The organism is Kitasatospora sp. NPDC088779, assembly GCF_040685395.1.
Taxonomy (GTDB): Bacteria; Actinomycetota; Actinomycetes; order Streptomycetales; family Streptomycetaceae; genus Kitasatospora.
Map to the genome: position 1 here is coordinate 1 of NZ_JBFBHW010000006.1, position 219,010 is coordinate 219,010.

General features: G+C 72.2%; 199 protein-coding genes, 7 tRNA genes and 1 riboswitch. Of the genes, 122 read left to right on the top strand and 84 right to left on the bottom strand.

The features are described from left to right. Positions 1 to 132: 132 nt before the first annotated feature. On the bottom strand, positions 133 to 1,557 hold the full coding sequence (locus tag AB0P03_RS06880) for a CCA tRNA nucleotidyltransferase (protein WP_363579933.1): 1,425 nt from the start codon (positions 1,555 to 1,557) through the stop codon (positions 133 to 135). A 331-nt stretch (positions 1,558 to 1,888) separates the two neighbouring features. On the opposite strand from AB0P03_RS06880, the gene AB0P03_RS06885 reads away from it, so the two are divergent. From AB0P03_RS06885 to trxA, 7 genes are all read left to right on the top strand, one after another. Next, positions 1,889 to 4,468 (top strand): DUF6049 family protein, encoded by a 2,580-nt coding sequence (locus AB0P03_RS06885; protein WP_363579865.1) that lies wholly within the window; start codon positions 1,889 to 1,891, stop codon positions 4,466 to 4,468. 57 nt (positions 4,469 to 4,525) lie between these two features. Beyond that, positions 4,526 to 7,042: a murein biosynthesis integral membrane protein MurJ gene (gene murJ, locus AB0P03_RS06890; RefSeq protein ID WP_363579866.1), complete on the top strand. Its 2,517-nt coding sequence runs from the start codon at positions 4,526 to 4,528 to the stop codon at positions 7,040 to 7,042. A gap of 307 nt (positions 7,043 to 7,349) precedes the next feature. Then, complete coding sequence (locus AB0P03_RS06895; protein WP_363628000.1) at positions 7,350 to 9,323, top strand: serine/threonine protein kinase; 1,974 nt, start codon at positions 7,350 to 7,352, stop codon at positions 9,321 to 9,323. A 42-nt stretch (positions 9,324 to 9,365) separates the two neighbouring features. Next, a complete protein-coding gene (sigM, locus tag AB0P03_RS06900; protein ID WP_363628001.1) occupies positions 9,366 to 10,091 on the top strand; it encodes an RNA polymerase sigma factor SigM in 726 nt (241 codons plus the stop codon). Continuing rightward, positions 10,088 to 11,056 carry a hypothetical protein gene (locus tag AB0P03_RS06905; protein WP_363628002.1) on the top strand — a complete coding sequence of 323 codons (969 nt, stop codon included), beginning with the start codon at positions 10,088 to 10,090 and terminating at the stop codon, positions 11,054 to 11,056. Before sigM ends, AB0P03_RS06905 begins: the two co-directional genes overlap by 4 nt. A gap of 204 nt (positions 11,057 to 11,260) precedes the next feature. Beyond that, positions 11,261 to 12,229, top strand: a complete 969-nt coding sequence (gene trxB, locus AB0P03_RS06910; protein ID WP_363579870.1) for a thioredoxin-disulfide reductase — start codon at positions 11,261 to 11,263, stop codon at positions 12,227 to 12,229. A 143-nt stretch (positions 12,230 to 12,372) separates the two neighbouring features. Next, positions 12,373 to 12,699, top strand: a complete 327-nt coding sequence (gene trxA / locus AB0P03_RS06915) for a thioredoxin (RefSeq protein ID WP_363579871.1) — start codon at positions 12,373 to 12,375, stop codon at positions 12,697 to 12,699. A gap of 78 nt (positions 12,700 to 12,777) precedes the next feature. On the opposite strand, the gene AB0P03_RS06920 is transcribed toward trxA, so the two are convergent. From AB0P03_RS06920 to rpmH, 9 genes are all read right to left on the bottom strand, one after another. Next, positions 12,778 to 13,395, bottom strand: coding sequence for a GNAT family N-acetyltransferase (locus AB0P03_RS06920; protein ID WP_350876727.1), 618 nt, complete (start codon positions 13,393 to 13,395; stop codon positions 12,778 to 12,780). Between the two features lie 124 nt (positions 13,396 to 13,519). Further along, positions 13,520 to 14,578, bottom strand: a complete 1,059-nt coding sequence (locus AB0P03_RS06925; RefSeq protein WP_363579872.1) for a ParB/RepB/Spo0J family partition protein — start codon at positions 14,576 to 14,578, stop codon at positions 13,520 to 13,522. Further along, positions 14,575 to 15,525 carry a ParA family protein gene (locus AB0P03_RS06930; protein ID WP_350876943.1) on the bottom strand — a complete coding sequence of 317 codons (951 nt, stop codon included), beginning with the start codon at positions 15,523 to 15,525 and terminating at the stop codon, positions 14,575 to 14,577. Before AB0P03_RS06930 ends, AB0P03_RS06925 begins: the two co-directional genes overlap by 4 nt. A gap of 283 nt (positions 15,526 to 15,808) precedes the next feature. Continuing rightward, on the bottom strand, positions 15,809 to 16,648 hold the full coding sequence (gene rsmG / locus AB0P03_RS06935) for a 16S rRNA (guanine(527)-N(7))-methyltransferase RsmG (protein ID WP_363579873.1): 840 nt from the start codon (positions 16,646 to 16,648) through the stop codon (positions 15,809 to 15,811). Between the two features lie 178 nt (positions 16,649 to 16,826). After that, positions 16,827 to 17,357 carry a R3H domain-containing nucleic acid-binding protein gene (locus tag AB0P03_RS06940; protein WP_063348467.1) on the bottom strand — a complete coding sequence of 177 codons (531 nt, stop codon included), beginning with the start codon at positions 17,355 to 17,357 and terminating at the stop codon, positions 16,827 to 16,829. An 82-nt stretch (positions 17,358 to 17,439) separates the two neighbouring features. Next, entirely contained in the window at positions 17,440 to 18,603 is a 1,164-nt protein-coding gene (gene yidC, locus AB0P03_RS06945) for a membrane protein insertase YidC (protein WP_363628003.1), read from the bottom strand. Next, complete coding sequence (gene yidD / locus AB0P03_RS06950) at positions 18,600 to 18,971, bottom strand: membrane protein insertion efficiency factor YidD (RefSeq protein WP_063348465.1); 372 nt, start codon at positions 18,969 to 18,971, stop codon at positions 18,600 to 18,602. The genes yidC and yidD overlap by 4 nt, the downstream gene beginning before the upstream one ends. After that, positions 18,968 to 19,396, bottom strand: coding sequence for a ribonuclease P protein component (gene rnpA, locus AB0P03_RS06955; protein ID WP_350876735.1), 429 nt, complete (start codon positions 19,394 to 19,396; stop codon positions 18,968 to 18,970). The genes yidD and rnpA overlap by 4 nt, the downstream gene beginning before the upstream one ends. 18 nt (positions 19,397 to 19,414) lie before the next feature. Next, positions 19,415 to 19,552 carry a 50S ribosomal protein L34 gene (rpmH, locus tag AB0P03_RS06960; protein ID WP_030392420.1) on the bottom strand — a complete coding sequence of 46 codons (138 nt, stop codon included), beginning with the start codon at positions 19,550 to 19,552 and terminating at the stop codon, positions 19,415 to 19,417. A gap of 471 nt (positions 19,553 to 20,023) precedes the next feature. Here rpmH and dnaA point away from each other — a divergent pair, with 471 nt between their 5' ends. The 13 genes from dnaA (at position 20,024) to AB0P03_RS07025 (ending at position 35,628) form a co-directional block, all read left to right on the top strand. Beyond that, on the top strand, positions 20,024 to 21,919 hold the full coding sequence (dnaA, locus tag AB0P03_RS06965) for a chromosomal replication initiator protein DnaA (RefSeq protein ID WP_363628004.1): 1,896 nt from the start codon (positions 20,024 to 20,026) through the stop codon (positions 21,917 to 21,919). 962 nt (positions 21,920 to 22,881) lie between these two features. After that, the gene (gene dnaN, locus AB0P03_RS06970) at positions 22,882 to 24,012 is read left to right on the top strand and encodes a DNA polymerase III subunit beta (RefSeq protein ID WP_363579877.1); all 1,131 of its coding nucleotides are present in this window, start codon (positions 22,882 to 22,884) and stop codon (positions 24,010 to 24,012) included. 182 nt (positions 24,013 to 24,194) lie between these two features. Continuing rightward, the gene (gene gnd, locus AB0P03_RS06975; RefSeq protein WP_363628005.1) at positions 24,195 to 25,070 is read left to right on the top strand and encodes a phosphogluconate dehydrogenase (NAD(+)-dependent, decarboxylating); all 876 of its coding nucleotides are present in this window, start codon (positions 24,195 to 24,197) and stop codon (positions 25,068 to 25,070) included. A 37-nt stretch (positions 25,071 to 25,107) separates the two neighbouring features. Next, on the top strand, positions 25,108 to 26,241 hold the full coding sequence (gene recF, locus AB0P03_RS06980) for a DNA replication/repair protein RecF (protein WP_363579879.1): 1,134 nt from the start codon (positions 25,108 to 25,110) through the stop codon (positions 26,239 to 26,241). A gap of 108 nt (positions 26,242 to 26,349) precedes the next feature. Next, positions 26,350 to 26,889 carry a DciA family protein gene (locus tag AB0P03_RS06985; RefSeq protein ID WP_363579880.1) on the top strand — a complete coding sequence of 180 codons (540 nt, stop codon included), beginning with the start codon at positions 26,350 to 26,352 and terminating at the stop codon, positions 26,887 to 26,889. Between the two features lie 268 nt (positions 26,890 to 27,157). After that, on the top strand, positions 27,158 to 29,173 hold the full coding sequence (gyrB, locus tag AB0P03_RS06990; protein WP_363579881.1) for a DNA topoisomerase (ATP-hydrolyzing) subunit B: 2,016 nt from the start codon (positions 27,158 to 27,160) through the stop codon (positions 29,171 to 29,173). 58 nt (positions 29,174 to 29,231) lie between these two features. Next, positions 29,232 to 31,844, top strand: coding sequence for a DNA gyrase subunit A (gyrA, locus tag AB0P03_RS06995; protein ID WP_363579882.1), 2,613 nt, complete (start codon positions 29,232 to 29,234; stop codon positions 31,842 to 31,844). A 151-nt stretch (positions 31,845 to 31,995) separates the two neighbouring features. Next, positions 31,996 to 32,736 (top strand): DUF3566 domain-containing protein, encoded by a 741-nt coding sequence (locus AB0P03_RS07000; RefSeq protein ID WP_363628006.1) that lies wholly within the window; start codon positions 31,996 to 31,998, stop codon positions 32,734 to 32,736. A gap of 260 nt (positions 32,737 to 32,996) precedes the next feature. Then, positions 32,997 to 34,391 (top strand): cyclopropane-fatty-acyl-phospholipid synthase family protein, encoded by a 1,395-nt coding sequence (locus AB0P03_RS07005; protein WP_363579884.1) that lies wholly within the window; start codon positions 32,997 to 32,999, stop codon positions 34,389 to 34,391. Positions 34,392 to 34,407: 16 nt separating this feature from the next. Continuing rightward, positions 34,408 to 34,484 (top strand) — tRNA-Ile (locus AB0P03_RS07010). A 120-nt stretch (positions 34,485 to 34,604) separates the two neighbouring features. Then, complete coding sequence (locus AB0P03_RS07015) at positions 34,605 to 34,970, top strand: DUF6191 domain-containing protein (RefSeq protein WP_363628007.1); 366 nt, start codon at positions 34,605 to 34,607, stop codon at positions 34,968 to 34,970. 246 nt (positions 34,971 to 35,216) lie between these two features. Then, on the top strand, positions 35,217 to 35,345 hold the full coding sequence (locus tag AB0P03_RS07020; protein WP_014137031.1) for a DLW-39 family protein: 129 nt from the start codon (positions 35,217 to 35,219) through the stop codon (positions 35,343 to 35,345). Positions 35,346 to 35,555: 210 nt separating this feature from the next. Continuing rightward, positions 35,556 to 35,628, top strand: a tRNA-Ala gene (locus tag AB0P03_RS07025). A gap of 116 nt (positions 35,629 to 35,744) precedes the next feature. Here the strand turns inward: AB0P03_RS07025 and AB0P03_RS07030 are convergent. Beyond that, the gene (locus tag AB0P03_RS07030; protein ID WP_363628008.1) at positions 35,745 to 36,554 is read right to left on the bottom strand and encodes a DUF5324 family protein; all 810 of its coding nucleotides are present in this window, start codon (positions 36,552 to 36,554) and stop codon (positions 35,745 to 35,747) included. 193 nt (positions 36,555 to 36,747) lie between these two features. On the opposite strand from AB0P03_RS07030, the gene AB0P03_RS07035 reads away from it, so the two are divergent. Then, positions 36,748 to 37,593: a rhomboid family intramembrane serine protease gene (locus tag AB0P03_RS07035; protein ID WP_363587972.1), complete on the top strand. Its 846-nt coding sequence runs from the start codon at positions 36,748 to 36,750 to the stop codon at positions 37,591 to 37,593. A 334-nt stretch (positions 37,594 to 37,927) separates the two neighbouring features. Here the strand turns inward: AB0P03_RS07035 and crgA are convergent, their stop codons facing one another. Continuing rightward, the gene (gene crgA / locus AB0P03_RS07040) at positions 37,928 to 38,176 is read right to left on the bottom strand and encodes a cell division protein CrgA (protein ID WP_350876761.1); all 249 of its coding nucleotides are present in this window, start codon (positions 38,174 to 38,176) and stop codon (positions 37,928 to 37,930) included. A gap of 175 nt (positions 38,177 to 38,351) precedes the next feature. Between crgA and AB0P03_RS07045 the strand changes: the two genes are divergently transcribed. The 5 genes from AB0P03_RS07045 to AB0P03_RS07065 all read left to right on the top strand — a co-directional run bounded on the left by AB0P03_RS07045 (position 38,352) and on the right by AB0P03_RS07065 (position 42,074). Continuing rightward, a complete protein-coding gene (locus AB0P03_RS07045) occupies positions 38,352 to 39,110 on the top strand; it encodes a DUF881 domain-containing protein (protein WP_363628084.1) in 759 nt (252 codons plus the stop codon). A gap of 69 nt (positions 39,111 to 39,179) precedes the next feature. Continuing rightward, positions 39,180 to 39,359, top strand: coding sequence for a hypothetical protein (locus AB0P03_RS07050; protein ID WP_363587974.1), 180 nt, complete (start codon positions 39,180 to 39,182; stop codon positions 39,357 to 39,359). Between the two features lie 63 nt (positions 39,360 to 39,422). Further along, positions 39,423 to 40,094 carry an aminodeoxychorismate/anthranilate synthase component II gene (locus AB0P03_RS07055; RefSeq protein WP_063348449.1) on the top strand — a complete coding sequence of 224 codons (672 nt, stop codon included), beginning with the start codon at positions 39,423 to 39,425 and terminating at the stop codon, positions 40,092 to 40,094. A gap of 5 nt (positions 40,095 to 40,099) precedes the next feature. Next, complete coding sequence (locus tag AB0P03_RS07060; RefSeq protein WP_363628009.1) at positions 40,100 to 41,233, top strand: class E sortase; 1,134 nt, start codon at positions 40,100 to 40,102, stop codon at positions 41,231 to 41,233. Positions 41,234 to 41,270: 37 nt separating this feature from the next. After that, positions 41,271 to 42,074 carry a class E sortase gene (locus AB0P03_RS07065; protein ID WP_363587978.1) on the top strand — a complete coding sequence of 268 codons (804 nt, stop codon included), beginning with the start codon at positions 41,271 to 41,273 and terminating at the stop codon, positions 42,072 to 42,074. Positions 42,075 to 42,274: 200 nt separating this feature from the next. Here the strand turns inward: AB0P03_RS07065 and pknB are convergent, their stop codons facing one another. The 6 genes from pknB to AB0P03_RS07095 form a co-directional block, all read right to left on the bottom strand. Continuing rightward, on the bottom strand, positions 42,275 to 44,413 hold the full coding sequence (gene pknB / locus AB0P03_RS07070; RefSeq protein WP_363587980.1) for a Stk1 family PASTA domain-containing Ser/Thr kinase: 2,139 nt from the start codon (positions 44,411 to 44,413) through the stop codon (positions 42,275 to 42,277). A 260-nt stretch (positions 44,414 to 44,673) separates the two neighbouring features. Beyond that, positions 44,674 to 46,131, bottom strand: a complete 1,458-nt coding sequence (locus tag AB0P03_RS07075; RefSeq protein WP_363587982.1) for a penicillin-binding transpeptidase domain-containing protein — start codon at positions 46,129 to 46,131, stop codon at positions 44,674 to 44,676. After that, on the bottom strand, positions 46,128 to 47,504 hold the full coding sequence (locus AB0P03_RS07080) for an FtsW/RodA/SpoVE family cell cycle protein (protein WP_363588014.1): 1,377 nt from the start codon (positions 47,502 to 47,504) through the stop codon (positions 46,128 to 46,130). The genes AB0P03_RS07075 and AB0P03_RS07080 overlap by 4 nt, the downstream gene beginning before the upstream one ends. 160 nt (positions 47,505 to 47,664) lie before the next feature. Further along, positions 47,665 to 49,269, bottom strand: a complete 1,605-nt coding sequence (locus AB0P03_RS07085) for a protein phosphatase 2C domain-containing protein (protein WP_363619390.1) — start codon at positions 49,267 to 49,269, stop codon at positions 47,665 to 47,667. A gap of 53 nt (positions 49,270 to 49,322) precedes the next feature. Next, positions 49,323 to 49,862, bottom strand: a complete 540-nt coding sequence (locus AB0P03_RS07090) for an FHA domain-containing protein (RefSeq protein ID WP_363587986.1) — start codon at positions 49,860 to 49,862, stop codon at positions 49,323 to 49,325. Positions 49,863 to 49,908: 46 nt separating this feature from the next. Further along, positions 49,909 to 50,766, bottom strand: a complete 858-nt coding sequence (locus AB0P03_RS07095; protein ID WP_363587988.1) for a DUF3662 and FHA domain-containing protein — start codon at positions 50,764 to 50,766, stop codon at positions 49,909 to 49,911. 418 nt (positions 50,767 to 51,184) lie between these two features. Here AB0P03_RS07095 and AB0P03_RS07100 point away from each other — a divergent pair. Then, positions 51,185 to 51,268 (top strand) — tRNA-Leu (locus AB0P03_RS07100). A 51-nt stretch (positions 51,269 to 51,319) separates the two neighbouring features. Here AB0P03_RS07100 and AB0P03_RS07105 read toward each other — a convergent pair. Together AB0P03_RS07105 and AB0P03_RS07110 are read right to left on the bottom strand one after the other, a co-directional pair. Beyond that, entirely contained in the window at positions 51,320 to 52,468 is a 1,149-nt protein-coding gene (locus AB0P03_RS07105) for a histidine kinase (protein WP_363628010.1), read from the bottom strand. Further along, entirely contained in the window at positions 52,465 to 53,136 is a 672-nt protein-coding gene (locus AB0P03_RS07110) for a response regulator transcription factor (protein WP_363588016.1), read from the bottom strand. The genes AB0P03_RS07105 and AB0P03_RS07110 overlap by 4 nt, the downstream gene beginning before the upstream one ends. Before the next feature lie 381 nt (positions 53,137 to 53,517). Here AB0P03_RS07110 and AB0P03_RS07115 point away from each other — a divergent pair, with 381 nt between their 5' ends. Beyond that, positions 53,518 to 55,287 carry a phosphatidylglycerol lysyltransferase domain-containing protein gene (locus tag AB0P03_RS07115; RefSeq protein WP_363588018.1) on the top strand — a complete coding sequence of 590 codons (1,770 nt, stop codon included), beginning with the start codon at positions 53,518 to 53,520 and terminating at the stop codon, positions 55,285 to 55,287. A gap of 172 nt (positions 55,288 to 55,459) precedes the next feature. Further along, the gene (locus AB0P03_RS07120; RefSeq protein ID WP_363587992.1) at positions 55,460 to 56,257 is read left to right on the top strand and encodes a hypothetical protein; all 798 of its coding nucleotides are present in this window, start codon (positions 55,460 to 55,462) and stop codon (positions 56,255 to 56,257) included. A gap of 37 nt (positions 56,258 to 56,294) precedes the next feature. Here the strand turns inward: AB0P03_RS07120 and AB0P03_RS07125 are convergent, their stop codons facing one another. Continuing rightward, positions 56,295 to 59,117, bottom strand: a complete 2,823-nt coding sequence (locus tag AB0P03_RS07125; protein ID WP_363628011.1) for a SpoIIE family protein phosphatase — start codon at positions 59,115 to 59,117, stop codon at positions 56,295 to 56,297. 356 nt (positions 59,118 to 59,473) lie between these two features. Between AB0P03_RS07125 and AB0P03_RS07130 the strand changes: the two genes are divergently transcribed. The 4 genes from AB0P03_RS07130 to AB0P03_RS07145 all read left to right on the top strand — a co-directional run bounded on the left by AB0P03_RS07130 (position 59,474) and on the right by AB0P03_RS07145 (position 64,912). After that, positions 59,474 to 60,685 (top strand): rhodanese-like domain-containing protein, encoded by a 1,212-nt coding sequence (locus AB0P03_RS07130; RefSeq protein WP_363628012.1) that lies wholly within the window; start codon positions 59,474 to 59,476, stop codon positions 60,683 to 60,685. A gap of 123 nt (positions 60,686 to 60,808) precedes the next feature. Next, complete coding sequence (locus AB0P03_RS07135; RefSeq protein WP_363619385.1) at positions 60,809 to 61,468, top strand: DUF5819 family protein; 660 nt, start codon at positions 60,809 to 60,811, stop codon at positions 61,466 to 61,468. A 197-nt stretch (positions 61,469 to 61,665) separates the two neighbouring features. After that, positions 61,666 to 62,781, top strand: a complete 1,116-nt coding sequence (locus AB0P03_RS07140; RefSeq protein WP_363588020.1) for an HTTM domain-containing protein — start codon at positions 61,666 to 61,668, stop codon at positions 62,779 to 62,781. Positions 62,782 to 62,791: 10 nt separating this feature from the next. Then, complete coding sequence (locus AB0P03_RS07145; protein ID WP_363588000.1) at positions 62,792 to 64,912, top strand: FUSC family protein; 2,121 nt, start codon at positions 62,792 to 62,794, stop codon at positions 64,910 to 64,912. 69 nt (positions 64,913 to 64,981) lie between these two features. Here AB0P03_RS07145 and AB0P03_RS07150 read toward each other — a convergent pair whose 3' ends face one another. Next, positions 64,982 to 65,650, bottom strand: coding sequence for a hypothetical protein (locus tag AB0P03_RS07150; RefSeq protein ID WP_363628013.1), 669 nt, complete (start codon positions 65,648 to 65,650; stop codon positions 64,982 to 64,984). Between the two features lie 99 nt (positions 65,651 to 65,749). Between AB0P03_RS07150 and AB0P03_RS07155 the strand changes: the two genes are divergently transcribed. Together AB0P03_RS07155 and AB0P03_RS07160 are read left to right on the top strand one after the other, a co-directional pair. Continuing rightward, entirely contained in the window at positions 65,750 to 66,472 is a 723-nt protein-coding gene (locus AB0P03_RS07155; protein WP_363628014.1) for a helix-turn-helix domain-containing protein, read from the top strand. Positions 66,473 to 66,486: 14 nt separating this feature from the next. After that, a complete protein-coding gene (locus AB0P03_RS07160) occupies positions 66,487 to 67,242 on the top strand; it encodes an RNA methyltransferase (RefSeq protein WP_363588022.1) in 756 nt (251 codons plus the stop codon). 43 nt (positions 67,243 to 67,285) lie between these two features. On the opposite strand, the gene AB0P03_RS07165 is transcribed toward AB0P03_RS07160, so the two are convergent. The 6 genes from AB0P03_RS07165 to AB0P03_RS07190 form a co-directional block, all read right to left on the bottom strand. Then, complete coding sequence (locus tag AB0P03_RS07165) at positions 67,286 to 68,626, bottom strand: peptidoglycan-binding protein (protein ID WP_363628015.1); 1,341 nt, start codon at positions 68,624 to 68,626, stop codon at positions 67,286 to 67,288. A gap of 314 nt (positions 68,627 to 68,940) precedes the next feature. Next, on the bottom strand, positions 68,941 to 69,954 hold the full coding sequence (locus AB0P03_RS07170; RefSeq protein ID WP_079135727.1) for a hypothetical protein: 1,014 nt from the start codon (positions 69,952 to 69,954) through the stop codon (positions 68,941 to 68,943). Between the two features lie 300 nt (positions 69,955 to 70,254). Beyond that, positions 70,255 to 72,405 carry a protease pro-enzyme activation domain-containing protein gene (locus AB0P03_RS07175; protein ID WP_363628016.1) on the bottom strand — a complete coding sequence of 717 codons (2,151 nt, stop codon included), beginning with the start codon at positions 72,403 to 72,405 and terminating at the stop codon, positions 70,255 to 70,257. 458 nt (positions 72,406 to 72,863) lie between these two features. Further along, a complete protein-coding gene (locus AB0P03_RS07180; protein WP_363628017.1) occupies positions 72,864 to 74,351 on the bottom strand; it encodes an FAD-dependent monooxygenase in 1,488 nt (495 codons plus the stop codon). A 156-nt stretch (positions 74,352 to 74,507) separates the two neighbouring features. Beyond that, positions 74,508 to 76,208 carry a phenylacetic acid degradation protein PaaN gene (gene paaN / locus AB0P03_RS07185; RefSeq protein ID WP_363626233.1) on the bottom strand — a complete coding sequence of 567 codons (1,701 nt, stop codon included), beginning with the start codon at positions 76,206 to 76,208 and terminating at the stop codon, positions 74,508 to 74,510. 173 nt (positions 76,209 to 76,381) lie between these two features. Beyond that, on the bottom strand, positions 76,382 to 77,650 hold the full coding sequence (locus AB0P03_RS07190; RefSeq protein ID WP_363581610.1) for a hypothetical protein: 1,269 nt from the start codon (positions 77,648 to 77,650) through the stop codon (positions 76,382 to 76,384). A 148-nt stretch (positions 77,651 to 77,798) separates the two neighbouring features. Between AB0P03_RS07190 and AB0P03_RS07195 the strand changes: the two genes are divergently transcribed. Continuing rightward, on the top strand, positions 77,799 to 78,383 hold the full coding sequence (locus AB0P03_RS07195; RefSeq protein WP_363581608.1) for a TetR/AcrR family transcriptional regulator: 585 nt from the start codon (positions 77,799 to 77,801) through the stop codon (positions 78,381 to 78,383). A gap of 49 nt (positions 78,384 to 78,432) precedes the next feature. On the opposite strand, the gene AB0P03_RS07200 is transcribed toward AB0P03_RS07195, so the two are convergent. Beyond that, positions 78,433 to 78,879, bottom strand: a complete 447-nt coding sequence (locus AB0P03_RS07200) for an Lrp/AsnC family transcriptional regulator (RefSeq protein WP_363581606.1) — start codon at positions 78,877 to 78,879, stop codon at positions 78,433 to 78,435. Positions 78,880 to 79,043: 164 nt separating this feature from the next. On the opposite strand from AB0P03_RS07200, the gene pdhA reads away from it, so the two are divergent. The 4 genes from pdhA to AB0P03_RS07220 all read left to right on the top strand — a co-directional run bounded on the left by pdhA (position 79,044) and on the right by AB0P03_RS07220 (position 84,427). Next, positions 79,044 to 80,183 carry a pyruvate dehydrogenase (acetyl-transferring) E1 component subunit alpha gene (gene pdhA, locus AB0P03_RS07205; protein WP_063348428.1) on the top strand — a complete coding sequence of 380 codons (1,140 nt, stop codon included), beginning with the start codon at positions 79,044 to 79,046 and terminating at the stop codon, positions 80,181 to 80,183. Further along, a complete protein-coding gene (locus AB0P03_RS07210; RefSeq protein WP_363628018.1) occupies positions 80,183 to 81,187 on the top strand; it encodes an alpha-ketoacid dehydrogenase subunit beta in 1,005 nt (334 codons plus the stop codon). Before pdhA ends, AB0P03_RS07210 begins: the two co-directional genes overlap by 1 nt. Next, a complete protein-coding gene (locus AB0P03_RS07215) occupies positions 81,187 to 82,530 on the top strand; it encodes a dihydrolipoamide acetyltransferase family protein (protein ID WP_363628085.1) in 1,344 nt (447 codons plus the stop codon). The genes AB0P03_RS07210 and AB0P03_RS07215 overlap by 1 nt, the downstream gene beginning before the upstream one ends. A 223-nt stretch (positions 82,531 to 82,753) precedes the next feature. Further along, entirely contained in the window at positions 82,754 to 84,427 is a 1,674-nt protein-coding gene (locus AB0P03_RS07220) for a globin domain-containing protein (protein WP_363628019.1), read from the top strand. A gap of 122 nt (positions 84,428 to 84,549) precedes the next feature. Here AB0P03_RS07220 and AB0P03_RS07225 read toward each other — a convergent pair whose 3' ends face one another. Continuing rightward, positions 84,550 to 85,092 carry an NUDIX domain-containing protein gene (locus tag AB0P03_RS07225; protein WP_363581602.1) on the bottom strand — a complete coding sequence of 181 codons (543 nt, stop codon included), beginning with the start codon at positions 85,090 to 85,092 and terminating at the stop codon, positions 84,550 to 84,552. Between the two features lie 328 nt (positions 85,093 to 85,420). Between AB0P03_RS07225 and AB0P03_RS07230 the strand changes: the two genes are divergently transcribed. Next, positions 85,421 to 86,284 carry a helix-turn-helix domain-containing protein gene (locus AB0P03_RS07230; RefSeq protein ID WP_363628020.1) on the top strand — a complete coding sequence of 288 codons (864 nt, stop codon included), beginning with the start codon at positions 85,421 to 85,423 and terminating at the stop codon, positions 86,282 to 86,284. Positions 86,285 to 86,541: 257 nt separating this feature from the next. Continuing rightward, positions 86,542 to 86,967 carry an SsgA family sporulation/cell division regulator gene (locus AB0P03_RS07235; protein WP_363581598.1) on the top strand — a complete coding sequence of 142 codons (426 nt, stop codon included), beginning with the start codon at positions 86,542 to 86,544 and terminating at the stop codon, positions 86,965 to 86,967. A gap of 181 nt (positions 86,968 to 87,148) precedes the next feature. Here AB0P03_RS07235 and AB0P03_RS07240 read toward each other — a convergent pair whose 3' ends face one another. Further along, positions 87,149 to 87,529: a phage holin family protein gene (locus AB0P03_RS07240; RefSeq protein WP_363581596.1), complete on the bottom strand. Its 381-nt coding sequence runs from the start codon at positions 87,527 to 87,529 to the stop codon at positions 87,149 to 87,151. A gap of 153 nt (positions 87,530 to 87,682) precedes the next feature. On the opposite strand from AB0P03_RS07240, the gene AB0P03_RS07245 reads away from it, so the two are divergent. From AB0P03_RS07245 to thiC, 4 genes are all read left to right on the top strand, one after another. Then, positions 87,683 to 88,000: a cupin domain-containing protein gene (locus AB0P03_RS07245; protein WP_363581594.1), complete on the top strand. Its 318-nt coding sequence runs from the start codon at positions 87,683 to 87,685 to the stop codon at positions 87,998 to 88,000. Positions 88,001 to 88,033: 33 nt separating this feature from the next. Continuing rightward, on the top strand, positions 88,034 to 88,702 hold the full coding sequence (gene tenA / locus AB0P03_RS07250; protein ID WP_063348422.1) for a thiaminase II: 669 nt from the start codon (positions 88,034 to 88,036) through the stop codon (positions 88,700 to 88,702). 216 nt (positions 88,703 to 88,918) lie between these two features. Further along, the gene (locus AB0P03_RS07255; protein WP_063348421.1) at positions 88,919 to 89,119 is read left to right on the top strand and encodes a DUF5326 family protein; all 201 of its coding nucleotides are present in this window, start codon (positions 88,919 to 88,921) and stop codon (positions 89,117 to 89,119) included. A 138-nt stretch (positions 89,120 to 89,257) separates the two neighbouring features. After that, positions 89,258 to 89,392, top strand: a riboswitch (TPP riboswitch). Beyond that, positions 89,388 to 91,280 (top strand): phosphomethylpyrimidine synthase ThiC, encoded by a 1,893-nt coding sequence (thiC, locus tag AB0P03_RS07260; RefSeq protein ID WP_363628021.1) that lies wholly within the window; start codon positions 89,388 to 89,390, stop codon positions 91,278 to 91,280. Its footprint overlaps the riboswitch before it by 5 nt. A gap of 75 nt (positions 91,281 to 91,355) precedes the next feature. Here thiC and AB0P03_RS07265 read toward each other — a convergent pair whose 3' ends face one another. The 4 genes from AB0P03_RS07265 to AB0P03_RS07280 all read right to left on the bottom strand — a co-directional run bounded on the left by AB0P03_RS07265 (position 91,356) and on the right by AB0P03_RS07280 (position 94,677). Beyond that, positions 91,356 to 92,051: a DUF5710 domain-containing protein gene (locus AB0P03_RS07265; protein WP_363628022.1), complete on the bottom strand. Its 696-nt coding sequence runs from the start codon at positions 92,049 to 92,051 to the stop codon at positions 91,356 to 91,358. A 373-nt stretch (positions 92,052 to 92,424) separates the two neighbouring features. Next, complete coding sequence (locus AB0P03_RS07270; RefSeq protein ID WP_363628023.1) at positions 92,425 to 93,069, bottom strand: hypothetical protein; 645 nt, start codon at positions 93,067 to 93,069, stop codon at positions 92,425 to 92,427. A gap of 127 nt (positions 93,070 to 93,196) precedes the next feature. Next, positions 93,197 to 93,499: a hypothetical protein gene (locus tag AB0P03_RS07275; protein ID WP_363628024.1), complete on the bottom strand. Its 303-nt coding sequence runs from the start codon at positions 93,497 to 93,499 to the stop codon at positions 93,197 to 93,199. Then, positions 93,496 to 94,677, bottom strand: a complete 1,182-nt coding sequence (locus AB0P03_RS07280; RefSeq protein WP_363628025.1) for a helix-turn-helix transcriptional regulator — start codon at positions 94,675 to 94,677, stop codon at positions 93,496 to 93,498. The genes AB0P03_RS07275 and AB0P03_RS07280 overlap by 4 nt, the downstream gene beginning before the upstream one ends. A gap of 214 nt (positions 94,678 to 94,891) precedes the next feature. Between AB0P03_RS07280 and AB0P03_RS07285 the strand changes: the two genes are divergently transcribed. From AB0P03_RS07285 to AB0P03_RS07320, 8 genes are all read left to right on the top strand, one after another. Continuing rightward, on the top strand, positions 94,892 to 95,350 hold the full coding sequence (locus AB0P03_RS07285) for an ATP-binding protein (protein WP_363628026.1): 459 nt from the start codon (positions 94,892 to 94,894) through the stop codon (positions 95,348 to 95,350). After that, entirely contained in the window at positions 95,347 to 95,553 is a 207-nt protein-coding gene (locus AB0P03_RS07290; RefSeq protein WP_363628027.1) for a hypothetical protein, read from the top strand. The genes AB0P03_RS07285 and AB0P03_RS07290 overlap by 4 nt, the downstream gene beginning before the upstream one ends. A 102-nt stretch (positions 95,554 to 95,655) precedes the next feature. Then, the gene (locus AB0P03_RS07295) at positions 95,656 to 96,267 is read left to right on the top strand and encodes an AAA family ATPase (protein WP_363628028.1); all 612 of its coding nucleotides are present in this window, start codon (positions 95,656 to 95,658) and stop codon (positions 96,265 to 96,267) included. Next, positions 96,254 to 96,787, top strand: a complete 534-nt coding sequence (locus tag AB0P03_RS07300) for a class IV adenylate cyclase (RefSeq protein WP_363628029.1) — start codon at positions 96,254 to 96,256, stop codon at positions 96,785 to 96,787. The genes AB0P03_RS07295 and AB0P03_RS07300 overlap by 14 nt, the downstream gene beginning before the upstream one ends. Positions 96,788 to 96,800: 13 nt before the next feature. After that, positions 96,801 to 97,895 carry a radical SAM protein gene (locus tag AB0P03_RS07305; RefSeq protein WP_363628030.1) on the top strand — a complete coding sequence of 365 codons (1,095 nt, stop codon included), beginning with the start codon at positions 96,801 to 96,803 and terminating at the stop codon, positions 97,893 to 97,895. Between the two features lie 73 nt (positions 97,896 to 97,968). Then, the gene (locus AB0P03_RS07310; protein ID WP_363628031.1) at positions 97,969 to 98,121 is read left to right on the top strand and encodes a thiamine biosynthesis protein ThiC; all 153 of its coding nucleotides are present in this window, start codon (positions 97,969 to 97,971) and stop codon (positions 98,119 to 98,121) included. A 110-nt stretch (positions 98,122 to 98,231) separates the two neighbouring features. Continuing rightward, positions 98,232 to 98,462, top strand: coding sequence for an antitoxin (locus tag AB0P03_RS07315; RefSeq protein ID WP_363581588.1), 231 nt, complete (start codon positions 98,232 to 98,234; stop codon positions 98,460 to 98,462). Then, entirely contained in the window at positions 98,459 to 98,866 is a 408-nt protein-coding gene (locus tag AB0P03_RS07320) for a type II toxin-antitoxin system VapC family toxin (protein ID WP_363581586.1), read from the top strand. The genes AB0P03_RS07315 and AB0P03_RS07320 overlap by 4 nt, the downstream gene beginning before the upstream one ends. 61 nt (positions 98,867 to 98,927) lie before the next feature. On the opposite strand, the gene AB0P03_RS07325 is transcribed toward AB0P03_RS07320, so the two are convergent. Then, positions 98,928 to 99,359 carry a CBS domain-containing protein gene (locus AB0P03_RS07325; RefSeq protein ID WP_363581584.1) on the bottom strand — a complete coding sequence of 144 codons (432 nt, stop codon included), beginning with the start codon at positions 99,357 to 99,359 and terminating at the stop codon, positions 98,928 to 98,930. Between the two features lie 256 nt (positions 99,360 to 99,615). On the opposite strand from AB0P03_RS07325, the gene AB0P03_RS07330 reads away from it, so the two are divergent. Continuing rightward, positions 99,616 to 100,122: a DUF5994 family protein gene (locus AB0P03_RS07330; protein ID WP_363581582.1), complete on the top strand. Its 507-nt coding sequence runs from the start codon at positions 99,616 to 99,618 to the stop codon at positions 100,120 to 100,122. Here AB0P03_RS07330 and AB0P03_RS07335 read toward each other — a convergent pair. From AB0P03_RS07335 to AB0P03_RS07345, 3 genes are all read right to left on the bottom strand, one after another. After that, positions 100,080 to 100,913 carry a hypothetical protein gene (locus tag AB0P03_RS07335; protein ID WP_363581580.1) on the bottom strand — a complete coding sequence of 278 codons (834 nt, stop codon included), beginning with the start codon at positions 100,911 to 100,913 and terminating at the stop codon, positions 100,080 to 100,082. The genes AB0P03_RS07330 and AB0P03_RS07335 overlap by 43 nt on opposite strands. A gap of 240 nt (positions 100,914 to 101,153) precedes the next feature. Continuing rightward, a complete protein-coding gene (locus AB0P03_RS07340; RefSeq protein WP_363628032.1) occupies positions 101,154 to 102,383 on the bottom strand; it encodes a metallophosphoesterase in 1,230 nt (409 codons plus the stop codon). A gap of 114 nt (positions 102,384 to 102,497) precedes the next feature. Beyond that, positions 102,498 to 103,655, bottom strand: coding sequence for a LacI family DNA-binding transcriptional regulator (locus AB0P03_RS07345; RefSeq protein ID WP_363581576.1), 1,158 nt, complete (start codon positions 103,653 to 103,655; stop codon positions 102,498 to 102,500). Positions 103,656 to 104,038: 383 nt separating this feature from the next. Here AB0P03_RS07345 and hisC point away from each other — a divergent pair, with 383 nt between their 5' ends. The 5 genes from hisC (at position 104,039) to AB0P03_RS07370 (ending at position 109,506) form a co-directional block, all read left to right on the top strand. Next, a complete protein-coding gene (gene hisC / locus AB0P03_RS07350) occupies positions 104,039 to 105,115 on the top strand; it encodes a histidinol-phosphate transaminase (RefSeq protein ID WP_363581574.1) in 1,077 nt (358 codons plus the stop codon). 282 nt (positions 105,116 to 105,397) lie between these two features. Continuing rightward, on the top strand, positions 105,398 to 106,807 hold the full coding sequence (locus AB0P03_RS07355) for a biotin/lipoyl-binding protein (RefSeq protein WP_363628033.1): 1,410 nt from the start codon (positions 105,398 to 105,400) through the stop codon (positions 106,805 to 106,807). A gap of 2 nt (positions 106,808 to 106,809) precedes the next feature. After that, entirely contained in the window at positions 106,810 to 107,613 is an 804-nt protein-coding gene (locus AB0P03_RS07360; protein ID WP_350876857.1) for an ABC transporter ATP-binding protein, read from the top strand. Next, a complete protein-coding gene (locus AB0P03_RS07365) occupies positions 107,610 to 108,821 on the top strand; it encodes an ABC transporter permease (protein WP_363581570.1) in 1,212 nt (403 codons plus the stop codon). The genes AB0P03_RS07360 and AB0P03_RS07365 overlap by 4 nt, the downstream gene beginning before the upstream one ends. 7 nt (positions 108,822 to 108,828) lie before the next feature. Further along, positions 108,829 to 109,506, top strand: a complete 678-nt coding sequence (locus tag AB0P03_RS07370) for a hypothetical protein (protein WP_363581568.1) — start codon at positions 108,829 to 108,831, stop codon at positions 109,504 to 109,506. A 64-nt stretch (positions 109,507 to 109,570) separates the two neighbouring features. On the opposite strand, the gene AB0P03_RS07375 is transcribed toward AB0P03_RS07370, so the two are convergent. From AB0P03_RS07375 to AB0P03_RS07385, 3 genes are read right to left on the bottom strand one after another with little or no spacing between them, the layout of a single operon-like run. Further along, positions 109,571 to 109,696 carry a hypothetical protein gene (locus tag AB0P03_RS07375; protein ID WP_363581566.1) on the bottom strand — a complete coding sequence of 42 codons (126 nt, stop codon included), beginning with the start codon at positions 109,694 to 109,696 and terminating at the stop codon, positions 109,571 to 109,573. Continuing rightward, on the bottom strand, positions 109,696 to 109,950 hold the full coding sequence (locus AB0P03_RS07380) for a hypothetical protein (RefSeq protein WP_363581564.1): 255 nt from the start codon (positions 109,948 to 109,950) through the stop codon (positions 109,696 to 109,698). The genes AB0P03_RS07375 and AB0P03_RS07380 overlap by 1 nt, the downstream gene beginning before the upstream one ends. After that, positions 109,947 to 110,309 (bottom strand): ATP-binding protein, encoded by a 363-nt coding sequence (locus AB0P03_RS07385; RefSeq protein ID WP_363581562.1) that lies wholly within the window; start codon positions 110,307 to 110,309, stop codon positions 109,947 to 109,949. The genes AB0P03_RS07380 and AB0P03_RS07385 overlap by 4 nt, the downstream gene beginning before the upstream one ends. A gap of 240 nt (positions 110,310 to 110,549) precedes the next feature. Here AB0P03_RS07385 and AB0P03_RS07390 point away from each other — a divergent pair, with 240 nt between their 5' ends. Continuing rightward, positions 110,550 to 111,410, top strand: coding sequence for a helix-turn-helix transcriptional regulator (locus tag AB0P03_RS07390; protein ID WP_363581560.1), 861 nt, complete (start codon positions 110,550 to 110,552; stop codon positions 111,408 to 111,410). Between the two features lies 1 nt (position 111,411). Next, entirely contained in the window at positions 111,412 to 111,612 is a 201-nt protein-coding gene (locus tag AB0P03_RS07395; RefSeq protein ID WP_363581558.1) for a DUF397 domain-containing protein, read from the top strand. Between the two features lie 58 nt (positions 111,613 to 111,670). Here AB0P03_RS07395 and AB0P03_RS07400 read toward each other — a convergent pair whose 3' ends face one another. Next, positions 111,671 to 113,872: a transglycosylase domain-containing protein gene (locus tag AB0P03_RS07400; RefSeq protein WP_363628034.1), complete on the bottom strand. Its 2,202-nt coding sequence runs from the start codon at positions 113,870 to 113,872 to the stop codon at positions 111,671 to 111,673. Between the two features lie 613 nt (positions 113,873 to 114,485). On the opposite strand from AB0P03_RS07400, the gene AB0P03_RS07405 reads away from it, so the two are divergent. From AB0P03_RS07405 to AB0P03_RS07415, 3 genes are all read left to right on the top strand, one after another. Next, on the top strand, positions 114,486 to 114,758 hold the full coding sequence (locus tag AB0P03_RS07405; RefSeq protein ID WP_363628035.1) for a DUF6879 family protein: 273 nt from the start codon (positions 114,486 to 114,488) through the stop codon (positions 114,756 to 114,758). After that, entirely contained in the window at positions 114,755 to 115,588 is an 834-nt protein-coding gene (locus AB0P03_RS07410) for a helix-turn-helix transcriptional regulator (protein ID WP_363628036.1), read from the top strand. The genes AB0P03_RS07405 and AB0P03_RS07410 overlap by 4 nt, the downstream gene beginning before the upstream one ends. A gap of 182 nt (positions 115,589 to 115,770) precedes the next feature. Further along, entirely contained in the window at positions 115,771 to 116,223 is a 453-nt protein-coding gene (locus tag AB0P03_RS07415) for an NUDIX domain-containing protein (protein ID WP_363628037.1), read from the top strand. 120 nt (positions 116,224 to 116,343) lie between these two features. Here AB0P03_RS07415 and AB0P03_RS07420 read toward each other — a convergent pair whose 3' ends face one another. Continuing rightward, positions 116,344 to 117,267, bottom strand: a complete 924-nt coding sequence (locus AB0P03_RS07420) for an RNA polymerase sigma-70 factor (protein ID WP_363628038.1) — start codon at positions 117,265 to 117,267, stop codon at positions 116,344 to 116,346. Positions 117,268 to 117,409: 142 nt separating this feature from the next. Between AB0P03_RS07420 and AB0P03_RS07425 the strand changes: the two genes are divergently transcribed. From AB0P03_RS07425 to AB0P03_RS07520, 20 genes are all read left to right on the top strand, one after another. Continuing rightward, entirely contained in the window at positions 117,410 to 117,883 is a 474-nt protein-coding gene (locus AB0P03_RS07425; protein WP_363581546.1) for a carboxymuconolactone decarboxylase family protein, read from the top strand. Between the two features lie 235 nt (positions 117,884 to 118,118). After that, positions 118,119 to 118,907 (top strand): response regulator transcription factor, encoded by a 789-nt coding sequence (locus AB0P03_RS07430; protein WP_244293403.1) that lies wholly within the window; start codon positions 118,119 to 118,121, stop codon positions 118,905 to 118,907. A gap of 12 nt (positions 118,908 to 118,919) precedes the next feature. Continuing rightward, a complete protein-coding gene (locus tag AB0P03_RS07435) occupies positions 118,920 to 120,530 on the top strand; it encodes a HAMP domain-containing sensor histidine kinase (protein WP_363628039.1) in 1,611 nt (536 codons plus the stop codon). Between the two features lie 174 nt (positions 120,531 to 120,704). Further along, positions 120,705 to 121,667: an LAETG motif-containing sortase-dependent surface protein gene (locus tag AB0P03_RS07440; RefSeq protein WP_363628040.1), complete on the top strand. Its 963-nt coding sequence runs from the start codon at positions 120,705 to 120,707 to the stop codon at positions 121,665 to 121,667. Between the two features lie 207 nt (positions 121,668 to 121,874). Further along, complete coding sequence (locus AB0P03_RS07445) at positions 121,875 to 122,453, top strand: Uma2 family endonuclease (protein ID WP_363581540.1); 579 nt, start codon at positions 121,875 to 121,877, stop codon at positions 122,451 to 122,453. A gap of 16 nt (positions 122,454 to 122,469) precedes the next feature. After that, entirely contained in the window at positions 122,470 to 123,834 is a 1,365-nt protein-coding gene (locus AB0P03_RS07450; protein ID WP_363581538.1) for an EF-hand domain-containing protein, read from the top strand. 468 nt (positions 123,835 to 124,302) lie between these two features. Continuing rightward, complete coding sequence (locus AB0P03_RS07455) at positions 124,303 to 125,847, top strand: cytochrome ubiquinol oxidase subunit I (RefSeq protein WP_363581536.1); 1,545 nt, start codon at positions 124,303 to 124,305, stop codon at positions 125,845 to 125,847. Between the two features lie 19 nt (positions 125,848 to 125,866). Further along, positions 125,867 to 126,892, top strand: a complete 1,026-nt coding sequence (gene cydB, locus AB0P03_RS07460) for a cytochrome d ubiquinol oxidase subunit II (RefSeq protein WP_363581534.1) — start codon at positions 125,867 to 125,869, stop codon at positions 126,890 to 126,892. A 4-nt stretch (positions 126,893 to 126,896) separates the two neighbouring features. Then, complete coding sequence (gene cydD / locus AB0P03_RS07465; protein WP_363628041.1) at positions 126,897 to 130,418, top strand: thiol reductant ABC exporter subunit CydD; 3,522 nt, start codon at positions 126,897 to 126,899, stop codon at positions 130,416 to 130,418. 257 nt (positions 130,419 to 130,675) lie between these two features. Next, the gene (locus AB0P03_RS07470) at positions 130,676 to 132,343 is read left to right on the top strand and encodes a GAF domain-containing protein (RefSeq protein ID WP_363581625.1); all 1,668 of its coding nucleotides are present in this window, start codon (positions 130,676 to 130,678) and stop codon (positions 132,341 to 132,343) included. 159 nt (positions 132,344 to 132,502) lie between these two features. Further along, entirely contained in the window at positions 132,503 to 133,066 is a 564-nt protein-coding gene (locus AB0P03_RS07475) for a hypothetical protein (RefSeq protein WP_363628042.1), read from the top strand. Then, positions 133,056 to 133,460, top strand: a complete 405-nt coding sequence (locus AB0P03_RS07480; protein ID WP_363581528.1) for a hypothetical protein — start codon at positions 133,056 to 133,058, stop codon at positions 133,458 to 133,460. Before AB0P03_RS07475 ends, AB0P03_RS07480 begins: the two co-directional genes overlap by 11 nt. Before the next feature lie 321 nt (positions 133,461 to 133,781). Further along, positions 133,782 to 134,822 (top strand): substrate-binding domain-containing protein, encoded by a 1,041-nt coding sequence (locus AB0P03_RS07485; RefSeq protein ID WP_363581526.1) that lies wholly within the window; start codon positions 133,782 to 133,784, stop codon positions 134,820 to 134,822. A gap of 212 nt (positions 134,823 to 135,034) precedes the next feature. Beyond that, a complete protein-coding gene (locus tag AB0P03_RS07490) occupies positions 135,035 to 135,619 on the top strand; it encodes a hypothetical protein (RefSeq protein WP_363628043.1) in 585 nt (194 codons plus the stop codon). 312 nt (positions 135,620 to 135,931) lie between these two features. Then, positions 135,932 to 138,511, top strand: coding sequence for a hypothetical protein (locus AB0P03_RS07495; protein WP_363628044.1), 2,580 nt, complete (start codon positions 135,932 to 135,934; stop codon positions 138,509 to 138,511). A 375-nt stretch (positions 138,512 to 138,886) separates the two neighbouring features. Then, positions 138,887 to 139,918, top strand: a complete 1,032-nt coding sequence (gene pstC / locus AB0P03_RS07500; protein ID WP_363628045.1) for a phosphate ABC transporter permease subunit PstC — start codon at positions 138,887 to 138,889, stop codon at positions 139,916 to 139,918. A 43-nt stretch (positions 139,919 to 139,961) separates the two neighbouring features. Then, the gene (gene pstA, locus AB0P03_RS07505; protein ID WP_363581522.1) at positions 139,962 to 141,257 is read left to right on the top strand and encodes a phosphate ABC transporter permease PstA; all 1,296 of its coding nucleotides are present in this window, start codon (positions 139,962 to 139,964) and stop codon (positions 141,255 to 141,257) included. 38 nt (positions 141,258 to 141,295) lie between these two features. Continuing rightward, positions 141,296 to 143,161 carry a substrate-binding domain-containing protein gene (locus tag AB0P03_RS07510; protein ID WP_363581520.1) on the top strand — a complete coding sequence of 622 codons (1,866 nt, stop codon included), beginning with the start codon at positions 141,296 to 141,298 and terminating at the stop codon, positions 143,159 to 143,161. Continuing rightward, positions 143,158 to 144,069, top strand: a complete 912-nt coding sequence (locus AB0P03_RS07515; protein ID WP_363581518.1) for a sortase — start codon at positions 143,158 to 143,160, stop codon at positions 144,067 to 144,069. Before AB0P03_RS07510 ends, AB0P03_RS07515 begins: the two co-directional genes overlap by 4 nt. A 38-nt stretch (positions 144,070 to 144,107) precedes the next feature. After that, on the top strand, positions 144,108 to 144,998 hold the full coding sequence (locus AB0P03_RS07520; protein WP_363581516.1) for a phosphate ABC transporter ATP-binding protein: 891 nt from the start codon (positions 144,108 to 144,110) through the stop codon (positions 144,996 to 144,998). 32 nt (positions 144,999 to 145,030) lie between these two features. Here the strand turns inward: AB0P03_RS07520 and AB0P03_RS07525 are convergent, their stop codons facing one another. Then, positions 145,031 to 145,858 (bottom strand): HAD family hydrolase, encoded by an 828-nt coding sequence (locus AB0P03_RS07525; protein WP_363628046.1) that lies wholly within the window; start codon positions 145,856 to 145,858, stop codon positions 145,031 to 145,033. 229 nt (positions 145,859 to 146,087) lie between these two features. On the opposite strand from AB0P03_RS07525, the gene AB0P03_RS07530 reads away from it, so the two are divergent. The 3 genes from AB0P03_RS07530 to AB0P03_RS07540 all read left to right on the top strand — a co-directional run bounded on the left by AB0P03_RS07530 (position 146,088) and on the right by AB0P03_RS07540 (position 149,090). Next, complete coding sequence (locus AB0P03_RS07530) at positions 146,088 to 146,312, top strand: hypothetical protein (RefSeq protein WP_363581512.1); 225 nt, start codon at positions 146,088 to 146,090, stop codon at positions 146,310 to 146,312. A gap of 286 nt (positions 146,313 to 146,598) precedes the next feature. Further along, the gene (locus AB0P03_RS07535; RefSeq protein ID WP_363628047.1) at positions 146,599 to 148,068 is read left to right on the top strand and encodes a phenylacetate--CoA ligase family protein; all 1,470 of its coding nucleotides are present in this window, start codon (positions 146,599 to 146,601) and stop codon (positions 148,066 to 148,068) included. Next, complete coding sequence (locus tag AB0P03_RS07540; RefSeq protein ID WP_363581508.1) at positions 148,065 to 149,090, top strand: hypothetical protein; 1,026 nt, start codon at positions 148,065 to 148,067, stop codon at positions 149,088 to 149,090. Before AB0P03_RS07535 ends, AB0P03_RS07540 begins: the two co-directional genes overlap by 4 nt. Before the next feature lie 70 nt (positions 149,091 to 149,160). On the opposite strand, the gene AB0P03_RS07545 is transcribed toward AB0P03_RS07540, so the two are convergent. Both AB0P03_RS07545 and AB0P03_RS07550 read right to left on the bottom strand, forming a co-directional pair. Continuing rightward, positions 149,161 to 150,411 (bottom strand): hypothetical protein, encoded by a 1,251-nt coding sequence (locus AB0P03_RS07545; protein WP_363628048.1) that lies wholly within the window; start codon positions 150,409 to 150,411, stop codon positions 149,161 to 149,163. A gap of 427 nt (positions 150,412 to 150,838) precedes the next feature. Beyond that, positions 150,839 to 151,726 carry an LLM class flavin-dependent oxidoreductase gene (locus tag AB0P03_RS07550; protein WP_363628049.1) on the bottom strand — a complete coding sequence of 296 codons (888 nt, stop codon included), beginning with the start codon at positions 151,724 to 151,726 and terminating at the stop codon, positions 150,839 to 150,841. A 717-nt stretch (positions 151,727 to 152,443) separates the two neighbouring features. On the opposite strand from AB0P03_RS07550, the gene AB0P03_RS07555 reads away from it, so the two are divergent. The 3 genes from AB0P03_RS07555 (at position 152,444) to AB0P03_RS07565 (ending at position 154,679) form a co-directional block, all read left to right on the top strand. Further along, on the top strand, positions 152,444 to 153,313 hold the full coding sequence (locus AB0P03_RS07555; RefSeq protein ID WP_363628050.1) for a hypothetical protein: 870 nt from the start codon (positions 152,444 to 152,446) through the stop codon (positions 153,311 to 153,313). Between the two features lie 305 nt (positions 153,314 to 153,618). Further along, positions 153,619 to 154,218 carry a MarR family transcriptional regulator gene (locus tag AB0P03_RS07560; RefSeq protein ID WP_363628051.1) on the top strand — a complete coding sequence of 200 codons (600 nt, stop codon included), beginning with the start codon at positions 153,619 to 153,621 and terminating at the stop codon, positions 154,216 to 154,218. After that, positions 154,215 to 154,679 carry a HEPN domain-containing protein gene (locus AB0P03_RS07565; protein ID WP_363628052.1) on the top strand — a complete coding sequence of 155 codons (465 nt, stop codon included), beginning with the start codon at positions 154,215 to 154,217 and terminating at the stop codon, positions 154,677 to 154,679. The genes AB0P03_RS07560 and AB0P03_RS07565 overlap by 4 nt, the downstream gene beginning before the upstream one ends. 40 nt (positions 154,680 to 154,719) lie before the next feature. Here AB0P03_RS07565 and AB0P03_RS07570 read toward each other — a convergent pair whose 3' ends face one another. Continuing rightward, positions 154,720 to 154,965 (bottom strand): LLM class flavin-dependent oxidoreductase, encoded by a 246-nt coding sequence (locus tag AB0P03_RS07570; protein ID WP_363628053.1) that lies wholly within the window; start codon positions 154,963 to 154,965, stop codon positions 154,720 to 154,722. A 365-nt stretch (positions 154,966 to 155,330) separates the two neighbouring features. On the opposite strand from AB0P03_RS07570, the gene AB0P03_RS07575 reads away from it, so the two are divergent. The 4 genes from AB0P03_RS07575 (at position 155,331) to AB0P03_RS07590 (ending at position 158,955) form a co-directional block, all read left to right on the top strand. Continuing rightward, complete coding sequence (locus tag AB0P03_RS07575) at positions 155,331 to 156,293, top strand: ABC transporter ATP-binding protein (protein WP_363581494.1); 963 nt, start codon at positions 155,331 to 155,333, stop codon at positions 156,291 to 156,293. Next, on the top strand, positions 156,277 to 157,179 hold the full coding sequence (locus AB0P03_RS07580; protein WP_363581492.1) for an ABC-2 transporter permease: 903 nt from the start codon (positions 156,277 to 156,279) through the stop codon (positions 157,177 to 157,179). Before AB0P03_RS07575 ends, AB0P03_RS07580 begins: the two co-directional genes overlap by 17 nt. Positions 157,180 to 157,205: 26 nt before the next feature. Then, a complete protein-coding gene (locus AB0P03_RS07585; protein ID WP_363628054.1) occupies positions 157,206 to 158,123 on the top strand; it encodes an ABC transporter ATP-binding protein in 918 nt (305 codons plus the stop codon). Between the two features lie 112 nt (positions 158,124 to 158,235). After that, complete coding sequence (locus tag AB0P03_RS07590; RefSeq protein ID WP_063348377.1) at positions 158,236 to 158,955, top strand: ABC transporter permease subunit; 720 nt, start codon at positions 158,236 to 158,238, stop codon at positions 158,953 to 158,955. A 48-nt stretch (positions 158,956 to 159,003) separates the two neighbouring features. Here AB0P03_RS07590 and AB0P03_RS07595 read toward each other — a convergent pair whose 3' ends face one another. The 11 genes from AB0P03_RS07595 to AB0P03_RS07645 all read right to left on the bottom strand — a co-directional run bounded on the left by AB0P03_RS07595 (position 159,004) and on the right by AB0P03_RS07645 (position 171,504). After that, positions 159,004 to 160,296: an MFS transporter gene (locus AB0P03_RS07595; protein ID WP_363628055.1), complete on the bottom strand. Its 1,293-nt coding sequence runs from the start codon at positions 160,294 to 160,296 to the stop codon at positions 159,004 to 159,006. A gap of 66 nt (positions 160,297 to 160,362) precedes the next feature. Beyond that, the gene (locus tag AB0P03_RS07600) at positions 160,363 to 161,094 is read right to left on the bottom strand and encodes a FadR/GntR family transcriptional regulator (RefSeq protein WP_063351236.1); all 732 of its coding nucleotides are present in this window, start codon (positions 161,092 to 161,094) and stop codon (positions 160,363 to 160,365) included. Positions 161,095 to 161,234: 140 nt separating this feature from the next. Further along, a complete protein-coding gene (locus AB0P03_RS07605) occupies positions 161,235 to 162,110 on the bottom strand; it encodes an HAD family hydrolase (RefSeq protein WP_363581484.1) in 876 nt (291 codons plus the stop codon). Positions 162,111 to 162,157: 47 nt separating this feature from the next. Continuing rightward, entirely contained in the window at positions 162,158 to 163,432 is a 1,275-nt protein-coding gene (serS, locus tag AB0P03_RS07610; RefSeq protein ID WP_363581482.1) for a serine--tRNA ligase, read from the bottom strand. 537 nt (positions 163,433 to 163,969) lie between these two features. Beyond that, the gene (gene pheA, locus AB0P03_RS07615; RefSeq protein ID WP_363581480.1) at positions 163,970 to 164,905 is read right to left on the bottom strand and encodes a prephenate dehydratase; all 936 of its coding nucleotides are present in this window, start codon (positions 164,903 to 164,905) and stop codon (positions 163,970 to 163,972) included. Positions 164,906 to 165,046: 141 nt separating this feature from the next. Next, complete coding sequence (gene efeB, locus AB0P03_RS07620; RefSeq protein WP_363628056.1) at positions 165,047 to 166,384, bottom strand: iron uptake transporter deferrochelatase/peroxidase subunit; 1,338 nt, start codon at positions 166,382 to 166,384, stop codon at positions 165,047 to 165,049. 5 nt (positions 166,385 to 166,389) lie between these two features. Then, positions 166,390 to 168,414: a FixH family protein gene (locus tag AB0P03_RS07625; RefSeq protein ID WP_363628057.1), complete on the bottom strand. Its 2,025-nt coding sequence runs from the start codon at positions 168,412 to 168,414 to the stop codon at positions 166,390 to 166,392. Positions 168,415 to 168,427: 13 nt separating this feature from the next. Further along, positions 168,428 to 168,949 carry a copper chaperone PCu(A)C gene (locus AB0P03_RS07630; protein ID WP_363581474.1) on the bottom strand — a complete coding sequence of 174 codons (522 nt, stop codon included), beginning with the start codon at positions 168,947 to 168,949 and terminating at the stop codon, positions 168,428 to 168,430. After that, on the bottom strand, positions 168,946 to 169,614 hold the full coding sequence (locus tag AB0P03_RS07635; protein WP_363581472.1) for an SCO family protein: 669 nt from the start codon (positions 169,612 to 169,614) through the stop codon (positions 168,946 to 168,948). The genes AB0P03_RS07630 and AB0P03_RS07635 overlap by 4 nt, the downstream gene beginning before the upstream one ends. A gap of 79 nt (positions 169,615 to 169,693) precedes the next feature. Beyond that, positions 169,694 to 170,449 (bottom strand): YcnI family protein, encoded by a 756-nt coding sequence (locus tag AB0P03_RS07640; RefSeq protein WP_363581470.1) that lies wholly within the window; start codon positions 170,447 to 170,449, stop codon positions 169,694 to 169,696. A gap of 224 nt (positions 170,450 to 170,673) precedes the next feature. Further along, entirely contained in the window at positions 170,674 to 171,504 is an 831-nt protein-coding gene (locus AB0P03_RS07645) for a hypothetical protein (protein ID WP_363581468.1), read from the bottom strand. Between the two features lie 229 nt (positions 171,505 to 171,733). Here AB0P03_RS07645 and AB0P03_RS07650 point away from each other — a divergent pair, with 229 nt between their 5' ends. Continuing rightward, positions 171,734 to 172,372, top strand: coding sequence for an ATP-binding protein (locus AB0P03_RS07650; RefSeq protein WP_363628058.1), 639 nt, complete (start codon positions 171,734 to 171,736; stop codon positions 172,370 to 172,372). Between the two features lie 90 nt (positions 172,373 to 172,462). On the opposite strand, the gene AB0P03_RS07655 is transcribed toward AB0P03_RS07650, so the two are convergent. Further along, complete coding sequence (locus AB0P03_RS07655) at positions 172,463 to 173,446, bottom strand: LAETG motif-containing sortase-dependent surface protein (RefSeq protein WP_363628059.1); 984 nt, start codon at positions 173,444 to 173,446, stop codon at positions 172,463 to 172,465. Between the two features lie 208 nt (positions 173,447 to 173,654). Between AB0P03_RS07655 and AB0P03_RS07660 the strand changes: the two genes are divergently transcribed. Continuing rightward, complete coding sequence (locus AB0P03_RS07660) at positions 173,655 to 173,885, top strand: hypothetical protein (protein ID WP_350880659.1); 231 nt, start codon at positions 173,655 to 173,657, stop codon at positions 173,883 to 173,885. A gap of 30 nt (positions 173,886 to 173,915) precedes the next feature. Beyond that, on the top strand, positions 173,916 to 175,244 hold the full coding sequence (locus AB0P03_RS07665; protein WP_363628060.1) for an amidase: 1,329 nt from the start codon (positions 173,916 to 173,918) through the stop codon (positions 175,242 to 175,244). Positions 175,245 to 175,251: 7 nt separating this feature from the next. Here AB0P03_RS07665 and AB0P03_RS07670 read toward each other — a convergent pair whose 3' ends face one another. Continuing rightward, positions 175,252 to 175,893, bottom strand: coding sequence for a TetR/AcrR family transcriptional regulator (locus AB0P03_RS07670; RefSeq protein ID WP_363581458.1), 642 nt, complete (start codon positions 175,891 to 175,893; stop codon positions 175,252 to 175,254). 175 nt (positions 175,894 to 176,068) lie between these two features. Between AB0P03_RS07670 and AB0P03_RS07675 the strand changes: the two genes are divergently transcribed. The 3 genes from AB0P03_RS07675 (at position 176,069) to AB0P03_RS07685 (ending at position 178,730) form a co-directional block, all read left to right on the top strand. Beyond that, positions 176,069 to 176,935: an alpha/beta hydrolase gene (locus AB0P03_RS07675; protein WP_363581456.1), complete on the top strand. Its 867-nt coding sequence runs from the start codon at positions 176,069 to 176,071 to the stop codon at positions 176,933 to 176,935. Further along, entirely contained in the window at positions 176,932 to 177,552 is a 621-nt protein-coding gene (locus AB0P03_RS07680; RefSeq protein ID WP_363581454.1) for a TIGR03086 family metal-binding protein, read from the top strand. The genes AB0P03_RS07675 and AB0P03_RS07680 overlap by 4 nt, the downstream gene beginning before the upstream one ends. A gap of 356 nt (positions 177,553 to 177,908) precedes the next feature. After that, a complete protein-coding gene (locus tag AB0P03_RS07685; RefSeq protein ID WP_363581452.1) occupies positions 177,909 to 178,730 on the top strand; it encodes an integrase in 822 nt (273 codons plus the stop codon). An 87-nt stretch (positions 178,731 to 178,817) separates the two neighbouring features. On the opposite strand, the gene AB0P03_RS07690 is transcribed toward AB0P03_RS07685, so the two are convergent. Further along, positions 178,818 to 179,768, bottom strand: a complete 951-nt coding sequence (locus AB0P03_RS07690) for a pirin family protein (protein WP_363581450.1) — start codon at positions 179,766 to 179,768, stop codon at positions 178,818 to 178,820. 126 nt (positions 179,769 to 179,894) lie between these two features. Then, the gene (locus tag AB0P03_RS07695) at positions 179,895 to 180,329 is read right to left on the bottom strand and encodes an SseB family protein (RefSeq protein WP_107452894.1); all 435 of its coding nucleotides are present in this window, start codon (positions 180,327 to 180,329) and stop codon (positions 179,895 to 179,897) included. Between the two features lie 283 nt (positions 180,330 to 180,612). On the opposite strand from AB0P03_RS07695, the gene AB0P03_RS07700 reads away from it, so the two are divergent. Beyond that, on the top strand, positions 180,613 to 182,442 hold the full coding sequence (locus AB0P03_RS07700) for an acyl-CoA dehydrogenase (protein ID WP_363581448.1): 1,830 nt from the start codon (positions 180,613 to 180,615) through the stop codon (positions 182,440 to 182,442). 399 nt (positions 182,443 to 182,841) lie between these two features. Next, positions 182,842 to 184,152, top strand: coding sequence for a M18 family aminopeptidase (locus AB0P03_RS07705; protein ID WP_363581446.1), 1,311 nt, complete (start codon positions 182,842 to 182,844; stop codon positions 184,150 to 184,152). A 66-nt stretch (positions 184,153 to 184,218) separates the two neighbouring features. On the opposite strand, the gene AB0P03_RS07710 is transcribed toward AB0P03_RS07705, so the two are convergent. Further along, a complete protein-coding gene (locus tag AB0P03_RS07710; RefSeq protein ID WP_363581444.1) occupies positions 184,219 to 186,048 on the bottom strand; it encodes an NHL domain-containing thioredoxin family protein in 1,830 nt (609 codons plus the stop codon). A gap of 123 nt (positions 186,049 to 186,171) precedes the next feature. Between AB0P03_RS07710 and AB0P03_RS07715 the strand changes: the two genes are divergently transcribed. Continuing rightward, positions 186,172 to 186,426: a hypothetical protein gene (locus tag AB0P03_RS07715; RefSeq protein WP_363628061.1), complete on the top strand. Its 255-nt coding sequence runs from the start codon at positions 186,172 to 186,174 to the stop codon at positions 186,424 to 186,426. 44 nt (positions 186,427 to 186,470) lie between these two features. On the opposite strand, the gene AB0P03_RS07720 is transcribed toward AB0P03_RS07715, so the two are convergent. Next, positions 186,471 to 186,980, bottom strand: coding sequence for a GNAT family N-acetyltransferase (locus tag AB0P03_RS07720; RefSeq protein ID WP_363621203.1), 510 nt, complete (start codon positions 186,978 to 186,980; stop codon positions 186,471 to 186,473). Between the two features lie 91 nt (positions 186,981 to 187,071). Here AB0P03_RS07720 and AB0P03_RS07725 point away from each other — a divergent pair, with 91 nt between their 5' ends. From AB0P03_RS07725 to AB0P03_RS07735, 3 genes are all read left to right on the top strand, one after another. Continuing rightward, positions 187,072 to 187,560, top strand: coding sequence for an LURP-one-related family protein (locus AB0P03_RS07725; RefSeq protein ID WP_363581438.1), 489 nt, complete (start codon positions 187,072 to 187,074; stop codon positions 187,558 to 187,560). Between the two features lie 120 nt (positions 187,561 to 187,680). Continuing rightward, a complete protein-coding gene (locus AB0P03_RS07730) occupies positions 187,681 to 188,103 on the top strand; it encodes a DUF350 domain-containing protein (RefSeq protein ID WP_363581436.1) in 423 nt (140 codons plus the stop codon). A 138-nt stretch (positions 188,104 to 188,241) separates the two neighbouring features. Then, a complete protein-coding gene (locus tag AB0P03_RS07735; RefSeq protein ID WP_363581434.1) occupies positions 188,242 to 188,811 on the top strand; it encodes a GNAT family N-acetyltransferase in 570 nt (189 codons plus the stop codon). Positions 188,812 to 188,886: 75 nt separating this feature from the next. Here AB0P03_RS07735 and AB0P03_RS07740 read toward each other — a convergent pair whose 3' ends face one another. Genes AB0P03_RS07740 through AB0P03_RS07750 form a run of 3 tightly spaced genes read right to left on the bottom strand, consistent with a single transcriptional unit; the run spans position 188,887 to position 190,678 of the window. Further along, complete coding sequence (locus AB0P03_RS07740) at positions 188,887 to 189,291, bottom strand: PIN domain-containing protein (RefSeq protein WP_363581432.1); 405 nt, start codon at positions 189,289 to 189,291, stop codon at positions 188,887 to 188,889. Continuing rightward, positions 189,288 to 189,563 carry a PhdYeFM domain-containing protein gene (locus AB0P03_RS07745; protein WP_363621209.1) on the bottom strand — a complete coding sequence of 92 codons (276 nt, stop codon included), beginning with the start codon at positions 189,561 to 189,563 and terminating at the stop codon, positions 189,288 to 189,290. Before AB0P03_RS07745 ends, AB0P03_RS07740 begins: the two co-directional genes overlap by 4 nt. Positions 189,564 to 189,622: 59 nt before the next feature. Further along, the gene (locus AB0P03_RS07750) at positions 189,623 to 190,678 is read right to left on the bottom strand and encodes an aldo/keto reductase (RefSeq protein ID WP_363621211.1); all 1,056 of its coding nucleotides are present in this window, start codon (positions 190,676 to 190,678) and stop codon (positions 189,623 to 189,625) included. Positions 190,679 to 190,903: 225 nt separating this feature from the next. Here AB0P03_RS07750 and AB0P03_RS07755 point away from each other — a divergent pair, with 225 nt between their 5' ends. After that, the gene (locus AB0P03_RS07755) at positions 190,904 to 191,902 is read left to right on the top strand and encodes an NAD(P)/FAD-dependent oxidoreductase (RefSeq protein WP_363628062.1); all 999 of its coding nucleotides are present in this window, start codon (positions 190,904 to 190,906) and stop codon (positions 191,900 to 191,902) included. A 109-nt stretch (positions 191,903 to 192,011) separates the two neighbouring features. Then, entirely contained in the window at positions 192,012 to 192,923 is a 912-nt protein-coding gene (locus AB0P03_RS07760) for a class I SAM-dependent methyltransferase (protein ID WP_363628063.1), read from the top strand. Positions 192,924 to 192,968: 45 nt separating this feature from the next. Here AB0P03_RS07760 and AB0P03_RS07765 read toward each other — a convergent pair whose 3' ends face one another. The 4 genes from AB0P03_RS07765 to AB0P03_RS07780 form a co-directional block, all read right to left on the bottom strand. Next, entirely contained in the window at positions 192,969 to 193,280 is a 312-nt protein-coding gene (locus AB0P03_RS07765; RefSeq protein ID WP_063348348.1) for a metalloregulator ArsR/SmtB family transcription factor, read from the bottom strand. A gap of 183 nt (positions 193,281 to 193,463) precedes the next feature. Then, positions 193,464 to 195,197, bottom strand: a complete 1,734-nt coding sequence (metG, locus tag AB0P03_RS07770; protein WP_363628064.1) for a methionine--tRNA ligase — start codon at positions 195,195 to 195,197, stop codon at positions 193,464 to 193,466. Positions 195,198 to 195,416: 219 nt separating this feature from the next. Beyond that, complete coding sequence (locus AB0P03_RS07775) at positions 195,417 to 195,617, bottom strand: DUF397 domain-containing protein (protein ID WP_063348346.1); 201 nt, start codon at positions 195,615 to 195,617, stop codon at positions 195,417 to 195,419. Further along, complete coding sequence (locus AB0P03_RS07780; protein ID WP_363628065.1) at positions 195,614 to 196,465, bottom strand: helix-turn-helix transcriptional regulator; 852 nt, start codon at positions 196,463 to 196,465, stop codon at positions 195,614 to 195,616. Before AB0P03_RS07780 ends, AB0P03_RS07775 begins: the two co-directional genes overlap by 4 nt. A gap of 309 nt (positions 196,466 to 196,774) precedes the next feature. Between AB0P03_RS07780 and AB0P03_RS07785 the strand changes: the two genes are divergently transcribed. Continuing rightward, on the top strand, positions 196,775 to 196,933 hold the full coding sequence (locus AB0P03_RS07785; protein ID WP_350880619.1) for a hypothetical protein: 159 nt from the start codon (positions 196,775 to 196,777) through the stop codon (positions 196,931 to 196,933). Positions 196,934 to 196,984: 51 nt separating this feature from the next. Here the strand turns inward: AB0P03_RS07785 and AB0P03_RS07790 are convergent, their stop codons facing one another. The 3 genes from AB0P03_RS07790 to AB0P03_RS07800 all read right to left on the bottom strand — a co-directional run bounded on the left by AB0P03_RS07790 (position 196,985) and on the right by AB0P03_RS07800 (position 199,282). Further along, positions 196,985 to 197,185 carry a DUF397 domain-containing protein gene (locus tag AB0P03_RS07790; protein WP_350880617.1) on the bottom strand — a complete coding sequence of 67 codons (201 nt, stop codon included), beginning with the start codon at positions 197,183 to 197,185 and terminating at the stop codon, positions 196,985 to 196,987. 60 nt (positions 197,186 to 197,245) lie between these two features. Beyond that, positions 197,246 to 197,875 carry a GNAT family protein gene (locus AB0P03_RS07795; protein ID WP_363628066.1) on the bottom strand — a complete coding sequence of 210 codons (630 nt, stop codon included), beginning with the start codon at positions 197,873 to 197,875 and terminating at the stop codon, positions 197,246 to 197,248. A 123-nt stretch (positions 197,876 to 197,998) separates the two neighbouring features. After that, positions 197,999 to 199,282, bottom strand: coding sequence for an adenylosuccinate synthase (locus AB0P03_RS07800; protein ID WP_363581417.1), 1,284 nt, complete (start codon positions 199,280 to 199,282; stop codon positions 197,999 to 198,001). A 126-nt stretch (positions 199,283 to 199,408) separates the two neighbouring features. Here AB0P03_RS07800 and AB0P03_RS07805 point away from each other — a divergent pair, with 126 nt between their 5' ends. From AB0P03_RS07805 to purM, 3 genes are all read left to right on the top strand, one after another. Then, positions 199,409 to 200,263 carry a diacylglycerol kinase gene (locus AB0P03_RS07805; RefSeq protein WP_363581415.1) on the top strand — a complete coding sequence of 285 codons (855 nt, stop codon included), beginning with the start codon at positions 199,409 to 199,411 and terminating at the stop codon, positions 200,261 to 200,263. A 242-nt stretch (positions 200,264 to 200,505) separates the two neighbouring features. Beyond that, on the top strand, positions 200,506 to 202,089 hold the full coding sequence (purF, locus tag AB0P03_RS07810) for an amidophosphoribosyltransferase (protein ID WP_350880611.1): 1,584 nt from the start codon (positions 200,506 to 200,508) through the stop codon (positions 202,087 to 202,089). Between the two features lie 79 nt (positions 202,090 to 202,168). After that, entirely contained in the window at positions 202,169 to 203,254 is a 1,086-nt protein-coding gene (purM, locus tag AB0P03_RS07815) for a phosphoribosylformylglycinamidine cyclo-ligase (protein WP_363581413.1), read from the top strand. Positions 203,255 to 203,416: 162 nt separating this feature from the next. Here the strand turns inward: purM and AB0P03_RS07820 are convergent, their stop codons facing one another. Continuing rightward, positions 203,417 to 203,674 carry a DUF3073 domain-containing protein gene (locus tag AB0P03_RS07820; protein WP_063348338.1) on the bottom strand — a complete coding sequence of 86 codons (258 nt, stop codon included), beginning with the start codon at positions 203,672 to 203,674 and terminating at the stop codon, positions 203,417 to 203,419. A gap of 416 nt (positions 203,675 to 204,090) precedes the next feature. Beyond that, positions 204,091 to 205,248, bottom strand: a complete 1,158-nt coding sequence (locus tag AB0P03_RS07825) for a Glu/Leu/Phe/Val dehydrogenase dimerization domain-containing protein (RefSeq protein WP_363628067.1) — start codon at positions 205,246 to 205,248, stop codon at positions 204,091 to 204,093. A 199-nt stretch (positions 205,249 to 205,447) separates the two neighbouring features. On the opposite strand from AB0P03_RS07825, the gene AB0P03_RS07830 reads away from it, so the two are divergent. Both AB0P03_RS07830 and bldC read left to right on the top strand, forming a co-directional pair. Next, positions 205,448 to 206,344 (top strand): hypothetical protein, encoded by an 897-nt coding sequence (locus tag AB0P03_RS07830; protein WP_363628068.1) that lies wholly within the window; start codon positions 205,448 to 205,450, stop codon positions 206,342 to 206,344. Between the two features lie 485 nt (positions 206,345 to 206,829). Next, positions 206,830 to 207,036: a developmental transcriptional regulator BldC gene (gene bldC / locus AB0P03_RS07835; RefSeq protein WP_014137253.1), complete on the top strand. Its 207-nt coding sequence runs from the start codon at positions 206,830 to 206,832 to the stop codon at positions 207,034 to 207,036. A gap of 358 nt (positions 207,037 to 207,394) precedes the next feature. Here the strand turns inward: bldC and AB0P03_RS07840 are convergent. Further along, positions 207,395 to 207,468, bottom strand: a tRNA-Asp gene (locus AB0P03_RS07840). Between the two features lie 118 nt (positions 207,469 to 207,586). After that, a complete protein-coding gene (gene hrpA / locus AB0P03_RS07845; RefSeq protein ID WP_363581407.1) occupies positions 207,587 to 211,573 on the bottom strand; it encodes an ATP-dependent RNA helicase HrpA in 3,987 nt (1,328 codons plus the stop codon). A 187-nt stretch (positions 211,574 to 211,760) separates the two neighbouring features. Here hrpA and AB0P03_RS07850 point away from each other — a divergent pair, with 187 nt between their 5' ends. Beyond that, positions 211,761 to 212,291, top strand: a complete 531-nt coding sequence (locus AB0P03_RS07850; protein WP_363376868.1) for a SigE family RNA polymerase sigma factor — start codon at positions 211,761 to 211,763, stop codon at positions 212,289 to 212,291. Further along, positions 212,288 to 213,268, top strand: coding sequence for a hypothetical protein (locus AB0P03_RS07855; protein WP_363581405.1), 981 nt, complete (start codon positions 212,288 to 212,290; stop codon positions 213,266 to 213,268). Before AB0P03_RS07850 ends, AB0P03_RS07855 begins: the two co-directional genes overlap by 4 nt. A gap of 91 nt (positions 213,269 to 213,359) precedes the next feature. On the opposite strand, the gene AB0P03_RS07860 is transcribed toward AB0P03_RS07855, so the two are convergent. From AB0P03_RS07860 to AB0P03_RS07880, 5 genes are all read right to left on the bottom strand, one after another. After that, the gene (locus AB0P03_RS07860) at positions 213,360 to 213,905 is read right to left on the bottom strand and encodes a Uma2 family endonuclease (protein ID WP_363628069.1); all 546 of its coding nucleotides are present in this window, start codon (positions 213,903 to 213,905) and stop codon (positions 213,360 to 213,362) included. 115 nt (positions 213,906 to 214,020) lie between these two features. Then, positions 214,021 to 214,094: transfer RNA gene (locus AB0P03_RS07865), tRNA-Phe, on the bottom strand. Positions 214,095 to 214,121: 27 nt separating this feature from the next. After that, positions 214,122 to 214,195: transfer RNA gene (locus AB0P03_RS07870), tRNA-Asp, on the bottom strand. A gap of 55 nt (positions 214,196 to 214,250) precedes the next feature. Further along, positions 214,251 to 214,323: transfer RNA gene (locus tag AB0P03_RS07875), tRNA-Glu, on the bottom strand. A 126-nt stretch (positions 214,324 to 214,449) separates the two neighbouring features. Then, a complete protein-coding gene (locus AB0P03_RS07880) occupies positions 214,450 to 214,791 on the bottom strand; it encodes a metallopeptidase family protein (protein ID WP_350880588.1) in 342 nt (113 codons plus the stop codon). Between the two features lie 70 nt (positions 214,792 to 214,861). Between AB0P03_RS07880 and crcB (AB0P03_RS07885) the strand changes: the two genes are divergently transcribed. The 5 genes from crcB (AB0P03_RS07885) to AB0P03_RS07905 form a co-directional block, all read left to right on the top strand. Then, positions 214,862 to 215,353, top strand: a complete 492-nt coding sequence (gene crcB / locus AB0P03_RS07885) for a fluoride efflux transporter CrcB (RefSeq protein ID WP_363581401.1) — start codon at positions 214,862 to 214,864, stop codon at positions 215,351 to 215,353. Beyond that, positions 215,350 to 215,700: a DUF190 domain-containing protein gene (locus AB0P03_RS07890; protein WP_363581399.1), complete on the top strand. Its 351-nt coding sequence runs from the start codon at positions 215,350 to 215,352 to the stop codon at positions 215,698 to 215,700. The genes crcB (AB0P03_RS07885) and AB0P03_RS07890 overlap by 4 nt, the downstream gene beginning before the upstream one ends. Beyond that, positions 215,697 to 216,071 (top strand): fluoride efflux transporter CrcB, encoded by a 375-nt coding sequence (gene crcB / locus AB0P03_RS07895; RefSeq protein ID WP_363581397.1) that lies wholly within the window; start codon positions 215,697 to 215,699, stop codon positions 216,069 to 216,071. The genes AB0P03_RS07890 and crcB (AB0P03_RS07895) overlap by 4 nt, the downstream gene beginning before the upstream one ends. Before the next feature lie 436 nt (positions 216,072 to 216,507). Further along, entirely contained in the window at positions 216,508 to 216,939 is a 432-nt protein-coding gene (locus AB0P03_RS07900) for a hypothetical protein (protein ID WP_363581395.1), read from the top strand. 196 nt (positions 216,940 to 217,135) lie between these two features. Next, on the top strand, positions 217,136 to 219,010 hold a 1,875-nt coding region (locus AB0P03_RS07905), incomplete at its 3' end, for a DEAD/DEAH box helicase (protein WP_363628070.1).

Here is a 219,010-nt window from a genome sequence, read left to right on the forward strand (position 1 = left end):
CCCCTCGCCCCCCACCCTCCCCACCCGGGCGCCCCGACCAGCCCTCCGGCCGCCCCCCTGCCCCCGCGCGCCCCCGGGCCCGGCCGGGGGGGGGGCCCCGCCCCCCGCCGCCCCCACCCCTCGCAGCGTCGCTCAGCCCTGCTGCTCGGCCCACCAGGCCCGCAGCGCGGCCACCGCCTCGTCGTGCTCCAGCGGGCCGTGCTCCAGCCGGAGTTCGAGCATGTGCTTGTACGCCTTGCCGACCTGCGGGCCGGGCTTGAGCCCGAGCAGCTCCATGATCTGGTTGCCGTCCAGCGCCGGGCGGACGGCGTCCAGCTCCTCCTGGGCCTTCAGCTCGGTGATCCGCTGCTCCAGGCCGTCGTAGGTGCGCGACAGCGCCGCCGCCTTCTTGCGGTTGCGGGTGGTGCAGTCGGAGCGGGTGAGCTTGTGCAGGCGCTCCAGCAGCGGTCCGGCGTCGGTGACGTAGCGGCGCACCGCGGAGTCCGTCCACTCGCCGCCGCCGTAGCCGTGGAAGCGCAGGTGCAGTTCGACCAGGTGCGAGACGTCCTCGGTGAGCTCCTTGGAGTACTTGAGCTCGCGCATCCGCTTGCGGGTCATCTTGGCGCCGACCACCTCGTGGTGGTGGAAGGAGACCCGGCCGTCCGACTCGAAGCGGCGGGTGCGCGGCTTGCCGATGTCGTGCAGCAGCGCGGCCAGCCGCAGGGTGAGGTCCGGGCCGTCCTGCTCCAGGTCGACGGCCTGTTCCAGGACGGTCAGCGAGTGCTCGTAGACGTCCTTGTGCCGGTGGTGCTCGTCCCGCTCCAGCCGCAGTGCGGGCAGCTCGGGCAGCACGTGGTCGGCCAGGCCGGTGTCGACCAGCAGCCGCAGGCCCTTCACCGGGTGCTTGGCCAGCAGCAGCTTGTTCAGCTCGGCCTGGACGCGTTCGGCGGACACGATGGTGATCCGCTCGGCCATCGCGGTCATCGCGGCGACGACCTCGGGGGCCGGCTCGAAGTCGAGCTGGGCGGCGAAGCGGGCGGCGCGCATCATCCGCAGCGGGTCGTCGGAGAAGGACTCCTCGGGGGTCGCGGGGGTGCGCAGCACCCGGGCCTCCAGGTCCTCCAGGCCGTGGTGCGGGTCGATGAAGCCGCGGCCGGGCAGGTCGACGGCCATCGCGTTGACGGTGAAGTCCCGGCGGACCAGGTCCTGCTCGATGGTGTCGCCGTAGGTGACCTCGGGCTTGCGGGAAGTCCGGTCGTACGCCTCGGAGCGGTAGGTGGTGATCTCGATCAGGAAGGAGCCCTCGGGGGTGTCCTTGCGGGCGCCGACCGTGCCGAACGCGATGCCGACGTCCCAGACCGCGTCCGCCCAGCCCTTGACCAGCCTGAGCACCTGCTGCGGGCGGGCGTCGGTGGTGAAGTCCAGGTCGTTGCCGAGCCTGCCGAGCAGGGCGTCCCGCACCGAGCCGCCGACCAGGGCCAGCCGGTGGCCGGCCGCCTCGAACCGACGGGCGATCTCGTCGGCCACCGGCGACACCCGCAGCAGCTCTTGCAGCCCCAGGGTCTGGGCCTCGCTCAGGCCTGGGACGGCCTGGACGGCGGTGCTGGAACGGTCGAGGTGCGCGGTGGACTCATTGGCAGTGGACACGGCTCACAAGAGTACGTGGCCCGGCAGGTCAACCGCCCGCGCGTTTTGGGCGTCTCACCCCAAGGCCCGCAACACTGCACCACGGGCTGCATCGTTACCATGCCGGTGGACGAGTCTCGGGCACCGGACAGGGGATGCGGTGTCGCGTGCCGCCGTGGACGGCGGAGCTCCCGCGGCACCAGCGCGGCGAACAGCGTCAAGCGAAGAACGTCAAGCGAACAGCATCAGCAGCGAGCGATCGAGAACGGCGAGGGCGGAACGAGTGAGTGAGCCGGCACGGCACTCGGGCCTGGGGGCGGACCGACGGCCCGGAAGGACCGAACGCCCCGTCGAAGGGCACGGTACGGGGCGGCGCGCGGGGCGGGCGGCCCGCCGCGCCCGCCGCCTCGCCGCCGTCTGCGGGGCCGCCCTGGCCCTGTTCTCGGCGGTCGCCCCGGCCGCGGCGCTACCCGCCGGGGGCGGCATCCGGCCGACCGCCGACAACGGCGTCTCGGCCGAGTACCCGGTGGAGATGACCATCGAGACGGTGGCACCGCAGGTGGCCAGCCCGAACGGCATCGTGAAGATCACCGGGCACGTCACCAACACCGGCAAGGCGGCGGTCAAGAACGCCCACGCGGCCGTCCGCAAGCCGCTGTCCAGCAAACCGCTGCAGCGGCGCAGCGACCTGTCCCTGGTGACCACCCGCAGCGGCCCGAGCAACTCCGACGGCGTGGAGCTGGACAGCCCGCAGTACGCCCTGCCGGAGCTGGGCCCGGGCCAGAACCAGCCCTACACCCTGAGCGTCTCGGTGAGCGACCTCGGACTGTCCGACAGCGGCGTCTACGAGCTCGCGGTGGACGCCTGGGGCTCGACCGCCGACAACCAGCGCGACCGGCCGCTGGGCATCGCCCGGACCTTCCTGCCGTACAACCCGGGCGGCGCCGAGGCGCAGCCCAGCAAGGTCACCACGCTCTGGCCGCTGGTGCACGCGCCGGTGCTGGCCGCGCAGACCTACTCCGACAACGACCAGCCCGTCCCCGTCCTGCGCGACGACAGCCTGACCGCCGAGTTCTCCCCGGGCGGCCGGCTGTACGAGCTGGTGGACACCGGGGCCAAGATGACCGGGCTGACCTGGGTGGTCGACCCGGACCTGCTGGACACCGCGTTCGCGATGACCAAGCAGTACCGGGTGCAGAAGCCGGGCCAGGACGTCGTCGGCAAGCCGGCCAAGGACGACAACACCGTCCCCGGCACCGGCCAGGCCGCCGCCGCGGCCTGGCTGGACAAGCTGCGGACCGCCGTCGCCAAGCCGGGCGGCCAGGTGGTGTCGCTGCCCTACGCCGACCCGGACCTCGCCTCGATCGCGCACAACGGCGCCGACCTGACCGGGATGGGCACCGCCCTGGGCAAGGCGGCCACCGCCGGCCGGCTCACCGTCGAGGGCCGGCTGTCCGTCGACACCCGCTCGGACGTGGCCTGGCCGTACCAGGGCTACCTGGACCAGCAGATCGCCGGCGTCGCCCAGCAGGCCGGCAACGGCCTGGTCCTGGTCAACGGCGCGAGCATGCCGGAGCCGGACGCGATGAACTACACCCCGACCGCGGTGCGCCCGATCGGCAACGGGCAGAACGCGGTGGTCGCCGACGAGACCGTCTCCTCGCTGTTCCAGACCGACCTCGCCTCCCCGCAGGCGCAGTCCAGGGCGAACCAGCGCTTCCTCGCCGAGACCTACACGATCACCCACGAGCAGCCGCAGAACCAGCGCGGCCTGCTGGTGATGCCGCCGCGCGACCTGACCGCGAGCACCGCCAAGGTGCTGGCGGACGCCCTGCAGACGGCCTCCGACAACAAGTGGCTCGCCCCGGTCAAGCTGGACGCCCTGGCCCAGGCCGCGCCCGACCCGAAGGCCAACACCACCGTCCCGGCAGCCGCCGACTACCCGGCCCAGGCCCGCGCCTCGGAGCTGTCCGCGGCCGAGCTGAGCAGCACCGACGAGATCCAGCAGAACCTGGACACGCTGATGCGGGTGCTCACCCTGCCGCAGCGGGTGCGCGGCCCGTTCAGCGCCGCGATGGTCCGCTCGCTGTCCACCGAGTGGCGCACCAACACGGCGGTCGGCAGCACCTACCGCGAGGACGTCGCCAAGTACCTGGACGAACTGACCGGGGCCGTCCGGGTGACGAAGAAGAACGTGGTCACCCTCGCCGGCGACACCGGCCTGGTGCCGGTCAGCGTCCGCAACGACCTCACCCAGACCGTCACCAACCTCAAGCTGGTGCTCACCTCGACCCAGCCGAACCGGCTGCGGGTGGGCAAGGAGGAGGAACTGGTCATCCCCGCCGCCCAGAGCGCCACCCTCCGGTTCCAGGCCGAGGCGCGCAACAACGGCCCGGTCACCATGACCGCCCAGCTCTGGACCACCGGCCCCAACCCGCAGAAGTACGGCGAACCGCAGCAGTTCACGGTGGAGGTCACCTCGGTGACCAACGGCGTGCTGTACGTCTTCGCGGCCGCCGCCGCCCTGCTGCTGCTGGCCGCGCTGCGCTTCGTGCGCCAGCGCAAGCGGCGGGCCGGGCAGCCGCACGCCGACGGCGACCAGCCGGTCGACGGCCCGGCGGCGGGCGGCGCACCGGCCCCGGCGGCGGACGGGGCCCGGGACGGGGCGCAGGACGCGGGCGGGGACGCGAGCGGGGAGAAGCCCGACGGCGAGGCCGGGGGCGGTGCCGGCGAACCCGCCGGGAACGGCCCCGAAGACGGCTCCGACGGCGGATCCGCCGAGGCCGGCCCCGCGCAGACACCGCGCGGCAGCAACGCGGATGGCCGGGATCGGACCGCCAGTGATGAGAAGGTTGGTCCTTGATACCGCCGACCCCCCGCAACGCCGGGCCGGCCTCCCCCACGACAGCGAAGAGGTGACATGACCGGGCGCAGCGAGGAGCGGCCGCCGGGCCGCGGTGAGAACCGGCCGGGCGCCGAGTCGCCGTCCGGCGACTGGTACGTGGCCGACACCTACGCCCAGGACCCGTACGCGGCCGACGCGTACGGGAACCCGCAGGCCGGCCAGGACCCGTACGGTCTGCGGGCCGACCGGCCCGCGGCGCCTCAGCCGCCGGCCACCGCGTACGACGTGCCGCCGCAGCTGCCGCCGCAGGGCGGCGGCTACCCGACGCCGGTGCCGCCGGCGCAGTACTCGGCGCCGACGCCGTTCGCGGCCCCGGTGCCGCCCGTGCAGCCCGGCTGGGACACCCCGGTGCCGCCCGTGCAGCCCGGCTGGGACACCCCGGTGCAGGCCGCCTGGCAGGAGGCCCCGGCTCCGGCCGGCGGCGGCCAGTGGGGTGGCCCTGAGCAGCCCCGGCCGCAGTGGGAGCCGGGCCCGGCGCACTCGACCTGGGACAGCGAGACCACCGAGTACGTCGGGGTGGACGCGCTGTTCGGCGGCCACCAGGCGCAGGCCGCGGCCCAGCCGCCGGTGCCCCCGCCCGCCCCGGCGCACCCGGCGGCACCGCCGGTCGCGCCCCCGCCCCCCGCCGCCGCCGTGCCGCCGGTCGCCCCCGCGCCGTACCCTCCGATGGGCGGCTACCAGGGGCAGCAGCAGTACGCCGGCCCGGACGGGCACCGCCCCTTCGTCCCCCCGATCGAGTTCGACCCGCCGCTCTCCGAGGACGAGGCCACCATGCAGGTGGCCGCCGTGGCGGTGCCGCCAGCGGTGGAGCCGCTGGCGGACCTCGTCGCCGAGGAGCGCGCCGCACAGCTGGCGCCCGCGGCCGAGCCCGCCCCGGCGGCCGGCGGCGGCAAGGTCGCGAGCCTGCTGAACTCCAGCGCGATCATGGCGGCGGGCACGCTGGTCTCCCGCGGCACCGGCTTCGTCCGGACCATGGTGATCACCGCGGCCATCGGCGTCGCCGTCATGGGCGACTCGTACAACGCCGCGTACACCCTGCCGACCCTGCTGTACATCCTGATCGGCGGCGGCGCGCTGAACGCCGTCTTCGTGCCGCAGCTGGTGCGCAGCATGAAGAACGACGAGGACGGCGGCACCGCGTACGCCAGCCGGCTGCTCACCCTGGTGATGGTCGGGCTCGGTGGCGTGGTGTTCCTCGCGGTGCTCGGGGCACCGCTGCTGGTGCAGCTGATCTCGCACTCGATGATGGAGAACGCGGACCGCGCCGAGACCACGGTCGCGCTGGCCCGGTACTGCCTGCCGACCATCTTCTTCATGGGCGTCCACGTGGTGATGGGGCAGATCCTCAACGCCCGCGGCCGGTTCGGCGCCATGATGTGGACCCCGGTCCTCAACAACATCGTGGTGATCTTCACCTTCGGCGCCTACATCTGGGTGTTCGGCGGCTACAGCGGCACTCAGGTGACCCCCGAGGGCATCTCGCCCGAGGGCGTCCGGCTGCTCGGCCTCGGCACCCTGCTCGGCCTGGTCGTCCAGTCGCTGGCGATGATCCCGTACCTGCGGTCGGCCGGCTTCCGCTACCGGCCGCGCTTCGACTGGCGCGGCCACGGCCTGGGCAAGGCCGCCCGGCTGGCCAAGTGGACCTTCTTCTTCGTGCTCGCCAACCAGGCCGGCTACCTGGTCATCACCCAGCTGGCCACCGCCGCCGGCAGCGCCGCCGAGAAGGGCGGCCACGAGGGCGTCGGCCTCGCGGCGTTCTCCAACGCCCTGCTGATCTGGCAGCTCCCGCAGGCCGTGATCACCGTCTCGATCATGAGCGCGGTGCTCCCCCGGCTCTCCCGGGCGGCGGCCGACGAGGACGCCGGCGCCGTCCGCGACGACCTGTCGTACGGGCTGCGCACCACCGCGGTGGCGGTCGTCCCGGGCGCCTTCCTGTTCCTGTCGCTCGGCCCGGTGATCGCCCGCTCGATCTACGGGATCGGCGGCGGTGACCGGGCCCTGGACAACGCCACCAACGTCGGCCTGATGCTGTCGGCCTTCGCGCTCGGGCTGATCCCGTACTCGGCCCAGTACGTGATGCTGCGCGGCTTCTACGCCTACGAGGACACCCGGACGCCGTTCTCCAACACCGTCTGGGTCGCGGTCTGCCAGGCCGGGTTCTCGGTGCTCTGCTGGTTCACGCTGCCCGCCCAGTGGGCCGTGATCGGGATGTCCTTCGGCTATGGTCTGGCCTACGCCGTCGGGGTGGCGGTCGCACTGCCGAAGCTGAAGAAGAAGATCGGCGGGCTGGACAGCAAGCGGATCGGCAAGACGTACAGCCGGCTGGCCACCGCCGGCGTGCCGTCCGCGCTGGTCGGCCTCGGCGTCAGCCTGGCGGTCCAGCAGGTGCTCGACGGCTGGATGGGCAGCGTGCTGTCCCTCGTCGCGGGCGGCGGCCTCCAGCTGGCCGTGTTCGTGCTGATCGCGAAGCGCCTGCGGATCGAGGAGCTCAACGCCATGCTCGGCATGGTGCGCGGCCGGCTGGGCCGCTGATCCACCACACCGACCGACCGGACGAGCGGGCGCCCTGACCGGGTGTCAACGGGAGCCACCGGCTCCTCCGCCCGTCCGGCCGGGTGCCGGGCCGCCGCCCGCGCCCGGCTCCGCCCGGGCCGCGAGATGGCGGCCCGGTGTCGGATCTGCACCACATCTCTCCACCAGCACGCAACCGAGCGCGCCCCTCAGCGGTCGTACTCGGTGGAGAAGAGTGGGCACAATTGTCCTGGAGCACGTGGCCGCCAACCCGCGGGCTCCAGCGACTCTCTCAAGCCGGGGCGACACAAGGGGAGGCAGGACCACGGTGGCTGATGGCACCAAGGCGGTCGTCGACACGTCAGCAGCTGACGCGGCGGCGGACGAGGCCGCACTGGCCGCGGCGATCGACGAGCTCACGGCGGGGAAGGCCGCCCCGGCGGGCGCCGCCGACACCTCCTCCAAGGACCCGTCCGAGGACGCGCCCGAGGACCGGGGCGCCGCCCCGGACACCCCGGTGGCCGCCGACGCGGGCACCGACGCCTCCGACGCCGGCCAGGACACCCCCCACGGCGAGGAGACCTCGGAGATCACCGCTCCGCTCTCGGCCCACGAGATCGCCGCCGAGCTGGCCGCGGGCACCGCCCGGCGCAAGCCCGCCGCCCCGGAGCCCGCGGCCGCCAAGCGCCGCCCCACCGACCCGCAGCCCACCGTCGACCCGCGCGACACCGCCACCCTGCCCCGCACCCTCCCCGCCCCGCTGCGGCACAGCGGCGACATGATCGGCCACCGGTACCGGCTGGAGGAGTGCATCTCCCAGACCGAGACCTTCAGCAGCTGGCGCGCGGTCGACGAGAAGCTGCGCCGGGCCGTCGGCGTCCACCTGATGGCCTCCGGCCACCAGCGCGCCCGCAAGGTGCTCGCCGCCGCGAAGTCCGCCGCCCTGCTCGGCGACCCGCGCTTCGTCCAGGTCCTGGACGCCGTCCAGGAGGGCGAGCTGGTCTACGTCGTGCGGGAGTGGCTGCCGCACGCCTCCGACCTCGCCAAGCTGCTCGCCGACGGCCCGATGGAGCCGCACGAGGCGTACCAGATGGTCCGCCAGGTGACCGACGCGGTCGCCGCCGCCCACCGGCGCGGCCAGGCCCACCTGCGGCTCACCCCGCGCTGCGTGCTGCGCACCGACAGCGGCCAGTACCGGATCAACGGCATCGCGGTGGACGCCGCCCTGCGCGGGCTGCCCGACGAGGACGGCACCGACGGCTCCGAGCGCACCGACACCCGCGCGATCGGCGCCCTGCTGTTCGCCGCGCTCACCCACCGCTGGCCCTACCCGGAGGACCGCTACGACCTCCAGGGCCTGCCCAAGGGCCTCCAGAACGCCGCGCCGGACCAGGTCCGCGCGGGCGTCCACAAGGGCCTGTCCGAGCTGGCCGCGCGGGCCCTGTTCGACCACCCGCCGCACCACGCCGAGCCGATCACCACCCCGGAGGAGCTGACCCGGGCGATCGCGCAGATGCCCCGGATCCGCCAGCCCGAACCGGAGCTGCCCGCCTTCCCGGCCCCGCCCCGGCACAACACCCACGCGCTGCCGACCGCGCCCAACCCGACCCGGGTGGCCGACCCGGCCGTCGCCCCGCTGCCCGCCTCGTCCCGGCCGACCTCGAACCGGCGCACCCGGCGGCGGCTGCGCCGAGTCGTCAAGGCGACGGCCTGGACGGTCGCCCTGGGCGCCATCGGCGTCGCCTCCTGGCAGTTCGTGGACAACCTGCGCAACACCGGACCGGGCACCCCCCCGCGGGCCTCGGCCACCAGCGACGCGCCGACCCCGCAGGCCAGCACCCACAATCCGACGCCGATCGCGCCCAAGGCCGCCCTCTCGTACAACCCGAAGGGCGACTCGGCGGAATCCGCCTGGGCCCTCCCCAAGGCCATCGACGGCGACCCCAGCACGAGCTGGCCGACCTTCGGCTACGACGACCAGTTCGTCCCGGGCGGCTACAAGGAGGGCACCGGTCTGCTGATCGACCTCGGCTCGCCGCACGCCGTCAGCTCGGTGAACGTCCAGTTCGTCGGCACCACCACGGCCGAGCTGCGGATCCCGAACGGCCAGGCGGCGGACAACCCGCAGAAGGCGCCGCTGACCTCCTTCACGACCGTGGGGAAGAAGAGCGGCAGCAGCGTCGACTTCGCTCTCAATGCCCCGACGAACACCCGCTTCCTCTTGATCTGGCTGACCAGCCTGCCGAAGGATACGGATGGCAAGTTCCGCGGGCAGGTCGCCGAGGTCAAGGTCTCCGGCTGACCGGAGGTCCGGCCTGCGGAACGACGGCGAGGGGGGCGAGGGGTGACGGTGGCGGAGGACGACGCGGCGCTGCTCGCCCGGCACGTCGCCGGCGACCCGGACGCCTTCGGCCTCCTGGTGAACCGCCACCGCGACCGGCTCTGGGCGGTCGCCCTGCGCACCCTGGGCGACCGCGAGGAGGCCGCCGACGCCCTCCAGGACGCCCTGGTCTCCGCCTTCCGCGCCGCCCCCGGCTTCCAGGGCCGCTCGGCGGTCACCACCTGGCTGCACCGGATCGTGGTCAACGCCTGTCTGGACCGCGCCCGGCGCAGCGCCACCCGCCGCACCACCCCGCTCGACGAGGACCCGCGGCGCCTGGACACCCTGGTCGGCGCCGCGGAACCGGCCGACTCCCCGGTGGTCCGGGCCGAGGTGCAGCGCGAGCTGGCCGCCGCGCTCGCCGAGCTGCCCGCCGAGCAGCGGGCCGCGCTGGTCCTGGTCGACATGCAGGGCTACCCCGTCGCCGAGGCCGCCGAGCTGCTGGGCGTCCCGGTGGGCACGGTGAAGAGCCGCTGCGCCCGGGGCCGGGCCCGGCTGCTCCCGCTGGTCCGCCACCTGCGCGAGAGCGGCGGCGGGCCGGATGTTTCACGTGAAACACCGAACGCCCCCGGCGCGGCCCCGCCACCTCGGCGGAACGCGCCGGGGAACCCGACGGGCACCGGCACCGTCACAGGGACAGGCCCGAACACCGGTCGGACGGTTCTGGAAGGAGACGCGAGCACGCGATGACGGCCCACCTCTCCTCCCCCGGCCCCGCCGGCCCCGCCGAGGACCACCCCTCCGTCGACGAGCTCGCCGACCTCGCCGAGGGGCTGGTCGAGTCCGCCGACGCCGCCCGGACGCTGCGTCGGCACCTGGACGGCTGCGCCGAGTGCCGCGAGACCGCCGACGCACTCGGTGAGGTCCAGGCACTGCTCGGCGCCGTCGAAGCCCCGCCGATGCCCGCCGACGTCGCCGCCCGGCTGGACGCCGCCCTCGCCTCGGCCGCCGCCTCCGCAGCGGCGGAGGAGGCCGAGAACGCCCCCCTCGCAGCCTCCCGGGCCGCCGCCCCTGCCCCGGCCGCCCGGGCCGCCGCGGCGCCCGCCGCACCCCCTTCCCGGCCCGCCGCGCCCACCGGCCCGGGCCGCCCCCGCCCCCGCCCCCGGCGGCGGCGTGCCGGCCTGCTGCTCGGCGCGACCGCCGCCCTGGCCGCGATCGCCCTCGGCGCAGCCCTGCTGCTGCACCCGGCCGGCCAGGACGACCAGCACCCGGCCCTGTCCGCCGGCGCCCCGGCCTCCGCCTCCCTCGGCACCGGCGCGAGCCCCGGCACGGCGCAGAGCTCCCGCGCCGACCACGCCGCGGGAGCCGGCCCGACCTACCAGGACGATCAGCTCGCCACCCAGATCCAGCAGCTGCTGGCCCGGTCGGGCACCGCCCCCGGGCTGCGCCCGACCGGGCCCGCCAAGCCCTCCGCCGCGATGCCCGCCGACGGCCGCCAGGAGCTCACCGCCCAGGCCTCCCCGCCGTCGTCCCCGCCGTCCTGCCCGGCCCCCGCCGAGGGCGTGCCGCTGGCCACCGACCACGGCAGCTACGCGGGCGCCCCGGTCGAGGTCCTGGTCTACCCGGCGCCCGGCCGGCCCGGGTTCGCGGACGTCTACCTGCGCTCCCCCGGCTGCGGCCCGGTCGTGCTGCAGCGCACCGTCCCCACCCGTTGACGTCCCGGGGATCGGAGGTCCCGGGGATCGGGGCTCCGTTCCCATGCGATCGACGAGCGGGGCGCCGCGCCGCTCCCACAGTGCGACCGCCTGGTACTGATCCGCCTGGGAATGCGAGACACTGGTCAGTCGTTGTCCCGGGCGGCGGAGCAGAACCGCCCTCCCCGCACCTAGCGCGGGTCGCGATGCGAACCAGGAGATGCAGTGAGCGACGTCCGTAACGTGATCATCATCGGTTCCGGCCCGGCCGGCTACACGGCCGCGCTCTACACGGCGCGGGCCTCCCTCAAGCCGCTGGTGTTCGAGGGGGCCGTCACCGCCGGCGGCGCCCTGATGAACACCACCGAGGTCGAGAACTTCCCGGGCTTCCGGGACGGCATCATGGGCCCCGAGCTGATGGACAACATGCGGGCGCAGGCCGAGCGCTTCGGTGCCGAGCTGATCCCGGACGACATCGTCTCGGTCGACCTCACCGGTGACATCAAGACCGTCACCGACTCCGAGGGCAACGTGCACCGGGCGCGCGCCGTGATCGTCACCACCGGCTCCCAGCACCGCAAGCTCGGCCTGCCGAACGAGGACAAGCTCTCCGGTCGCGGTGTCTCCTGGTGCGCCACCTGCGACGGCTTCTTCTTCCGCGACCAGGACATCGCGGTGGTCGGCGGCGGCGACACCGCCCTGGAGGAGGCGACCTTCCTCTCCCGCTTCGCCAAGAGCGTCACGATCATCCACCGCCGGGACAGCCTGCGCGCCTCCAAGGCGATGCAGGAGCGCGCCTTCGCCGACGAGAAGATCCGCTTCGAGTGGGACAGTGCGGTCGAGGCCATCCACGGCGACCCGAAGCTGAGCGGCGTCACCCTGCGCGACACCACCACCGGCGAGACCCGCGAGCTGGCCGTCACCGGCCTGTTCATCGCGATCGGCCACGACCCGCGCACCGACCTGTTCAAGGGCCAGCTGGACCTCGACGCGGAGGGCTACCTCAAGGTCGAGGCGCCCTCGACCCGGACCAACATCCCGGGCGTGTTCGGCGCCGGCGACGTCGTGGACCACACCTACCGCCAGGCCATCACGGCCTCCGGCACCGGCTGCTCCGCCGCACTGGACGCCGAGCGCCACCTCGCCGCCCTGGACGACCTGGAGGCCAAGGCCACCGCCGCCGTGGCGGTCTGACCCCCTCGCCACCGACCGACCCCCGCGGGGGTGTGACACCCGTTTCACGTGAAACACCCCCGCCCCGGCCAGGGCGAAACAGAACGGGCCCGCCCGTTGTTCACCTGGCAGCAGCCCCCTCCGTCCGAACCCGAGGAGTTCCCGTGGCCGGCGCCACCACCACCGTCACCGACGCGACGTTCAAGGCCGACGTCCTGGACAGCGACAAGCCCGTGCTCGTCGACTTCTGGGCCACCTGGTGCGGCCCGTGCCGCCAGGTCGCCCCGATCCTGGACGAGATCGCGTCCGAGCACGGCGACAAGCTGACCATCGCCAAGCTGGACGTGGACGCCAACCAGGCGACCGCCGCCCAGTACGGCGTCATCTCGATCCCGACCCTGATCCTCTACAAGGGCGGCGAGCCGGTGAAGTCCATCACCGGTGCCCGTCCGAAGGCCGCGCTGCTGCGCGAGCTGGACGGCTTCATCTAGGTCGACCGGTCGTCGACCGTACGACGGCGGCGGGGCTCCCCACACCGGGGAGCCCCGCCGCCGTCGTTTCCACCCGCCTCAGAACGGCCGCAGCGCCGGCTCCTTGCGCGCCCCGCCGAGCAGCCGCTCCAGCGCCACCTCCACATCGCCCCGCCAGGACAGCGTGGTGCGCGCCTCCAGCCGCAGTCGCGGGTAACGGTGATGCGAGCGGACGGTCTTGAAGCCGACCGCGAGCAGGTGGTCGGCCGGCAGCACGCAGCTGACCGGCTCGGGACCGGCCGAGCCGAAGGCCTCGATCGCCCGCACCCCGCGCCCGAGCAGGTCCTTGGCCACGGTCTGCACCAGCACCCGGCCGAGCCCCTGCCGCTGGTAGCCCGGAACCACCCGGCTGACCATCAGCTGGACGGCGTCCGGCGAGACCGGACTGGTCGGGAAGGACTGCGACCGGGGGACGTAGGCGGGCGGCGCGTACAGCACGAAGCCGGCCGGCTGGTCGTCCACGTAGACGATCCGACCGCAGGACCCCCACTCCAGCAGCACCGCGGAGATCCACCCCTCCTTCTCCAGCTCCGGCTTCCCGGACTCCACCGCCGCCTTCCCGCTGACCGGGTCCAGCTCCCAGAACACGCAGGAGCGGCAGGTCGTCGGCAGATCGGCGAGGTTGTCCAGGGTCAGCGGAGCGATCCGGCGTCCCATGCCCCGCACCTCCTCCTCCACTTCACGGTCGAGCATGCCCCCACAGACGCCGATGGGTGCATGTTTCACGTGAAACAGTGCTCACGCGGAACATGCACCCATCGGGTGTCGTCCCCGGCCCGGCTCAGCCCTGCGACAGCCGCAGACCGTCCTCGCCCGGGGCCAGGCTGTCCAGGATCCGGTTCAGGTCCTCCACCGAACCGAACTCCAGCACCACCTTGCCCTTGCCCAGCTTGCCGCCGCGCTGCGACACCTCGACCTTGACCCGGGTGTCGAAGCGGTCCGACAGCCGGCTCGCCAGATCGTTGAAGGCCGGGGAGATCAGCTTGCCCGCCTTCGGCGCCTGGCGCTTCGGCTTCCGGTCCTCCTCCTCGGCCATCAGCGCGACGATCTCCTCGGTGGTCCGCACCGAGAGGCCCTCCGCGACGATCCGCTTGGCCAACAGCTCCCGCCGCTCGTCGTCCGGCACCCCGAGCAGCGCCCGGGCGTGGCCGGCGGTCAGCACTCCGGCGGCGACCCGGCTCTGCACGGTGGGCGAGAGCTTCAGCAGCCGCAGCGTGTTGGAGACGTGCGAACGCGAGCGGCCGATCCGGTCGGCCAGCTCGTCGTGGGTGCAGGAGAAGTCCCGCAGCAACTGGTCGTAGGCGGCCGCCTCCTCCAACGGGTTCAGCTCGGCCCGGTGCAGGTTCTCCAGCAGGGCGTCCAGCAGCAGCTTGTCGTCCTCGGTGGCGCGGACGATCGCCGGAATCTGCTTCAGCCCGGCCTCCTTGGAGGCGCGCCAGCGGCGCTCGCCCATGATCAGCTCGAAGCGATCGGGCGCGACCTGGCGCACCACGATCGGCTGGAGCAGACCGACCTCCTTGATCGAGACGACCAGCTCGGCCAGCTTGTCGTCGTCGAAGACCTCACGCGGCTGACGCGGGTTGGACGTGATCGCGTCCAGCGGCAGCTCCGCGAAGAAGGCACCGGCCGCCGGCGCCGGCTGCGCCTGCTCGGCCCGCTTCTCCGCGGCCGCCCGGGCCGCCACCGTGCCGCGGCCGGTCGGCAGCGTCGGTACCGAGGTCGGGGACGTCGCGCCGGTCGCCCCCACCGGGGCCGGTGCGGGCGCGGCCCCGCCGTCCACCGGCACGGCGGGGCGGATCAGCGCCTCCAGCCCTCGTCCCAAACCCCTGCGACCGCTCACCGATGACCCTCCGTCGTACCGTGCTGTGCCACCGGGGCTCCGTGCCCCGTACCGCTGCCGTGCCGCTGCTGCCCCAGGAGCGGGCCGCCGCCCGTCCCCGCCGCGCGCAGCCCGAGCTCGCGGGCGGCCTCCAGGTAGGAGAGCGCCCCGGTCGAGCCCGGGTCGTAGGTGAGGACCGTCTGACCGTAGCTGGGCGCCTCCGAGATGCGCACCGAGCGCGGGATCGCGGTGCTCAGCACCTCCTGCGGGAAGTGCGTCCGGACCTCCTCGGCGACCTGGGCGGCCAGCCTGGTCCGGGCGTCGTACATGGTGAGCAGGATGGTCGAGACGTGCAGCGCGGGGTTGAGGTGCGCGCGCACCAGTTCGACGTTGCGCAGGAGCTGGCCCAGGCCCTCCAGCGCGTAGTACTCGCACTGGATCGGGATCAGCACCTCCCGCCCGGCCACCAGGGCGTTGACCGTCAGCAGGCCCAGCGAGGGCGGACAGTCGATCAGGACGTAGTCCAGCGGCTGCTCGTAGGCGGCGATGGCGCGCTGGAGCCGGCTCTCCCGGGCCACCAGCGACACCAGCTCGATCTCGGCGCCGGCCAGGTCGATGGTCGCGGGGACGCAGAACAGCCCCTCGACGTCCACCACCGGCTGCACCACGTCGGCGAGCGGCTTGCCCTCGACCAGGACGTCGTAGACGGAGGGCACCTCGGCGTGGTGGTCGATGCCGAGGGCGGTGGAGGCGTTGCCCTGCGGGTCGAGGTCGACGACCAGGACGCGCAGTCCGTGCATGGCGAGCGAGGCGGCCAGGTTGACGGTGGTGGTGGTCTTGCCGACCCCGCCCTTCTGGTTGGCGACCACGATCACCCGGGTGGCGCCGGGGCGGGGAAGACCCTCACCCGCTCGGCCGATCGCCTGAACCGCAGCCTGGGCAGCCCTCGCGATGGGCGTGTCATCGATCTGGTCGATGGTCTCCGAGTCCTGCATGAGGGTCAGTGTTTCACGTGAAACCGGAGCGGCAACAGTCGCCGCCCGGCTGCGGCCGAGGATTCCCGAGAGCAAGGAGCGACGTTTCACGTGAAACACCATGCCCGCTATGTCGGAAATCTGACGTTGCGACACACCGGTGTCCTCCCGTCGACCGGCCGTCACCCCGACGGCCACCGGAACGCCGACGGGCGGGCGGCTCCCCCCTCAGGAGGAACCACCCGCCCGTCGTCGAGCGTGTCCGGCGTCACCCGCCTCAGCGGCTGCGGCGCCGCCCGCCCCGGCTGCGCTCGCCGGTCCGGGCGCCCGCGTTCCGTCCGGCCCGGGCCGCCTTCGCCCGCCGGGTCGCGGCCTTCACCCCGCCGGGGCTCTCCCCCGCCTTGACCTGGACCACCCGGGTCGAGGTCTCCAGGGTGCCCTCGCCGACCGAGATCACGCTCCACTCGACCGCACCCAGCTTGGTCAGCCCGGCCCGCGAGTCGGCCAGCTCCTGCTCGGCGCTGTCGCCCTTGAGCGCCAGCATCTGCCCGTGCGGACGGAGCAGCGGCATCCCCCAGCCGGCCAGCCGGTCCAGCGGCGCCACCGCCCGAGCGGTCACCACGTCCACCGCGAGCTTGCCGACCATCTCCTCGGCGCGGCCGCGCAGCACCGTGACGTTCTCCAGCCCCAGCTCCCGGACGACCTCCTCCAGGAAGGTGGTCCGCCGCAGCAGCGGCTCCAGCAGCGTCACCGAGACGTCCGGACGGGCTAGCGCCACTGGGATGCCCGGCAGGCCGGCACCGGAGCCGACGTCGCACAGGGTGGAGCCGGCCGGCAGCAGCTCCGCGAGCACCGCGCAGTTGAGGACGTGCCGGTCCCAGAGCCGGGGCACCTCGCGCGGCCCGATCAGCCCGCGCCGCACGCCCGCGGTGGCCAGCAGCTCGGTGTAGCGGACCGCGGCGTCGAAACGATCACCGAAGACCTCCCGGGCGACGGCCGGAGCCTCGGCCAGCTCGGGCACCTCGGTCGCCTCGACCGCCTCGGCGGCCGGCCCCGCAGCGGCCGGATTCACGTCGTCCGCCCCCGGCCGGCCAGCGGCCGCGTTCTCCGTGTCCATCTCGACCTCTCCGATCCCCGGATCCACCGACCCGCTCTCCGCACAGTTTCACGTGAAACATCTCGCGCCGGGCCCACGCCCCGCGAAGGGACGACGACCCCGCCCGCACGAGGCGGACGGGGTCGCGTCCGGTGAAGCCCACCGGCCGCCTCGGCGGCCGGTCGTCGTACCGCCGGCCTCAGACCGGCAGCACGACCACGCACCGCTCGGGCTCCTCGCCCTCCGACTCGCTGCGCAGACCGGCGGCCGCGACCGCGTCGTGGACGACCTTGCGCTCGAAGGGCGTCATCGGCCGCAGCTTGACCTGCTCGCCGCTGCTCTTCGCCTGCTCGGCGGCCTCGGCACCGAGCGCGGCCAGCTCGGAACGCTTGCGGGCCCGGAAGCCGGCAATGTCCAGCATGAGGCGGCTGCGCTCCCCGGTCTCCCGGTGGACAGCCAACCGGGTCAGCTCCTGCAGCGCCTCCAGCACCTCGCCGTCCTGGCCGACCAGGCGCTGCAGCGCGCGGTCGTTGCCCTCACCGACGATGGAGACCAGGGCGCGGTCGCCCTCGACGTCCATGTCGATGTCACCGTCGAGGTCGGCGATGTCGAGCAGACCCTCCAGGTAGTCCGCCGCGATGTCGCCCTCCTGCTCCAGTCGGGCGATGACGTTCTCGTCGGTGCTGGCGGCGGCCTCGGCCTCGACGGCGGAGGTGGTGCCTTCCGTCACTGATGGACTCCTTCGGAGATGGGCCCAGATTGGTGGGCCGGGAACGAAGCTCTGCGCGCTGTCACAACGGGTCCAGGGCCGGTCAGGACTTCTTCTTCGGCCGCTGGCCGCCACGCTTGGGCTCCTGCCGAGCGGTGCCCGGCTTGGCCGCGCCGGGCTTGGCCGGGCCCTGCTGGGCGGCCGCCGGCTTGGCACCGGAGTCGGCCGGGACGGTGTCGGCGGGCTCCTCGGCCGGGGCCTCGGTGTCCTTGGTCAGGTCGGCGGTCTGCTGACCGGCACCGCTCTGCTGGCGCTGCGCCTTGGTCTGCTTGCGGGGCTGCTGGCGGCGCGCCTGCGCCGACTCCTCGACCACGGCGGCCGCCGCCGAGGCGGCGTCGAGGGTCGACTTGGACGGGGGCAGCAGGCCCCAGAGCGCGCCCTTGATCTCCGAACCGTCCGGGTTCAGCCGGCCGGCCTTCTTCAGACGGACCTGCCGCTCGTCCCACGCCTTGCTGCCCGGGGTCGGGTTGTTGTGGATGACGATCAGCTGCTGGCCCATCGACCAGACGTTGGTGGTCAGCCAGTAGACCAGGACACCGACGGGGAAGTTGATGCCCATCACGGCGAACATCACCGGGAAGACGTACATCAGCATCTTCTGCTGCTGCATGAACGGCGTCTTGACCGTGAGGTCGACGTTCTTGGTCATCAGCTGGCGCTGGGTGATGAACTGCGACAGCGACATCATGATGATCATCACCGCGGTGACGATCTTGACGCTGGTCTCGTGGCTGCTGACGAAGGTCGCGGAGAGCGGGGCACCGAAGATGTGCGCCTTGCCGGCGCTCAGCAGCAGGTCGCCGTGGATGACGCCGATCGGCTCGCTCTTGGCGACCTTGGCGAGCACGCCGTAGAGGGCGGTGAAGAACGGCGCCTGCACGATGATGGGAAGGCAGCTGGAGAACGGGTTGGTACCCGCCTCCTTGTACAGCTTCATCATCTCTTCGGACTGGCGCTGCTTGTCGTTCTTGTAGCGCTCCTGGATGGCCTTCATCTTCGGCTGGATCGCCTGCATGGCCCGGGTCGCCTTGATCTGCTTCACGAAGAGCGGGATCAGGCAGATCCGGATGACGACCACCATCGAGGCGATGGCCAGACCCCAGGCCCAGCCACCGTCCGGGTCGAAGATGTTGCTGTACAGCGAGTGGAACTGGACGATGATCCAGGACACCGCTGTGTACAGGGGATTCAGGAAGGAGAAGGTCACCGGTCAGGCTCCTTGGACATGTGGATTGGCCCCTCGGGGCCAATGGTCGCCGGGCCCTCGGGGTCCGGACCGGCGGGGGTCGTGGTCACCGGCTGTCCGGTGGCGGACCGGCTGCTCAGCCAGTCTCGCAGCCGCCGGTGCCACACCGGATGCTTACGCGGCGGAACGTGATCGACCCCGCCGGGCGTCCACGGATTGCAGCGCAGGATGCGCCACACGGTCAGTCCGCCGCCCTTGACCGCCCCGTGCACCTTCACGGCCTCGTAGCCGTAGTGCGAGCAGGAGGGGTAGTAGCGGCAGACCGGACCGAGCAGTGGGCTGATGGTCCACTGGTAGACCCTGATCAGACCCATCAGCAGGAACTTCATCGTCCTGCTCCCGTCGGCGCCGTCGTGGCGGACTCCACCTTCAGCAACCGTTTCAGCGCCGCGTCCAGGTCACGTTCGAGGTCCTGGTACGAGGCGGTCGCGGCCTGGGGCAGCGCACGCACCACTATCAGGCTACCGGCGGGCAGCCTGGACAGACGATCACGAACGAGGTGCCGCAACCGGCGCTTGACCAGGTTGCGAACGACCGCCGGGCCGACGGCCTTGCTCACGACGAAACCCGCACGCGCCGAAGGAGTCCCCTCGGCGACGTGCGGGCGGGAGTCGCTGGTCCGGTCGGTCTGCCCCTTGGGGTCGCCTTCTCTGCTGAGATGGACGACCAGAAGGGGCCGGCCGGCCCGGCGACCGCGTTTCACCGCGGTCGCGAAGTCCTGGCGCCGCCGCAGCCGATTCTCGGAGGGCAGCACAACAGACTCTGTCGTGGATCAGGCGGACAGGCTGGTGCGGCCCTTGCCACGGCGGGCAGCCAGGATGGCGCGGCCGGCGCGGGTACGCATACGCAGCCGGAAGCCGTGGGTCTTCGCGCGACGACGGTTGTTCGGCTGGAAGGTGCGCTTGCTCACTCGGGGGCTCCTGAGGTGAATCGTAGGATGACGGGGGATCGCTTGGCCGTCACCGTGCGTCCGCGTGATCTCCCCTGATTCGGAAATCCGACCCATCGCCCCAGTTCGGCTGGGGTTCAGGGCAATCCACGGCGCCCGTGCTGCGCGCCTTATGGAGCGGGTGGACCCGCGGACATGCGGCAGCGGCCATCGACAACTCGACCTGGTTACGGTACGCGGGACGGGGCACGAGGGTCAAACCAGCTTTTTCGAGCGGCCCCCCAGAGGGTGCCCGGAGTCCCCTTCGCCCACAGCCTGTGGACAACGACTTGATCCGGCTCTGTTCGCTGACTACCGTTGCAGGACTTGTCTGGTTTGTTCTTCGTGTTCTTCCTCGTGGGGTCGGTCCGCCGGAGACGGACCCGCCGATCCACAGTCTCCTGATCCACCACCCCCTGCTGGAGCCGCGGGGAACCGAGAAAGCGTGCACCAGTGGCTGATGTCAACAGCGACCTCGTCCCGGTCTGGGCGAGAGTCGTCGAGCGGCTGGTCAGCGACCCGGACGTCGGGGAGATGGACAAGCAGTGGGTGCAGCGCACCCAGCCGATGTGGATGATGCACGACACCGCCCTGCTGGCGACCCCCAACGAGCGGGCCAAGCAGGTGCTGGAGGGCCGGCTGCTGCCGCAGCTCACCGAGGCCCTCAGCCGCGAGCTCAGCCGCCCGGTGCGGATCGCCGTGATGGTCGACGCCAACGCCGTCCCGACCACCCCCGCACCCGCCGCCCAGGCCCCGGCCGAGCCGTACCCCGGCCCGACCGGGGAGGATGCCGGCGGCTACGGCGGCCAGGACTACCAGCAGCCGTACGAGCAGGGCTACGACCGGCCCCGCTACGACACCGGCGGCTACGAGCAGCGCCCCGCGCCGTACGGCGGCCCGGCGGCCGGCCCGGCCTGGCCCGGCTACCCCGAGCAGGGCGGCTACCCGGAGCAGGGCGGCGGCTACCCCGACCAGAACGGGTACCAGGAACAGGGCGGCTACCCCGAGCAGGGCGGCGGCTACCAGGAGCAGCCCCCCGGCTACCGCGAGGCCGACGAGCCGTCCCGGCCGGCGCCGCGCCCGATGCCCGGCCCGCCCGCGACCACCCAGGGCGACCTGTTCGGCGGCGCCTACGGCCCCGGCCCGAACGAGCAGCCCCGCGCCGGCGCCGGCCGCCGCGCCCCCGGCTCACGCCCGGCCGGCGGCCGTCCCGCGGACAAGAACGCGCCGGAGCGCGCCACCGAACGCCCGGCCGTCCCCGGCGTGCCCGCCCCGCCCGGCGCCCCGCCGGCCGGCGGCTCCCGCAAGGACGAGCCGGCCGCCCGGCTGAACCCCAAGTACCTCTTCGACACCTTCGTCATCGGCGCCAGCAACCGCTTCGCGCACGCGGCGGCGGTGGCGGTCGCCGAGGCCCCGGCCAAGGCGTACAACCCGCTCTTCATCTACGGCGAGTCCGGGCTGGGCAAGACCCACCTGCTGCACGCCATCGGGCACTACTCGCGCAGCCTCTTCCCGGGCACCCGGGTGCGCTACGTGTCCTCGGAGGAGTTCACCAACGAGTTCATCAACTCGATCCGGGACGGCAAGGCGGACACCTTCCGCCGGCGCTACCGGGACATGGACATCCTGCTCGTGGACGACATCCAGTTCCTCGCGAGCAAGGAGTCCACGCAGGAGGAGTTCTTCCACACCTTCAACACCCTGCACAACGCGAACAAGCAGATCGTGCTCTCCTCGGACCGGCCGCCCAAGCTGCTGACCACGCTGGAGGACCGGCTGCGCAACCGCTTCGAGTGGGGCCTGATCACCGACGTCACCCCGCCGGAGCTGGAGACCCGGATCGCGATCCTGCGCAAGAAGGCGATCCAGGAGCAACTCAACGCCCCGGCCGACGTGTTGGAGTTCATCGCGTCCCGGATCACCCGCAACATCCGGGAGTTGGAGGGCGCCCTGATCCGGGTCACCGCCTTCGCCAACCTCAACCGGGCGCCGGTGGACCTGGAGTTGGCCGGGATCGTCCTCAAGGACCTGATCCCGGGCGGGGACGAGGACGCCGGGCCGGAGATCACCGCGCAGGTCATCATGCAGCAGACCGCCGCGTACTTCGGGCTGGGTGTGGACGACCTCTGCGGATCCTCGCGCAGCCGCGTCCTGGTGACGGCCCGTCAGATCGCCATGTACCTCTGCCGGGAGCTGACCGACCTCTCGCTGCCGAAGATCGGCGCGCAGTTCGGCGGCCGCGACCACACCACGGTGATGCACGCGGACCGCAAGATCCGCTCGCTGATGGCCGAGCGCCGGTCGATCTACAACCAGGTCACCGAGCTGACCAACCGCATCAAGAGCTAGCCGCAGGGCCGGTGGCGGGCCGGGGCCGGATCCGGCGCCGAGGTGGCCGGAAAGGGCGTCAGGAGCGATCCTGACGCCCTTTTCTCATGTCCGCAGGTGTGCCTCGGGCGCCGGCTGGGCAGAGATGCCGTCGACGGACGTTGCGCCAGTCCACAGCCCGCGCCGAACATCTGACCGGTGATTCGAAAACCGGGGCCGCGCAGGGCAGTTGTCCACAGGGCGGGCACCTTCCCCGTAGTCCACAGGCCGGGGCGTCCGAAGTTATCCAGAATTCGTCCACAGGCGTGTCGCCGCTACGCTCTTCCGCGCAGGTCAGGTGCCTGTGGACTTGTGCACAATCGTTATCCACAGGGTGTGGACAATTGACGGGCCGCCAATGGGCCATCCGGGTTGTCCACCGGTTGTCCCCAGGGGAGGGGCGGTTATCCCCAGGTTGTCCACAGCATGATCCACAGTTCGACAAGCGTGGGGCGGCGTTCATGCCCTGGTGTGAAAGGCGTCACGTAAAGTTGACCGACACCCGTGGATAACCGGGCCCGGATCTGGGGACAGCCCTGGGGATAACCTGTGGATACCCAGCGTGCCCTGTGGGTAACGCTCCGCTGTCCACAGCACCGCGTGTTCGTCCACAGCCGCCGTCCACACCCGCTGTGGACAAAAAAGTGGGTCTGACCTGGGGAAACGGGGTTATCCACGGTTTCCACAGGCCCTACTACTACCACTACACATTTAGACCCATCGACTCGCTTGAAAGTGGGTGGGCCCCGAATCTGTGGACAACCGCGCCCCGACATCTGTTCGGCTTGCTTCCGCCCGTCTGCCCCGTCTGTCGGCGGAGTACGTCAGACTGTCCTCGGCGACTGGAAGCGGAGTGGCACAGCTCGGTGGACAGCCCGACCGACGATCATGATCAGACGAACCAGAGTGCGAGCGGGAGCGCTCGATCCAGGAGGCGGTTACCGGTGAAGTTCCGGGTGGAGCGTGACGTCCTCGCGGAGGCGGTGGCCTGGGCTGCCCGCAGCCTCCCGGCACGGCCGCCGGTGCCGGTGCTGGCCGGCCTGCTGCTGACGGCACAGGACGGCAGCCTGGCGCTGTCCGGCTTCGACTACGAGGTCTCGGCCCGGGTCGAGCTGGAAGCCGACATCGAGGAGGCCGGCACCGTCCTGGTCTCCGGTCGGCTGCTGAACGACATCTCGCGCAACCTGCCGAACCGGCCGGTGGAGATCTCCACCGACGGCCAGCGGGTCAGCGTGGTCTGCGGCAGTTCCCGATTCACCCTCCCCACCCTCCCGGTGGACGAGTACCCGGCGCTGCCCCAGATGCCGACCGCCACGGGCACCGTCTCGGGCGACGTGTTCGCCTCCGCGGTCAGCCAGGCCGCGGTGGCCGCCGGCCGCGACGACACCCTCCCGGTGCTCACCGGTGTCCGGGTCGAGATCGAGGGCGACCGGATCACCCTGGCCGCCACCGACCGCTACCGCTTCGCGGTCCGCGACCTGCTGTGGAAGCCCGAGCAGTCGGACATCTCGGCCGTCGCCCTGGTGCCCGCCAAGACGCTGCAGGACATCGCCAAGTCCCTGGGCAGCGGCGACAACGTCTCGATCGCGCTCTCCTCGGGCGGCGCGGGCGAGGGCCTGATCGGCTTCGAGGGCGCCGGCCGCCGGACGACCACGCGGCTGCTGGAGGGCGAGTTCCCCAAGTTCCGCAGCCTGTTCCCGACGGAGTTCAGCGCCGTCGCCGCGATCCAGACCCAGCCCTTCCTGGAGGCGCTCAAGCGCGTCTCGCTGGTCGCCGAGCGCAACACCCCGGTCCGGCTCAGCTTCGAGCAGGGCGTGCTGACCCTGGAGGCGGGCTCGGGCGACGACGCCCAGGCCACCGAGCGGATCGACGCCGACCTGGAGGGCGACGACATCTCGATCGCCTTCAACCCGGGCTACCTGGAGGAGGGCCTCAAGGCCATCGACTCCGCCTACGCCCAGCTGAGCTTCACCACGCCGACCAAGCCCGCGCTGCTCAGCGGCAAGGCCTCGGTGGACGCCGAGGAGGACAAGGCGTACCAGTACCTGATCATGCCGGTCCGCCTCTCCGGCTGACCTCGCGGCTGCTGCCCGCAGGCCGTCACCCACAGGCTGTGCACACCGGCTGTGCACAGCCTGTGGTCGTCCTCCCCCGGTCGGCCCGACCACAGGGAGCCGCCACCGCCGCAGCGCGTAGGCTCGGGGCGTGCGGCAACGGCGCCGCCGGCAGGCACGTCACCACAGGTAAGGACTTGGTCATGGAGCTCGGCCTCATCGGTCTCGGCAAGATGGGCGGCAACATGCGCGAGCGGATCCGCCGCGCCGGCCACACCGTCATCGGCTACGACCGCAACCCGGACATCTCCGACGTCGAGAGCCTCCAGGAGCTCGTCTCCAAGCTGCAGGGCCCGCGGGTGATCTGGGTGATGGTCCCGGCCGGCGCCGCCACCCAGGCGACCGTCGACGAGCTCGCCGAGCTGCTCTCCCCCGGCGACGTGGTGGTCGACGGCGGCAACTCCCGCTGGACCGACGACATCAAGCACGCCGAGGCGCTGGCCGCCAAGGACATCGGCTTCGTCGACTGCGGCGTCTCCGGCGGCGTCTGGGGCCTGGAGAACGGCTACGCCCTGATGTACGGCGGCGACGCCGAGCACGTGGCCCGCGTCCAGCCGGTGTTCGACTCGCTCAAGCCCGAGGGCGACTTCGGCTCGGTGCACGCGGGTGCCGTGGGCGCCGGCCACTTCGCCAAGATGGTCCACAACGGCATCGAGTACGCGATGATGCAGGCGTTCGCCGAGGGCTGGGAGCTCCTGGAGGCCGCCCCCGAGGTCACCGACGTGCGCGAGGTCTTCCGCAGCTGGCAGGAGGGCACCGTCATCCGCTCCTGGCTGCTGGACCTGGCCGTCCGCGCGCTGGACGACGACGAGCACCTGGCGAAGCTGCGCGGCTGGGCCGCCGACTCCGGTGAGGGCCGCTGGACCGTCGAGGCCGCGATCGACCACGCGGTGCCGCTGCCGGCGATCACCGCCTCGCTGTTCGCCCGCTTCGCCTCCCGCCAGGACGACTCGCCGCAGATGAAGATGATCGCCGCGCTGCGCAACCAGTTCGGCGGCCACGCGGTCGAGTCCAAGTAACCCGCACCTCCCCAGAAGGCGAGCGCAGTCCACAGCCATGCACGTCGCGCATCTGTCGCTCGCCGACTTCCGGTCGTACGCCCGGGTCGAGGTTCCCCTCGACCCGGGCGTGACGGCCTTCGTCGGGCCCAACGGCCAGGGCAAGACCAACCTGGTCGAGGCGGTCGGCTACGTCGCCACGCTGGGCAGCCACCGGGTCGCCACCGACGCCCCACTGATCCGGCTGGGCGCCGAGCGGGCGGTGGTCCGCACCTCGGTGGTGGACCGCGGCCGCACCACCCTGGTCGAGCTGGAGCTGACCCCGGGCAAGGCCAACCGGGCCCGGATCAACCGCTCCGACAACGTCCGCCCGCGCGACGTGCTGGGCCTGCTGCGGACCGTCCTGTTCGCGCCCGAGGACCTCAGCCTGGTCAAGGGCGACCCGGGTGAGCGCCGCCGTTTCCTGGACGAGCTGCTGACCGCCCGGGCCCCCCGGCTGGCCGGGGTCCGACAGGACTACGAGAGGGTCCTCAAGCAGCGCAACGCCCTGCTGAAGACCGCCGCGATGGCCCGCCGGGCCGGTGGCGGCAAGGGCGCCGACCTCTCCACCCTGGAGGTCTGGGACGGCCATCTGGCAAGGGCCGGAGCCGAGTTGACGGCCTTCCGGATCCAGCTGGTGGCTTCCCTCCAGCCGTTGGTGGCGGCCGCGTACGGGCAGCTGGCCCCGGGCGGTGGCGACACCGTCCTGGAGTACCGCAGCTCCTTCGAGGGCGGGCTGCCGACCAGCCGCGAGCAGGCCGAGGAGCAGCTGCTGAACGCGTTGCAGGCGGTCCGCAAGCAGGAGGTGGACCGGGGCATCACCCTGGTCGGCCCGCACCGCGACGAGCTGGTGCTCAGCCTCGGCCCGCTGCCCGCCAAGGGCTACGCGAGCCACGGCGAGTCCTGGTCGTTCGCGCTGGCGCTGCGGCTGGCCTCGTACGAGCTGCTGCGCGCCGACGGCGGCGAGCCGGTGCTGATCCTGGACGACGTGTTCGCCGAGCTGGACGCGGCCCGCCGGGACCGGCTGGCCGAACTGGTGGCCGGCGGCGAGCAGGTGCTGGTCACCGCGGCGGTCGCCGAGGACGTGCCGAAGACGCTGGCCGGCGCCCGGTTCGCGGTCGCCGACGGCGCCGTCCGCCGGATCGACGCCTGATTCCCCCCCCGCACCTTCGCAATCGCCGTCCGGGCACTCCCGTAGGCTGGACGGCTCACCGGCGCGCGTCCGCGACCGTTGTCCACAGGCTGGGGAAAGGAGATCGCCGTGAGCGAGCCGGCGGAGCACTCCCCCCGGCCGGGCGACCCGGCGCCGACCGGCGCCGACCTCGCCCGCTCCGCGCTGCGGGCGGCCCGGGCCCAGGCGCGGCAGCGCGGCGAGCAGGTCCGGGAGAAGCGCGAGGCGAAGCGGCACGGCCTGCGCAGCGGAGCCCGGTCGGACGGCCGTGACCCGGTCCCGCTGGGGGCGGCGCTGAACCGGCTGCTGACCGAACGGGGCTGGGAGTCCTCGGCCGCGGTCGGCGGGGTGATGGGCCGTTGGCCCCAGATCGTCGGCCCGGACATCGCCGCGCACTGCCACCCCTCCTCCTACGACGACACCGCCGCGGTGCTCACCGTGCAGTGCGACTCCACCGCGTGGGCCACCCAACTGCGGTGGTTGGCAAGACAGTTGGTAGCCCGTCTGAACCACGAGCTGGGCCACGGCACGGTCCGCACCATCAAGGTGCTGGGCCCGGCGGCGCCCGCCCGCGGCTACGGCCGGCTGCGCGCTCCGGGGAGCAAGGGGCCGGGCGACACCTGGGGCTGACCGGGTTGCCGGCCCGTCGCCGGGGGCGCGGAGCGGACCGCGATCTTCCGGAATCCCTGACAGCCCTTCCAGGCGCTCTGGGCCCCCGGGGCGAGTATCGGGACATGTCCAGAGGGGATTCAGGGCGGCATATCTGCCTTCAAGGGCTGCCAAACGCCCATCTCTGTCAGTCGTACCGGTAGACTGAGAGCCAAACACTGTTGCTAGTGGCAACCGAGTCGAAACGCCGTGGTCGCACGCCCGCCCACACGGGGCGGGAATGCGGCCCGTGCTGTGCCAGAGAGGGCGCTTCGTGGCCGATTCCGGCAACCCCAGCCAGATCCCAGACCAGACCGACCAGGCTTCCTACACCGGTAGCAACATCCAGGTGCTGGAAGGCCTCGACGCCGTCCGCAAGCGCCCCGGCATGTACATCGGCTCCACCGGCGAGCGAGGCCTGCACCACCTGGTGCAGGAAGTGGTGGACAACTCCGTCGACGAGGCGATGGCGGGGTACGCCGACACCATCGACGTCACGATCATGGCCGACGGCGCCATCCGCTGCGTCGACAACGGCCGCGGCATCCCGGTGGACATCGTCCCCGGCCAGGAGAAGCCGGCCGTCGAGGTCGTGCTCACCGTCCTGCACGCCGGCGGCAAGTTCGGCGGCGGCGGCTACGCCGTCTCCGGCGGTCTGCACGGTGTCGGCGTCTCGGTCGTGAACGCGCTGTCCACCCGCCTGTCGGTGGAGATCCACCGCGACGGCTCGCGCTTCACCCAGGACTACAAGGCCGGTGCGCCGACCGCTCCGCTGGCCACGCACGAGGGCTCCGAGCAGACCGGCACGACCGTCACCTTCTGGGCCGACCCGGAGATCTTCGAGACCACGGTCTACTCCTTCGAGACGCTGTCCCGGCGCTTCCAGGAGATGGCCTTCCTCAACAAGGGCCTCTCCATCTCGCTCACCGACGAGCGCCCCGAGCACGTGGACGAGGAGGGCAAGCCGCTCACCGTCACGTACAAGTACGACGGCGGCATCGCCGACTTCGTCGCCCACCTCAACTCCCGCAAGGGCGAGGTGATCCACCCCTCGGTGATCGACTTCGAGGCGGAGGACAAGGACAGGGCGATCTCGGTGGAGATCGCGATGCAGTGGAACTCCTCCTACACCGAGGGGGTCTACAGCTTCGCCAACACCATCCACACGCACGGCGGCGGTACCCACGAGGAGGGCTTCCGCGCGGCGCTGACCGGCCTGGTCAACCGCTACGCGCGGGACAAGAAGCTGCTCCGGGAGAAGGACGACAACCTCTCCGGCGAGGACATCCGCGAGGGTCTGACCGCGATCATCTCGGTCAAGCTCGGCGAGCCGCAGTTCGAGGGCCAGACCAAGGACAAGCTCGGCAACACCGAGGCGAAGACCTTCGTCCAGAAGGTCGTCCACGAGCACCTCAACGACTGGTTGGACCGCAACCCCAACGAGGCCTCGGACATCATCCGCAAGTCCATCCAGGCCGCCACCGCGCGCGTCGCCGCCCGCAAGGCCCGCGACCTCACCCGCCGCAAGGGCCTGCTGGAGTCCGCCTCGCTGCCGGGCAAGCTCTCCGACTGCCAGTCCAAGGACCCGGCCGAGTGCGAGATCTTCATCGTCGAGGGTGACTCCGCCGGCGGCTCGGCCAAGCAGGGCCGCGACCCGCGCACCCAGGCCATCCTGCCGATCCGCGGCAAGATCCTGAACGTCGAGAAGGCCCGGATCGACAAGGTGCTGCAGAACACCGAGGTCCAGGCGCTGATCTCGGCCTTCGGCTGCGGCATCCAGGAGGACTACGACGAGTCCAAGCTCCGCTATCACAAGATCGTCCTGATGGCGGACGCCGACGTCGACGGTCAGCACATCCGCACCCTGCTGCTCACCCTGCTGTTCCGCTTCATGCGGCCGCTGGTCGAGTCCGGGTACGTCTACCTCGCCATGCCGCCGCTGTACAAGATCAAGTGGGGCAAGGACGACTTCGAGTACGCCTACTCCGACCGCGAGCGCGACGCGCTGATCGCGGCCGGGGTCGAGGCCGGGCGCCGGCTCCCCAAGGACGACGCGATCCAGCGCTTCAAGGGTCTCGGCGAGATGAACGCCGAGGAGCTCCGGGTCACCACCATGGACGCCGAGCACCGGCTGCTCCTCCAGGTCACCCTGGAGGACGCCGCCCGCGCCGACGAGCTGTTCTCCGTGCTGATGGGCGAGGACGTCGAGGCACGCCGCTCCTTCATCCAGCGCAACGCCAAGGACGTCCGCTTCCTGGACGTGTGACGCCGCCCGACCGGCAGCGAAGCACGTACCAGTCCGCGTGAAAGGAAACTGACCACCAGTGGTCGACGACAACCGTCCCGAAGGCGAACAGCCCGAGACCCCCACAGCCGCCGAGGCCACCGCCCAGGTGACCATGCGGATCGAGCCGGTCGAGCTCGAGACCGAGATGCAGCGCTCGTACCTCGACTACGCGATGAGCGTGATCGTCAGCCGGGCGCTCCCCGAGGTCCGCGACGGGCTCAAGCCGGTGCACCGGCGCGTGCTCTACGCGATGTACGACGGTGGGTACCGCCCCGAGAAGGGCTACTACAAGTGCGCCCGCGTCGTCGGCGACGTCATGGGCAACTACCACCCGCACGGTGACACCTCCATCTACGACACCGTCGTCCGCCTGGCCCAGCCGTGGTCGCTGCGGATGCCGCTGGTGGACGGCAACGGCAACTTCGGCTCCCCGGGCAACGACCCGGCCGCGGCCATGCGCTACACCGAGTGCAAGATGATGCCGCTCGCCATGGAGATGATGCGCGACATCGACGAGGGCACCGTCGACTTCGCGTCCAACTACGACGGCCGCTCGCAGGAGCCGACCGTCCTGCCGGCGCGCATCCCCAACCTGCTGGTCAACGGTGCCACCGGCATCGCGGTCGGCATGGCCACCAACATCCCGCCGCACAACCTGCGCGAGGTCGCCTCCGGCGCGCTCTGGGCGCTGGAGCACCCGGACGCCTCCAACGAGGAGCTGCTCGAAGCCCTGATCGAGCGGATCAAGGGCCCCGACTTCCCCACCGGCGCGCTGATCGTCGGCCACCGCGGGATCGACGACGCCTACCGCACCGGCCGCGGCTCGATCACCATGCGCGCCGTGGTCGAGGTCGAGGAGATCCAGGGCCGCCAGTGTCTGGTGATCACCGAGCTGCCGTACCAGGTCAACCCGGACAACCTCGCGCTGAAGATCGCCGACCTGGTCAAGGACGGCAGGGTCGCCGGCATCGCCGACGTCCGCGACGAGTCCTCGTCCCGCACCGGTACCCGCCTGGTGGTCGTGCTCAAGCGCGACGCCGTCGCCAAGGTCGTGCTGAACAACCTCTACAAGCACACCGAGCTGCAGACCAACTTCGGCGCCAACATGCTGGCCCTGGTCGACGGCGTGCCGCGCACGCTGTCGCTGGACGCCTTCATCCGGCACTGGGTCAACCACCAGGTCGAGGTCATCGTCCGGCGCACCACCTTCCGGCTGCGCAAGGCCGAGGAGCGCGCCCACATCCTGCGCGCCCTGCTGCGCGCCCTGGACATGATCGACGAGGTCATCGCGCTGATCCGGGCCTCGGCGAGCGCCGACGCGGCCCGCACCGGCCTGATGGGGCTGCTCTCCATCGACGAGCTCCAGGCCAACGCCATCCTGGAGATGCAGCTGCGCCGCCTGGCCGCCCTGGAGCGCCAGCGGATCATGGACGAGCACGACGAGCTGCAGCGCAAGATCGACGAGTACAACGCGATCCTGGCCTCGCCGACCCGCCAGCGGGAGATCATCTCCGAGGAGCTCACCGCGATCGTCGAGAAGTACGGCGACGAGCGGCGCTCCACCCTCATCCCGTCCGACGGCGACCTCTCGATCGAGGACCTCATCGCCGAGGAGGACATCGTCGTCACGATCACCCGTGGCGGCTACGTCAAGCGGACCCGCTCCGACCTCTACCGCTCGCAGAAGCGCGGCGGCAAGGGCGTGCGCGGAGCGCAGCTCAAGCAGGACGACATCGTCGACCACTTCTTCGTGACGACGACGCACAACTGGATCCTGTTCTTCACCAACAAGGGCCGGGTCTACCGCGCCAAGGGCTACGAGCTCCCGGACGCCGGGCGCGACGCCCGCGGCCAGCACGTGGCCAACCTGCTGGCCTTCCAGCCGGAGGAGCACATCGCCCAGGTGATGGCCGTGCGCACCTACGAGGACAAGCCCTACCTGGTCCTCGCCACCCGGGCCGGCCTGGTGAAGAAGTCCGCGCTGAAGGACTACGACTCCCCGCGCTCCGGCGGCCTGATCGCGATCAACCTGCGCCAGGACGAGGAGGGCCAGGACGACGAGCTGATCGGCGCCGAGCTGGTCTCCGCCGAGGACGACCTGCTGCTGGTCTCCAAGAAGGCCCAGTCGATCCGCTTCACCGCGACCGACGACGCGCTGCGGCCCACCGGCCGCGCCACCTCCGGCGTCAAGGGCATGGCCTTCCGCGAGGACGACGAAATGCTCTCGATGAACGTCGTCCGCCCGGGAACGTACGTGTTCACCGCCACCGACGGCGGGTACGCCAAGCGCACGGCCGTGGACGAGTACCGTGTCCAGGGGCGTGGCGGCTACGGCACCAAGGCGGCGAAGATCGTCGAGGGCCGGGGCTCGCTGGTCGGCGCGCTCGTGGTCGACGACACCGACGAGATCATGGCGATCACCCTGTCGGGTGGGGTGATCCGCACAAGGGTTTCCGAAGTTCGTGAAACCGGACGTGACACCATGGGCGTCCAACTGATCAACCTCGGTAAGCGCGACGCGGTCGTGGGCATGGCCCGCAACGCGGAAGCCGAGGACGAGGAGACGGTGGAGGACGAGGTCGCGGACACCGCTTCCACCGAAACGGCTGAGGGTGCGGAGACGACGGCCGGCGGCGACGCCGAGGTCTGAACCGAACCACGGGCCGGTGCCGTCGCGTCCTGATAGAGGGGCGTGGCGGCACCGGCCGCCCACCAGTTCCGGGCAATCCCGCCGGGCGCTGGATGACGAGTGACGAAGCAGGGCGGTGCCGCCGTCCTGGTGGGAAGTGCGGGAGGACCAGGTGAGTGGAGCCACGGGTGCTGCGGGAGGACCCTCCGGCGGCCGTCCGGGCGCGCAGGGCGGGGGTGGGTACGGCGCGCCGCAGCCGCCGGCCGAGCACTCGGCCGCGTCCACCTCGCTGATGCCACCGGTCGGCGGAGCGGGACAGGGCGGCGCGACCTACGGCGGACAGACGCCCCCGCCGCCGGGGGCCCCGGCGCCGGGCGCGAGCGGATTCTCGCAGCCGACCACCTATGCCAAGGGGCAGCCGACCCCGGCCCGGGGGACCCGGACCAGCGGCAACACCCCGCCCGGCGGCACGCCCGTCCCGGGCACGGCGCGCCGGCCGGCCCCGGCCGCCCCACCGGCGGCCGCCGGTGTCGGCCTCGGCCGGACCCGCAAGGCCCGGCTGCGGGTGACCAAGGTCGACCCGTGGTCGGTGATGAAGGTCAGCTTCCTGCTGTCGCTGGCCGTCGGGATCATCATCATCGTGGCCGCGGCGGTGCTGTGGATGACGCTGGACTCGCTCGGCGTCTTCGACTCGCTGACCAAGACCCTCAAGGACGTCACCGGCTCGGACAGCGCCGGCGGCCTCAACCTGATGGACTACGTGGGCTTCGGCAAGGTGATGACCTTCACCTCGCTGATCGCCGTGGTCGACGTCGTCCTGCTGACGGCGCTGTCCACGCTCTCGGCGTTCATCTACAACGCGGCGGCCGGCTTCACCGGCGGCGTCGAGCTGACCCTGGCCGAGGAGGACTGACCCCGGTCGGATCCTGACCCCTGGTCAGTTCGCCGTCCACGGACGGAATGGACGGGCCCCGCAGGCTGTTGCAGCCTGCGGGGCCCGTCGGCATTTCGGGTGACAGCCGGCCGCCCGCGGCGTGCCGCCCGGGAGCGGGCCGGCCGCGGTGGGATTAGCTGGGTGGCGCCCGGTCCACGCCTGGGAGTGCCGCAGGCCGCCCCCGGTCCGCCCGACCGGGTCAGGAAACGTTCCGCAGGACGGCTGGACGGAGGCGCGCGGTGGCGAAGCTCGCAGGTCAACTGGTCGAGGCCCTGGACGGGCTGTTGGGGGTTCCGGTACCGCTGCGGGTCCAGGCCTGGGACGGCAGCGTCGCCGGGCCGCCGGGAGCCCCCACGGTCGTCCTGCGCAACCGGCGGGCGCTGCGCCGCCTGCTCTGGCAGCCGGGCGAGCTGGGCCTGGCCCGGGCGTACGTCGCGGGGGACCTGGAGATCGCCCCCGGCACCGACCTCTACGAGGTGCTCTCGGCCGTCGCCCGGTTCGTCGAGCGGCCGGAGATCCGCCGCCTCGACCTCGGCCCGCGGGACGTGCTCGGCGCCGGCGGGCGCCGCGTCCTCGCGGCCGCGCTGCGGGCCGGGGCGCTCGGCCCCGAGCCCACGCCGCCCCAGGAGGAGGTCCGCAGGGCCCGCGGGCGGCTGCACAGCCGCAGCCGGGACCGCGCGGCCATCAGCCACCACTACGACGTCGGAAACGACTTCTACGGGCTCGTCCTGGGCTCCTCCATGGTCTACTCGTGCGCCTACTGGACCCCGGAGGCCAAGAGCCTGGAGGCCGCCCAGGAGGCCAAGCTCGACCTGATCTGCCGCAAGCTCGGCCTCCGGCCCGGGATGCGCCTGCTGGACGTCGGCTGCGGCTGGGGCTCGCTGCTGCTGCACGCGGCCGAGCACTACGGCGTCACCGCGGTCGGTGTCTCCATCTCGCGGGAGCAGGTCGCGCTGGCCCGCCGGCGGGTCGAGGAGGCCGGCCTGGCCGGGCGGGTGGAGGTCCGGCTCCAGGACTACCGGGAGATCGTCGACGGCCCGTTCGACGCGATCTCCAGCGTCGGGATGGCCGAGCACGTCGGCTCCGAGCAGTACCGGGTCTACGCCGAGGGCCTGCACCGGCTGCTGGTGCCCGGCGGCCGGCTGCTCAACCACCAGATCGCCCGCCGCCCCGACCGCCCCGGTGAGCCGCACCGCACCAGCCCCTTCATCGACCGCTACGTCTTCCCCGACGGCGAGCTCTCCCCCGTCGGTTCCACCGTGGCCCGGCTGGAGGAGGCCGGCTTCGAGGTCCGGGACGTCGAGTCGCTGCGCGAGCACTACGGGCTGACCCTGCGCGAATGGGTGGCCAACCTGGAGGCGCACTGGAGCGAGGCGGTCCGGCTGGTCGGCCGCGGCCGGGCCCGGGTCTGGCGGCTGTACATGGCCGCCAGCGCGCTCGCCTTCGAGGAGAACCGGATCGGGATCAACCAGATCCTCGCCGTCCGCAGCACCGAGGAGGGCTCGGCCGGCCTCCCGGCGACCCGCGAGGAATGGCTGCTGCGCCCGGCCGCCGGAGCGCCGCCGCTGGTCGGCGGGGTGCCCGCCGGGAACCCCGTCGGCCCGGATTTGGGAGATCGGCCATCGGTCCGCTAATCTTTCAGTGCGGCAAGGGCCTATAGCTCAGACGGTTAGAGCGCTTCCCTGATAAGGAAGAGGCCACAGGTTCAAGTCCTGTTAGGCCCACCACCGCGAAGGGCCCGGAGTGATTCACTCCGGGCCCTTCGACGTTTCCCCCGCCGTTGCGGGAACCGCGCGTCCCGCCGGGCTGTTCTCCGGGGAGGGAACGTGTGGAGGGATGGTGACGACATGGCGGTCTTCTGGGCGATGAGCATCCCCGGACTGGTCTGCGCCCTGGTGGTGCTCGCGGTGGTCGACCAGCTCGCGCTGCGGGCGCGCCGGTCACGCTGGGTGCCGTGGCGGGGGACCGGCCGGGAGGGGCAGATCTCGGCCACCGGCTTCGAGCAGCTGCACGCGCAGTTCGCCGCCGGCAAGCAGCACGAGCTGGACGAACGCGGCACGACCCTGATGCTGCGCGACGAGGAGGGCGAGGGGGCGCTGCCCCGGACGAAGGTCGACCTGGCGGGCGGGAAGGCCGTGGTGGTGACGCCGTCGAACCGCCCGTCCGACCGCTCGTCGGACCACCCGTCCTGCGCCCCGCCGGGCACGCCGTAGGGCCCGGCCGGGGAGGGTCGGCCGTACGGCAGGAGGTGCGGCGTCAATCCTCGGCCCGGACCGCCGGGTTGGCCGCAGCGGTGGCTGGTCACGATTGGGACACTGGTGTGTATCATCGGCCGCAAGGGCAGTCTGGCACCCGGCAGCCCGTTCGCGATCGAAACACATCTGGACTCGTCGGCCCGGTCAGTCCGGCCGGAGCACCGGCTCTTGAGTCCGCCAACGCAAGAAGGACGAGGTCCCGCGGTGAAGAAGCTTCTCCTGGTCGCCCTGGTCGCCCTCGGCGGCTTCTTTGTCTACCGTCAGGTCCAGGCGGACCGTGCCGAGCAGGACCTGTGGACCGAGGCCACCGACCCGGTTCCGGCCGGTCGCTGAGCCCGGACGATCCGACGATCAACGATCTTCGGAGGCGCTTCACCGCGCCTGCAGGGCCGGCCGGCCCGGTCACCCGACCGGATCGGCCGGATCCCAGGCACCGCCCGGACGCCGCCTCGGCGGCAGGTCCGGTCGGCCCGGGGGGAGGGCGCCGGGAACGGCGCCGGAACCCGGTACGCTAGTGCCCGTCGGCACCCGCGGTGCCGTTGAGGGGCATTAGCTCAGTTGGTAGAGCGCTGCCTTTGCAAGGCAGATGTCAGGAGTTCGAATCTCCTATGCTCCACAGCTCATCGCAGTCGTGACGCCGATCGGCCGCTGACCTGAATCCCGGTCAGCGGCCGATCGGCGTTTCCGCGTCCTCAGGGCGTGTCCGACACGCCCTGAGGGCCGGGCGACGGGTCAGTGCGGCCCGCGCGGGTCGTGCGGCCTGGGGTGGCCGCCGTCGCCGTCGCCGTCGTTGTCGGGCCGGCCGGGCGGCGGAGCGGGCTCGGTGGCCGCGTCCCCGGCCCGGGGCCCGCCGGGAGCGGCCGGGGCGCTCTGCGGGGCGCCGGCCGCGTCGACCGACCCGGGGGTCGTCGCGCCGGCGGCGTGCGCCCCGGCGGGTTGCTCGGCCCGGTCGGTCGGGGGTTCGACCAGCCACTCCGGGTTGCTGTGCCGGCGCCACCACTGCCAGGCCACGATCCCGCCGCCGATCGCCAGCGCACCGGCCACGGCGAGGCCGGTGGCCAGGCCGTTGCACCGCTTCCTCCGGGCGTTGCGGGCGGCGAGGTGGCTGATCTCGGCCGAGGTGACGTTGCCGTGCAGCGCGGTCAGCGCGGCGGCGCCCCGGGTCTGGGCCTCCTGGGCGACCGGGGTGACGGCGGCGCGGGCCTCCTCGACGGCCTGGGCGACCCTGGGGCCGACCGTGGAGCGGGCCTGGTCGGCGGCGCGGGCGGCGGAGAGCCGGGCTGCCAGAGCGGCCTCCTGGGCGCGGTGGAAGGCCTTCAGGGCGTTCTGCTGGGCTTCGGGCGGCAGACTGGCGAAGGCGTGACCGAACTGCGGGGCGATGTGCCGGTCGTACTGGACGCGGAGGCTCTGGGCGGCCTGGGCGGCTTTCGGCCCGAAGGTGTCCAGGGCCGGGCCGAGGCGCTGCTTGGCGCCGTCCGCGAGGTGCGCGGCGGTGTCCCGGGTCTTGGTGGCCGTCTCACGAGCCGAGTCCGAAAAGGTCACGAGTCTCTCCTCCTGGGTGGCGTCCTTTATGCACATATCCACCTGAATGCTGATCATGCATGCTGATTTGTCCACCGGCATGTCGGAGTGGGCCGTACGCGGGGTGCGGAAGGAGCCGGGGAGCGGGCCCGATGTCGGATCCGCCGCAGTAGGCTGGCGATTTCGGCGTCCCGTACGGGAGGGGAAGAACCTCATGCTGACCGGCTGCTACCGGCACCCGCAGACGGCCACCGGCGTCTCCTGCACCCGCTGCGAGCGGGCGATCTGCCCGCAGTGCATGGTGACCGCCTCGGTGGGCTTCCAGTGCCCGGAGTGCGTCGGCGGCGGGCACGCCGGGACGCGGCGGGCGACCACCCGGTTCGGCGGGGCGATCGCCCAGGACGGCGGGCTGGTCACCAGGGTGCTGATCGGCATCAACGTGGTCGTCTTCGTGCTGGCCGCCTACGTGCTCACGCCGCGGCTGGGCCAGGTCTGGGAGCTGTACAGCGCCGGGCGGGCCATCCTGGGCGGTCCGGACGGTGTCGCCGCCGGGCCCTCCCAGTGGTACCGGCTGCTGACCTCGGTGTTCCTGCACCTGCAGTGGTGGCACATCGGGATGAACATGGTGGTCCTGTACTGGCTCGGTCCCGCACTGGAGACGGCACTCGGCCGGCTGCGCTTCCTGGCCCTCTACCTGCTCTCCGGCCTGGGAGGCAGCACCCTGGCCTTCCTGATCGACGGCAACGCGCTGCGGTCGGTGGGGGCCTCGGGCGCGATCTTCGGGCTGATCGGCGCCACGGTGGTGATGCAGCTGCGGAACCGGGGCCCGCTCGGCCCGGTGATGGCGTTCCTGGTCTTCAACCTGGTCGTCACCTTCTCGCGGACGAACATCGACTGGCGGGCGCACATCGGCGGCCTGGTGGTGGGCGCGCTGACGGCGGCCGGTCTGATGTACGCCCCGCGCGAGCGCCGCGGCCTGGTCCAGGGGCTGGCGTTGGCGGGGTCGCTGGCCGTGGTGGCGGCGATGCTGATGATCGGGATGGCCCGCTACGGCGCGTGACGCCGAGGGCGTTTGTCCACAGCGGGTGCGGGGTTGTGCACAGGCTGTGTGCCGCCCGGGGTGTGGACTGCTGTTCTACGCGTGTCCTGCTGTGCGGTTTTCCCACTTTCGGGAAGTTGTGCACAGCTGTGGAAAGCCCGCGGCCGAAAAGTTATCCACAGGCTGGGGAGACTTTTCCCCAGTGTGGATAACCATGTGGATAAGCAGGACAGTCTGATGATGGGGATAACTGACCGGTTTCCCGCCCGTGTCCGGGCACGCCTGACCGCCGCCCGGCACCAGCGGTCCGAAGCGGCGGAGGTGGCTCGACCGGAGCCTCAGGAGGAGCGGGAGGTCACTTCCACTGGGTGGAGACGCCGAACCCCGCGGCGATGAAGCCGAAACCGACCAGGATGTTCCAGTTCCGCCAGCTCTCGACCGGGTAGCTGCCGCTGGTCACGTAATAGGTGACGATCCAGACCAGGCCGATCAGGAACAGTGCCAGCATCAGCGGTGCGACCCAACTGCGGCCCGAACTGATCTTCACCGCGGCCGTGGTCGGCGGGGTGTAGTCGGACTTCTTGCGGAGTCGAGACTTCGGCACGAGGAGCTCTCCTGTCGATGCGCTGTGAGACCGCGCAGAGGTGCAGCGGGGGTCGGTCGGCCGGTGACGGGCGGTGCGGAACGCACGGGACCGTTCCCGCACGCGCCACCGGCGTCCGTTAGCGTAGTGGCTCGGTGGGTCTTAAGGAGATAAGGGTACGGTGCCTAATTTGTCGATTCCCCCTCGGCCGACCACTACCCGCCGCTCCGGCACCCGAATTGTCGGGCGTGCCCTGACCTGTGCGGTCTTCGCGCTCGCCGGACTGCTCTTCTACATCAGCGCGCAGACCGCCCGCGGCACCGACCTGCGGACGGACAACTCGCTGCTGAGCCTCGGCGACGTGATACGCCAGCGCAGCTCGCAGAACCAGCAGGCCCAGGCCCAGCTGGCCGACCTCCAGGCCCGCGCGCAGGAGCTCACCGGGCAGCAGGGCGGCAACCCCGCCGACGCCGCCCGGCTGGACGGCCTGCGGCTCGGCGCGGCCCTGGAGCCGCTGCAGGGCGGCGGCCTGACCGTCACCCTCAACGACGCCCCGCCGAACGCCACCGCCCGCATCCCGGGCGTCCCCGAGCCCGGCGTCAACGACCTGGTCATCCACCAGCAGGACATCCAGGCCGTGGTCAACGCGCTGTGGCGGGGCGGCGCCGAGGGCGTGCAGGTGATGGACCAGCGGCTGATCTCCACCAGCGCCGTCCGCTGCGTCGGCAACACCCTGCTGCTCCAGGGCCGGGTCTACTCGCCGCCGTACGTGGTCCGGGCGGTCGGCCGCACCGATGCGCTGAAGGCCGCCGTCGACGGCGACCCGACGATCCGCAACTACCTCCAGTACGTCCAGGCGTACGGACTCGGCTGGAAGGTCCAGGAGAGCGGTGATCTGACCCTCCCCGGATACTCCGGCACCACCGAGCTGCGGTCGGCGGGCGGGCAGCAGTAGCGGACCGGCCCCGCGGTCGTTGATCCCGGGTCTACTCTTGACCCCAGTCCGCTACGTCGAGGGAGCACCATGTACGGCTGGATCTGGCGTCACCTCCCGGGAAACACCCTGGTCCGCGCCGTCATCTCGCTGCTCCTCATCGTGGGGATCGTCTATCTCCTCTTCACCTACGTCTTCCCGTGGGCGGAACCGTTGCTCCCCTTCGGTGACGTCACAGTGGACGGCGGCGAAGGTGCCGCGGCCGGCTGAACCGGCGGCCCTGCTCCTCCACCCTGCCGACCCCGCCCCGCATCCCACGGAGACCACGCGAGAATGACCACCCAGCCGACCGCGCCCCGCATCCTGGTCGTGGACAACTACGACAGCTTCGTCTTCAACCTGGTCCAGTACCTGTACCAGCTCGGTGCCACCTGCGAGGTGGTGCGCAACGACGAGGTGACCGTCGAGCACGCCGTCCGCCGGTCCGGCGGCGAGGACGACCAGGGTTTCGACGGGGTGCTGCTCTCCCCCGGGCCCGGGGCGCCGGAGGAGGCCGGGGTCTGCATCGGGATGGTGCACCACTGCGCGGGGATCGGGCTGCCGGTGTTCGGCGTCTGCCTGGGCCTGCAGTCGATCGCGGTCGCGTACGGCGCGGTGGTCGACCGGGCACCGGAACTGCTGCACGGCAAGACCTCGCCGGTCGAGCACGAGGACGGCGGGGTGTTCGAGGGACTGCCCTCGCCGCTGACCGCCACCCGGTACCACTCGCTGGCGGTCGAGCCGGCCACCGTGCCGGACGAACTGGTGGTCACCGCGCGCACCGACAGCGGCGTGATCATGGGCCTGCGGCACCGCGAACTGCCCGTCGAGGGCGTGCAGTTCCACCCCGAGTCGGTGCTCACCGAGGGCGGGCACCGGATGCTCGCCAACTGGCTGGCGGAGTGCGGCTACCCGCAGGCCGTGGACCGGTCGGCCGGGCTCGCCCCGGTGATCGGCCGGGGCTGAGCGGCGTGACCGCGCTGCGTCCGGAGGGGCGTTACCAGCCGGAGGCGGGCCCGGGCGACGGACAGCCGTACGGCGGCGCGCAGTACGGCGGCGGTCCGTACGGGGACGGCCGGTACGGCGACGGACAGCACCACGGTGACGCGGCGTACCCGCAGCCGTACCCGGCGCAGCCCGGACAGGGCGCCGCCGAGGACGCCTGGGGCGTGTACGAGCAGGCCGAGCAGCCCGCCGCGTCCGGCCCCGAGTACCCGTGGCTGCCCGACCAGACGCTCCAGCTGCGCCTGCCCCTCGACATCGGCGGGCCGGCCGTGGAACCGGCCCTGCCCACCGGTGGCCGGGCCGAGCGCCGCAGGGCCGCCCAGGGCCGGACCTCCGTGCGCGCGGGCGTCGGTCGGCGCCGGGCGAGCGGCCGGGGCGCCGGGGCGAAGGCGCGGCCCAAGGAGTCCGCGGTCGTGGTGGCCGCGCGGCTCGTCGGGGAGCTGTGCATCACGCTCGGCGTGGTGATGCTGCTCTTCGTCTCGTACCAGCTCTGGTGGACCAACGTGCAGGCCGACGCGGCCGCCGACGGCGCCCGCAACCGGCTGGAGCAGCAGTTCGACGCCGCCCTGGCGCCGCCGAAGCCCGGGCAGCCGGCTCCGGACCCGGCCAAGCCGGAGTCGTTCGAGCCCGGCAAGGGCTTCGCCATCATCTACCTGCCCAAGCTGGGGCTGAAGTTCCCGATCGCCGAGGGCACCTCCAAGCCGGCGGTGCTCGACAAGGGCCTGGTCGGCCACTACACCGGCACCGGGATGCCGGCCGACAAGGCGGGCAACTTCGCGCTGGCCGCGCACCGCAACACCCACGGCGAGCCGTTCCGGTACATCAACCAGCTCGGCAAGGGCGACAAGATCGTGGTGGAGACCGCCACCTCGTACTACACGTACGAGGTCACCAGCAGCATCCCGGAGACCTCTCCCAACAACGTGAGCGTGATCAAGCCCGTCCCCAACGGCGCCGGTTACGCGGGCGCCGGCCGGTACATCACGCTGACCACCTGCACCCCGGAGTTCACCTCCAAGTTCCGCCTCATCGTCTTTGGCAAGATGACCGAGGAACGGCCGCGCAGCCAAGGCAAGCCGGCCGCGATCACGGGCGGGTGACCGCCCGGGCACCCGGCACGAAGGGGGAGCACCGGAGATGACGGACGAGACCGCGCAGTCGGCCGAGCCGCGGGAGGAGGCCTTCCCGCCGCCCGAGGCCGGCCCCGCGCCCGCCCGGCGCGGTCGCAGTCGGGCGCTGGCCGCGCTCGGCGTCTTCGGCGAGCTGCTGATCACCCTGGGACTGGTGCTCGGCCTGTTCGTGGCCTACTCGCTGTGGTGGACCAACGTCGAGGCCGACCGCTCGGCGGCTGCGGCCTCCGACCGGCTGCGCGACACCTGGGCCGCGAGCCCGACCGGTACCCCCTCGGCGGCCCCCGGCGGGACGTCCGCCCCCGCCGCGCCGTTCGCGGCCGGGGACGCGGTCGGCTTCCTGCACGTCCCGGCGATGGGCCGGGACTACCAGGTGCTGATCCGGATGGGCACCGACAGCGACACCCTGGCCGAGGGCGTGGCGGGGGTGTACGAGCAGCCCTACCGCGCCGCGATGCCCTGGGACCAGGCCGGCAACTTCGCGCTGGCCGCCCACCGGGACGGCCACGGCGCCAAGTTCCACGACCTGGACGCGGTGCACAAGGGCGCCGCGGTCGTCGTCGAGACCAAGGACAAGTGGTACGTCTACCGGGTCGACAGCACCCTGCCGGAGACGTCCAAGTACGACACCGGCATCGTCGCGCCCGTCCCGGTCGGCTCCGGCTACACCGGCCCCGGCCGGTACATCACGCTGACCACCTGCACCCCGGTGTACACCTCGCGCTACCGGATGGCGGTCTGGGGGAGCCTGGTGCGGGTGGACGACGTGGACGCCAAGCGCACCCCGCCGCCGGAGCTGCGTCAGCCCTGAGCCCGCCGGCCGCTGCTGAGGTCCGGCTGCTGCGGCCTGGAACCCGCGGTCCGGTTGCGGTAGCCCGGCACCGAGAACGCCCGGCATCGAGAACGCCCGGCACCGAGAACGCCCGAGGGCCCGTCGCAACCGCTGCGACGGGCCCTCGGGCGTACGGCCGGACAACTCCCACCAAGCCTCAGATCCAGGGGAACCAGGGCTTAGTTGTTGTTCCCCCCTTTGGTGTTGGAGGGTGAGGGGGAGAGGGGGTCACCCCCTTTGGGCGGATCGGCCGGCTTCGTGATGAGCATCACCTGGGTGTTCGGGTCCAGCTGGGTGCCGGCGGCCGGGTTGGTGCTCACCACGATGGCGTTCGGGTCCGACGGACCGGACACCACCGTGTAGAGCAGCCCGACCTTGCTCAGCTGCGAGATGGCGTCCGACAGCTTGACGTTCTGCAGCGGCGGGACCTGGGGCTTGTCCTGCATCTTGAAGATCGTCAGCGTGATCTTCGTGTTGGCCGGGACCTTGGTGTTGGCCTGGACCGACTGCGCGGCGACGGTGTTCGCCTTGCTCTGGTCGGTGGTCTGCACCGTCTTCGAGGCGTCGACCTGGAAGCCCAGGCCCTCCAGCTGGGCCTGCGCCACCTCCTTCTGCGCGCCGCCCACGTTCGGCACGGTCACCTTCGACTTGCCCTGCGAGACGGTCAGCTTGACCGGCGCGGTCGGGTCGCCGGCGGTGCCCGCCGCCGGGTCCTGGGCGGTGACGTTCTCCTGCGGAGCGGTGTCGTCGTCCTTGTACTCGGTGGTGACGTTGGTGAAGCCGGCGTCGCCGAGCGCCTTGGTCGCCTGGTCCTTGGTCTTGCCGACCACGTTCGGCAGGGGGGCCTTGGCCGGGCCGGAGGAGAGCTGCACGGTGATGGTGCTGTTCTCCGCGACCTGGCCGCCGACGGCCGGGTTCTGGGTGCAGACCTGGTCCTTCTTGATGTTGGCGTCCGGGCAGGCGAGCTTGTCGCCCTCGGCCACCACGAGCTTGGGACCGGCCGCGGCCGCGGCCGTCTTGGCGTCCGCCAGGCTCTTGCCGACCAGGTTCGGCACGGCGACCTTCGGGGTCTCCGTGGTGCCGCCGCCGTTGCCGTTGAACATGGCCTGGGCCACGAAGAAGGTGCCGACCAGGACCAGCACGGCGGCGACCGCCAGCACGATCCAGGAGGTGTTGCTCTTCTTCGGCGGCTGCTCGCCGCGCCGGCCGCCGTCCCGGCCGTAGCCGTCGTCGTGGCCGCCGCCCGCCGGGCCGTCGGCGTAGGCCTGGCCGTAGCCGTCGTCCTGGTAGCCGCCCTGCGGGCCGTAGCCGGGCTGCGCGCCGGCCTGCGGCAGGACGGTGGTCGGGCCGCCGCCGGGCTGCTGCGGCAGCACGTTGGTCTGGCCGTACGGGTCGTGCTGCTGCGGGTAGCCGTTCTGGTCGTAGCCGTACCCGGCGCCCATGCCGTACGCGGCGGCCTGCTGGGCGGCGGCCACCGGCAGGCCGTCGAGGAAGCGCTCGATGTCGTCGCGCATCTCGTCGGCGCTCTGGTAGCGGTAGTCGCGCTCCTTGGCGAGCGCCTTCAGCACGATCGCGTCGATCTCGGGGCGGACCTCGGGATCGAAGACGGACGGCGGCTGCGCCTCCTCCCGGACGTGCTGGTAGGCCACCGCGACCGGGGAGTCGCCGACGAACGGCGGGCGGACGGTCAGCAGTTCGTAGAGCAGGCAGCCGGTGGAGTAGAGGTCGGAGCGGGCGTCGACCTGCTCGCCCTTGGCCTGCTCGGGGGAGAGGTACTGGGCGGTGCCGATGACGGCCGAGGTCTGGGTCATGGTCATCCCGGCGTCGCCCATCGCGCGGGCGATGCCGAAGTCCATGACCTTGACGTTGCCCTGCCGGGTCAGCATCACGTTGGCCGGCTTGATGTCGCGGTGCACGATGCCGGCGCGGTGCGAGTACTCCAGCGCTTGCAGGATGCCGATGGTCATCTCCAGCGCGCGCTCGGGCAGCAGCCGTCGGCCGGAGTGCAGCAGCTCGCGCAGGGTGGACCCCTCGACGTACTCCATCACGATGTACGGGATGGAGATGTTGTCGATGTAGTCCTCGCCGGTGTCGTACACGGCGACGATCGCGGGGTGGTTCAGGGACGCCGCGGACTGCGCCTCGCGGCGGAAGCGGGCCTGGAACGACGGATCCCGGGCCATGTCGGCCCGGAGCGTCTTCACTGCGACGGAACGGCCGAGCCGGGTGTCATGGGCGAGGTACACCTCGGCCATGCCGCCGCGTCCGAGGACGCCGCCGAGCTCGTACCTGCCGCCTAGGCGACGAGGCTCTTCCATAGTTCCGACCCTCTCCCTCACCTGCCGGCGAGGTTGTGACGTAGGTGTCCCCGCACGCTCTGGGTGACGCCGAGCGGGTCTCGACCGGTTCTCCGGCCGGGCCGTGCGCCGTCTCGCGGGCGGCAACGGGCACACCCGCTGCTGGCGGATACGCTACCGGTCGCACCGCATCGGACCGGAGTCGGCCGTCGGCCGATATCAGACCGGTATACCGGACGGGGTGTCGATCGTGACTTTCCACTCACGGCCGGGCCTCCTCCTCACTTGCCGAGGACGGCCTGCATCACCGCCTTGGCGATCGGGGCGGCCAGCCGGCCGCCGCTGATGCCGTCGCGATTGTTGGAGCCGTCCTCGACCACGACCGCGACCGCGACGGACTGGCCGTCGGTGGTCTTGGCCCAGGAGGTGAACCAGGCGAACGGCAGCCCGGCGTTGTCCTCGCCGTGCTGCGCGGTACCGGTCTTGCCGCCGACCTGGAGGCCGGGGATCTTGGCGTTCTTGCCGGTGCCGTTCTCCACCACCGAGACCATCAGGTCCTGCATCTTCTGCGCGGTGGCCGGGCTCATCGCCTGGGAGAACTGCTTCTCGGTGTGCTTGGAGATGGTGGTCAGCGAGGCCGAGCGCTCCTGGTCGACCAGGTACGGCTGCATCAGGCTGCCGTTGTTGGCGATCGCGGCGGACACCATGGCCATCTGCAGCGGGGTGGCGCGGGTGTCGTGCTGGCCGATCGAGTCCTGCGCGGTGCCGTCCAGGCTCGCGCTGTTCGGGAAGATGCTCTTCTCGGAACGGACCGGGGTGTCGATGGTGCTGTTGAAGCCGAACTTCTCGGCCTGCGCCCGCATCTTGTCCTTGCCGAGGTCCGCGCCCATCTTGGCGTAGACCGTGTTGCAGGACTGGTCCATCCCCGACTTGACCGTGGCGTTCCCGCACTTCTCGAGCGGCGACTCGTTGTTCAGCACCGTCTGGGTGCCCGGCAGGGTGTACGGGTCCGGCGTCGCGGTCTGGTCGTCGATGTTCTGGTACAGGCCGTTCTCGAACGCGGCGGTCGCGGTCACCAGCTTGAACGTGGAGCCGGGCGGATAGGTCTCCTTCAGCGCCCGGTTGAGCATCGGCTTGTTGGGGTCGGCGTTGAGGTCCGTCCAGGCCTTGGAGTCGCCGCTCTCGCTGCCGGCGATGGTGCCCGGGTCGTAGGACGGGGTGGAGACCAGCGCCAGGATCGCGCCGGTCTTCGGGTCGATCGCGACGGCGGCGCCCTTCTTGTCCCCCAGGCCGTCCCAGGCGGCCTTCTGGGCCTTCGCGTTGATCGTGGTGACGACGTCGCCGCCGCGCTGCTGCTCGCCGGTCAGCATGTCCAGGGTGTTGCGGAAGAACAGCCGGTCGTCGGTGCCGGAGAGGATGCCGTCCTCCAGGTTCTCCAGCTGGCTGGAGCCGAAGACCTGGGAGGAGTAGCCGGTGACCGGGGCGTACATCGGGCCGTCGACCCAGGATCGCTTGTACTTGTAGCGCAGGCCGTTGACGAAGTCGGACTTCGTGACCGGCTGGCCGCCGACGATGATGTTGCCGCGCGGGTGCGCGTACCGGTCGTACTGCTGGCGCTTGTTGTTCTTGTTGGTGGCCCAGGCATCGGCCTGGACACCCTGCACCCAGTTGGTGCGCACCATCAGGGCCAGGATCAGGACGAGGCAGAAGATCGAGACCCGGCGGATCGGCTTGTTCATCGAGCGGGTCCTCCCTGGCCCTCGGTGGCCGGGGTCGCTTCGACCCCGGGTCGGCGGGCGCTGTCGCTGATCTTCAGCAGGATCGCGACCAGCGCCCAGTTGGCGACCACGGACGACCCGCCCTGTGCGAGGAACGGCATGGTCATACCGGTGAGCGGGATCAGCCCGGTGACCCCGCCGGCCACGACGAAGACCTGCAGCGCCATCGCCGACGAGAGCCCGACGGCGAACAGCTTGCCGAACGGGTCGCGGGCCGCGAGGGCGGTGCGCAGGCCGCGCTGCACCAGCAGGGCGTACAGCAGGAAGATCGCCATCAGGCCGGTCAGCCCGAGTTCCTCGCCGAACGAGCCCAGGATGAAGTCGCTCTTCGCGGCGAAGTTGATCAGCCAGGAGCGGCCCTGGCCGAGGCCCGAGCCGGTCACCCCGCCGGAGCCGAGCGCCATCAGCGACTGGCCGATCTGCTCGGTGGCGCCCTTGGGCGGGTGTGCTCCGAAGGCGGCCATCGGGTCGAGCCAGGCGTCGATGCGGACCTTGACGTGGCTGGTGGTCATGGCGACCGCGACCGCGCCGCCGATCGACATCAGCAGGCCGAACAGGATCCAGCTGGTCCGCTCGGTGGCGACGTAGAGCATCACCACGAACAGGCCGAAGAACAGGAAGGACGTGCCGAGGTCGTTCTCGAAGACCAGGATCAGCAGGCTGAGCAGCCAGATCACGATGATCGGGCCGAGGTCGCGCCCGCGTGGCAGGTACAGGCCCATGAAGCGGCGGCTGGCCAGTGCGAGGGCGTCGCGCTTGACCATCAGGTAGCCGGCGAAGAACACCGTCAGGATGATCTTGGCGAACTCGCCGGGCTGGATGGAGAAGCCGCCCATCCGGATCCAGATCTTGGCGCCGAAGTCCTCCGCCCGGGCCGGGAAGAAGGCCGGCGCGGCGAGCAGGACCAGCGCCGCCACCATCGAGATGTAGGTGTAGCGCTGGAGCACCCGGTGATCCTTCAGGAACACCATCACGGCGATGAACAGCCCGATCCCGAGGGCCGACCACATCAGCTGGTTCCGGGCCGCCGGGAAGTTGGCGCTCAGCAGCTTTCCGGCCTTGTCGAGCCGCCAGATCATCACCACGCCGAGACCGTTCAGCAGGGTGGCGATCGGCAGCATCAGCGGGTCCGCGTACGGCGCGAAGCGGCGCACCAGCAGGTGCGCGACCAGCGCCAGCGCGCCCATGCCGAGTCCGTAGCCGACCATGCCGCTCGGCAGCGTGGAGTCCATCGCGAGCCCCACGTTGGCGTACGCGAGGATCGGCAGCACGACGGCGAAGGCCAGCAGGGCCAGCTCGGTGTTGCGCCGGTTCGGCGCGCCCTGGAGGGAGATGGTGGTGTTGGCCCGGCGCCGGGTGGCGGCGCGGTCGGTGGCCGTCCGGCGCCTGCCGGCCCGGCCGGTGTCGTCGCTCAGGTCGTAGGTGCTCACGTGGTGACCGCTCCCTGACGGCCGGCTGCCCCGCTCGGGGCGGGCCTATGTCGGATCACGGAGGTCACTGCTTCGGGCAGGAGTCGGCCCGGCTGCGCTCCTCCTCGGTCAGCCCGGACAGGTCGCCCGACGGGCCGGTGTTCGGCGCGGCGGCGTTCGGCGCCGGGGCGGACGTGCTCGGGGCGGTCGGGGTCGGGGTCGCCGGGGTCGGGGACGTGGGAGCCGCCGGGGGGCGGGTCTTCTCCCCCGGGGTGGGCGTGACGGCCAGGAACGCGGCGTGGGTGGCCTGCGCCGCCTGGGTGGCCGGAACGGTCCGGGCGTCGGCGACCTTCTTGCAGAGCTTGACCCAGCCGTCGAGCTCCTGGACGGTCGCGGTGGCGGCGCCCAGGCTGTCGGCCGCGATGGTCTTGTTGAGGTGCTCGGCCTGGTCCTGCGGCAGGTACTTGAGCTCGACGTCCTTGTACGCGGTGTGCACCGAGGACAGGCTCAGGCCGGCCAGGTTCTGGTTGATGCCCTGGTAGACCGCGACGTGGTCGCCCTGCTTGCCGACGTAGTACTGGTCCTGGGTCCACTGGTAGCCGAAGAACCCGGCACCACCGAGCAGACCGAGGGTGACCAGGACGGCCACCGAGACGGTGAGGCCCTTGCGCTTGCGCTTCGCGGGCGGTTCCTCGTCGAACTCCTCGGCGCCGTACACCGAGGGCTCGCCGGAGCCGTAGCCGTACTCGCCCTCGTAGCCCTCGGCGGGGCCGAAGCCGCCCTGGGCGGCGTCGTAGCCCTCGGCCGGGCCGAAGGCGCCCTGCGGGGCGCGGCCGAGGCCGGCGGCGCGGCCGGCCGGGGTGTCGGCGATCGAGCGGTCCGCGGCGGCCGAGGACGGCGGGGTGTCGGCGACCGCGCCGACCACCACCGGCACGTCGTTGTACTGGCCGCTCGTGGTGTCCGTGGCACCGACGTCGATGACGTCCGCCACGATGCAGGTGATGTTGTCCGGACCGCCGCCGCGCAGCGCGAGCTGGATCAGCTCCTGCACGGTCTGCTCGGGCGAGTAGTAGCTGCCGAGGGTGTCCTGGAGGGTCTGGTGGCTGACCGGGCCGGAGAGGCCGTCGGAGCAGATCAGGTAGCGGTCGCCGGCGCGGACCTCGCGGATCGACAGGTCGGGCTCGACCTGGCCGCGGCCGTCGAGCGCCCGCATCAGCAGCGAGCGCTGCGGGTGGGTCTCGGCCTCCTCCGGCGTGATCCGGCCCTCGTCGACCAGGCGCTGCACCCAGGTGTGGTCCTGGGTGATCTGCACCAGCGAGCCGTCGCGCAGCAGGTAGGCGCGGGAGTCGCCGACGTGCACCATGCCCATCCGCTGGCCGGTCCAGAGCATGGCGGTCAGCGTGCAGCCCATGCCCTCCAGCTGCGGGTCCTCCTCGACCATCTGCCGGAGCCGGTCGTTGGCGCCCTGGACGGCGTCGCCCAGCAGGGTCAGCAGGTCGGCGCCCGGCACGTCCTCGTCCAGTCGGACGATCGAGCCGAGCACCTCGGAGGACGCGACCTCGCCGGCCGCGGCGCCGCCCATGCCGTCGGCCACGGCCAGCAGCCGCGGCCCGGCGTAGCCGGAGTCCTCGTTCCCCTCCCGGATCAGTCCCTTGTGGGAGCCGGCGGCGAAGCGCAGCACCAGGGTCATGCGACCTGTGCCCCCCTCTGGGTCATGGACGGGATGCTGTCCCTCATGCGCTACTACTTCCGCAGTTCGATGACGGTCCTGCCGATACGGATCGGCATGCCCGGCTGGAGCGGGGTGGGCGCGGTCAGGCGCTGCCGGTCCAGATAGGTGCCGTTGGTGGAGCCTAGATCCTCGACCGTCCACTGCCCAGTCTGATCCGGATAGATCCTGGCATGCCGGGAGGACGCGTAGTCGTCGTCCAGCACGATGGTGGAGTCGTGCGCGCGGCCCAGGGTGATGGTCTGGCCCTGGAGCGCCACGGTGGTGCCGGCCAGCGAGCCCTGCACCACCACGAGCTGGGTCGGGGCGCCGCGACGGCGGCCGCCGCCCTGGGTCTGGCCCGCCGCTCCGGCGGCCGGGGCCTGTGCGGCGCGCCCGGCGGCCGGAGCGGCGGCGGCGCCGCCCGGAGCGGCGTTGGCACCACGACGGGAGGAGCGGGGGTTCACCTTGGTCCCGAACAGGTCGCTGCGGATCACCTGGATCGCGACGATGACGAACAGCCACAGCACGGCCAGGAAGCCCAGCCGCATGACCGTGAGGGTCAGTTCTGACATGGCCGGCCCGCCTGTCGGTGAGCGAGGCGCGCGAACAACTCGGACACTACCCTTCGACCTGTCGGTAGACGATGGTGGTGGAGCCCACGACGATGCGGGAGCCGTCGCGGAGCGTAGCGCGCTGGGTGTGCTGTCCGTCCACCACGATGCCGTTGGTGGATCCCAGGTCGAGAACCATCGAAGGGGTGCCGGGGCGGATCTCGGCGTGCTTGCGGGAGACCCCGGGGTCGTCGATCCGCACGTCCGCCTCGGTCGAGCGGCCGAGCACGCAGGCCGCGCCGGTGATCTGGTGGCGGGCGCCGTTCACCTCGATCCAGCGGCGGACCGAGGCGCCGTGGCCGGCGCCGGGGAAGGCGCGGACGTTGCCGCCGGACGTCGCGGGCGGGCCCGGGGGCATCGCCGGGGGCGCGGCCGGCGGCGGGGGCGCGCCGTACTGGCCGGCGCCGGTCTGCTGCCACGGTGCGCCGGGGGCCGGCGCGGCCGGCTGGCGGTCGTAGCCGGACTGCTGCGGGGCGTACTGCTGGGGCTCCTCGGCCGCCAGGGTGCGGCTGCGCACCCGGTACAGGCCGGTGTCCAGGTCGTCGGCCTTCTCCAGGTTCACCTGGAGCGGGCCCATGAAGCTGTACCGCTGGGCCTCCGCGTACTCGCGGACCATGCCGGCCAGCTCGGCGCCCAGCTGCCCGGAGTAGGGGCTGAGCCGCTCGTGGTCGTGCGGGCTCAGCTCGACGATGAAGTCGTTCGGCACGACGGTGCGGTCGCGGTTCCAGATGCTCGCGTTGTTGTCGCACTCGCGCTGCAGCGCACCGGCGATCTCCACGGGCTGGACCTCGGACTTGAACACCTTGGCGAAGGTGCCGTTGACGAGACCCTCAAGCCGCTGTTCGAACTTCTTCAGCACTCCCATGGGACACCCCCTTCCAGGGTTCGTTCGCCTGCCTGCCGACCGGATCCCGCCGGGAGTCGGTCGTGCCTACTTGCGGTACTTCCGTACTGATCGTATCCACGCCGGGCCCTTCCGTACGGTTCCCGGACAGCGTGGTGCCCGGGGGTGGGCTCGGACACACAGGGTGACGCATGCCGGGTACGGCACGCCAGGTGTGCCCGCCCGGATGGGCTCCCGTCACTCGCTCGCCCGTTCGTCGTGCATCCGTTCGGATGCGCTTCGTCCCGCCGGAGAACGGATTCGGAGCGGCCCCCCGGGTCGTGCTACTGTTTTCCACGTCGGAAGGGCCGCCCACCAGGGAGGCCGGTCCAAGGGAACGCGAAGACCACATGGTACCGAGCGGTTCGGAAGATCGGTCGGCAACGAAGACGACACCCATGCGCGGGTGGCGGAATAGGCAGACGCGCTGGATTCAGGTTCCAGTGCCCGAAAGGGCGTGGGGGTTCAACTCCCCCCTCGCGCACAGCGAAGCCCCGCAGATCTACGGATCTGCGGGGCTTTCTCGTTGTCCCGGTCAGGAACGGGTGGCGGGCAGCTCGGCGCGGACCTCGAAGCCGCCGTCCTGGGTGGGGCCGGCGCTGAGCGAGCCGCCCAGCAACTGCGCGCGCTCGCGCAGGCCGACCAGGCCGTGGCCGCCGCCCGGCAGGATCTCGTCCGGGTGGACCGGGGGCGCGTCGTTGCGCACCTCGACCCGCAGTCGGCGCCCCTTCGCCCGGACCTTCACGTGCACCGCCGCCTCCGGGGCGTACTTGGTGATGTTGGTGAGCGCCTCCTGGACGGTGCGGTAGGCGGCCCGCTCGACCGCCTCCGGCCACGGGCGGTCACCGGGGTTCAGTTCGGTGTCGGCGGCCAGCCCGCTCTCCGCGATCAGCCGGGGCAGGTCGGCCAGCCGGGGCTGCGGGGCGAGCGGGGCGTCCGGGCGCGGGCTCGCGGTGCTGCGCAGCACCCCGACCATCTGGCGCAGCTCGTCGAGGGTGCGGACGGCCAGTTCGCGGATGGTGCGGGCGGTGGCCGCGGCGGCCGGGTCGCCGGTGCTCACCTGGAGCGCGCCGGCCTGGATGCTGATCAGGCTGACCTGGTGCGAGACCACGTCGTGCATCTCCCGGGCGAGCCGGCCGCGCTCGCTGATCAGCACCCGTTCGGCGAGCAGCCGGCTCTCCCGCTCCTGGCCGCGGGTCAGCTCGTCGAGCCGGGCGGCCAGCTCCCGCCGGGTGCGGGCGAGCAGCCCGGTGGCGGCCGGGCCGGCGGCCAGCATCACCGACTGGATGGCGTAGAGCGCGGTGTCCCGGCTGAGTTCGAGGGTCTGTTCGGACAGCGGCCAGTGGAAGAACTCGACCAGCGTGAACAGGGTCGCGCAGGGGATGACGATCCGCGGGCGGGGGCGCTCGGCGGCCACCGTGTAGACGGCGGTGATCGGGGCCAGCCAGATGTCGTCGACGTAGCTGCCGGGCATGGTGAGCAGCAGCGCCGCCACCGGGAAGCGGCGGCGCCAGAGCAGGGCGACGGCGGCCAGCGTGGAGAGCGCGATCTGCCACCACGGGGAGTTCCGGGCCACCAGGGCGGCGTCCAGGAGGGAGTAGAGGGCGGGCAGCAGCAGCATCAGCCAGGGGGCGGTGCACCAGGCCGGGAGCCGTCTGGACGGCAGCTGTTCGGTGGCCGTCATGCCCCGTCGCCGGGTTTCGGCCGGACCAGCCCGGCCCGGTGGGCGAGCACCGCCGCCTGGACCCGGTTGGCCGCGCCGAGCTTGCCGAGGATCGCGCTGATGTGGTCCTTGACGGTGCCGGTGCCGAGGAAGAGCCGGTCGGCGATCTCGGCGTTGGACAGTCCCTCGCCGAGCAGGGCCAGCACGTCGAGCTCCCGGCCGGTGAGGGTGCGGGCGAGCGAGGTGGCCTCGGCGTCCGGGCCGCCGCCGTCCACGTAGCCGCCGATCACGGTGCGGGTCACGGTCGGGGACAGGATGTTGCCGCCGGCCGCGAGCACCCGGACGGCGTGGACCAGCTGCTCGGGGGCGGTGTCCTTGAGCAGGAAGCCGGCGGCGCCGGCCCGCAGCGCGGTGCCGATGTACTCGTCGCTGTCGAAGGTGGTGAGCATCGCCACGGCGGGCGGGTCCGGCAGGGCGCGCAGCCGGCGCAGCACCGAGATGCCGTCGAGGTCCGGCATCCGGATGTCGAGGAGCACCACGTGCGGGCGCAGGCGCTGGACGTGCTCCTCGGCCTGGCCGCCGGAGCAGTCGCCGACGACGTCCAGGTCGGGGGCGGAGCCGACGATGAGGCCCAGGCCGGAGCGGACCAGGATCTCGTCGTCCACGATCAGCACGCGGGTGTCGGTGATGGTGCCTCCTCGGTTCTGGCGGCCGGGGTCGGGCGGTCCGCGCGGGTCGTTTCGAGGGTAGGGGTAGCCGGGGTGGGGCGCCGAACGGATGGCGGTCCTCACCCCCGCCACATGGCGGGGGTCGGAATCCGCTACCCGGTTCACGCAATTCTCAGGCCGGGTGGGGAACCATGGAGTTGGCTGCCCTTTGTCGGCCTGCTCCATTCAGTGGGCGCCCGGTCGAGGTGAGGGCCGCCGGTCAGTCCGTCGGGCCCCCTGCGGGCACCCGTCGCCGGGCCGTGTGCGGATGCGCCCCACCATCTGATCGTTTGGAATTGAGCTGTGTCGTCCACTGTGAAGTCGGAGCCTTCCGCCACGTCCACCGGGCCCCGGCCCGTCGGCGTGCTCGACCGCTGGCGCCCGCGGGCCGCCGCCGTCTCCGTGTGGTACCTCCGGCTGCTGGCGCTGCTGAACGTGGCGACGGTGCTGCTGGTGCCGTGGGGGAACCAGGTCAACGAGCACAACGAGGGTGAGTACTTCACCCCGTACCTGATGACCTCGGGTCTGGCCAGCGCGGTGCTGGCGGTCTTCCTGGCCATCGCGATGCGGCGGCGCAAGCGGGCCGCCTGGATCTTCAACGCGGCCCTGGCCAGCATGTTCGCGGTGCTGTACCTGCTGGCCATGGTGATGCCCGGCGAGCGGTTCAAGGACCACCCGCTCAACTACATCTCCACCGTGCTGACCTGCCTGTTCGTCCTGGCGCTGGTCATCGGGCGGAAGGACTTCACGTCCAAGGGCGACCGCTCCAACCCGAAGACCGCGGCGGCCACCTTCGTCGGCGGGCTGCTGTTCGGCGGGGTCGTCGGCGCGCTGCTGGTCTGGGCGACCAACGGGCTCGGCGGCGCGGGCTTCTGGGACCTCTTCCGCTACTCCGTCGGCCGGATGATCACGATCAACCCCTCGGAGCACCTGCGCTCGGTGATCTCCTCGCCGACCTGGGTCAACGCGGCGATCAACGCGATGGGCGCGGTGCTCTTCCTGCTGGTGCTCTACGTGGCCTTCCGCAGCCCGCGCGGCAAGGAGCTGCTGAACCCCGAGGACGAGGCGAAGCTGCGCTCGCTGCTGGACAAGCAGGGCGAGCGGGACTCGCTCGGCTACTTCGCGCTGCGCCGGGACAAGGCGGTGATCTTCTCCCCCAGCGGCAAGGCGGCGGTGACCTACCGGGTGATCGGCGGGGTCTCGCTGGCCTCGGGCGACCCGATCGGCGACCCGGAGGCCTGGCCGGGCGCGATCGACTCCTGGCTGGCCGAGGCCCGCGAGCACGCCTGGGCGCCGGCCGTGATGGGCGCCTCCGAGGAGGCCGGCGTGATCTACGCCCGGCACGGGCTGGACGCGCTGGAGCTGGGCGACGAGGCGATCGTCGAGCTGGACGAGTTCTCGCTGGACGGCCGGGCGATGCGGGTGGTCCGCCAGGCGTACAACCGGGTCAAGCGGGCCGGGTACACGGTGCGGATCCGCCGGCACGAGGACATCCCCGAGTGCGAGATGGCCGAACTGGTGGCCAAGGCCGACCAGTGGCGCGACGGGGCGACCGAGCGCGGCTTCTCGATGGCGCTCGGCCGGCTCGGCGACCCGGGCGACGGCCGCTGCGTGATGCTGGAGTGCCACGACGGCGACGGCGAGCTCAAGGCGCTGCTGAGCTTCGTCCCGTGGGGCCCGGACGGGCTCTCGCTGGACCTGATGCGCCGGGCCCGGGACACCGAGAACGGCCTGATGGAGTTCATGGTCATCGAGCTGCTGCAGCGTGCCGAGGAGGTCGGGCTGAAGCGGGTGTCGCTGAACTTCGCGATGTTCCGCTCGGTCTTCGAGCGCGGTTCGCGGCTCGGGGCCGGCCCGGTGCTGCGGTTGTGGCGTTCCGTCCTGGGCTTCTTCTCGCGCTGGTGGCAGATCGAGTCGCTGTACCGCGCGAACGCCAAGTACCGGCCGATCTGGGAGCCCCGCTACCTGCTGTTCGAGAAGAGCAGCGAGATCCCGCGGATCGGCATCGCCAGCGCGCGGGCCGAGGGCTTCATCGTCGCGCCGAGCCTGCCCGCCCTGTTCCGCCGCCGGCACTCCGGGGCCGCCGTGGTGGCGCCCCGGCTCCCGGTCGCGGCGCGGGACGGGAAGGGGTAGCCCTCCGCCGGGGGGCGGAGGGGACCGGGCGGTCGGATAGGGGGTGACGTCAGGGATATCCCTCCCCCCAGAGGATGACCCTGATCCGCATCTATGCCGATGTGGATTTGTTAAGAGGCTTCTAATGTGGGAGTAGCTCAGAAAGTTCGGGGATTCGGGAGTAACGGTTGTGATGGACAGGACCCACGCGGGGGGCGTGCGGGAGGGGTCGCTGGCACTGGCCAGATCGGCCGCTGTCGCCGAGTGGGGGACGTTGTACGCGACGGTGCGGGACGCGGTGGTGCGCAAGAAGTTCGCCGCCGTTCCGATGGCCACGGCGGCGACGTTTCTGATCCTCCTGTTCAGCATCACCCAGCACCTGCCGGGCGGTGAGCACTTCGTCAACCGCATCGGGGTGGTGAAGGCGGCGTTGCCGCTGGACGTCTCGCTGCTGCGGACCCCGCTCTCGCTGTACGTGCCGGCGCTGGACCTGCCGGTCTGGGGCGCGCTGGCCCAGGTGTTCGTGGTCTTCGGCGTCGCCGAGATCGTGCTCGGCCGGCGGATGACCCTGGTGGTGGCCTACACCTGCACCCTGGCGGGCACGCTGTTCGCCCGGATCGGCGTGGCGCTCGGCCCGGGCCACCTGTTCGGCTTCCCGAAGTGGGTCGCCTACGTGCGGGACACCGGGCCGTCGGCCGCGGTGGTGGCGCTGGCGATCTGCATCGCGTTCCGCTGCCGGGCCTGGTTCACCGCCGGCCTGGTGGTGGTCATGATGGTCGGCGAGGCGGTCGTGCTGCCGAACCTCGCCGGGCTGGAGCACGTGGTCGCGGTGACCACCGCGCTGCTGCTCGCCGTCTCGGTCGAGGTGTTCGGGGACTTCTGGCCGCGGGTGCTGGCCGGGGTCGGGGCCGCCACCTCGGTGGCCGCGGCCGCGTCGCGGGAGGTCGCGGTGGAGGCCCGGCGGCGCCCGGCGGGCGCGCTCGTCCCCTGATCCACACACCGTCTGACGGCCGTCGGGCAGCCGGCCGTCAGGCGTGCGGCAGGGGGAGTTCGAACCAGACCACCTTGCCGACCGCCTTGCGGGCGGTGCCCCAGCGTTCGGCGAGCTTGGTCACCAGGGTGAGACCGCGGCCGGTCTCGCCCAACTGTTCGGCCGGTTCCAGCGACGGCAGGTTGTGGTTGTCGTCGCTGACCTCCACCAGCAGCTTGTCCACCCGGATCAGCTGGAGCTGGACGCGGTCCCGGGCCACCCGGACGGCGTTCGTGACCAGCTCGCTGACCAGCAGCTCGGTGATGTCGCTGAGCGCCTCCAGGTGCCAGCCGGCCAACTGCTCGCGGACCAGCGAGCGGGCCCGGCGCACCTCGCGGTGGTCCACCCTGAGGTCCCAGGTGGCCACCTCGGACGGGGCGACCCCGTCGAAGCGGGCCACCAGCAGGGCGACGTCGTCCTTCCGGTCGTCCGAGTGCAGCCGCTTGAGCACCACGTCGCAGGCCTGCTCGGGGCTCTGCAGCGGGTCGATCAGATTGCCGCAGAGCGCGGCCAGGCCCGCTCCTATGTCGCCGCCCCGGACCTCGACCAGGCCGTCGGTGCACAGCACCAGCATCGAGCCGTCCGAGACGTCGATGGTCTTGGCGACGAACGGCACCCCGCCGACCCCGATCGGCGCGCCGGCCGGGATCTCCAGCAGCTCGCCGGAGCCGTCCGGGTGCACCAGCACCGGCGGGACGTGGCCGGCGCTGGCCAGCTCGCAGGTCCGGTTGATCGGGTCGTAGACCGCGTACAGGCAGGTGGCGAGGTGGTCGTCGCCGAGCTTGTGGGCCAGGTTGTCCAGGTGCCGCAGCAGTTGGCCGGGCGGCAGGTCGAGTGCGGCGAGGGTCTGCATGGCCGTCCGGAAGCGCCCCATCGCGGCCGCCGAGTGCAGGCCGTGGCCCATCACGTCGCCGACCACCAGGGCGACCCGGCTGCCGGGCAGCTGGATCGCGTCGAACCAGTCGCCGCCGACCTCGGCCTTCGGGTCGCCCGGCAGGTAGCGGTGGGCGATCTGGACGCCGGGGATCTGCGGCGGGCGGGTCGGGATCATCGAGCGCTGGAGGGTGGTGGCCACCCTGGCCTCGGCGCGGTGCAGCCGGGCGTTGTCCAGGGAGAGCGCGGCGCGGACGGCCAGCTCCTTGAGCGTGGCGGCGTCGCTCTCGTCGAAGGGGGCGCGGTCCGGCAGCCGGAGCAGCTTGAGGATGCCCAGTACGGTGCCCCGGGCGGACAGCGGCACCACCAGCATCGAGCGGCCGGAGACCACCGGGGCCAGCCGGGCCCCGCCGAGCGCGATCGCGTAGTCGACCGCGACGTCCGCGCTGATCACCGGGACCAGGACCGGCTGGTTCAGCTGCAGGGCCATCCCCGGCGGGGTGCGGCGCGGCATGCTGACCAGCGAGCCCTCGGACAGCACGTGGTCCCAGGCGCCGCCGGTCTCGTTGTAGACCAGGGCGACCCGGCGGAGCATGGTGTCGTCGTCCGGGCGGGCGGCCGGCAGCTCGGATTCGGAGATCAGCCCGTCCACCAGGTCCACGCAGGCGAAGTCGGCGACCCGGGGGACCAGCACCTGGCAGAGCTCGTGCGCGGTGAAGCCGAGGTCCAGGGTGGTGCCGACCTTGCCGCCGACCTCGTTCAGTAGCGCCAGCTGCTCGCCGGCCTGCCCGTTGGTCAGGAACGGGCTCAGCCGCCCGGACTGGGCGCCCTCGGCGCCGGCGGGGGCGGAAGGGGCCCGGTTGGCGCGGCGGGGTGGACGGCCGTGGGCGGACGGTTCGGCGGCGGCCGGCTCGATGGCGGCTCCTCCTCCGGTCGGGGACGGGGCGGTCGGGGAGGGGGTGGTCGGGGCCGGGGTGGTCGGTGGGACGCCTGCCGGGGCGCCGGCGGCGCCGGACGGCTGGGCGGCCGCGGACCGCTCGGCGGTCTCGCGCTGGGCCGGCAGCGGGCCGGTCGGCCGCCCCCGGACCGTCCGGGCCGGGGGCGCGGACTGCTCGGGCTGCGGCGGCGGGCCGACCCGGGCGGCGCGCTGCTGGGCGGTCGGGTAGCGGCGGCCGAGTCCGGCGGCGGCGTGCGCGGCGGCGGCCTGCGGGTCGGCGGGCAGGACCGGCAGCACGGTGGCCGGGTCCAGCCGCAGAGCGGGCAGACCGGCCTGGTCCAGCACGTCGAGCAGCAGCGCCCGGCGGTCGGCCGAACCGGCCGGCAGCAGCCCGGCCAGCCGGTCGGCCGACAGCAGACCGGCGCGCAGCCGGCCGGGCGGGGTCAGGGCCGCGCCCAGCCGGTGGAAGCCGCCCCGGGCGGGCGGGGCGGCGGCGAACGGCAGCAGCCGCTCGCCGAGTGCGAGCCGGGGGCCGGCGGTGCGCAGCGGCCGGGCGTCGGCGGCGAGGGCGAGCAGGCCGCCGAACGGGTCGGGCAGCGGCCAGGCCCACCAGAGCACGTCGCGCAGGTGCTCCTCGCGGTCGATGACGGCCAGCTGGCCGGCCCAGGGGCGCCCGTCGGCGGTCAGCGCGGCCAGGGTGTCCAGGGCGTCGCAGCGGCGGCGCACGACGGACCCGGCGGCCTGGCCGGGGGCGGCGAGCGGTTCCACGGCGGGCAGCAGTCCGCTGGCCGGCCGGTCGTGGGCGACTTCGGCGCGGTGCCCGAACAGTTCCTCGGCGGCCCGGCTCCACTGGGCGATCCGTCCGGTCCGGTCGACCAGGACGAGGGCGAGCCGGACCAGGGCGGCCACGCCGGTCGGGTGGTCACCCGGTACGGCCTCGGCGCCCGCCGGACGCGGTGTGGAGTTGGACTCGGCCACCATGGATTCGGTCTGCTCCCGCCTGGCCGCCACGCCTGGAGGCGGCCGTCTCTCCGGAGGAAGGCACGCTGTGCGGAAACCCGGGGCGTGTCTTGTGGATCGTGCCGGGCTTGAGGGCGTGTCTGAACGAGTCCGCCGGGCGCCCGACGCCGCGTGCTGATCCGACGCGAATCATCAGACACGCCCTAGCGAAGCACGGACCGGCCCGGGCGTGATAGCGAAACGGGGAGATTCCTCAGGATCGGTTGCGTGCCGTGCGGCGCGCGCCGGTTCGCACTCCCCGTTCACCCGGACCGGGCCTTCGCGCGCGAGGGTAGGGTGGCAGGCCGGGCCACCCCGCGGGGCGGCTCCGCATGGACGCAGCCGGCCGGACGAGACAGAGGCGAGAAGTGACCGCGCAGAGCCCCGTCCGCTGGACGGACCCGCAGCAGCAGGAGCTGGAGGAGCGGGTCGCCGCCGCCGAACTCGCCTGGCTCAGCATGGACGTCGACGTGCAGACGCTGCGGGTCGAGATCGACAACTTCGCGCTGATCCACCATCAGCTGCTGGGCCCGCTCTACGCCCGGCTGGACGAGCTGGAGGCGCTGGTCGCCGAGGCGGTCGCGGCCAGGACCGGGCACCCCGAGGACCTCCGCCGGGCCGCCGAGGCCCGCCGGCAGGTCGACGAACTGCCCGACCTCGACGCGCTGTTCGACTCCGTCCGGGAGCAGGAGGCGGCCCCGCCGCCGCCCGCCGCGCCGGCCCGGGTGCGCCCCGGGCGGGACGCCCAGCGGATCTACCGCGAGCTGGTCCGCCGGGCCCACCCCGACCTCAGCACCGACCCGGCCGAGCAGCAGCGCCGGGCCGCGTTCCTGGCCCGGGTGAACGAGGCCTACGCGGTCGGCGACGCCGCCGCGCTGGAGGGCCTGTCCGCCGAGTGGTCCACCGCGCCCGAGGCCGCGCCCGGCACCGACTCCCCCGACCGGCTGGAGTGGCTGCGCCGCCGGCTGGAGTGGCTGCGCCGCCGGCTGGAGTGGCTGACCGGCAAGATCACCGAGACCGCCACCGAGCAGGTCCGGCTGGAACAGACCCCGATGGGTCAGCTGCTCGCGCTGGCCCCGCAGGACCCGGACCGGCTGCTGGAGCAGCTCGCCGAGGAACTGCTCGCCAAGGCCGCCGCCCAGCAGGCCGAACTGGAGCGGCTGCTCGGCGCCCCGGCCGCGGCGGGCGACGGCCACCGGCAGCCGGTGGGCGACAATGGCACCGACCCGACCCAGCCCCAGGAGAGCCACACGATGTTCGCCCAGATCCCCTCCACCACCGCCGCCGCAGTGCCCGCCGATGCAGCCCTGCTGGACGTGCGCGAGCAGGACGAGTGGGACGCCGGCCACGTGGACGGCGCGCTGCACATCCCGCTCGGCGAGGTGATCGCCCGGATCGGCGAGCTGCCGGACGGGAAGCTGTACGTGCTCTGCCGGGTCGGCGGACGCTCCGCGCAGGTCGTCCAGTACCTGGTGCAGCAGGGCCGGGACGCGGTGAACGTGGACGGCGGCATGTACGCCTGGGAGGGCGCGGGCCGTCCGATGGTCAGCAGCACCGACCAGGACGCCTTCGTCCTGTAGGCCGGTGGCCCGGTGGCCCGGTGGCCCCGTCCGGCACCGTCGTGTTCGCCCGGTAGGGCAGGATGGGCGCGCGACCGCGCCGGGACGGGACCCGGGCGGCGCGCCGACCGGGCCGGGGAGGCCATGACGGAGACGACGGACCGCCCGGCCGCCGGACGGGTCTGGTCGACGCCCGCGCAGCTCGTGCTCGGCCTGACCGCGGCGGTGCTGGTGGTCGGCACCGGGCTCTTCCTCGCGGCGGTGTTCCTGCACGTCGCGCCGGCCAACTCGCTGTCCCGGCAGTACCGGGACGAGGTCGACGGCCTGGTGTACCCGGAGTTCGAGCAGAACTGGCGGCTGTTCGCGCCGAATCCGCTGCAGCAGAACGTCAGCCTGGACGCCCGGGTGCGCACCGCCGCCGCCGACGGCACCACCCGCACCCGCGACTGGACCGGGCTGACCGCGCAGGACGTCGCCGCGATCCGGCACAACCCCGCCCCCAGCCACGTCGACCAGAACGTGCTGCGCCGGGCCTGGGACTTCTACGACGGCTCGCACAACCCGCAGGACGAGGCGCTGACCAACACCCGCGGCAGGCTCGCCGAGCAGTACCTCAAGCGGATCGCCCTGCAACGGATCGGCCGGGAGGTGGACGGCGAGCGGATCCTGGAGGTCGAGTTCCGGGCCACCGCGGTGACCGTCCCGCCGCCGTCCTGGAGCGGCGAGGCCGCGCCACCGGCGCCGAAGGTGCGGGAGCTGCCCTGGTGGCCGGTGGACGACGAGGACTACCGGGAGCTCGGGTGAGCGAGGTGTCGCCGGAGGTGTCGTCCGACGTGGCGTCCGAGCTCTCGCCGGAGGTGTCGCCCGAGCTCTCGCCGGCGGCCGAGCCGCGGTGGTCGGAGGGCATCCCGCGCCAGGCCGGGCAACCGCCCGCCGCCGGCTCGGCCCCCGGGCCCCGGCCCGACCCGGCGCCGCGCGGGCCCGACCTGGCCGCCCGGGCGATGGCGGCCTTCACCGGGCGTGCGCTGGGCCGCCACCAGGCCGCCGTGGTGCGGATCGGCTTCGGGCTGGTCTGGCTCGCCTACCTGCTGCGCGAGTGGCCCAACCGGCGGGTGCTGTACGGGGACCGGTCGCCCTGGTCGATGGACCTGGCCGAGCGGCTGCTGACCGACAACGGGGCGTTCACCGTGCTGCCGTGGTTCGGCGGGCGGCCCTGGTTCGAGCTGGTCTACCACCTGGCGGTGCTGGCCGCCGTCGCGGTGGTGCTGGGCTGGCGGACCAGGGCGAGCACGGTGCTGTTCCTGGTCACCGTGCTGTCGCTGCAGAACCGCAACGTCTTCCTCGGCGACGGCGGCGACAACGTCGTCCACCTGATGGCGGTCTACCTGGTCTTCACCCGCTGCGCCGAGGTGTGGTCGCTGGACGCCCGGCGGGCCCGGCCGGGGCGGGCCGGGGTGGTGCTCTGGGTGCTGCTCGGCGCCGTCCTGGCGGCCTGCCAGGTCGGCGGCTTCTCCGGCGAGAGCCTCACCTGGACGGTCCGGACCTTCCCGTACGCCGGCTGGGCGCCGCTGTTCTGGGGGCTCTGGGCGGTGGCCGGGCTCTGGTGGACGCTGGGGCGGCTGCGGCCGGACGGCGAACCGCGCGCGGTGCTCGACGCGCTGGCGAACATGGTGCACAACTGCGCGATGCTGGTGATCGCCGTCGAGGTGGTGCTGATCTACGCGACGGCCGGCTGGTACAAGGTGCAGGGCTCGCGCTGGCAGGACGGCACCGCGCTGTACTACCCGCTGCACCTGGACTACTTCACGCCCTGGCCGTGGCTGTCCGGGCTGGTCGGCTCGGCGCTGCTGCCGGTCTTCCTGATCTCGTACGGCACGGTGGTCGTGCAGGTCGCGTTCCCGTTCACGCTGCTCAACCGGCGGGTCAAGAACGTGCTGCTGGCCGTGCTGCTGGCCGAGCACCTGGGGATCGCACTGCTGCTCGGGCTGCCGGTGTTCTCGCTCGCGATGATCGCGGCGGACGCGGTGTTCCTGCCGACCGGCGCGCTGCTCTGGGTGGCGGCGCGGCTGCGGCGGATCCGGCGGTCGCGAGCGCCGGTCACGGAGGGCGTGCCCTAGGCTGACCCGTATGTCCTGGTTCGCCGCCCTTCGCGACACCGCGCGGACCGGACTCACCCTCGACCGGGCGCTCACCGACCCCAAGCGGGCCCTGCGCGGGGCCGTCGCGGTGGCGTTGGTGCTCTTCCCCACCCTCGCGCTCGGCGGGGTCGCGCTCGCCACCTCGGCCGCGATGGGCGCCTTCATCGCCGGCACGGCCACCTTCCAGCGCAGCTTCCGGCCCCGGGCCAGTCTCGCCGTCGCGGCCGGGGCCGGGCTCGGGATCAGCACCTTCCTCGGCTACCTGGCGGCCGGGGTCCCCGGGTTGTTCCCGGTGCTGCTCGCGGTGTGGGCCTTCGGCGCCGGGCTCGCCTGGGCGATCGGGCCGACCGCCGGGGTGGTCGCGACCAACACCGTCTCGGTGATGCTGATCGTCGTCCAACTGCCGGTCAGCGCGACCGCCGCGCTCGGACACGGGCTGGTCGCCGCCCTCGGCGGGGTCGTCCAAGCCGTCGTCATCACCCTGTGGCCGATCGGGAGCTGGAGTGCCCAGCGGGACGCCCTCGCCGACACCTACGCGGAACTCGCCGACTACGCGCGCAGGTTGAGGCAGGATCCGACCGCGCACGTCGACCCGGCGCCGTTCATGACGGCCCGGCACGCCGCCGCCCTGACCCCCTGGCAGGACCGCCACCGGCCGGCCGAACTGCGCGGCCTGCGCGGCCTCGCCGAGCGCATCCGGCCCACCCTGGCCGCGCTCGCCGATCCCAAGGTGGGCGCCCCGGAGGAGGGGCCCGAACGCGACCGGGCCCGTGAGGTGCTGGCGGCCGCCGCCGAGGTCATGGACGCCCTGGCCCGGGCCGTCCGCACCGGCGACCCCGTCCGGCTGCCCCGCTCGGCGCCCACGCTCACCCTGGTCCCGCCGGACGAGGGGCCGCGGTTGCAGGGGGCGGCCCGGCGGTCGGCCCGCCGACTGGGCGGGCTGCTGCGCAAGGCCGCGGACACGCTGGAGCGGGGCGACGCGGACACCATCACCACGCCCGTGATCGGCGCGGGCGGGGCGCTGCACAAGCCGTCGATCCTCCGGATGCTGCCGGTCGCGCTGCGGACGGTGCGCCGGCAGCTGCGGCCGCGCTCGGCGATCTTCCAGCACGCCGTCCGGCTCGCCGGGGTGGTCACCGTCGCCTACCTGCTGGCCCGGCTGGTCGGGTTCCACCACGGCTACTGGGCGCCGATGACCGCCGCGATGGTGATGCGGCCGGACTTCGCCCAGACCTACAGCCGGGGTGTCGCCCGGCTGGCCGGGACGGTCGTCGGGGTCGCCGTCTCGACGCTGGTGGTGCAGCTCACCCACCCCGGGGAGTGGGTGCTGGCCGCGCTGGCCGTGCTGTGCATCGGCGGCTCGTACCTCGCGTTCCGGACCGGATACGCGCTGACGACGGTCGGGATCTCGACGTACGTGGTGTTCCTGCTCGGGCTCCAGGCCGGGAACCCGCTCACGACGGCCTTCGAACGGGTCGGGCTCACCCTGCTCGGCGGGTCGGTGGCGCTGGTGACGTACGCGCTCTTCCCGACCTGGCAGACCGCCCGGCTCGGGGAGCGGCTGGCCGAGTGGCTCGCCGCCGCCGGGCGGTACGCGGCCGCGGTGGTCGCCTGCTACGAGGACCCGGCCGCGCCGCGCGGGCGGGCGGTGCGGACCGCGCTGCTGGACTCCCGGGAGGCCCGCTCGGAACTGCTCCAGGCCATGCAGCGCGCCGACGCCGAACCGGGCCGGCACGCCTCCGGGCTGCCCGGGGTGTCCCGGCGCCAGGTCGACCGGGCCCGGGCGGCCGTCGGGCACCTCGGACGGGTCGCCGTCCTGCTGGAGGCGCACCTGCCGGCCGCCGACGCCGACCCGGTGCCGGGTACGGCGGAGTACGCGGAGGAGCTGCGGCTGGCCACCGCGCTCGCGGGGGCGGCGCTGCTCACCGGGCAGCCGGTGGAGTTCGGCGCCGTGCGGGAGGCGCAGGCGCGGCTGGAGGAACGGCTGGCGCAGGCGCCGGCGGGGGTGCAGCGGGACGTGGTGCGGGCGGGGACGCGGCTGCTGGGGCAGGCGCTGAAGGACCTGGAGCGGGCGCTGCGGGGGCGGGAGGACGTGCGGGGGCCGCAGTAGGCGACGTTCGCCCCTCCTGGAAGGGCGAACGTCGGGGGGAGAACGTCGGGGCCGAACGGCGCGGGGGCGTCAGGCGGCGCGGGCGGCGGCCTCCAGCCAGTTGGCGAACTCGCAGGCGAAGTGCCACTGGTGGCCGGTGCCGAGGAGGGCGGGGGCGGCCTCGGGGAACTGGACGGTGAGGCGGATCCGCAGGCCGTCCGGGGTGTCGGCGAACTCGTGCATCACCCGCAGCACCTCGGTGCCGTCGGCGAGGGTGCCGGTGCCGCCGATGCGGACCGGGAAGGCCTGGTGGCCGGGCCCGGCGATCGGGACGTCGTCGTGGAAGCGCAGGAAGAAGCGGGCCGGGCCGGTGCCGAGGGTCTCGATGATCTCGACCCGTTCGCCGGTGGAGTCGGCCAGGTAGTGCTCGGGGTTGGCGGCGAGCAGGGCGTCCCGGTCGGGGGCGTGCAGGCGGCCCTGCCACCAGGTGAGGAAGCGGTCGGCGTCGATGCCGGCGGCGGTGAGCTCGGTGACGGCGGTGCTCCACCGGCCGCCGGAGGCGTGGGCCCAGGCGGCCAGGGCGGTGTCGGCGGCGGTGGTGTCGGGGGTGAGCAGTTCGCGCGTCCGGTCGTCGCCGAGGCGCTGCTTGAGCAGGCGCAGGGCGGCGCGGGCGCGGTCGAGCTCCCAGGCGAGGACGGCCTCGCGCGGGTGGCTGGTGCCGTCGATGTCGGTGTGGACGGTGAGCGCGGTGGTGGTCACGGCGTCACTCCTCGGCTCCTCAACGATGCGGAGAGATTTTCTCCGCTTCACTGGACGCTAGCATAGGGGGAGAGAATTTCTCCGGTTAGGGAGTTGCCGATGAGGGCCGACGCGGAACGCAGCCGGCGCAGGATCCTGGACGCCGCCTGCGAGGTGTTCCTGGAACGGGGCCCGGACGCCCCGCTGGACGCCGTGGTCCGGCGGGCCGGCGTCGGCCCGGCCACCCTCTACCGGCGCTTCCCCGACCGGGAGGCCCTGGTCCGCGCCCTGGTCACCGACCTGCTGGCCCGGCTCGCCGAGGCCGCCGAACGGGCCCGCCGCGACGAGACCGACCCGTACCGGGCGCTGCGCCGCTTCGTGCACGCCGCCGCCGACCTGCGGATGGGCGCGGCGATCGTGGTGCTGCTGGAGCGGCTGGTGGTGGACGAGGACCTGGTCGCCGTCCGCCGCGAAGCCGTCACCGCCGTCGAGGCGCTGCTGCGCGCCGCCCAGGACGCCGGGCGGCTGCGGGCCGACGTGGGGATGGGCGACCTGGTGCTGCTCTGCGTCCGGGTGTCCCGCCCGCTGCCGGGCGCGCTGGCCACGCTCGACGCGGACGGCTCGCTGGTCCACCGGCACCTCGACCTCGCGCTCGCGGGGCTCGCCGCCGATCCGGACGGTCCGACCGGCCGGCCGCTCGGCTTCGACGAGGTGATCGCCGCTGCGGGCCGCCCCGGCGAGCCCGGCCCGGGCGGGGCCGCCCCAGGCGGGGTGGCCCTGGATCAGACGGTCCTGGATCAGGTGGCCTCGGATCAGACGGCCTCGGACGAGGTGGCAGAGTGAACGCCATGAACGCCATGGACGACGAGGTGCTGCGGGCGTGGCGGGCGGCGGAGCGGGAGCCGGGGGCCGTCCTGCTGGACGGGTTCCACCCGCTGAAGCACGCGCTGCGCTTCGGCGGGGACGTCCGGCGGGTGCTGACCGCCGATCGGGCGGCGCTGCTGGCCCTGGCCGGGGAACTGGCGCCGGACGTCGCGCCGGCGCTGGACGCGCTGGCGGTGGAGCTGCCCGAGGAACGGCTGCGGACGCTGGCACCCCGGCTGCACCCGACCGGGGTGGTCGCCCTGGCCGCGCGGCCGTCCGTCGGGGCGAACCTGGCGGCCCTGGCCCGGCGCCCGCGCCCGGCCCCGGTGGTGCTGCTGGAGAACCCGCGCAACCTGGGCAACGTCGGGGCGGTGATCCGGCTGGCGGCCGGCTTCGGCGCCACCGGCGTGGTGACCACCGGAGATCTGGACCCCTGGCACCCGACCGTGCTGCGCGGCAGCGCGGGCCTGCACTTCGCCACCGCGGTGGAGCGGCTGGCCCTGCCGGAGCTGCCCGCCGGGCCGCTGTACGTGCTGGACCCCGAGGGCGCGGACATCCGGACGCTGCCGTTCCCGGACGACGCGCTGCTCGCCTTCGGCACCGAGCGGCACGGCGTCTCGGCGGAGCTCAAGGCGCGGGCGGACCACCTGGTCTCGGTGCCGATGCAGCCGGGGGTGTCCAGCTTCAACCTGGCCACCAGCGTGGCGATGGGCCTCTTCCACTGGATGTCGTCGAAGCCTCAGGGGTGAGGCGTGGCGCCCGCCGGGGCGGGCACCACGCCGTCGGCGTGCGTCAGGCGAAGAGCCGGCGCCAGGTGTCCGGGCCGGGGTAGCCGTCGGCCTCGGCGCCGCGCCAGCCCTGGGCCTGCTGGAAGGCCTGGACGGCCCGCCGGTCGCTCTCGCTCCAGCGCGGGCCGGGGCCGACGCCGTACGAGCCGCCGAAGCCCTTGCGCACCAGCTGCTCGCCCAGCAGACGGACCTGGTCGTTGTTCTGACCCGGCCCGAAGTACTGCCGGCCGGGGAAGGCGGGCGCCCCGGTGCCGGGCCGGACCGGCGGCGGTAGCGGGGTGGTGCCGGCGCCGATGGCGCGGCCCTTGCCGTTGACCAGGTAGTCCCAGGTGTCCTTGCCGGGGATGCCGTCGGCCTCGGCGCCGCGCCAGCCCTGGGCCTCCTGGAAGGCCTGGGTGGCCCGCCGGTCGGCCTCGCCCCAGCGCGGGTCGGGGCCCTCGGAGTAGAACCGGGCGCCGCCGCGCTGCATCAGCAGCCGGCCGAGCTCGGTGACGTACGCGTTGTTCGCGCCGGGGCCGAACTTGTCCGCGCCCGGGAAGGCGGTGGCCGGGGTGCCGTCGTTGCTGCCGCCGGACAGGCCGGTGTAGCGGTACGGGACGTAGGCGCCGGAGTTGTTCCAGTAGGCGTACGGGGTGTCGCGCTTCTTGGTGCCGGGGGAGGTCTGCTCGTAGGCGAGGTAGCGGGTGAGGGAGGAGTCCGTCCAGCCGCCGAAGATCGTCACGTGCGACCCGGACTGCGGGCTGGCCGGGTTGTTGTAGATCAGCACGTCGCCGGGCTGGAGGTCGGCCTTGCCGATCCGCTCGGCGAAGTTCGGCAGGGTCCAGGTGGTCTGGCTGCTGCCGAGGCCCCAGGCCATCGAGACGAAGCCGGAGCAGTCCTGGCGGTAGCCGTCCGACCAGTAGCTGCCCATGCCGTACGGCACCTGCTGGTCGACCCAGCCCTGGGCGCGCTGGATGATCTGCGCCCGGGTGGGCGGCTGGGCGGCGGCGCGCGGGGCGGCGAAGGCGCGGGCGCCGGGTGCTTGGCCGTAGAGGCCGCTGACCTCGCCCTGCGGGGTCTGCGGGGGCTGGGCGGTGCTGCTGCCGCCCGGGGTGGGGCCGGGGGTGGGGGCCGCGGTGGCGTGCCCGGCGGCGGCCGTCCCGCCGCCCACCGCGGTGCCGACGGCGGCCATCAGCACGGCGGCCCGGCGGCGGATGCTGCGGGCCGCGGCGTGCCCGCCCTCGTGCACCGGTGCGGCGTGCCGCCGGGCGCGGCGGCGGGCGCTGCAGCCCCCGCATATGCAGTCCTCGTCCGGTTCGACCTCGTCGAATTCCAGCAGCGGGGACAGGTGGTCGGTACGGGTCATGCTCCGCCTCTTTCCTGCGGTCTTCCTGGTCTACGCCTGACGGCGTGACAGGACTGGCCTTCCCGGGCCGGCCCCGCGTGTTATCGGGACCAAAGTCCCAAAGCGGGCGGAAGGTGGCACGGCGGGTTGCGCCGGACGGGTGACAACCGTTCGGCGGCCCGGGCGTGGCGGGGGCGGGGAGGAGACGGTAGTGCCGGCGCGGAGCCTGGCGGGCGGTCAGGTGTGGCGGGGGTGCGCGGGCCGGTTCGAGGACGGCGGGGGCGGTTGGACGCCGGGGCGGCCGGATGTCGGGGACGACTGGACGCCGGGGACGGCTACTGCCACTCCCAGCGGATGCCGATGTGCCCGGGCTGCTGGTCCGGGGCGAGCACGTGGGCACTCGCGGAGGCGCCGATCCAGAGCTGCTCGCGGCGGTGGTCGACGTCCGCGCCCGGCTCGCGGTCGTAGCGCTCGCAGTGCGCCGGGACGGCCGCCGGGTCGAAGTGCACCTGGAGCACGTACTCGCGCACCGGGGTGGCGAAGCGGCGGCTGTACTCCAGCGTCGGGCCGCCCGGCGGGATCTCCACCTCGTACTCGAAGACCGTGCTGTCGCCGAGCGCCAGCGGGCGGTCCAGCATCAGCTCGCCGACGGTCAGGCCGGCCTCCGGACGGCGCCGGACCCGGCCCAGCCGGCCGTGCCGCACCGAGGTGATCTCCGGGCAGCCCGTCGCCTCCTCGTCGGCCTTGTGCACGACCAGGCAGCGGCCCACGCCGCCGACGGTGGCGCGCACCACCTGGCGCATCCGCAGCAGGTTGCCGCGCCGCTCGGCGTCCACGTAGTACGAGTCGTGAATGCTCAGCCGCTCCAGTTCGCCCTGCGGCGGGGCGTCCAGCTCGGCGAAGATGTCCGCGATCTGCCGTTCGCCCGGCCAGACGTCCTCCAGGCCGAGGTGGCAGGTGTTCGCGACGGCGGCCCAGCGGCCGCGCGGGCGGGGCGGGCCGAGCAGCGAGGTGAGCGCGCTGTGCGGCAGTCCGAGCAGTTCCTCCAGCAGGTGGACGGCTCTCAGCGAGCTGGCCCGTTCGGGCTGGCTGCGTCCGCGCCGCCAGTAACTCAGCGTCGTGACGCTGACTCTGACGCCGCGTTGGGTGAGGGCGGCTCTGATCCGGTCCAGGCTGAGGCCACTGGCCTCGATGGCCAGGTGCAGGGTGTCCGCGAAGCCGCCGGGGGCGGTGGCCCGCCCGGCGTGCGCGGGTGCCGGAGGCGGTGCGGGTACGGACGGGCCGGGGCGCTCCGGGCGCAGTCCGACCAGCCGGAGTCGCGCGGAGTCCTGAGGCTGCTGTGCGGCCATGCGGTGACCCTCCCCGCCAGGTGAGTTCGGAGGGGCCTGGCCGGCGCCGAGGCTCGCCGCCGACGGCTTCACCGAGCTTTGGGGAACCCTATGCACGGTCGAGAGGCTACGTCATCAGTCGTGCGTATGACAGGGGTCACGGCAGGTGAACCGAAGGGTTGATGATCTTGAAACAGTTCGGAAACACACGCCCTCGCCGCGCGCCCGCGCCGCCCGCCGCGACCGGGCGGACGCACACCGCCGGGGCGGGCCCTGTCGGCGCCGCCCCGGCGGGGGTCAGGTGGTGCTACCCGCTGGTGGTCAGTTGACGTTCAGCGCGATGTCGTCGATCACGAAGCTGGTCTGGTTGGAGCCGTCCTCGGTGCCGGTGAACTTGACGGTCACGCTCTTGCCGGCGAAGGAGGAGAGGTCCAGGGTGCGCTTCACGTAGCCGGCGGCGGCGTTGACGTTGGAGTACGTCGCCAGCGTGGTGCCGTTGGCCTGGACGGTCAGCTTGTCGTACGCGGTGGAGCCGGTCTCCGCGGTGTCGATGTGCAGCCAGAAGGTGAGGCTGGCGGACTTGCAGCCGGCCGGCACCGAGATGGTCTGCGACAGGGTGTCGGTGTGGGCGCTGCCGTAGCCGTCCAGCCAGGCCTTCCAGCTGCCCGAGTGGGCCGCCTGCGAGGAGCTGTTGTCGACCACGCCGCTGGAGGTGGTCCACGGGGCGGCGGTGCCGGTCTCGAAGCCGCCGTTGCCGATCAGCTGGGCCGCGGTGCAGCCGCCGGTGGGCGGGGTGGTGGAGCCGCCGCCGAGCAGGGCGGTGGTCAGGCCGTCGGCGATCGGGGTGCCCCAGCCGGTGACCTGGTCGTAGCCCGTCCCGGCCGGGAAGTCCTGGTTGGAGCCGCTGGTCACGTCGTGGAAGGCGCCGGAGTAGTTGCTGCTGTTCGCGACCGCGTACAGCTTCGGGTTCGCCTCGCCCAGGACCGGCTGGCCGGCCGCCTTGGCCTTCTGGTTGAACTGGGCCGCGTAGCCGGCCCACAGCGGCGCCGCCGCGCTGGTGCCGCCGTAGACCTGCCAGGAGCCGGCCGTGTAGATCGCGAAGCCGCTCGCCGGGTCGGCGTTGGAGGAGACGTCCGGGACGGTGCGCATGGTGCCGCTGCCGGTGCCGGTGCCGGTCTGCCAGGTCGGCTTGCCGAACACGGTGGAGACGCCGCCGCCGGCGCTGCTCCAGGCGCTCTCCGAGGAGTACGAGGTGCCGGACACCTGGAGGTTGGTGCCGCCGACGCCGGTCTGGTGCGGGCTGGACGCCGGGAAGTCGACCGCCTTGACCGACGAGCCGCTGGTGGAGCGGGTGCAGTCGCGGGAGCCGTCGTCACCGGAGGCGGAGAAGATCGAGATGCCCTGGGCGGCGGCCTGCTTGAAGGCGTTGTCCACGGCCGTCATCGAGGCGGCGGTGGTGTCCGGCTCGCAGGAGCCCCACGAGATCGAGATGACCGAGACCTGGTTGTCGGCCACGATCTTGTTGGCCATGTCGATCTCGCCCTGGTCGCTGTTGGGCGCCTCGTAGACCAGCTGGGTCGCCTTCGGCGCCGCGCCGCGGACGATCTCGCTGTCCAGCTCGACCTCGCCCTGGCCCCCGCCGGGGGCGGAGTCGTAGTTGGCGCCGTCCACCGAGACCGTGGAGACGGCCGGGCCGGACAGGCCGTACTGCGAGTCGTAGGTGGTCAGGTTGGAGGACGAGTAGCCGTCGAACTCCCAGAGGGCGACCGTCGTGCCGGTGCCGTCGGCGCCGGTCTTGTTCAGGTTGTAGGCGCCGTCGTACTGCGACGGGCCGAAGCCGCTCGGGGTCGAGGAGGCCGTGTGCGGGGTGACCGAGTTCGGCTTGGCCAGGCGGTTCTTGCGGACCGCGTGGTTGTCCAGGCCGCTCACGCCCTGGACCACGTCGGCCAGGTCGGCCGGGACGGAGGCGGCGGCGTCGTTGGCGAAGAAGGCGCGCTGCAGCTGCGGGTCGACGTAGGAGCTCTCGTGGGTACCGAAGGCCTGCGAGACCTGCGCGTTGGTGCCGTGGGCGCTGACCACCTGGCGGTTGGCGCTCACCTCGGTGACGGTCAGGCCCTGGGCGGCCAGGTAGGTCTTGACCTGGTCGACGGCGGCCTGGGTCGGCCCGAACCGGGCGGTGAACTGCTCCGGCGTCAGGTACTTGCCGAACTCGGGGGTGCCGGGGGTGGCGACCGCGGCGAGGAAGCGGTCGAGGGCGGCGGTGTCACGCAGCTTCAGGCTGACGGCCACCGAGATCTGCTGCTCGGCCGGGACGTCGCCCTTCTTCTCCGAGTGGGCCACCGCCGGGTTGACGGTGTTCGGGAGCGCGACACGGGGAGCGGGGGCGGCCTGCGCGGTGGAGACACCGAGCGAGACGGCGGTCAGCGGCAGCACGGCTATCGCCGCGGCGAGGGCAAGGGAGCGGGGGCGCAACGGATCCTCCTCTGGCCGGCTGTGGGGGCCGGCAAGGGGCCAGAGCGTTCCGGAGTCGAAAACGCTGGCTAGAACATGACAGAACCAGTGCGCAAAGTGGCTCATGGTCAAGCAATTCGTTGCTAAAAAACAGTCAACTGTGGACACCCGGAATGCGGGGATTCCATACAGTGAATAGCCCGGATTCCGGAACCGGTCCCTACCGGTGGGGGGCGGAAGGGACGGACGTGGAACCGGGTGGAGCCGCGCGGGAAGCATGACCGGCGTGGGCCGAATGGCGACGCGCGGGAATCGGGCGCGGGCGGCGCGGAACTATGTGAACGGCACGGTCCGGCGGCTGCTCTGACGGCTGCCCCGACGGTGGACCGGAAGGGGCTGAGGGCGGGCCGGGAGGGCCCGAAGGGTCCGGCGGCGGGCCTGGCGGGTGCGCGGGGAGGCCGCGCACCCGCCGGCGGGGGTCAGGGGGTGCCGAGCCAGGCGGTCAGGGCGGTGCGGAGCTCGCCCTGGCCGGGGTCGACGGCGCCCCAGGCGGCGTAGCCGTCCGGGCGGATCAGCAGGACGGTGTCGCGCAGCTTGCCGTGCGGGTCGGCCGGGGCGGCGGTGACCATGCGGTCCGCCCAGGGTTCGGCGGCGGCCAGTTCGTCGTTGCTGACCAGGACGAACTTCCCCTCGCGCAGCGCCTCGTAGAGCCGCTCGGGGGCGGCCGGGGCGCCCTCGACGGGCTTGCGCAGCGCCGTCAGCCGCAGGTCCGGGACGCGCTTGCCGACCTGCGGGTGGGCGTCCTTCGGGGCCGGGTAGGAGATGTCGATGCCGGAGACCATCCGGGCGCCGCGCTCGGTGACCAGGTCGAGGTGGCCGCCGAGCGTGGTGAGCGCCCCGCGCAGGGCGCGGGTGGGGGCGGACTCGGCGAGGGCGAGCCGGATCAGCGCGCCGGAGGTGCGCAGCACCGTCCGGCCGACCGGGTGCCGTTCGCCCTGGTAGGTGTCGAGCAGGGCGTCGGTGGCGTGGCCCTGGAGGGCGGCGGCGAGCTTCCAGGACAGGTTGGCGGCGTCCTGGAGGCCGGTGTTCATGCCCTGGCCGCCGGCCGGGGAGTGACAGTGCGCGGCGTCGCCGGCCAGGAAGACCCGGCCGGAGCGGTAGTTGGGGGCCTGGCGCTCGTCGCTGTGGAAGGTGGAGCTCCAGCGGACGTCGTGCAGGCCGTAGTCCTCGCCGAGGGTGGTCCGGGCGATGGCGGCGAGGCGCTCCGGCGAGGGGGTGGTGCCGTCAGGCTGCCGCTCCTTGCGGTCCCAGGCGATCAGCCGGTACCAGCCGTCGCCGAAGGGGGCGAGGAAGGAGAAGCCGGTCTCGTTGGCGCCGACGGTGATGGTGTCGGCGGGCTCGCGCTCCAGCCGGACGTCGGCGAGCATCACGGAGTCGACCACGGACTCGCCGGGGAACGGGATGCCGAGCAGGTCGCGCACGGTGGAGCGGACGCCGTCGGTGCCGACCGCGTACCGGGCGGTGAAGGCGTTCCCGTCGCGGGTCTCCAGGGTGACGCCCTCGGCGTCCTGGCGCAGGGCGGTGACCTCGGCGCCGCGCAGGATGGTCGCGCCGGCCTGCTCGGCGCGGTCCTGGAGCAGCCGTTCGACGTGGTACTGCGGCGTGATCAGGACGAACGGGAAGCGGGTGGGCAGCGAGCTCAGGTCGATGCCGAAGCGGTCGAACATCCTCAGGCCGGTGACCGGGCGGCCGGTGGCGATGAGGTCGTCGGCGAGGCCGCGGGCGTCCAGGAGCTCCAGAGTGCGGGCGTGCACGGCGAAGGCCCGGGTCAGGTTGGACTCGGCGCCGCGCTTCTCCAGGACGGTGACGCCGACCCCGGCCGCGGCGAGGTCGCCGGCCAGTAGCAGTCCGGTCGGTCCGGCACCGACGATCAGGATGTCGGTGGCGGTCGTCGGCTTCGCGGTCATGTGTCAGCTCCCGGTGTTCGGAGGGCGGTTGGACGCCGTGTCCGGCGTTCTCCCAGACTCCATCATCCCGGGCCCGCGGGGAGCTGTGAACCGCCGGGCCCCGGCGGTGGGTGACCGCCGGGGCCCGGAGCGGATCGGACGGGGCCGGGACGGCGCTCAGCCGTGCCGGCGGACCTCCACGGTGCGGAACCGGTTGGCGACGAACGCGCCGTCGCAGTAGGCCGAGTTGGCGGCCGGGTTGGCGCCGGTGCCGTGCAGGTCGGAGAAGGCGGCGGTCTGGTTGGGGTAGACGCCGCCGGTCAGGTTGAGCGAGAGCGAGACGCCGGCGTCGAGCGCGGCCGCCACCAGCAGGCCCTCCACCTCGGGCGAGGTGGTGTAGCCGGAGGCCGTCATGGCGCCCTTGTCGCGGACCGTGGTGCGCAGCAGCTCGACGGCGGCGGGGGTGGACTCGACGGCGACGGCGAAGGAGACCGGGCCGAAGCACTCGGTGCGGAAGACCGCGCGGTCGTCCGGCTTGTCGGCGTCCAGCTTGACCAGCGCGGGGGTGCGGACGGTCGCGCCGGGGAAGTCCGGCGAGGTCACCGCGCGCGGGGCGAGGGCGAGCTCGCCGTACTCGCCGCCGGCCGCGGCGGCCGAGCGCTGCAGCACGCCCGGGTTGACCACGGCGCCGAGGATGGCGGCGGCGCGGGCGTCGTCGGAGAGCAGGCCGTCGATGGCGGCGGCGAGGTCGGCGACGACCTGGTCGTAGGACTTGTCGCCCTGGTCGGTGGCGATGCCGCCGCGCGGGATCAGCAGGTTCTGCGGGGTGGTGCACATCTGGCCGCTGTAGAGCGAGAGGGCGAAGGCCAGGTTGCCGAGCATGCCCTTGTAGTCGTCGGTGGAGTCGATGACGACCGCGTTGACGCCGGCCTTCTCGGTGTACACCTCGGCCTGCTTGGCGTGCTCCTCCAGCCAGTCGCCGAAGGCGGTGGAGCCGGTGTAGTCGATCAGCCGGATCTCGGGGCGGACGGCGAGGGTCTGGGCGACGGTGCCGCCCTCGTGCTCGACGGCCAGGCAGACCAGGTTGGGGTCGTAGCCGGCCTCGGCGAGCACCTCGCGGGCGGTCCGGACGGTCAGCGCGAGCGGCAGCACGGCGCGCGGGTGCGGCTTGACCAGCACCGGGTTGCCGGTGGCCAGCGAGGCGAACAGGCCGGGGTAGCCGTTCCAGGTGGGGAAGGTGTTGCAGCCGACCAGCAGCGCGAGGCCGCGCGGGACGACGGTGAACTCCTTGGTCATCACCAGCGGTTCGCGCTTGCCCTGGGGCTTGGTCCAGCCGGCCCGGCGGGGCAGCCGGGTCTGCTCGGCGTAGGCGTAGGTGACCGCCTCCAGGCCGCGGTCCTGGGCGTGCGGGCCGCCGGCCTGGAAGGCCATGCCGTAGGCCTGGCCGGTGGTGTGCATGACGGCCTGGCCGAACTCGTGGGAGCGGGCGTTGATCCGGTGCAGGATCTCCAGGCAGACGGCGGCGCGCTCCAGCGGGGTGGCGGCGGCCCAGCCGGGCCGGGCGGCGCTCAGCGCGGCGATCAGCGCGTCCGGCTCGGCGTGCGGGTAGCCGATGCCCAGCTCGATGCCGTACGGGGAGGCCTCGCCGCCGACCAGGTCGCCGTCGGCGGGGTGGCCGTCGAGGGTGAACGGCTGGCCGAGCAGGGCGTCGAAGGCGGCCTTGCCGTCCGCCGGGCCGCTCTCGCCGTACGCCTTCGGGAACTCGGGGTAGGGCGACCAGTAGTCGCGCTTGGCGGCGGCGTCGAGGGCGGCGTCCAGGGTGGCCTGGTGGCGCTCGACCAGCTCGCCGACGAGGGGGTGGGTGACCGCTGCGGACATCTGTGCGCTCCTCAGGAGGGAGGACGGGACACGTCACAGGGTAACCGAACGATCGGTCGGCTCAAGAGGGTGCAGGGGACGGAATCCGGGAAGACGCGCGGGGCGGTGGCCGGAAAGCGCGCGGGGGCGCGTCCGTGGCGGACGCGCCCCCGGGGGCCGGTGCGGGGCAGGGTCTACGGCACGCCCAGCTCGAAGATGACGTACCCCGCGTACCAGCCGGAGGCGACCGCGCCGAAACCCAGCACCGCGGCCAGCACCGGCCAGCTGAGCTTGCGCATCGCCACCGCGAGCGCGATCAGCAGCGGGAACGCCGGCAGCAGGTAGCGCGAGACGTTGCCGAAGATGCCGAGGCTCCCCAGCACCGAGACGATCGTGGCCAGCGTGTAGGCGGTCAGCACCAGCGGCGGGCGCAGCCGGATCAGCAGCACGATCAGCACCGGCAGGGTGAGCACGATCAGGGTGGCGAAGAGGTCCGGCACCGGGAACGCGAACGGGTAGTCGTTGCGGCCGAGCAGCACGCCGCGGATCGCGTGCCAGGTGCCCTGGCCCCAGTCGAAGTAGTGCAGCCAGGCGTCGTGCTGGAGCCGGAAGTAGCCGCCCCACTCGCCCATCCGCCAGCCCACCCAGGCCACGTAGCCGAGCAGGCCGACCGGGGCCAGCAGCATCGCGGTCAGCGGGCGCAGGACGCCGCTCTCGCGCCGGTACAGCTCCACCAGCGCGGCCAGGCCGACCGCGCCTATCAGCGCCGCGGCGGTCGGCCGGTTGAGCCCGGTGACCAGGGTGATCACCCCGGCGGCGACCCACTGCTTGGTCATCACGCAGTAGCAGGCCCAGGCGGCCAGTGCGACGAAGGTGGAGTCCGAGTAGACCGCCCACTCGGCGCCCGAGCCCGGGGCGATCGCCCAGATCCCGGCCGCGATCACGCCCGCCCTGGGGCCGGCCATCCGGTCCACCACGGCGTAGATCCCGGCGGCGGCGAACAGCGAGGCCACCACCGACACCAGCATCCCGGCGCCGTACAGGCCGAGGCCGGTGACGTCCGAGGTCATCCGCATCAGGCCCGGGTAGAGCGGGAAGAACGCGGCGGAGTTCTGCTCGACGGAGAAGCCGACCGGGCCGTTGGGGATCGTGACCAGCGCCGGGTGGTAGCCGAACTGGGCCACCTGCTGGTACCACCAGCCGTCCCAGGTGGCCAGCACGTCCCAGGGGTTGGCGCCGCCGCCGAACCGGGCCGGCTTCTTGAGGTAGTCCCCGGAGAAGGAGAGCAGCTTCATGAAGACGGTGAAGCCGATCAGTTTCAGCACCGCGTAGCACCACACCGCCGGCCCGAACCGGACCACCAGGGCGCGGGCGCCTTCCCGCCAGCCGCCGCCGGGCACGCCCTCCGGATCATCGCTGCGCTGCTCGGGCACGTCGGAGGCGACGGCCGGTATTGCGTTCATTCGGACTGGACCCCACCCTGCTGGACGTGGACGATCGTCCGCCGAGTCTAGGGCCTGCGCATCGGGGCCTGGTGTGGACCAGTGCGCTGCCGCGGACCCGACCGGACCCGATCGCGTACGGCGCGGGGCGGCCGGGGATACTCGGAGGATGGCCGATCACAGCACGCGTACCGCCTACACCGTGGAGTCACTGCTCGCGGTGACCGTCGACGTGTTCAACGAGCGCGGCTACGACGGCACCTCGATGGAGGACCTGTCCCGGGCGGCCGGGATCTCCAAGTCGTCCATCTACCACCACGTCCGGGGCAAGGAGGAGCTGCTGCGGCTGGCCGTCGGGCGGGCGCTGGACGGGCTGTTCGCGATCCTGGCCGAGCCGGCGGCGGTGCGGGGCCCGGCGGTGGAGCGGCTGGAGCACGTGGTGCGCCGCACCGCCGAGGTGCTGCTCGCGGAACTGCCGTACGTGACGCTGCTGCTGCGGGTGCGCGGGAACACGGTCACCGAGCAGTGGGCGCTGGAGCGGCGCCGGGAGTTCGACCACCAGGTCGCCGAGCTGCTGCGGGCGGCGGTCGCGGACGGTGCGCTGCGCGCGGACGTCGAGCCGCGGCTGGCCACCCGGCTGCTGTTCGGGATGATCAACTCGATCGTGGAGTGGTACCGGCCGGGCCTCAAGGGCACCGACGGCCTCGCGGACGCGGTCGTCCACCTGGCCTTCGACGGGCTGCGCGCGCGGTAGCCGCCGCCGGCCGGTGGCCGGGGCCTGCCGGTCGGTCCGGGGGACCTGGTCAGTCCGGGGGGACCTGGTCGGTCTCCTCGAAGATCAGCATGGTCCGGGTGCCGAGCACCTGGGGGATGGACTGGATGCTGCCCAGCACCAGCTCCCGCAGCGCGTGGTTGTCCGCGGTGTGCACCAGCAGCAGGACGTCGAAGTCTCCGCCGACCAGGGCGATGTGGGCGACCCCGGGGAGCTCCAGCAGCTGCTCCCGGACCGTGCGCCAGGAGTTCTGGACGATCTTCAGGGTGATGTACGCGGACGCGCCCTGACCTGCCCGTTCGTGGTCGACGCGGGCGGTGAAGCCGCGAATGATGCCGTCCTCGACCATCCTGGATATCCGGGCGTAGGCGTTCGCCCGGGACACGTGCACCCGCTCGGCCACCGAGCGGATCGAGGCGCGGCCGTCCTGCTGCAGCAGCCGCAGGATCGAACGGTCGACCCGGTCGAGTCTGGACATCTGTTCAGCCGACATGACCCCCCACCCTCGCCGATTGGACGCACTGCCACCAGTCGACCGCCGCTCAGGCCGAATGTCCACCACCTTGTCACGCTTCTGGTCAAGATGAACAGACGACCGAACAATCGGTAGGGAGCCCCCGCCACCCCAGGAGGTGCCCCGAGATGACCGTTCTCGACCACAGACACCACACGGCGGTGCCCGGCTGGACCCCCGGGGCCACCGCCCCGCGGACCGACCCGGCCCCCCTGCTCCCGGACGCCTCACCGGTCCGGGTGCTCGGCACCCCCGCGCTGGAGAAGTACGACCCCGCACTGCTGCGCGAGCTGTACCGCCGCCTGGTGGTCGGCCGCCGCTTCAACCAGCAGGCCACCACCCTGACCAAGCAGGGCCGGCTGGCCGTCTACCCGGCGTCCACCGGCCAGGAGGCCTGCCAGGTCGCCGCCGCGCTGGTGCTCGGCGAGGCCGACTGGCTGTTCCCCAGCTACCGCGACACCCTCGCGGTGGTCTCCCGGGGCGTCGACCCGTTGGAGGCGCTGACCCTGCTGCGCGGCACCGCCCACACCGGCTACGACCCGCGCGCCACCCGCACCGCCCCGCTCTGCACCCCACTCGCCACCCAGGCCCCGCACGCCGTCGGGCTGGCGCACGCCGCCCGGCTGGCCGGCGAGCCGGTGGTCGCGCTGGCCATGCTCGGCGACGGCGGCACCAGCGAGGGCGACTTCCACGAGGCGCTGAACTTCGCCGCGGTGCTCCAGGCGCCGGTGGTCTTCCTGGTGCAGAACAACGGCTACGCGATATCCGTCCCGCTCAGCGCGCAGTCCGCCGCGCCCACCCTCGCCCACAAGGCCGTCGGCTACGGCATGCCGGGCCGGCTGGTGGACGGCAACGACGCGCCCGCCGTGCACGGCGTCCTGACCGAGGCGGTCGAGCGGGCCAGGACCGGCGGCGGCCCGACCCTGGTCGAGGCGCTCACCTACCGGGTCGAGGCGCACACCAACGCCGACGACGCCACCCGTTACCGCACCGACCCGGAGGTGGCCGCCTGGCGGGAGTACGACCCGATCCTGCTGATGGACCGCTCGCTGCGCGAACTCGGCGTCCTGGACGACGCGCTGGTGCAGTCGGCGGCCGACGAGGCGGAGGCGCTGGCGGCCCGGATGCGGGCCGAGTTCCACGCCGACCCCGAGCTGGACCCGATGGCGCTGTTCACCCATGTCTTCGCCGAGCCGACCCCGCAACTGCGGGAACAGGCCGCCCAGTTGTCCGCCGAGCTGGCCGCCGAGGCCGAGGTGCAGCACTGATGAACCAGACGGCCACACCGACCCGTACGGCGAGCATGGCGCAGGCGCTCAACGCGGCGCTGCGCGACGCCCTGCGCGAGGACCCCGCGGTGCACGTGCTCGGCGAGGACGTCGGCGCGCTCGGCGGCGTCTTCCGGATCACCGACGGGCTGACCGCCGAGTTCGGCCCCGACCGCTGCCTGGACACCCCGCTGGCCGAGGCCGGCATCCTCGGCACCGCGATCGGCATGGCGATGTACGGGCTGCGCCCGGTCGTCGAGATGCAGTTCGACGCCTTCGCCTACCCGGCGCTGGAGCAGCTGTTCTCGCACGTCGCCAAGATGCGCAACCGCACGGCCGGCCGACTCCCGCTGCCGATCACCGTCCGCATCCCGTACGGCGGTGGCATCGGCGGGGTCGAGCACCACAGCGACGCCTCCGAGGCGTACTACGCGGCCACCCCCGGCCTGCACGTGGTCACCCCGGCGACGGTCGCCGACGCGTACGGGCTGCTGCGGGCCTCGATCGCCTCCGACGACCCGGTGGTCTTCCTGGAGCCCAAGCGGCTCTACTGGGGCAAGGACGGGTTCGACCCGGCCGCGCCGGTCGAGCCGATCGGCCGGGCCGTGCTGCGGCGGCCCGGCACCTCCGCCGTGCTGATCACCTACGGGCCCTCGCTGCCGGTCTGCCTGGAGGCGGCCGAGACGGCGAAGGCCGAGGGCTGGGACCTCGCGGTGCTGGACCTGCGCACCCTGGTGCCGTTCGACGACGAGACGGTCTGCCGGGTGGTGCGCTCGCTCGGCCGGGCCGTGGTGGTGCACGAGGCGAGCGGCTTCGGCGGCACCGGCGCGGAGATCGCCGCCCGGGTCACCGAGCGCTGCTTCTACCACCTGGCCGCGCCCGTGCTGCGGGTGACCGGCTTCGACATCCCGTACCCGCCGCCGATGCTGGAGCACCACCACCTGCCCGGGGTGGACCGGATCCTGGACGCGGTCGCCCGGTTGCAGTGGGAGGACCGAGGATGATGCCCGTCGTGCGCGAGTTCCGGCTGCCCGACCTCGGTGAAGGACTCACCGGGGCCGAGGTGGTGCGGTGGCTGGTCGAGGTCGGCGAGGTGATCGCGGTCGACCAGCCGGTGGTGGAGGTGGAGACCGCCAAGGCCGTGGTGGAGGTGCCCTGCCCGTACGGCGGGGTGGTCACCGCCCGGTACGGCGAGGAGGGCGAGGAGATCGCCGTGGGCGCGCCGCTGGTGACGGTCGCGGTGGCTCCGGCGGAAGGGGCTTCGCTGCTGGCCGAGGCGGCGGCCGGGATGCTGGTCGAGGCGGCGGCGGAGGTGGAGCGGCCGCTGGTCGGGTACGGGGTCGCCGAGCCGGGGAAGGGCGGGCGGCGGCGCCGGGTGGGGGGTGCGGCTGCTGTTCCTGCTGTTGTTGCTGCTGTTGATCCGGCTCCTGTTCCTGCTGCTGTTCCGGTTGTTGTTCCGGCTCCCGCGCTGGTGGTGCGGACCGTTCCGGGCGTGGTGCCGGTGATCTCGCCGCTGGTGCGGCGGCTGGCCCGGGAACAGGGGGTCGATCTGGCCGCGCTCTCCGGCAGCGGCCCGGACGGGCTGATCATGCGCGCGGACGTCGAACGGGCGGTCGCGGCGAAGGCGGCGGCACCGACGGCTCCGGCGCCGGTGGCGCGGGAGGGCGTCGTCCCGCTGCGCGGGCTGCGCAAGGCGGTGGCCGAGAAGCTCAGCCGCAGCCACCGGGAGATCCCCGCGGTGACCTGCTGGGTGGACACCGATGCCACCGAACTGATGGTGCTGCGGCGACAGTTGAATGCCACCCCGGGCCCGAAGGTGAGCGTGCTGGCGCTGCTCGCCCGGATCTGCACGGTCGCGCTGGCCCGTTTCCCGGAGCTCAACTCCAGTATGACGGAGGACGGTTCGGGCATCATCCGACACTCGGCGGTGCACCTGGGCTTCGCCGCGCAGGGCGAGCGAGGTCTGGTCGTCCCGGTGGTGCGGGACGCCCACGCCCGCACCACCGAGCAACTCGGCGAGGAGTTGGGCCGGTTGACCGGGGCGGCGCGCGACGGCTCGCTCACCCCGGCCGAACTGACCGGTGGCACCTTCACGTTGAACAACTACGGGGTGTTCGGCGTGGACGGCTCCACCCCGATCCTGAACCACCCCGAGGCGGCGATGCTCGGGGTCGGCCGGATCGTCGCCAAACCCTGGGTGCACGAGGGGGAGTTGGCGGTGCGCGAGGTCGTGCAGCTGTCGTTCACCTTCGACCACCGGGTCTGCGACGGCGGGACGGCGGGCGGTTTCCTGCGGTTCGTCGCGGACTGCGTGGAGCGGCCGGGGACGCTGCTGCGGCAGCTCTGAGCACGACTCGGTCGCCCTGGGTGGCGTGCTCCGCACCCAGGGCGACGGGGCGCGAATCGAGGGAGAGTAGCGCGTCCCGGGCCCGGGTGTCCGGGCTTCGCGTGATTTGTCGGATGAGCAGTTCGGGCGTGCCACGCTGCCTAGGCGTCAGCAGAGACAAGCCAGGTGGTGGCGCAGGGCGGCCGGAGGCGAAACGATTCTCTTGGGTACTCGAAACGTTGCGGTGAAGTCCCGCAGAACACTTCTGGTCCGCACCGGGCACGGCTCGGCGGGTGCCGCCTCCGTCCCGGGCCTGCCGGAGCTCCCGGCGGACGCGGCGGCGGACACGATGGCGCACGTGACGGCCGAGGTGACGGCGGCCGGGATGGCGGCCGGGGTGACAGTCGCGAGGGCGGCCGGGGCGGGGCCCGAACGGCCGCCGATGCCGCTGGACCCGCCGGACCTCCCGCCGCAGATCCCGGCCGAGGCGCCGACAGCCGTCCTCCCGGCGGTGCCCGCTCCGCCGGTGGGGCCGCCGGCCGTCCCCGCGCCCAACTGCCCGGAGCCGCCGGCCGAGTCGCCCGCCGTGCCGTCTGCCGCCCCCGCGTTCCGGCCGCTGTTCACCGATGCTCCCGGCCTCAACTGGGCGGGCCCCGGCGACAGTTGGACCAGGGCTTGGGCCGTGCAGGAGCCCGCCGAGGGCCGTCCGGCCCAACTGTCGGCCCCGCTGCCCGCCCCCGACCGCAGCGCTCCCGACCGCAGCGCCTCCCCCGTCGAACAGCCGCTCACCGTACGGGACGTCGAGCTGATCCGGGCCAGCCTGGCGGTCGTCGAGCCGGTCGCCGACCGCGCCACCGCGCACTTCTACGCGCTGATCTTCCTGCACCACCCCGAGGTCCGGGCGCTCTTCCCGGCTGCCATGGACGTCCAGCGGGACCGCCTGTTCCGCGCGCTGCTGGCCGCCGCCCGCGCCGCCGACGACCCGGCCGGCCTGCGCGTCCACCTCGGCGCGCTCGGTCGCGGCCACCGCCGGTACGGCACGCTGACCGGCCACTACGGCCCGGTCGGCGAGTGCCTGGTACAGGCGCTGGCCAGGTACGCGGGCAGCCGGTGGGACGCCGAGACCGAGCTGGCCTGGCGCCGGGTCTACCGGCTGGTCTCCTCGATCATGATCGAGGCCGCCGAGGACGCCGCCCGCACCTCGCCGCCCTGGTGGCAGGGCGAGGTGGTCCGGCACGAGCGCCGCACCCGGGACGTCGCGGTGATCACCGTCCGGCCGGACCAGGCGTACCCGTACCGGGCCGGGCAGTACACCAGTCTGGAGACGCCCTGGTGGCCGCGGGTCTGGCGGCACTTCTCGTTCGCCTCGGCCCCCCGGCCGGACGGGCTGCTGACCTTCCACGTGAAGGCCGTCCAGGCGGGCTGGGTGAGCAACGCGCTCGTCCACCGGGCCGCGCCCGGGGACGTCCTGCGGCTGGGCCCGGCGGCCGGCACGATGACCGCCGACCACGTCGCCGGCGCGGACCTGCTCTGCCTCGGCGGCGGTACCGGCATCGCGCCGATCCGCGCGCTGGTCGAGGAGGTGGCCGAGCGCGGCACGCCGGTCGGCGCCGTCGACGTGTTCTACGGGGCCCGCCGCGCCGCCGACCTGTACGAGCTGGACGGGCTGGACGAGTTGGCCCGGCGGCTGCCGTGGCTCACGGTGCGGCCGGTGCTCTCCGGCACCGGGTCGGCCGAGGGTGCGCTGACCGGCGAACTCCCCGAGGTGGTGGGCCGGTTCGGGCCGTGGGCCGGGCGGGAGGCGTTCCTCAGCGGGCCGCCCGCGATGGTCCGCCGGGGCGTCGGGGTGCTGCTGCGCTCGGGCGTGGCGGCCGAGCGGATCCGGCACGACCTGGTGGGCGACCTCGCGGCGGGGTGATCGGGCGGCGGGGTGATCGGGCGGCGGGGTGATCGGGTGGCCCCGGCGGGAGAATCAGCCGGGATCGGGAGTGGCCAGCGGGTCGGCGGGTCAGCTGGTCAGCGGGTCGGCGGCTCAGCCGGTCAGCCGAGGTCCGGGGCGAGCAGCGCGCGGACGCCCTCGATGTTGGCCGCCAGGTACGCCCGCAGCCGGGGCGGGACGACGTTGACGGAGGTCACCCCCTCGCGGGTGAACGGCAGCCGGACCACCTGGTACTCGCCGTTGGGCTCGTCCACCTCGGGGCCGTGCCGCCGGCTGAGGTCCATCGAGGCGAGCCGGCAGGCGAAGAAGTGCTGCACCTTGACCCCGTGCGGGTGGAGCAGGGTGCCGTCGTCATGGTGCGTGTGGCTGATGGTGTCGACGAAGGCGGGCACCACGTCGACGATCTTGCCGCCGAGTTCCTCGTCCACCTCGCGGTGCAGCGCCTCGACCACGGTGCGGTCGCCGCGCTCGACCCCGCCGCCGGGAGTGATCCAGTACGGCTGGGGCGCGCCGGGCCGGACCCGCCGGATCAGCACGATCGAGGCCGGGCCGTACGGGTCGTCCGGGTCGAGCTCCAGCAGGATCGCCCGCGCGGTGCGCTTCACCACCGGGCGGGGCGGCGGGGTTCGGTTGTCGGGGCCCATGGCGACCTCCGGGGCTGGAGCGTTGTGCGGGAGTCTCCCGCGGGACGGTCCGGCCGAAACCCGCCCGAACCGGTGCGTCCGTTCGGGGGGCGGGGAGTAACTGCGGATAGATCTTGGATAGCGAAGGTGAATCTTGAACTGATCTTCCAAATATTGGTCGATTCTGATTCTCGCCTTCGAATCGAATGATTTTGCCGAGTGATCGGTGTAAGAGTGATTGCAGGGAGGTCATCCCTGTGCTGCAATGAGCCACTATCGGGCAGATCGGAGGGCTTCGCTCCGGATGCCCTTTCTGTGCATTGACTCGGGCTGGGGGATGGACGTGGCCATGGATCAGATCGCAGAGCCGTCCAGGACGGTCCGCACCGGGCGCGTCACCAGGTCGCCGACGCCCACCTCGCCGCCCGGCAGCCCGCCGCCGTCCACCTCGCCGTCCACCTCGCCGGGCAAGGGCCGCGGCCCCACCCTGATCGGCTCCGTCCAGCGGGCGCTGCGGCTGCTGGAGGCCGTCGGGGGATTCCGGCAGGGCGCCACCGCCAAACAACTGGCCCGCGCCGCCGGACTGCCGCTCGGCACCGCCTACCACCTGCTGCGCACCCTCACCCACGAGGGCTACCTCCGGCGCTCCGACGGCCGGTTCTTCTACGGGGAGTCGGTCAACGGCATAGGCCGGGCCGACGACCGGCAGTCCGACCGGCACGACCTGCGCACGCGGATGCAGCGGTTACGGGACGAACTCGGGGCCCCCGTCTACTTCGCGCTCTACCGGGACGGCGAGATCCACGTGGTGGACGTCGCCGACGACCCCGGCCGCCCCGCCGTCCAGCCCTGGGCCGACCTCCGCGCCACCGGCCACGCGCACGCCATCGGCCAGTGCCTGCTCGGCCAACTGTCCGAGGAGGAGCGCCGTGACCACCTCGCCCGCCACCCGCCGGTCGGGCTCACCCCCTCCACCGTCACCGGCGAGGCCGCCGTCCTGCGCCGGCTCGCCTCCCTGCGACCGACCATGCCCGTCCTGGAACGTCAGGAGTACGCGCTCGGCACCGTCTGCGCGGCCGTCCCCATCACCGTCGGGCCGATGGTCGCCACCATGGCCCTCTCGTTGCCCGTCGAACAGGCCGACCGGCTGACCGTCGTCGCCGGCCAACTGCGGCGCAGCGTGGGCGCGATGGGCCCGTCGTTCGTCCTCTGACGCTCCTCGCGCCGGCACGGATCCCGTTCGTTCACCATTTGAAAAAGCACACCTTGTCCACTACGTCCCCAAACATGGACGATGGTGACCTAACGGGGATTGGTTGCACAAAACCGTCAGAAAACGCCCCGCACGCAGCAATTGACGACCCCGGCCCCGCGCCCGAAGCCCCCAGCCCTGCCCCCGCCCCCCAGCCCTGCCCCTACCCCCCCCACCCCACGGCCCACCCGGCCGGCCCCACGAGAGGTACTGGCGCCATGCAGCACAGCACAGTCCAGGGACACCTGGTGATGAACCTCGTGGTCTCGCACGAGCTCTCCTTCCGCATCGTGGTGGACCTGGAGTACGAGCCCGACGACCCGTACGCCGTCCGGTTCACCTTCCACCTGCCCGGCGACGAACCCGTCACCTGGGTGTTCGCGCGCGAGCTGCTGCTCGACGGCATCAGCCGGCCCTCCGGCGAGGGCGACGTGCACATCCACCCGGTCGGCGAGGAGCTCACCGAGGTCTGCATCGTGCTGCACTCCCCCGAGGGGGACGCCCTGCTGCGGGCCTCGGCGCCGCCGCTGGTCGCCTTCCTGGCACGCACCGACCGGCTGGTGCCGATGGGCCAGGAGATCACCGGGCAGGAACTCGACGCCGAGCTCGCGGACATCCTCCGGGGATGTGAGAACGCGGGGTGAGCGGTGGCCGCGCCGCTGCCACCGACGAAGGGGCCCGCGCCGGGTGAACCACCCGGGCGCGGGCCCCTCTCGTGTTCGGCCTGACGGTGTTCGGCCTGACGGTGTTCGGCCTGATGGTGTCCGGCCGCCTCGTGACCGGCCGGGTCGGGTTCGGCCAGTCGGTGCCCGGCCACGGCCGAGGTCAGTCGTCGTCCAGGGCCAGGTGCAGCCCCCACGAGACCAGGCTGATGATCAGCGAGCCGAGCAGCGCCGGCACGAAGCCCGTGACGTTGAAGTCCAGGTGCAGCTTCCCCGCGGCCCAGGAGGTCAGCCACAGCATCAGGGCGTTGATCACGAAGGTGATCAGCCCCAGGGTGAGGATGAACAGCGGGAACGAGAACAGCTTGACCAGCGGCTTGATCAGGAAGTTGACCAGGCCGAAGACCAGGGCGACGGCGACCACCGTCAGGGCCTTGTGGCCCAGGTCGGCCTTGCCGCTCGCGAGTTGGATACCGTTGACGATCCAGGCGGCGACCCAGATGGCCACCGCGTTGATCACTGTCTTGATGAGGAAACCCTTCATGACGCCCAAGCCTGGCAGGCCCCGCCGTCCCGGGGGAAGCTCTCCTCGGACATGTTGGCGCTCCCGCCGGACATCCTGGCTCCCCCGGTCCGGTGCCCGTGGTGTTGAATGCCCGTGGCCCGCACGGTGGATGGACGAAGGAGGGGAGTAGCGGTGAAGCTGTTCCGGTTGGACGAACTGGACGTCGAACGCGCGGCGAACGACGGCGCGTACCTGCGCTTCCTGTGCGAACCGCGGATGTCCGCCGGGCTCTACGCGCTCTCCCCCGGCGACACCGACCCGCAGACCGCGCACGACCAGGACGAGATCTACCAGGTGATCAGCGGTCGCGCCGAACTGACCGTCGGCGCCGAGACCGCCACGGTCGGGCGCGGCACCGTCGTCTACGTCCCGGCCGGCACCCCGCACCGCTTCCACCACGTCACCGAGGAGCTGCGGGTCCTGGTGGTGTTCTCCCCGCCCGAGGGCTGACCGCCCGCGGACCGACCGTCTAGGGTCCTGGGCATGAGCAAGAGCCTGACGGAAGAACTCTGGGCGGCCATCGAGCCGGTGTACGCCGAGATCCTCGCCCACCCCTTCATCGGTGGCCTCACCGACGGCACCCTGCCGCGTGCGGCCTTCCGCCACTTCGTCGTCCAGGACTCGCACTACCTGCGCGACTACGCCCGCGCGCTCGCCGTCTGCGCCGCCAAGGCGCCCGGCGAGGAGGACGTGCGGGCCTTCGCCGACGACGCGGTCGGCGCGCTGGCCGCGGAACAGGGCATGCACGCCGAGTTCCTGACCGCCTTCGGCGGCAGCGCCGAGCAGGCCGCCGCCGAACCGGTGCTGCCCACCACCCGGGCCTACACCAGCTACCTGCTGGCCACCGTCTACGGCGGCTCCTTCGCCGAGGCCGTCGGCGCGGTGCTGCCCTGCTACTGGATCTACGCCCGGGTCGGCGAGGCGCTGCTCGCCCAGGGCTCCCCCGACCCGCTGTACGCCAAGTGGATCGCCACCTACGGCGACGAGGCGTTCCAGTCCGTCGTCCGCCGGGTGCTGGCGCTCACCGACCGCCTCGGCGAGGAGATCTCCCCGGCCGAACGGCGCCGGGTCGTCGAGCACTTCACGACCACCTCGCGCTACGAGTGGATGTTCTGGGACGCCGCCTGGCGCGGCGAGCGCTGGCCGGTCTGACCGCTGGTCGCAGGGGGTGCGGGGCCCTTGCCGGGGGTCGTCCCCGAGGTCCGCACCCGGGTCTCCCCGGGGCCCCGGGTCGGGGTGATCTAGGGGTTCTCTCCGGGCCGACGGGCCTCGTTCCGGCACTCGTGTCCCCGTACGATCGAAGTACCGAAAGCAAGCGGGATGCGGCACCGGACGGCAGCCGACCCCACGGGGAGAGAAGGAACGGTCATGGCTGAGCTCTGGAAGTCGCTGCCCTCCTGGGTGCGGAACATCGTCATCCCGGTGCTGGTCCTGGTGCTGCTCTGGAACATCGTGGGATTCGTCTTCGGTGTCGTCGGCGCCCTGCTGAGCATCATGATCAAGGTGCTGGTCGTCGCCGGCATCGCCGCCGCCGTGGTGGTCCTGGTGAAGAAGGCCGCCAAGGGCTGAGCAACCGCCCGAGGCCCGGCCCCCGTCCAGGGGGCCGGGCCTTCGGCGTTCCTGGCGCGGGGTCCGGCCGGCCGGAGGCGTGCTGGACCTGCGGCGATCGGCTCGCTACGGTGTTGGGCGTCATGTGCAGGCAACACCGCCTGCCGACGCGGGAGCTCGGAGCACCGGGCTGAGAGGGCGCTGACCGGGACGTCGACGGATGGACCGACGGCTGCGTCGACCGCAGGAACCTGACCGGGTAATGCCGGCGTAGGGAGTATGAGGTCAGATGACCACGTTCGAAGCACAGCCGCAGCCTGCCCGCAGCACCGGGAACAGCGGCACCGAGGCCGGCAGCACCGAGGCCGCCACCGCCACCGCCACCGCCACCGCCACGGCCACCGTCACCGCCACCGTCACCAGCGCCGGCACCGGCTACCCCACCCCGGCCTGGCGCAAGGCCTACCGCGAAGGGTCCCGGCCCGACCTGCGGGTCCCGTACCGCGAGGTGCAGCTCACCAACGGCAGGACCGTCCCGCTGTACGACACCTCCGGCCCGTACACCGACCAGGCCTACGAACCCGACGTGCGGCGCGGCCTGCCCGCCCTGCGCGACGCCTGGATCCGCCAGCGCGGCGACGTCGAGGAGTACGACGGCCGCGAGGCGCGCCCCGAGGACGACGGGATCAAGCACACCTCGCCGCGCGGCGGAAACCTGCGCAACCTGGACGCCGTCTTCCCGGGCCGCCCGCGTCGCCCGCTGCGCGGCCGCGGCGGTGCCGCCGTCACCCAACTCGCCTACGCCAAGCGGGGCGTGGTCACCCCCGAGATGGAGTTCGTGGCGCTGCGCGAGGGCCTCGCCCCCGAGTACGTGCGGGCCGAGGTGGCCCGCGGCCGGGCCGTCATCCCGGTCAACGTGAACCACCCCGAGGTGGAGCCGGCGATCATCGGCACCAACTTCCTGGTGAAGATCAACGCCAACATCGGCAACTCCGCCGTCACCTCCTCGATCGAGGAGGAGGTGGAGAAGATGACCTGGGCCACCCGTTGGGGCGCCGACACCGTCATGGACCTCTCCACCGGCCGCAACATCCACACCACCCGCGAGTGGATCCTGCGCAACTCCCCCGTGCCGATCGGCACCGTGCCGCTCTACCAGGCCCTGGAGAAGGTCGACGGCAAGGCCGAGGACCTGAGCTGGGAGGTGTACCGGGACACCGTCGTCGAGCAGTGCGAGCAGGGCGTCGACTACATGACCGTCCACGCCGGCGTCCTGCTCCGGTACGTCCCGCTGACCGCCCGCCGCAAGACCGGCATCGTCTCGCGCGGCGGCTCGATCATGGCCGCCTGGTGCCTGGCGCACCACCAGGAGAACTTCCTCTACACCAACTTCGAGGAGCTCTGCGACATCCTCGCGCGCTACGACGTCACCTTCTCGCTCGGCGACGGCCTGCGCCCCGGCTCCATCGCGGACGCCAACGACGAGGCGCAGTTCGCCGAACTGCAGACCCTCGGCGAACTCGGCCGGATCGCCCGCGAGCGCGACGTCCAGGTGATGATCGAGGGCCCGGGCCACGTCCCGATGCACAAGATCAAGGAGAACATGGATCTCCAGAAGGAGATCTGTGACGAGGCGCCGTTCTACACCCTCGGCCCGCTCACCACCGACGTCGCCCCCGGCTACGACCACATCACCTCGGGCATCGGCGCCGCGATGATCGCCTGGTGGGGCACCGCGATGCTCTGCTACGTCACGCCCAAGGAGCACCTGGGCCTGCCCAACCGCGACGACGTCAAGACCGGCGTGATCACCTACAAGATCGCCGCCCACGCCGCCGACCTCGCCAAGGGCCACCCCGGCGCCCAGGACTGGGACGACGCCCTCTCCGACGCCCGCTTCGAGTTCCGCTGGGAGGACCAGTTCAACCTGGCCCTCGACCCGGAGACCGCCCGCTCCTTCCACGACGAGACCCTCCCCGCCGAACCCGCCAAGACGGCCCACTTCTGCTCCATGTGCGGCCCGAAGTTCTGCTCGATGAAGATCAGCAAAAGCATCACAGAGCTGTACGGTGACAAGGCCGTGGACACCCAGTACGACGCCGAGGCCCTGGCGGGCATGCAGGCCAAGTCCGAGGAGTTCGCGGAGCAGGGCAACCGGGTCTACCTCCCGCTGGCTGACTGACACACCTGGCCTGAGCCCTCTCCCGATGCTTGGGGGAGGGCTCCCAGGTTCTTTCTTCCCCGTCCTTCGACTGCTTCATGAGCGTGGGGGCTCCTCGGCGGGCCACCTCGACAAGACTTCATAAGTCGGGGTGTCGATGTACCAGCTTGGCCGCTCAGGATCCCAGCGAGCACCGAGGGCAATGGCCTCGTCCTTCTCGCCGTGGGGGACCCTCAGCCCGACCCTGCCCCTGGGGGCCGGCAGGCGGCTGGGGTCACCCTCTCGCGGAGGCTTGAACCAAGGTGACTGGCTATCCACGCCTGCGGGCTCGCCGGTCTCCTTGTGGATGAAACCCTCTCGCGGAGGCTTGAACCATGGCGATGGTCCGGACGCGTTGGGAGGCTGGATGGGGGACTCCTCCGCTTCCTCGTCGATAGCGCTCTGCCAGAGGTCGTAGAAGCCTGGCAAGATTTCTTCTGGAGTCGTGCGTAGGTGCTTGGTGCCTAGGACTTCCACCAGTGCCTCGACGACGTGCCAGGCTGGTAGACGAGTGCTGGAGAACGCGTCGTAGATGGTGCTGCGAGAAATACCGGAACCATCCAGGGTACGGACCATGCCGGAGAGCGGCATCAACCCTGCTTCCTTGTGCAGCGTATGCAGGGCCTTGTTCAGCCTGCCATGACTGCCAGTAAGTTCCGGCTTGTGAAGGCGTCCTGCCCGCCCCATCCTGGCAGCTCCGATCCGTTTGAAACCGTTTGAAACCGTCCGCCAATCTTTGCAGTCGTCCGCCATCGTCGTGTCTCGTTCGAAGTTCTCGGGTGTCGTCCGCGGCTATCCAGGTCGGACCACCAAGGCGTCAGGGTGCTGCTGCTGCGTCCTCGCAGCGAACACTGCTCACCTCGGAGGGGCCGGATGAACAAGGGGCGTCGATGGGACGGTCGGCGACTTGCTCGCGTCGCCACGTTCGCCATGGTGCGTGGCGCTGGAACGGCTGTCGGAGGAGGTCTGGTTACGGCGGTGGCATGGTGGTTGCGGAATCGGTAGCACGGCCAACCTGGTAAGCGCCGCTCCGAGATCACGTGGAGGTGCTGCACAGTGATGCAGAGCTGCTCGCCCCGCTCCGCCGGGCTGGCGGAGCGGTCCCGCCCGGTGCCGAGTAGGTGCCTCACCCTTCGTGGAAGTCATGCATGTACTCGGCCATCTCGTGCTTGTTGTCCGTCATCTCGCGGATGCCTGTGTCGGCGCCGTCGAGCATGTTGGCGACTCCCATCATCACGTTGTTGAAGTTGCGAACGTGGATACGGTCTATGCCGTCGAGCGTGGGGTCACCGCTGTTACGCACCGGGTAGCGGAAGTGCTCAGAGCTTGGGTCCATGCCGTGCAGTTGCAGGAGCACTCGTTCGGCGTTGTCGAGGTCCGCGTTGTCATCGCCAGGGAACGAACGCTCCAGAAGAGGTCGTGCCTTGCGCCACAAGACCTCGATACTGTGGCTGCGCATCAACACGTGCGGCTCACCGAGGTACACGCTCGCAAGCTGAATCAATGACTTCAGCTGGATCTCGACGTAGTGGCGCCAGCACATGACGAATGGATAGATCATGGTGTCTTGGCCACTTCCGGTGGACACGATCCGATCTGCGATGACTTCTGCCGCCTCCGCATAGCCGCGGACGTAGCCGAGCCAGCGGTCCAGCGGCCAGTTGAGAAGGGCGAGGGATTGCCAGTCAGGCCCCTCATGCCGAAGGTCGGCCTCCACATGAGGCCATGCTCGGCGGTTGGTGAAGCTCATCGTCTTGTCAGCTGCGTCCATTCCGCGAGTCTCCTGGGACAAGCTGAGCAGCGCATCCGATTTCCTGCTTGCGGAGTCGGGTTTCCTGATCCTGGCGTGGACGGCCGTACCGGCAACTGCTGAAACCGACACGGCCGCCCATGTTCTTTCAGGCGTCCCAGGTACTCACGACAGGCTCCGGCCACTCCGTGGCCGTCGCTGCCAGATCGGCCGGCAGGAGGGTGAGAAGGGCGGACCGGCTGTCGGCGGCGGCCTTCAACGCGGCCTCCTGAGCCTCGTCTTTGGTGTTGAACATGCCCGCGCCTACGGCCTCGTTGTGGGGTGGCTCGCCGACCTCGCCGACCCACTGTGACGCGCCCGGCCATACCCGGACGTGGGTGAGCCGGGAAGGCTCCGGCAGGCCGGTGATGCCACGGGCGGCGGCTTCCTTGATCACGTCTTCGATGGTCATGCTTGGGCTCTCCTCATTTCGGCCAGTGCCGCGTCCAGTCGTGCGGAGCGGACGACGGTGGAAAGATCGGTGGCGGTGCGGGCATACTGATCGGCTTCGTCCTGGGCGCCCTGGCGGTAGAGCACCGTGGCCAGTTGGGCGGTGTCGATCGCCTTCGAGCGGGCCCGGTTGGAGGTCTGGGAGTCCACGGCTCGGCGGAGTCGGGACACCAGATCGGAGACCGGCCTCCCCTTGACCATCGCGAGCAGGTAGAGGGCGTGACCGGTCTCGCCGTGCAACTTGTGCTCGGTGAAGTACCACATCCACCGTGGCTCGCTGCGGAGATCGGTGACGCGGCTGTAGATCGATTCCGCAAGCGCGATCTGTCGCATGACCTCGGGCTCGTCGCCTCGGATGGCGTACGCCTGGGCCTTCACCGCGGCGATCATCGCGAGCGCGGACAAGGGCACGTTGCCCGTCGCCATGTCGGCCAGGGCGACGGCCTGATCCGGCTTGCGCTCGGCGATCTCCTGGCGGGCAAGGCCGGTTGCGACGTGGCACAGGAGTCCGTCGTCGCCGGCCTCCTGGGCTGCCTTGATGCCGAGGCCGAATGTGCTTCGTGCGGGAGCGCTCTGGCCGGCGTCGAACGCCGACCATGCGGCGAGGTCGGCGAGATTGGCGATCTGGCCGCACAGCCGGTCTCGGACGCGTGGTCCCATGGACGACTTGGTGAGGTCGACGACGCTCCGCAGCTCGCCGAAGGCAAGGTGGCGTGTGGAGAGTCCTCCGCTTCGCCGTTCCCACTCCTCCAAGGCGAAGGTTCGCTCTGCAATATCGTCAACGTCCTTCATTCCCAAGGAAGATGGGGATGGCAGCACGTCGGGCAGGATCGAAGCCAGGGAGACGGCCAAGAAGTCGCGGCGCTTCGACTCACTCACCTCCTCGCGGTCCCGCCGGGTCCTCTTCGAGAACAGTCCCAGCTCTGCGTTCGTGGCCACGCCGAAGACGCCACACAGAGCGTCGCGAACTTCCGCGTCGGGCCAGCTGATCACGCCACGTTCTAATCGGCTGATCACATTGGCGTCAATCGCCGAGTCTCTGCCTGTCGCGGCCTTGATCCGGGTGTTCACCCGCTTTGCTACGTCGCCTTGGGTCCACTCTCGCCCGAGACGAAGCCTTCGTAGCTCGTCGTTGGTCATCTGAGGCCCGTCTCTGCGGCGCCGCTGGTGGGGGCCAGACAGCCTAGTGAACTGCCTAGCGTCTGCCTACAGGATCGCCCTGTCTCTACCCGAACCGCAGGCGTTTGATGGTTCCCAGTCGCCCGGGGTGATGGGCCGGTTACGCCGGTGCTGTCGGGAAGGCCCCCGGGCGGCGTCATCCCAAGCTGACCTGCCATCACAGACCGGAGGTCGCATGTCCGTCAGCGTCAGCACAACGGTCACCGGCTCCGCTGACACCATGCTCATCGAGATTCCGATCGTGCGGCCGGACGACCTCGGGTGCCTGCTGGAAGTGCCGTGCCGCCCCGAATCCGCAAGGCTTGCCCGCCGGTTGGTGGTCGCTGCTCTGACGGCCTGGTCCGCTGAGGAGCTGGGCGACGTGGCCGAGCTGCTTGTGACTGAGCTGGTCGCCAACGCGGCTCGGCACACGGGCTGCACGCGGATCTCTATCTCGGTGAACCGTCAGACGGCGTCGGTGTGGGTGGGCGTCCGTGACTCCTCCTCCGAACTTCCGTGTCGCATGGACCCGAAGTCCGAGGCTGAGTCCGGGTACGGCCTGGGGCTGGTGGAATCCCTCTCCTCCCGCTGGGGAGTGGCCTGGGCCCCGCGCGGCAAATGCGTTTGGTTTGAGTTGCGGACGGTGAAGTCGTGACCGACGAGCGCAACCCGGTCGGCGGACGTCACCGGGGCGAACACCGTGATCCTGTTGGCGCGGTGCTGACCGGCATCTGGGCGCTTGGCAACGTGGTGACCGTGTTTCTCCTCGGCACCGCCGTGGTGAGCCAGATGGACTCTGAGCACTCCGGCCCGATGCAGATGGCGTACTCCGTACCGGACCGCGAACCGCCGGCCTGAGCCCGGATCTGTTACAAGACTCCCGTCCCGGCCAGTCACCCCCGGTGGCCGGGACAGGTTCCACACCGCACCACCCAGAACCGACCGAGGAATGGAGTTCGTATGGACGTGACTCGTGGGTCTTTCGTCACCCTCGACGGTCTCAGCGCGAGCGGGAAGACCACCGTCGCGCCGTTGGTCGCCACCCTTCTCGGCGGCGTTCACCTCACGGACGACGCCTTGCCGACGTTCCCCCGCATGCGCGCGGAGGTGGACGCTACCGGCATCCTGCCGGCCCGGTTCCACTGGTGGATGATGGCGAACCACATCAAGTCGGAGACGGCCCGGACGCTCACGGAGAGCGGCCGGACGGTGGTGGTCGAGTCCTACTTCCCGCGCACCGTCGCCACGCACCGGGCCATGGGGCACGACTGCGCCCCGGAGTACCCGAGCCGGGCCCTGGTCCCGAACGCGGCGATCCTCCTGGAGGTGGACGAGCGGGTTCGCCAGGACCGCCTTCGTCGGCGGGCCGAGCGCGGGACGCTCAGCTACTGGCACCAGCGGGAAGAGCCGAACGTCGCCGAGAGCACCCGCGTGTACCGGGCGCTCGGCCTCGTCCGGGTGGACGGCACCGACCGCACGCCGGAACAGGTGGCCGACGTGATCGCCGATATCGTGCGCTCGCATATCCCGAAACCTTGCATGGAAAGGTCAACGTCCCATGACCGCAACTGAGTTCGAAGCGAAGATCCTCAACGTCGAGCCGGAGAAGATCCGCGTGCTCCTGACCGAGGTTGGGGCTGAGCACGTGATCGACCGCTTCCAGCGCCGCTACGTCTACGACATCCCCGGCCGGTTGGGTGCGTGGGTCCGACTGCGTGACACCGGCACCGACGTCACGCTGTGCGTCAAGGAGATCCGCTCCGACGCGATCGACGGCGTGACCGAAACGGAGACGAGCGTCGGCGACTTCGACGCCACGAACACTCTCCTCGGCAAGCTCGGCTACCAGCCGAAGGCGTACCAGGAGAACCGCCGGTCCTCCTGGACGCTGGGCGGCGCGGCCGTCGAGATCGACCACTGGCCGCTGATCCCCCCGTACCTGGAGATCGAGGGCGACAGCGTCGAACACGTCCATGCGACTGCCCTTGCGCTCAAGCTTCCTCTGGACGAGCTGACGAGCGAGAACACGACCAAGGTCTACCGCCGGTACGGGATCGACATCGACGCGATTCCCCGGCTCACGTTCGAATGATAGGAGGCGAGCCTTGTCAGTTACCCAACGCCCGGCAGTCCGGGTCGTCCGGGACAAGACCATCCGCATCAAGGTGATCGACGACTGCGGGTTGGCGTGCACGTTCTGCCACAACGAGGGAACGCCGGTCACCGTCGACAATCAGGGCCGCGCCGAACTGCCCTTCGTCGCGGGCCCGGGCAGGACCGGGCGCGTGTCGATCTACAGCGAGACGAACGGTGTCGGTTTCCTCGCCGCCAGAATGGCCCCGGACATGTCCTTCCGGCGGGCGGTGCGAACCGTGGCGAGGGCGTTCGACGCCGACGAGGTTCACCTCACGGGAGGGGAGCCGACCCTCCACACGGAGGTGCCCGCGCTGGTCGCGGTGCTGTCCGGCATGGGGTTGAGCGTCGGGATGACCAGCAACGGGGAACGCGGTCGGCAGGTGATGCCGGAGTGCTCGGCGGCCGGCCTCAGCCGGGTCAACGTCTCGGTCTTCGGCACCACCGCCGAAGAACTCCAGGCCGTTCAGTCCGAGCGTTTCAGGTCGGCGGGCCTGGCCGAGACGAAGATCCGTGCAGCGGAACAGACCGTCCGGTCCGCCGTTTCCAACGGCGTGAAGGTCTCCGTGAACATCGTCGTTCCCGGAATGGCCCACGTGGATCGGGTCGTCAACCTGGTCGAGTCATACGGCCAGTTCGCGGACGTGCGGATGCTCACCAGCATCCAGGACGGAGCAGAGTCGATCGCGGCGATCTCCGAAGTGCTGACCCGGGTCGGCGCGGAACCGGTGCTTCGGACGTTCACCGCCGGCACCTCCGACGAGCGCACCCTGTACCGGGCGCTCGGCGGCCGGGCGGTCTACGTGAAGCGGCTGCTGCCTGTAAGGCTCCCGGACACCTGCGCGTCGTGCCGGTTCAACAACGACACGGACTGCCAGGAGGGCTACTACGGCATCCGCCTGTACCTCACCGACCAGGGCGAGTACATGCTCGGCGTCTGCATCCAGCGCATGGACCTCTGCGTCCCCGTGGCCGAACTGCCGAAGAGCGGGATCGAGGAAGAGGTGCGGGCTTTCAAGGATGCCGAAGTCCGGCGGCTGAACAGCCAATACGGCGCCGCCGCCTGATCGACGGCGCGGCCTGGAGAACTTCATGAGCGCGCCGGGCCACCCCTGACCTTGGCAGGACGGGCTCTGCTCGATGAAGGTCTCCCAGAAGATCTGCGACGAGCACGGCGACGGTTCGACGGCCGTGAACACCGAGTTCGACGCCGAGGCGCTGGCCGGGATGGCCGCCAAGTCCGAGGAGTTCGCGGCCTCGGGCAACCGGGTCTACCTGCCGCTCGCGGACTGACGCTCCTGCGCATCGGCGAGCCCTCTCCCGCATGCCGGGGGAGGGCTCGCTGCGTGATCGGGCCGGCACTGGCTTCTGCATTTTGCAGCTAGTGGTGCTAAAGTGCAGATATGACGGCACTCACCATCCGAGATGTCCCGGACGACCAGATCCAGACCCTGAAGGTCCGCGCGGCCCAGGCCGGCAAGTCGCTCCAGGCATTCATGCAGGACCTGATCGCAAGAGAAACGTCCAAGCCCACGATGGCGGAGATGATGGAGCGGCTGAACCGGGAGACCACCGCTCGCGTCAGCGCCGCCGACATCGTTTCTGCCATTGACGAGGGGCGAGCCGGGCGTTGATCGTCATCGACTGCTCCGCTCTGGTTCTGGTCCTCACGGCCCACAGCTCGAACGGAGAGCTCATCCGGAGCCGTGTGGCCGAGGCGGGGGACGTCTACGCCCCCACCCTCCTGGACTACGAGATCCAGTCGGCCCTGCTCGGCATGCAGCGTGGCGGCAAGTTGACCGAGAAGGAGGTGGAAAGAGCGGTCGTCGCCTACCGGATGCTTCCCATCGCCAAACGGGAGACGCTGCCGTTCTGGGACAGGGTGAAGAAGCTGCACGCCAACCTCAGCTCCTACGATGCCCAGTACGTGGCCCTGGCGGAAGCCCTCGGCGCACCGCTGGTCACGAGCGACGCGAGGATCAAACGCAGCGGTGCGGCAAAGTGCGAGGTTGAGGTCTTCGCCGCGAGCCATCCCTGACTGACGCAACTCTTCGTAGTGGCGCGGCGTCCCGGCGTCCGGCGGGGCGGGGCGGGGCGGGTCAGGCGAGGGCGGGGGCGGGTTCGAGGAGGACGGTGGCGCGGTCGGCGGTGAGGATGCCGAGGATGTAGCCGTCGTCGTCGACGACGGGCCAGACCGCCATGCGCTTGACCCGCATCGCGATCGCGGCCAGGGCCAGGCCCAGGCCCGGCCAGGCGAACGGGCCGCGCTGGTGCGCCGTGGCGCTGATCGAGGTCCGCTCGGTGGTCCGGGGGTGCTCCAGGAAGGTGTGGAGCCCGGTGCGGGTGACCAGCCCCTCGCACCGGCCGTCGTGGCCGCGGACGAGCAGGTATTCGACGTGGGCGCCGCGCAGGATGTCGTTGGCCTGGTCGACGGTGCTGTCGTCGGCTATCTGGTACTCGCAGGGCTCCATCGCGTCGGCGACCGTGAGGCCGTGGCCGGTGCGTGCCGCCTGCGGGGTGTGAGTGGTCACGGTGGTCACCGCTTCCCGTCCCCGGGTGTCCGGCCGGAACGGCCCGGACGACCCTTCACCCAGAACGAAGCCGGAACGGGTACCGGGATGCGGAATGCCCTGGATGTCTTCGAGCCTACTCCTGTGACGGCAGGCCCGCCGGGGGGTGCCGCGGAGTACCGTTGGGAGACAACCGAGGACATTCCGTATACCGGTACCGGCGCTGGTGTCGCCCTGGGTCATGACAGGTCCTTGCGGACCGGACGGGCGGCTTCTGATGCTGCCGATCCCCCTCCCCGTTCCCACCACTCCCGGGCCGTGGTCCGTGCCCGGAGTCCCGCTGCTGCCACGTCTGGTGCTGGAGCCGACGATGGCGCGGGGCGGGGTGTTCGACGGTGCCTGGTGGCCGCGTTCGAACCGGGTGCTGGCCGAACTGCCGGACCTGGTCACCGCGCTCGGCGCCCACCTGGGGCGCATCATCCGGGTGGGCCTGGACACCTCGGCCTGGGACGGCGTGCCCCGTTCCGTCGTGGTGAACGGCCTCCTGATCAGGATCAACTGGCTCACCAGCAGCAGCGCGACGATCAGCGTCACCCGCGGTTTCCAGGACCACTTCCTCCTCTTGGTCGTGCCGCCCCGCACCGACCCGGAGACGGCCTCCACGGCCATGGCGGCGGCGTCGGCGACCGGCAACCGCACCCCGGCGGCCGAACTCCTGCTGGACTGGCCGGGGTTCGGGTGTCAGGTGACGTCGTCGGGGCTGGTGAAGGCGGGGCTGGTGTAGCCGGGGGCGGTGAAGTCGGGGGCCGGGGTGGGGACGGCGCCGGGGCTGGTGAAGTCGGGTGAGGTGTAGTCGGCGGTGGGGACGGGGCCCGGGCTGGAGAAGTCGGGTGAGGTGTACCCCGGGCTGGTGAACTCGGGGGCGCCGGCGGGGACGGCGGGCAGGTGGGTGTGCAGGTAGGGGAGCAGGCCGCGGTCGCGCAGCGCGGTGCGCCATTCGCGGCGGGCGTCGGCGAGTTCGGCGGCGAGTTCCGGGTCGGTGCCGGCCGGGGCGGCGGCGCCGCCGTCGCGTATGGCGGTGAGGACGAGTCCGATGATGCCGATGGCCATTGCGGCGACTCCGGCGGCGAGAGCGACCCAGCCGGCGGTGACGAGGCTGCGGGCGAGGGTGAGGTCGGGGTTGGCGGCGCGCAGCAGGTAGCCGATGAGCAGCAGGACCAGGGCGGCGGTCCAGGCGAGGACCGGGGTGAGCACGGTGAGGACGGGGAAGAGCCCGGCGCCGCCGTTGGCGGAGCGCAGTTGGGTGAGCAGTCCGGGGGCGATGGGTTCGGCGCCCGGGGGCGGCGGGGGTGTGGTGCGCAGGGTCTCGCGCAGCCGGGTGTAGTGCGTGTACTCGGTGGCGGCCGCGGCGGCGATGGCGTCGGCGTCGCGCAGGGCGCGGACGCGCAGCTGGTCGGTGGTGAGCGCGCCGGGGGCGCGCAGGGCGGTGAGGACGGTGTGGTCGCGCAGGGCTTCGGCGAGGAGGCGCTCGTATTCCGGGCGGTCCTCGGCGAGCAGCGGCGGGGGGTTGGTCATGGGGACCCCGTTCATGCGGACCCCGGTTCGCTCCGCCCCAGGGGCCGCGGGACCCTCAGGGGCGCCGAAACGGGCGCGGAGGCGGGCCGCCGGACGGGCGGCCGGGTGTGGTGTGCCTCATGTTAGGGGCGGGCGCGGCCGTGCTGACAGTCGGTTTCCGGAATTTCGCGCCCCGGCCCGCGCGCGTGCGGTGGCCCGGGCGCCGGGAACGCCCGTTCGACCGGCCCCGGTCCGCGGGCCTCAGCTGACGGGGAGTCGGGCGACGAGCAGGCGCCCTTCCATGGTGACGCCGCCGTCCATGGCCACCGCGAGGTCGTCGGCGTAGACGTAGGGGCCGGGGATGTGCGGCGGCTGGCCGTCGTCGGCGTGCACCGCGCCGGTGAGGTACGGGATGGGGCTGTGCCCGTGCACGATGCGGGTGCCGCCGTAGGTGTCGAGGAGTTCGTGGACGGCCGTCGGGCCGGCGTCGCCGCGGAAGGCGAAGCGCTTGGTGAAGCGGCGGAAGCAGTCCCACCACTCGTCGACGCCCTCGTCGGCGAGCAGGCTGTGGACGGCGTCGTTGACGTCGGGGATGGACTCGCCGTACTCCAGGTACGCGGTGGTGTCGGAGTGCAGCAGCAGGTGGCCGTCCTCCAGCGCGATGGCGGGCAGCCGGGAGAGCCAGCTGATGTGGTGGCCCTCCAGCCGGTCCAGGTCGTGCTGCTGGCCGCCGTTGAGCCGCCAGGCGGCGAGGAAGGAGGCGGTGCCGGCGGTGGACTGGACGGGTTCGTCGCCGTACCGGGCGGCGCCGAGGAAGAGCAGTTCGTGATTGCCCATCAGGGCGCGGCAGTAGCCGCCGGCGGCGGCGGCTTCGGCGGCGAGCTGCATCACGAGGTCGATGACGCCGATGCCGTCGGGGCCGCGGTCGGTGAAGTCGCCGAGGAACCAGATCCGGGAGCGGCCGGCGGACCAGTGGCCTTCGGCGTCGATCAGGCCCTGGTGGCGCAGCTCGGCGCGCAGCTCCTCCAGGTAGCCGTGCACGTCGCCGACGACGTAGAGCGGGCCGGGGGGCTCGCCGGGGCCGGGGGCGGGGTACGGGTAGCTGGGCGCGGAGGGGTCGGGCAGCGGCGGGCCGAGTTCGATGGTCGGCGGGTCGTCGCGGCCGGGGGCCTGGTGGGCGTGGTCCTGGTGGGCGGGGGACTGCTGGTCGGGCAGGGTCGGCTCGTAGCCGGGATGGTCCTGGTGGGAGAAGAGCGGGGCGTTCTCCGGGGCGTGCACGGTGTGGTCCTGCCCGTCGGCGGGCCAGTGCTGCTCCAGGTAGCGGGCTCCGCCGTAGCCGCTGTAGGTCTCCGCTTCGTACGGCGTGCCGGGGTAGCCGGTGGCGGGCTCCGGTTCGTAGTAGGTGCCGTACGGCAGCACGTCGAGGTCCGGCTGGTGGCGGGGGCCTGAGTCGGGGTGTTCAGGCCCGGGGAAGCGGTCCTCGGGTGTCATTCGCCCATCATAGGAAGACCACTCTCCCGGCGTCGTCACCTGGTGGGTATCCAATCCTCCGGAGCGTCAGCCGGGCCGTCCCGCAAGGTCCGTTTTGTCCCGGCTCGGTATGGTCTAGACCTCGCCCGGGAGTCGGGGAGGGCTGACGGTGGTGCGCGGGCTCCGGCGCTGGGAGGACGCGCGAACGATCAGCTCGGTCGGCATCAGGGTGCCCGGTGGCGGGCCGGTGCCGGCGGTGCGGAAGCGCGGCGGGAAGAGCCGGGCGATGTCGACGCCCGTCCCGGAGTCGACGCCCTCGATGGCGTCGATGAGCAGGTTGACCACGGTGGTGCCGATCCGGCGGGGCTTGAGGGAGAGCGTGGTGATCGGCGGTTCGGTGGTGGCGTAGACGTCGCTCTCGCTGCAGCAGACCAGCAGCAGGTCGTCGGGGACCCGCAGGCCGTAGCGGCGGGCGGCGGCGAGCAGGTCGGTGCCGTTGGGGTCGAACAGGCCGTAGACGGCGTCGGGCCGGTCGGGGCGGGCGAGCAGCCGGTCGGCGGCGACGGCGCCGGCGGCCGGGTCGTGCGCGGGGTAGGCCTCGTAGACCGGCTCCTGGCCGACCTTGGTGCACCAGCCGAGGTAGGCCTCGGTGGAGAGCCGGGTGTAGGTGTCGGTGCTGGTGCCGGTGAGCAGGCCGATGCGGCGGGCACCGGCCTCGGAGAGGTGGTCGAGGATGCCGAGCACGGCGGCCTCGTGGTCGTTGTCGACCCAGGCGGTGACCGGGCAGTTGCCGGGCTTGCCGTCGCTGACGACCGGGACGCCGGACCGGTACAGCTCGCTGACCAGAGGGTCCTGGTCGGGCGGGTCGATCACCACGGTGCCGTCCAGGGCGATGTTGCCCCAGACGTCGTGGCGGGAGGAGGCGGGCAGCACCACCAGCGCGTAGCCGCGGCCGAGGGCGGCGCTGGTGGCGGCCCGGGCCATCTCGGCGAAGTACGCGAACTCCGTGAAGGTGAACGGTTCTTCACCGTAGGTCGTGACGGTCAGCCCGATCAGGCCGGACCGTCCGGTGCGCAGGGTGCGGGCGGCCGCGGAGGGCCGGTAGCCGAGGCGCTCGGCGACCTCGCGCACCCGGCTGCGGGTCTCGTCGGGCAGGCGGCCCTTTCCGTTCAGCGCGTCGGAGACGGTGGTGATCGACACTCCGGCGGCTGCTGCCACATCCCGGATGCCGGCCCGTTCCAGACGCCGTGAGGTGGTGGGACGCCGACCGCTCTGGTTGGCTGCTGCTGTCATGGCGGACCGATCGTATGGCTCCTGACAAGGGTCTGTGACCGGCGCATCGGGAGCCCTCGGAGATACGTTTCTCCAAGAGTGAGCCGGGGTGCGCTCCTTCGATACCCGCACGAAACCAGCCGTCTTACCTCTGACATGTGCCAAAGGAACCCGGCAGAATGGCTGATCTGCGCCTGTCACCCGACCGGGCATCTCACCCCTACGGGTGAGCGCGGTCGGTATCGTTCAAGGCACCCGACCGGGGTGCCCCGGACGCGTTCCGAGATCCCGGGCACGGTGGCGATCCCACAGGTGGCGGGGGCGACCGCACCGGAGAACACGCGCCGAACACGCGCCGAACGCGTGCCGAACGCGCGCGGACAGCATCGAGAAGGAGTAGGACCGTGACGAGTACGTCAGCGCAGGGCCCGCGGCTGCGGCCGACCCTGGACGGCATCCCCACCTACAAGCCCGGCAAGCCGGCCGGCGCCGACGCGTACAAGCTGTCCTCCAACGAGAACCCGTACGACCCGCTGCCCGGCGTGCTGGAGGCGGCGGTCGCGGCGGCCGGCTCGCTCAACCGCTACCCCGACATGGCCGTCGGCGAGCTCAGCGAGGTGCTGGCCGAGCGCTTCGGCGTGCCCGTCGAGCACATCGCCACCGGCACCGGCTCGGTCGGCGTCGCCCAGTCGCTGATCCTCGCCACGGCGGGCCCCGGCGACGAGGTGGTCTTCGCCTGGCGCTCCTTCGAGGCGTACCCGATCATCACCCAGGTCGCCGGCGCGACCCCCGTCCCGGTGCCGATCACCGAGGCCGGCGACCACGACCTGGACGCGATGCTCGCCGCGATCACCCCGAAGACCCGGCTGGTGTTCGTCTGCAACCCCAACAACCCCACCGGCAACGTGATCCACCGCGCCGAGCTGGAGCGCTTCCTGGACGCCGTCCCGTCCGACGTCCTGGTGGTCGTCGACGAGGCGTACATCGAGTTCATCCGCGACCCCGAGGTGCCCAACGGCATCGACCTCTACCGGGACCGCCCCAACGTCTGCGTGCTGCGCACCTTCTCCAAGGCGTACGGCCTCGCGGGCATGCGGGTCGGCTTCGCGATCGCGCACGAGCCGGTGGCCAACGCGCTGCGCAAGACCGCCGTCCCGTTCGGCGTCAGCCAGCTCGCCCAGAACGCCGCCGTCGCCTCGGTGCGCGCCGAGCAGGCGCTGCTGGAACGGGTGGACGCGCTGGTCGAGGAGCGCACCCGGGTGGTGGCCGGGCTGCGCGCCCAGGGCTGGGAGATCCCGGACTCGCAGGCCAACTTCGTCTGGCTGGGGCTCGGCGAGCGCTCGCAGGAGTTCGCCGTCGCGTGCGCCGAGGCCGGGGTGATCGTCCGGCCGTTCCCGGAGGGCGTCCGGATCTCGATCGGCGAGACCGAGGGCAACTCGATCTTCCTCTCGGTGGCCGAGGCGTTCCGCAAGTCGCTCTGATCCCTCCCTTCTCCGTAGGGGCGCGCCGTTCGCGGTGCGCCCCTACGGCGTTCCCGGGGGTCTGGGGCCGGTCGGCGGTGGGACCCGGGGCGCTGCCGGATGGCTGGAGATCACCGGAACTCACTGGGAGCCCGCTGGGAGTTCGGCCAACGACGGCCCACGGCACGGCCAAGGCGCCCGCGCGAACCGGGTGGTGTGACCGGAATGCCCGGATCCGCCCGGTCAGTCTTCTCCCAGCCCGCGCCCAGGGCTCCGCAAGAGCGCCCAGGAAAGCTGTCCGGCATGAAGGTGCTCCCGCGACGGCGAGGCGTCGTCCTCGTCAACTCCGCGCTCGGCGTGGCGCTCCTGGGCGGTGCCGCCCTGGTGTACGCCACAGTGAACAGCGGCACCAGTGCCGCCGCCGGCAAGACCCAGATCCGTACGGCGACCGTGGCCAAGGGAACGGTCCTGGCCACCGTGTCCGGAACCGGCACCCTGGTCTCACCGACCGACGCGGCCCAGGACTTCGCCACCGGCGGCCGGCTCACCTCGGTCAAGGTCGCGGTGGGGGACGCCGTCAAGAAGGGCCAGGTGCTCGCCACCGTCGACACCACGGCCGCCCAGCAGCAGGTGGACGCCGCCCAGGCGTCCCTCACCACGGCCAACGCCAACCTCACCAAGGCGCAGGCCGGTGTCACCACCACGACCACCCAGCCGCTGCCGGGTGCGACCTCCGGCGCCGGCGGCAACGGCGGCGGTGGTGGGGACCGCGGAGCGGGCGCGAACAGCACGCCCGCTCCGCAGACCACCACCATCACCACCACCAAGGTCGACGACGCGGCCGTCGCCCAGGCCCAGCAGCAGGTCGCCACCGCGCAGACCACCCTCGCCAACGCCCAGGCGGCGCTGACCGGCACCACCCTGACCGCCTCGGTGGACGGGACGGTCGCGTCCGTCTCGGCGAAGGTCGGCGACACCGTGGGCGCGAGCTCCGGCGGCTCGTCCGGCTCGTCGGGCTCCACCGGATCGACCGGGTCGACCGGCAAGTCGTCCACCGGCAGCACCGCCTCGGGCGGCGCGCCGAGCGGCTTCATCGTGCTGACCAACCCGACCGGGATGCAGGTCACCGCCAACTTCTCCGAACTGGACTCGCTCAAGCTCAAGAAGGGCGAGGCGGCCACCGTCACCCTGAACGCGCAGTCCGACACCAAGCTCAACGCCAGTGTCCTGTCCGTCAGTTCGCTGCCCAGCAGCAGCGGCGGCAGCGCCGGCTCGACGGCCGTCCAGTACGCCGCCACGCTCCAGCTCAGCGGTGACACCAGCGCGCTGCGCACCGGCCTCAGCGCCACCGTCCAGGTGATCACCGGCGAGGCGGACAGCGCGCTGTCGCTGCCCACCTCCGCGCTCTCCGGCACCGGCACCAGCCGCACCGCGACCGTGGTGCACCCGGACGGCTCCAGCGAGCGGGTCAGCGTCGGGGTCGGCGTCGAGGGCGACAGCACGGTGCAGGTGGTCTCCGGGCTGAAGGAGGGCGACAAGGTCGAACTCCCCACCACCAGCGGCGGCAACGGCTTCCCGAACGCCTCCTTCCCGGGGATCGGCGGCGGCCAGGGCCGTGGCGGCCAGGGCGGCGGCGCCGGCCTGGCGGGCGTCGGCGGTGGCGGTGGCGGCGGTGCCGCCGGCGGCGGGGCCGGCCGGGGCGGTAAGGGCTGAGCATGCGTCACGTCATCGACAAGCGCGTCCCGGCGGCGCCCCCGCCCGTCATCCAGCTGCGCCGGATCACCAAGGCGTACGGGCACGGCGACGCCGTCGTGCACGCGCTGCACGGCCCGGAGGACCCGGACACCGGCGGCCCGCTCGGCGTCAGCCTGAACATCCACCAGGGCGACTACGTCGCGGTGATGGGCAGCTCCGGCTCCGGCAAGTCCACCATGATGAACATCCTCGGCTGCCTGGACGTCCCGACCGCCGGCCGCTACCTGCTGGACGGCATCGACGTCGGCCACCTCGACGAGGGGCAGCTCGCGCTGGTCCGCAACCGCAAGATCGGCTTCGTCTTCCAGTCCTTCAACCTGATCCCGCGCACCACCGCGCTCGCCCAGGTCGAGCTGCCGCTCGCCTACGCGGGCGTCCGGGCCTCGGAGCGGCGCCGCCGAGCCCTGGCCGCGCTCTCCCTGGTCGGCCTCGCCGAACGCGCCGGGCACCGGCCCAACCAGCTCTCCGGCGGCCAGCAGCAGCGCGTCGCGGTCGCCCGGGCACTGGTCACCGCACCGGCGATGCTGCTCGCCGACGAGCCCACCGGCAACCTGGACAGCCGCTCCACCGAGGAGGTCCTCGACCTCGTCGACGCGCTCAACGCCACCGGCCGCACAGTCGTCCTGATCACCCACGAGGACGAAGTCGCGCGGCACGCCAAGCGGGTGCTCCGGCTGGTCGACGGCCGGATCGTCAGCGACGTCCGGCAGGCCCCGGTGGACGGGCCGCCGCCGCTGCTGCGCGAGCTGGGGGTGTCGGCGTGATCCTCTGGCAGATGCTCCGCTTCGCGGTTGGCGGCCTGGCCGCCAACAAGGTGCGCTCGGCGCTCACCATGCTCGGGGTGCTGATCGGCGTCGCCTCGGTGATCCTGCTGCTGGCCGTCGGCAACGGTTCGTCGGTGGCGGTGAAGGAGTCGATCACCTCGCTCGGCACCAACTCGCTCACGGTCAGCTCCGGTTCGGCCAGCGGCGGCGCCCGTGCCACCTCCTCGGTGAAGAAGCTGACGGTCGCCGACGCCAAGGCACTGGCCGCCGACACCGACTCGACCGCGATCAGGTCGGTCGCCCCGGTGGTCACCACCAGCGGGACGGCGCTGTACGGGGACATCTCGTACAGCCCCGGCTCGATCGTCGGCACCTACCCGGCGTACTTCGAGACCGCCAACCAGAAGGTCGCGCACGGCGAGTACTTCACCGACGACGACGTGCTCGGCTCGCGCAAGGTCGCGGTGCTCGGCGCCACGACGGCCAAGCAGCTGTTCGACACCGTGGACCCGGTCGGCAAGAAGATCGTCCTCGGCGGCACCCCGTTCACCGTGGTCGGCGTGCTCCAGGCCAAGGGCGGCAGCGGCTTCACCGACCCGGACGACGTGGTGATCGCCCCGCTGCCGACCGTGCAGAACGCCTTCACCGGCTTCGGGGCCGTCAACCAGATCCTGGTGCAGGCCAGTTCGGCCGACAGCACGACCGCGGCCCAGGCCGAGATCACTCGGGTGCTGCTCGGCACCCACGCGATCGCCGACCCGACCAAGGCCGACTTCCGGATCACCAGCCAGTCCTCGCTGCTCACGGCGAGGGAGAGCACCACGAAGACCTTCACCGTGCTGCTCGGCGCGGTGGCGGCGATCTCGCTGCTCGTCGGCGGGATCGGGATCACCAACATCATGCTGGTGACGGTCACCGAGCGGACCAGGGAGATCGGCATCCGCAAGGCGCTCGGCGCCCCGCGCGCGGTGATCCTCGGGCAGTTCCTGACCGAGTCGACCCTGCTCTCCGTGCTCGGCGCCGGGCTCGGGGTGGCCGCCGGGATCGCCGGCTCGCACTTCAGCATCGTCGGCATCAAACCGGTGGTGATCCCCGAATCCGTGATCGGCGCGTTCGGCATCGCCGTCGCCATCGGGCTGTTCTTCGGCAGCTACCCCGCCAACCGGGCCGCCTCGCTGCGGCCGATCGACGCCCTCCGGCACGAGTAGGACTCCCATGAGCAACGAGATCGCCACGGTCAGCAGCAGCACGCCGGCCGAGCAGGTCGCCCTGCTCGCCACCCCGCCGGACGCCCGCGACGTCACCGCCGAGCTCGCCGCCCCGCCGCGGCGCAAGCTGCCCTGGCTCAGCCTGGTGCTGGCGGGGGGCGTCATCGCCAGCGGGGCCTTCGCGGGCGGGGTCTGGTACCAGCAGAACCACGGGACGAAGAGCGGCTCCTCGCACGCGACGGCCTCTGGCGCTGTGCCGCAGCAGCGGGCGGCCGGGGCGGCCGGGGCGAGCGGTGGCGGGTACGGGCAGGGCGGCTCCCGCCGGGGTGGTCAGGGTGGTGGTCAGGGCCAGGGCACTGGTCAGAGCCAGGGCGGGCAGGCCGGGCTCACCCGGGGCACGGTCAAGGCCGTCGACGGCACCACCGTCTACCTGACCGACGCCAACGGCAACACCGTCAAGGTCACCACCGGCGACGCGACGAAGGTCCAGCTCAACAAGGAGGGCAAGGTCGCCGACCTCCAGCCCGGCCAGAGCGTGACCGTCGTCGGCACCCCCGACGCCAACGGCGGCTACGCGGCCAGCCAGCTCGTCGAGGGTGCGGCCGCCGGTGCGGGTGGCGCGGGTGGCTTCGGCGGTGGCGGCTTCGGCGGTGGCGGTGCTCCCAGGAACCCGTCCGGGGGCTGACCCCGTAGCTCCCGGACGCCGCGAGGCCCTCGCCCATCCCTGGGGCGAGGGCCTTCGCATGTGGTCAGCGCTGGTTGTCGCGTTCGTCGCCGGGGTGTGGCGTTTTGAGGGTCGCGATGGCACCGAGGGCCACGATGACGATCGCGGGCGCGAGGAGGAAGACCAGGGCCGCGCCGACGAAGAAGCTCATCACCCCCACGCCTCGTCCCGTTCCACGTCGCGGAGGAGGTGGAGGAGGTTGAGCAGAGTGCTCACGGGGGCGTTGCCGAAGTCGACGAGGATCCGGCCGTCGAGGGTGGTCTCGTGGGGGAAGGCGGAGCCCCAGAGGAGACCGTAGGAGCGTCCGCGCTGGTGCACCTCGCCGAGCAGGGCGACGATCTGGGGCGGGGTGTAGTCGCGCATCCGGGGGTCGTCCGGCGCGACGGGTTCGCGGGCGGCGCTCACGCGGCGAAGTCCAGCTCGTACCAGACCGTTTTGCCGCGCTCCTGGGTGTCCACGCCCCAGCGGTGCGTGAGCCCCTCGATGAGCTGGAGCCCCCGGCCGGCGGTGGCCAGGTCGGGGAGCTGGTGTCGCTCGGGGAGGACGTCGCTCTCGTCCGAGACGGAGACCCGGAGGGTGCCGCCGAGGAGGGAGAGGAGGACGACGGGGGAGGCGGTCTTACCGTGTCGCCACGCGTTGACGACCAGTTCGGCCAGGGCGAGTTCGGCGAAGAAGATGGTCTCGGCGTCCCACCCGGAGCGGGTCAGGGCGTCCCGCAGGGACTGCCGGGCGAGCGCGAGCGAGGGGGTGTTGAGGGTGCACACGGGAACCTCCGCGAGGCTGCTGGTGTGGGGAGGGGGGATGCCTTCAGCGTGCGGGCAGCAGGCGCCTACTACCCGGCGAACAGGCATTGCTGACGATCCGTCGGATCGATCTGGGGTTGACGATAGCGCATCGGAACTTAAATTTAGGTAGTTGCGAGGAAGATCCCTCTCCCGGGGGACGGATGGTCCTTGCCGTAGCCGACGCGGCACACTGATCCCACAGGATGTTGAGAGGACGCCATGCCAGGTCGCCACAACCCAACCCTTCGTCAGCGTCGCCTGGGCGCTGAACTGAGAAAGATGAGAGAGCAAGCGGGCCTCGGGGGCAGCCAACTTGCTCGCGTGCTCGGAGTGAGCCCTGCCCAGGTGACGCAGATGGAGAGCGGGAAGACCAGCGTCAGTGTGGACCGGCTCCGTACAGTCGCCGATGCCTGCGAGTGCTACAACCAGCCGCTCATCGACGCCCTCAACGGCATCATCACAGTGCGAGACAAGGGTTGGTGGGAGCAGTACCGCAACCACATCCCCGACGTCTTCCTCGAATCCGCCGAGCACGAGGACTTCGCGGCAACGACGATCAGGGTTTGCGCGTCGACGTTCCTTCCGGGACTTCTGCAGACAGACGACTACACACGAGGAATCTTCAGTCGACGGATCCCTCGACTTCCTGCCGACGAACTCGATCTGCATGTCGCGTTCCGTTCGGAGCGCAGAACAAGGGTCCTTCAGGGCCCTCGGAAGAAGCTCGAAGCCTATCTACATGAGTCCAGTCTGCTCACACGCTTCGGTGGCACCGACGTGCTGCGAGGGCAGCTTCACAGCCTGATCGATGACTCCCTCAGGGATGACATAAGCATCCGCGTCATCCCCTTCACCGCCCACACCTATCCCGGACCGGTCGAGAGCCTCATCTACACCTCCGGGGAGGTACCCGAGCTTGATACGGCCGAGGTGGAGTCATCGCAGGGCCCGATTTTCTTCGACGCCCCGAGCGAGCTTGAGTCCTATCGTGAAGTCTTCAACCGCATCGAGAAGGCTGCTCTCAATGGCGAGGATTCGCGAGATCTGATCCATCGCACGGCCAAGAACCTGAAAGGCTGAGATGTCTCAAGACCAATGGCAGAAGTCGTCCTTCAGTAGCTCCAGCGACAACTGTGTGGAGGTCCGCGCGGTCGCCGGACTGATCGAACTCCGGGAGTCCGACGAGGGCGAGGTCATCGTCCGCACCACCGCCCTCAAGTTCGCCGCGTTCCTCCGGGGCGCGAAGGCCGGGGAGTTCGACCACTTCACCGGTGACGCCTGAGCGAAACGATCCGGCGGCCCCTTGTTGCTCTCGCAAGGGGCCGCCGGTGTGACTGCTGTCAGTGCTGCGGGCCGGGCGGGGTGGTGGCGGGGGCGCCCGTGCCGGTGCCGGTGTTGTTCGGGTCGGACTTGGGTGCCGGGTCGGGGATGTCGGCCATCGGCAGGGACTTCTTGGGCGTGCCGCGCAGGGCCTGGTTCATGGCGTCCTGCCAGATCGGGCCGGGGCCGTCGGCGCCGAACACCTCGCTGTGGTACTTCCCGTTGATGGTGATGTTGCGCATCTCGACGCCGCCGTTGGGGCCGCCGAGCCAGACGGCGGTGGCGAGCTGCGGGGTGTAGCCGTTGAACCAGGCGGCCCGCTTGCGGTCCGAGGTGCCGGTCTTGCCAGCGATCTGCCGGTTGTCGTCCAGGTTGAGCGCCGCGCCGGTGCCCTTGTTCTCGGTCACGCCGTTCAGGACGGTGTTCATCGCCCGCGCCGTGTCATCGGAGAACGCCTTCTCGCACTGGCCGGCTGGGACGGGGACGTCCTTGCCGTCCACGGTGGTGATCTTGTTGATGGCGATCGGGGCGCAGTGCGTGCCCTGGGCGGCGAAGGTCGCGTAGATGTTGGCCATGGTCAGCGGGCTCATCTCCTCCACTCCCAGCGCCATGGCGGGGACCTCCTCCAGCGGCTTGCCGCTGGCCTTGCCGGTGACGCCCAGCTTGTTGGCCATCTGCTTGACCGCGCAGAGGCCGATCTCCTGCTCCATCTGTACGAAGTAGGTGTTGACCGAGAGCGCCATCGCCTGCTTCAGCTGGTAGGGGCCCTTCTCGTTCTCGCTTTCGTTGGGCACCACCGTCTTGGGCCGGCCCTGGTTCTTCCAGGTGCCCTCGCAGGTCTTCATCGTCGGGTATTCGAGCTTGTTCGGGGCCGAGTACTCCTGGGTCGCCGGCAGGCCCGCCTCCAGGGCGGCGGCCGCGACGACCGGCTTGAACGTGGAGCCGGGCTGGAAGCCGTTGCCGCCGCCCATCGCCGCGTCGACGTTGAGGTTGACGACGGTCTGGTTCTTGTTGGCGTCCAGGCCGTACGGGCGGGTCTGGGCCATGGCCAGGATCTTGCCGGTGCCCGGCTCGACCATGGTGGCGGCGGCCGAGACGCTGTCGGTGATCTTCACGTTGGAGGTCACGGCGTTCTGGGCGGCGGCCTGCTTGTCCGGGTCCAGCGTGGTGTAGATGTTGAGGCCGCCGGTGTCCCAGAACTTCTTGCGGTCGGCGGCGCTCTGGCCGAACGCCGGGTCCTGCTTGACCACGTGCCGGACGTAGTCGCAGAAGAAGCCCATGCCGCCCTGGGCGGTGGCGGTGATGCAACCGTTCTGCGGGTCCTTGAAGTTGAGACCCAGCGGGGCGGCCTTGGCCTCCTTGGCCTGGTCCGCGGTGATGTGCTTGTTCTCCAGCATCTTGTCGATGACCGTGTCCCGGCGCTTCTGCGCGGCCACCGGGTGCAGCTTCGGGTCGTACTGGGAGGGGTTCTGCACCAGCCCGGCCAGCATGGCGGCCTCGGCGATGGTCAGGTCCTTGTTGCTCTTGCTGAAGTAGCGCTGGGAGGCGGCCTCCACGCCGTAGGCGCCGTTCCCGTAGTACGTGATGTTGAGGTAGTTGGTGAGGATCTGGTCCTTCGACAGGTCCTCCTCCAGCTTGATCGCGACCTTGAGCTCCTGGATCTTGCGACCCAGGGTCTTGCGCTGCGCTTCCTGTACCGCGGCCTGGTCCTCGCCCGCCTTCTCGACGTTGACGTTCTTCACGTACTGCTGGGTCAGCGTCGAGGCACCCTGCGAGGCGGTGCCGCTCTCGGCGTTCTTGCTGATCGCGCGGAGCACGCCCTTGAGGTCGACGGCGCCGTGCTCGTAGAACCGGGCGTCCTCGATGTCGACTTGAGCCTGTCGCATGAACGGCGACATCTGCTCAGGGGTGATGACCGTGCGGTCGCGCTCGTACACCTTGGCGATCAGGCCGCCCTTGGCGTCGAAGATCTGCGTCGCCTGGGTGAGCGGCGGAGTCTTGAAGTCACTGGGGATGTCCTCGAAGCCCTCCGCCGTGCCCTTGGCGGTCAGTCCGAAACCGCCGGCGGCGGGCAGGGCGAGGCCAGCCAGCAGCACACCGGACACCACGCTCGCCGCCAGGAAGATCGCACCGAAGCGGGCCAGCCGGAGCGGCGTCCTGCGGGGCGGGGGGAGAGCCGCACTGTCGGAGGAATTCAATATCGGAGGGAGATTCGATTCCATCCCGGAATGCTAGTCCTCACGCACTCTGCGGATCGAACGTTTTTTCGCTCAAGGCTGTCACGGCTGTGCAACAGCTAGCGGAAGTCGACCGCGGCGCGTCAAATCGCATACGCACCAAATTGGCGCAATAGAAATACAGGCCGCCTTTAACTAATCCAGCCCCCCCAGCGACACACCACGGACCACGCCTGCGGCACCCGTGGCTCCCGCCTACCGCGCCCTCCCCCTCTCGCGGCCCTGACACCACTTAGATGCCGCGAACGGGCCGAAAGGTTGCCTGCGCCCGGTGAGCCCCGACGCCGACTCGTGCGATCCGCCCCCACCCAGCCCCACCGACGGCACCCCTACGCGCCCCGCACCCAGTCGCCGGCGGCACGTCACGGCGCTGCCCGCGCCCCGGCGCAGGAAGTCGGCCAAACCGACTTCCTGCGCCGAAGCCGCCTCCCCCTCGCGCCTACCCGCGCGAGGGGCTGCCGCCGGACAGGCGTGCGGTCGATGAACTTCTGATCACCTGTTCGAAGTTGGGCGGTTTCCAGTATCGGAAACGCGAACCTCTTGCCGTGTCGTGGTTGCCTCGGGAACATCGTGGGGGTGGCGAGCGATCGAGGGGGCAATGGTGGAGCTGACAAGGCTTGCGGGTTCCTGTGACGAGGGTGATTGTCCAACTCTGGACCTGACTGATCAGGGGAACCCGGTCCCGGAGGCTCCGGACTTCTGGCTGTTCGATGACGAGACCGTGGCTGCGATGAGCTATGACGGGAACGGCAAGTATCTCGGAAGTGAATTCCTCGACGGCGGTCGGATCGATGAGTTCAGGGCGTACCGTGACAAGGTGATGGCGCGGTCCGTGCCGTTCGCGGAATGGTGGGACCAGTACGGCGAGTGAACAGAACACGGCTCGGGTCGGCGCTGCGGGAACTTCGGCAGGCTTCAGGCAAAGAAGCCAAGGCCGTGGCCCGCAGCGCTGTCATGTCTGCGAGCAAGTTGAGCAAGATCGAGACCGGCAAGGTGTCACCCACCGTCGTCGACGTGGACCGCATCCTCACGGCTATAGGCGTGTCCGATGACGTCAAGGCCGAGTACATGGCTGCTGCACGGGCGGAGGCCACGGAGGCGACAGCGTGGCGTCTGATCCGGCGTCTGGGCTACCACCGCAAGCAGCAGCAGATCAAAGCGTTGGACGACTCGACCAAGCTTCTTCGCCTGTTCCAGCCTTCCCTGGTTCCCGGGCTGCTGCAAACCCCGGAGTACGTGCGTGCCGTGTTCGCGAGAAGGGGCCTCACCGAAGAGCAGTTGTCGAGGGTGGTCGCAGCACGCCTTGCAAGGCAGCAATCCCTCTACGACACCACCAAGACGCTGCGATTCGTCATCACCGAGCCTGTTCTCCGGTGGCGACTGGTCCCGCCCGCAATGATGGCCGGACAGTTGGACCGTATCGTCTCCGTATCCCGCCTGCCGCATGTGGATATTCGAATTGTGCCTCTCGCTGCACCGCAGTCCGACGTTCCGGCACACTCCTTCGTCATCCGGGATGACCGCATGGTCACGGTCGAAACCGTCCATGCCGAGGTGGTAGTCACTGACCCTCGCGACGTTGAGGTCTATGTTCGAAAGTTCGACGGGTTCGTGGGCGTGGCCTTGCCCGGTGACGAGATGCGCAGCCTGATCGAGAGCATCAGGGACGAGTTCTTGAGGGAACAGGAAATCGCCTTCTAGCGCGCCTTGCCGCCCTATATGTTGGTGCTCGCCCGCCACGGGTGAGGCGGCAGCCCCGATGCGCGATGTCCTCGAATTAATCTGACAAATCGCAGAGTTGGCGTCGATGGCGTGGCGTGCGGGATCGTGGGTCGACTGCGCGAGAAGCGTGAGAGCGGCCCGACCGATGAAGGGGCGAACCCATGAAGAAGATCGCTGCGCGGCTCTGGCGGATCATTCGGGGGCCGATGCAGTGGCGGGTGCTGTGGTTGTGGCACTCGAAGTTCATGGTCGGCGTGACGGGTATCGTCCGTGACCAGGACGGCCGGGTGCTGCTGCTGAAGCACCGCATGTGGCCGGAGGGCCGGCAGTGGGGGCTGCCGACTGGCTACGCGAACGCGAAGGAGACCTTCGAGGACACCGTCGTGCGCGAGGTCCGGGAGGAGACCGGGCTCACGGTGAAGGTCTGCGAGCTGGCGCACCTGAAGAGCGGTTACCAACTGCGGGTCGAAGTCGCCTACGAGGCACTGTACGTCAGTGGCCGGATCGAGGTGGCCTCGTTCGAGATTCTGGAGGCTCGATGGTTCTCGCCGGACGATCTTCCCGAGGGACTGCAGGAGTCACACCGACAACTGATCGACCGTCAGCGCTTTTGACCCTTGGTCGCTCGCTCACGGCAGAGGGGATCGCCGTCGCTGAATCGGTGCCTTTCGAGGAGTACGTCAAGGGCATTGACGCTTGATCCGAAGCAGCCGGGCCTCATGGGTGACGGCAGGTCATCTCGGCTTCACCAGGCCGATGCCGGAGACCGGGCCGAGGTGGGTGAGCTTGTCGGGGTTGGAGACGGCGTGGACGGCCTGGATGGTGCCGTCGGCGATGTGGAGTTCGAGGACGCTGGCGACGCGGCCGGAGGCGTCGTGGAGGACGGCGCCCGGGCGGCCGTTGACGGTGGCGGGCGTCAGCGTGACGCCGAGTTTGCGGTTGCGGCGGAGGCCGCCTATGAGGAGCTGGGCGACGCGGCGCAGGCCGGTGAGGGCCTTGCCGAGGGCGCGGGCCTTGCCGCCGCCGTCGCCGTGGAAGACGACGTCGGGGGAGAGGAGTCGGAGCAGGGCGTCCAGGTCGCCGCCTTCGGTGGCTTCGAAGAACCTGCGGGCGAGTTCGTCGGCCTCCGCCTTGCGCGCCCGGGTGTCGACGGCCTGGGCGGAGGGGGCGAGGCGCTTGCGGGCGCGGGTGAGGATCTGGCGGCAGTTGGCCTCGGACTTGCCGACGGCGTCGGCGATCTCCGGGTAGCCGTACCCGAAGGCCTCGCGGAGCATGAACACCGCCCGCTCGGTCGGGGAGAGGGCCTCCAGCAGGACGAGGAACGCCATCGACAACGCGTCGGCCAGCTCGGCGTGTTCGGCCGGCCCCGGGCGGTCGGCGGTGACCACGACGGGCTCGGGCAGCCACTCGCCCACGTACGTCTCCCGGCGGACCCGGGCCGACGTCAGGTGGTTGATGCCCAGCCTGGTCACCGACGTGGTCAGGTACGCCTTGAGGTTGGTGATCGTGGTCCCGGCCTGGTCGGCCCGGGTCAGACCGAGGAAGGCGTCCTGGACGATGTCCTCGGCGTCGCCCACGGAGCCCGTCATCCCGTAGGCGATGGAGAACAGCAGCGGCCGGTATCCGGTCGCGTCCGTGGTGATGGCTGATTCCGGCACTGGAACCCCTCCCTCGGTTCGCCGAGCAGGGTATCCAACGGTGCCCAGGTGGCAGTGACGCAGATCACATCCGTACCTGTCACGGCCCGCCGGGGTGCCCTGTCTCAGAGGGCACCAGCGGACAACGACAAGGGAGCACACGATGGAAGCCCGCCTGAACCCCTTCGCCAGCCAGACCATGTCCAAGTTCCTCAAGCACCTCATCGCGGCCAACAAGGTGATCGTGGAGTCGACTCTGCCGTTCGCGACGCAGGAGTTGGTGAAGCTGCGCGCCAGCCAGATCAACGGCTGCGGCTTCTGCGTCGACATGCACTTCAAGGACGCCGTGCACGGCGGGGAGGAGGCGACCCGCCTCAACCTGGTCGCGGCCTGGCGGGAGGCGACGGTGTTCACCGACGCCGAGCGCGCCGCCCTGGAGCTGGCGGAGCAGGGCACCCGCCTGGCCGACGCGGCCGGCGGGGTCACGGACGAGGCCTGGGCGAACGCCGCGCAGCACTACGACGAGGAGCAGCTCGCGGCCCTGGTGTCCCTCATCGCGATCATCAACGCCTTCAACCGCGGCAACGTCATCACCCGGATGCCCGCCGGCGGCTACCGGCCCGGTCAGCACGCCTGACCGGAGCCCCTTCCGCGGTCGGGGAGTGGTCTCCCCGGCCGCGGGCGTCGGGTTCCCGGCCGTCGGTGCTTCCGGGGCGTTACCGTCCGTGCGCATACCACCCAGCCTGCGCTGGGGGCCTTGTGCTTAAAAAACCGACCGATAAGGTGTTAATCCAACATTCATCGATGCCGCATAGCCTCCGGGGGCTAGCCTCATGCCGAATGCCATCGTCCGACCAGGAGGCGAAAGCCCCGTGCAAGGCACAGTCACCACACCAGGCGGGTCCGCGGTGGCCGGCGGCCCTGGCGAGGCCTTCCTCCTCGTCGTCGACGACGAACCCAACATCCGCGAGCTGCTCGCCGCCTCGCTGCGCTTCTCCGGTTTCCGGGTCGCCTCCGCCGCCAGCGGCACCGAGGCCCTCGACCTGATAGCCGTCGAACGCCCCGACCTCGTCGTCCTCGACGTGATGCTCCCGGACCTCGACGGCTTCACCGTCGTCGAGAAGCTGCGCGAGCGGACCAACCGCGGCCAGATCGCCGGGCCCGTGCACGGCCACCCCGGCGACCACCTCCCGGTGCTCTTCCTCACCGCCAAGGACGGCGTCGGCGACAAGGTCCAGGGCCTCGCCGCGGGCGCCGACGACTACGTCACCAAGCCGTTCAGCCTGGAGGAGCTGATCGCCCGGATCCGCGCCATCCTGCGCCGCTCCGGCGGGCCCGCCGAGGACGGCCGGCTCATCGTCGCCGACCTCAGCCTCGACCCGGTCGCCCACGAGGTCACCCGGGCCGGCACCCCCGTCGCGCTCTCCCCGACCGAGTTCAAGCTGCTGCACTACCTGATGGCCAACGTCGGCCGGGTGGTCTCCAAGGCGCAGATCCTCGACCACGTCTGGGCCTACGACTTCGGCGGCGACCTCTCCATCGTCGAGTCGTACATCTCCTACCTGCGCCGCAAGCTCGACTCCGGCCCGGCCCACGGCCCCAAGCTGATCCACACCGTGCGCGGCATCGGCTACGCGCTGCGCCGCCCCCCGCAGGGCTGACCGGTCCGCTCCGTGCCCGCCCGGCTCTCCACCCGGCTGTCGGTGTTCCGGCGGCGGCTCTCCCGGCTGCCCCTGCTCCGGCGGCCGTTCTCCCGGCTGTTCTCCCGGCTGTCGAGGCTGACCGGGCTGTCCCGGCTGTCCCTGCGCGCCCGGCTGCTGGTGCTCGCGCTGGTGCTGGTCACCACCGGGCTGGCGGTCAGCGACGCCGTCGTGCTCGGCACCGTCCGGGTGCAGCTGGTCGATCAACTCGACGAGCAGCTCCAGCGGTACGGGCTGCCGCTGTCCCACAAGGGCCCGGTACGGGTCGGCACCCCGGAGGCCGGGCGCCCCGCCGTCACCGGCAAACGCAGCACCCTGCCCAGCCAGTACCTGGTCCAGTACCTCTCCTCGGACGGCAAGGTGCAGGCCGTCATGCGCCAGCCCGTCTCCGACAGCGACCCGGCGCCCCAACTCGCCGGCCTCGACCCGACCCGCACCGAGCCCGACGTCCCCTTCGACCTGCCCGACCAGCGCGGCCACTACAACTGGCGGGTGCTCGTGCTGCCGATCCAGACCCCCCGGGCCCCGGCCGCCGCCAGCCCCAGCGACTACGCCTCGCCCGCCGTCACCGCGACCTACGTCATGGTGGCCGTCTCCCGCGCGGACATCGACGCCACCGTCGGCAAGCTGCGCAGCTCCTTCCTCGCGATCGGCGGCGCCGTCCTGCTGCTGATCGCCGCGCTCGGCTTCTTCGCCGTCCGGGCCGGGCTGCGGCCACTGCGCCGGATCGAGGCCGGCGCCGCCCGGATCGCCGACGGCGAACTCTCCCACCGGATGCCGGAACTCTCCCCCGGCACCGAGGTCGGGCGGCTCTCCATCGCGCTCAACGGCATGCTCACCCAGATCGAGGCCGCCTTCGCCGCCCGCGCCGAATCCGAGGCCCGGATGCGGAGGTTCGTCGCCGACGCCTCGCACGAACTGCGCACCCCGCTCGCCGGGATCCGCGGCTTCACCGAGCTCTACCGGATGGGCGCGCTGCCCACCGACGGGGACGTCAAGCGGACCATGACCCGGATCGAGAGCGAGGCCGTCCGGATGGGAGCCCTGGTCGAGGACCTGCTGGTGCTCGCCCGGCTCGACGAGGAACGCCCGCTCGACCTCGCCCCGATGGACCTGCGCACCCTCGCCGCGGACGCGCTGCACGACCTCACCGCCCTCGACCCGACCCGGCCCGTCTCCCTCACCGGCCCGTCCGGCACCGGCGCCCCCGGCGCGGCCCCCGTCCTCGGCGACGAGGCCCGGCTGCGCCAGGTGGTCACCAACCTGGTCGGCAACGCGGTCAAGCACACCCCGCCCGGCACCCCCGTGCGGATCGGGGTCGGCGGCGCGGGCGGCGTCTGCCTGCTGGAGGTCGCCGACGCCGGGCCGGGGCTCACCGACGGCCAGGCCCAGCGGGTCTTCGACCGCTTCTACCGGGTCGACGCCTCCCGCAGCCGGCACGGCGGCGGCGGCGCCGGACTCGGCCTCGCCATCGCCACCGCGCTCACCCACGCGCACGGCGGCACCCTCACCCTGGACACCGCCCCCGGCGCCGGCGCCACGTTCCGGGTCGAACTGCCCACCAACGGTGACCGGACTTCCTGACGGCATTGTCGACACGTCAATTCCCTTGCTGACCAAGCAATGGCGGGCCGATTTCATTGCCGGAATGCGGCATGGAGCGTAAAGAATCCGTGTGCCTATGATCAACGCCGTCGGGTCGTCAAGAACAGCCCGGCACACGGCTTTTGCTTTCTTTCCGACCCGAAAGGGGTCATTGTGAAACTCCGCCGTACGCTGGTCTCGGCCGCCCTCGTCGCCGCCGTGATCTCGCCCGCAGCCATGCTCTCCGCGGCACCCGCCTTCGCGGAGTCGGCTTCGACGGCGCAGACCCGGAACGACACCGGCTCGATCGCGGAGCTGGAGAAGGCCGCCGCCACCGCGGCCAAGGCCCACCAGGCCGCCGTCGCCGCCGAGGCCGCCGGGCAGGCCGAGACCACGGCCTTCATGAACAACCCGCAGCCCTACCTCGGCAAGCTCCAGGAGGCCCAGGCCGCCGCCAAGACGGCCGCCGCGGCCCACGAGAAGACCTACAACGAAGCCGTGGAGGCCTCGGCCGCGTACCGCTCCGCGAAGCCGGAGGAACTGGAAGCGGCCAGGGTGCGGATGCTGGCGGCGTTCGACGCCGCCAACGCCGCCACCGACGCGGACACCAAGGCCAAGGCCGCCGTGACCGCCGCCGGCACGGCGCTGGACGACGCCAAGGTCGCGGCGATGCGCAAGCTCGGCGTGCTGCAGGAGGCCACCAAGACCGCGGCCGCCGCCCAGGCCACCGCGGACAAGGCCCTCGCCGAGGCCAAGGCCGCCGCCGAGAAGCCGGTCGACAAGCCGGCCGACAAGCCCGCCGACAAGCCGAGCGAGAAGCCGGTCGAGCAGCCCGCCCCGGCCCCGGCGGAGCAGCCGGCCCAGCAGTCCGCCGCCGTCACCCCGGTCTCGGACACCACCGCGACCACCACCACCAACGGCGCCGGCGCCGGCACCAAGGCGACCACCGCGAGCAGCCAGGCCAGGTCGACGACCGCCGCCCCGGCCAAGGCGACCACCGGTTCGACCACCGAGCTCGCCGAGACCGGTTCCAACCCGGCCACCCCGTACCTGGCGCTGGGTTCCGGCCTGGCCCTCAGCCTGGGTGCCGCGGCCCTCTACGTCTCCCGCCGCAAGCCGGCCCGCTCCTCCTCCTGATCCACCCGGTTCGCGCCCGCTCGGGAGGAGGGCGCGAACCCCACAGCACCCCCGAACCGCAGGGCAGGCCCCCTCCCGGCCCGCCCTGCGGTTTCGCGTTTCCCGGCCCCGAAACGCCCCGATCGGGTGAACCCCCGCCGTTCACCCGACCGGCCCCCCGGTCCTGTGCGACGGTCCAGGTGCTCACTCACGCACCGGGAGATCGCTATGGACCCTGATCAGAGGTTATGGAAGGCCTGGAAGGCCATGGCCGTCCCGAAGATCGCGCGCGCAGAGATCGGAGATGACAGCATCACCATCTCGGTCATCGGTGACCTCCGCCATGCGGCGGTGGGAGGTGGCCTCAGGAAGGCGCTGACGAAGCACCTGCGCGGGACGGGGTACACGGCGACGCAGGGCCGTTATGTGATCGCCGGTTTGAAGGCGATGAAACCTGACTTCGCCGTGGCACCGGACGACACGAAGGCGATCGAACACCCGGAGGGTGTGGGGCTTCTGGCGTCCGGGATCCCCCTTGTCGCCGAGGTCGTGTGGCCCGACTGCTACGAACGCCGTGACCAGGAATTCAAGCCGCGCGCCTACGCTTCCGCGGACATTCCGGTGTACGTGGTCATCGATGACTACGGTCACGGCGGTACCGTGACCGTACTTTCCCGCCCCGACCCCGAACGCCGTGCGTACGCGTCCTCGACCCGGATCCCGTACGGCGAGGAGGCCGTGATCCCCGAGGGCCCCGCCAAGGGGTTCGTGATCGGGCCGGAGGTCACCGGTGAGCGCCGTGGCTGATCCCGTGGTTGATCCCGTGGTTGATCCCGGCGTGTCGTTCCGGCGGGACCTGTCCGAGTGGCGGATCGCGCTGGTCGCGTGGCGGCTGCTGGTGCTGCAGGCGGCGGATCCGGTGGTGGGGGCCGGGATGGCCGAGCACTCGACGTACCAGGCGCATCCGTGGCGGCGGGTGGAGCACACGCTGGGGAGCGGGCGGCGGCTGTTCTACCAGGACGGGGAGGCGCTGCGGAGGGAGGTCGCGCGGCTGGACCGGGCGCACAAGCGGATCCGTGGGACGGCGCCGGACGGGCGGGCGTACGACGCCGAGGACGCGGCGACCCGGGCGTGGGTGCTGCTGACGCTGTTCGAGTGCGTGGTCGCGATGCGGCGGCTGGGCGGGGATCCGTACGACGCCGGTCAACTGGAGGCGGCGTACCAGGAGTTCACCGGGTCGGTGGCGGCCTTCGGGCTGCCTGAGGGTGAACTTCCCCGCAGTGCGGCCGAGTTGCCCGCGTACTTCGCCCGGGCGGCGCGCGAACGGCTGGAGCTCACCGAGGCGGCCCGCTACCTGCTGGAGGACATGCTGCGCGGGGCGCCGCGGCCGCGGCGGCTGTGGTTCCTCGGCGACGCCGGGTGGCGGGTGCTGCGGGCGGTGGTGGCGCGGGCGATCACGGCGCTGACGGTGGCGGATCTGCCGCCGGCGGTGCGGGAGCGGTTCGGGCTGGTGCGGACGCGGCGGGCCGCGCTGCTGTCCTGGCTGCTGCACCGGGGCGCCGGCGCGGTCGTCCCGCTGCTGTCGGACCGGCTGCGCTACCGCTCCCCGGGGCAGGGCGGTGCCCCGTCCCGGTGGCGTCCGCCGCGCCGGGACGCGCGCGGGTCCCGGGTGGACCGGTTCTTCCGCGAGGTGCTGGACCAGACCGGCGACGGCTTCCTCACCGTCCACGACCTGCGGGCGATGGCGCACAACGTGTGCTGGCAGCTGGAGTTGGACGAGGCCGCCGAGGCGCGGGTGTATCAGGCCTTCGACGGCTGGTGGGAGCAGCTGCGCGCGGCGATGGACGCGAACGGCGACGGCAAGGTGAGCCGGGAGGAGTTCGTGGCGGCCACCGTCGCGGGCTGCGACCGGGATCCGGCCTATCTGGAGCAGGGGCTGCTGCCCGCGCTGCGGGCCGTGTTCACCGCCGCCGACACCGACGGCAGCGGCTTCCTGGAGGCGGACGAGTACCGGGCGGTGTTCGGTGGACCGCGCGTCCATCCGGCCGAACTCTCGCACGGGTTCCGCCAGTTGGACGTGGATGGGGACGGCCGGATCACCGTGGAGGAGTTCCTGCACGGTTTCACCGAGTTCTTCACCGCCCGCGCCGACTCCACCCCGGGCACCCAGCTCCTCGGCCGGGCGTAATGGCCGGGCGTAATGGCCGGACGTAGCCGAAGGGCGTAGCGGAGAAACGAGGACAGGACCAGGGGCCGCTGGTCCCTTCAGGCGCCCACGCCGTCCGCGACGGCGTGGGCGCCGTCGTGTCAAGCGACGGATCGGCCAAGACCGCTCCGCCGGCTGCCCGGCCGTTCGTTGTCAGGGCCGTGGACGGCTCCGCAGACTGTCCCCACCGCCACTGCGTTCACCACTGCACCGCCGCCGCACGGCCACACACGGCCACGCCCCGCTACGTACGGCTACACACCGTTCCGAAGGTGTCAACCACACCCCGCCTGCGATTCCTTCGTAAGGATGATGGATACTGCTCCTTGTGAACGTGTTCACGTTCACAAGCGGACAAGCTTGCGTGGTTGGGCAGCGGTCTACAGCTATAGATGAAGTTTGTCCGAAACATGCCCTTCAACAGGGCCGGTCGGTTGGAGAGAGGGCGACGTGGAGCTGGCAATCGCTCACGAGACCATCGCGCGATGGCAATTCGGCATCACCACCGTTTACCACTTCCTCTTCGTCCCGCTCACCATCAGCCTCGCCGCCATCGTGGCCGGGCTGGAGACCGCCTGGGTGAGGACGAACAAGGAGAAGTACTTCCACGCCACCAAGTTCTGGGGGAAGCTCTTCCTGATCAACATCGCGATGGGCGTGGTCACCGGCATCGTCCAGGAATTCCAGTTCGGCATGAACTGGTCCGACTACTCCCGTTTCGTCGGCGACGTCTTCGGCGCCCCGCTCGCGATGGAGGCGCTGATCGCCTTCTTCTTCGAGTCCACCTTCATCGGCCTGTGGATCTTCGGCTGGGACAAGCTGCCGAAGAAGATCCACTGCGCCTGCATGTGGATGGTCGCCCTGGGCACCGTGCTCTCCGCCTACTTCATCCTGGCGGCCAACTCCTGGATGCAGCACCCGGTCGGCTACTCGATCGACCCGGCCACCGGCAAGGCCCAGCTCACCGACATCGCCAAGGTGCTGTTCCAGAACACCACCCTCACCGTGGTGGCGCACACCCTGACCGCCGCCTTCCTCACCGGCGCGGCCTTCATGGTCGGCATCGCCTCCTTCCACCTTTGGAAGGCCAAGCGCAAGCCGGAGAGCGCCGACCCCAAGAAGACCGCCGTGATGCGCACTTCGCTGCGGCTCGGCCTGGTCCTCGCCGTGGTCTTCGGCGCCGGCACCGCGCTCAGCGGCGACTCGCTCGCCAAGGTCATGTTCGAGCAGCAGCCGATGAAGATGGCCGCCGCCGAGGCCCTGTGGGACACCCAGTCGCCCGCGCCGTTCTCGATCTTCGCGGTCGGCGACGTCAGCAAGGGCCACAACTCGGTCGAGCTGGAGATCCCCGGGATACTCTCCTTCCTCGCCCACAGCGACTTCAACTCCTCCGTCCCCGGCATCAACGACACCGCGGCCGCCGAGGCCGCCAAGTACGGCGGCGACCCCAAGGACTACATCCCGAGCATCTTCGTCACCTACTGGGGCTTCCGCCTCATGATCGGTTTCGGGATGACCTCCTTCGTGGCCGGCCTGATCGGGCTCTGGACCACCCGGCGCAAGAAGTTCCTGCGCCCCGAGTTCCGCACCGGCGAGACCGAGGTGCCCCGGCTGATGCTCACCCCGGGACGGGAGATGGGTCCGTTCCTCACCAAGTGGAGCTGGCGGATCGGCATCCTGACCATGGGCTTCCCGCTGATCGCCAACAGCTTCGGCTGGATCTTCACCGAGATGGGCCGCCAGCCGTGGGCCGTCTTCGGCCTGATGACCACGGCGAACGCGGTCTCCCCCAACGTGAGCGTCGGCACCCAGATCGGCGCCCTCACCACCTTCACCCTGCTGTACGCGATCCTCGCCGTCGTCGAGGTGCGGCTGCTGGTGAAGTACGCCAAGGCCGGCCCGGTGGTGACCGAGCAGCCCCCCGCCAAGGACCCGACCCTGCGCGGACCGTCCTCGGACGACGACGCCGACAAGCCTCTCGCCTTCGCCTACTGAGGACCACAGGGGATCTGACATGCAACTCCACGACGTCTGGTTCGTACTGATCGCGGTCCTGTGGATCGGCTACTTCTTCCTGGAGGGCTTCGACTTCGGGATCGGCATCCTCACCAAGCCGCTCGCCCGCAACACCGCCGAACGGCGCGTCCTGATCAACACCATCGGCCCGGTCTGGGACGGCAACGAGGTCTGGCTGCTGACCGCCGGCGGCGCCACCTTCGCGGCCTTCCCGGACTGGTACGCGACCCTGTTCAGCGGCTTCTACATCCCGCTGCTGATCATCCTGGTCTGCCTCATCGTGCGCGGCGTGGCCTTCGAGTACCGGGCCAAGCGCGACGACGCGCGCTGGCAGCGCAACTGGGAGGAGGCCATCTTCTGGACCTCGCTGCTCCCGGCCTTCCTGTGGGGCGTGGCCTTCGCCAACATCGTGCGCGGCGTCGACATCGACGCGCAGAAGAACTACGTCGGCACCTTCTGGGACCTGCTCAACCCGTACGCCATCCTCGGCGGCCTGGTGACGCTCAGCCTGTTCACCTTCCACGGCGCGGTGTTCGCGGCGCTCAAGACGGTCGGCGACATCCGCGACCGGGCGCGGGCCACCGCCCTGCGGGTGGGCGTGGTGGCGGCGGTGCTGGCGCTGGCCTTCCTGCTCTGGACGCAGGCCGACAACGGCAACGGCCGCAGCCTGGCCGCCCTGGTCATCGCGGTGCTGGCGCTGGTCGGAGCGCTGGCGGCCAACCAACTCGGCCGCGAGGGCTGGGCGTTCATCCTCTCCGGGGCGACCATCGTGGCCGCCGTCGCGATGCTCTTCCTGGCGCTCTTCCCGGACGTCATGCCCTCCACCCTGAACGACGGCTGGAGCCTGACCGTCGCCAACGCGGCCTCCTCGCCGTACACGCTGAAGCTGATGACCATCGTGGCCGCGGTGTTCACCCCGCTCGTGCTGCTCTACCAGGGCTGGACGTACTGGGTGTTCCGCAAGCGCATCGGCGTCCAGCACATCCCCGGGCACGACCCGGCCGCCGCGCTCGACCAGGCCTGACGCCGTGAAGCCGGTCGACCCCCGACTCCTCGGGTACGCCCGCACCACCCGTGCCTTCCTCGCCGGATCCGTGCTCCTCGGCGGGGCGGGCGCGGCCCTGGTGGTCGCCCAGGCGAGTCTGATCGCCGAGATCGTCGTCCGCGCCTTCCAGCGCCAGGCGACCCTCGGCGAACTGACCACGCCGCTGCTGCTGCTCGCCCTGACGGCCGTCGGGCGCGGGCTGGTCGGCTGGCTCACCGAACTCACCGCGCACCGGTCCGTCGCCCGGGTGAAGTCCACCCTGCGGCGCCGGCTGCTCGACCACGCCACCGCGCTCGGCCCGGCCTACCTGGCGGGCCGGCGCACCGGCGAACTCACCACCCTCGCCACCCGCGGCGTCGACGCGCTGGACGACTACTTCGCCCGCTACCTGCCGCAGCTGGCGCTCGCCGTCGTCGTCCCGGTGATCGTGCTGCTGCGGATCGTCGGCGCCGACTTCACCTCGGCCGCGATCATCGCCGGGACGCTCCCGCTGATCCCGCTGTTCATGGTGCTGATCGGGATGGCCACCCAGAGCCGGATGGACCGGCAGTGGAGCACCCTGGCCCGGCTCTCGCACCACTTCCTCGACGTGGTGGCCGGACTGCCCACCCTCAAGGTGTTCAACCGGGCCCGCGCCCAGGCCGCCACCATCGCCCGGATCACCGCCGACTACCGCCGCGCCACCCTGCGCACCCTGCGGATCGCCTTCATCTCCTCCTTCGCGCTGGAGCTGCTCTCCACCCTGTCGGTCGCGCTGGTCGCGGTCACCGTCGGCTTCCGGCTGGTGGACGGCACGCTCGACCTGGAGACCGGGTTGCTGATCCTGATCCTCGCCCCCGAGGTGTACTTCCCGATCCGCCAGGTCGGCGCGCTCTACCACTCCAGCGTGGAGGGCCTGACCGCCGCCGACGAGATCTTCCAGGTGCTGGAGACCCCGCTGCCCGCCGCCGGCACGGTGCCCGCACCCGCCCTCACCGGGGCCGTCGTCGCCGTCTCCGACCTGGTCGTACGCCACCCCGGGCGGACCGAGCCCGCGCTGGACGGCGCCGCGCTGACCCTGCGCCCGGGCACCACCACCGCCCTCACCGGCCCGAGCGGGGCCGGCAAGTCCACCCTGCTCGCCGTCCTGCTCGGCCTCGTCGCCCCGGACGCCGGCACCGTCCGGATCACCGCCGACGGGCGGACCCACGACCTGGCCGCACTGGAACCGGCGAGCTGGCGGCGGCAGATCGCCTGGGTGCCGCAGCACCCGCACCTGTTCGCCGGGACGGTCGCCGACAACCTGCGGCTCTACCGCCCGGAGGCCACCGACGAGCAGCTGTGGACGGCGCTGGGGGCCGCGCACGCGCTCGACTTCGTGACCAGGCTGGACGCCCCGCTCGGCGAGGACGGCGCCGGGCTCTCCGCCGGGCAGCGCCAGCGGCTCGCGCTCGCCCGGGTCCTGCTCGCCGACGACCGGCCGCTGGTCCTCCTCGACGAGCCGACCGCCAACCTGGACGGCGCCTCCGAGGCCGCCGTCGTGGACGCCGTCCGGACGCTCGCCGAAGACCCGGCACGCACCGTGCTGATCGTCGCCCACCGGCCGGCGCTGCTGGCCGTCGCCGACCACCGGGTCCGGCTGGCGGGGGCGCCCGCCCCGGCCGCCGGCCCGGCCGCGGCTACGTCCTCCGCTGCGGCCTCCGCTCCGGTCGAGCGGCCCGCGCACAGCGGGCGGCCGACACCCGCCCCCGCCACGGCACAGGACGAGCCCGAAGCCGCCGCCACCCCGAGGCTGGCGCTGTCCGTCCTGCTCGGCGCGCTCGCTCTCGGCTGCGCCGTCGCGCTGATGGCCACCTCCGGCTACCTGATCTCCCGGGCCTCCGAGATGCCGCCGGTGCTCTACCTGATGATGGCCGTCACCTCGGTACGGGCCTTCGGCATCGGCCGCAGCGTCTTCCGCTACGCCGAGCGGCTGGTCTCGCACGACGCCGTGCTGCGCACCCTCGGCACCCTGCGGGCCGCCGTCTACCGGCGGCTCACCGCGCTCGCCCCGGCCGGGCTGCCCGCCTTCCGGCGCGGCGACCTGCTCTCCCGGCTGGTCGCCGACGTCGACGCGATCCAGGACCACCACCTGCGCTGGCGGCTGCCGGCCGCCGTGGCGGGCGTGGTCTCGCTGGCCGCGGCGGCGGCGATGGGCGCCTTCCTGCCCGCCGCCGGGGTCGTGCTCGGGGTCGGGCTGCTGCTCGCGGGCGCGGTGGTGCCCGCCCTGGCCGCCCGCTGGTCGGCCGGTGCCGAACGGCGGCAGGCCCCGGAGCGCGGGCGGCTCGCCACCACCGTCGTCGACGCCTTCACCGGCACCGCCGAACTCACCGTGGCCGGCGCGCTGCCCGGCCGGCTCGCGGCCGTCCACGGCGCCGACGCCGCGCTCACCCGGCTGGCCGCCCGCTCGGCGGCCACCACCGCGCTCGGCACCGGGCTGATCGTGCTGCTCACCGGGCTGACCGTGACCGCCGCGGCGGCCGTCGGCGTCCAGGGGGTGCACGGCGGCGCGCTGGCGCCGGTCTGCCTGGCCGTGGTCGTGCTCACCCCGCTGGCCGCGTTCGAGGCCGTCACCGGGATGCCGCTGGCCGTCCAGGCGCGCCAGCGCAGCCGGGCCGCGCGGGCCCGGCTGGACGAGGTGCTGGAGGCCGAGGCCGCCGTCCCGGAGCCGGCCGCGCCCGCCGCGCTGCCCGAACAGCCGCTGCCGGTCGCCGTGCGCGGACTGACCGTCCGGCACCCCGGGCAGGCCGTGGACGCGCTCACCGGCGTCGACCTCGACCTCGCGGCCGGCCGCCGGATCGCCGTGGTCGGCCCGTCCGGCTCCGGCAAGACCACGCTGGCCCAGGCGCTGCTGCGGTTCCTGGAGCCGAGCGCGGGCGGCGTCACCTTCGCTGACGGCCGTCCACAGGCTGTGGACAGCCGTGCGCTCGCGGGCGAGGACGTCCGCCGGGTGATCGGACTGTGCGCCCAGGACGCCCACGTCTTCGACAGCTCGCTGCGGGAGAACCTGCGGCTGGCCCGGCCGGGCGCCACCGAGGACGACCTGCGCGCCGCGCTCGCCGCCGCCCGGTTGCTGGACTGGACGCTGACCCTGCCCGACGGCCTGGACACCATGGTCGGCGAGCACGGCGCCCGGCTCTCCGGCGGCCAGCGGCAGCGGCTCGCACTGGCCCGGGCCCTGCTCGCCGACTTCCCGGTGCTCGTCCTGGACGAGCCCGCCGAACACCTCGACCTGCCCACCGCCGACGCGCTCACCACCGACCTGCTGGCCGCCACCGAGGGCCGCACCACCGTGCTGATCACCCACCGGCTGGCCGGACTGGACGACACCACCGTCGACGAGGTGCTGGTGCTGGACGGCGGCCGGGTCGCCGAGCGCGGCCGCTGGTCGGAGCTGATCGCGGACCGGGACGGGCGGCTGCACACCATGTGGCGGCGGGAGCGGGAGGCGGACGGGCTGCTGGAACCTGTCGGGGCCGCCCGTTAGACCCGGTCGGGGCCGCCCGTTCAGCCTGGTCGGGGCCGCTCGTCGGGCCCGGGCAGGGCGCGGTTCCCGAGTCGCGCCGTCCTTCGGATGAAAAGCGTACAAACTAGGCTTTCTGCATGGACCCCACGCCAGAGCCCTCCGCCGCCGCGCCCGAGCCGACACCCCATCGGGTGCCGGAGATCGCCTCGCTCGGGCTGGACACCCTGGTCACCGAGGTCGCGGAGCGCCTGCAGTCGGCCGCCGCGGTCACCGACCGGATGCAGCGGCTGCTGGAGGCGGTGGTCTCCATCGGCGCCGGGCTCGACCTGCACGCCACCCTGCACCGGATCGCCACCGGCGCCGCCGAACTCGTCGACGCCCGGTACGCGGCCCTCGGCGTGATCGCCCCCGGCCGCACCGGCCTGGCCGACTTCATCCACGTCGGCGTCGACGACGAGACCGCCGCCGAGATCGGCGACCTGCCCGCCGGCCGCGGCGTCCTCGGCGCGCTGATCGACCGCCCCGAGCCGCTGCGGCTCGCCGACCTCGGCGCCGACCCGCGCTCCTCCGGATTCCCGCCGCACCACCCGGAGATGAAGACCTTCCTCGGCGAGCCGATCCGGGTCCGCGACGAGGTCTTCGGCAACCTCTACCTCACCGAGAAGAAGGGCGGCGGCGCCTTCACCCCCGAGGACGAACAGGTGGTGCACGCGCTCGCCGCGGCGGCCGGCGTCGCCATCGAGAACTCCCGGCTGTACGAGGAGGGGCGGCGCCGGGAACGCTGGATCGCCGGCGCCTCCGCCGTCACCACGGCGCTGCTCTCCACCGACCAGGCCGAGACCGCGCTCACCGTCGCGGCCGAGCAGGTCCGGGAGCTGGCGGACGCCGCGCTCGGCATGATCCTGCTCCCGACCGAACCGACGGAGGACGGCGACGGGCAGATGCGGGTCGCCCACGCCTCCGGCGAGGCCGCCGAGTTCGTCCGGGGCGAGCTGCTGCCCAGGGAGAGCTTCGCGGCCCGGCTGCTCGCCGGGGAGAGCGTCCACCTGGACGACATGTCCAGCGACCCGACCGTGGAGATCCGGCTCGCCCGCGCCTTCGGCCCGTCGATGGCCGTCCCGATGGTCGCCGCCGGGCGGGTGCTCGGCGGACTCTGCGTCTGGCGCCCGCGCGGCGCCCTGCCGTTCACCGACACCGAGAAGCAGCTCGCCGAGACCTTCGCCTCGCAGGCCGCGCTGGCCCTGCGGCTCGCCGAGGGCCAGCGCGACCAGCAGCGCCTGGCCGTCTTCCAGGACCGCGACCGGATCGCCCGCGACCTGCACGACCTGGTGATCCAGCGGCTGTTCGCCACCGGGATGATGCTGGAGAGTGCGGCCCGGCGGTCCGTGGTGCCCGAGGTGAAGGTCGGCATCGGCAAGGCGGTGGACGAGCTGGACGCCACCATCCAGGAGGTCCGCACCACCATCTACGCCCTCCAGCACGACAACCACGGCGACGCGCCGGACACCCTGCGCACCCGGGTGCTGCGGGAGGCCAGCCAGGCCGCGGCGGCGCTCGGCTTCAAACCCTCGGTGAGCTTCGTCGGGCCGGTGGAGAGCCTGGTCGAGGAGAAGAACGGCCGTCAACTGCTCGCCGCGCTCAGGGAGATGCTCTCCAACACGGCCCGGCACGCGCGGGCCTCCCGGGTCGGCGTCGAGATCGACGCGACCGCCCACCTGGACGACACCGGCCGGCCGGTGAGCGGCGACCCGGAGTCGCTGGACCGGGGCGGGCGCCCGGGCGTGCTGCTGACGGTGACCGACGACGGCGTCGGCATCCCGGCGGGCGGGCGCCGCAGCGGCCTGCTCAACCTGACCCGGCGGGCCGAGGCGCTCGGCGGCGCCGCCTGGCACGAGACCGGACCGTACGGGAAGGGCACCATGGTCCGCTGGACGGCCCGGCTCTGAGCCCGGCCCGATCCTCCTCGGCGGTTGGCCGGTGAAAGTTAAACGAGGGAGAACTTCCCGACCAACACCGCAAGTTGTGAACGTTCTGGGCTTTCCGTGGGTCCGTGTGCACACATAGCTTTGCACCGGTCTCGGAGGGGTAACCGGACGGGGGGAGCAGTGGACGCGTCTGGCCGCGGGAACACCGCAGCAGGGGCAAGTCGAGGCGGGTTCAGGACGGAGCGCGCCCCGGACGGGCGGTACCGCTGGCAGCTGAAGGCGCCGAACGGCCGGGTGGTGGCCATCACCGCCGCCATGTTCGAGACGCCCGGCGAGGCCGAGCGCGGCTTCGACGGATTACGCGTCGGGGCCGCCGAACTCACCGCGCGGATCACCCACGTCCGGGACGGCATCGGCTGGATCTGGGTCGTCCCCGGGTCGCGCAGCCTGCCCGAGGTGCGCTCCAGCCGCGCGTACGAGCGGTACGCGACCTGCCAGAACGCCTTCCGGCGCTTCGTCGTGCTGCTGGCCAAACAGCCCGCGCGGGACCTGCCCGTGCGGGAGCTGCCCGTGCGGGAGCTGCCCGCGCGTGACCGGCCCGTTCGCGACCAGTCCGTTCGCGACCAGTCCGTTCGCGACCAAGCCGTTCGTGAGCGGCCTGCCAGGGAGCGGCCGGTTCGTGATCTTCCGGGCCGTGAACTTCCCCGGAACACCGTCTCGTTGAGACGCCCCGATGGCCGCTGAGGGGCGCGGCCCCCGTCTGCTGATCGTCCCCGCACCCGAACGCTGCCTGGGCTGGGCGCTGCGCGCCGCCAACGGGCGGCCGCTCGGCGTGGGCGTGCGCACCTACCGCAGCGAGGAGGAACTCGCCGAGGCGGTCCGGGTGTTGCTGATCGAGCGGGCGGCCCTTCGATGTTCGGTGGCCCAGTCCGAGGGCCGGCAGTGGGTGTGGTCCGCCTACCTGCCGGCGCGCAGCACCCGGCGGGCGGCGGTCGAGCCCGCGCCGGTGGCACGCAGCGCCCGCGGCTACCTGCGGCGCGACCAGTGCCAGGCCGGCGCCGAGGGCTTCCTGTCCGGACTCCAGTGGGTGGGGCAGGAGTTGCGGCGGGGCGGTCGGGACGGCCGCTGGCCGCTGTGAGGCGGCCGGGGCCCACGTGCAGTTCCGGTGAAGCGCAGGTTTCCGGCAACACCCCGAGTCGCCACCTGGAGAAGAACGTCACCGGCCTCCGACCACCCCCTTTCCCCTCCGCCGCGCCCGCGCTGACCAGTCGCTAAACCTCGTCGAACCGATGAGTCGACAATCCCGACCCGCCCTCGACCTCCCTTCCGGCGGAACCTCCGGGCCGGACAGGATCTGCACTGCCGGAGCGGCCGCAGCGGACGCGGCCACCGGCCCCGGGCTCCCAACCAGAGCACGGGTTCACGCGATGGACGTCTCTCCCACCGGAGGAAGAGAAACATGCGTAAGACCGCTGCCAAGCTGCTCACCGTTGCCGCCCTGGCGACCTCCCTCGCCACCGTCGCCTCGGGCTCGGCCATCGCCGACCCGGCCGCCGGTGTCACCCCGGCCGCCCAGGACATCGTGGGTGTCGGCTCGGACACCATCCAGGTCCTGCTGAACCAGTTCTCGGCCGACTACAACGCCTCCCTGGGCGCCGGTTCCACCGCGCCGCGCCTGTACAGCTGGGACGCGACCGGCACCTCGCCGATCACCACCAAGACCGGCGCCACCTCGATCGCCCGCCCGAACGGCTCCGGCGCCGGCATCAAGGCCCTGGTCGCCAACACCGGCGCGACCGTGGACTTCGCCCGCTCCTCGCGCGGCCCGGCGGCCACCGACGCCCACGGCCTGGACTTCGTCGCGCTCGCCAAGGATGCCGTCACCTGGTCCGCCCCGAGCACCGGCAACGCCCCGGCGCAGCTGACCTCCGCGCAGCTGACCGCGATCTACAACTGCACCACCACCAACTGGAACCAGATCAGCGCGAGCCTGCCGAACGCCACCATCAAGCCGTTCCTGCCGCAGGCCGACTCCGGCACGCGCTCCTTCTTCCTGGGTGCGATCGGCGTGACCACCCCCGGCGCCTGCGTCACCACCGGCCCGGAGGAGAACGAGGGCACCGACGCCAACCTGACCGACCCGAACGTCGTCTTCCCCTACTCCGTCGCCCACTACCTCGGCCAGACCGTCGGCGGCCACGGCACGGCGACCGACGCCCCCGGCAGCCTGACCCTGCGCAACATCGTGGTCAACGGCGCCACCCTGACCCCGGTCACCAACAACGTGATCAACACCAAGTTCGCCAACTCCTCCTTCGGCCGCGTGGTCTACAACGTGATCCGCGACACCGAGTGGACGGCGACCGACGCGCACGGCCAGGCGCTCCAGGCCATCTTCGGCTCCAACGGCTGGATCTGCACCGACCCGGTCGCCGCCGCCGACCTGGCGAGCTACGGCTTCCTGGCCACCCCGGCCTGCGGTGTCGCCACCCTCACCTGATCCACCCTCACCTGACTCACCCCGCACCTGATCCATCCCGCACCTGATCCACCCCGCACCATCCGGCGGCCACGGGCTTCGCGCCCGTGGCCGCCGGCCCACCGGCGGGACGTCTCGAAGGGAACGGGCCGGCTCCGGTCGGACCCGTCGGCCGGCCCTCGGACCGGTTCTCCACCCTCAGCGCGAAACCTTCCTCTCCCAAGGAGCCCAGCATGTCCCGTACCACCGGTCGGTTCCTCGCCGGCGGCGTCGCGGTCGTCCTCGCCGTCACCGCCTTCGGCGGCGTGGCCGCGGCCGACGCCGCTCCCGTCCCCACCGGCAGCGCCGTGGTGACCGAGAACAACACCTTCCTCCAGGCCGCGGCGAGAAACGGTGTGTTCATCGTTCCGCTGCCGAACGCCAGCGTCTCCTACAACACCACCGCGGGCCTGGCGACGAGCCTCCCGGTGACCGGCGGCAGCGTGAACCTGCGCGGCTACTACGGCAACGCGACGCTCGGTGGCAGCCTGCTGTTCGTCGACGTCTTCACCGGCAAGAGCGTGCTCTTCAAGCAGCTCGCGTTCAGCGCCGACGACTGGCGCCTCACCGGTGTGCCGGACGGCGCCACCGACCCGGTCCTGCTGTTCAAGCCAGCCGGCCTCCAGCGGACCGAGCAGAGCGGTACCACGCAGTCGCTGACCGCCTCCGCCCTCACCGTGGACGCCGCGGGTGCGCAGTTCCTCGACAGCAAGCTGAACACCGCCTTCTTCACGAACGGTCAGGCGGTCGGTTCCTTCGCGCTGACCGTCAACGGCTGAGCATCGCCCACCGGTTGGTCCAGGCCCGTGCCGACAGGCGCGGGCCTGTTTTTCCGTGGAGGCGTCAACTCCGCTACCGAGGTGCCGCGTTGTGGTCTCGTACACGCGCGCGACCGGATCCGGCCATCTGCGGCTGGCCGAATGGACGGGTACCGGAATCGTTGGCCGCTCGATGCCTGATCCCCTGCGCCGCGTCTCCCGGCGGCGCGCAATCGCACGGAGGTACCCGCCATGAGAGTCCGACCGCCCGACCGGAGACCTTTGGGCCGGTGGCGCCGCCGACTGCCCGCTCTCGCGATGGTGTGGTCGTCGGTGGTCGCTGTCGGCGTGCTGCCGATCGGCCTGGGGGCGCTGCCGCAGGCCGTGGCGGAGGACTCCGCCGTCACGGTGCCGGGGCCCAAGGTGTGGCAGCCGAACGAGGGCGTGTACGGCCCCGAGGGCAGTGTGAGCGTCGTGCAGACCAGGAACCTGGTCAACCAGGTGGTCCACGTCGGCTGGAAGGGGTTCACCCCGACCTCGGACGCCAACGGCGATCCCTGGCTGAACGGGCCGGCACCGCGCAGCGAGCAGCCCTTCTACCAGGTGCGGGTGTACCAGTGCCGGGGCACCGACCCCAAGGTCACCGACTGCTACGACAGCACCCTGTACAACGCCGACGCGGCGGCGGGCTTCCAGCAGAAGACGCCCGCGCCGGGGACGACCTTCCCCGACTACCCGTCGAACATGGTCGTCTCGGTCACGGGCCCGGACGGTTCGGGCTTCGCGGACATCGAGCTCTACACGGCCGACCAGAGCCCCACCCTGGGCTGTGACGACAAGCACCCGTGTTCGCTGGTCGTCGAGCCCAACTACGGTGGCGACTCGATCGCCTGGGCGGACAAGACCCGCAAGGGCGTCCTCGGCTGCGACAACCACAGCCTGGACCTGGACTTCGGCATGGCGTCCGACCTGAAGCTCAACGGCACCATCAACCGCTACACGAACATGAAGACGTCCGAGCAGTGCTCCTGGGAGCGCCGCACGGTGGTGCCGTTGGAGTTCGCCCCCACGGCGGCGGCCTGTCCGGACCAGCACGCGGCCTTCAGGGTGGCCGGACTCGAACCGGCCAAGCGGGCGATGGCGCAGTGGCAGGCCGGGCTGTGCCAGGGCACCGAGCCGATGTCGCTCACGTACGGCTTCGCGAACGGCGACGCCCAGGCCCGCACGGACTTCCTGTCGGGCGGCGGCGACATGGCGCTGGCGTCCCGGCCGGACACCCAGGCGCCGCCACCGCGCCCGTACGTGTACTCGCCGATCGCGACCTCGGGGATCTCCGTGGTGTTCGTCGTGGACGACCCGAACACCGGTCGGCAGATCAGGAGCATGAAGCTCAACGCGCGGTTGCTGGCCAAGCTGCTCACGCAGTCCTACGCCTCGCCCGGCGCCGCGATCCCGTCGGTGAAGGGCAACCCGATCTGCATCTTCGACGACCCGGAGTTCCAGAAGCTGAACCCGCTGCCCTCGGACGGCACGGTCTCCTGGCCCACGGGGTGCCTCTCGAACAACACCACCCCGACGGTGTTCGGCGGGACGGCGGACATGACGTACCAGCTGACGTCGTGGATCGCCTCGGACCCCGACGCGGTGCGCTTCCTGGACGGCGAGTCCGACCCGTGGGGCATGCACGTGGACAGCTTCTACCTGCGCCCGGCCTTCTCCGGCTACCCGACCGACTCCCTCGTCCGGCAGGACTCCTCGGGGATCCCGGACGCGAAGGAGGACGCCAAGCGCAACTGGAAGCAGTTCGAGTGGAACCCGATCTCGACCGGGCTGAACGACGTGGTGCGCAAGGTGCTGTGGAACCAGCCCAACTGCGTCAACGGGGACACGAAGTCGGACGGCTCGCACGACCTGTGCCCGCCGCTCAAGATCGGGAAGCGGACCCTGTTCGCGATCATGGACACCGGTGAGGCGAAGGCCTACTCGCTGCCCGAGGCCCAACTGCTCAACCCGGCCGGCGGTTTCGTCTCACCGGACGGCCCGGGCTTCCAGGCGGCCGTCGCCGACATGACCGTCGACCAGGCCACCGGCGTGCAGTCCCTGCCGTACGGCGCGTCCGACTCGGCCCTCTCGCGTGACCAGAAGGCCTACCCGCTGACCGCCGTGCAGTACGCGATGCTCCCGACCAAGGACGTCGCGGCCGGCAAGGTGGCCGCGATGACCAAGTTCATGCGCGCGGTGACCACCACCGGCCAGGTCTACGGGTACGAGCCCGGCCACCTCGCCCCCGGCTTCCTCGCCCTGACCGCCGCCCAGCGGACCCAGGCCGGGGACGCGATCGGCCACCTGGAGGCGCAGGACGCCAAGCTGCCCGGCAACCAGGCCGCCCCGCCGAACCCGCCCGCGACCGGCGGCGACGGTTCGACGCCGGCCTCCGGTACGGGGGGTGGGCAGGGCGTCGCCCCGGTCACCCAGGTCGGTGAGGGCGGAGCGTCCGGCGGGAGCGGGGCCGCGGCCTCCGGCGAGACCGGGGACCAGGCGTCCGGCGGGTCCGGCGGGTCCTCCACCGGTGGCCTGTCCGGCACCGGTGCGGGCTCCGCGTCCGGTGGAGCGGGAACGGCGGCCGGTGGAACGGCGGCGGGCGGAGCGGCGGCGGGTGCCGGTGCCGGTGCCAAGCCCGGCGCGACGCCCAGCACGCCCGGCAAGCCGCTGTCCGCCGCGCCCGTCGCGGCCGGTACTCCGGCGCCCGACCGCTCCGGCGCCGCGCGGCTGCTCCTGCCCGTCGCGCTGATCGGCGGCCTGGTGCTGCTGGTCGGCGGTCCGGCGGTCCTCTTCCTGGGCGGGACGCCCGCCGGGGCGCGGGCGCTGGCGGAGGTGCGGAAGGGCTGGTCGCGGTTGCGCCGCCGCCCGTGACGGTCTGACGCGGGGACACAACAGAATCACCGAAGCACGACTCGGCGGGGCCGCCGTTTCGGCCCCGCCGAGTCGTTTTCGCATGGCTGAAGTCGCTTGGAGTCAAAGCGCGTTGCGTCTGGGGTGGAATCGGCCAATGGTCCGGCCGCGCGTGATCGAAGGCAAATACCTTTCACATCAGAGGACTTGGGTGAGAAGCCCCAGCACGGACATGTCATTCGCCGGTCCGGTCCGGCCATTCGGAGTTCCCAACTCCGCCACCGAGTTGCCGCGTTGGGCCCTCGTACACACGCACGACCCGATCCGGCCACCTGTGGCTGGCCGAATGGGTACGCACCGGATCCGTCCCCCGCACCCGAGCACGGAGAGCAGACCATGACATCCGCCGCCGAGCCCGCGGCACCGTACGCCGGGGTGCCAGGCCAACCCGGCCACGGGCCCGACCGGGACGTCCCGCGCACCATCACCGCCCCCGCGACCCCGGGCGACCGGGTGTTCCGCGGGGTGCTGCGGGTCGCCGGGCTCTCAGTCTTCGCGATCATGGGGATGATCGCGTTCTTCCTGGTCCTGCGGGGCACGGACGCGCTGCGCGCGGTCGGCTGGTCCTTCCTGACCGAGCAGAAGTGGCAGACCGCCGCGCACAACTTCGGCATCGCGGCCGTCCTGCCGAACGGCCTGCTGATCGCCGTCATCGCCCTGGTGATCGCCGTCCCGGTCGCCCTCTTCACCGCGATCTTCATCTCCGAGTACGCGCCGGTCCGGTTGCGGGCGGCGCTGATCTCGCTGATCGACCTGATGGCGGCGATCCCCAGCATCATCTACGGCCTGTGGGGGCTGTTCTTCCTCCAGCCGCGCATCATCGGCTTCGTCCGCTGGCTGACCAACCACCTCGGCGACACGATCCCCTTCCTCAAGGTGCGCACCGGCGACATCGGCACCTCCTACACCTCCTCCACCTTCATCGCGGGCGTGGTCGTCGCGTTGATGATCATCCCGATCGTGACCTCGCTCAGCCGGGAGGTGTTCTCCCAGGCCCCGCAGGGCGAGCGGGAGGGCGCGTACGCGCTGGGCTCGACCCGTTGGGGGATGGTGCGCGCGGTGGTCCTGCCGTTCGGCAAGGGCGGGGTGATCGGCGCGATCATGCTGGGCTTCGGCCGGGCGATGGGGGAGACGATCGCGGTCGCGCTGATCGTCTCGCCGAGCTTCAAGACCATCACGCACATCCTGGAGAACGGCGCCAACTCGATCTCGGCGCTCATCGCGCTGCGCTTCGGCGAGTCGGACGCGCTCTCGCTCTCCGCGCTGATGGCAGCCGGCCTGGTGCTGTTCGCGCTGACCCTGCTGGTCAACGTGGCGGCCGGCTTCGTGATCAACCGGTCCCGCTCCGGGGCCTCCACCGCGGACTGAGGCGGCGTACCGACATGACCCACCGCGTCGAAGGGACGACCCGATGACCACGCTCGACCTGCCACCGGTCGCCGCGTCCGGGCCCGGAGGTCCGACGCCCTCCGGCTCCGCCGAGGCACCCGCCGAGGCCGCGCCACCGCGCTCCCAGACCAAGGTGCGGCTCGGCGGGGTGACCCGCGAGGACGTGTTCACCGTGGCCGGCTCACTGGTCGGCTCGCTGGCGCTGAACTGGGCGCTGTACGAGCGGGTGCTGCCGTTCAGCGGCGCGTTCGGCTTCCTGGTCTGCTGGTACCTCCTGTTCCTGGCGGGCTACTTCGCGCTCGGCCGGCTCCAGTGGGGCAGGCTGATGGTGCGCGACCGGCTGGTGTCGGTGGCCTCCTGGAGCTCCGGGCTGCTGGTGGTCGCGCTGATCGTCGACCAGATCGGCTACGTGGCCAGCCGCGGCTTCGAGGCGGCCCAGCACCTCAACTTCTTCACCGAGTCGATGGAGCGGACCGCCGCGCTCTCCCCGATCACCTCCGGCGGCGCGCTCAACGCGATCGTCGGCTCGCTCGAACAGCTGGGCCTGGCAACGCTGTTCGCGGTGCCACTGGGCATCGCGGCGGCGATCTTCATGTCCGAGGTCGGCGGCCGGCTGGCGCGCCCGGTGCGGACGCTGGTCGAGGCGATGACCGCGCTGCCCTCCATCGTGGCCGGCCTGTTCATCCTCGGCGTCTTCATCATCACCTTCGGCTTCGAGAAGAGCGGCTTCGCGGCCTCGCTGGCGCTGACCGTGATGATGATGCCGATCGTCACCCGGGCCGCCGAGGTGGTCATCCGGCTGGTGCCCGGCACCCTGCGGGAGGCCTCGTACGCGCTCGGCGGCAGCCAGTGGCGCACGGTGTGGAACGTGGTCCTTCCCACCGCCCGGCCCGGTCTGGTGACGGCGGTGGTGCTCGGCATGGCGCGCGGCGTCGGCGAGACCTCGCCGGTGCTGCTGACCTCGGGCTTCACCTCGCAGTTCAACGCCGACCCGCTCCACGAGCACCAGGTGTCGCTGCCGCTGTACATCTGGAACTACGTCAAGCAGCCCTACCCCGAGATGGTCGCCCGCGCCTTCGCGGCCGGACTGACCCTGATGGTCCTGGTGCTGATCCTCTTCGTCACCGCGCGCGTGCTCGGCGGCCGCAAGCCGGGCGAGCTGACCAGGCGGCAGAAGCGCCGGATCGACCTGGAGGCGCGGCGCGCCGAGGCCGCCGCACGAGCCGCCCGGCCGTCCGACACCGTCCGTCCGGCGCTGGCGCGGACCGCGTCCGCCCATGCGCCGGCCACCGCCGTCCCACTCCCCGGGAACAGCTGATGACCCACCCAACCACCCTCCGTCCCAGAGGAGTCCCCATGTCGTGGGAGGCTGCCGGCCGCCCCGTGGCCCGCGCGCTCGCCCTGCTGATGTCCCTGTTGCTGCTCGCGGCCGCGCCGATGCTGGGGCCGGGCTCCCGGGCCTTCGCGGCGAGCGTCGCGCTGAGCGCGGACGGGTCCAGCTGGGCCGGTCCGGCCATCGACCAGTGGCGCCAGGACGTCGGGTCGCAGGGCATCCAGATCAGCTTCAACCCGGTCGGCTCGGCGGCCGGCCGCAACTCCTGGACCCTCGGGCAGAACGACTTCACCGCCTCCGACGTGCCGTTCCGCACCACGCCCGACGCCGGCGTGAACGACGCGGGCCGCCGCAACGGCCAGGGCAGCGCGGAGCAGCCGACCTACGGCTTCTCGTACGTGCCGATCACCGCCGGCGGCACCACCTTCATGTACAACCTGGTGGTCGGCGGCAAGCAGGTCCGCGACCTGCGGCTCTCGCCGCAGACCGTCGTCGACATCTTCACCAACAAGATCACCAACTGGAACGACCCGAAGATCACCGCCGACTACGGCAAGACGCTGCCCAACCTGCCGATCACCCCGGTGGTCCGCTCGGACGGCTCCGGCGCCACCGCGCAGTTCACCCGCTGGATGGAGCACACCCACAAGGACCAGTGGGACGCGTACTGCTCCTCCGTCAACGGCGTCTCCTGCGGTGACTACACCGAGTTCTTCCCGCCGTCCGGCCGGATGGTCGCCCAGAACGGCTCGGACGTCGTCGCCGGCTACATCAAGGCCTCCTCCGGCCTCGGCACCATCGGCTACGACGAGTACGCCTTCGCCAAGCGCAGCAACTGGCCGGTCGTGAAGGTGCTCAACCAGGCCGGCTACTACTCGCTGCCGACCGCCTCCAACGTCGCCGTGGCGCTCACCGCGGCGAAGATCCGCGGCGTCGACGACAACACCCCGGTGTCCGACCCGAACTACCTGCAGCAGAACCTCGACGGCGTCTACACCATGGACGACCCGCGCTCCTACCCGATCTCCAGCTACAGCTACGTGATCGTGCCGCGCTCCGGGGCCGCGCTGCCCCCGCCGCCCCGCTTCAACAACGACAAGGGCAGTGCCCTCAGCCGCTTCCTCGCCTACGTGCTGTGCGAGGGCCAGGGCGAGGCGGACGGCCTCGGCTACTCGCCGATCCCGCGCGGCCTGGTCAAGGGCGGCCTGCTGCAGACCAGGAGCATCCCCGGCAACGCCAGCCCGGTCGACCCGGACACCCTGTCCAACTGCGCCAACCCGACCTTCAACTCCACCGGTGAGCTGACCGTCCTCAAGAACGCGCCGCAGCCCAGCCCCTGCGACAAGCAGGGCGCTCCGCTGGACTGCACCGTGCAGGGCGGCCAGGCGGTCAAGACCGGCTCGGGCGCCGGCGGTTCCAGCAGCGGCGGCAGTGGCGGCGGCGCGGCCGGCGGTACCGGTGGTGGCGGCGGTACGGGTGGCACGGGCGGCGGCAGCGGCGGCGGCACGGGCCGGACCGGCAGCGGAACGAGCGGTGGTGCGGCCGGCGGCGCCGGCGGCACGGGCGGTGGCGCCGCGGGCACCGGCGGCACCGGGGACGGCGCCGCGGCGGCCGACGGCGCGGCCGGCACGGACCCGAACGCGGACGGCGCCGCACCGGGCGACCCGGGCACCGAGGACGTGGTCGACCCGCAGACCGGCCAGGTGGTCGCCCGCGGCCGCGGCGGCAGCACCGAGGTCGCGGCGAACGTGGTCGAGGTGGCCGGCAAGCCCGAGGACTGGACGCTGAGCACGCTCACCGCCCTCGAACTGCTCGCCGTGGTGCTCGTCCCGCCGCTGCTCGGCCGACGGCTGCTGCGCCGGCGCAAGTCCTCGGACGGCGCCTCGTGACCGCCCCGGTGCTGGAGAAGCCGGCCGCCCCCGCGCGGCCGGCCACGCCCGCGGGCCCGCCCGCCGCGACCCCCGCGACCGGGCCCGCCGCCGCCCCCGCGCGGCGCCGCCTCCTCCAGGGCGCCCGGGTGGCCAGCCTGCTGGCCGCGCTGGTGCTGGGCTTCGTCGGCTACCTGTTCACGCTCTCGCACGTCCAGGAACGGCACTTCCAGTCCACCGCGTACAAGACCTTCCGGGACCAGCTCGCCCGGGCCGTCGCCCCCACCGGGGCCGCCGCCGACGGCGCCCCGGTGGCCCTGCTGGACATCCCGGCGATCGGCCTGCACCAGGCCGTCGTGGTCGAGGGCACCACCGGCCGGGACCTCATGCGCGGGCCCGGCCACCGCCGGGACACCGCCCTGCCCGGCCAGGGCGGCGTCGCGGTGCTGTTCGGCCGCGGCGCCACCTTCGGCGCGTCCTTCGCCGAACTGTCCGGGCTCCGGGTCGGCGACAAGATCGAGGCCACCACCGGGCAGGGCAAGTTCACCTACACCGTCAACGTGTACGGCGACGGCGACCACCCGATCACCGACCCGGCCCGCAACCGGCTCGTCCTGGTCACCGGGGACTCGGACTGGATCCCCGGCTCGACCGTGATGGTCGGCGCCCGGCTGGACGGCGACCCCGAGCAGAACCCCGGCGGCCGGCCCAGGACCGTCCCGTACGACAAGGCGCTGGCCGCCGACAAGGGCGCGCTGGCCACGCTGCAGCTGTGGTCGCTCGGGCTGCTGGGCGCGGTGCTCGGCGCGCTCCTGCTGGCCCGGTACTGGCGGGCCTCGGCGGCCTACCTGAGCCTCGCGCCGGTGCTCGGCGCGCTGCTCTGGGCGGTCTACGAGAACGCCGCGGCCCTGCTGCCCAACCTCTACTGAAGCGCGCCCGGAAGGCCGTACCGATGACGGATGCACCGATGACCGACACCCCGACCACCGGCCTGGGCACGGCGGACGCCCCGGCGACCGACCCGGCCGCCGACACCCTCACCCTCCCGCCGCTGCCGCCGGCCCCGCACCCGGGCGGCGAGCCGCTGGCCGGGCTGGAGACCAGGGAGGTCTCCGCGTGGTTCGGCGCCCGCAAGGTGCTGGAGCGGGTCTCGCTGGCGATGCCGGCCGGCGAGGTCACCGCGCTGATCGGCCCGTCCGGCTGCGGCAAGTCCACCTACCTGCGGATCCTCAACCGGATGCACGAGATGGTGCGCGGCGCCGCGCTCGCAGGCGAGGTGCTGCTGGAGGGCGACGACGTCTACCGTCCCGGCCGGCGCCCCGCCGAGGTGCGGCGCCGGATCGGCATGGTGTTCCAGCGGCCCAACCCGTTCCCGGCGATGTCCATCCAGGACAACGTCGCCAGCGGCCTGAAGCTGGCCGGGATCAAGGTCTCCAAGGAGGAGCGCCGGGACCTGGTGGAGACCAGCCTGCGCCGCGCCGGGCTCTGGGACGAGGTCTCCACCCGGCTGCACACCCCGGGCGGCGCGCTCTCCGGCGGGCAGCAGCAACGCCTGTGCATCGCACGGTCGTTGGCGGTCTCGCCGGACATCCTGCTGATGGACGAGCCGTGCTCCGCGCTCGACCCGACCTCCACCCGGAGGGTCGAGGAGACCATCGCCGAACTGCGCGGGCGGCTCACCATCGTGATCGTCACCCACAACATGCAGCAGGCCCAGCGCGTCTCGCAGACCTGCGCCTTCTTCCTGGCCACCCACGACACCCCGGGCCGGATCGTGGAGGCCGGGCCGACCGCTCAGGTCTTCGGCAACCCGCGCGACCAGCGGACCTCCGACTACGTGAACGGCCGCTTCGGCTAGGTCCTGTTGTCCAGGGCCCGGGCGGCACGCCTTCAGGGGAGCCGCAGCAGCTCCTCCAGCACCGCCGCGACGCCGTCCTGCTCGTTGCTCACGGTGTGCAGCGGCACCGCCGCCAGCACCTGCGGGTGCGCGTTGGCGACGGCGTACGCGGTGCCGGCCCAGTCCAGCATCTCCAGGTCGTTCGGCATGTCGCCGAAGGCCACCACCTCGCTCCGGTCGATCCCGTGCCCGGCGCACCAACGGGCCAGCGTGCTGGCCTTGGTGACGCCGGGCGCGCTGATCTCCAGCAGCGGGATCGGCGCCGAGCGGGTGATCTCGGCCAGGTGCCCGGCCGCCTCCCGGGCCCGGGTGAGGAACGCGTCCGGGTCGAGGTCGGGGTGCTTGGCCAGCAGCTTGAACAGGCCCCGGACCGGCCCGCCGGCGCCCAGCAGCTTCTCCGCCGGGCCGACCGCGTGCTCCAGGTCGTCGCCCCACATCGGCACCGCGTACTCGGGCTCGCGGGCCCACCCGTCCGGGTACTCGAAGGCGAACGCGGTGCCGGGCAGCTTGGCGCGCAGCACCTCGACCACCGCCAGGGTGGTCTCCACCGGCAGCGGGAACGACTCCAGCAGCTCGCCGCGCCGCACGTCCACCACCGCGCCGCCGTTCGAGCAGATCGCCACCCCGTGGCCGCCGATGTGCGCGCTCACCTGCTGCATCCAGCGCGGCGGACGCCCGGTGACGAACACCACCTGCACCCCGGCCGCCTCCGCGGCCGCCAGGGCCGCGGCGGTGCGTTCGCTGACGGTGCCGCCGGCGCACAGCAGGGTGCCGTCCAGGTCGGTGGCGATGAGGCGGGGGGCGGTACGGGCTTCGGTCACCGGTCCATCTTCGCCCATCGGTGCCGCACCGGTCACCGGCGAGGACGGACCTCGTCGCGGACCCGCAGGACGGCGCCGCCGACCCGCCGGACCTGTGGCTTTCGGCCCCCTTTTCGGCCCCCTTTCGGCCCCCGGGGCTCCGTTTCCGGCCTATTCGCCCGCCGGCCGGGGTGTCCCCGGGGCGCGACGGGCAGGAGTGTGCACGGCCACCCCGTCGGCAGGAAGAGCCATGCCCACTCGCCAGCTCCGAGACGAGCCTCCCCCGACCATCCCGCCCGCCGCCTCCCCGGACGCCTCCCGGGACGTCTCCCCGGACGTCTCCTCGGGCGCTTCTCCGGACGCCTCCCGCGAGCCGGTCCTGCTCGGCGACGTCCTCTTCCACACCCTCGCCGAGATCGCCCGCCGCGCCCCCGAGCCCCGCCTCCCGGCCCAGCGCACCCGCCCGCACCCGTAGCTGCGGCACCGCCCGTTCGGGGCAAGGAATTTGATGCCGTCTCACCCCTGGTCGAGGCTTGTTCGATTCCCTAAACTGCACTCCCCACCCGCCGGCACCGGAGCACGTCATCGGGGCGTGCTCGGCCGCGCCGGCCAGCCCCACCAGGAGGTCTTGACATGGTCAAGCACTACTTCAAGTACGCCCTGAGCACCCTCACCGCCGCCATGTTCGCGCACATGGCCTGACCGAGTCGTCCCGGCCTGGGCCGGGGTGAGCATCCCCGGCCCAGGTTCCAGGAGGTCTCGTGTTCGGCACTGCGGTGAGTCAACTCCGTTACGGCGCATCGATCCTGCTCAACCGCAGGATCCGCCCCAAGGACCTCGGGCGGATCGCCGACGACATGGTCCGCACGCTCGCCGAGTTCGGCGAACCGGGCGCGGACTCGGCGCTGCTGCCGGGGCAGGCCGGTCAGGTCGACCCGGAGGTGCGGCGCACGGTCACCCGACGGAGCCTGCGGGCCACCGCGCGCGCCGCCGTCCGCCACACGGCCTACTACCGGCGGACCTTCGACGACCTCGGGATCGACCCCGAGACGCTCGACACGGAGACCTGGTCGCGGGTGCCCGTCACCCCGAAGGCGGCCCTGCGCGGCCTGCCCGCCGCGTTCGTCTCCGCCGCCGCCACGCCCGCCCTGATGGCGCTGACCACCGGCACCAGCGGCACCCCGACCGCGGTCTGGTACTCCCGGGCCGAGTTGGAGACCACGATCGCCCTCAGCACCATCTCGGCGGCCCTGACCCTCGGGCTGCGCCCCCGGCACACCGTGGCCTACGCGGGCTGCTCCAGGGCCACCCTGCCACTGGTCGTCGCCGAGGAGTCCACCACCCGGGTCGGCGCCTCGTTCGTCCAGTTCGGGACGATCGACCCCGCGCTCGCCCTGGAACGCCTCGCCGCACCGCTCGGCCTGCCCGGCAAGGCCCCGCAGATCACCCACCTCACCGCCTCCGCGTCGTACCTCTCCGCGCTCGTGCAGGAGGCCGAACAGGCCGGGTGGCGGTCCGCGGACTTCGGGCTGGAGAGCATCGGGGTGGGCGGCGAGGTGCTGTCGGCCCCCCTGCGGGAGCGGGCCGAAGCGGCGTTCGGGGCACCGTTGTCCACGTCCTACCTGATGACGGAGACGCTCCCCTCGGGCGGCACGCCGTGCTCCCAGGGGCATCTGCACCACACCACCGAGTTCGGGCACCTGGAGGTGCTCGACCCGCAGACCTGGGAGCCGACCGCGCCGGGGGAGGTCGGGATGCTGGTGCACACCCCCTTCGTGCCCTACCGGGAGTGCACCCTGCTGCTGCGGTACGCCACCGGCGACCTGGTCCGGCTGCCCGTCGGCGGGACGGGGTGCGAGTGGGCGCACCTGCCGGCCACGTCCGCCGTCCTGGGCCGCTGGTCGGGGCCGCTCAGCGCCACCGTGCCGACCAGGGACGTCCTCGACCTGGTCGAGGGGGAGCCGGACGTGCCGCTGCCGGCCAGGTACACGCTGACCGAGGAGCCGGACGGCGGTGCGCTGCTGCACCTCCTGGTCCGGGCGCTGCCCGCGGCGACACTGCGCCGCAGGCTGGAGGAGCGGGCGTCGGCGGCGGGGCTGCCGCTGGCCGGCATCGTGCTCCACGACGACCGGTCGAAACTGCCGCCGTCCAGTCCGGTCCGCGCGGACCTGCGGGAACACACCTTCGAGTCGGCCCGTCCGGTCGGCGTCCGGGCCGGGAGCGGCGCATGAACGCGATCCCCCTCATCGCCCTGAGCTGCTGCGTGGCCCTGCTGATGGCCGCGGCCGGGGGGTACCTGGTCCGCGTGCGGATGCCCAGGCCTCCGGTGGGCGTCTACACCTCCGGCGACATCGCCGTCCTGTGCGTCGGCGTCGTGCTGGCCCCGCTGCTCTACCTCGAGCTGCCGGGCGTGGTCGTCTCGGCGCTGTTCGGCCTGGTGCTCTGCCTGGCGGTGCAGTTCACCCTGGCGCCGGTCTGCTCCGGCCGCTGGGCCTGGGGCCTCGCGCTCGTGGCCGCCGGAGCCACGGCGGCGTGCAGCGGCCACCCCGTCGCGGTGCGCGCCTGCACCGACGTGATGCTCGCCGTCGCGGTGGTGGGCGTGGCCAACCTGTGGACGCAGAGCGGAATGCGATCGGCGCACGCGGCCGGCCTGGCCGCCGTCCTGTCCTGCTACGACCTGGTCGCGACCACCCTGACGCAGGTCACCGCGAACTTCGTCACCCAGGTCCAGGGAAGGCCGTTCGCCCCGATGCTCGTCCTGACGGGCGGCAGCCCGCCGGTCGCCGTGGGCCTCGGCGACCTGCTGCTCCTCGTGCTGTTCCCCCTGGTCGCCGCCAAGGCGTTCGGGCGGACGGCCGCGTTGCTGGCGGCGGTCGTCGGAGTGGTCGTGACCAGCGCGGTCAGCGCGCTGTTCGCCCTGGGCGCGCTGACGGCGGGCTTCCCCCTGCTGACCGTGCTCGGTCCCCTGATCGTGGTGCAGCACGTGGTGTGGTCGCGCCGGCTGGGCGGCGAGCGGACGACGGCCCGCTGGCGCGCCGGCACCGCGTCGCCGGCCCCACGCCCCGACCGCCTCCAGCCGGACCACGCCGTGACGTCGGCCCTGTCCCTCACCCCGCCCACCGGGCTGGCACCGGGCACCTGGATCGCGATCGCCGACGGCCGGATCCTCGGCACCGGCAACTCCCCCGGCCTCGCCCGCCGCGACGCCCGCCAGCGCGGCACGGCCACCCTCCCCGTCGTGCGCCAGCTCTGACCGGGCGTCGGCCTTCTGACGGCAGCGGCCACGGCGGCCACGGCGGCCACGGCGTTCTCGGCGTTCGTGGCTAGGGGCGATGGGGTTGGCCCGGCACGCGCCGTGCGCTGGTGAACCGCTGCCGTCGCCCGCCGGCCGCCAGTTCGCCGAGGCGCTCGCCGACGACGGAGACGCCGGGCCGGGGCTCCTGCGCGTAGTACCAGGGCTTGCGTCGGCGCAACAGTTCCTCGCCGTGCTCGCTCCAGGCGAACCCGGGTTTCCGCAGCAGCTTCCGGAACACCGAGTCGGCGGTCTCCGGGTGGGCGGCGGCCAGTCGCCGGATCGGCAGTGGCGTGATCGACTGCTCGCGCAGGTACGTGCGCAGCAGGTCCTGGTGCGGTTTGCGACCCGTGAGGGAGGGGTCGGCGAAGAGCTCCCGCAACAGCCCGTAGTCCGCGTAGAAGTTGAGCCCGTCGACCTCGTCGTAGATGACTCCGATGGTGTCCGCGTCCGCGAGGTCCCGCGGCAGCTCGAAAGCCGGAAAGTCGAGGCCCGGGAGCCGCCTGCCCCGGGCGCGGTCGGGACGCCCGGCGGCGGTGTCCTCCTGCCGGTGTCGGTAGTAGGCGTTGAGCCGTTCCTCGGTTTCGGCGGGCGGAAGGACCAGTTCGTCGCCGCCGAAGAACTCGACGAACGCGTCCCGGTCCGCCCGCATCGACTCCCATCCCTGCTCGATCTTCTCGGGGTTGCGGAAGACCAGTTCGGGGTGGCTGGTGGCCAGTTGGAGTGCGGCCCGGGCGATCTCGGTGGCGCTGGACCTGGGGTAGAACGACATCGCCCCGGAGATCAGCCACGTCCCGTCGGCCGAGAAGACCGGCACCAGGCAGGCGTGGAGGAACCCTCCCTTCGTCACTCCCCGGAAAGCAGCCCGTCCGGCGTTCGAGTACGTGCGGTACTCCAGGTCGTCGATCAGGTTCAGCAGGACGAGGGCATCCCCGTCCTTGCGGCGGATCTCGAAGATCCCCTCGACCGGGTCCCGCCAGCCGAGCAGCATCTCCCGGTCGATCCCGTCCAGGTCCCGCCGCCCACCGACGAACCGGTCCACCACCGTCGAACCGTCCGGCAGGCGGAAGCGCAGGATGAAGTGGTCGGTGATCCGGACCGCCTCACCCTCGTCCAGCAGCCGTTCGGGCCCGGCCGCCTCCAGCAGCAGGGGAGTCAACCACCGGTCGAAGCGCGCACTCTGCGCGAAGGCGACCAGCTCCCCCTTCAACTTGGCACAGCGCTCGATCAGGTCGGTGAGCGAGCGCTCGCCGTGATCCGCGCCTCGAACGGCGATCGCCATGTCCTGCTCTCCCCACAAGCCGGTTCCGAAGTAGTGATGTGCGAGTTGCTCGACTCTCGCCGTGGGCATCGACGGTGGCCCTCATCCAGCACGGCCAAAAGCTCGGCCCGCCCTGCCCGCTGCACCCATGGCGCCACGGTAGCGGTCGTGAGGGCGCCGTCGCCGAGGGTCGCTCGAAACCTCACCTGCCGGAGTGAACACGCAGGGTCGACGGCACGCGTCTGGGTACCGTGATCCCGGCAACAAGAAGGCCGACCGAGTGGGCCGAGCCGGGCGTCGGCGCGACGCCCGACGGAACGGAGTTCGTGGTCACCCAGGGCCGAGACGGCTGAGTGTCGCCGCTAGTCCGCCAACGGCCCGTCGGCCGCCGGCGGACTGGTTGCTTCGCGTGGGTCGGCGGCGCGAACCACGGGAAGCGAATCCTTGATCAGGCCAGCTGGGCGAGGCCCTCGGTGGCGATCCTCTCGAAGACGGCGAGGTCGTTCTCGAAGATCGAGTCCGGGACGGGCCAGTGGATCACCAACTCGGTGATGCCCAGGTCGCGGTAGGTGCCGGCCCAGTCCACGAAGGCGTCCAGCGACTGCAGAGGCTTCTCGGCGGTCGAGCCCTGGAGCAGCACCTTCTCCAGCTCGCCGGCGTCCCGGCCCTGTGCCTCGCAGGCGGCCGTCAGCTTCGCGATCTGCGCGGCGATCACGCCGGGCGCCTGCTCGACCGGCACGTCCGCGGGGCCCTTCGGGTCGCCGTACGTCACCCAGCCCTGCCCGTACTCGGCCGCCAGCCGCAGCCCGCGCGGCCCGGTCGCGGCGACGTAGAACGGCACCCGGGGGGTCTGCACGCAGCCGGGGACGTTCCGCGCCTCGACCGCCGAGTAGTACGTGCCCTCGCGGGTGGTGGCGTCGGTGCGCAGCAGCTCGTCAAGCAGCGGCAGGAACTCGCCGAAGCGGTCCGCCCGCTCCTTCGGCGACCACGCCTCCTGGCCCATCGCCGTCGCGTCGAAGCCGGTACCGCCGGCGCCGATGCCCAGTGTGACCCGCCCGCCGGACACGTCGTCCAGCGTGATCAGCTCCTTCGCCAGTGTCACGGGGTGGCGGAAGTTCGGCGATGTCACGAGCGTCCCGAGCCGCAGGCGCTCGGTCGCGGTGGCCGCCGCGGTCAGTGTCGGGATCGATCCGAACCACGGCTCGTCGCGGAACGACCGCCACGACAGGTGGTCATAGGTGTACGCGGCATGGAACCCGAGCTCCTCGGCCCGCCGCCAGATCTTCTGCCCCTCGCTCCACCGGTGGATGGGGAGGATCACGGTGCTCAGTCGCATGGCCCCGACCCTACGTGGACGGGGGTCGTGACGCGTCGAGGCTTGCGCGATGGGTGCGGGAGGGTGCGCTGGGTGGGAAGGGAGGGTGTGACGGTGTGGCGGGCGAGGTCCGCGAGCCCACGGCGCAGATCGCCCGCTATGCGGTGGATCGGGCATCGCGCTCATGCAGTCCACCAACAAACCAGCACGCCCGGTCAGCAGTCGTCGCTGACCGCGCCGGTCGCATTGCTCCATGGCACGACCGTGGATTCAGCGAGCCTCGGCGACTGACCAGGACCTCCTGCCGCCTGCGCGGGGCATTGGACGTCTCGATCAGCTGCCTGGGAACCTCGCTCACTCTCCCCTCGACTGACTCAGTGCCTACAGGCCGGATCTGCATCACCGTCCCGCCGTTGTATGGGCCGACCTCTACCGTGGATCGGTTGGGGACAGTGGGACTCCATCGCCGGGCCCGTGCGAAAGGACAGGCAGCCGCTCCAACGGTTCAGACGGCACAGTTTCCGACCGGGGCCAGTCGGTGCGAGCTGGTGCAACGGCATGAACCTATAGGTCGACACTGCAGCTGGCATGCATCGAAAGCGACAAAGTCAAAAGATATCAATCAATTTATTCTCCAGCTGAGTCAATTTACTGCCAATTTCAACCTAATTTGACCATATTGCCATATTCGCGAACCGCCGACCCCGCCCTCGCGAAGAAGTGTGCAAACCTGTGCTCATGAATTCTGAGCTCATGTCCGCACCTCAACCCCACCTGACATCGCGGGTCGTTCTCGTGACGCCGGAACTGGCCGGAGCCATCCTGGAGCGGAATCGCGACAATCGACCGCGAGACAAGGCTGTCATCAAGCAGATCGCAGAGGCCATCGTCAGAGGCGAGTGGCAGGTCACCCACCAGGGCATTGCCCTATCCGGAAGCATTGAGAGCGGCAGGCTCCTGGACGGCCAGCACCGCTTGGAGGCAGTCAAGCACTGCGGAACTGCAGTACCCATGTTGATCTTCGAACACGTTCCAGAGGAAACCTTCTCGGTGCTGGACACGGGGCGAAGCCGGTCCGCCGGTGCAGTGCTTGCACTGGCCGGGCAGAAGGACTACACCCTCCTGGCTGCCACGGTTCGCCATGTCCAGCTCTATCGATCGATGCCGGATTCCAACTGGGCCGGATCGTCGTCCCGGCTGACGAATCAGCAGATTTTGGATTTATTCCAGCAGGATCGCGATTCGTATCTCGACGCAGCCGCCACCGGGCGTCTCCTGGGGAAAACCGCCAAGATCATCCCGACAGCCGCAGCTACAGGCTACTACTTGACGGTCGCAGCATGCCCGTCAGTCGATGTGAACGCGTGGGTCGAAGGCTTGTCGACGGGAGCCGGACTGGCAGCCGATGACCCACGCCTCGCCCTGCGCAATGTCCTCACATCGCTGTCTATTGGCTCCACGGTGAGGCGTAGGACGGACAATCGCGGGCAGCTCGGGCTCTATATCAAGGCATGGAACGCCTGGGTGCTTCAAAGGCCGGTAAAGGCCCTTCGTTTCCAGCGGGCGGAGAAGATGCCGACACCCGTTCATCAGGCCCCACTGGGCTAGCGCCAGGCGCCCTCACCTCAGGGCGGCAGCCCGGCGTCGCTCCAGCGCCGCCGGGCACTGTCGCTGTGCCCGCAGGACGGCGGGTGGCTTAGGGAGGGCAAAGCCGGAGTGTCGGGCGCTCCAGCTGGCGTGGTGTGCCATTCATGGCTCCAGCTGGTGTCTGCCAGGTGCTGTCGCGGATCGCGACGCAGCAGTCGCAGTCCGGTAGCGGGTGATCCACATCGTTGACGTCGGGTCGCCCGTGGAGACAAGCCGGGACCACTCAAGGAAAGCAATTACATAAGATGCAAGCTATCCTTCAGCTTATGCAAACTCCTCCGCCGGCGCTACTGCCACTCCTGCGTACTCCCTTCCAGGGCGAGCTGCTGGCATGGCTGTACCTACATCCAGAGGACGAGACCTCGCTCACTGACATCGCCTTGCGCTTCGGGGTTTCGAGTGCGACCGCGAGTCGTGAGGCGGATCGACTGTCCGAGGCTGAGTTGATTACTGCCCGACGCCACGGAAACCTCCGCCTCCTGCGAGCCAACACCTCAGGACGGCTGTCGGACGTGCTGACGGACCTGTTCGCTCTCACCTACGGCCCGATCGCTGTGCTTGGTGATCTAGTGCTGCCACTGGCCGGAGTGGAGGAAGCCCACATCTACGGCTCTTGGGCAGCCCGCTACTCGGGAGAACGCGGCGGAGTGCCCAACGACGTCGATGTTCTAGTGGTGGGCAACCCCGACGAGGACGAGCTCTACGAGGCCGCACGCCAGGCCGAGCGCGTGCTCGGCCGGGAAGTCAATGTCCATCGGGTCTCACCCGCTCATTGGCGCGAGCCCGGCACGGATCCGTTCCTCACAGGCGTCCACAGCCGGCCGGCCGTTCGGCTCGAAGCCTTCGGAAGGAAGCACAGGCAATGAAGTGGCAGCAAGGCCGATCCGTAGTCGAGGGAATGCTTTCGCGGAAGGAACTGGAACGTGTACCCGCGAGCCGGTACCAAGCCGACAACCTCCTCGCCCAGGCATCGAATCACCTCAAGGCAGCCCAGGCGGTCGTCTCCTTCGACGCGATCGGCGCCTACCAGCTGCTGTACGACGCAGCGCGCAAGGCGTTGGTCGCGGTCCTGGAGAACCAGGGTCTGCGACCGACCAGCCGAGGGGGTCACATCGCGGTCCTGGAAGCCGTCAGTGCTCAGCTCGACCCACCCCTCGGGGCGGTTCTCAGGCCCTTTGACCGCATGCGCCGGCGCCGGAACCAGGCGGAGTACGCGGATCTGGACTCACCCAGGATCGAGGCCCAGGATGTGGCCAGTGACGCACCGAAGGTCACGGCGATCATCGAGCTCGCAGAGCGGGTCCTGGACGAGATGAGCCCCTTCTGAGGGCGCTCCGGGCGGCTGCCCGGGAATGGACCGGCCCAGTTCAGGCCGCGATGGGTGAACGAGGCTTGACCGATGTCACGAGCGTCCCGAGCCGCAGGCGCTCGGTCGCGGTGGCCGCTGCGGTCAACGTCGGGATCGATCCGAACCACGGCTCGTCGCGGAACGATCGCCACGACAGGTGGTCATAGGTGTACGAGGCATGGAACCCGAGTTCCTCGGCCCGCCGCCAGATCTTCTGTCCCTCGCTCCACCGGTGGATGGGGAGGATCACGGTACTCAGTCGCATGGTGTCGACCTATGCGTCGGAACGGCCGCGCGGCCTTCGCGTCTCCCTGCCGGGTCGTCGAGGGTCGTCGAGGCGGGTGCGACAGGTCAGGCATGGGCCAGGCCGTCCACATAGAGGACGTCGACCCGGAGAGCATCGGAAGCGGCCGGTACCGCGGGCACGGCGACTCCGGTGGCGTTTCCGAGTCGGACCTCGCGCCGGATTCCCCGTTGCCGGCCTCGCACGGGCGACGAGGACGTCCTGACCCTGAGGGGGAGGTGCTCCGCCCCTTAGGGGAGATCCTCCGCGGCGTCATACCGCAGCAGCAGACGGGCTCGTCATTCCAGCTCATAGCCCTTGGCGCGTAGGCCCGTTACGTTGAGCAGGTGTCCACTGCTGTCATCAAGACGGACGGCCTCACCAAGAGGTTCCCCCGGGTCACCGCCCTCGACCAGCTCACCGTCGAGGTGCGGCCCGGGGTGGTCGGGCTGGTCGGGGCCAACGGGGCGGGCAAGTCCACCCTCATCAAGATCCTGCTCGGCCTCGCCCCGGCGACGTCCGGCCGCGGCGAGGTCCTCGGCCTGGACGTCGCCACCCGGGGCCCGGAGATCCGCGAACGGGTCGGCTACATGCCCGAACACGACTGCCTGCCACCCGACGTGTCGGCGACCGAGTTCGTGGTGCACATGGCGCGGATGGCGGGGCTGCCGGCCACCGCCGCCCGTGAGCGCACCGCGGACACCCTGCGGCACGTCGGCCTGTACGAGGAGCGGTACCGGCCGATGGGCGGGTACTCGACCGGCATGAAGCAGCGGGTCAAGCTCGCCCAGGCGCTGGTGCACGACCCGAAGCTGGTGCTGCTGGACGAGCCGACCAACGGCCTCGACCCGGCCGGCCGGGACGAGATGCTGGGCCTGATCCGCCGGGTGCACACCGACTTCGGGATCTCGGTGCTGGTCACCACCCACCTGCTCGGCGAGCTGGAGCGCACCTGCGACCACCTGGTCGTGATCGACGGCGGCAAGCTGCTGCGCTCCTCCTCCACCGCCTCCTTCACCGAGGCGACGGCCGTCCTGGCGGTCGAGGTGACGGACCACCCGCAGGACGCCGTCCCGGAGCCGGGCGACGCCGTCCGCGAACGGCTGGCCGCCGCCGGGCTGTCCGTCCAGCCGGAGGGCTCGCACCTGCTGCTGGTCCGGCTGGCCGGCGACGACACCTACGACACCATCCGCGACACCGTCGCCGGCCTGGGTCTCGGCCTGGTCCGGCTGGAGCAGCGCCGCCACCGGGTCGCCGAACTCTTCACCGACGAGAACAGGGGAGGGACGGACGATGTCGCTGCCTCCTGACACCAGGTCCGCCGACACCGGCGTCATCCACGACATCGGCTACCGCGGCTACACCGGGCCCCGGCTCGGCCGGGCCTACGCCACCCGCTCGCTGTTCACCCAGAGCCTGCGCGCCGCGTACGGGCTCGGGCGCTCCGGCAAGTCCAAGGTGCTGCCGATGCTGGTGCTCGGCGTGGTCACGATGCCGGCCGTGGTCATGGTGGCGATCGCGCTCGCCACCAGCGCGAAGGAGCTGCCGCTGGACTACCCGCGGTACCTGTCCTCGTTCGTGCTGGTCGTGTCGATCTTCCTGGCCTCGCAGGCGCCGGTGCTGTTCTCCCGGGATCTCCGGCACCACACCGTCCCGCTGTACTTCTCCCGCCCGATCACCCGCGCCGACTACGTCCGGGCCAAGTTCGCCGCCATGGTCAGCGCCCAGTTCCTGCTGATGGCGGCGCCGTTGCTGGTCCTCTACATCGGGGCGCTGCTCGGCGGGCTGGACTTCGGGCACAACACCGGGCACTTCCTGTCCGGCCTGGTCGCCGCCCTGCTGTACTCCCTGGTGCCGACCTCGGTGGCGCTGGTGGTCGCCGCCGCGACCCCGCGCCGCGGCTTCGGGGTGGCCGGGATCATGGGCTACCTGGCGATCAGCACGGCCGTGGTGGCGATCCTGACCCGGATCGGCACCGCCACCGAGCTCACCGTCCCGGACTCCGCCCAGTGGATCGCGCTGCTGTCGCCGAACGACCTGGTGGAGAGCCTGACCAACCAGCTCTTCGACGTCGGCGGGATGGACGGCCGGATGCACGCGCCCGGCGGGCTCGGCGTGGTCGTCTTCACCGCCGCCGTCCTCGCGATGGTGTCCGGCTCGTACGGGCTGCTGCTGCGCCGCTACCGCAGCGTCTGATGAACCGAGGAGTTTGAGAGGGCGTCATGGCCACCATCACCATCGACAAGGTCTCCCGCTGGTTCGGGAACGTGGTCGCCGTCAACGACATCAGTATGACGATCGGCCCAGGCATCACCGGCCTGCTCGGTCCGAACGGCGCGGGCAAGTCGACCCTCATCCACATGATGAGCGGCTTCCTCTCGCCCTCCAGCGGGGCGGTCACCCTGGACGGCGCGCCGATCTGGCGCAACCAGCAGGTGTACCGGCAGATCGGCCTGGTCCCGGAGCGGGAGTCGATGTACGACTACCTGACCGGCTGGGAGTTCGTGCTCGCCAACGCCGAACTGCACGGTCTCGCCGACCCGGGCGCCGCCGCCCGGCGCGCCCTGGACCTGGTGGAGATGGCCTACGCCAAGGACCGCCGCACCGGGACGTACTCCAAGGGCATGAAGCAGCGGGTCAAGATGGCCTCCGCGCTGGTCCACGACCCGGCCGTGCTGCTGCTCGACGAGCCGTTCAACGGCATGGACCCGCGCCAGCGGCTCCAGCTGATGGAGCTGCTGCGCCGGTTCGGCGCGGACGGCCGGACGGTGCTGTTCTCCTCCCACATCCTGGAGGAGGTCGAGCAACTGGCCCGGCACATCGAGGTCGTGGTGGCCGGCCGGCACGCCGCCTCGGGCGACTTCCGGAAGATCCGCCGGCTGATGACCGACCGGCCGCACCGCTACCTGGTCCGCTCCAGCGACGACCGCCGGCTGGCCGCCGCGCTGATCGCCGACGGCTCCACGACCGGTGTCGAGGTGGACGCGCGGGAACGGGCGCTGCGGATCGAGGCGGTGAACTTCCAGGGCTTCACCACCCTGCTGCCCCGGGTCGCCCGGGAGGCGGACATCCGGCTGTACACCGTCTCGCCGGCGGACGAGTCGCTGGAGAGCGTCTTCGCCTACCTGGTGTCCGTGTGAGGCCCGGTGTCCGCGTGAGGCCCGGCGTCCGCGTGAGGCCCGGCGTCCGCGCGAGGCCCGGCGTCCGAGCCACCGAACTCCCGTACCGGACCCAGGAAAGGGCCGACCGACCATGAACCCGACCGTCGCCAGGCTGACCCTGCGCGGCCTGCTGGGCCGCCGCCGCGGCCTCCTGCTGCTGGTGGTCCCCGCCCTGCTGCTGGTCATCTCGGCCGTCGCGAGCGGCACCGCCAGCGGGAACGAGCACGACCTCACCGTCAAGATCCTCGGGCAGCTCGGCCTCGGCACCCTGGTGCCGATCCTCGGCCTGGTCGTCGGCACCGGCGTGATCGCCACCGAGATCGACGACGGCTCGATCGTCTACCTGCTGGCCAAGCCGCTGCCGCGGTGGAAGATCGTCACCACCAAGCTGGTCGTCGCGATCGGCACCACCTGGGTGTTCGCCGCCCTCCCGACGCTGCTCTGCGGCCTGCTGCTGATCGGCACCAGGGACGGCATCGCGCTCGGCTACACCGTGGCCGTGCTGGTCGCCGGGGCGGCGTACAGCGCGCTGTTCCTGCTGCTCGGCGTGGTCACCCGGCACGCGGTGGTGGCCGGGCTGGGGTACGCGCTGGTCTGGGAGTCGTTGATCGGCAACTTCGTGTCGGGCGCCCGGACGCTGAGCGTCCAGCAGTGGGGCCGGTCGGTGGCCGAGGCGGTCGCCGGGGACGCCGCGATCGGCGCCGACGTCTCGCTCGGGGTGGCCGTCCCGCTGCTGCTGGCGGTCACCGTGGCGGCGACGGTGCTGGCCTCGGTGAAGCTGGCCGGACTGACCCTGGCCGCCGAGGAGTAGCCGGCCGGGGCCGACCCGGGGCAGTCGGGGTCGGCCCGAGCGGAGGTGCTAGCCGAGCGTCCGGTTGCGGCCCGCGCCCCAGCCGGCCGCGCCGACCACGGTGGCCAGCACCAGCATCAGCACCAGGGTGGCCGTCCAGCCGCCGGTGAGCTGGTGCAGCGCGCCGGCGCCGACCGGGCCCGCCGCCGCGACCAGGTAGCCGACCGCCTGCGACATCCCGCCCAGCTGGGCGGCGCCGGCCGCGCTGCCGGTGCGCAGCACGATGAAGGCCAGGCCCAGGCCCAGCGAACCGCCCTGGGCGACGCCCAGGATGGTCGCCGACACCCAGGCGCCGGACACCGGCGCGATCAGCAGCAGGGCGATGCCGAGGCCGTTCAGCCCGGCCATGGCCACCGCCAGCCCGCGCTGGCGGGTCATCCGGCCGGCCAGCAGCGGCACCAGGAAGGCGCCCGCGACCTGCACCAGGTTGGAGAAGGCGAAGACCAGACCGGCCTCGCCGCGGTCCATGCCGTGGTCGGCCAGGATGGTCGGCATCCAGGCGACCAGGGTGTACACCAGCAGCGACGAGATGCCCATGAAGAGGCTGATCTGCCAGGCCATCGGCGAGCGCCAGATGCCCTCGATCGGCTTCTCGGCCACACGACCGGCCACACGACCGGCCACACGACCGGCCGCAGGACCGGCAGGGGCCGCTGCCCCGGACGCCGCCGCCCGCTCCTGCCGGGAGCGCAGCACCTGCGGCAGCCAGGCCACCGCGGCGATCAGCGCGAGCAGCGACCAGGTGCCCAGCGAGGCCTGCCAGCCGCCGCCGAGGGCGTGCTCCAGCGGCACCGACAGACCGGCCGCCAGGGTCGCGCCGACCAGCATGGTGGTCGAGTAGACGCCGGTCATCGCCGCCGCCCGGTCCGGGAACTCCCGCTTCACCAGGCCCGGCATCGACACGTTCAGCACCGCGATGGCCACGCCGATCACCACGCAGCCCGCGTACAGCGCCGCCACCGAGGGCAGCACCCGCAGCAGCACGCCCGCGCCCAGCACCAGGACCGCGCCCAGCACCACCCGTTCGGTGCCGAACCGCCGGGTCAGCCGGGGCGTGAGCGGGGCGCCGACGCCCTGGAACAGCACCGGCACGGTGGTGATCAGTCCGCTCGCGGTGGCGGAGAGTCCGAAGGTCCGCTGGATCTCGCCGACCATCGGCGACACCGCCGCCAGGCAGGCGCGCATGTTCAGCGCGACCAGCAGGATGCCGGTCAGCAGCAGCGCGGGGTGGGCCAGCCGGGTGCGGACGGGAAGCGGGAGGGACGTGGTGGCAACCGGCTGCTGGGCACGGGTGACGGCCATGGGTGTGCTGTTCTTTCGTGAATGTGCGAGAGGGCGCGGAGGACGGAAGGGAGGCGGGTGCCTACGTCACTTCCGGGCCGCGATGGCCGCGAGGAGCTGCTCGACGGCCGCGGTCGGCTCGGCGAGCAGCGCACGACACGCGGCCTCGGCACGGTCCGGGTCGCCGCTCTCGATCGCGTCGACCAGCGCCGCGTGGGTGGCCACGGCCACCTCGGGCATGTCGTGGTCGCCGAAGGCCGAGGTCATCGACTCGCGCACGGAGGCACCGAAGTAGCGGTAGACCTCGGTGAGCGCCGGGTTGTGCGCGGCCTCGACGATGGCGGTGTGGAACTCCAGGTCGTGCTCGACGGTGGCCTCGCGGTCGGTCCGCTCGGCGTGCGAGGCGATCACCTCGGCCTCGCGGGCCAGCGCGGCCCGCATCCGCTCGACGTCCTCGCGGGTGTGCCGCAGCGCGGCCAGCCGGGCGGCCTCGGTCTCCAGCGCGGCCCGGACCTCCAGGACGTCCCGGATGCCCGAGCGCTGGACGCCGCGCAGGACGGCGGCCGGGTCGCTGGTGGAGCGGACGAACGTCCCCTCGCCCTGGCGGGAGACCAGCATGCCGGCGTGCACCAGCACCCGGATCGCCTCCCGGACGGTGTTCCGGCCGACCTGGAGCCGCTCGGCGAGTTCGTGCTCGGTGGGGATCTGCGATCCCACCGGCCAGACGCCGCCGGCCAGTTGTTCGCGCAGCTGGTCGATCGCGGTGTCCACCAGGGAGCGCCGTCCGGCCGCCTGGAGGCTGTTGCCGTCGTTGGTCATGCCGGTACTCCCTTCGTTGTCGGTCACCGCGCCGCTGGTCAACGCCGGTCATCGGTCATCCTACAACCGCTTGCCCGGTCATCCTACAACTGGAGGTGAACCCCCGCCGAACACTACGGCGAGGTCGGGAGGAGGAGGGCCTAGACGCCCGGGTAGAGCTGTTCCAGGACGACGGCGACGCCGTCCTCGTCGTTGCTCGCGGTGACCTCGTCGGCGACGGCGAGCAGTTCCTCGTGGGCGTTGGCCATCGCCACGCCGCGGGCCGCCCAGCCGAACATCGGTACGTCGTTGGGCATGTCGCCGAAGGCGATGGTGTCGGCCCCGCGGACGCCCAGGCGGCGGGCGGCGACGGCCAGCCCGGTGGCCTTGGACAGGCCCAGCGGCAGCAGTTCGACCACTCCGGCGCCGGCCATCACGACGCCGACCAGGTCCCCGGCGACGCGGCGGGCGGCCTCGGCGAGCGCGTCGTCGGTCAGGCCGGGGTGCTGGATGTAGAGCTTGCTCACCGGGGCGTCGAGCAGCTGGTCGCGGTCGACCCGGACGACCGGGAGGTCGGAGCCGATCAGCAGCTCGTAGCCGGGGCCGGCCAGCACCTGGCCGTCCAGGCCGTCCTGGTTGGCGGCGACGGCCAGCGGGCCGGTCTCGGCCTCGATCTTGGCGATGGCGAGCGCGGCGAGCCGGCGGTCCAGGGTGAGGGAGGTGAGCAGCCGGTGCGCGCCGGCGTCGTACACCTGGGCGCCCTGGCCGCAGACGGCTATCCCGGTGTAGCCGATCTCGTCGAAGACCGGGCGGGCCCAGGCGGCGGAGCGGCCGGTGACGACGATGTGCAGCGCGCCCGCGCCGGTGGCCGTGGCCAGGGCGGCGCGGGTGCGCTCGGAGACGGTTTCCGTGCTGGTCAGCAGGGTGCCGTCGAGGTCGGTGGCGACCAGCCGGTAGGGCAGGTCGCCACCGCTCGGGCGCTCACCGCTCGGGCGCTCACCGTTGGGGGAGACGGGGCTGGGGCTGGTGGTGCTCATGGGCCGTACGTCTCCCGGGAGTTGCGGGTGGTGCGGGTGGCGCGGTGCTACTTGACCGGTTCGAGGACGGTCCGCCCGCCGAGGAACGGCCGCAGTGCCTCGGGCACGACCACCGAGCCGTCGGCCTGCTGGTGGTTCTCCAGGATCGCCACGATGGTGCGCGGGACGGCGACCAGGGTGCCGTTCAGGGTGGCCAGCGGGCGGGTCTTGCCCTCCTCGCGCATCCGGATGGCGAGCCGGCGGGCCTGGTACTCGGTGGTGTTGGAGGTCGAGGTGACCTCGCGGTACTTGCCCTGGGTCGGGATCCAGGCCTCGATGTCGAACTTGCGCGCGGCCGAGGCGCCGAGGTCGCCGGAGGCGACGTCGATCACCCGGTAGGGCAGCTCCAGCGCGTTGAGGAAGTCCTTCTCCCACTGGAGCAGGCGGCGGTGCTCGTTCTCGGCGTCCTCGGGAGTGGTGTAGACGAACATCTCCACCTTCTCGAACTGGTGGACGCGGATGATGCCGCGGGTGTCCTTGCCGTAGGTGCCGGCCTCGCGGCGGAAGCAGGACGAGTAGCCGGCGTAGCGCAGCGGCAGCTTCTCGGCGTCGAGGATCTCGTCCATGTGGTACGCGGCGAGCGGGACCTCGCTGGTGCCGACCAGGTACCGGTCGTCCTCGGCGAGGTGGTACACGTTCTCGGCGGCCTGGCCGAGGAAGCCGGTGCCGTCCATGGCGGCGGGCCGGACCAGGGTCGGGGTGATCATCGGGATGAAGCCGGCCGCGGTGGCCTGGGCGATGGCCATGTTGACCAGGGCGAGCTCCAGCAGCGCGCCGACGCCGGTCAGGTAGTAGGAGCGGGCGCCGGCGACCTTGGCGCCGCGCTCGGTGTCGATCGCGCCCAGGATCTGGCCGAGCTCGACGTGGTCGCGCGGCTCGAAGCCCTCGGCGGCGAAGTCGCGCGGGGTGCCGATCTCCTCCAGGGTGACGAAGTCCTCCTCGCCGCCGACCGGGGCGGCCGGGTCGATGAGGTTCGCCAGCGAGCGGAGCAGGCGATCGGCCTCCTCCTTGGCCGCGCCCTGCTCGGCGTCCGCGGCCTTGACCTCGGCGGCCAGCTCCTTGGTGCGCTGCAGCAGGGCGGCCTTCTCCTCGCCCTTGGCCTGGGCGACCTGCTTGCCGAGCGTCCGCTGCTCGCTGCGCAGTTCGTCGAAGCGACTGCCCGAGGACCGGCGCCGTTCGTCGGCGGAGAGGAGGGCGTCGACCAGGTCGACGTCCTCGCCACGGACGCGCTGCGAGGCGCGCACTCGGTCAGGGTCCTCACGAAGCAGGCGAAGGTCAATCACAGGCCCAAGCGTACCGGGCGGAGGCTCATCCACCGGTACGGGTTTTCCCCTGGGGATAACCGCCCGGATCCTGTGGATAACTTCTGTGGGGAACGGGCGGGGCCGGGGTTATCCACAGGATCCGGGCGGTGCCTGTGGATTGAAGGGGAGGTTGGCCCTCCGATCACCGAAGCCAGGGAATTGAGGTTTCAAACCTCATTTGACCTTCTCGGGTGAGGGAATTGAAGCACTCGGACGGGTGATTTGCTGGCACACGGGTGACTCTGGTCCGATTAGTCATCTCTACGCCGCTAACCAATGATCCGACCGAAACCTGCAGTGGCTATACCGGTTTGTCGACTCATCCCCAGGCCTGTGGATAACTTTCGGCTGTGGATAGTCCCCGCCCCTGTGGATGGCGGGTTCCGGCGCCGCGGGCCCCTGTGGACGACGGGTGCGGTCACCCGCCCCCTTCCGCCCGGCCGGGAGAAAACGATTGGAAAAGGGCGGAAAGACAAAGGGCATCGATCAGATGTCGTCACAATGCCCTCGCGTGGATCAGATGTCGCCGCGCCCGTCGAGGCACCGGGAGAGCCAGTCGGCGGCGGCCGTGAAATCGTCGTCCGAGGTCCCCGGCCGCCGGTGCGTGGAGACCTGCCGGTCGGCGCGCGGATAGGAGCCGAGGAACCGCACCTGCGGGCTGATCCGCTTCAGCCCCATCAGGGCCTCCGCCACCCGGCGCTCGGACAGGTGCCCCTCGCAGTCGATCAGGAAGCAGTAGTTGCCGATGCCCTCGCCGGTCGGCCGCGACTCGATCCGCATCAGGTTGACCCCGCGCACCGCGAACTCCTGGAGCAGCTCCAGCAGCGCGCCCGGGTGGTCGTCCGGCAGCCAGACCACCATCGAGGTCTTGTCCGCGCCGGTCGGCGAGGAGACCCGGCCCGGGCGGCCGACCAGGACGAACCGGGTGGTCGCGGTCTGCGCGTCCGCGATGTCCTTGACCAGCGGGTCCAGGCCGTAGATCGGCGCCGCGAACTCGCCCGCGAACGCCCCGTCGTAGCGGCCCTCGGCGACCAGCCGGGCGCCGTCCGCGTTGGAGGCGGCCGACTCCCACTGCGCGTCCGGCAGGTTGGCCGCCAGCCAGCGGCGCACCTGCGCCTGGGCCACCGGGTGGCTGGTCACCGTCTTGACCCCCGCCAGGTCGGTGCCCGGCCGCACCAGCAGCGCGAAGGAGATCGGCAGCAGCACCTCACGGTAGATCATCAGCGGTGCACCGGCGGCGAGTTCGTCATTGGTCGCGGTGACGGCGCCCTCGACCGAGTTCTCGATCGGGACGAACGCCCCGGAGGCGTCCCCGCCGCGCACCGCGTCCAGCACCAGCGGTACCGAGGCCAGCGGCACCAGCTCCCGGGTCGCGGCCTCGGGCAGGGTGCGCAGCGCAGCCTCGGTGAAGGTGCCGGCCGGACCGAGGTAGGTGTAGCGGGTGGCCGACATGACGCCTCCGTGGGAAACAGGGGGGAACCGGGGCAGGGGTGTTGCCGAAGAAGTCACCATAACGACTCCGCCCGTCGGCCAGGAAAGCGTTTCGGTGGCCGGGACCGGAGACCGCCGGGACCGGAGACCGCCGGGGGCGTGCTACTCGAAGAGCTGCTGGCCGAGGTAGCCGCCGGCCGGGACGCCCGGCGGCACCGCGTACAGGCCGCTGGCCTCGTGCCGCAGGAAGCGGGAGAGGCCGTCCCCCCGGGCCAGCTTGCGCTGCACCGGGGTGAAGCCCTTGCGCGGGTCGGCCTGGAAGGCGAGGAAGAGCAGCCCGGCGTCCGGCGAGCCGTCGGGCAGCAGGCCGTCGTGGTACGAGAACCCGCGCCGCAGCATCGCCGCCCCGCCGTTGGCGGCCGGGGCGGCCACCCGGACGTGCGCGTCGGCGGGGATCGCCAGCGCGCCGTCCGGGCCCTGCGCGGCCAGGTCGACGGGGGTGCGCTCGCCGGCCCCGGCGGGTGCGCCGAGCGGCGCGCCGTCCGACTTGCGCCGCCCGATCACCCGCTCCTGCCGGTCGGTCGGCAGCGCCTCCCAGTTGTCCAGCAGCATCCGGATCCGCCGGAACACCAGGTACGAGCCGCCGGCGAGCCAGGCCGGCCGGTCCGGCCCGGCGGTGCAGAACACCTTGGCGGCGAAGCCGTCCTCGCCCGGCCGGGGGTTGTTGGTGCCGTCGATCTGGCCCATCAGGTTGCGGCCGGTCATCGGGCGCGCGGTGGCACCGGGCGTACGGGCGAAGCCGGCCGACTGCCAGCGCAGCGCCGCCGTGCCGGCCGCCTGGCGTTGCAGCACCCGCAGCGCGTGCACGGCCACCAGGGCGTCGTCGGCGCCGATCTGGACGAACAGGTCGCCGTCGCCACGTGCGGGGTCGAGCGCGTCGGCGGGGAAGGGCGGCAGCGGTTCGAGCGCCTGCGGGCGGCGGTCGGCCAGCCCGGCCTTGTCGAACAGGGCGGCGCCGAAGCCGACGGTGAGGGTGAGCGAGCAGGGGCCGGCGTCCAGCGCCACCTGGTTGTCGGCGTCCTCGGCCGGCTCCCCGGCGGTCAGCCGCTCGGCGGTCTTCGTCCAGCGCTGGAGCAGGGCGCGCAGCCCGTCCCGGCCGACGCCCTCGGCCAGGTCGAAGGCGGCCAGCTGGACCCGGGCCTGCTGGGGTTCGAGGATGCCGGCCTGGTGCTCGCCGTGGAACGGCACCCGGGCCGCGCCGAGCGCGCCGCCCGGCCCGGCGGCGGGCGCCGCGCCGGGGTGGCGGTCCAGGGCGACCGCCCCGGCGGCGCCGGCTCCGGCGCCGGCCAGCAGCCCGGCGCCGGCGGTGCCGAGCAGGGCCCGCCGGGTGAAGCCGGCGCGGCCGGGCGCCTGAGCACCCTGTGCTGCGGGCCTCGGCACCGTGGCCCGGTCCGTCGTGGCCCGGTCCGCCGTGGTGCGGTCCGTCGAGGTGTGCTCCATCGCGGTCAGCCGATCTTGAACTGCTGGGTCGGGGTGGTCTGGTCGATGTCGGAGGAGCGGATCTGCACCGACACCACCCAGGTGCCGGCCAGCGGCAGCTGCGCGGTGCCGCTCCAGCGGCCGGTGCCCTCCGGGGTGAGCGCCACCGGCAGCGGGCCGAGGTCGCGGTCCGGCAGGGTGAAGGCGAGCTGCACCTCGGGGACGTCCACCGGCTGCCCGTCCGCGCCGGTCAGCGCGAGGTGCACCTCGTTCGGACCGGTCCGGGCCGGGTTGAGGGTGACGGTCGCCGTCCCCTTGGCGTTCGGGGTGCGGCCCTTGGTGTCGTACGGGAGCTTGAGCTCCACGGTGCGGCCCGGCTCGGTCTGCGGGGCGGGCGCGCCCCCGGCGGCCGGTCCGGCGGCGGGTGCGGCGGCACCGGCCTTGACCTCGCTCGCCACCCGCCCGGGCGGGGAGTTGGTGAGCATCGTGGTGACCACCAGCACCGCCACCGCGACCAGTGCCTCGACCAGCACCGAGCGGCGCAGCCCGGCCCGGGTCGGGGTCAGTCCGCGCTCGCGCCCGGCGCTCTCCCGGGCCGCCTGCTGGCGGGCCAGCTGGGCCTGCCGGAGCGGGTCCTCGGAGTGCGCGGCGGCGACGCCGACCGGCTCCGGCACAGCGGCCGGCTCGACCTCCGCCACCTCGGCCGGGGCCGCGCGCAGCCGGGCCAGCCAGGTGCGGGAGAACCAGGCGGCGCCGAGCATCACGGCCACGCAGCCGGTCTTCACCAGCAGCAGCCGCCCGTACTCGGTGCCGGTCAGCGCGCCCCAGCTGCCGAGGCCGCGCCAGGACTGGTAGACGCCGGTGGCGGCCAGCACCGCGACCGAGCCGAAGGCGACCTTCGAGAAGCGGTCGACGACCTGCGCGCCGACACCCTCGCGCAGCGCGACCAGCAACGCGGCCAGGCCGCCCAGCCAGAGCGCCATCGCGATCAGGTGCAGCATGCCGAGCGGCAGCGACAGCCAGACCTGGATGCCGACCGAGGCGTGGTCGGCGCCGACCCAGGTCGCCGCCAGGGCGATCGAGAGCACCAGCCCGGCGACGCCGAGGCCCAGCCGGGCCTCGCGCTGAGGCCGCTCGGCGGCGCGCTGCTCCAGCTCCCGCAGCTCGGCCTCCTCGGCCTCCTCGTCGCTCGCGCCTCCGGCGCTCCCCGTGCTCCCCGTGCTCCCGGCGCCGCCGGGCCGCACCGCCGGCCGGGCCGGCTGCCCCAACTGGCCGACCAGCAGCGACAGGAACACCCCGCTCGCCGCGAGCAGCAGCAGCCGGGCGGCCAGCGCGGTGCCGATCCGCTCGTCCAGGGTGGCGCGCACCAGCGACAGGTCGAGGGCCTTGCCGATCCCCGAACCGCGCTCGTACGGGCCGCGCAGCATCAGCACCGCGACGGTGGAGGCCAGCAGCGCCGCCCAGCCGGTCATCAGCAGCCGCTGCATCCGGCGCCGGGCGGCGCCCTCCGGCCAGCAGATCAGCACGAACGCGGCGACGCCGGCGAGCAGCGCGAACGCCGCGTACGCGACGGTGCGCCCGGTGCCGTAGAGGGCGGAGACCAGGCCGTCGGCCTTGGCGCCCTGGAGCGCGGTGGCGGACACCGAGGTGTCCGAGGGCGCGCCGATGGAGAAGGTGAACGCGCCGCCGATCGGGTGCGAGTCCTCCGAGACGGCCCGCCAGGCGACGGTGTACGTGCCGTTGGCGAGCCCGCTGTTCAGTCCGACCCGGGCGGTGTCCGCCTTGCCGTCGGCGTGCCCGGGGTTGCCGGTGTCCACCGCCTTGCCGGCCGGGTCGAGCACCCGCACCGAGTCGCTGGACAGCGACACGGACTCGCTGAAGGTCAGCGTGACCGCCTGCGGGGCGGTGGCGACCACCGAGTTCTGGTGCGGGTCGGTGGACTCCAGGGTGGCGTGCGCGGCGGCCGGTCCGGCGCCGGCGAGCATCAGCGCGAGCAGCGCGCCGAGCGTCCCGAGCAGTCCGGCGATGCGGCGGTGGGCGGCCTTCTCCATGCTGGCGGTCCCCTTAACTCTGGCCGGGGCGGTAGGTGAGCTCCTTGACCGGCACCTTGACCGACAGGGTGCCGGACTTGGCGAAGGTCAGGTCGAGCTCCAGCTCGTCGCCGAGGGCGGGGGCCTTCTGCCATCCCATGATCATCAGGTGGGTGCCGCCGCGGGCGAACTCCAACGCGCCGTGCGCGGGCACGTCCAGGCTCGGGACCTGCTCCATGCTCGACGGGGTCGAGCGGTGCATGGTGACGGACTCGGCGCCCGGGCTGCTCACCTTGACCAGCTGGTCCTGCCCGCCGTCGTTGCGGACGGTCAGGTAGCCGGCGGCCATCCCGCCGGCCGGGGGCAGCGGGATGTAGGAGTCGGCGACGCTCAGCTTCGCCGCCCCGCCGCCGGCACCGCCCTGACCGCCTGCCCCGCAGGCGACCAGGATGGCGCCGCCGCCCAGGGCCGTCGCCAGTACCGCGCCCGTGAGCGCCGTCCGTCGGAAGCCGAGGGTCGCGCGGCCGGCCGGGGCGTGGCCGGTCGAGGCCTTCATGCCGCGACCCCCTTGGCGAGCAGCGGCAGGTCGTGCTCGTAGGTCTTCTCCTCGGTGCCGCTCAGGTAGAGCACGTGCGCCTTGTCGTCCGAGGGGAGGAAGGCCAGCACCTGCGCGCCGTGGGTCGAGGTGACGGTGCCGTCCGCGTTGACCACCGGGTCCTCGATCATGATGCCGAGCGACCTGGCGGCCGTCTTCACCTTGGCCAGGTCGCCGGTCAGGCCTATGAAGTCGCTGCCCATCGAGTCCAGCCAGGTGCGCAGCACCTTGGGGGTGTCGCGCTGCGGGTCGGTGGAGACGAAGACGACGTTGACCTTCTGCCGCTCCTCGGCCGGGAGCGCCTTCATCGCGACGCCGATGTCGCCCATGGTGGTCGGGCAGACGTCCGGGCAGCTGGTGTAGCCGAAGAACAGCAGCGTGGTCTTGCCGTTGGTCTGCTGCCGCAGGTCGTACGGCTGGCCGGAGGTGTCGGTCAGCTGGAGGTCGGGCTTCTCGAAGTTCTTGGTGAGCACCGTGCCCTGGTACGGCGAGTCGGACTTCTGCTGGACGACCTTGGCGGCGGTCGAGCCGCCCCCGGAGGAGCCGCAGGCGGTCAGCGTCAGGGCGGCGGCGAGCGCGACGGCGGCCGCGCCGGCCAGGCGGGTGGTGCGGGTGGTGCGGAGCATGGGAGATCCGATCGTGCGGGGTGGGACCGCCGGCGGGACCGTACCCGGGGCGTGGGTACGGCCCCGCCGGCGGGGTGGGTCAGGAGGCGGAGCCGCTGCTCCGGCGGCGCAGGCCGAGCACGCCGACGGCGGTGCCGATCACGCCGACCACGATGCCGACCACGCCGAGCACCCGGGCGGTGGAGTCGCTGGACTTGGCGCCGGCCGGGGCCGCGGCGTGGTCGGAGCTGTCGCCATGGGCGCCCGCGGAGGGGGAGGCAGTGACGCCGCCGTGGGCGTCCTCACCGGCGGCGGCCTTGGTGAGCTTCAGGACGGGGGCCGGGTGGGCCGGCTCGGGCTGGCCGTCCTTGGACTCGTCGATCCAGCGGACGATGTCGCCGTTGTCGTAGGTCTGCAGGGTCTTGAAGACCATGCTGTCGGCGTCGGACGGCAGCGGGCCGATCGAGACCCGGAACTCCTGGAACTGACCGGGGGCGATCTTGGTGCCGGCGTCGGCGGTCCAGGTGATCTTGGAGACGGCCTCGTTGACGTCGCTGCCGTGCACCTTGATCGGCTTGTCGAGCTTCGCCTTCTCGACGGTCGCGGTCCAGCCCGGCAGCGGCAGGGTGCGGACGGAGGCCAGCGGGTGGTCCAGCGGGAGGTTGACCTCCAGCTTCACCGTGCCGGCGGCGTCGCTCTCGTTCGGCACCCGGAAGTCGACGGCCGTGTAGCCGCCCTGGGCGGCCGCACCCGGGTTCACGGTGACGTGCGCGAACGCGGGACCGGCCAGCGCCACCACGGAGGCGGCGGCGGTGAGGGCGACGGCGGCGAGACGGCGGGTGGGAAGGGAACGCATGATGCGGTGTCTCCGATCGGAGCTCGGCGGACCGGCCCGCGTCCGGGCGACGGGAAGACCGTGCCTCGGCGGGGCCGCGCGTGGGGACGTGCTGGGGACGTGTGGGGGCGGAACCGGGGGCCGTCGGCGTGTCGGGGACACACGGGATGTCGGGGACACACGGGACCGGCCCGGGACGCTGCGCACGACCGGGGCCCGACACGAACGGGGCGCCAGGAGCCGGATCAGTACGCGAAGGCCCCGAGCGGCGGACCGCGCCGCACCACGCTGTGCCGCAGCGCGGCACCCGCCGGAAGCGGACTCTCCCCGCCCCGGACGCCGAACCGGCGGGCCGGACCGGCCGCGCCGAACAGGCCGCGCAGCAGCGCCGCCACCAGCACCAGCGCCGACCGCAGCGGCGCCGCCCAGTGCTCCCGGGCCGCCGACGCGGTCACCCGCACCAGCCGCCACAGCGCCGCCTCACCGCGCCGCAGCCACCAGCCCGCGACCAGCGCGGCGGCCAGGTGCCCGGCCAGCATCGACGGCGTCATCCCGAACACGCCGCCCTGCCACCACGGGGCGACGGCGTACGCGTTCGGGTCCAGGCCCGCCGAGGAGACCAGCTGCTCGGCGGTCGGGCTCCCCGGCAGGCCGGCCAGCGTGCCGGGGCGCGCCTCGTTGCAGATCAGCCGGCCCGCCACGGTCGGCAGGGTCAGCGGACCGGAGCCGCCGTGGTGCATGCCGGCCATGCCGCCGATCGCGGCGTGGCCGTTGAAGCTGTGGAACAGGCAGTGCAGCCCGAGCTGCCCCGCGCCCAGCGCACCGGCGATGGCCGTCAGCGAACGCTCCCGCCCACCGCAGGCCACCGCGAGCACCAGCACCGCGGCGAAGCCCGTCGCCAACGCGGCCGGCGGCACGTTCCCGCCACCCGCCAGGGCGTGCCCGGCAGCCGCTATCAACGTGCACACCAGGGCGAACGGGACGGCCCGGGCAAGCCGCAGGTCCCAGGCGGCGGCCCCCACCGGCGCATCCGGTGCGAGGGCGCCCGGGAGCGGGGCGGCGGGGAGGGCAGTCATGGCCGAGACATCATCTCACCGCCTACCTCGCCCGCGTGGGCAGGGTGGGAAATCCCTACGAATGCCCCGTTCGGCAGCGGCGTGCAGGCCGGCGAGTGCGCCACTCGGCACAATCCACGGCCTCAGTCCATCCGCCGAACGGGCGGCAGCGGGCCCCGGGCACGGTTCACCGCCGAATCGCCCGGAGATACCTAGTTGTATGTGGAGCCGCAGCCAGGAGGGACCTCCCGTGGACATCTGGTGGACTCTGCACCTCAAGCGCGACCCGGCCAGCGTCCCGCTGGCCCGGCGCATCCTGCTCGGTGCCATGGCGACGGCGGGCGTCGACCCGCAGATCGCCCACGACCTCGGCGTCGCCCTCAGCGAGGCCTGCGCCAACGCCGTCGAGCACGGTGCCTGCGGGCGGCCCGACGGCGGCTTCCAGGTCACCGCCTCGATCAGCGGCGACCGCCTGCGGATCGAGGTCATCGATTCCGGCCCCGGCCTGCCCGGCCCCGTCGGCACCCCCGCCCCGGCGCTGCGCCGCCGCCCCGTCCCCCCGCCGCCGCCCCGCCCGGCCGCGCACCGCCGCCCCCGCCGCGGCCGCGCCACCGTCCCGGCCCGCGTCCTCACCGCCCACCAGCCCCGGCGCGACGGCCACCCCTACGACACCCACGTCCTCCCCGCCCGCCCCGCGGCGCCCACGCTGCGCCCCGTGGACCTCGACACCCTCCCGGACCTCACCGCCGAATCCGGCCGGGGCCTCTTCCTCATCCACGCCCTCACCGACCACGTCCAGCTCCGCAACCACCCGCTCCGGGGCGCCATCGTGAGTTTCGACAAGATCCTCAAGTGGCAGGACGGCGCCTTGTTGCGGGCAGCGTCCTGACACGGCGAACCGATGACGACGAACTGATACGACGAACGCCGGGGGCGCGGACCACGGTCCGCGCCCCCGGCGTTCACCCGGGTGCAGGGGTCAGCTGTGCGCGCCGGCCTTGCGGCGGCGCAGGACGAACACGGTGCCGGCGCCGGCCGCCAGGACGGCGGCGCCGCCGAGGGCGATCGGCAGGGTGTTGGAGTCGGCGCCGGTCTCGGCCAGGTGCGGGCCCGCCGACGGCGAGGCGGAGGCCGAACCGTGGCCGGCGGCCGCGGGGGTGCTGCTGGCGCCACCGGCCTCGGCGACCCGGAACTTGCCCTCGAAGGGGTTGTAGAACTGGGTGCAGGCGTTCGGCTTGTCGTTGGCCGGGGTGGGCACCTTGTCGTTGTCGAACGCGTCGGAGCCGGCGTCGTAGTTGGCGCCGTAGTTCCCGACCGGGGCCTTGGCGGTGGCGGCGATCCGGACCTGGTAGGTGATCTTCTCGCCCTTGGCCAGCTTGATGTCCGGCGACTGGAGGTCGCGGTCGTCGAGCTTTGCGGGCTTCCAGCCGGAGCCGGTGTTCAGCTGCACGTCGAAGAACTCGGTGCTCCACTGGACGGGGTAGTCCCCGTCGAACTCGTCGGTGACGTAGAGCGAGTTGTGGACGACGGGCAGATCGACGCCGCTGTTGTTCTGCCAGGTCACGCTCAGCTCGGCGGCCGGTCCGCCCTTGACCAGGGTGGTGCCGTACAGGCCGGAGCCGGTGACCTTGAGCAGCGGGCTCTGGTAGACGCCGCCGTGGCATCGCATGCTGTTGGTCGGGGTCGGCATCGGCAGGGTGGACGGCCGGTTGGTGGGGGTGGCCGTCGCGGTGTGGCTGGGGGTGGTGCTCGGAGTCGCCGTGGCGGGGGCGCTCGGGGTGGTGCTCGGGGCCGGGGTGCTCGGCGCGGGGGTGCTCGGCGCGGGGGCGCTCGGGGTGGCCGTGCTGGAGGTGGGGGGCGGGGAGGAGGGGACTCCGACCGCACTCGCGCTGACGGCGCCGACCGTGGTGCCGAAGGAGAGCGCCATCAGCGCGGACGCGGCCAGAAGGCGAGAAGAGCGCACGTTGAGAAGCTCCAGATTGGGGTAAATGGGGTTGATTTCGGGCGACTTGAGACCTCCGGCAGGGCCGTCGGCGCTGGTCGCGCCCGCGAACCCTACCGGTTGCGGGTGGCTGGTTTCGATCGGATTTGGCGCTAAGTGATCGATGCTGCCCAGCACGCCCGTTCGGCCACCGGTTGCCGGGGTGGCCGGGGGGCCGGACGATGGCCGCATGAAGCACCAGATGCGAGCCGAGTACGGGGCCGGGGGTGCGACCGGCGGGGTGCGGTTGTGGCACATGGTCCGGGGGGCGGAGAGCGTGGCGATGTGCGGCCGGGAGCTCGACCCGGGCGCGCAGGTGCGGGAGCCGGTGGACTGGGGCAAGACGCCGGAGCTGTGCTGCCACACCTGCGGGGCGTACTACCTGCGCGAGACGCCGTACCTGTCGGCCGAACACCAGTAGCGCGCCAACGGGTGGTCTACCGTGATCGGCATGGAGCAACCCCTCGCCCGGCCACGGTCGTTGACCCGTGAGGCCGCCGGGCTGCGGTCCGGCGTACCGGGCCTGTCCGAGCACGTCGACCGGTTCTGCGGGCTGGTCGAGCGGGTGGATCCGTTGATCCACGCGTTCGTCCCGGAGCCGGGGCGGCACGAGCGGCTGCGCGCGCAGGCGCGGGCGCTGGCCGCGCGGTACCCCGAGCCGGCCGGGCGGCCGCCGCTGTACGGGGTGACGGTGGGGGTCAAGGACATCGTGCACGTGGACGGGCTGCCCACGCACGGCGGTTCGGCGCTGCCGCCGGGGGTCCTGGCGGGGCCGCAGGCCGTGGTGGTGGACCGGCTGCGGGCGGCCGGGGCGCTGGTCGCCGGCAAGACGGTGACCGCCGAGTTCGCGGCGAGCGCGCCAGGACCGACCCGCAACCCGCACCATCCCGGGCACACCCCGGGCGGCTCCAGCAGCGGGTCGGCGGCGGCGGTCGCGGCGGGGCTGGTGCCGCTGGCGGTCGGCACCCAGACGGTGGGATCGGTGATCCGGCCGGCCGCGTACTGCGGGGTGGTGGGCTTCCGGCCCACGTACGGGCGGATCCCGATGGCCGGGGTGATCCCGAACGCGCCGAGCTTCGACACCCTGGGGGTGTTCACGGCCGACCTGGCCGGGGCGGCCCTGGCGGCTGCACTGCTCTGCGACGACTGGCGGGGCGACGACTGGCGCGGCGGGCCGGCGGCCGGGGGCCGGCCGGTGCTCGGGGTCCCGGACGGCGCGTACCTGGAGCGGGCCGAGCCGGCGGCGCTGCGCGTCTTCGAGGAGAGCCTGGAGCGCCTGGCGCAGGCCGGCCTGACGGTGCGCCGGGTGCCGCTGTTCCCGGACTTCGCCGGGATCACCCGGCAATTGCAGACGATCAACCGCTTCGAGCTGGCCCGCGGCCACGCCGACTGGTTCGCCCGGTTCGGCGGCCTGTACCGGCCGGAGACGGCGGCGAGCATCCGGGTCGGCCAGGGCGTCGCGGCAGAGGACCGGGCGGCCGCGCTCCAGGCCCGGGAGCGGTTGCGCGAGCGGGTCGCCCGGGCGACCGCCGAGGTCGGAGTGGACCTGTGGCTGGCGCCGTCGGCGACCGGCGGGGCGCCGGAGGGCCTGCACACCACCGGGGACGCGGTGATGTCGCTGCCGTGGAGCTACCTGGGCCTGCCCGCGCTGAGCCTGCCGGCCGGACGGACGGCGGAGGGGTTGCCGCTGGGCCTCCAGGTGGTGGGCGCGGCGGGCGGCGACGAGCGGCTGCTGGCCCAGGCGGCTTTCCTGGAAGGGGCGCTGGGCGGAAAAGCCTAGGAGCCTGCTAGGCGAGCGCCGGGTCGGCCGGGTCGGTGGCCTCGGCGCGCAGCAGGCGCAGCAGGAGGCGGCCGGCCCGCTGGTAGGGGGTGTCCTCGTCGTGCAGCACGGCCTGCGAGTTGGCCGTCTCCAGGAGGGCGATCAGGGCGAAGGCGAGGTCGTCGAGGTCGGTGCCGGGCCGCAGGCCGCCGGTGGCGCGGGCCTCGGCGAGGGCGTCGGCGATCACCTGGCGCCACTCGCGGGCGCAGTCGGCGAGGGCGTCCCGGACGGCGCCGGGGCGGGCGTCGAACTCGGCGGTGACCTCGTAGAAGAAGCAGCCGCCGGGGAAGACCCGGGCCCGGGAGTAGGCGAGCCAGCTCTCGCAGAGGGCGCGGGCCCGGGCGAGGCCGGGCGGGGTGTCGGCGACCGGGGCGACGACGGCGTCGGCGAAGATGCGGCGGGCGGCGCGGACGGTGGCGAGCTGGAGCTCCTCCTTGGAGCCGAAGCCGGCGAACACGCCGCTCTTGCTGAGCCCGAGGTCGGTGGCGAGGCGACCGATGGAGAGCGCGCCGAGGCCTTCGACGGAGGCGATCGCGACGGCGCGGTGCAGCACCGCCCGGCGGGTCTCCTCGCCGCGCAGGACCCGTCCGTCCGTGGTCGATCCGGCCATCGGCCACCTCAGTTCTCGTCGTCGCCGTCGCCGTCGCGGTGCGTGCCGCCAGGGTAGCCCGGGGGGCGGGCGGCGGACTTCCCGCCCATGAAACTGCACGAACGGTCGTGCTAATATCCGGGCCCAGTACGGCCCCGCACCCCGGCACGCCCGTCCGCACCGACAGGGAGACCGCATGGACCCGGCCCTCGCACTGGTTCGCACCGCCCTCAACACCACCTCGCACCTGGCGCCCCGGCTGGCCGGCCGCGCCGCGTACGAGCTGTTCCAGCGTCCGCTGCGGCGCAGCGCCGTCCGCCCCGCCGAGCGGGAGACCCACCGGCAGGCCGCCGTCGAGCGGATCACCGTGAACGGCAAGGACGTCGTCGTCTACCGCTGGGGCGACGGCGCCCGGCCGGTGCTGCTGATGCACGGCTGGCGCTCCCGCGCCTCGCGCTTCGCCCCCTACGTGCCCCGGCTGCGCGCGCTCGGGCTGAGCCCGGTCGCCTTCGACGCGCCAGGCCACGGCGACTCCGGCGGCCGGGCCACCACGGTGCTGGAGTACCGCGCCATCGCCGGGCAGCTCCAGGACGGCTACGGCGGGTTCGAGGCGATCGTGGCGCACTCGCTGGGTGTGGCCGGGGCGTTCCTGGCGCTGCGCGAGGGGGTCCGGGCCGGGCGGCTGGTCGCGCTCGCCGGGGTCAGCGAATTCGCCTACCTGCCGGGCGCGTTCTGCGCCGGGCTCGGCCTCGGCCCGGTGATCGAGCGGGACCTGCGGCACCGGATCGAGCACGAGCTGTTCGCCGGCACCGAGGACCCGTGGCGGCGCTTCGACGCCGCGCACCGGCCCGAGGAGGTGTCGCCGCCGATCCTGGTGGCGCACGACGAGGGCGACGACGTGGTCGGAATATCGCACGCGCGGCGCCTGAAAGCCGCGTACGGTGACCGGCTGGAACTACTGGTCACCCGAGGGCTCGGCCACCGCCGGATCGTCGCCGAGCCCACCGTCATCGACAACGCGATCGGCTTCCTGTCGGCCGGTCAGGAGGTCAGCGCCGCATGAGCCGTGCCGGAGAGCTCGTCGAACTGCACGCCCGGTCCCTGGAGTTGGCCGCCGAAGTGGTGGACGGTCTGCGGTCGGACCAGCTGGAGCTGCCGAGCCCGTGCGCGGGCTGGACGCTGCGCCGGCTGATGGAGCACATCGTCGGCCAGCACCAGGGCTTCGCCGCGGCCGCCCGCGGCGCCGGGCCCGACCTCGCGCTCTGGGCCGACGCCCCGGTCGGCGACGACCCGGCGGGCGCCTTCCGCCGCACGGGCGCCGAGCTCACCGAGGCGTTCCGCGAGGCCGTGGCGGCCGGGCGCGAGGTCTGGCTGCCGGAGATCCAGCACGGCGGCCCCTTCCCGCTGGCGCACGCGGTCGGCTTCCACCTGCTCGACACCCTGGTGCACGGCTGGGACGTCGCGGCCGCGCTCGGTGTCCAGGCCCCGTTCACCGCCGTCGTGGACGGCGACGAGGCGCTGGCGGCGACCCTGCTGGCGGTCGCCGGGGCCGTCCCGGCCGCGCCGGAGAACCGGGTGCCGGGCAAGGCGTTCGCGCCGCGCCTCGAACCGGGTGCGGCGGGCGGCCGGTTCGACCGCGCGCTGGCCCTGCTCGGGCGTGACCCGGCCTGGAAGGCCTGAAGCTTTCGGGTGCGGGCGGGCGCAGGCCTGGCGTCAGGCGTGCCGGCCGCCGCGCTGTTCGTCGGGGAAGCGCGGCCCGCCGATCAGGAAGAGCAGCGCGGCGGTCGGAAAGCCGGTCGAGGCGGCCACTAGCACGATGAACTCCCAGAACATCTCCTGCTCCTCGTCAGTCCCGGGCCGCCCGGACACCCGAAGGTGATCCCAAACCTGACAGGCCCTGATTGGCCGAATTGTCCGGTCGCTATTCGACGGTATGACCGGATTGCCCCGGCTGCCACCGGGCGGCGGGGACCGGCCCGCGCCACACCGGCGCAGGGGTCTGGGCGCGGGCCGGGGGCGGCGGCCACACTGTCGGGATGCAGCTACAGCTCGCAGGGGAAGCACGGCGGCCGGACCGCGAGAGCGAGGACTTCGCGGCGGCCTCGCCGGAGGCGCTGGTACTGCTGGACGGTGCGAGTTCGCCGGCCGGCCTGGAGTCCGGGTGCCGGCACGGAACCGCCTGGTACGTCCGCCGGTTGGGCGTGCACCTGCTCGCCCGGCTCACCGACCGGGTGGACCGCTCGATCGCCGAGTGCCTGGCCGACGCCATCGTGGAGACGGCCGCGCTGCACGGCGGCCGCTGCGACCTGGGCCACCCCAACACCCCCGCGGCCATGGTGGTGGCGGCCCGCCGGCACGGCGAGTCGCTGGAGTACCTGGTGCTCGGCGACTCGCTGCTGGTGCTGGAGTACAAGGACGGACCGCCGAAGGTGATCGGGGACAACCAGCGCTTCCCCGGTGGGGAGGAACTGCGCCGGCAGGTCTGGGCGACCGTCCCCGGCTCGGCCGAGCGGGCCGCGCTGCATCTGGAGTACGCGCTGGCCGTCCGGTCCGCCCGCAACCGGGGCAACGGTCCGTGGATCGCCGCGGCCAGCCCGAAGGCGGCCGGGCACGCGGAGACCGGCTTCGTCCGGCTGGAGCGGCTGCACGCGCTGGCCGCGCTCACCGACGGCGCCTCGCGCTTCACCGAGCGCTTCGGGCTGGGGAGTTGGGCGGACGCGCTGCGGCTGCTCGCCGAGTCCGGTCCGGGCGAACTGATCGCGCAGGTCCGCGAGGTCGAGCGGGCGGACGCCGCCTGCGAGCGCTGGCCGCGCGGCAAGGCGCACGACGACGCCTCGGCCGTCTACGCGCTGCTGTAGCGCGTAGACGGCCGAGGCGCCGGGGGCGGTGCGGTCACCGAGCTGGTGCCGTCACCGAGGGCGGTGCGGCCGCCCGGGATGGTGCCGTCAGTCGATCGGGTGGCCGAACCGGCCGGACTGGAAGTCCCGCATGGCCTGCTCCAGTTCGCGGTGGCTGTTCATCACGAACGGCCCGTACCAGGCGACCGGTTCGCGGATCGGCTGCCCGCCGAGCAGGATCACGTCCAGGTTGGGGTGGCGGGAGTCCTGCTTGGTGTCGGCGGTGATGGTGATGGTGTCGCCCTCGCCGAACACGGCCGCCTGCCCGGTGTGGACCGGGCGGCCCTCGGCGCCGACGGTGCCGTCGCCGTTGAGGACGTAGGCGAGCGCGTTGAAGTCCGGCCGCCACGGCAGGGTGACCTGCGCGCCCGGGGTGATGCTGGCGTGCAGCAGGGTTATCGGCGTGTGGGTGACGCCCGGGCCCCGGTGGCCGTCCAGCTCGCCCGCGATCAGCCGCAGGATCGCGCCGCCGTCCGGGGTGGAGAGCAGCTTGACGTGGCCGCCGTGGATGTCCTGGTAGCGCGGGGCGGCCATCTTGTCGGAGGCCGGGAGGTTGACCCACAGCTGGATGCCGTGGAACAGGCCGCCGGTGGCCACCAGCGACTCCGGCGGGGTCTCGATGTGCAGGATGCCCGAGCCGGCCGTCATCCACTGGGTGTCGCCGCCGCCGAGGTGGCCGCCGCCGCCGTGCGAGTCCTTGTGGATGAACTCGCCGTCGATCAGGTAGGTGACCGTCTCGAAGCCGCGGTGCGGGTGCCAGGGCGTGCCCTTGGGCTCGCCGGCGGCGTACTCCACCTCGCCCATCTGGTCCATCATGATGAACGGGTCGAGGTACTTGGTGTTGATCTTGGCGAAGGCGCGGCGGACCGGGAAGCCCTCGCCTTCGAAGCCCTCGGGTGCGGTCGCGACGGTGAGGACCGGCCGGGCGCTGGTGGCGGCGGGGTCCGGGGTGGCGACGCGCGGCAGGGTCAGCGGGTTGTCGACGGTCACGGCGGGCATGTCGGCCTCCTTCGGGGGGTTCCTCTGGCCTACGTCCACGAGGTTAGTTCAATTCTCAACAACAAGCAAGTTGAAAGTTGAACCATATGGCGACGAAGGAGCGCGGGGCTCCTCCTCCAGGATGGGTCAGCCGTACATGCGGCGCATGGTGAAGTCGACCATCTGCTCGACCGCCTTGGCGTCGAACACCATCCGGTGCTCGCCCTCCATGTCCAGCGCGAAGCCGTAGCCGGTCGGCAGCAGGTCCAGGACCTCGGCGCCGGTGACGGTGAAGTGCTTGGAGTCCTTGCCGGCGTAGCGGCGCAGCTCCTTCAGCGAGCTGAACATCGGGATCACCGGCGTCGGCGTGTTGTGCAGCGCCAGGAAGCCGGGCCGCTCGCCGCGCGGGCAGTGCACCTTCGAGGTGATGAAGATGGCCTGGAAGTCCTCGACCGCCATCGAGCCCGTGGTGAACGCCCGGACGGCGTCCGCCAGCGACGGCGGGGAGGGTTCGGGGTAGAGGGACTGCTGGGACGCCTGCGACTGCGCGCCGTAGGCGTCGGGGCCGGGCATGCCGTTCATGCCCGGCTGCGGACCCGCCTGCTGCTGGTAGGGGTCGCCCGGGTATGCGTTCTGGTCATATCCGTACACACGGACAGGCTATCGGGAGCGCACCCGCCCGTGCGGGCGTCGATCCTGACAAGGACTGGTCGTCCCGACTTGTGGGACGTGACCACGTTCATAGCGGATTCACCGCCAGGGGCTTGCCCAAGTTACCGCTGGGTAGCATCATGATGCGTACTGGTGGGTACGGGGCGCCCGAACGCGGCGGTCTCCCGGAAGCGACGAACCGGAGAAAACGGCCATGGGTCACTACAAGTCCAACCTGCGGGACGTGGAGTTCAACCTCTTCGAGGTGTTCGGTCGCGAGCAGGTCTACGGCTCCGGACCGTTCGCGGACATGGACGTCGAGACCGCGAAGAACATCCTGAGCGAGATCTCGCGCCTCGCCGAGAACGACCTCGCCGCGTCCTTCACCGACACCGACCGCAACCCGCCGGTCTTCGACCCCGAGACCAACACCGCGCCGGTCCCGGCCACCTTCAGGAAGAGCTACCAGACCTACATGGACGCCGAGTGGTGGCGTCTGGGCATCCCGGAGGCGATCGGCGGCCAGGTCACCCCGTCCTCCCTGATCTGGGCCTACGCCGAGCAGGTCCTGGGCTCCAACCCGGCCATCTGGATGTACTCCTCCGGCCCCGCCTTCGCCGGCGTCGTCCACGACGAGGGCACCGAGGAGCAGAAGAAGGTCGCCCAGCGGATGACCGACCGCCTCTGGGGCGCCACCATGGTCCTCACCGAGCCCGACGCGGGCTCGGACGTGGGCGCCGGCCGCACCAAGGCGATCAAGCAGGAGGACGGCTCCTGGCACATCGAGGGTGTGAAGCGCTTCATCACCTCGGGCGAGCACGACATGTCCGAGAACATCATCCACCTGGTGCTGGCGCGCCCCGAGGGCGGCAAGCCCGGCACCAAGGGCCTGGGCCTGTACATCGTCCCCAAGTTCGACTTCGACTGGGAGACGGGCGAGCTGGGCGAGCGCAACGGCGCCTACGCCACCAACGTCGAGCACAAGATGGGCCTCAAGGCCTCGAACACCTGCGAGATGACCTTCGGCGCCAAGCACCCGGCCAAGGGCTGGCTGCTCGGCGAGAAGGTCGACGGCATCCGCCAGATGTTCAAGATCATCGAGTTCGCCCGGATGATGGTCGGCACGAAGGCCATCGCCACCCTCTCCACCGGCTACCTGAACGCCCTGGAGTACGCCAAGGAGCGCGTGCAGGGCGCCGACATCTCGCAGTTCCTGGACAAGACCGCCCCCCGCGTCACCATCACCCACCACCCGGACGTGCGCCGCTCGCTGCTCACCCAGAAGGCCTACGCCGAGGGCATGCGCGCGCTGGTCCTGTTCACCGCGTCCGTCCAGGACGACATGGTGGCCGCCGGCCTGCGCGGCGAGCGCGACGAGGCCGCCGAGCGCCTCAACGACCTGCTGCTGCCGATCGTCAAGGGCTACGGCTCCGAGAAGTCCTACGAGCAGCTCGCCCAGTCCCTGCAGACCTTCGGTGGCTCCGGCTACTTGCAGGAGTACCCGATCGAGCAGTACATCCGGGACGCCAAGATCGACACCCTCTACGAGGGCACCACCGCGATCCAGGGCCAGGACTTCTTCTTCCGCAAGATCGTCAAGGACGGCGGCCAGGCGCTCACCGCGCTGTCCGAGCAGATCCAGAAGTTCCTCGGCGCGGCCGAGGGCGGCGACGCCCTGGCCGCCGAGCGCGAGCTGCTCGCCAAGGCCGTCGGCGATCTGGACGCCATCGTGGGCAAGCTGCTGGCCGACCTCACCTCGGTCGAGCAGGACGTCAAGAACATGTACAAGGTGGGCCTCAACACCACCCGCCTGCTGCTCGTCTCCGGCGACGTCGTCGTCGGCTGGCTGCTGCTGCGTCAGGCCGCGGTGGCGCTGGCCAAGCTGGAGGCCGGCGCCTCGGAGAAGGACGTCCCGTTCTACCAGGGCAAGGTCGCGGCGGCCCGCTTCTTCGCCAAGAACGTCCTGCCGACCGTCGCCCCGCAGCGGCTGATCGCCGAGGGCATCGACAACGAGATCATGGACCTGGCGGAGGAGGCCTTCTGAGGCCCTCGCCCCACCCGTCACCCGCCGCGGTGCCCCCAGGGGCGCCGCGAGGGGCGTGACACCTCTCCGACCGCCTGACAGCACCCTCACGTCGAAGGGCCCGGCTCCCGCCGGGCCCTTCGACGTTGCGGCCCGTCCGCCCCGCACCCGTCGCCGAGTTCGCCCATTTCGCACCCGTTGTTCGGGGGCCTCAGGCGCCGGGCCCGGCATGGCGATGACCGTCCGCGACCGGCGCGGATCTCTGGGTGTACGGAGTTCGGCGCGGCGTCACTTCACGGTTGTGTCCTCGTTCTGCATCCGTTGGGAGGTTCCGAATTCCCTGTCCGTGTACGGGCATATGCTCAAGGTGCGAAGCCGACTCCCCATCCGGCTTCAGCCCTCCCTCGACTCAGGAGCAGTATGTCGACCGCCGCCGCCCGCCAGGCATTCTTCGACCGGACGCACAGCGACGATCTGATCGCGTTCCTCGGCACCTCGCCGTCCCCGTACCACGCGGTCGCGAGCGCCGCCGAGCGGCTGGAGAAGGCAGGCTTCCGGCAGGTCGCCGAGACCGACGTCTGGGACGGCGCCGCCGGCGGCCGTTACCTGATCCGGGGCGGCGCCCTGATCGCCTGGTACCTGCCGGAGAGCGCCCGCCCCGAGACCCCGTTCCGGGTGGTCGGTACCCACACCGACTCGCCGAACCTGCGGGTCAAGCCGGTGCCGGACACCGGCTCGGCCGGCTGGCGCCAGGTCGCCGTGGAGATCTACGGCGGTGTCCCGCTGAACACCTGGCTGGACCGTGACCTCGGGCTCTCCGGCCGCCTCGCGCTGAAGGACGGCAGCTCGCGGCTCGTCCAGCTGGACGAGCCGCTGCTGCGGGTGCCGCAGCTCGCGATCCACCTGGACCGCCAGGTCAACGACGGCATGAAGCTCGACAAGCAGCGCCACCTCACCCCGATCTGGGGCCTCGGCCCGGTCGACGAGGGCTCGCTGATCTCGTACGTCGCCGAGCGCGCGGGCGTGGACGCCGCCGACGTGGCCGGCTGGGACCTGATGACGCACGATGTCCAGCCGGCCGCCTACCTGGGCCGCGACCGCGAGCTGCTGGCCGGCCCGCGCCTGGACAACCTGCTGTCCGTCCACGCCGCCACCGCCGCGCTGGCCGCCGTCGCCTCCGCCGAGGACGCCGCCGACCTGCCGTACATCCCGGTGCTGGCCGCCTTCGACCACGAGGAGACCGGCAGCGAGTCGGACACCGGCGCGCAGAGCCCGCTGCTCGGCAACGTCCTCGACCGCACCGTCCACGCGCGCGGCGGCACCCCGGAGGACCGCGCCCGGGCGCTGGCCGGGACGATCTGCCTCTCCTCGGACATGGGTCACGCCGTCCACCCGAACTACGCCGAGCGGCACGAGCCGGGCCACCACCCGCTGCCGAACGGCGGGCCGATCCTCAAGGTCAACGTCAACAACCGCTACGCGACCGACGGCGTCGGCCGGGCGGTGTTCGCGGCCGCCTGCGAGAAGGCCGGCGTGCCGTGGCAGTCCTTCGTGTCCAACAACGCGATGCCCTGCGGCACCACCATCGGCCCGATCACCGCGGCGCGCCTCGGCATCAAGACGGTGGACTGCGGCATCGCGGCGCTGTCCATGCACTCGGCGCGCGAACTGTGCGGCGCCGAGGACCCGTACCTGCTGGCCAGCGCGATCAAGGCGTTCCTGGAGGGCTGATCCCCCCTCAACGGCGAAGGGGCCCGGCGGAGTACGCTCCGCCGGGCCCCTTCCACGCCGGACGGGCTACTCCAGGCCGGCGAGCACCAGCGGCAGCCGGCGCGCGCCGTCGGCGACCAGCTTCACCGGCACGCCCCAGTCCTGCTGGTGCACGTGGCAGGCCGGGAACTCGATCTCCGGATCGTCGTCGCAGGACGCGGCCATCGCCGAGACGTGCAGCACGCCCTCGGCGACCTCCTCGGAGAGGACCAGCTCGCGCGACAGGTCGCTGTCCGCGCCCGCTCCGGAGACCAGCAGCTCGGGCGGGGTCGCGCTGACCAGCAGTCGGGTGGACGGGCCGTACCGCTCGTCCAGCTTCTGGCCGCTCGGCGCCGAGAACACCACGTCCAGCCGGAGCGCGCCCGGCGCGACCTCGGTGGCCGCCCGCCGGGTGCGGTGCGCGACCGACTCGACCCGCACCGCCTCCTCCGGCAGCCGCAGCCTGGTCAGCCGGTGCCGGGCCGACTCGACGACCACGATGTCCCCGTCCACCAGGACCGCGCCGGACGGCTCGCGCAGGTCGGTGGCCAGCGTGGTGACCTCGCCGCTCGCCGGGTCGAAGCGGCGCAGCGCGTGGTTGTAGGTGTCGCTGACCGCCACCGAGCCGTCCGGCAGCACGGTGACGCCCAGCGGGTGCTGGAGCAGCGCCTGCGCGGCCGGGCCGTCCCGGTGGCCGAAGTCGAAGAGGCCGGTGCCGACGGCGGTGTGGACCGTCCCGGTTCCACGTGCCCCCTCCGATCGGCTGAGCCAACGGATCGAGGAGGTCTCCGAGTCGGCCACCCACAGCCGCTCGCCGTCCGCCGAGACCGCCAGACCGGACGGCTGGGCGAACCAGGCCTCACCGACGGGCCCGTCCACCAGGCCCTCGTTGGTGGTGCCGGCCGCGACGCCGACCGTGTCGGCGGCCGGGTCGTACGCCCACAGCTGGTGCACGCCGGCCATCGCGATCCACACCCGGCCGTCGAACCAGGCGACGTCCCAGGGCGAGGAGAGGTCCACCTCGCGGGCCGGGCCCTCGGTCGCCGAACCCTGCCACCACTGGCGGCCGGTGCCCGCCAGCGTGGTCACGGAGCCGTCCGCCAGCCGCACCCCGCGCAGCGCGTGGTTGACGGTGTCGGCCACGATCACGTCGTAGTCCGAGCCCTCCGGCAGCAGTGCCAGCCCCTGCGGCTCGCTGAACCGGGGGCTGGTGCCGTCCACCAGGCCGCGCTGCCCGTCGCCGATCCGGCGGACCACCGTCTCGCCGTCCTCGGCCAGTTCCACCAGCGAGTGGTGGCCGGAGTCGGCGACCAGGAAGTGCCCGTCGGGCAGCCGGACCGCCTTGCCCGGGAACTTGAGGTCCCCCGCGGTCGGCTCCGGCGCCACGTACGGGCCGTCGCCGCGGCGCAGCGTGCCCTTCGCCGCGTGCTCGGCCTCCAACTCCTCCACCAGCCGCGCGATCGCGTGCGCGTGGCCCTCGCCCGCGTGCTGGGCGACCACGTACCCCTCCGGGTCGATCACCACCAGCGTCGGCCAGGCCCGCACGGCGTACTGCTTCCACGTCGCCAGCGCCGGATCGTCCAGCACCGGGTGGTGCACCTCGTACCGGGCGACCGCGTCCACCACGGCCTGGTGGTCCGCCTCGTGCACGAACTTCGGCGAGTGCACCCCGACGATCACCACGGTGTCCCGGTGCTTCTCCTCCAACTCCCGCAGCTCGTCCAGGACATGCAGACAGTTGATGCAGCAGAACGTCCAGAAGTCCAGGACGGTGATCTTGCCCCGGAAGTCGGCGAGCGTCAGCTCCTTTCCACCGGTGTTCAGCCAACCGCCTGCCCCGACCAGCTCGGGGGCGCGTACACGTGCACGAGATGCCATGCCTGTATCCAACCGCATCGTGGTCGGGCGGCATTCCGGGGCGGCGGTCGTGGTGGGGGCGCGGTCGGGGGTGGTGGGCGTGTCGGCGGGGTGGGGGCCGGGGGTCGTGCTGTCGTTGGCCGCATGATCACCTCACCCCTGCTCCGGTCGGCCCTGACGGTCGCGACCGCTGTCCTGCTCGCCACCGGTGCCGGCGCCGGCTCGGCGGCGGCCGCCCGGCCCGGTCCGCGTGACGTCACCGCGGAGCAGTGCCAGGACGCCGGGGGGTGGGTGGAGGGCTCCGGGTACTGCGTGGGGGCCGAGGGCGACGACGACTGGGGGCAGCCGATCGACGGGCAGGCCATCAACCCGCATCCGGCGCCGGGCGAGGAGGACTGAGGGCGCCAGGGCCGGGTCCGGGCCGGGTCCGGGTCAGGGCCGGGTCAGGGCCGGGGGAGTTCCGCCTGCCAGCGGGTCTCGCCGTCCTGCTGCTCGCCGGTGGGGGTGAGGCCGAGGGCCCGGGCGACGGCGGCGGAGGCGTGGTGGTCGGGGTGGATGTGGGCGGTGACGGTGCTGACGCCGGTGGCGGCGAGGTGGGAGAGCAGGGCGCGGGCGGCCTCGGTGGCCAGGCCGCGGCCCTGCCAGGGGGTGCCGACCACCCAGGCGAGTTCGGCGGCCCCGGGGCGGACGGTGGTCTGGACGTAGCCGGTGAGGCGGCCGTCGGCGCGCAGCCGCAGCGCCCAGTTGCCCCAGGTCTCGGCGGGGTCGGGGGAGCCGGCGGCGAGCCGGGCGTAGCGGACGCGCAGGTCGTCGGCGGTGGCCGGGGAGCCGCCGGTGAAGGCGTGCAGGGCGGGGTCGGCGAGGGCGGCGGCCAGCTCCTCGGCGTGCTCGGGGCCGATCGGGAGGAGGTCGAGGCGCTCGCTGTGCAGCGGGGCGGCGGGGTCGGGACGCATGCCGCCATTGAACGCCCGTGTGTGGCGGTGCTTCCCGGCGGGTGGGGGGATCGGGTCGAATGGGGGTCACGTCGACACGGAGGAGGCCGCTGTGCGGTACCTGGTCAGGGAGAAGCTGTTCGCGGTCGGAGACGACTACTGGATCGAGGACGACCGGGGCCACAAGGCGTACCTGGTGGACGGCAAGGTGTTGCGGCTGCGGCACACCTTCGAGCTGAAGGACGCGCACGGGCGGGTGGTCGCGGTGGTGAAGGAGAAGGCGTTCACCGTCCGCGACGCGATGAAGATCGAGGACGCCGACGGCGAGGTGATCGCGACCGTCCGGGAGAAGCTGTTCACCCCGTTCCGCGACAAGTACCTGGTGGAGCTGGCGTCCGGCGGCGAGCTGAAGATCCACGGCAACCTGATCGACAAGGACTACCGGATCGAGAACCACCACGGCGACGACCTCGCCCGGATCTCCCGCAAGTGGTTCCGGATCCGGGACACCTACGGCGTGGAGATCGCCGACGGCGCCGACACCGGCCTGCTGCTCGCGATCGCCGCCTGCGTCGACCACCTGGTGCACGAGGAACACTGATCCCCACTGACGTCAGGGGTCCTGCTCCCCGGTCCGCCGCCCGCCCCGGTGGGGTATCTTTTGCCAACCCTTGACCAGGCCGGTCGGGGATCGGCGAGCGGACCGGGGGCTGGGACCACGATGAACGACATCCTGCACGGGCTCGGCGCGGCAGCGGCCTACGGAGCCCTCGGGGTGGTGCTGCTGCTCCTCGGCGTCGGCCTGGTGGACCTGTTGACGCCCGGCAGGCTCGGCCACCAGATCTGGGTCGAGCGCAACCGCAACGCCGCCGTGCTGCTCAGCTCCGCGCTGCTGGGCATCGGCGGCATCGTCTTCACCGCGATCATGTACACCTACGCGGACTTCGCCAAGGGCCTGGTCTCGACCGCCTGCTACGGCCTGCTCGGGCTGGTGCTGATGGCCGTCGCCTTCTGGGCGGTGGACCTGCTGACGCCCGGCAGGCTCGGCGCGATCCTGGTCGAGCCGGAGCCGCACCCGGCGGTCTGGGTCTCGGCCAGCTGCAACATCGCGGTCGCGGCGGTGGTGTCGGCCGCGATCGCCTGACGGCCCGCCCGAGCGCCTGGGCGCGCCCGGCCGCGTTCGGCTGATGGAGCGTCGGCCGACGGTCGGCGGTGGCGGCGAGGATCCGACCGGGGTCGCCGACCTGCTGCGGCGGTGGGGCCCGGCCGGTAACGTACCGGCATGGCTGACCTTGAAGAACGCGCCAACGTCGTCGCGTCCGGCTCGCGGCAGGCCGGGGCAGGGGTGTCCGTCCGACGGCGCCGCGTCACCGACCTCGCCGACTGCGTCCGGGTGCTCGGCGACGTCCACGCCACCGACGGCTACCCCGCCGACTGGCCCGACCGCCCCGCCGCCTGGCTCACCCCCGGGGGCCTGCTCGCCGCCTGGGTCGCCGAACTGGACGGCCGCCCGGCCGGCCACGTGGGCCTCTCCCGCAGTGCCCCCGGAGACGTCGCCCCCGGTCTGTGGAGCCGCCGCACCGGCGGCCGCCCGGAACTCACCGCCGTGATCGGCCGGCTCTACGTCGCCCCCACGGCGCGCGGCCACCGGATCGGCGCACAGCTGGTGGCGTCCGCCGTGGCGCACGCGCGGGCGCTCGGCCTCCACCCCGTCCTCGACGTCCTCGCCACCGCGGCCCCGGCGAACGCCTGCTACCGCCGCCTCGGCTGGACCTGGCTCGGCAGTGGCGAACAGCAGTGGGCCGCCGACCGCACGGTCGTGGTCCACTGCTTCGCCGCCCCGAGGGAGTAGCCGGCTCCCCGCGGGCGGCCGGTGGCGGCGACCCGTCCGGAAGTGGCGGCGGCACCACTGGAGCGGGGCCGTTCGTCACACGGGGATGACGTCGACGCCCTGCTCCAGGCCGACGAAGTCGCCCGCGTTCCGCGTGTAGAGCGGCAGGCCGTGGGCGGCCGCGGTCGCCGCGATCATCAGGTCCATGCGGCGGGGGCGGGGGTCCCGCCTGGCCTGGATCGTGAGGGCGACCAGGGTGCCGAACCGCCGAGCTGCCTCGCGGTCGAAGGGGAGGGCGGCGAACTCCGCCTCCACGTCCGCGAGTCGCTGGGCCCTGGCCATCATCTGCACCGGGTCCTTGGCCATGGCGACGCCCTGGGCGAGTTCGGCCAGCACGATGGACGACAGCGCGGCATCGGCTGGCAGGAGCTGTGGATCGATCTGCGGCAGATCGATCACGACGCAGGTGTCGAGCAGTCCGCGTCGGCGTCGCTCGGTCACTTCCGCTCCCACGGGTCGTCGCCGCCGATCCGGTCCTCATCGCCGTAGAAGGCGTCGGCTTCCGCGCGCATCTGCGTCGCGTCGACCGCCGGCGCGTTCCGCCACTTTCGCTGGAGTTCCTCGACGGGGACGAATCGGCGGCGACTGCTGATCGGCCGGACTTCGGCGATCTCGGTGCCGTTGCGAGTGATGTGGTAGATCTCGCCGGCTTCGACATCGTCGAGCACGGCCTTGGACCGCGCTGCGAGTTCGCGCTGCGTGATGGTCTTCATGGGGCAAGTGTATCGCGCCGTAATGCACCGTGTCGCACTGGCGGGGGAGACCGGTTCGGCTATCCGGCCGGGCGGTCCGCGGTGGGGCGGCGGCGGAGGGCGGGGGTGGTGACGGACGGGGGCTGCCAGACGCCGTCGGGGTGGTAGACGTCGGTGCCGGGCGGGACGATGGCGTCGATGCGGTCCAGGGTGGCGTCATCGAGGACCAGGTCGGCGCCCTTGAGGGCGGCCTCCAGCTGGTCGTGGGTGCGCGGGCCGAGGATCACCGAGGTGACGGCGGGGTGCGCCAGCGGGAAGGCCACGGCCAGTTCGGGGAGGGTGCGGCCGAGGTCCCCGGCGAGGGCGGTGAAGGCCTCGACGGCCTCCAGCTTGGCCGCGGTGGTGGGCAGCGTCGGGTCGAAGCGGCCCGGGTTGATGGTCGGGCGGCCGGTGGTCAGGTCGGCCGGGCGGTCCTTGCGGTAGCGGCCGGTGAGGAAGCCGGAGGCGAGCGGGCCCCAGGTCAGTGCGCCCATGCCGAGCCGCTGGACGACGGGCAGCACGTCGCGCTCCACGCCGCGGGCGAGCAGCGAGTACGGCGGCTGCTCGGTGCGGAAGCGCGGCAGGGCGCGGCGTTCGGCGACGTGGTGCGCGTCGACGATCTGTTCGGCGGGGAAGGTGGAGCAGCCGAAGGCGCGGATCTTGCCGGACCGGACGAGGTCGCCGAGGACGGACAGGGTCTCCTCGACGTCGGTGGTGTGGTCCGGCCGGTGGATCTGGTAGAGGTCGATCCGGTCGGTGCGCAGCCGGCGCAGGCTGTCCTCGACCGCCCGGAGGATCCAGCGCCGGGAGTTGCCGCCGCGGCCGCGGCCCTCGCCCATCGGGAAGTGCCCCTTGGTGGCGAGCACGATCTCGTCGCGGTCGCCGCGGGCGGCCAGCGTCCTGCCGACGATCTCCTCGGACTCGCCGGCCGAGTACATGTCGGCGGTGTCCACGAAGTTGATGCCCCGGTCGAGCGCGGTGTTGATGATCCGGGCGCAGTCGTCGTGGTCGGGGTTGCCGACGGAGCCGAGCATCATCGTGCCGAGGCAGTAGGTGCTCACTTCGATGCCGGTGCCGCCGAGGACGCGGTATCGCATGGTGCTGCTCCCCCTGGTGGTGGGTCGGTGGTGCGTCAGAGGCTAGGAGTTGGAGTGCACTCCATGGCAAGGGTCGGTCCGGATCCCCGTCCACCGGGGGGAGTCCGGGCCCGTGGCGCGGAGCGGGCGGGCGGTGGCCGGTCGGGGTGCGTCGTTTGCGGAAACGGCAACAAAGCTTGCCGATACGGCCGGTCCGGTCGCAGCCTGGCGGTGGAGGTGAGCGCCATGGGCGACACGATGAGGACGGCAGGGCCGACGGCCCCCCGGGACGACTACGACGCGGTGGTGGTCGGCGCGGGTGTGGCCGGGCTGAGCGCCGCGCTGGTGCTGGGCCGGGCCCGGCGCCGGGTGGCGGTGGTGGACGCGGGCCAGCCGCGCAACGCCCCCGCCGCCCACATGCACGGGTACCTGAGCCGGGACGGCATGCCCCCGGCGGTGCTGCTGGAGGTCGGCCGGGCGGAGGTCGCCGGCTACGGGGTCGACCTGATCGACGCCCGGGCCGACCACGTCGAGGGCGTCGCGGACGCCGAAGGCGCGGGGACGGGCTTCGCCGTCCACCTGGCGGGCGGCCCCGTGCTGCACGCACGCCGGGTGGTCGTCGCCACGGGTCTGCGCGACGGGCTCCCGGAGCTCCCGGGCCTGCTCGAACGCTGGGGCCGCGACGTGCTGCACTGCCCGTACTGCCACGGCTACGAGGTCCGCGACCGCCCGCTCGGCGTGCTCGGTACCGGCCCGGGCGCGGTCGACCAGGCGCTGCTGCTCCGGCAGTGGTCCGCGGACGTCGTCCTGATCACGCACACCCTCACGCCGACCGGGGCCGAGCGGGAGCGGCTCGCCGCCCGCGGCGTCCGGGTCGTCGAAGGCCGGATCACCCAGCTGGTGACGGACGCCGACCGGCTGCGCGGCGTGGAACTCGCCGACGGCCGGGTGGTGCCGCGCGAGGCCGTGTTCGTCTTCCCGCAGCCGGTGCCCCGGGACGCGCTGCTGTTCGGCCTGGAATGCGCCCGGGACGAGAACGGCTGGGTCACCACCGACCGGGCCGGCCGCACCAGCGTCCCCGGCGTCTGGGCGGTCGGCAACGTCGCCGACCCGCGGGCGCAGGCCGTCGTCGCCGCCGGGATGGGCGCTGCGGCGGCGTTCGACCTCGACCACGACCTCGTCGCGGAGGAGATCGGACAGGCGGTCGCCGAACACCGCGCGTCCGGCGCCGCCGTTCCCGCCTGAACGGGGGAAGCTCCCCCGGCACCTTCGTCCGGCGTCACCCATCCGCCCGCGTCACCCGTTCGACCGGCGTCACCCGTCCGACCTTCCGTCATCCGCGATCGGAGAACCCATGATGTCCGAACACCAGCACCAGCACCAGCACGGCCAGGGCCACCAGCACGGGCACCACCACGGCGACGTCCCCGCCGCCGACTTCGACTGGGACGCCCTCGCCGCCCACCTGGAGCGGGAGGCCGAACTGCGCGCCCCCGCCATCACCGGGGCCGCGCAGTGGCTGCGGTCCCTGCACGCCGAGCCCGGCGGGGTGCGGCGGGTCCTCGACGTCGGCAGCGGGCCCGGGGTGATCGCCGGACTGCTCGCGGACGCCTTCCCCGAGGCCGAGACGGTCGCCGTCGATCAGTCGGCCGCCCTGCTGGAGCGCGCCCGAGCCCGCTCCGGCGGCCGTCTGAGCACCCAGCAGGCCGACCTGCCCGCCGAGTTCGGCAAGCTCGGCGAGGCCGACCTGATCTGGTCCGGCAACGCGATCCACCACCTCGGCGACCAGCAGGCCGCCCTGACCTCCCTCGCCGCGACGCTCCGGCCCGGCGGCCTGCTGGCCGTCGCCGAACGCGGCCTGCCGCTGCGCTACCTGCCGCGCGACTTCGGCCTCGGCCGGCCCGGCTTCCAGGCCCGGCTCGACGCCGTGCACGAGGACGGCTTCAGCACCATGCGCGCCGAACTGCCCGGCGCCATCGAAGAGGTGGAGGACTGGCCGGCCATGCTCACCCGCTCCGGCCTGACCCCCAGCGGCACCCGCACCTTCCTGATCGACCACCCGGCCCCGCTCGCCCGCCCCGCCCGCGAGCACCTCCACACCCAACTCGCCCGTCTGCGCGACCAGCTCGCCGACAACCTCGCCCCGGAGGACCGCACCACCCTCGACGCCCTCCTTGCCGAGGACACCCCCACCGGCATCCTGAACCGCCCGGACGCCTTCTTCCTCTCGGCCATGACCGTCCACACCGCCCGCAAGGCCGGCTGACGGCCGCAACCGCCCCGGCCGCAGCAGAGGCCTACAGGCAGGGGCCTACAGGGTGTGGCCGAGAGCGGTGATGAGGGCGGCGATGCGGGCCTCGTCGCGGCGGTAGTGGGTCCACTTGCCGATGCGGGTGGCGCGGACGAGGCCGGCGCGCTGGAGTTCGGCGAGGTAGGCGGAGACGGTGGACTGGGCGAGGCCGGCCTTGGCCTGGATGTGGCTGACGCAGACGCCGACCTCGCGCGGGTCGGCGACCGCTTCCTCCAGGGGGAAGTGGCGTTCGGGTTCGCGCAACCATGCCAGCAGTTGCAGGCGCGTCGGGTTGGCGATCGCCCGCAGGGCGGTGACCAGGTCAACATCCATGGCTGGAAGCGTACCGGCGTGTGACAGCAGGGCCTCGGCGAGCCGACGCCGGTCAGTGGGGCAGTGCGGTGTCGCCCGGTGGGGTGCCGATGACCTGAGCGAACCATCGGTGATGGTGCGTCAGAGTCCCCCCGGTGTCAGGCGGGTGGCGGGCGGCCCGGGCCCCGGGCCGCCCGCCGGGGCTCAGCCCTCCTGGCCGCCGAAGCGGGTGGTCCAGGCGGTCAGGTCCTCGTCGGTGATCTTGGCGAACAGCACCGGCGGCACGGTGAACGCCGTCCCGGCCGGCACCAGGTCCAGTGCCCGCGCCTGCTCCGGGCCGACCCAGGACAGGCCGGCCGCCGGAGCGTCCTCGGGCAGGGCGAAGGCGCCGCGCATCGCCGCCGCCGCGGTCGGGATGAACGGCTCGGAGACCACCGCGTACAGCTGGATCAGGTTCATCGCGGTGCGCAGGGTCAGCGCCGCCGCGTCCGGGTCGGTCTTCACCTGGAGCCAGGGCGCCTTCTCGTCCAGGTACGCGTTGCCAGCGCTCCACAGCGCGCGCAGAGCCTGCGCGGCCTTGCGGAAGTTGAGCCCGTCCAGCTGGGCCTCGTACTCGGCCAGCAGGGCGGCGATCTGCTCGCCGAGGCGCTGTTCGGCCTCGCCGGGCGCGTGGCCGGCCGGGACGGCGTCGCCGAAGCGCTTGCGGCTGAAGGTGAGCACCCGGTTGACGAAGTTGCCGAGGGTGTCGGCGAGGTCCTTGTTGACGACGGAGGCGAAGAGGTCCCAGGTGAAGCTGGAGTCGTCCGACTCGGGGGCGTGCGCCATCAGGAAGTAGCGCCAGTAGTCGGCCGGCAGCAGTTCCAGGGCGACGTCGGTGAAGATGCCGCGCTTCTGGCTGGTGGAGAACTTCCCGCCGTAGTAGGTCAGCCAGTTGAAGGCCTTGACGTAGTCGACCTTCTTCCACGGTCGGCGCGAGCCGAGGATCGTGGCCGGGAACATCACGGTGTGGAACGGGACGTTGTCCTTGGCCATGAACTCGGTGTACCGGACGCTGTGGTCGGCCTCGTACCACCAGGACTTCCAGTCCCGGGCCTGCCCGGCCGGGGCCGCGTCCGCCCACTCCTTGGTGGCGCCGATGTACTCGATCGGGGCGTCGAACCAGACGTAGAACACCTTGCCCTCGGCCGCCAGCTCCGGCCAGACGTCGGCCGGCACCGGGACGCCCCACTCCAGGTCGCGGGTGATCGCGCGGTCCTGGAGGCCCTCGGTGAGCCACTTGCGGGCGATCGAGGAGGCCAGCACCGGCCAGTCGTCGCCGTGGGCGGCGATCCACTGCTCGACCTCGTCGGTCAGCTCCGACTGGAGCAGGAACAGGTGCCTGGTCTCCCGGACCTCCAGGTCGGAGCTGCCGCTGATCGCCGAACGCGGCTCCAGCAGGTCGGTCGGGTCCAGTACCCGGGTGCAGTTCTCGCACTGGTCGCCGCGCGCCTTGTCGTAGCCGCAGTGCGGGCAGGTGCCGACGATGTAGCGGTCCGGCAGGAAGCGGCCGTCGGCGTTGGAGTACACCTGCCGGATCGCGCGCTCCTCGATGAAGCCGTTGCGCTGGAGTTCGCGGGCGATCTCCTGGGTGATCTCGCGGTTCTGCGGGGAGGAGCTGCGGCCGAAGTGGTCGAAGGACAGCCCGAAGCCGTCGTACACCGCCTTCTGCGCGTCGTGCGCCTGGGCGCAGAACTCGGCGACGGGCAGCCCGGCCTCCTGCGCGGCCAGTTCGGCGGGCGTGCCGTGCTCGTCGGTCGCGCAGATGTAGAGCACCTCGTGGCCGCGCCGGCGCAGGTAGCGGGAGTAGACGTCCGCCGGGAGCATCGACCCGACCATGTTGCCCAGGTGCTTGATCCCGTTGATGTACGGAAGGGCGCTGGTGACCAGGTGCCGAGCCATCCTCGGATGCTCCGATTTCTCCCGCACGCGCACCCCACCCGGAGTGCTGTGCCAGGCGCAGGGGTCCACTGTGGGCTGCCAAGCCTACCGCCGCCGGGCCGGGAGGACGGTGCGGCTCAGGGGCGGGCTCAGGGGCGGGCTCAGGGGTGGGCTCAGGGGTGGGTGCGGTTCAAGGGCGGTGCTGCTCAGGGGCGGGTGCTGCTCGGGGGCGGGTGTGGCTCAGGGCCCGACGGAGTCGCTGTACCGGTCGAACTCCCCGGCCTTCACCCCGCGGACGAACGCGGCCCACTTGCGCGGCGTGGTCCGGACGACGATCTCGGGGCGGTCCGACTCGCGGATCTCCACCAGACCGTCGGCGGCTCTGATCTCGACGCACTCGTTGCTCTCGCCGCTGGACGAGGACTTCCGCCACTCAGTCATGAGAAGTCTTTCAGTAAGGCCCGGATGAAGTCCCGGGACTCGGCCGGCCCGAGGGCGACCGCGGCGGTCTCCTCCTTGATCTGTCGGTACGTCTGCAGTTCGGTGTCGGTGTGCACGAACTTCGGCCCGTTCGAGAGGTCGATCTGCACGGTGTCGAGCTCGGGAACGGGCCCGCGGGCGAGGTAGAGGCTCTCTCCGGACCCGGGAAAGGTGTCGACGCTGAACGGGATGGTCCGGATCTCCACCCCGGGCCGCTCGGAATCCTCCAGCACGCCGAGCAGCTGGTCGCGCAGCACCACCGCCCCGCCGAACTGCATGCGCAGCGCGGATTCGTGGATGTACGCGGCGTACGGCTTCGGGCGTTCGGTGAACAGCCGCTGGCGCTGGATCCGGAACGCGGTGCGGGCGTCGGCGTCCGGCTGGGGCATCGGCGGCCGGACCCGGGCGAACACCGCGGAGGCGTACGCCGAGGTCTGCAGCAGTCCGGGGATGAAGGTGGTGTGCAGGATGGCCAGCGACTCGGCGTGGTGCTCCATCTCCGCGATGTCGATGAGCCCGCCGGGCAGCCGGCCGCGGTAGCCGTCCCACCAGTACTTGCGCCGGTCCTGCGTCATCGCGAGCAGCGCGTCGAGGTAGGGGCCGTCGGCGCAGTGGCAGGTGCGGGCCCAGAGCCGGAGCCGTTCGGCGCTGATGCCGGACTTCCCGTTCTCCATCTGCGAGATCTTGGGCAGGTCGGTGCCCAGGGTGGCGGCCAGGCTCTTGGGCGTCACGCCCACGCGTTCGCGCATCTTGCGCAGCTCGATGCCAAGGCGCTGCTGACGCACGGTCGGCGACAAGCGGGGTGGCATGACTCTCTTCTCCGGATCGCGGCTCGGGTCGATGCTTCCGGTGAAGTGTGCCGTGCTCACCCGGCCCTAGCTACTGAAATGGGGGATACCCCACGATGGAGTGAACGTTCTCCCGCTCGGTAGCAAGTCTTGCACCTCGACCCTATGGTCGTTCCCGCGTCAGTCACTGACTTGTTGTGGCCTAAACAGCCGCCAATCAGCCGTAAATACACACCAGATGCATGGTCGGCACGCTCGACATCACCGACCGGAGACTGTCATGCCGCTTCCGCTGCTTCTCACCCCCGCCCACCGCATTCCCGCCACCCGGTGAACGGCCTGCTCGTCGCCGGTTTGTCCGCCCTCCTGCTCGCCGTGCTATTCGTCGGCTGGCTGGTCTGGCTGGTCAACGCCCAACCCCGCGAACCGCGTTCCGTAAAACGCGAGTTCGTCGTCCGCCATTCCTCCGCCGCCGTCGAGAAGAAATAGCGCGCGGCAGCGGTGGCCCCCCGCCGGGAGGGGGGCCACCGGAGGGTGCGGTCAGCCGTCGCCGAAGTGGTCGAATTCGCCGCGCTTCACGCCCTCGATCCAGAGCGCGAACTTCTGCGGGGTGGTGACGATGATCGCGTCGGGGCTCTCGGATTCGCGGACCTCGATCAGTCCCCGTTCGTTGACGGACACCTCCACGGAGTCGCCGCCGTCCCGGGTGCTGCTGGTGGACTTCTGCCACTGCTGGGTCATCGGTTTCCTACTCCCATCGCGGTTCCTGCCTGGCACCCTGGACAACTCCCGGGGGGCCGTTCAGGAACGGGGGCGCACGGAGGGTTGGGCACCGCGCGAAAGGCGCTCGACGAGGCGGATCCGGGCGGCGGGCCACTCGTCGGCGAGCATCGAGAAGTAGGCGGTGTCGCGCCACACGCCGGTGTCGCGCCGCTTCTCGCGGCGGTGGACGCCCTCGTACCGGGCGCCGAGGCGCAGGATCGCCTTGCGGGAGCGCTCGTTGAGCGCGTCCGTCTTCCAGTAGACCCGGCCCATGCCCAGGTCGTCGAAGGCGTGCGAGAGCAGCAGCAGCTTGGCCTCGGTGTTGACGGGCGTGCGCCAGACCGAGCGGGCGTACCAGGTGCCGCCGATCTCGACGACCTCGTCGACGAGCCTGACGTCGTAGTAGCCGGTGATGCCGACGGCCCGGCCGCTGGGGAGGTCGATCACGGCGAACTTCACCGCCGACCCGGCCGCCACCTCGGCGAGCCGGGCGTCGAGGATCGTGCCCAGTTCCTCCTCGGTCGCGGGCGGGAGGGAGGGGATCCAGCGCCAGACCTCCGGGTCGGGGCCGACGCCGGCCCACAGGTCGGGCAGGTGGTGGCGGCCGAGGGGCTCCAGGCGGACGTGGCGGCCGGTGAGGGTCACGGGCGTGGGCGGCTGTGCGGTCATGCCGGAAAGGTAGCGCCATGCTGCACTAGATGCAATGAACTTCTGCACTAGTGCAAAATTGGCGGAGCGGGCAAAGAGAAGGGCCCCGCGGGACGTCCCGCGGGGCCCTCGACCGGATCAGGCTCAGATGAACGAGTTGATCTGGATCGTCTCGTCGCGGCCCGGGCCGACGCCGATGGCGGAGATCGGCGCGCCGGACATCTCCTCCAGCGCCTTCACGTACGCCTGCGCGTTCTTCGGCAGCTCGGCGAAGGTCTTGGCCTTGCTGATGTCCTCGGTCCAGCCCGGCAGCGTCTCGTAGATCGGCTTGGCGTGGTGGAAGTCGGACTGGTTGTACGGGAGTTCCTCGACCCGCTTGCCGTCGATCTCGTACGCGACGCAGACCGGGATCTGCTCCCAGCCGGTGAGCACGTCGAGCTTGGTGAGGAAGAAGTCGGTGAGGCCGTTGACCCGGGTCGCGTAGCGCGCGATGACCGCGTCGAACCAGCCGCAGCGACGGTCACGGCCGGTGGTGACACCGCGCTCGCCGCCGATGCGGCGCAGCGCCTCGCCGTCCTCGTCCAGCAGCTCGGTCGGGAACGGGCCGGAGCCGACGCGGGTGGTGTAGGCCTTGAGGATGCCGATGACCCGGTCGATCTTGGTCGGGCCGATGCCGGCGCCGGTGCAGGCGCCACCCGAGGTCGGGTTCGACGAGGTCACGAAGGGGTACGTGCCGTGGTCGACGTCGAGCAGGGTGCCCTGGCCGCCCTCCAGCAGGACGACCTTGTTCGCCTTGAGCGCCTGGTCCAGGACGAGGGTGGTGTCGGCGAGGAAGGGCTTGATCTTGTCCGCGTAGCCGAGGTACTCCTCGACGACCAGCTCGGCCGGGATGGCGCGGCGGTTGTACAGCTTGACCAGGATCTGGTTCTTGTCGTGCAGCGCCGCCTCGATCTTCTGGCGCAGGATCGACTCGTCGAACAGGTCCTGGACCCGGATGCCGACGCGGTTGATCTTGTCCGCGTAGGTCGGGCCGATGCCGCGGCCGGTGGTGCCGATCCGGCGCTTGCCGAGGAAGCGCTCGGTGACCTTGTCCAGGGTGCGGTGGTACGGCGTGATCAGGTGGGCGTTGCCCGAGATCAGCAGCTTGGAGGTGTCGATGCCACGGTCGTTGAGGCCGCTCAGCTCGGAGAGCAGCACGCCCGGGTCGATGACGACGCCGTTGCCGATGACCGGCGTCACGTTAGGGCTGAGGATGCCGGAGGGGAGCAGGTGCAGGGCGTACTTCTGGTCGCCGATGACCACCGTGTGACCGGCGTTGTTGCCGCCCTGGTAGCGGACGACGTAGTCGACGGAGCCGCCGAGGAGGTCGGTGGCCTTCCCCTTGCCCTCGTCCCCCCACTGAGCGCCAACGAGCACGAGTGCCGGCACAGGCGTACACCCCTTCCGGTTGGGGCATCCTGCGTAGGCCGCAGTCTGCCCCGAGATAGACGAAGCCCCTGGCGCAGTAGCGCAAGGGGCTCTTGCACCGAGAGATTACCTGAGGAAGGACCGGTCGTGTCGTCCCTGTCCACGCCCGCAACCGGCGGCCCCGAGCCGCTCCTGCTGCTCCTCGACCCGGCGGCCCGGCAGACCGACGGCGAGTCGGTGCGGATCGCGAAGGACGTGCTCTGCGGAGGCGCGGACGTCAAGGTGGTCTATCCGGAGAGCCCGTCCGAACTCGACCGGGTGCTTTCGCACCGGGGTCGTCGACGCCCGGTCGTGATCGGTTCCGACCTGGCGTTGCAGCGGGTGCTCCAAGCCCTGTACCGCCAGCGTGAGCTGGGCGCGGATCCGGTGGGCATGGTTCCGGTCGGCCGGTCGGAGGAGCTGGTCGCGGCCCGCGCGCTCGGGGTGCCGGGCGAGCCGGTCCGGGCCGCGCGAGCGGTGCTGTCGGGTGCGGCGCGCAAGCTCGACCTGCTGGTGGACGACGGCGGCGGGGTGGCGCTGGGAGGGGTGCGGATCACCGGTGCCGGGACGCGGCGTCCGGCCGGCCGTACGGGTGGTTGGCGTTCGCTATGGGCGAAACTGGCTGCGGCCGAGCAGGCGAACGCACTCGCGGCGGACGGCCGGTCCTCCGCCGAGCACAACCCCCGGGTCCGGGTCGAGGCCGACGGCCGGCTGCTCGCCGACGTGCACCGGCCGGTGCGGCTGGTCCAGCTGACCCTGCCGGGCGTCGAGGCGGACGCCGCCGGCGTGCTGGAGGTGGTGATCCGCGCGCCCGGCGCCCTGGTGCGCGCCCGGGCGGAGAGCGTCTCGGTGGTCGGGCGCGGCTTCGGCTACGAGGCGGACGGCCACCCCGTCGGTCCGGTCCGCGCCCGCACCTGGACGGTCCACCCGGGCGCCTGGGGCCTGTTGCTGCCCGCCGCGTGACGCCGGGGTGAACCCCGGGTGAGCAGGCTCACTTTCGCCGTCGCCCCGACTCCCGGCCCTCCGCACACGGAACGCCCCAACAGGCGCGAACCACAAGGCCAACCGCCTCCGGCCGGAATTCCCCCCACCCGAAATCCCCACCCGGTAAGGGGTTTTGTCTACGCGCGTTACCGGCCGATCGTCAGACAATCCCGGCCGCCCGGGTTCCGGAAGCCCGTGCCCGCTGCCCTAGACTCGAAGACGTGCCACGTGGTGACGGAAGACTCAACCACGATCTTCTTCCCGGTGAGAAAGGCCCCCAGGACGCTTGCGGCGTCTTCGGTGTCTGGGCTCCCGGCGAGGAGGTCGCCAAGCTCACGTTCTTCGGCCTTTACGCCCTGCAGCACCGCGGTCAGGAATCCGCGGGCATCGCAGTGAGCAACGGCTCCCAGATTCTCGTCTTCAAGGACATGGGGCTCGTGTCCCAGGTCTTCGACGAGGCCTCCCTGGGGTCGTTGCACGGGCATATCGCCGTCGGACACGCCCGCTACTCGACCACCGGGTCCTCGGTCTGGGAGAACGCCCAGCCGACCTTCCGCGCGACCGTACACGGTTCGCTGGCCCTCGGGCACAACGGAAACCTGGTGAACACCGCCGAACTGGCGGCGATGGTCGCCGAACTGCCCGGTGAGGAGCACGTCTCCCGCTCCGGGCGGAGCGCCGCGACCAACGACACCGACCTGGTGACCGCGCTGCTCGCCGGCCACCCGGACCTCTCCATCGAGGAGACGGCCAAGGTCGTGCTGCCCAAGGTCAAGGGCGCGTTCTCGCTCGTCTTCATGGACGAGCACACCCTCTACGCCGCCCGCGACCCGCAGGGCATCCGCCCGCTGGTGCTCGGTCGGCTGGAGCGCGGCTGGGTGGTCGCCTCCGAGACGGCGGCGCTGGACATCTGCGGCGCCTCGTTCATCCGCGAGGTCGAGCCCGGCGAGCTGATCGCCGTCGACGAGAACGGCATGCGCAGCTCCCGCTTCGCCGAGGCGAAGCCCAAGGGCTGCGTGTTCGAGTACGTCTACCTGGCCCGCCCCGACACCAGCATCGCCGGGCGCAACGTGCACCTCTCCCGCGTGGAGATGGGCCGCCGCCTGGCGAAGGAGGCGCCCGTCGAGGCCGACCTGGTGATAGCGACGCCGGAGTCCGGCACCCCCGCCGCGATCGGCTACGCCGAGGCCAGCGGCATCCCGTACGGCTCCGGCCTGGTGAAGAACGCCTACGTGGGCCGCACCTTCATCCAGCCCAGCCAGACCATCCGTCAGCTCGGCATCCGGCTCAAGCTCAACCCGCTGCGCGAGGTCATCGCGGGCAAGCGCCTGGTGGTCGTCGACGACTCGATCGTCCGCGGCAACACCCAGCGCGCGCTGGTGCGGATGCTGCGCGAGGCCGGCGCCGCCGAGGTGCACATCCGGATCTCCTCGCCGCCGGTGAAGTGGCCGTGCTTCTTCGGCATCGACTTCGCCACCCGCGCGGAGCTGATCGCCAACGGGATGACCGTCGAGGAGATCGGCCGCACGCTCGGCGCGGACTCGCTCTCCTACATCTCGATCGACGGCATGATCGAGGCCACCAAGCAGCCCAAGGACAGGCTCTGCCGGGCCTGCTTCGACGGCGAGTACCCGATGGAGCTGCCGGACCCGGCACTGCTCGGCAAGCTCCTGCTGGAGGCCGAGATCAAGGGCAGCCAGCAGCCGCCGGCCGTGCGCGGCAAGCCGACCAGCGGCAGCGACCTGGACGGCGTCCAGTCGCTGCTCGGCGGGGCGGGCGCGGCCGACGCGCTGCGCCGCCCGTAACGAATCCACGGTGGGGTCCCGCGAAACGGGGCCCCACCGCTGTTCCAGCCCCCACCAGACCCGAGAGGGCCGCACCGTAGTGACCAGCAACCAGAACGGCGCCACCTACGCCGCAGCCGGCGTCGACATCGAGGCGGGCGACCGCGCCGTCGAGCTCATGAAGCAGTGGGTGAAGAAGGCGAACCGCCCCGAGGTGGTCGGCGGTCTCGGCGGCTTCGCCGGCCTCTTCGACGCGTCCGCCTTCAAGCGCTACGAGCGGCCGCTGCTGGCTTCGGCCACCGACGGCGTGGGGACCAAGGTGGCCATCGCGGCCGCCATGGACAAGCACGACACCATCGGCCACGACCTGGTCGGCATGGTCGTCGACGACCTGGTCGTGTGCGGCGCCGAGCCGCTGTTCATGACCGACTACATCTGCGTCGGCAAGGTCGTGCCGGAGCGGGTCGCCGCGATCGTCAAGGGCATCGCCGAGGGCTGCGCGCTGGCCGGCTGCGCCCTGGTCGGCGGCGAGACCGCCGAGCACCCGGGCCTGCTCGGCCCGGACGAGTACGACGTCGCGGGCGCCGGCACCGGCGTGGTCGAGGCCGACGCGCTGCTCGGCGCCGACCGCGTGCGGGCCGGCGACGTGGTGATCGCGATGGCGGCCTCGGGCCTGCACTCCAACGGCTACTCGCTGGTGCGCCACGTGCTGCTGAACGAGGCCGGCTGGAAGCTGGACCGCAAGGTCGAGGAGTTCGGCCGCACGCTCGGCGAGGAGCTGCTGGAGCCGACCCGGATCTACTCGCTGGACTGCCTGGCGCTCACCCGCGCCACCGAGATCCACGCCTTCTCGCACGTCACCGGCGGCGGCCTGGCGGCCAACCTGGCCCGGGTCGTCCCGGAGGGCCTGCACGCCCGCCTGGACCGCGGCACCTGGACCCCGCTGCCGGTCTTCCAGACCGTCGCCCAGGTCGGCAAGGTGGCCACCCTGGAGATCGAGAAGACGCTCAACATGGGCGTCGGCATGGTCGCGGTCGTCCCGCCGTCCTCGGTGGACGCCGTGCTGGCGATCCTGGAGGACCGCGGCGTCGAGGCCTGGCTGCTCGGCGACATCGTCGAGCGCACCGGCGAGCACGAGGCCGGCGCGGCGCTCTACAACGCCTACGAGGGCTTCACCGCGGGCTGAGCCCGGCTGGACGACGAGAGGGCCCCTCCGGCGCACCGGAGGGGCCCTCTCGTCGTCCAGCCACCCGGGGGGCGGCGACCACCCGGTAACCATCCGGTACGCGGGAACGCCGAAGACCGGCCTGGCGCGCTGGGCGCCTGGGCCGGTCGGCGAAACTACTGGCTACGAGCGGCGAGAGGCCTGCGACGGCCCGGTGCCCGGCTCGGTGTCGTCCTCGTCGTCGAGGTCGGCATAGCGGGCGGCGTACTCGGCATACGGGTCGTCGTCCTCCTCCTCCTCGATCGGCTCCGGGTCGATCGGAGCGGTGGACGGCGATGCGCCCAGCTCGTTGGACAGACGGTTAGCGTCAAACCCGCCGCTGTTGTACTTCAGCTCGCGGGCGACCTTCGTCTGCTTGGCCTTGGCCCGGCCGCGCCCCATGGGTCGACCCCCTCAACGATGGGGCTCACGGCCCCGAGTCTGACACGTGTTCATGATCAGGACCGGCCTGCCCGAATGGGAGGACCGTCCCTTGGAGCATTAACGGTACCTGTTTCCGCCGCTGGACGGTACGTCGTCGGTGTGACGTGGCGCGCACCGACCGCACCCGAGACCAGGTCTTCCCAGGTCAGGGGAGGTTTTGCGGCGGTTTGCGCGCTGTCCGGAGGTGTCTGAGGTCCGTCGTTCCAGGACCGATTATCCCCCCAAGGGGGACCTTGGATCACCCGATCGGGCGCAGAAGTGAGAATCCGGTTCCACATCGTGATGCGCGGGGGACGGCTGGGCCCCTCCCGCCCGGGGGCGGGTCACGGGGGTGCGGCCGCCCCCCGCGCATCCGAGGTTCCGGGGGCGCCGGATCAGGCCCGGCGGGCGCCCGGCAGCAGGACCGTGCGCAGCGCGCTGATCTCGCGCATCCGCTTCTCGGCCAGGCGGTCGGCGGCGACCGCCGGCGGGACGCCGTCGGAGGCGGCCCGGGTGAAGATCTCCAGGGTGGTGTCGAAGATCCTGGTGGCCTTGTTCTTGGCCCGGTCGAAGTTGAAGCCCTCGATCTCGTCGGCGACCTGGATCACGCCGCCGGAGTTCACCAGGTAGTCCGGCGCGTAGAGGATGCCGCGGTCCGCGAGGTCCTTCTCGACGCCCGGGTGGGCCAGCTGGTTGTTGGCCGCGCCGCAGACGACCGTGGTGCCGGACTCGCCGAGCGCGGCCACCGTGTCGTCGGTCAGCGCGCCGCCCAGGGCGCAGGGGGCGTAGACGTCCAGCCGGGCCTGCAGCAGGGCGGCGGTGTCGGCGACGACCTCCACCTCCGGGTGGGCCGCGCGGACGCGGTTCACGGCGGTCTCGGAGACGTCGGTGATGACGACGGTGGCGCCGTCCGCGACGAGGTGGCCGACCAGGTAGTGGCCGACCTTGCCGACGCCCGCGACGCCGACCCGCTTCCCGCGCAGGGTCGGCTGGTCCCAGCGGGCCTGGGCGGTGGCGCGCATGCCCTGGAAGACGCCGAAGGCGGTCAGGATGGACGAGTCGCCGGCGCCGCCGTGCTCGGGCGAGCGGCCCGTCACGAACTGCGTCTCGCGCGCGATGACGTCCATGTCCTGCACGTAGGTGCCCACGTCGCAGGCGGTGATGTAGCGGCCGCGCAGGGACTCCACGAAGCGGCCGTAGGCGCGGAGCATCGCCTCGTTCTTGTCCTTGGTGGGGTCGCCGATGATGACGGCCTTGCCGCCGCCGAGGTCGAGCCCGGCCAGCGCGTTCTTGTAGGACATGCCGCGGGACAGGTTGAGCGCGTCCTCCAGGGCCGCCTCCTCGGAGGCGTACGGGAAGAAGCGGGTGCCGCCGAGGGCCGGGCCCAGCGCGGTGGAGTGGATGGCGATGATCGCCTTGAGCCCGGAGCTGCGGTCGTGGCAGAGGACGACCTGCTCGTGGCCGTCGCCGGGGGCGCCGTCCTGCTCGGTGCGGAAGATCCTGCTGAGCACTCCGGGTGCGGGGTGCGTGGCGGATGTCTGTACGTCGGTCACTGTGGTGACTCCAGTATCGAAGGCCCGCCTGCTGTGGTGCGGGCGCCTAGGGCGAAGCGTAGTCGCGGGAGCGTCGCCGATCCGCCCTCTTGTCCGAGCTTGTCCCCGCGGTCCGGGGAATGGGACGCCGGGGGTGCGCGGTGCGGGCGCGAAGGGGTTCGGGGGCGCGCCCTCCCGGGGCCGGTCGGCGCGTGCGACCATGCAGGACGTGACCGTCGTGCGCACCTCGGTACTGCCGCCCTACGCCGCCCACCTGCGGGTCTACGAGCCGCTGGCCGCCTACCCGGAGTCCGAGCGGGCGCGCTGGCAGGCCTACGCGGCGGAGCGCGGTCCGGACGCCGTCGAGGCGGCGCAGCCGGTTGCCGCGGCCGTCCTGGAGGAGCAGCGGGAGGCGCTGGCGGAGCTGGCCGCCCGGACGCCCCGGGCGCTGCCCGAGCGGGAGAGCGGGCGGGCCTACCTGCGGGTGGTGGACGGCGTGCTGTACGTCTGCCCGTGGGCGACCAGGCTGCGCAGCTGGCAGGCGCTGGAGGAGCTGCGGGCGGCCGCGCCGGTGGCGCTGCTGGACACCGCGGTGCCGCCGGTGGCCCGGGCGGCGGCGGAGGCGGACCGGGAGCGCTGGCGGGCCGGCCATCCGGACGCCCGGCCGTGGATCCTGACCAGCCGGTGGGAGGTGCCGGTGCGCTGGTTCCTGCCGTTCGGGGACGAGGACCGCTGTTTCGTGCCGGCGCAGGAGCGGGGCAAGCCGGGGCGGGCGGCGGCGCTGTTCTACCTGGTGCCGATGGCGCAGGCGCGCCGCCGGGTGGCCCGGGCCTTCCGGGCGCTGCGTGAAGAGGTGCCGGACGGGGAACTGGTCCGGGGGGCGGAACAGATCGGGCGGTGGCTGGAGGAATTCCATCCGCGCTCGCTGGTGGAGCTGGACTACGGGGGGCTGGTGCATTTGCTGGGGCCGGAGCGGCTGTTGGCGGACCGTTCGGCGGGGGAGCTGGAGGAGGGGCTCCGCGCGCTGCGGGCGGGGGACACCGCGGAGGCGCTGCGCGCGTACGGGGAACTGACGGCGCGCTGGCGGAGGGTGCTGGCGCTGCGGTACGCGAACTGACGTCCGACCACCCGTGTATGACTGTAAGAGTCCTATGGCCCGAGCTGGATGACCAAGGTCCTGGTTCGGGTCAATAGCTGTCGAACGTGACACTACTCACCGTTGACGCGAACTTACCCCTATGTGCAAAAATGGGACAACCAGCCCAACTTCACGCGGGCATGCCCACTTTTGGGTGGTTCTGGAGTCGATGCGTGCTTTGCGGGGAAACAGGGGGTCTGGTCCCCTCGTAACCAGGCGTCACGGCCGCGTGACTGCCCGTTATGGGGTGGTCCATCGCCATCCGTCGCTCTTGAACCCGTGAGGGGTCAATTTTGGCGGTTTGGTCGATAGGGCTGGACGGATGGTGTAGTTGTAGACACCAGGACAAGCCGTTCGTCCTATAACCGACTCGGCCCGTCTATGCCATTTCGGGCATCGCGGGCCAAGGTGCAGAATTTGAAGGATAGAACCGCCCTGGTTCGGTTCTCCCGAGGAGGCCGCTCATGACCGCTCGTACCCCTGATGCTGAGCCCCTGCTGACGCCGGCAGAGGTCGCCACCATGTTCCGCGTGGACCCGAAGACGGTCACTCGTTGGGCCAAGGCGGGCAAGCTGACGTCCATTCGCACGCTCGGCGGTCACCGCCGTTACCGCGAGGCGGAGGTGCGCGCTCTGCTGGCCGGGATTCCCGCTCAGCGCACTGAGGCCTGATAGGCCGAAGGCTCTTTAAAGGGGCCGCTTACCGGACTCCGCCGGGTCCGGTAAGCGGCCCCTTTGCCATGCCCGCTCGCGGTGCCCGGGTACTCGGCACAACGTACGGAATGCTGAACTCCGGATAACGATTCGATGCGCATGATGCGGGGGGGATTTACAGTTAATGGCTGTACAATTTTACATATTAAATTAGTGAGGTCTTGGTGGGGGTGGTGCGGGGGTGTTCTCGGGAAAAGATAAGTGACGACCGTCACACCGTCTGTCACTTGTGGTCTGGACCTGGTCCGGGATAGACACCGGACGCCCAAAAGCGAGAGGCCCGGAACCTGACGGTTCCGGGCCTCTCGCACTGCGGCGATCCCGACGGGACTTGAACCCGCGACCTCCACCTTGACAGGGTGGCGAGCTAACCAACTGCTCCACGGGACCAGAGTTTTCTGATCTCGTTCACTCGCTTGCCGCGCTGCGAACAAGACAGATCGTAGCCCATGGTGGGCCCCCAGGTCGAACTGGCACCTGAGGGCCCCCGAGGAGGCCGCCGCCCAGCTCAGAGCGTGGCCCTGGCGGCCTCCATCGCCTTGGTGATCCGCTTCTCCGACACCGGGCTCGGCGTGCCCAGCGACTGGGCGAAGAAGCTGACCCGCAACTCCTCGATCATCCAGCGGATCGCCAGCACCTCCGCGGACGGCTGCCGACCGGCCGGCACCGCCGCCAGCAGCTCCCCGTACTCCCGCTGCACCTGCTGGACCTTCAGCAACTGCTGGGCGTCCCGCTGCGGGTGGTTGGGCAGCGCCTCCAGCCGGCGGTCCACCGCCAGCAGGTAGCGCTTGAGGTCCGGCAGCCGCTGCCAGCCGGTGTCCGTGACGAAGCCCGGGTGCACCAGGGAGGCCAGGTGCAGCCGGATGTCGTTCACCGCGTTCAGCAGCACCGGGCTGCTCACCGACTTCAGCCGGGTCGAGGCCTTGTGGAAGGCGATCAGTGCGGTGGCCGTCTTCAGCGTGGTGTCCGCGGACAGGTCGTACAGGTCCGCCCGCACCTTGTCGTGCAGCGTGCCGAAGGCTGCCTCGTCCCAGGCCGGTCCGCCGGCCAGGGTCATCAGCCGGTCCGTCGCACAGGCCACCACGTCCTCGAAGAGGGCGTTCACCGAGCCGTGCGGGTTGTGCGAGAGCGCCAGCTTCGCCTGGTTGCCCAGCCGGCCCTGGATCGACTTGGCCGGGGAGGTGGTGGTCAGCATCAGCAGCCGGCGGGTGCCCTCCCACATCGACCGCGTCTGCGCCTGCGGGGTGTCGAACAGCTTCACGCCGACCGACGCCCCCTCGTCCACCAGGGCCGGGTAGGCGCGCAGCGAGTGGCCGCGCGAGCGCTGCTCGAAGGTGCGCTGGAGCACGGGCAGGCCGCCCGGCCAGGCGGTCAGCCCGCCCTGCTCGATGCCCTGGCCGGAGGCCGCCGAGGACAGCGTCTCCTTGAGCTTCGGCTTGAGTCGCAGCCGCAGCTCCTCCAGGTCCTTGGACTCGGCGAGCTTGCGGCGGCCGTCCACCACCCGGAAGGTCACCTTGAGGTGGTCCGGCACCCGCTCGTCGTCCCAGGCCTCCGGCGGCACGGTGATGGCCGTCAGGCGCTTGAGGGCGTGCTCCAGGGACGGCAGCAGCGGCTCCTGGCGGTCCTCCACCGCGCGCAGCGCCGCCTTCGCGAAGTCCGGCGCCGGCACGAAGTTGCGCCGGATCGCCTTCGGCAGCGACTTGATGTACGCGGTGACCAGCTCCGTCCGCAGGCCCGGGATCTGCCAGTCGAAGCCCTCCGCGGTGACCTGGTTGAGCACCGGCAGCGGGATGTGGACGGTCACGCCGTCCGCGTCGCTGCCCGGTTCGAACTGGTAGGTCAGCTGGAAGCGCAGCTTGCCCTGCTGCCAGTGGTCCGGGTAGTCGGCCTCCGTGACGCCGTCCGCGGAGTCGTTGATCAGCATCGACTTCTCGAAGTTGAGCAGGTCCGGCTGCTCGTGCCGGGCCTTCTTCCACCAGGAGTCGAAGTGCCGGGTGGAGACCACGTCCTCCGGCAGCCGGGCGTCGTAGAACTCGAACAGGGTCTGGTCGTCGACCATGATGTCCCGGCGCCGGGCCCGGTTCTCCAGCTCCTCGACCTCGCCGAGCAGCTTGCGGTTCTCGGCGAAGAACCGGTGGTGGGTCTCCCAGTCGCCCTCGACCAGCGCGTTGCGGATGAACAGCTCGCGGCACAGCTCCGGGTCGATCCGGCCGTAGTTGACCTTGCGCTGGGCGACGACCGGCATCCCGTAGAGCGTCACCCGCTCGTACGCCAGGACGGCTCCGGCCTTCTTCTCCCAGTGCGGCTCGCTGTACGTCCGCTTGATCAGGTGGCCGGCCAGCGGCTCCACCCACTCCGGCTCGATCTTGGCGTTGATCCGCGCCCACAGCCGGGACGTCTCCACCAGCTCGGCCGACATCACCCAGCGCGGCGGCTTCTTGAACAGGCCCGAGCCCGGGAACACCGCGAACCGGGCGCCGCGCGCGCCGCCGTACTCGCGCTTCTCCACGTCGAACAGGCCGATGTGGGAGAGCAGGCCGGCCAGCAGCGACTGGTGGATCCGGTCGGCGTCCGGCTCGGCGTCCTCGTGCGGCTCCTCGATGGTGACGCCCAACTGCTTGGCGACCGTGCGCAGCTGGGTGTAGATGTCCTGCCACTCCCGTATCCGCAGGTAGTTGAGGAACTCCGCCTTGCACATCCGGCGGAAGGCCGAGGAGGACAGCTCGCGCTGCTGCTCCCGGACGTAGCGCCACATCGCCAGGTAGGACAGGAAGTCGGAGGTCTCCGAGTTGAACCGGCGGTGCCGCTCGTCGGCGGCCTGGCGCTTCTCGGCGGGGCGCTCGCGCGGGTCCTGGATGGACAGCGCGGCGGCGATCACCATCACGTCGCGCACGCAGCCGTTCTTGTCGGCCTCCAGCACCATCCGGGCCATCCGCGGGTCCACCGGGAGCTGGGCCAGCTGGCGGCCGAGCGCGGTGAGGCGCTTGCGCGGGTCCTTCTCGTCCGGGTCCAGCGCGCCCAGCTCGTGCAGCAGGTGCACGCCGTCCTTGATGTTGCGGGAGTCCGGCGGGTCCAGGAACGGGAAGGCGGCGATGTCGCCGAGGCCCGCCGCCGTCATCTGCAGGATCACCGAGGCCAGGTTGGTGCGCAGGATCTCGGCGTCGGTGAACTCGGGGCGGGAGAGGAAGTCCTCCTCCGAGTACAGCCGGATGCAGATGCCGTCGGAGGTGCGGCCGCAGCGGCCCTTGCGCTGGTTGGCGCTGGCCTGGCTGATCGCCTCGATCGGCAGCCGCTGCACCTTGGTGCGGTGGCTGTAGCGGGAGATCCGGGCGGTGCCCGGGTCGATCACGTACTTGATGCCGGGGACGGTGAGGCTGGTCTCGGCGACGTTGGTGGCGAGGACGATCCGGCGGCTGCCGGAGCGCTGGAACACCCGGTGCTGCTCGGCCGAGCTCAGCCGGGCGTACAGCGGCAGGACCTCGGTGGACTTGAGTTTCAGCTTGTCCAGGGCATCGGCGGTGTCGCGGATCTCGCGCTCGCCGGAGAGGAAGACCAGGATGTCGCCCGGGCCCTCGGCCTGGAGCTCCTGGGCCGCTTCGCAGATCGCCTGGATCTGGTCCCGGTCGCGGTCGGCGTCCGTCGCGTCGTCGTCCTCGTCCAGGTCGTCGACGAGCGGGCGGTAGCGGACCTCCACCGGGTAGGTGCGGCCGGAGACCTCGATGATCGGGGCGTCGTCGAAGTGCCGGGCGAAGCGCTGCGGGTCGATGGTCGCGGAGGTGATCACGACCTTGAGGTCCGGGCGGCGCGGGAGCAGCTGCTTGACGTAGCCGAGGATGAAGTCGATGTTGAGGCTGCGTTCGTGCGCCTCGTCGATGATCAGGGTGTCGTACTGGAGCAGTTCGCGGTCGGTCTGGATCTCCGCGAGCAGGATGCCGTCCGTCATCAGCTTGACCAGGGTGTCCTGGCCGACCTGGTCGGTGAACCGGACCTTCCAGCCGACCGCCTCGCCCAGCGGGCTGCGCAGCTCCTCCGCGACCCGCTCGGCGACCGTACGGGCGGCGATCCGGCGCGGCTGGGTGTGGCCGACCAGACCGCGCACGCCGCGGCCCAGCTCCAGACAGATCTTCGGGATCTGGGTGGTCTTGCCGGAGCCGGTCTCACCCGCGACGATCACCACCTGGTGGTCCCGGATGGCCGCCAGGATCTCGTCCTTCTTCTGGCTGACCGGCAGCTCGGCGGGATAGCTGATCGGCGGGACGGCACCGCGGCGCTGCTCGACCAGCAGCTCGGCGCGGTCGATGTCGGCGGCGATCTGGGCGGCGACCTTCTGCCGGGCCTCGGGCTTGCGGACCCGACGGGCCCCCTCCAGTCGGCGCCCGATCCGCACCTGGTCGCGCAGGGTCAGCTCGGGCAGGCGGGCGGCCAGCTCACCGATACCGGAACCCTCGGCGGGTGCGGGGGCGGACTGGACTGCGGGAGAACTCACTGCGGGCATCCCTCTAGGTTCGCAAGGAGGCACGGCGGCGCGCACCTCGGTTTTCGAGCCTCTCCAGTGTCACAGCCCCCGGCGGCCGAGCGCGAACGGCGGGTCCGGGTGCCGGTGACGTCGGGCCGGGCGGCTTCGGGCCGGGCCAGGCAACGATTCGCGGCGGTTTCGGGCTCTGGGGGTTGAGGAGGTGCTCATGGGAGCCCAGAAGACCGCGAGGGACGAGGAGTTCCGCGCGTTCACCGGCAGCGCGTGGACGCGGCTGCTCAGGACGGCGTACCTGCTCGCGGGGGACCGGCACACCGCCGAGGACCTGGTCCAGCAGGCCCTGGAGCGGGCGTACGTCGCCTGGAGCCGGGTCCGGGCGGCCGACGACCCGCACGCCTACGTGCGCCGGATCCTGATCAACGAGCACGCCCGCCGGTTCCGCCGCCGAGCGGCCGAGGAACTGGTCACCGCCGTCCCCGACCGGGCCGCACCCGAGGGCCCCGACGGCTACGCGCGGCTGGACGAACGGGCGGCGCTGCTCACGGCCCTCGGCACGCTGCCGCCCCGGCAGCGGCAGGCCGTCGTGCTGCGGTACTGGGAGGACCTCACCGAGACCCAGACCGCCGCGGCGATGGGCTGCTCGGTCGGGACGGTGAAGAGCCAGGCGGCCAGGGGCCTGGCCAAGCTGCGGGAGGCCTCCTCACTCAACGGGCTGGCGAGCATCGGAGGCGGAAGATGAGCAACGAGGGCAACGTGGGGGCCATGGGGAACGTGGACGGCGAGGACAGGGCCGGGGCGGGGTCCGAGGCCTCGGCGGCGCGGGTCCTGGGCGAGCTGGCCGGAAGCGTCGAGATCGGGGCCGTCCCGTACGACCGGCTGGTTGCCGGGGGGCGGCGCCGGCTGCGGCGCCGGCGGCTGCTGACCAGCGGGGCGGTGGCGGCGCTGGTCGCGGCGGCCGTCGTCGGGGGGACGGCACTCGGCGGGCTCGGGCTCGGGCGGGGGCCGGGAGACGCGGCCGACGCGGGGGCGGTGGTGGCGGACGCCCGGACCGTCACCACCGCCGAGGCCGCCGCAGGCACCGCAGGCACCGCGGGCACCGCCACGACACCGACCGCTCCCGCGCGGGATCCGTTCACCCCGGTCCGGGTCGTGGTCGGCCAGGGCACCACGAACGGCAGGCAGTGGCAGGCGTGGGCCGCGTTCTGGCCGGCGGCCGCCACCAAGGAGGACGCCCTCCGCCAGGCCCGGCTGATCTGGGCGGACCGGCACGCGGCCATCCCGCAACTGCCGGAGACCACCCGGGCGGACATCGACCGGAGCTGGCACCCGGACGTGGACCTGGTGAACCTCTACGCCACCGTGGACGGGCAGCGCCAGGTCGACGACGCGATGCACGACACCCCCGCCCCGGGGACGCCGGACGGGGCGATCATCGACCGGGCCACCTCCGGAGGGGGGACGATGCTCGGGCTCAAGGGCGGGGAGCTGGGCGCCTCACCGGTGGTGATCGCCGGGGTCCGGCCCCAGGTCGCGAAGGTCGTGGTCACCTGGGACACCGGCGGCGTCAGCGCGTCGGTGCCGGTCGCCCTCGGCGACTCCCCGACGCACTGGTACGCGATCGCCAAGAAGCCGGGCGCCCAGGCCCGCACGTTCACGTACTACGCGGCGGACGGCTCCGTGCTGGGCACCGACGCCAGCTGGTTCCGCTCCTACTGAACCCGCCCGGCGCTGTGCGGCCTCGGCGCCGCCCGCGCGACCGGCCCACCTCCCCCTCGGGTCAGCCCGCCCGAGGGGGAGCCGCCCGGGATCAGTAGGGCAGCAGGTCGCCGGTGACCAGCTCGAACCCGAAGGGCTCCGGAACGCGCAGCGTCTCGCCGAACGCGATGTCCTCGCGCCGGTGGTACCGGGTGCCGTCCGGCCTGCTGAAGAGGGTGACGGTCTTCTCCCGCGCGTCGACCAGGAGGTACAGCGGGATCCCCATCAGCGGGTAGTCCCGCACCTTCCCGACCCAGTCGTTCTCGGGGTTGGAGGGCGAGACCAGCTCGACCGCGATCGCGGCCAGCTCGGCGGGCACCTGGTTGTCGGTGGTGGCCAGCGCGTCGTCCGGAAGGTACGTCAGGTCGGGATTGCGGCTCTTGCCGACGTCGGGCGAGACCAGATCGGTGTTCTCGCTCGGCAGCAGCCCGGCCGGGGTGTGGGCGTCGAACTGCCGGCGCACCACCAGCAGGTTGCGCTGGTGGATCCCCGAGGGGCTCCCCATCATGACGATGGTGTCGCCGGAGAGCTCCACCTTGAAGCCGTCGGGCAGGCTCCTGCGGGCTTCTTCCAGGAGCTCGAAGTGTTCCGGGGTCATGAGTGCGACGCCTCCCGAACCGAATCCACCGGTATCCGGCAGCCAGCGTAGTCGGCGTCCGACCCCCGGGACGGCGGAAGCCCCGCAGCGATCACGCTGCGGGGCTTCCGATCTGTGGCCAGGGCCGGGGTCGAACCGGCGACCTTCCGCTTTTCAGGCGGACGCTCGTACCAACTGAGCTACCTGGCCGTACTACACCGTCTCTTGCGAGACGAGCGATCCCGACGGGACTTGAACCCGCGACCTCCACCTTGACAGGGTGGCGAGCTAACCAACTGCTCCACGGGACCTTGTAGTGGTTTCCCACTAAGGTCTTGCGGCACTGCTTTTTACTACGGTACTGCGTGCCCCCAACGGGATTCGAACCCGTGCTACCGCCTTGAAAGGGCGGCGTCCTGGGCCACTAGACGATGAGGGCTTGCGGCCTGTCCCGCTGTTTCCAGCGTTCGGGGACGTCGAGAAGCATATGGGATGCAGGGCGGATCGCCAAAACGGGTTTCGGCCGGGTGGGTGGGGGCCGTCCGAGGGCCGCCCGGGGCGGGGGTCAGGACCAGCCGAGTTCGTCGAGTTCGTGGTCGTCGAAGCCGAAGTGGTGGGCGACCTCGTGGATGACCGTGGTGCGGACTTCGGCGACGACCTGGTCGTGGGTCTCGCAGTGCCGGAGGGTGGGGCCGCGGTAGATGAGGATCCGGTCGGGCAGGACGCCCGCGTACCACTCGCCGCGTTCGGTGAGCGGGGTGCCCTCGTAGAGGCCGAGGAGTTCCGGGTCGGCGGGGTCGGGCTCGTCCTCGACGAAGACGGCGACGTTGTCCATCATGGCCGCGAGCTGCGGGGGAATCTGGTCGAGGGCGTCGCTGACCAGCGTCTCGAACTCTTCCCGGGTCATCTCCACCGGTTCATTGTCGGGTCTGGAGTGACGCTGTGCCAGACGGCGGAAGCCGGTGTTTGATGGGGTTATGGCGACCTCGGACGGCACGGTGGACGGCCCGGCGCGGACCCGGCCGGTGGGCGACGGGACGGCCGCCCGGAGACGGCCGCCGGTGTGGCGCGGGCAGGGGCCGGCCGTGGCGGTGATCGCGGTGGGCGGGGCGATCGGGGCGGTGGCCCGGTACGGCGCCGGGCTGGCCTGGGCGAACGGGCCGGCGGCGTTCCCGTGGACGACGCTGCTGATCAACGTGGTCGGGTGCGCGGTGATCGGGGTCTTCCTGGTGGTGATCACCGAGGGGCGTCCGGCGCACCCGCTGCTGCGGCCGTTCTTCGGCACCGGGGTGCTGGGCGGCTTCACCACCTTCTCGACGTACGCGGTGGACATCCGGCGGCTGGTGGAGGAGGGGCGGCTCGGGCTCGGGCTGGCGTACCTGGGGCTGACGCTGCTGGGTGCGCTCGGCGCGGTGTGGGCGGCGGCCGCGCTGACGCGCCGTCTGATCGCCCGCGGGGGCGTGCGGTGAGCAGGTTGAGCGGGCCGGCGCTGCGGCTGACCGTGTTGGTGGGGGAGAACGACCGCTGGCACCACCGGCCGCTGTACAGCGAGATCGTGCACCGGGCGCGGGCGGCGGGGCTGGCCGGGGCGAGCGTGTTCCGCGGGATCGAGGGGTTCGGGGCGTCGTCGCTGGTGCACACGGCGCGGCTGCTGTCGCTGAGCGAGGACCTGCCGGTGGCGGTGGTGATCGTGGACGAGGAGGAGCGGGTGCGGGCGTTCCTGCCGCAGTTGGACGGGCTGGTGGCGGAGGGTCTGGTGCTGCTGGACCGCTGCGAAGTGGTCAGGTACGTGGGGCGGGAAGAGGCTTCGGGGTGAACTGGCTGCTGGTGGTGGCGGGCGCGGTGGTCGGCGCGCCGCTGCGGTACCTGACCGACCGGGCCGTGCAGGCCCGGCACGACTCGGTGTTCCCCTGGGGGACGTTCGCGGTGAACGTGGTCGGCTGCCTGGTGCTCGGCCTGGTGACCGGGGCGGTGGCGGCGGGGGCCGCGTCCCCGCACGTCCAGGTGCTGCTGGGGACGGGGCTGTGCGGGGCGCTGACCACGTACTCGACCTTCTCGTACGAGACGCTGCGGCTGGTCGAGACCGGGGCGGGGCGGTACGCGCTGGCGAACGTGGCGGGCAGCGTGGTGGCGGGGCTGGCCGCGGTGTACGCGGGGGCGGGGCTGGCCTCGGCGTTCTGGGGCTGAGCGTCTGCCGGTCTGCCCGTCTGCCGGTCTGCTCGCCTGCCGGTCTGCTCGCCTGCCGGTTCGGCGGGCTGTGGCGGATGCGGCCCGGACGCTTCCTGGCGCGCTGCCCGTGTCCCGTCGGGGCGGGCGCGCGTTGGGCACCGAAAAGCGGCCGCGCGAGCAGTGGGCGGCCCGGGTGGGGCGGTGGAGAGGGATCTCGGTGGCTTCGGTGCGGGCGGTTCGGGCGGTGGTGCGTACGGCTTCGGTGCTGGCGGTGGCCGGGCTGGGGTTGACGGGGTGCATGTCGGTCGGTCCTGAGGCGGAGGTGAAGCACGGGGTGGCGCCGGTCGGGCAGGCCGGTCCGGCGGGCAAGCCGGGGGTGACGAGCGGGCCGTCGGCCTCGCCGAGCGGCGCGCATCCGGGGAGTGCGTCCGGGCGCCCGGAGCGTTCGGGGGGCTTGCAGAGCGAGAACGCGCCGGCCGGGGTGACGGCTGCGGCGGCGGGCGAGGTGGCACCCGGCGCGAACGGCGCGGCCGCCGGCGTGGTCCCGGTGCCGGGGGCGCCCGCCGTGGACGCCGCGCCGGCCGGCACCGGCGCGAACGGTTCGGCGGGGGGCGTGAGTGCCAGCCCCGCGCCCCGGCCGGGCGGCGGTGCGTCGGCCGGTACCGGTGGTGCGGCGGGCACCGGGGGCGCGGGCGGGGCGGGCGGCACCGGTGAGGGCCGCTCCGGCGGCACGGCGGGCACGCCGTCGGCCACGCCGAGCAGCCACTCCTCGACGTCCCCCGAGCCCGAGCACAGCTCACCCGCCGCGACCGTCCCACCGACCACGGAGCCCTCGGCCGGCAACTCCGGTTCCTCGGCCCCGAGCCCGCATGCGGGTGGGCATTAGCGGGCTGGCCAGGGCATTTGCCTCTGATCCCGAGGTTCGTCTATGGTGGTAGATCGTTCGTTTGATTCATTTGACTGGCGCCCTATTCCCATCTGGCGCCCTTGGCGCGTTCCGGCGATCCGTGGCTGACCGCATAGAGGCGGTTGTGAAACAGAACCCCCGGACTTTGGCGCGTGCCACTTCCGGAAGGTTTTACATGTCTCTCGTTGACGACGCCCGCTTCGCCATGCCCGCGAGCGAGGCCGCCGCCGATGTCACCGACACCGCCGACACCCTCACCGACGCCGTCGAGGCCGTCGAGCCCACCGACGCCGACGCCGACGTCGAGCTGAACGCCGACGCCGTCGAGGCCGAGGAGGCCGTCGAGGCCGCCGAGCCCACCATCACCTTCGGCGACCTGGGCCTGCACGACGACGTCGTGCGCGCCCTCGCCAAGCGCGGTGTCACCACCCCGTTCCCGATCCAGGCCGCGACCATCCCGGACGCCCTGGCCGGCAAGGACGTGCTGGGCCGTGGCCGCACCGGCTCCGGCAAGACCCTCAGCTTCGGCCTGCCGCTGCTGACCCGCCTCGCCGACGGCGAGCGCACCAAGCCCAAGCACCCGCGCGGCCTGATCCTCGTCCCGACCCGCGAGCTGGCCATGCAGGTGGCCGACGCCCTGGAGCCGTTCGGCTCGGTGCTCGGCCTCAAGCTCAAGGTCGTCTGCGGCGGCACCTCGATGTCGAACCAGATCTACGCGCTGGAGCGCGGCGTCGACGTCCTGGTCGCCACCCCCGGCCGTCTGCGCGACCTGCTGAACCGCGGCAGCGCCAAGCTGGCCGACGTCCGGACCGTCGTGCTCGACGAGGCCGACCAGATGGCCGACATGGGCTTCCTGCCCGAGGTCACCGAGATCCTCGACCAGGTGCCGGCCGGTGGCCAGCGCCTGCTGTTCTCCGCCACCCTGGAGAACGAGATCGACACTCTGGTCAAGCGCTACCTGAAGAACCCGGTCACCCACGAGGTCGACCCGTCGGCCGGCGCGGTCACCACCATGACCCACCACATCCTCGTGGTGAAGCCCAAGGACAAGGCGCCGATCACCAACGCGATCGCCGCCCGCAAGGGCCGCACGATCATCTTCGTCCGCACCCAGATGGGCGCCGACCGCGTCGCCGAGCAGCTCATCGAGGCCGGCGTGAAGGCCGACGCGCTGCACGGCGGGATGACCCAGGGCGCCCGTACCCGCGTCCTCGGCGACTTCAAGGACGGCTACGTCAACGTCGTCGTCGCCACCGACGTCGCCGCCCGCGGCATCCACGTCGACGGCATCGACCTGGTCCTCAACGTGGACCCGGCCGGCGACCACAAGGACTACCTGCACCGCTCCGGCCGCACCGCCCGGGCCGGGCGCTCCGGCGCCGTCGTCACCCTGGTGCTGCCGCACCAGCGCCGCGGCGTCTTCCGCCTGATGGAGGACGCGGGCGTCGACGCCTCGCGCCACATCCTCGACCACGCCTTCGACGCCGAGGTCGCCAAGATCACCGGCGCCCGTTCGCTGATCGAGGTCCAGGCCGAGAGCGCGGCCGGCATCGCCGGTGCCGCCGAGCGCGAGCTCGCCGACATGACCCGCCAGCTGGAGCGCGCGCAGCGCCGCACCACCGAGCTGCGCGAGGAGGCCGACCGCCTGGCCGCGCGGGCCGCCCGCGAGCGGGCCGAGCTGGGCATCGAGGACGAGGCCCCGGCCGCCGAGGCGGGCGACGAGGCCGCTGCGGAGACCCCGGCCACCGAGGCGCCGGCTCCGGCCGCCGCGCCGCAGGCCGAGGAGCGCACGCCGTCGTACCGCGAGGCGCGCACCGAGCGTCCGGCCTTCGGCCGTGACCGTGACCGCGATGACCGTGGTGGCCGTTCCGGTGGCTTCAACCGTGACCGTGACGACCGTGGTGGCCGTTCCTTCGGTGACCGTGACGACCGCGGCGCCCGTTCCGGTGGCTTCAACCGCGATGACCGTGGTGGCCGTTCCGGTGGCTTCAACCGTGACCGTGACGACCGTGGTGGCCGTTCCTTCGGTGACCGTGACGACCGCGGCGCC

Bases quoted from the DNA above. Each gene is read 5' to 3' on its own strand.
- murJ (WP_363579866.1), top strand. From the start codon at position 4,526: ATGACCGGGCGCAGCGAGGAGCGGCCGCCGGGCCGCGGTGAGAACCGG.
- AB0P03_RS06905 (WP_363628002.1), top strand. From the start codon at position 10,088: ATGACGGCCCACCTCTCCTCCCCCGGCCCCGCCGGCCCCGCCGAGGAC.
- AB0P03_RS06920 (WP_350876727.1), bottom strand. From the start codon at position 13,395: ATGGGACGCCGGATCGCTCCGCTGACCCTGGACAACCTCGCCGATCTG.
- rsmG (WP_363579873.1), bottom strand. From the start codon at position 16,648: ATGGACACGGAGAACGCGGCCGCTGGCCGGCCGGGGGCGGACGACGTG.
- yidD (WP_063348465.1), bottom strand. From the start codon at position 18,971: ATGAAGTTCCTGCTGATGGGTCTGATCAGGGTCTACCAGTGGACCATC.
- gnd (WP_363628005.1), top strand. From the start codon at position 24,195: ATGGAGCTCGGCCTCATCGGTCTCGGCAAGATGGGCGGCAACATGCGC.
- recF (WP_363579879.1), top strand. From the start codon at position 25,108: ATGCACGTCGCGCATCTGTCGCTCGCCGACTTCCGGTCGTACGCCCGG.
- AB0P03_RS07015 (WP_363628007.1), top strand. From the start codon at position 34,605: ATGGCGGTCTTCTGGGCGATGAGCATCCCCGGACTGGTCTGCGCCCTG.
- AB0P03_RS07035 (WP_363587972.1), top strand. From the start codon at position 36,748: ATGCTGACCGGCTGCTACCGGCACCCGCAGACGGCCACCGGCGTCTCC.
- AB0P03_RS07050 (WP_363587974.1), top strand. From the start codon at position 39,180: ATGTACGGCTGGATCTGGCGTCACCTCCCGGGAAACACCCTGGTCCGC.
- AB0P03_RS07055 (WP_063348449.1), top strand. From the start codon at position 39,423: ATGACCACCCAGCCGACCGCGCCCCGCATCCTGGTCGTGGACAACTAC.
- AB0P03_RS07065 (WP_363587978.1), top strand. From the start codon at position 41,271: ATGACGGACGAGACCGCGCAGTCGGCCGAGCCGCGGGAGGAGGCCTTC.
- pknB (WP_363587980.1), bottom strand. From the start codon at position 44,413: ATGGAAGAGCCTCGTCGCCTAGGCGGCAGGTACGAGCTCGGCGGCGTC.
- AB0P03_RS07075 (WP_363587982.1), bottom strand. From the start codon at position 46,131: ATGAACAAGCCGATCCGCCGGGTCTCGATCTTCTGCCTCGTCCTGATC.
- AB0P03_RS07085 (WP_363619390.1), bottom strand. From the start codon at position 49,269: ATGACCCTGGTGCTGCGCTTCGCCGCCGGCTCCCACAAGGGACTGATC.
- AB0P03_RS07090 (WP_363587986.1), bottom strand. From the start codon at position 49,862: ATGTCAGAACTGACCCTCACGGTCATGCGGCTGGGCTTCCTGGCCGTG.
- AB0P03_RS07095 (WP_363587988.1), bottom strand. From the start codon at position 50,766: ATGGGAGTGCTGAAGAAGTTCGAACAGCGGCTTGAGGGTCTCGTCAAC.
- AB0P03_RS07105 (WP_363628010.1), bottom strand. From the start codon at position 52,468: ATGACGGCCACCGAACAGCTGCCGTCCAGACGGCTCCCGGCCTGGTGC.
- AB0P03_RS07120 (WP_363587992.1), top strand. From the start codon at position 55,460: ATGGACAGGACCCACGCGGGGGGCGTGCGGGAGGGGTCGCTGGCACTG.
- AB0P03_RS07135 (WP_363619385.1), top strand. From the start codon at position 60,809: ATGACGGAGACGACGGACCGCCCGGCCGCCGGACGGGTCTGGTCGACG.
- AB0P03_RS07140 (WP_363588020.1), top strand. From the start codon at position 61,666: ATGGCGGCCTTCACCGGGCGTGCGCTGGGCCGCCACCAGGCCGCCGTG.
- AB0P03_RS07145 (WP_363588000.1), top strand. From the start codon at position 62,792: ATGTCCTGGTTCGCCGCCCTTCGCGACACCGCGCGGACCGGACTCACC.
- AB0P03_RS07155 (WP_363628014.1), top strand. From the start codon at position 65,750: ATGAGGGCCGACGCGGAACGCAGCCGGCGCAGGATCCTGGACGCCGCC.
- AB0P03_RS07160 (WP_363588022.1), top strand. From the start codon at position 66,487: ATGGACGACGAGGTGCTGCGGGCGTGGCGGGCGGCGGAGCGGGAGCCG.
- AB0P03_RS07165 (WP_363628015.1), bottom strand. From the start codon at position 68,626: ATGACCCGTACCGACCACCTGTCCCCGCTGCTGGAATTCGACGAGGTC.
- AB0P03_RS07170 (WP_079135727.1), bottom strand. From the start codon at position 69,954: ATGGCCGCACAGCAGCCTCAGGACTCCGCGCGACTCCGGCTGGTCGGA.
- AB0P03_RS07180 (WP_363628017.1), bottom strand. From the start codon at position 74,351: ATGACCGCGAAGCCGACGACCGCCACCGACATCCTGATCGTCGGTGCC.
- paaN (WP_363626233.1), bottom strand. From the start codon at position 76,208: ATGTCCGCAGCGGTCACCCACCCCCTCGTCGGCGAGCTGGTCGAGCGC.
- AB0P03_RS07190 (WP_363581610.1), bottom strand. From the start codon at position 77,650: ATGAACGCAATACCGGCCGTCGCCTCCGACGTGCCCGAGCAGCGCAGC.
- AB0P03_RS07195 (WP_363581608.1), top strand. From the start codon at position 77,799: ATGGCCGATCACAGCACGCGTACCGCCTACACCGTGGAGTCACTGCTC.
- AB0P03_RS07200 (WP_363581606.1), bottom strand. From the start codon at position 78,879: ATGTCCAGACTCGACCGGGTCGACCGTTCGATCCTGCGGCTGCTGCAG.
- pdhA (WP_063348428.1), top strand. From the start codon at position 79,044: ATGACCGTTCTCGACCACAGACACCACACGGCGGTGCCCGGCTGGACC.
- AB0P03_RS07210 (WP_363628018.1), top strand. From the start codon at position 80,183: ATGAACCAGACGGCCACACCGACCCGTACGGCGAGCATGGCGCAGGCG.
- AB0P03_RS07215 (WP_363628085.1), top strand. From the start codon at position 81,187: ATGCCCGTCGTGCGCGAGTTCCGGCTGCCCGACCTCGGTGAAGGACTC.
- AB0P03_RS07225 (WP_363581602.1), bottom strand. From the start codon at position 85,092: ATGGGCCCCGACAACCGAACCCCGCCGCCCCGCCCGGTGGTGAAGCGC.
- AB0P03_RS07230 (WP_363628020.1), top strand. From the start codon at position 85,421: ATGGATCAGATCGCAGAGCCGTCCAGGACGGTCCGCACCGGGCGCGTC.
- AB0P03_RS07235 (WP_363581598.1), top strand. From the start codon at position 86,542: ATGCAGCACAGCACAGTCCAGGGACACCTGGTGATGAACCTCGTGGTC.
- AB0P03_RS07240 (WP_363581596.1), bottom strand. From the start codon at position 87,529: ATGAAGGGTTTCCTCATCAAGACAGTGATCAACGCGGTGGCCATCTGG.
- tenA (WP_063348422.1), top strand. From the start codon at position 88,034: ATGAGCAAGAGCCTGACGGAAGAACTCTGGGCGGCCATCGAGCCGGTG.
- AB0P03_RS07255 (WP_063348421.1), top strand. From the start codon at position 88,919: ATGGCTGAGCTCTGGAAGTCGCTGCCCTCCTGGGTGCGGAACATCGTC.
- thiC (WP_363628021.1), top strand. From the start codon at position 89,388: ATGACCACGTTCGAAGCACAGCCGCAGCCTGCCCGCAGCACCGGGAAC.
- AB0P03_RS07265 (WP_363628022.1), bottom strand. From the start codon at position 92,051: ATGGCGGACGACTGCAAAGATTGGCGGACGGTTTCAAACGGTTTCAAA.
- AB0P03_RS07270 (WP_363628023.1), bottom strand. From the start codon at position 93,069: ATGGACGCAGCTGACAAGACGATGAGCTTCACCAACCGCCGAGCATGG.
- AB0P03_RS07275 (WP_363628024.1), bottom strand. From the start codon at position 93,499: ATGACCATCGAAGACGTGATCAAGGAAGCCGCCGCCCGTGGCATCACC.
- AB0P03_RS07280 (WP_363628025.1), bottom strand. From the start codon at position 94,677: ATGACCAACGACGAGCTACGAAGGCTTCGTCTCGGGCGAGAGTGGACC.
- AB0P03_RS07285 (WP_363628026.1), top strand. From the start codon at position 94,892: ATGTCCGTCAGCGTCAGCACAACGGTCACCGGCTCCGCTGACACCATG.
- AB0P03_RS07295 (WP_363628028.1), top strand. From the start codon at position 95,656: ATGGACGTGACTCGTGGGTCTTTCGTCACCCTCGACGGTCTCAGCGCG.
- AB0P03_RS07300 (WP_363628029.1), top strand. From the start codon at position 96,254: ATGACCGCAACTGAGTTCGAAGCGAAGATCCTCAACGTCGAGCCGGAG.
- AB0P03_RS07310 (WP_363628031.1), top strand. From the start codon at position 97,969: ATGAAGGTCTCCCAGAAGATCTGCGACGAGCACGGCGACGGTTCGACG.
- AB0P03_RS07315 (WP_363581588.1), top strand. From the start codon at position 98,232: ATGACGGCACTCACCATCCGAGATGTCCCGGACGACCAGATCCAGACC.
- AB0P03_RS07330 (WP_363581582.1), top strand. From the start codon at position 99,616: ATGCTGCCGATCCCCCTCCCCGTTCCCACCACTCCCGGGCCGTGGTCC.
- AB0P03_RS07335 (WP_363581580.1), bottom strand. From the start codon at position 100,913: ATGACCAACCCCCCGCCGCTGCTCGCCGAGGACCGCCCGGAATACGAG.
- AB0P03_RS07340 (WP_363628032.1), bottom strand. From the start codon at position 102,383: ATGACACCCGAGGACCGCTTCCCCGGGCCTGAACACCCCGACTCAGGC.
- AB0P03_RS07345 (WP_363581576.1), bottom strand. From the start codon at position 103,655: ATGACAGCAGCAGCCAACCAGAGCGGTCGGCGTCCCACCACCTCACGG.
- AB0P03_RS07355 (WP_363628033.1), top strand. From the start codon at position 105,398: ATGAAGGTGCTCCCGCGACGGCGAGGCGTCGTCCTCGTCAACTCCGCG.
- AB0P03_RS07360 (WP_350876857.1), top strand. From the start codon at position 106,810: ATGCGTCACGTCATCGACAAGCGCGTCCCGGCGGCGCCCCCGCCCGTC.
- AB0P03_RS07370 (WP_363581568.1), top strand. From the start codon at position 108,829: ATGAGCAACGAGATCGCCACGGTCAGCAGCAGCACGCCGGCCGAGCAG.
- AB0P03_RS07375 (WP_363581566.1), bottom strand. From the start codon at position 109,696: ATGAGCTTCTTCGTCGGCGCGGCCCTGGTCTTCCTCCTCGCGCCCGCG.
- AB0P03_RS07390 (WP_363581560.1), top strand. From the start codon at position 110,550: ATGCCAGGTCGCCACAACCCAACCCTTCGTCAGCGTCGCCTGGGCGCT.
- AB0P03_RS07395 (WP_363581558.1), top strand. From the start codon at position 111,412: ATGTCTCAAGACCAATGGCAGAAGTCGTCCTTCAGTAGCTCCAGCGAC.
- AB0P03_RS07400 (WP_363628034.1), bottom strand. From the start codon at position 113,872: ATGGAATCGAATCTCCCTCCGATATTGAATTCCTCCGACAGTGCGGCT.
- AB0P03_RS07405 (WP_363628035.1), top strand. From the start codon at position 114,486: ATGGTGGAGCTGACAAGGCTTGCGGGTTCCTGTGACGAGGGTGATTGT.
- AB0P03_RS07415 (WP_363628037.1), top strand. From the start codon at position 115,771: ATGAAGAAGATCGCTGCGCGGCTCTGGCGGATCATTCGGGGGCCGATG.
- AB0P03_RS07425 (WP_363581546.1), top strand. From the start codon at position 117,410: ATGGAAGCCCGCCTGAACCCCTTCGCCAGCCAGACCATGTCCAAGTTC.
- AB0P03_RS07445 (WP_363581540.1), top strand. From the start codon at position 121,875: ATGGACCCTGATCAGAGGTTATGGAAGGCCTGGAAGGCCATGGCCGTC.
- cydB (WP_363581534.1), top strand. From the start codon at position 125,867: ATGCAACTCCACGACGTCTGGTTCGTACTGATCGCGGTCCTGTGGATC.
- AB0P03_RS07470 (WP_363581625.1), top strand. From the start codon at position 130,676: ATGCAGCGGCTGCTGGAGGCGGTGGTCTCCATCGGCGCCGGGCTCGAC.
- AB0P03_RS07480 (WP_363581528.1), top strand. From the start codon at position 133,056: ATGGCCGCTGAGGGGCGCGGCCCCCGTCTGCTGATCGTCCCCGCACCC.
- AB0P03_RS07485 (WP_363581526.1), top strand. From the start codon at position 133,782: ATGCGTAAGACCGCTGCCAAGCTGCTCACCGTTGCCGCCCTGGCGACC.
- AB0P03_RS07490 (WP_363628043.1), top strand. From the start codon at position 135,035: ATGTCCCGTACCACCGGTCGGTTCCTCGCCGGCGGCGTCGCGGTCGTC.
- pstC (WP_363628045.1), top strand. From the start codon at position 138,887: ATGACATCCGCCGCCGAGCCCGCGGCACCGTACGCCGGGGTGCCAGGC.
- pstA (WP_363581522.1), top strand. From the start codon at position 139,962: ATGACCACGCTCGACCTGCCACCGGTCGCCGCGTCCGGGCCCGGAGGT.
- AB0P03_RS07510 (WP_363581520.1), top strand. From the start codon at position 141,296: ATGTCGTGGGAGGCTGCCGGCCGCCCCGTGGCCCGCGCGCTCGCCCTG.
- AB0P03_RS07520 (WP_363581516.1), top strand. From the start codon at position 144,108: ATGACCGACACCCCGACCACCGGCCTGGGCACGGCGGACGCCCCGGCG.
- AB0P03_RS07530 (WP_363581512.1), top strand. From the start codon at position 146,088: ATGCCCACTCGCCAGCTCCGAGACGAGCCTCCCCCGACCATCCCGCCC.
- AB0P03_RS07540 (WP_363581508.1), top strand. From the start codon at position 148,065: ATGAACGCGATCCCCCTCATCGCCCTGAGCTGCTGCGTGGCCCTGCTG.
- AB0P03_RS07545 (WP_363628048.1), bottom strand. From the start codon at position 150,411: ATGGCGATCGCCGTTCGAGGCGCGGATCACGGCGAGCGCTCGCTCACC.
- AB0P03_RS07550 (WP_363628049.1), bottom strand. From the start codon at position 151,726: ATGCGACTGAGCACCGTGATCCTCCCCATCCACCGGTGGAGCGAGGGG.
- AB0P03_RS07555 (WP_363628050.1), top strand. From the start codon at position 152,444: ATGAATTCTGAGCTCATGTCCGCACCTCAACCCCACCTGACATCGCGG.
- AB0P03_RS07560 (WP_363628051.1), top strand. From the start codon at position 153,619: ATGCAAACTCCTCCGCCGGCGCTACTGCCACTCCTGCGTACTCCCTTC.
- AB0P03_RS07565 (WP_363628052.1), top strand. From the start codon at position 154,215: ATGAAGTGGCAGCAAGGCCGATCCGTAGTCGAGGGAATGCTTTCGCGG.
- AB0P03_RS07570 (WP_363628053.1), bottom strand. From the start codon at position 154,965: ATGCGACTGAGTACCGTGATCCTCCCCATCCACCGGTGGAGCGAGGGA.
- AB0P03_RS07580 (WP_363581492.1), top strand. From the start codon at position 156,277: ATGTCGCTGCCTCCTGACACCAGGTCCGCCGACACCGGCGTCATCCAC.
- AB0P03_RS07585 (WP_363628054.1), top strand. From the start codon at position 157,206: ATGGCCACCATCACCATCGACAAGGTCTCCCGCTGGTTCGGGAACGTG.
- AB0P03_RS07590 (WP_063348377.1), top strand. From the start codon at position 158,236: ATGAACCCGACCGTCGCCAGGCTGACCCTGCGCGGCCTGCTGGGCCGC.
- AB0P03_RS07595 (WP_363628055.1), bottom strand. From the start codon at position 160,296: ATGGCCGTCACCCGTGCCCAGCAGCCGGTTGCCACCACGTCCCTCCCG.
- AB0P03_RS07600 (WP_063351236.1), bottom strand. From the start codon at position 161,094: ATGACCAACGACGGCAACAGCCTCCAGGCGGCCGGACGGCGCTCCCTG.
- AB0P03_RS07605 (WP_363581484.1), bottom strand. From the start codon at position 162,110: ATGAGCACCACCAGCCCCAGCCCCGTCTCCCCCAACGGTGAGCGCCCG.
- pheA (WP_363581480.1), bottom strand. From the start codon at position 164,905: ATGTCGGCCACCCGCTACACCTACCTCGGTCCGGCCGGCACCTTCACC.
- efeB (WP_363628056.1), bottom strand. From the start codon at position 166,384: ATGGAGCACACCTCGACGGACCGCACCACGGCGGACCGGGCCACGACG.
- AB0P03_RS07625 (WP_363628057.1), bottom strand. From the start codon at position 168,414: ATGGAGAAGGCCGCCCACCGCCGCATCGCCGGACTGCTCGGGACGCTC.
- AB0P03_RS07630 (WP_363581474.1), bottom strand. From the start codon at position 168,949: ATGAAGGCCTCGACCGGCCACGCCCCGGCCGGCCGCGCGACCCTCGGC.
- AB0P03_RS07635 (WP_363581472.1), bottom strand. From the start codon at position 169,614: ATGCTCCGCACCACCCGCACCACCCGCCTGGCCGGCGCGGCCGCCGTC.
- AB0P03_RS07640 (WP_363581470.1), bottom strand. From the start codon at position 170,449: ATGCGTTCCCTTCCCACCCGCCGTCTCGCCGCCGTCGCCCTCACCGCC.
- AB0P03_RS07645 (WP_363581468.1), bottom strand. From the start codon at position 171,504: ATGACTGCCCTCCCCGCCGCCCCGCTCCCGGGCGCCCTCGCACCGGAT.
- AB0P03_RS07660 (WP_350880659.1), top strand. From the start codon at position 173,655: ATGAAGCACCAGATGCGAGCCGAGTACGGGGCCGGGGGTGCGACCGGC.
- AB0P03_RS07665 (WP_363628060.1), top strand. From the start codon at position 173,916: ATGGAGCAACCCCTCGCCCGGCCACGGTCGTTGACCCGTGAGGCCGCC.
- AB0P03_RS07670 (WP_363581458.1), bottom strand. From the start codon at position 175,893: ATGGCCGGATCGACCACGGACGGACGGGTCCTGCGCGGCGAGGAGACC.
- AB0P03_RS07675 (WP_363581456.1), top strand. From the start codon at position 176,069: ATGGACCCGGCCCTCGCACTGGTTCGCACCGCCCTCAACACCACCTCG.
- AB0P03_RS07680 (WP_363581454.1), top strand. From the start codon at position 176,932: ATGAGCCGTGCCGGAGAGCTCGTCGAACTGCACGCCCGGTCCCTGGAG.
- AB0P03_RS07685 (WP_363581452.1), top strand. From the start codon at position 177,909: ATGCAGCTACAGCTCGCAGGGGAAGCACGGCGGCCGGACCGCGAGAGC.
- AB0P03_RS07690 (WP_363581450.1), bottom strand. From the start codon at position 179,768: ATGCCCGCCGTGACCGTCGACAACCCGCTGACCCTGCCGCGCGTCGCC.
- AB0P03_RS07695 (WP_107452894.1), bottom strand. From the start codon at position 180,329: ATGAACGGCATGCCCGGCCCCGACGCCTACGGCGCGCAGTCGCAGGCG.
- AB0P03_RS07700 (WP_363581448.1), top strand. From the start codon at position 180,613: ATGGGTCACTACAAGTCCAACCTGCGGGACGTGGAGTTCAACCTCTTC.
- AB0P03_RS07705 (WP_363581446.1), top strand. From the start codon at position 182,842: ATGTCGACCGCCGCCGCCCGCCAGGCATTCTTCGACCGGACGCACAGC.
- AB0P03_RS07710 (WP_363581444.1), bottom strand. From the start codon at position 186,048: ATGGCATCTCGTGCACGTGTACGCGCCCCCGAGCTGGTCGGGGCAGGC.
- AB0P03_RS07715 (WP_363628061.1), top strand. From the start codon at position 186,172: ATGATCACCTCACCCCTGCTCCGGTCGGCCCTGACGGTCGCGACCGCT.
- AB0P03_RS07720 (WP_363621203.1), bottom strand. From the start codon at position 186,980: ATGCGTCCCGACCCCGCCGCCCCGCTGCACAGCGAGCGCCTCGACCTC.
- AB0P03_RS07730 (WP_363581436.1), top strand. From the start codon at position 187,681: ATGAACGACATCCTGCACGGGCTCGGCGCGGCAGCGGCCTACGGAGCC.
- AB0P03_RS07735 (WP_363581434.1), top strand. From the start codon at position 188,242: ATGGCTGACCTTGAAGAACGCGCCAACGTCGTCGCGTCCGGCTCGCGG.
- AB0P03_RS07745 (WP_363621209.1), bottom strand. From the start codon at position 189,563: ATGAAGACCATCACGCAGCGCGAACTCGCAGCGCGGTCCAAGGCCGTG.
- AB0P03_RS07750 (WP_363621211.1), bottom strand. From the start codon at position 190,678: ATGCGATACCGCGTCCTCGGCGGCACCGGCATCGAAGTGAGCACCTAC.
- AB0P03_RS07755 (WP_363628062.1), top strand. From the start codon at position 190,904: ATGGGCGACACGATGAGGACGGCAGGGCCGACGGCCCCCCGGGACGAC.
- AB0P03_RS07760 (WP_363628063.1), top strand. From the start codon at position 192,012: ATGATGTCCGAACACCAGCACCAGCACCAGCACGGCCAGGGCCACCAG.
- AB0P03_RS07765 (WP_063348348.1), bottom strand. From the start codon at position 193,280: ATGGATGTTGACCTGGTCACCGCCCTGCGGGCGATCGCCAACCCGACG.
- metG (WP_363628064.1), bottom strand. From the start codon at position 195,197: ATGGCTCGGCACCTGGTCACCAGCGCCCTTCCGTACATCAACGGGATC.
- AB0P03_RS07775 (WP_063348346.1), bottom strand. From the start codon at position 195,617: ATGACTGAGTGGCGGAAGTCCTCGTCCAGCGGCGAGAGCAACGAGTGC.
- AB0P03_RS07780 (WP_363628065.1), bottom strand. From the start codon at position 196,465: ATGCCACCCCGCTTGTCGCCGACCGTGCGTCAGCAGCGCCTTGGCATC.
- AB0P03_RS07790 (WP_350880617.1), bottom strand. From the start codon at position 197,185: ATGACCCAGCAGTGGCAGAAGTCCACCAGCAGCACCCGGGACGGCGGC.
- AB0P03_RS07795 (WP_363628066.1), bottom strand. From the start codon at position 197,875: ATGACCGCACAGCCGCCCACGCCCGTGACCCTCACCGGCCGCCACGTC.
- AB0P03_RS07820 (WP_063348338.1), bottom strand. From the start codon at position 203,674: ATGGGGCGCGGCCGGGCCAAGGCCAAGCAGACGAAGGTCGCCCGCGAG.
- AB0P03_RS07830 (WP_363628068.1), top strand. From the start codon at position 205,448: ATGCAGGACGTGACCGTCGTGCGCACCTCGGTACTGCCGCCCTACGCC.
- bldC (WP_014137253.1), top strand. From the start codon at position 206,830: ATGACCGCTCGTACCCCTGATGCTGAGCCCCTGCTGACGCCGGCAGAG.
- hrpA (WP_363581407.1), bottom strand. From the start codon at position 211,573: ATGCCCGCAGTGAGTTCTCCCGCAGTCCAGTCCGCCCCCGCACCCGCC.
- AB0P03_RS07850 (WP_363376868.1), top strand. From the start codon at position 211,761: ATGGGAGCCCAGAAGACCGCGAGGGACGAGGAGTTCCGCGCGTTCACC.
- AB0P03_RS07855 (WP_363581405.1), top strand. From the start codon at position 212,288: ATGAGCAACGAGGGCAACGTGGGGGCCATGGGGAACGTGGACGGCGAG.
- AB0P03_RS07860 (WP_363628069.1), bottom strand. From the start codon at position 213,905: ATGACCCCGGAACACTTCGAGCTCCTGGAAGAAGCCCGCAGGAGCCTG.
- AB0P03_RS07880 (WP_350880588.1), bottom strand. From the start codon at position 214,791: ATGACCCGGGAAGAGTTCGAGACGCTGGTCAGCGACGCCCTCGACCAG.
- crcB (WP_363581401.1), top strand. From the start codon at position 214,862: ATGGCGACCTCGGACGGCACGGTGGACGGCCCGGCGCGGACCCGGCCG.